Annotated in this window: 200 protein-coding genes, 1 tRNA gene, 1 other RNA gene, 7 pseudogenes and 1 other annotated feature (2 of these 210 running past the window's edge); of the genes and pseudogenes, 95 read left to right on the plus strand and 114 right to left on the minus strand. The window is 52.7% G+C overall.

Annotated elements, in window-relative coordinates; all coding sequences use genetic code 11:
- A protein-coding gene (gene fepC / locus HV311_RS17870; RefSeq protein WP_191220259.1) for an iron-enterobactin ABC transporter ATP-binding protein crosses the window boundary here: on the plus strand, positions 1 to 121 show its 3' end. Its footprint begins 701 nt before the window's first position; 121 of the gene's 822 nt are visible here — the last part of the coding sequence; its start codon lies beyond the left edge, outside the window; it ends in the stop codon at positions 119 to 121.
- A 45-nt stretch (positions 122 to 166) separates the two neighbouring features.
- Here fepC and entF read toward each other — a convergent pair whose 3' ends face one another.
- Genes entF through fes form a run of 3 tightly spaced genes read right to left on the minus strand, consistent with a single transcriptional unit; the run spans position 167 to position 5,520 of the window.
- The gene (gene entF / locus HV311_RS17875; protein ID WP_191220260.1) at positions 167 to 4,057 is read right to left on the minus strand and encodes an enterobactin non-ribosomal peptide synthetase EntF; all 3,891 of its coding nucleotides are present in this window, start codon (positions 4,055 to 4,057) and stop codon (positions 167 to 169) included.
- Positions 4,054 to 4,272: an MbtH family protein gene (locus HV311_RS17880; protein WP_016152190.1), complete on the minus strand. Its 219-nt coding sequence runs from the start codon at positions 4,270 to 4,272 to the stop codon at positions 4,054 to 4,056. The genes entF and HV311_RS17880 overlap by 4 nt, the downstream gene beginning before the upstream one ends.
- A gap of 30 nt (positions 4,273 to 4,302) precedes the next feature.
- Complete coding sequence (gene fes, locus HV311_RS17885; protein WP_191220261.1) at positions 4,303 to 5,520, minus strand: enterochelin esterase; 1,218 nt, start codon at positions 5,518 to 5,520, stop codon at positions 4,303 to 4,305.
- Positions 5,521 to 5,773: 253 nt separating this feature from the next.
- On the opposite strand from fes, the gene HV311_RS17890 reads away from it, so the two are divergent.
- Positions 5,774 to 8,047, plus strand: coding sequence for a TonB-dependent siderophore receptor (locus HV311_RS17890; RefSeq protein WP_016155941.1), 2,274 nt, complete (start codon positions 5,774 to 5,776; stop codon positions 8,045 to 8,047).
- Between the two features lie 50 nt (positions 8,048 to 8,097).
- Entirely contained in the window at positions 8,098 to 8,775 is a 678-nt protein-coding gene (entD, locus tag HV311_RS17895) for an enterobactin synthase subunit EntD (protein WP_191220262.1), read from the plus strand.
- Here entD and HV311_RS17900 read toward each other — a convergent pair.
- Positions 8,755 to 9,498, minus strand: a complete 744-nt coding sequence (locus HV311_RS17900; RefSeq protein WP_049271351.1) for a GNAT family N-acetyltransferase — start codon at positions 9,496 to 9,498, stop codon at positions 8,755 to 8,757. The two genes, entD and HV311_RS17900, sit on opposite strands and share 21 nt — an antisense overlap.
- A 169-nt stretch (positions 9,499 to 9,667) precedes the next feature.
- Here HV311_RS17900 and HV311_RS17905 point away from each other — a divergent pair, with 169 nt between their 5' ends.
- Both HV311_RS17905 and HV311_RS17910 read left to right on the plus strand, forming a co-directional pair.
- Complete coding sequence (locus HV311_RS17905) at positions 9,668 to 10,786, plus strand: YbdK family carboxylate-amine ligase (protein WP_137367285.1); 1,119 nt, start codon at positions 9,668 to 9,670, stop codon at positions 10,784 to 10,786.
- 66 nt (positions 10,787 to 10,852) lie between these two features.
- Entirely contained in the window at positions 10,853 to 11,101 is a 249-nt protein-coding gene (locus HV311_RS17910; protein ID WP_016152175.1) for a DUF1158 domain-containing protein, read from the plus strand.
- A gap of 21 nt (positions 11,102 to 11,122) precedes the next feature.
- On the opposite strand, the gene HV311_RS17915 is transcribed toward HV311_RS17910, so the two are convergent.
- A complete protein-coding gene (locus HV311_RS17915; protein WP_003021996.1) occupies positions 11,123 to 11,464 on the minus strand; it encodes a RamA family antibiotic efflux transcriptional regulator in 342 nt (113 codons plus the stop codon).
- Positions 11,465 to 11,481: 17 nt separating this feature from the next.
- Positions 11,482 to 12,594: an MBL fold metallo-hydrolase gene (locus HV311_RS17920; protein WP_016152174.1), complete on the minus strand. Its 1,113-nt coding sequence runs from the start codon at positions 12,592 to 12,594 to the stop codon at positions 11,482 to 11,484.
- Between the two features lie 189 nt (positions 12,595 to 12,783).
- Here HV311_RS17920 and HV311_RS17925 point away from each other — a divergent pair, with 189 nt between their 5' ends.
- From HV311_RS17925 to HV311_RS17940, 4 genes are all read left to right on the plus strand, one after another.
- Positions 12,784 to 13,365, plus strand: coding sequence for a TetR/AcrR family transcriptional regulator (locus HV311_RS17925; protein WP_016152173.1), 582 nt, complete (start codon positions 12,784 to 12,786; stop codon positions 13,363 to 13,365).
- Positions 13,365 to 13,733, plus strand: coding sequence for an MmcQ/YjbR family DNA-binding protein (locus tag HV311_RS17930; protein ID WP_191220263.1), 369 nt, complete (start codon positions 13,365 to 13,367; stop codon positions 13,731 to 13,733). Before HV311_RS17925 ends, HV311_RS17930 begins: the two co-directional genes overlap by 1 nt.
- Before the next feature lie 119 nt (positions 13,734 to 13,852).
- A complete protein-coding gene (gene nfsB / locus HV311_RS17935; RefSeq protein WP_016152171.1) occupies positions 13,853 to 14,506 on the plus strand; it encodes an oxygen-insensitive NAD(P)H nitroreductase in 654 nt (217 codons plus the stop codon).
- Positions 14,507 to 14,570: 64 nt separating this feature from the next.
- Positions 14,571 to 15,815: a mechanosensitive ion channel family protein gene (locus HV311_RS17940; RefSeq protein ID WP_016152170.1), complete on the plus strand. Its 1,245-nt coding sequence runs from the start codon at positions 14,571 to 14,573 to the stop codon at positions 15,813 to 15,815.
- A gap of 3 nt (positions 15,816 to 15,818) precedes the next feature.
- Here HV311_RS17940 and HV311_RS17945 read toward each other — a convergent pair whose 3' ends face one another.
- The 5 genes from HV311_RS17945 to pheP form a co-directional block, all read right to left on the minus strand.
- Positions 15,819 to 16,799: a LacI family DNA-binding transcriptional regulator gene (locus HV311_RS17945; protein WP_016152169.1), complete on the minus strand. Its 981-nt coding sequence runs from the start codon at positions 16,797 to 16,799 to the stop codon at positions 15,819 to 15,821.
- Positions 16,800 to 16,876: 77 nt separating this feature from the next.
- Positions 16,877 to 18,028, minus strand: coding sequence for a Gfo/Idh/MocA family protein (locus HV311_RS17950; protein ID WP_191220264.1), 1,152 nt, complete (start codon positions 18,026 to 18,028; stop codon positions 16,877 to 16,879).
- Positions 18,025 to 19,053, minus strand: coding sequence for a sugar phosphate isomerase/epimerase family protein (locus tag HV311_RS17955; RefSeq protein WP_047358057.1), 1,029 nt, complete (start codon positions 19,051 to 19,053; stop codon positions 18,025 to 18,027). Before HV311_RS17955 ends, HV311_RS17950 begins: the two co-directional genes overlap by 4 nt.
- Before the next feature lie 15 nt (positions 19,054 to 19,068).
- Positions 19,069 to 20,310 (minus strand): MFS transporter, encoded by a 1,242-nt coding sequence (locus HV311_RS17960; RefSeq protein ID WP_047358056.1) that lies wholly within the window; start codon positions 20,308 to 20,310, stop codon positions 19,069 to 19,071.
- A 165-nt stretch (positions 20,311 to 20,475) separates the two neighbouring features.
- The gene (pheP, locus tag HV311_RS17965; RefSeq protein ID WP_019076228.1) at positions 20,476 to 21,870 is read right to left on the minus strand and encodes a phenylalanine transporter; all 1,395 of its coding nucleotides are present in this window, start codon (positions 21,868 to 21,870) and stop codon (positions 20,476 to 20,478) included.
- A gap of 246 nt (positions 21,871 to 22,116) precedes the next feature.
- Here pheP and HV311_RS17970 point away from each other — a divergent pair, with 246 nt between their 5' ends.
- From HV311_RS17970 to HV311_RS17990, 5 genes and pseudogenes are all read left to right on the plus strand, one after another.
- Complete coding sequence (locus HV311_RS17970) at positions 22,117 to 23,292, plus strand: DNA repair protein (RefSeq protein WP_191220265.1); 1,176 nt, start codon at positions 22,117 to 22,119, stop codon at positions 23,290 to 23,292.
- 617 nt (positions 23,293 to 23,909) lie between these two features.
- Positions 23,910 to 24,488: a helix-turn-helix transcriptional regulator gene (locus HV311_RS17975; protein ID WP_047501815.1), complete on the plus strand. Its 579-nt coding sequence runs from the start codon at positions 23,910 to 23,912 to the stop codon at positions 24,486 to 24,488.
- A 196-nt stretch (positions 24,489 to 24,684) separates the two neighbouring features.
- Positions 24,685 to 27,693 (plus strand): annotated as a pseudogene (locus tag HV311_RS17980) (ESPR-type extended signal peptide-containing protein); the annotation flags it as partial.
- A gap of 14 nt (positions 27,694 to 27,707) precedes the next feature.
- On the plus strand, positions 27,708 to 28,859 hold the full coding sequence (locus HV311_RS17985; RefSeq protein ID WP_001254932.1) for an IS30-like element IS30 family transposase: 1,152 nt from the start codon (positions 27,708 to 27,710) through the stop codon (positions 28,857 to 28,859).
- A 138-nt stretch (positions 28,860 to 28,997) separates the two neighbouring features.
- The gene (locus tag HV311_RS17990) at positions 28,998 to 35,240 is read left to right on the plus strand and encodes an autotransporter outer membrane beta-barrel domain-containing protein (RefSeq protein ID WP_326928870.1); all 6,243 of its coding nucleotides are present in this window, start codon (positions 28,998 to 29,000) and stop codon (positions 35,238 to 35,240) included.
- Positions 35,241 to 35,419: 179 nt separating this feature from the next.
- Here HV311_RS17990 and HV311_RS17995 read toward each other — a convergent pair whose 3' ends face one another.
- From HV311_RS17995 to rclA, 6 genes are all read right to left on the minus strand, one after another.
- On the minus strand, positions 35,420 to 36,187 hold the full coding sequence (locus HV311_RS17995) for a putative bifunctional diguanylate cyclase/phosphodiesterase (protein WP_016152160.1): 768 nt from the start codon (positions 36,185 to 36,187) through the stop codon (positions 35,420 to 35,422).
- Between the two features lie 101 nt (positions 36,188 to 36,288).
- Positions 36,289 to 36,876 (minus strand): helix-turn-helix domain-containing protein, encoded by a 588-nt coding sequence (locus tag HV311_RS18000; RefSeq protein WP_019076223.1) that lies wholly within the window; start codon positions 36,874 to 36,876, stop codon positions 36,289 to 36,291.
- Between the two features lie 24 nt (positions 36,877 to 36,900).
- The gene (locus HV311_RS18005) at positions 36,901 to 37,587 is read right to left on the minus strand and encodes a pilus assembly protein PilZ (protein ID WP_191220266.1); all 687 of its coding nucleotides are present in this window, start codon (positions 37,585 to 37,587) and stop codon (positions 36,901 to 36,903) included.
- 578 nt (positions 37,588 to 38,165) lie between these two features.
- The gene (gene rclC, locus HV311_RS18010; RefSeq protein ID WP_016152157.1) at positions 38,166 to 38,726 is read right to left on the minus strand and encodes a reactive chlorine resistance membrane protein RclC; all 561 of its coding nucleotides are present in this window, start codon (positions 38,724 to 38,726) and stop codon (positions 38,166 to 38,168) included.
- A gap of 11 nt (positions 38,727 to 38,737) precedes the next feature.
- Positions 38,738 to 38,974, minus strand: coding sequence for a reactive chlorine resistance periplasmic protein RclB (gene rclB / locus HV311_RS18015; protein WP_029139445.1), 237 nt, complete (start codon positions 38,972 to 38,974; stop codon positions 38,738 to 38,740).
- Between the two features lie 164 nt (positions 38,975 to 39,138).
- A complete protein-coding gene (gene rclA, locus HV311_RS18020) occupies positions 39,139 to 40,464 on the minus strand; it encodes a reactive chlorine resistance oxidoreductase RclA (protein WP_191220267.1) in 1,326 nt (441 codons plus the stop codon).
- A 235-nt stretch (positions 40,465 to 40,699) separates the two neighbouring features.
- On the opposite strand from rclA, the gene rclR reads away from it, so the two are divergent.
- Positions 40,700 to 41,554 carry a reactive chlorine-specific transcriptional regulator RclR gene (gene rclR, locus HV311_RS18025; RefSeq protein ID WP_016155927.1) on the plus strand — a complete coding sequence of 285 codons (855 nt, stop codon included), beginning with the start codon at positions 40,700 to 40,702 and terminating at the stop codon, positions 41,552 to 41,554.
- A 51-nt stretch (positions 41,555 to 41,605) separates the two neighbouring features.
- Here the strand turns inward: rclR and HV311_RS18030 are convergent, their stop codons facing one another.
- The 4 genes from HV311_RS18030 to HV311_RS18045 form a co-directional block, all read right to left on the minus strand.
- On the minus strand, positions 41,606 to 44,749 hold the full coding sequence (locus HV311_RS18030; RefSeq protein WP_016152153.1) for a CusA/CzcA family heavy metal efflux RND transporter: 3,144 nt from the start codon (positions 44,747 to 44,749) through the stop codon (positions 41,606 to 41,608).
- 11 nt (positions 44,750 to 44,760) lie between these two features.
- Positions 44,761 to 46,053, minus strand: a complete 1,293-nt coding sequence (locus HV311_RS18035) for an efflux RND transporter periplasmic adaptor subunit (RefSeq protein ID WP_191220268.1) — start codon at positions 46,051 to 46,053, stop codon at positions 44,761 to 44,763.
- A gap of 76 nt (positions 46,054 to 46,129) precedes the next feature.
- Positions 46,130 to 46,477: a cation efflux system protein CusF gene (cusF, locus tag HV311_RS18040; RefSeq protein ID WP_016152151.1), complete on the minus strand. Its 348-nt coding sequence runs from the start codon at positions 46,475 to 46,477 to the stop codon at positions 46,130 to 46,132.
- 32 nt (positions 46,478 to 46,509) lie between these two features.
- Entirely contained in the window at positions 46,510 to 47,892 is a 1,383-nt protein-coding gene (locus HV311_RS18045) for an efflux transporter outer membrane subunit (protein ID WP_016155924.1), read from the minus strand.
- Between the two features lie 195 nt (positions 47,893 to 48,087).
- On the opposite strand from HV311_RS18045, the gene cusR reads away from it, so the two are divergent.
- The 6 genes from cusR (at position 48,088) to HV311_RS18075 (ending at position 52,812) form a co-directional block, all read left to right on the plus strand.
- The gene (gene cusR, locus HV311_RS18050; protein WP_016152149.1) at positions 48,088 to 48,771 is read left to right on the plus strand and encodes a copper response regulator transcription factor CusR; all 684 of its coding nucleotides are present in this window, start codon (positions 48,088 to 48,090) and stop codon (positions 48,769 to 48,771) included.
- Positions 48,761 to 50,212 (plus strand): Cu(+)/Ag(+) sensor histidine kinase, encoded by a 1,452-nt coding sequence (locus HV311_RS18055; protein ID WP_016152148.1) that lies wholly within the window; start codon positions 48,761 to 48,763, stop codon positions 50,210 to 50,212. The genes cusR and HV311_RS18055 overlap by 11 nt, the downstream gene beginning before the upstream one ends.
- 248 nt (positions 50,213 to 50,460) lie before the next feature.
- Positions 50,461 to 50,787: a hypothetical protein gene (locus HV311_RS18060; RefSeq protein WP_016152147.1), complete on the plus strand. Its 327-nt coding sequence runs from the start codon at positions 50,461 to 50,463 to the stop codon at positions 50,785 to 50,787.
- A gap of 368 nt (positions 50,788 to 51,155) precedes the next feature.
- On the plus strand, positions 51,156 to 51,662 hold the full coding sequence (locus tag HV311_RS18065; RefSeq protein WP_191220269.1) for a hypothetical protein: 507 nt from the start codon (positions 51,156 to 51,158) through the stop codon (positions 51,660 to 51,662).
- Between the two features lie 14 nt (positions 51,663 to 51,676).
- Positions 51,677 to 51,928 (plus strand): membrane lipoprotein lipid attachment site-containing protein, encoded by a 252-nt coding sequence (locus HV311_RS18070; RefSeq protein WP_016155920.1) that lies wholly within the window; start codon positions 51,677 to 51,679, stop codon positions 51,926 to 51,928.
- A gap of 80 nt (positions 51,929 to 52,008) precedes the next feature.
- On the plus strand, positions 52,009 to 52,812 hold the full coding sequence (locus tag HV311_RS18075) for an MBL fold metallo-hydrolase (protein ID WP_075846842.1): 804 nt from the start codon (positions 52,009 to 52,011) through the stop codon (positions 52,810 to 52,812).
- 69 nt (positions 52,813 to 52,881) lie between these two features.
- Here HV311_RS18075 and HV311_RS18080 read toward each other — a convergent pair.
- A pseudogene (locus HV311_RS18080) lies at positions 52,882 to 55,326 on the minus strand (trimethylamine-N-oxide reductase 2).
- A 20-nt stretch (positions 55,327 to 55,346) separates the two neighbouring features.
- Positions 55,347 to 56,441 carry a NapC/NirT family cytochrome c gene (locus HV311_RS18085; protein ID WP_016155916.1) on the minus strand — a complete coding sequence of 365 codons (1,095 nt, stop codon included), beginning with the start codon at positions 56,439 to 56,441 and terminating at the stop codon, positions 55,347 to 55,349.
- A gap of 528 nt (positions 56,442 to 56,969) precedes the next feature.
- Here HV311_RS18085 and uspF point away from each other — a divergent pair.
- Positions 56,970 to 57,398: a universal stress protein UspF gene (gene uspF, locus HV311_RS18090; protein ID WP_016152141.1), complete on the plus strand. Its 429-nt coding sequence runs from the start codon at positions 56,970 to 56,972 to the stop codon at positions 57,396 to 57,398.
- Between the two features lie 240 nt (positions 57,399 to 57,638).
- Here the strand turns inward: uspF and torD are convergent, their stop codons facing one another.
- Genes torD through torC form a run of 3 tightly spaced genes read right to left on the minus strand, consistent with a single transcriptional unit; the run spans position 57,639 to position 61,958 of the window.
- Positions 57,639 to 58,253, minus strand: coding sequence for a molecular chaperone TorD (torD, locus tag HV311_RS18095; RefSeq protein ID WP_191220270.1), 615 nt, complete (start codon positions 58,251 to 58,253; stop codon positions 57,639 to 57,641).
- Positions 58,250 to 60,790, minus strand: coding sequence for a trimethylamine-N-oxide reductase TorA (torA, locus tag HV311_RS18100; RefSeq protein ID WP_065554222.1), 2,541 nt, complete (start codon positions 60,788 to 60,790; stop codon positions 58,250 to 58,252). The genes torD and torA overlap by 4 nt, the downstream gene beginning before the upstream one ends.
- Positions 60,780 to 61,958, minus strand: a complete 1,179-nt coding sequence (torC, locus tag HV311_RS18105) for a pentaheme c-type cytochrome TorC (protein ID WP_016152138.1) — start codon at positions 61,956 to 61,958, stop codon at positions 60,780 to 60,782. The genes torA and torC overlap by 11 nt, the downstream gene beginning before the upstream one ends.
- A 131-nt stretch (positions 61,959 to 62,089) precedes the next feature.
- Between torC and torR the strand changes: the two genes are divergently transcribed.
- Positions 62,090 to 62,782 carry a two-component system response regulator TorR gene (gene torR, locus HV311_RS18110; protein WP_016152137.1) on the plus strand — a complete coding sequence of 231 codons (693 nt, stop codon included), beginning with the start codon at positions 62,090 to 62,092 and terminating at the stop codon, positions 62,780 to 62,782.
- Here torR and torT read toward each other — a convergent pair.
- On the minus strand, positions 62,755 to 63,786 hold the full coding sequence (torT, locus tag HV311_RS18115; protein ID WP_047358039.1) for a TMAO reductase system periplasmic protein TorT: 1,032 nt from the start codon (positions 63,784 to 63,786) through the stop codon (positions 62,755 to 62,757). The genes torR and torT overlap by 28 nt on opposite strands.
- Before the next feature lie 82 nt (positions 63,787 to 63,868).
- Here torT and HV311_RS18120 point away from each other — a divergent pair.
- Positions 63,869 to 64,858 (plus strand): annotated as a pseudogene (locus HV311_RS18120) (TMAO reductase system sensor histidine kinase/response regulator TorS); the annotation flags it as partial.
- A gap of 14 nt (positions 64,859 to 64,872) precedes the next feature.
- Here HV311_RS18120 and HV311_RS18125 read toward each other — a convergent pair.
- Positions 64,873 to 66,024 carry an IS30-like element IS30 family transposase gene (locus HV311_RS18125; protein WP_001254932.1) on the minus strand — a complete coding sequence of 384 codons (1,152 nt, stop codon included), beginning with the start codon at positions 66,022 to 66,024 and terminating at the stop codon, positions 64,873 to 64,875.
- A gap of 63 nt (positions 66,025 to 66,087) precedes the next feature.
- On the opposite strand from HV311_RS18125, the pseudogene torS reads away from it, so the two are divergent.
- Positions 66,088 to 67,878: pseudogene (gene torS / locus HV311_RS18130) on the plus strand (TMAO reductase system sensor histidine kinase/response regulator TorS); the annotation flags it as partial.
- Between the two features lie 8 nt (positions 67,879 to 67,886).
- Here torS and HV311_RS18135 read toward each other — a convergent pair.
- Both HV311_RS18135 and HV311_RS18140 read right to left on the minus strand, forming a co-directional pair.
- Positions 67,887 to 67,963 (minus strand) — tRNA-Arg (locus tag HV311_RS18135).
- Positions 67,964 to 68,002: 39 nt separating this feature from the next.
- Positions 68,003 to 68,182 (minus strand): hypothetical protein, encoded by a 180-nt coding sequence (locus HV311_RS18140; protein ID WP_016152134.1) that lies wholly within the window; start codon positions 68,180 to 68,182, stop codon positions 68,003 to 68,005.
- 36 nt (positions 68,183 to 68,218) lie between these two features.
- On the opposite strand from HV311_RS18140, the gene fimW reads away from it, so the two are divergent.
- From fimW to fimZ, 3 genes are all read left to right on the plus strand, one after another.
- The gene (gene fimW, locus HV311_RS18145; protein WP_016155913.1) at positions 68,219 to 68,812 is read left to right on the plus strand and encodes a fimbria biosynthesis transcriptional regulator FimW; all 594 of its coding nucleotides are present in this window, start codon (positions 68,219 to 68,221) and stop codon (positions 68,810 to 68,812) included.
- Between the two features lie 385 nt (positions 68,813 to 69,197).
- Positions 69,198 to 69,920, plus strand: a complete 723-nt coding sequence (gene fimY / locus HV311_RS18150) for a fimbria biosynthesis regulator FimY (protein ID WP_191220271.1) — start codon at positions 69,198 to 69,200, stop codon at positions 69,918 to 69,920.
- A gap of 587 nt (positions 69,921 to 70,507) precedes the next feature.
- A complete protein-coding gene (gene fimZ / locus HV311_RS18155) occupies positions 70,508 to 71,140 on the plus strand; it encodes a fimbria biosynthesis transcriptional regulator FimZ (protein WP_016152131.1) in 633 nt (210 codons plus the stop codon).
- 49 nt (positions 71,141 to 71,189) lie between these two features.
- Here the strand turns inward: fimZ and sfmF are convergent, their stop codons facing one another.
- The 6 genes from sfmF to fimA form a co-directional block, all read right to left on the minus strand.
- Positions 71,190 to 71,726, minus strand: a complete 537-nt coding sequence (gene sfmF / locus HV311_RS18160; protein WP_191220272.1) for a fimbria assembly protein — start codon at positions 71,724 to 71,726, stop codon at positions 71,190 to 71,192.
- Complete coding sequence (gene fimH / locus HV311_RS18165; protein WP_109018108.1) at positions 71,719 to 72,726, minus strand: type 1 fimbria D-mannose specific adhesin FimH; 1,008 nt, start codon at positions 72,724 to 72,726, stop codon at positions 71,719 to 71,721. Before fimH ends, sfmF begins: the two co-directional genes overlap by 8 nt.
- Before the next feature lie 4 nt (positions 72,727 to 72,730).
- Positions 72,731 to 75,352: a fimbrial biogenesis usher protein gene (locus tag HV311_RS18170; RefSeq protein ID WP_181546102.1), complete on the minus strand. Its 2,622-nt coding sequence runs from the start codon at positions 75,350 to 75,352 to the stop codon at positions 72,731 to 72,733.
- A gap of 7 nt (positions 75,353 to 75,359) precedes the next feature.
- Positions 75,360 to 76,052 carry a type 1 fimbria chaperone FimC gene (gene fimC, locus HV311_RS18175; protein WP_191220273.1) on the minus strand — a complete coding sequence of 231 codons (693 nt, stop codon included), beginning with the start codon at positions 76,050 to 76,052 and terminating at the stop codon, positions 75,360 to 75,362.
- Positions 76,053 to 76,093: 41 nt separating this feature from the next.
- On the minus strand, positions 76,094 to 76,627 hold the full coding sequence (gene fimI, locus HV311_RS18180; RefSeq protein WP_019076203.1) for a type 1 fimbrial protein subunit FimI: 534 nt from the start codon (positions 76,625 to 76,627) through the stop codon (positions 76,094 to 76,096).
- A gap of 77 nt (positions 76,628 to 76,704) precedes the next feature.
- The gene (fimA, locus tag HV311_RS18185) at positions 76,705 to 77,259 is read right to left on the minus strand and encodes a type 1 fimbrial major subunit FimA (RefSeq protein WP_032946983.1); all 555 of its coding nucleotides are present in this window, start codon (positions 77,257 to 77,259) and stop codon (positions 76,705 to 76,707) included.
- Between the two features lie 575 nt (positions 77,260 to 77,834).
- On the opposite strand from fimA, the gene folD reads away from it, so the two are divergent.
- The 3 genes from folD to HV311_RS18200 all read left to right on the plus strand — a co-directional run bounded on the left by folD (position 77,835) and on the right by HV311_RS18200 (position 79,563).
- The gene (folD, locus tag HV311_RS18190; RefSeq protein ID WP_003021887.1) at positions 77,835 to 78,701 is read left to right on the plus strand and encodes a bifunctional methylenetetrahydrofolate dehydrogenase/methenyltetrahydrofolate cyclohydrolase FolD; all 867 of its coding nucleotides are present in this window, start codon (positions 77,835 to 77,837) and stop codon (positions 78,699 to 78,701) included.
- Between the two features lies 1 nt (position 78,702).
- Positions 78,703 to 78,915, plus strand: a complete 213-nt coding sequence (gene ybcJ, locus HV311_RS18195; RefSeq protein WP_016152124.1) for a ribosome-associated protein YbcJ — start codon at positions 78,703 to 78,705, stop codon at positions 78,913 to 78,915.
- A gap of 123 nt (positions 78,916 to 79,038) precedes the next feature.
- Positions 79,039 to 79,563: a metal-dependent hydrolase gene (locus HV311_RS18200; protein ID WP_046276061.1), complete on the plus strand. Its 525-nt coding sequence runs from the start codon at positions 79,039 to 79,041 to the stop codon at positions 79,561 to 79,563.
- Between the two features lie 90 nt (positions 79,564 to 79,653).
- Here the strand turns inward: HV311_RS18200 and cysS are convergent, their stop codons facing one another.
- On the minus strand, positions 79,654 to 81,039 hold the full coding sequence (cysS, locus tag HV311_RS18205; protein ID WP_006685638.1) for a cysteine--tRNA ligase: 1,386 nt from the start codon (positions 81,037 to 81,039) through the stop codon (positions 79,654 to 79,656).
- A gap of 173 nt (positions 81,040 to 81,212) precedes the next feature.
- Between cysS and ppiB the strand changes: the two genes are divergently transcribed.
- The 5 genes from ppiB to mnmH all read left to right on the plus strand — a co-directional run bounded on the left by ppiB (position 81,213) and on the right by mnmH (position 85,362).
- Positions 81,213 to 81,707 carry a peptidylprolyl isomerase B gene (ppiB, locus tag HV311_RS18210; protein WP_003021875.1) on the plus strand — a complete coding sequence of 165 codons (495 nt, stop codon included), beginning with the start codon at positions 81,213 to 81,215 and terminating at the stop codon, positions 81,705 to 81,707.
- 2 nt (positions 81,708 to 81,709) lie between these two features.
- On the plus strand, positions 81,710 to 82,432 hold the full coding sequence (gene lpxH, locus HV311_RS18215) for a UDP-2,3-diacylglucosamine diphosphatase (RefSeq protein ID WP_046276062.1): 723 nt from the start codon (positions 81,710 to 81,712) through the stop codon (positions 82,430 to 82,432).
- Between the two features lie 173 nt (positions 82,433 to 82,605).
- The gene (gene purE, locus HV311_RS18220) at positions 82,606 to 83,115 is read left to right on the plus strand and encodes a 5-(carboxyamino)imidazole ribonucleotide mutase (protein WP_053389384.1); all 510 of its coding nucleotides are present in this window, start codon (positions 82,606 to 82,608) and stop codon (positions 83,113 to 83,115) included.
- Positions 83,112 to 84,179 (plus strand): 5-(carboxyamino)imidazole ribonucleotide synthase, encoded by a 1,068-nt coding sequence (purK, locus tag HV311_RS18225; protein WP_131380843.1) that lies wholly within the window; start codon positions 83,112 to 83,114, stop codon positions 84,177 to 84,179. Before purE ends, purK begins: the two co-directional genes overlap by 4 nt.
- A gap of 97 nt (positions 84,180 to 84,276) precedes the next feature.
- Complete coding sequence (gene mnmH / locus HV311_RS18230) at positions 84,277 to 85,362, plus strand: tRNA 2-selenouridine(34) synthase MnmH (RefSeq protein WP_191220274.1); 1,086 nt, start codon at positions 84,277 to 84,279, stop codon at positions 85,360 to 85,362.
- Here the strand turns inward: mnmH and HV311_RS18235 are convergent, their stop codons facing one another.
- The 4 genes and pseudogenes from HV311_RS18235 to HV311_RS18250 all read right to left on the minus strand — a co-directional run.
- Positions 85,363 to 86,022, minus strand: a complete 660-nt coding sequence (locus HV311_RS18235) for a methionine ABC transporter permease (protein ID WP_003831085.1) — start codon at positions 86,020 to 86,022, stop codon at positions 85,363 to 85,365.
- On the minus strand, positions 86,015 to 87,031 hold the full coding sequence (sfbB, locus tag HV311_RS18240) for a virulence-associated ABC transporter ATP-binding protein SfbB (RefSeq protein ID WP_191220275.1): 1,017 nt from the start codon (positions 87,029 to 87,031) through the stop codon (positions 86,015 to 86,017). Before sfbB ends, HV311_RS18235 begins: the two co-directional genes overlap by 8 nt.
- Positions 87,032 to 87,093: 62 nt before the next feature.
- Positions 87,094 to 87,924, minus strand: a complete 831-nt coding sequence (locus HV311_RS18245; protein WP_191220276.1) for a MetQ/NlpA family ABC transporter substrate-binding protein — start codon at positions 87,922 to 87,924, stop codon at positions 87,094 to 87,096.
- A gap of 245 nt (positions 87,925 to 88,169) precedes the next feature.
- A pseudogene (locus HV311_RS18250) lies at positions 88,170 to 88,352 on the minus strand (porin); the annotation flags it as partial.
- Positions 88,353 to 88,429: 77 nt separating this feature from the next.
- Between HV311_RS18250 and HV311_RS18255 the strand changes: the two are divergent.
- The gene (locus tag HV311_RS18255; protein ID WP_000156884.1) at positions 88,430 to 89,452 is read left to right on the plus strand and encodes an IS110-like element IS5708 family transposase; all 1,023 of its coding nucleotides are present in this window, start codon (positions 88,430 to 88,432) and stop codon (positions 89,450 to 89,452) included.
- A gap of 248 nt (positions 89,453 to 89,700) precedes the next feature.
- On the opposite strand, the pseudogene HV311_RS18260 reads toward HV311_RS18255, so the two are convergent.
- The 3 genes and pseudogenes from HV311_RS18260 to ybbA all read right to left on the minus strand — a co-directional run.
- A pseudogene (locus HV311_RS18260) lies at positions 89,701 to 90,666 on the minus strand (porin); the annotation flags it as partial.
- A gap of 186 nt (positions 90,667 to 90,852) precedes the next feature.
- Positions 90,853 to 93,267 carry a putative ABC transporter permease subunit YbbP gene (gene ybbP, locus HV311_RS18265; RefSeq protein WP_191220277.1) on the minus strand — a complete coding sequence of 805 codons (2,415 nt, stop codon included), beginning with the start codon at positions 93,265 to 93,267 and terminating at the stop codon, positions 90,853 to 90,855.
- Entirely contained in the window at positions 93,264 to 93,950 is a 687-nt protein-coding gene (ybbA, locus tag HV311_RS18270) for a putative ABC transporter ATP-binding protein YbbA (RefSeq protein ID WP_016152113.1), read from the minus strand. Before ybbA ends, ybbP begins: the two co-directional genes overlap by 4 nt.
- Here ybbA and tesA point away from each other — a divergent pair.
- The 3 genes from tesA to HV311_RS18285 are packed head-to-tail and all read left to right on the plus strand — an operon-like array spanning position 93,918 to position 96,256.
- Complete coding sequence (gene tesA / locus HV311_RS18275) at positions 93,918 to 94,544, plus strand: multifunctional acyl-CoA thioesterase I/protease I/lysophospholipase L1 (protein WP_085951033.1); 627 nt, start codon at positions 93,918 to 93,920, stop codon at positions 94,542 to 94,544. The genes ybbA and tesA overlap by 33 nt on opposite strands.
- A 28-nt stretch (positions 94,545 to 94,572) precedes the next feature.
- On the plus strand, positions 94,573 to 95,343 hold the full coding sequence (locus HV311_RS18280; RefSeq protein WP_094760906.1) for an SDR family oxidoreductase: 771 nt from the start codon (positions 94,573 to 94,575) through the stop codon (positions 95,341 to 95,343).
- A gap of 58 nt (positions 95,344 to 95,401) precedes the next feature.
- Positions 95,402 to 96,256 carry a co-chaperone YbbN gene (locus HV311_RS18285; protein ID WP_016152110.1) on the plus strand — a complete coding sequence of 285 codons (855 nt, stop codon included), beginning with the start codon at positions 95,402 to 95,404 and terminating at the stop codon, positions 96,254 to 96,256.
- Positions 96,257 to 96,334: 78 nt separating this feature from the next.
- Here the strand turns inward: HV311_RS18285 and fetB are convergent, their stop codons facing one another.
- Together fetB and fetA are read right to left on the minus strand one after the other, a co-directional pair.
- Positions 96,335 to 97,114, minus strand: a complete 780-nt coding sequence (fetB, locus tag HV311_RS18290) for an iron efflux ABC transporter permease subunit FetB (protein WP_016155894.1) — start codon at positions 97,112 to 97,114, stop codon at positions 96,335 to 96,337.
- Entirely contained in the window at positions 97,101 to 97,778 is a 678-nt protein-coding gene (gene fetA / locus HV311_RS18295; protein WP_019076194.1) for an iron efflux ABC transporter ATP-binding subunit FetA, read from the minus strand. The genes fetB and fetA overlap by 14 nt, the downstream gene beginning before the upstream one ends.
- Positions 97,779 to 97,912: 134 nt before the next feature.
- Between fetA and HV311_RS18300 the strand changes: the two genes are divergently transcribed.
- The 4 genes from HV311_RS18300 to HV311_RS18315 are packed head-to-tail and all read left to right on the plus strand — an operon-like array spanning position 97,913 to position 102,135.
- Complete coding sequence (locus HV311_RS18300; RefSeq protein ID WP_016152106.1) at positions 97,913 to 98,830, plus strand: SPFH domain-containing protein; 918 nt, start codon at positions 97,913 to 97,915, stop codon at positions 98,828 to 98,830.
- Complete coding sequence (locus tag HV311_RS18305) at positions 98,827 to 99,285, plus strand: NfeD family protein (RefSeq protein ID WP_016152105.1); 459 nt, start codon at positions 98,827 to 98,829, stop codon at positions 99,283 to 99,285. Before HV311_RS18300 ends, HV311_RS18305 begins: the two co-directional genes overlap by 4 nt.
- 19 nt (positions 99,286 to 99,304) lie before the next feature.
- Positions 99,305 to 101,449 (plus strand): hypothetical protein, encoded by a 2,145-nt coding sequence (locus HV311_RS18310; RefSeq protein ID WP_191220278.1) that lies wholly within the window; start codon positions 99,305 to 99,307, stop codon positions 101,447 to 101,449.
- Positions 101,419 to 102,135, plus strand: coding sequence for a DUF3142 domain-containing protein (locus HV311_RS18315; RefSeq protein ID WP_047358025.1), 717 nt, complete (start codon positions 101,419 to 101,421; stop codon positions 102,133 to 102,135). Before HV311_RS18310 ends, HV311_RS18315 begins: the two co-directional genes overlap by 31 nt.
- Here the strand turns inward: HV311_RS18315 and cueR are convergent.
- Entirely contained in the window at positions 102,132 to 102,542 is a 411-nt protein-coding gene (cueR, locus tag HV311_RS18320) for a Cu(I)-responsive transcriptional regulator (RefSeq protein WP_029139441.1), read from the minus strand. The genes HV311_RS18315 and cueR overlap by 4 nt on opposite strands.
- A 290-nt stretch (positions 102,543 to 102,832) precedes the next feature.
- Between cueR and HV311_RS18325 the strand changes: the two genes are divergently transcribed.
- From HV311_RS18325 to ybaK, 10 genes are all read left to right on the plus strand, one after another.
- Positions 102,833 to 104,977 carry a TonB-dependent receptor plug domain-containing protein gene (locus tag HV311_RS18325; RefSeq protein WP_094760910.1) on the plus strand — a complete coding sequence of 715 codons (2,145 nt, stop codon included), beginning with the start codon at positions 102,833 to 102,835 and terminating at the stop codon, positions 104,975 to 104,977.
- 2 nt (positions 104,978 to 104,979) lie between these two features.
- Positions 104,980 to 105,804: a heme/hemin ABC transporter substrate-binding protein gene (locus HV311_RS18330; protein WP_191220279.1), complete on the plus strand. Its 825-nt coding sequence runs from the start codon at positions 104,980 to 104,982 to the stop codon at positions 105,802 to 105,804.
- A gap of 18 nt (positions 105,805 to 105,822) precedes the next feature.
- Entirely contained in the window at positions 105,823 to 107,169 is a 1,347-nt protein-coding gene (gene hutW, locus HV311_RS18335; RefSeq protein WP_191220280.1) for a heme anaerobic degradation radical SAM methyltransferase ChuW/HutW, read from the plus strand.
- Positions 107,170 to 107,172: 3 nt separating this feature from the next.
- Positions 107,173 to 107,667 (plus strand): heme utilization cystosolic carrier protein HutX, encoded by a 495-nt coding sequence (gene hutX / locus HV311_RS18340; RefSeq protein WP_016155886.1) that lies wholly within the window; start codon positions 107,173 to 107,175, stop codon positions 107,665 to 107,667.
- Complete coding sequence (gene chuY / locus HV311_RS18345; protein WP_016152097.1) at positions 107,667 to 108,290, plus strand: anaerobilin reductase; 624 nt, start codon at positions 107,667 to 107,669, stop codon at positions 108,288 to 108,290. The genes hutX and chuY overlap by 1 nt, the downstream gene beginning before the upstream one ends.
- Positions 108,291 to 108,341: 51 nt before the next feature.
- Complete coding sequence (locus tag HV311_RS18350) at positions 108,342 to 109,334, plus strand: FecCD family ABC transporter permease (protein WP_016152096.1); 993 nt, start codon at positions 108,342 to 108,344, stop codon at positions 109,332 to 109,334.
- Entirely contained in the window at positions 109,331 to 110,101 is a 771-nt protein-coding gene (locus HV311_RS18355) for a heme ABC transporter ATP-binding protein (RefSeq protein WP_191220281.1), read from the plus strand. Before HV311_RS18350 ends, HV311_RS18355 begins: the two co-directional genes overlap by 4 nt.
- Before the next feature lie 146 nt (positions 110,102 to 110,247).
- On the plus strand, positions 110,248 to 112,749 hold the full coding sequence (gene copA / locus HV311_RS18360; protein ID WP_016155883.1) for a copper-exporting P-type ATPase CopA: 2,502 nt from the start codon (positions 110,248 to 110,250) through the stop codon (positions 112,747 to 112,749).
- 202 nt (positions 112,750 to 112,951) lie between these two features.
- On the plus strand, positions 112,952 to 113,746 hold the full coding sequence (locus HV311_RS18365; RefSeq protein WP_191220282.1) for a TraB/GumN family protein: 795 nt from the start codon (positions 112,952 to 112,954) through the stop codon (positions 113,744 to 113,746).
- A gap of 200 nt (positions 113,747 to 113,946) precedes the next feature.
- The gene (gene ybaK / locus HV311_RS18370) at positions 113,947 to 114,426 is read left to right on the plus strand and encodes a Cys-tRNA(Pro)/Cys-tRNA(Cys) deacylase YbaK (RefSeq protein WP_016152092.1); all 480 of its coding nucleotides are present in this window, start codon (positions 113,947 to 113,949) and stop codon (positions 114,424 to 114,426) included.
- A gap of 181 nt (positions 114,427 to 114,607) precedes the next feature.
- On the opposite strand, the gene ushA is transcribed toward ybaK, so the two are convergent.
- A complete protein-coding gene (gene ushA, locus HV311_RS18375) occupies positions 114,608 to 116,260 on the minus strand; it encodes a bifunctional UDP-sugar hydrolase/5'-nucleotidase UshA (RefSeq protein WP_191220283.1) in 1,653 nt (550 codons plus the stop codon).
- Between the two features lie 297 nt (positions 116,261 to 116,557).
- On the opposite strand from ushA, the gene fsr reads away from it, so the two are divergent.
- Together fsr and ybaL are read left to right on the plus strand one after the other, a co-directional pair.
- Positions 116,558 to 117,778: a fosmidomycin MFS transporter gene (gene fsr / locus HV311_RS18380; protein WP_016155879.1), complete on the plus strand. Its 1,221-nt coding sequence runs from the start codon at positions 116,558 to 116,560 to the stop codon at positions 117,776 to 117,778.
- Positions 117,779 to 118,002: 224 nt separating this feature from the next.
- Positions 118,003 to 119,682: a YbaL family putative K(+) efflux transporter gene (ybaL, locus tag HV311_RS18385; RefSeq protein ID WP_016152087.1), complete on the plus strand. Its 1,680-nt coding sequence runs from the start codon at positions 118,003 to 118,005 to the stop codon at positions 119,680 to 119,682.
- 45 nt (positions 119,683 to 119,727) lie between these two features.
- Here ybaL and gsk read toward each other — a convergent pair whose 3' ends face one another.
- Positions 119,728 to 121,032 (minus strand): inosine/guanosine kinase, encoded by a 1,305-nt coding sequence (gsk, locus tag HV311_RS18390; protein ID WP_016152086.1) that lies wholly within the window; start codon positions 121,030 to 121,032, stop codon positions 119,728 to 119,730.
- A gap of 152 nt (positions 121,033 to 121,184) precedes the next feature.
- Between gsk and aes the strand changes: the two genes are divergently transcribed.
- Positions 121,185 to 122,144, plus strand: a complete 960-nt coding sequence (gene aes / locus HV311_RS18395) for an acetyl esterase (RefSeq protein ID WP_191220284.1) — start codon at positions 121,185 to 121,187, stop codon at positions 122,142 to 122,144.
- Here aes and hemH read toward each other — a convergent pair.
- The 8 genes from hemH to HV311_RS18435 form a co-directional block, all read right to left on the minus strand.
- A complete protein-coding gene (gene hemH, locus HV311_RS18400; protein WP_016152084.1) occupies positions 122,141 to 123,103 on the minus strand; it encodes a ferrochelatase in 963 nt (320 codons plus the stop codon). The two genes, aes and hemH, sit on opposite strands and share 4 nt — an antisense overlap.
- Before the next feature lie 180 nt (positions 123,104 to 123,283).
- Positions 123,284 to 123,928, minus strand: coding sequence for an adenylate kinase (adk, locus tag HV311_RS18405; protein WP_003021773.1), 645 nt, complete (start codon positions 123,926 to 123,928; stop codon positions 123,284 to 123,286).
- Positions 123,929 to 124,160: 232 nt separating this feature from the next.
- Entirely contained in the window at positions 124,161 to 126,035 is a 1,875-nt protein-coding gene (htpG, locus tag HV311_RS18410; RefSeq protein ID WP_016152083.1) for a molecular chaperone HtpG, read from the minus strand.
- A 110-nt stretch (positions 126,036 to 126,145) separates the two neighbouring features.
- Positions 126,146 to 126,751: a recombination mediator RecR gene (recR, locus tag HV311_RS18415; protein ID WP_016152082.1), complete on the minus strand. Its 606-nt coding sequence runs from the start codon at positions 126,749 to 126,751 to the stop codon at positions 126,146 to 126,148.
- Entirely contained in the window at positions 126,751 to 127,080 is a 330-nt protein-coding gene (locus HV311_RS18420) for a YbaB/EbfC family nucleoid-associated protein (RefSeq protein ID WP_003021764.1), read from the minus strand. Before HV311_RS18420 ends, recR begins: the two co-directional genes overlap by 1 nt.
- Before the next feature lie 58 nt (positions 127,081 to 127,138).
- Entirely contained in the window at positions 127,139 to 129,070 is a 1,932-nt protein-coding gene (gene dnaX, locus HV311_RS18425; protein WP_103928976.1) for a DNA polymerase III subunit gamma/tau, read from the minus strand.
- Positions 127,742 to 127,806 (minus strand) — a sequence feature (DnaX frameshifting element). (Overlaps the previous gene by 65 nt.)
- Positions 129,071 to 129,188: 118 nt before the next feature.
- On the minus strand, positions 129,189 to 129,740 hold the full coding sequence (gene apt, locus HV311_RS18430) for an adenine phosphoribosyltransferase (protein WP_006685676.1): 552 nt from the start codon (positions 129,738 to 129,740) through the stop codon (positions 129,189 to 129,191).
- 193 nt (positions 129,741 to 129,933) lie between these two features.
- The gene (locus HV311_RS18435) at positions 129,934 to 130,311 is read right to left on the minus strand and encodes a DUF454 family protein (protein ID WP_029139439.1); all 378 of its coding nucleotides are present in this window, start codon (positions 130,309 to 130,311) and stop codon (positions 129,934 to 129,936) included.
- A 69-nt stretch (positions 130,312 to 130,380) separates the two neighbouring features.
- On the opposite strand from HV311_RS18435, the gene priC reads away from it, so the two are divergent.
- Both priC and rsmS read left to right on the plus strand, forming a co-directional pair.
- Entirely contained in the window at positions 130,381 to 130,908 is a 528-nt protein-coding gene (priC, locus tag HV311_RS18440; RefSeq protein WP_103283557.1) for a primosomal replication protein N'', read from the plus strand.
- A 14-nt stretch (positions 130,909 to 130,922) separates the two neighbouring features.
- Positions 130,923 to 131,084 (plus strand): pleiotropic regulatory protein RsmS, encoded by a 162-nt coding sequence (gene rsmS, locus HV311_RS18445; protein WP_016155875.1) that lies wholly within the window; start codon positions 130,923 to 130,925, stop codon positions 131,082 to 131,084.
- Positions 131,085 to 131,158: 74 nt separating this feature from the next.
- On the opposite strand, the gene mscK is transcribed toward rsmS, so the two are convergent.
- Positions 131,159 to 134,524, minus strand: a complete 3,366-nt coding sequence (mscK, locus tag HV311_RS18450) for a mechanosensitive channel MscK (RefSeq protein WP_016152076.1) — start codon at positions 134,522 to 134,524, stop codon at positions 131,159 to 131,161.
- Between the two features lie 127 nt (positions 134,525 to 134,651).
- Positions 134,652 to 135,302, minus strand: a complete 651-nt coding sequence (gene acrR, locus HV311_RS18455) for a multidrug efflux transporter transcriptional repressor AcrR (RefSeq protein ID WP_016152075.1) — start codon at positions 135,300 to 135,302, stop codon at positions 134,652 to 134,654.
- 141 nt (positions 135,303 to 135,443) lie between these two features.
- Between acrR and acrA the strand changes: the two genes are divergently transcribed.
- From acrA to HV311_RS18485, 6 genes are all read left to right on the plus strand, one after another.
- A complete protein-coding gene (gene acrA / locus HV311_RS18460; protein ID WP_016152074.1) occupies positions 135,444 to 136,637 on the plus strand; it encodes a multidrug efflux RND transporter periplasmic adaptor subunit AcrA in 1,194 nt (397 codons plus the stop codon).
- Positions 136,638 to 136,659: 22 nt separating this feature from the next.
- On the plus strand, positions 136,660 to 139,809 hold the full coding sequence (gene acrB / locus HV311_RS18465) for an efflux RND transporter permease AcrB (protein WP_016152073.1): 3,150 nt from the start codon (positions 136,660 to 136,662) through the stop codon (positions 139,807 to 139,809).
- A gap of 487 nt (positions 139,810 to 140,296) precedes the next feature.
- Positions 140,297 to 140,671: an Hha toxicity modulator TomB gene (gene tomB, locus HV311_RS18470; protein ID WP_019076175.1), complete on the plus strand. Its 375-nt coding sequence runs from the start codon at positions 140,297 to 140,299 to the stop codon at positions 140,669 to 140,671.
- Between the two features lie 27 nt (positions 140,672 to 140,698).
- Positions 140,699 to 140,917, plus strand: coding sequence for an HHA domain-containing protein (locus HV311_RS18475; protein WP_002892050.1), 219 nt, complete (start codon positions 140,699 to 140,701; stop codon positions 140,915 to 140,917).
- 180 nt (positions 140,918 to 141,097) lie between these two features.
- On the plus strand, positions 141,098 to 141,649 hold the full coding sequence (gene maa, locus HV311_RS18480) for a maltose O-acetyltransferase (protein ID WP_016152072.1): 552 nt from the start codon (positions 141,098 to 141,100) through the stop codon (positions 141,647 to 141,649).
- A gap of 116 nt (positions 141,650 to 141,765) precedes the next feature.
- Positions 141,766 to 142,236, plus strand: coding sequence for a YlaC family protein (locus HV311_RS18485; protein ID WP_016152071.1), 471 nt, complete (start codon positions 141,766 to 141,768; stop codon positions 142,234 to 142,236).
- A gap of 78 nt (positions 142,237 to 142,314) precedes the next feature.
- Here the strand turns inward: HV311_RS18485 and ykgO are convergent, their stop codons facing one another.
- Both ykgO and HV311_RS18495 read right to left on the minus strand, forming a co-directional pair.
- Entirely contained in the window at positions 142,315 to 142,455 is a 141-nt protein-coding gene (ykgO, locus tag HV311_RS18490) for a type B 50S ribosomal protein L36 (protein ID WP_005125190.1), read from the minus strand.
- Between the two features lies 1 nt (position 142,456).
- Positions 142,457 to 142,717: a type B 50S ribosomal protein L31 gene (locus HV311_RS18495; RefSeq protein WP_016152070.1), complete on the minus strand. Its 261-nt coding sequence runs from the start codon at positions 142,715 to 142,717 to the stop codon at positions 142,457 to 142,459.
- A gap of 188 nt (positions 142,718 to 142,905) precedes the next feature.
- On the opposite strand from HV311_RS18495, the gene HV311_RS18500 reads away from it, so the two are divergent.
- The gene (locus HV311_RS18500) at positions 142,906 to 144,459 is read left to right on the plus strand and encodes an EAL domain-containing protein (RefSeq protein WP_047501906.1); all 1,554 of its coding nucleotides are present in this window, start codon (positions 142,906 to 142,908) and stop codon (positions 144,457 to 144,459) included.
- A gap of 51 nt (positions 144,460 to 144,510) precedes the next feature.
- Here HV311_RS18500 and HV311_RS18505 read toward each other — a convergent pair whose 3' ends face one another.
- Positions 144,511 to 144,864, minus strand: a complete 354-nt coding sequence (locus tag HV311_RS18505; protein ID WP_003831033.1) for a DUF1428 domain-containing protein — start codon at positions 144,862 to 144,864, stop codon at positions 144,511 to 144,513.
- A 64-nt stretch (positions 144,865 to 144,928) separates the two neighbouring features.
- A complete protein-coding gene (gene yczE / locus HV311_RS18510) occupies positions 144,929 to 145,558 on the minus strand; it encodes a membrane protein YczE (protein ID WP_016155872.1) in 630 nt (209 codons plus the stop codon).
- An 87-nt stretch (positions 145,559 to 145,645) separates the two neighbouring features.
- On the opposite strand from yczE, the gene yczR reads away from it, so the two are divergent.
- Positions 145,646 to 147,073 (plus strand): MocR-like transcription factor YczR, encoded by a 1,428-nt coding sequence (gene yczR, locus HV311_RS18515; protein ID WP_046276084.1) that lies wholly within the window; start codon positions 145,646 to 145,648, stop codon positions 147,071 to 147,073.
- A gap of 59 nt (positions 147,074 to 147,132) precedes the next feature.
- Here yczR and HV311_RS18520 read toward each other — a convergent pair whose 3' ends face one another.
- The 3 genes from HV311_RS18520 to ffs all read right to left on the minus strand — a co-directional run bounded on the left by HV311_RS18520 (position 147,133) and on the right by ffs (position 147,893).
- Positions 147,133 to 147,351, minus strand: a complete 219-nt coding sequence (locus HV311_RS18520; protein ID WP_016152066.1) for a hypothetical protein — start codon at positions 147,349 to 147,351, stop codon at positions 147,133 to 147,135.
- Positions 147,348 to 147,599 (minus strand): hypothetical protein, encoded by a 252-nt coding sequence (locus HV311_RS18525; protein WP_016152065.1) that lies wholly within the window; start codon positions 147,597 to 147,599, stop codon positions 147,348 to 147,350. Before HV311_RS18525 ends, HV311_RS18520 begins: the two co-directional genes overlap by 4 nt.
- 197 nt (positions 147,600 to 147,796) lie before the next feature.
- An RNA gene (gene ffs, locus HV311_RS18530) (signal recognition particle sRNA small type) lies at positions 147,797 to 147,893 on the minus strand.
- An 84-nt stretch (positions 147,894 to 147,977) separates the two neighbouring features.
- On the opposite strand from ffs, the pseudogene HV311_RS18535 reads away from it, so the two are divergent.
- Positions 147,978 to 148,367 (plus strand): annotated as a pseudogene (locus tag HV311_RS18535) (MGMT family protein).
- 31 nt (positions 148,368 to 148,398) lie between these two features.
- On the opposite strand, the gene HV311_RS18540 reads toward HV311_RS18535, so the two are convergent.
- The gene (locus HV311_RS18540; RefSeq protein ID WP_016152063.1) at positions 148,399 to 148,968 is read right to left on the minus strand and encodes a YbaY family lipoprotein; all 570 of its coding nucleotides are present in this window, start codon (positions 148,966 to 148,968) and stop codon (positions 148,399 to 148,401) included.
- Positions 148,969 to 149,180: 212 nt separating this feature from the next.
- On the opposite strand from HV311_RS18540, the gene tesB reads away from it, so the two are divergent.
- Positions 149,181 to 150,041, plus strand: coding sequence for an acyl-CoA thioesterase II (tesB, locus tag HV311_RS18545; RefSeq protein WP_016152062.1), 861 nt, complete (start codon positions 149,181 to 149,183; stop codon positions 150,039 to 150,041).
- A 49-nt stretch (positions 150,042 to 150,090) separates the two neighbouring features.
- On the opposite strand, the gene amtB is transcribed toward tesB, so the two are convergent.
- The 5 genes from amtB to decR form a co-directional block, all read right to left on the minus strand.
- Complete coding sequence (gene amtB / locus HV311_RS18550; RefSeq protein WP_191220285.1) at positions 150,091 to 151,377, minus strand: ammonium transporter AmtB; 1,287 nt, start codon at positions 151,375 to 151,377, stop codon at positions 150,091 to 150,093.
- 31 nt (positions 151,378 to 151,408) lie between these two features.
- On the minus strand, positions 151,409 to 151,747 hold the full coding sequence (gene glnK / locus HV311_RS18555) for a P-II family nitrogen regulator (protein WP_003021657.1): 339 nt from the start codon (positions 151,745 to 151,747) through the stop codon (positions 151,409 to 151,411).
- Between the two features lie 256 nt (positions 151,748 to 152,003).
- Entirely contained in the window at positions 152,004 to 153,782 is a 1,779-nt protein-coding gene (locus tag HV311_RS18560; RefSeq protein ID WP_191220286.1) for a SmdB family multidrug efflux ABC transporter permease/ATP-binding protein, read from the minus strand.
- Entirely contained in the window at positions 153,775 to 155,547 is a 1,773-nt protein-coding gene (locus HV311_RS18565; RefSeq protein WP_049042315.1) for a SmdA family multidrug ABC transporter permease/ATP-binding protein, read from the minus strand. The genes HV311_RS18560 and HV311_RS18565 overlap by 8 nt, the downstream gene beginning before the upstream one ends.
- A gap of 44 nt (positions 155,548 to 155,591) precedes the next feature.
- The gene (gene decR, locus HV311_RS18570; protein WP_016152059.1) at positions 155,592 to 156,050 is read right to left on the minus strand and encodes a DNA-binding transcriptional regulator DecR; all 459 of its coding nucleotides are present in this window, start codon (positions 156,048 to 156,050) and stop codon (positions 155,592 to 155,594) included.
- 116 nt (positions 156,051 to 156,166) lie between these two features.
- Here decR and HV311_RS18575 point away from each other — a divergent pair, with 116 nt between their 5' ends.
- Positions 156,167 to 157,222 (plus strand): PLP-dependent cysteine synthase family protein, encoded by a 1,056-nt coding sequence (locus HV311_RS18575; RefSeq protein ID WP_094168793.1) that lies wholly within the window; start codon positions 156,167 to 156,169, stop codon positions 157,220 to 157,222.
- 49 nt (positions 157,223 to 157,271) lie between these two features.
- On the opposite strand, the gene cof is transcribed toward HV311_RS18575, so the two are convergent.
- Positions 157,272 to 158,090 (minus strand): HMP-PP phosphatase, encoded by an 819-nt coding sequence (gene cof / locus HV311_RS18580; protein ID WP_191220287.1) that lies wholly within the window; start codon positions 158,088 to 158,090, stop codon positions 157,272 to 157,274.
- A gap of 217 nt (positions 158,091 to 158,307) precedes the next feature.
- Here cof and HV311_RS18585 point away from each other — a divergent pair, with 217 nt between their 5' ends.
- Together HV311_RS18585 and queC are read left to right on the plus strand one after the other, a co-directional pair.
- Positions 158,308 to 160,008: an SgrR family transcriptional regulator gene (locus HV311_RS18585; RefSeq protein ID WP_191220288.1), complete on the plus strand. Its 1,701-nt coding sequence runs from the start codon at positions 158,308 to 158,310 to the stop codon at positions 160,006 to 160,008.
- 64 nt (positions 160,009 to 160,072) lie between these two features.
- On the plus strand, positions 160,073 to 160,768 hold the full coding sequence (gene queC, locus HV311_RS18590) for a 7-cyano-7-deazaguanine synthase QueC (protein ID WP_191220289.1): 696 nt from the start codon (positions 160,073 to 160,075) through the stop codon (positions 160,766 to 160,768).
- A gap of 107 nt (positions 160,769 to 160,875) precedes the next feature.
- Here queC and fadM read toward each other — a convergent pair whose 3' ends face one another.
- The 9 genes from fadM to bolA all read right to left on the minus strand — a co-directional run bounded on the left by fadM (position 160,876) and on the right by bolA (position 171,295).
- Positions 160,876 to 161,274: a long-chain acyl-CoA thioesterase FadM gene (gene fadM / locus HV311_RS18595; protein ID WP_016152055.1), complete on the minus strand. Its 399-nt coding sequence runs from the start codon at positions 161,272 to 161,274 to the stop codon at positions 160,876 to 160,878.
- A 105-nt stretch (positions 161,275 to 161,379) separates the two neighbouring features.
- On the minus strand, positions 161,380 to 161,754 hold the full coding sequence (locus HV311_RS18600; protein WP_047416882.1) for a helix-hairpin-helix domain-containing protein: 375 nt from the start codon (positions 161,752 to 161,754) through the stop codon (positions 161,380 to 161,382).
- A 146-nt stretch (positions 161,755 to 161,900) separates the two neighbouring features.
- Complete coding sequence (gene ppiD / locus HV311_RS18605; protein ID WP_016152053.1) at positions 161,901 to 163,775, minus strand: peptidylprolyl isomerase; 1,875 nt, start codon at positions 163,773 to 163,775, stop codon at positions 161,901 to 161,903.
- A gap of 267 nt (positions 163,776 to 164,042) precedes the next feature.
- A complete protein-coding gene (gene hupB, locus HV311_RS18610) occupies positions 164,043 to 164,315 on the minus strand; it encodes a nucleoid-associated protein HU-beta (protein WP_191220290.1) in 273 nt (90 codons plus the stop codon).
- Between the two features lie 208 nt (positions 164,316 to 164,523).
- Complete coding sequence (lon, locus tag HV311_RS18615) at positions 164,524 to 166,878, minus strand: endopeptidase La (RefSeq protein WP_016152052.1); 2,355 nt, start codon at positions 166,876 to 166,878, stop codon at positions 164,524 to 164,526.
- 184 nt (positions 166,879 to 167,062) lie between these two features.
- Positions 167,063 to 168,337: an ATP-dependent protease ATP-binding subunit ClpX gene (gene clpX / locus HV311_RS18620; protein WP_003831013.1), complete on the minus strand. Its 1,275-nt coding sequence runs from the start codon at positions 168,335 to 168,337 to the stop codon at positions 167,063 to 167,065.
- A gap of 126 nt (positions 168,338 to 168,463) precedes the next feature.
- Complete coding sequence (gene clpP / locus HV311_RS18625) at positions 168,464 to 169,087, minus strand: ATP-dependent Clp endopeptidase proteolytic subunit ClpP (protein ID WP_003021624.1); 624 nt, start codon at positions 169,085 to 169,087, stop codon at positions 168,464 to 168,466.
- 247 nt (positions 169,088 to 169,334) lie between these two features.
- Entirely contained in the window at positions 169,335 to 170,633 is a 1,299-nt protein-coding gene (tig, locus tag HV311_RS18630; protein WP_003021622.1) for a trigger factor, read from the minus strand.
- A 344-nt stretch (positions 170,634 to 170,977) separates the two neighbouring features.
- Positions 170,978 to 171,295 carry a transcriptional regulator BolA gene (gene bolA, locus HV311_RS18635; RefSeq protein WP_016152051.1) on the minus strand — a complete coding sequence of 106 codons (318 nt, stop codon included), beginning with the start codon at positions 171,293 to 171,295 and terminating at the stop codon, positions 170,978 to 170,980.
- Positions 171,296 to 171,600: 305 nt separating this feature from the next.
- Here bolA and HV311_RS18640 point away from each other — a divergent pair, with 305 nt between their 5' ends.
- From HV311_RS18640 to cyoE, 7 genes are all read left to right on the plus strand, one after another.
- Complete coding sequence (locus tag HV311_RS18640; protein ID WP_016152050.1) at positions 171,601 to 172,179, plus strand: lipoprotein; 579 nt, start codon at positions 171,601 to 171,603, stop codon at positions 172,177 to 172,179.
- 44 nt (positions 172,180 to 172,223) lie between these two features.
- The gene (ampG, locus tag HV311_RS18645; protein ID WP_047416883.1) at positions 172,224 to 173,699 is read left to right on the plus strand and encodes a muropeptide MFS transporter AmpG; all 1,476 of its coding nucleotides are present in this window, start codon (positions 172,224 to 172,226) and stop codon (positions 173,697 to 173,699) included.
- 459 nt (positions 173,700 to 174,158) lie between these two features.
- Positions 174,159 to 175,106 carry a cytochrome o ubiquinol oxidase subunit II gene (gene cyoA / locus HV311_RS18650; RefSeq protein WP_003847580.1) on the plus strand — a complete coding sequence of 316 codons (948 nt, stop codon included), beginning with the start codon at positions 174,159 to 174,161 and terminating at the stop codon, positions 175,104 to 175,106.
- 19 nt (positions 175,107 to 175,125) lie between these two features.
- A complete protein-coding gene (cyoB, locus tag HV311_RS18655; RefSeq protein ID WP_003831008.1) occupies positions 175,126 to 177,117 on the plus strand; it encodes a cytochrome o ubiquinol oxidase subunit I in 1,992 nt (663 codons plus the stop codon).
- Complete coding sequence (locus tag HV311_RS18660) at positions 177,107 to 177,721, plus strand: cytochrome o ubiquinol oxidase subunit III (RefSeq protein ID WP_003831007.1); 615 nt, start codon at positions 177,107 to 177,109, stop codon at positions 177,719 to 177,721. The genes cyoB and HV311_RS18660 overlap by 11 nt, the downstream gene beginning before the upstream one ends.
- The gene (locus HV311_RS18665; RefSeq protein ID WP_003831006.1) at positions 177,721 to 178,050 is read left to right on the plus strand and encodes a cytochrome o ubiquinol oxidase subunit IV; all 330 of its coding nucleotides are present in this window, start codon (positions 177,721 to 177,723) and stop codon (positions 178,048 to 178,050) included. The genes HV311_RS18660 and HV311_RS18665 overlap by 1 nt, the downstream gene beginning before the upstream one ends.
- A gap of 11 nt (positions 178,051 to 178,061) precedes the next feature.
- On the plus strand, positions 178,062 to 178,952 hold the full coding sequence (cyoE, locus tag HV311_RS18670) for a heme o synthase (protein ID WP_191220291.1): 891 nt from the start codon (positions 178,062 to 178,064) through the stop codon (positions 178,950 to 178,952).
- Positions 178,953 to 179,011: 59 nt separating this feature from the next.
- Here the strand turns inward: cyoE and HV311_RS18675 are convergent, their stop codons facing one another.
- From HV311_RS18675 to HV311_RS18685, 3 genes are read right to left on the minus strand one after another with little or no spacing between them, the layout of a single operon-like run.
- The gene (locus tag HV311_RS18675; protein ID WP_016152048.1) at positions 179,012 to 179,335 is read right to left on the minus strand and encodes a DUF1493 family protein; all 324 of its coding nucleotides are present in this window, start codon (positions 179,333 to 179,335) and stop codon (positions 179,012 to 179,014) included.
- Complete coding sequence (locus HV311_RS18680) at positions 179,335 to 179,802, minus strand: STM2901 family protein (RefSeq protein ID WP_191220292.1); 468 nt, start codon at positions 179,800 to 179,802, stop codon at positions 179,335 to 179,337. Before HV311_RS18680 ends, HV311_RS18675 begins: the two co-directional genes overlap by 1 nt.
- Positions 179,803 to 179,813: 11 nt before the next feature.
- On the minus strand, positions 179,814 to 180,296 hold the full coding sequence (locus HV311_RS18685; protein ID WP_016155861.1) for an Hcp family type VI secretion system effector: 483 nt from the start codon (positions 180,294 to 180,296) through the stop codon (positions 179,814 to 179,816).
- A gap of 182 nt (positions 180,297 to 180,478) precedes the next feature.
- Between HV311_RS18685 and HV311_RS18690 the strand changes: the two genes are divergently transcribed.
- Positions 180,479 to 181,843, plus strand: coding sequence for an MFS transporter (locus tag HV311_RS18690; RefSeq protein WP_191220293.1), 1,365 nt, complete (start codon positions 180,479 to 180,481; stop codon positions 181,841 to 181,843).
- 94 nt (positions 181,844 to 181,937) lie between these two features.
- Here HV311_RS18690 and HV311_RS18695 read toward each other — a convergent pair whose 3' ends face one another.
- The gene (locus HV311_RS18695) at positions 181,938 to 182,429 is read right to left on the minus strand and encodes a YajQ family cyclic di-GMP-binding protein (RefSeq protein WP_003831002.1); all 492 of its coding nucleotides are present in this window, start codon (positions 182,427 to 182,429) and stop codon (positions 181,938 to 181,940) included.
- Between the two features lie 174 nt (positions 182,430 to 182,603).
- Between HV311_RS18695 and panE the strand changes: the two genes are divergently transcribed.
- Together panE and yajL are read left to right on the plus strand one after the other, a co-directional pair.
- Complete coding sequence (panE, locus tag HV311_RS18700; RefSeq protein ID WP_047416891.1) at positions 182,604 to 183,515, plus strand: 2-dehydropantoate 2-reductase; 912 nt, start codon at positions 182,604 to 182,606, stop codon at positions 183,513 to 183,515.
- Positions 183,478 to 184,068, plus strand: coding sequence for a protein deglycase YajL (yajL, locus tag HV311_RS18705; protein ID WP_016152043.1), 591 nt, complete (start codon positions 183,478 to 183,480; stop codon positions 184,066 to 184,068). Before panE ends, yajL begins: the two co-directional genes overlap by 38 nt.
- Before the next feature lie 39 nt (positions 184,069 to 184,107).
- Here yajL and HV311_RS18710 read toward each other — a convergent pair whose 3' ends face one another.
- From HV311_RS18710 to HV311_RS18720, 3 genes are read right to left on the minus strand one after another with little or no spacing between them, the layout of a single operon-like run.
- The gene (locus HV311_RS18710) at positions 184,108 to 184,896 is read right to left on the minus strand and encodes a dimethyl sulfoxide reductase anchor subunit family protein (RefSeq protein ID WP_131347885.1); all 789 of its coding nucleotides are present in this window, start codon (positions 184,894 to 184,896) and stop codon (positions 184,108 to 184,110) included.
- 10 nt (positions 184,897 to 184,906) lie between these two features.
- On the minus strand, positions 184,907 to 185,455 hold the full coding sequence (locus HV311_RS18715; protein WP_165499997.1) for a 4Fe-4S dicluster domain-containing protein: 549 nt from the start codon (positions 185,453 to 185,455) through the stop codon (positions 184,907 to 184,909).
- 2 nt (positions 185,456 to 185,457) lie between these two features.
- The gene (locus HV311_RS18720) at positions 185,458 to 187,791 is read right to left on the minus strand and encodes a molybdopterin-containing oxidoreductase family protein (RefSeq protein WP_191221203.1); all 2,334 of its coding nucleotides are present in this window, start codon (positions 187,789 to 187,791) and stop codon (positions 185,458 to 185,460) included.
- A 171-nt stretch (positions 187,792 to 187,962) separates the two neighbouring features.
- Here HV311_RS18720 and HV311_RS18725 point away from each other — a divergent pair, with 171 nt between their 5' ends.
- On the plus strand, positions 187,963 to 188,658 hold the full coding sequence (locus tag HV311_RS18725) for a helix-turn-helix domain-containing protein (RefSeq protein WP_080858950.1): 696 nt from the start codon (positions 187,963 to 187,965) through the stop codon (positions 188,656 to 188,658).
- Between the two features lie 36 nt (positions 188,659 to 188,694).
- On the opposite strand, the gene thiI is transcribed toward HV311_RS18725, so the two are convergent.
- Positions 188,695 to 190,143: a tRNA uracil 4-sulfurtransferase ThiI gene (thiI, locus tag HV311_RS18730; RefSeq protein WP_005125147.1), complete on the minus strand. Its 1,449-nt coding sequence runs from the start codon at positions 190,141 to 190,143 to the stop codon at positions 188,695 to 188,697.
- 208 nt (positions 190,144 to 190,351) lie between these two features.
- Between thiI and xseB the strand changes: the two genes are divergently transcribed.
- From xseB to yajO, 4 genes are read left to right on the plus strand one after another with little or no spacing between them, the layout of a single operon-like run.
- Positions 190,352 to 190,594: an exodeoxyribonuclease VII small subunit gene (gene xseB, locus HV311_RS18735; protein WP_016152040.1), complete on the plus strand. Its 243-nt coding sequence runs from the start codon at positions 190,352 to 190,354 to the stop codon at positions 190,592 to 190,594.
- Positions 190,595 to 191,494 carry a (2E,6E)-farnesyl diphosphate synthase gene (gene ispA, locus HV311_RS18740; RefSeq protein ID WP_191220294.1) on the plus strand — a complete coding sequence of 300 codons (900 nt, stop codon included), beginning with the start codon at positions 190,595 to 190,597 and terminating at the stop codon, positions 191,492 to 191,494.
- A 24-nt stretch (positions 191,495 to 191,518) separates the two neighbouring features.
- Positions 191,519 to 193,381 (plus strand): 1-deoxy-D-xylulose-5-phosphate synthase, encoded by a 1,863-nt coding sequence (gene dxs / locus HV311_RS18745; RefSeq protein ID WP_191220295.1) that lies wholly within the window; start codon positions 191,519 to 191,521, stop codon positions 193,379 to 193,381.
- 56 nt (positions 193,382 to 193,437) lie between these two features.
- Positions 193,438 to 194,412 (plus strand): 1-deoxyxylulose-5-phosphate synthase YajO, encoded by a 975-nt coding sequence (gene yajO / locus HV311_RS18750; RefSeq protein ID WP_094760932.1) that lies wholly within the window; start codon positions 193,438 to 193,440, stop codon positions 194,410 to 194,412.
- 100 nt (positions 194,413 to 194,512) lie between these two features.
- Here yajO and pgpA read toward each other — a convergent pair whose 3' ends face one another.
- From pgpA to nrdR, 6 genes are all read right to left on the minus strand, one after another.
- Positions 194,513 to 195,031, minus strand: coding sequence for a phosphatidylglycerophosphatase A (gene pgpA, locus HV311_RS18755; protein ID WP_016152036.1), 519 nt, complete (start codon positions 195,029 to 195,031; stop codon positions 194,513 to 194,515).
- Positions 195,009 to 195,986, minus strand: a complete 978-nt coding sequence (gene thiL / locus HV311_RS18760) for a thiamine-phosphate kinase (protein ID WP_191220296.1) — start codon at positions 195,984 to 195,986, stop codon at positions 195,009 to 195,011. The genes pgpA and thiL overlap by 23 nt, the downstream gene beginning before the upstream one ends.
- 77 nt (positions 195,987 to 196,063) lie before the next feature.
- Positions 196,064 to 196,483, minus strand: coding sequence for a transcription antitermination factor NusB (nusB, locus tag HV311_RS18765; protein ID WP_000801129.1), 420 nt, complete (start codon positions 196,481 to 196,483; stop codon positions 196,064 to 196,066).
- A gap of 19 nt (positions 196,484 to 196,502) precedes the next feature.
- A complete protein-coding gene (ribH, locus tag HV311_RS18770; RefSeq protein WP_016152034.1) occupies positions 196,503 to 196,973 on the minus strand; it encodes a 6,7-dimethyl-8-ribityllumazine synthase in 471 nt (156 codons plus the stop codon).
- Between the two features lie 86 nt (positions 196,974 to 197,059).
- Positions 197,060 to 198,163, minus strand: a complete 1,104-nt coding sequence (gene ribD / locus HV311_RS18775; RefSeq protein WP_181632839.1) for a bifunctional diaminohydroxyphosphoribosylaminopyrimidine deaminase/5-amino-6-(5-phosphoribosylamino)uracil reductase RibD — start codon at positions 198,161 to 198,163, stop codon at positions 197,060 to 197,062.
- Between the two features lie 3 nt (positions 198,164 to 198,166).
- Complete coding sequence (gene nrdR, locus HV311_RS18780; protein WP_016152032.1) at positions 198,167 to 198,616, minus strand: transcriptional regulator NrdR; 450 nt, start codon at positions 198,614 to 198,616, stop codon at positions 198,167 to 198,169.
- Between the two features lie 153 nt (positions 198,617 to 198,769).
- On the opposite strand from nrdR, the gene HV311_RS18785 reads away from it, so the two are divergent.
- Together HV311_RS18785 and HV311_RS18790 are read left to right on the plus strand one after the other, a co-directional pair.
- Positions 198,770 to 199,309: a DUF3251 domain-containing protein gene (locus tag HV311_RS18785; RefSeq protein ID WP_181632840.1), complete on the plus strand. Its 540-nt coding sequence runs from the start codon at positions 198,770 to 198,772 to the stop codon at positions 199,307 to 199,309.
- A gap of 298 nt (positions 199,310 to 199,607) precedes the next feature.
- Complete coding sequence (locus HV311_RS18790; RefSeq protein WP_016152030.1) at positions 199,608 to 200,492, plus strand: nucleoside-specific channel-forming protein Tsx; 885 nt, start codon at positions 199,608 to 199,610, stop codon at positions 200,490 to 200,492.
- Positions 200,493 to 200,537: 45 nt separating this feature from the next.
- On the opposite strand, the gene HV311_RS18795 is transcribed toward HV311_RS18790, so the two are convergent.
- The 7 genes from HV311_RS18795 to queA form a co-directional block, all read right to left on the minus strand.
- Positions 200,538 to 201,230, minus strand: coding sequence for a helix-turn-helix transcriptional regulator (locus HV311_RS18795; RefSeq protein ID WP_016155852.1), 693 nt, complete (start codon positions 201,228 to 201,230; stop codon positions 200,538 to 200,540).
- 23 nt (positions 201,231 to 201,253) lie between these two features.
- Positions 201,254 to 201,619 carry a VOC family protein gene (locus HV311_RS18800; RefSeq protein ID WP_016152028.1) on the minus strand — a complete coding sequence of 122 codons (366 nt, stop codon included), beginning with the start codon at positions 201,617 to 201,619 and terminating at the stop codon, positions 201,254 to 201,256.
- Between the two features lie 169 nt (positions 201,620 to 201,788).
- Positions 201,789 to 202,760 carry a protein translocase subunit SecF gene (gene secF / locus HV311_RS18805; RefSeq protein WP_003021550.1) on the minus strand — a complete coding sequence of 324 codons (972 nt, stop codon included), beginning with the start codon at positions 202,758 to 202,760 and terminating at the stop codon, positions 201,789 to 201,791.
- Positions 202,761 to 202,770: 10 nt separating this feature from the next.
- Positions 202,771 to 204,618 carry a protein translocase subunit SecD gene (gene secD / locus HV311_RS18810; RefSeq protein WP_003021547.1) on the minus strand — a complete coding sequence of 616 codons (1,848 nt, stop codon included), beginning with the start codon at positions 204,616 to 204,618 and terminating at the stop codon, positions 202,771 to 202,773.
- A gap of 27 nt (positions 204,619 to 204,645) precedes the next feature.
- Entirely contained in the window at positions 204,646 to 204,978 is a 333-nt protein-coding gene (yajC, locus tag HV311_RS18815) for a preprotein translocase subunit YajC (RefSeq protein ID WP_003021544.1), read from the minus strand.
- 22 nt (positions 204,979 to 205,000) lie between these two features.
- Complete coding sequence (gene tgt / locus HV311_RS18820) at positions 205,001 to 206,128, minus strand: tRNA guanosine(34) transglycosylase Tgt (RefSeq protein WP_003021535.1); 1,128 nt, start codon at positions 206,126 to 206,128, stop codon at positions 205,001 to 205,003.
- Between the two features lie 55 nt (positions 206,129 to 206,183).
- Positions 206,184 to 207,254 carry a tRNA preQ1(34) S-adenosylmethionine ribosyltransferase-isomerase QueA gene (queA, locus tag HV311_RS18825; RefSeq protein ID WP_191220297.1) on the minus strand — a complete coding sequence of 357 codons (1,071 nt, stop codon included), beginning with the start codon at positions 207,252 to 207,254 and terminating at the stop codon, positions 206,184 to 206,186.
- 217 nt (positions 207,255 to 207,471) lie between these two features.
- On the opposite strand from queA, the gene acpH reads away from it, so the two are divergent.
- Together acpH and HV311_RS18835 are read left to right on the plus strand one after the other, a co-directional pair.
- Complete coding sequence (gene acpH, locus HV311_RS18830) at positions 207,472 to 208,053, plus strand: ACP phosphodiesterase (RefSeq protein WP_016152027.1); 582 nt, start codon at positions 207,472 to 207,474, stop codon at positions 208,051 to 208,053.
- Between the two features lie 168 nt (positions 208,054 to 208,221).
- A complete protein-coding gene (locus HV311_RS18835; protein ID WP_003021524.1) occupies positions 208,222 to 208,824 on the plus strand; it encodes a peroxiredoxin in 603 nt (200 codons plus the stop codon).
- A 48-nt stretch (positions 208,825 to 208,872) separates the two neighbouring features.
- On the opposite strand, the gene HV311_RS18840 is transcribed toward HV311_RS18835, so the two are convergent.
- The 5 genes from HV311_RS18840 to HV311_RS18860 all read right to left on the minus strand — a co-directional run bounded on the left by HV311_RS18840 (position 208,873) and on the right by HV311_RS18860 (position 216,293).
- Positions 208,873 to 210,267 (minus strand): DUF3999 domain-containing protein, encoded by a 1,395-nt coding sequence (locus tag HV311_RS18840; protein ID WP_191220298.1) that lies wholly within the window; start codon positions 210,265 to 210,267, stop codon positions 208,873 to 208,875.
- Positions 210,264 to 212,906, minus strand: coding sequence for a DUF2339 domain-containing protein (locus HV311_RS18845; RefSeq protein WP_191220299.1), 2,643 nt, complete (start codon positions 212,904 to 212,906; stop codon positions 210,264 to 210,266). Before HV311_RS18845 ends, HV311_RS18840 begins: the two co-directional genes overlap by 4 nt.
- A gap of 136 nt (positions 212,907 to 213,042) precedes the next feature.
- Complete coding sequence (locus tag HV311_RS18850) at positions 213,043 to 214,911, minus strand: amidohydrolase (RefSeq protein WP_191220300.1); 1,869 nt, start codon at positions 214,909 to 214,911, stop codon at positions 213,043 to 213,045.
- A 21-nt stretch (positions 214,912 to 214,932) separates the two neighbouring features.
- On the minus strand, positions 214,933 to 215,478 hold the full coding sequence (locus tag HV311_RS18855; protein WP_016152022.1) for an antibiotic biosynthesis monooxygenase: 546 nt from the start codon (positions 215,476 to 215,478) through the stop codon (positions 214,933 to 214,935).
- 173 nt (positions 215,479 to 215,651) lie between these two features.
- Complete coding sequence (locus tag HV311_RS18860) at positions 215,652 to 216,293, minus strand: hydrolase (RefSeq protein WP_003021513.1); 642 nt, start codon at positions 216,291 to 216,293, stop codon at positions 215,652 to 215,654.
- Between the two features lie 273 nt (positions 216,294 to 216,566).
- Between HV311_RS18860 and HV311_RS18865 the strand changes: the two genes are divergently transcribed.
- Positions 216,567 to 217,469, plus strand: a complete 903-nt coding sequence (locus HV311_RS18865) for a LysR family transcriptional regulator (protein WP_016152020.1) — start codon at positions 216,567 to 216,569, stop codon at positions 217,467 to 217,469.
- On the opposite strand, the gene malZ is transcribed toward HV311_RS18865, so the two are convergent.
- From malZ to phoB, 5 genes are all read right to left on the minus strand, one after another.
- On the minus strand, positions 217,463 to 219,280 hold the full coding sequence (gene malZ / locus HV311_RS18870; RefSeq protein WP_080860280.1) for a maltodextrin glucosidase: 1,818 nt from the start codon (positions 219,278 to 219,280) through the stop codon (positions 217,463 to 217,465). The genes HV311_RS18865 and malZ overlap by 7 nt on opposite strands.
- Before the next feature lie 138 nt (positions 219,281 to 219,418).
- The gene (gene proY, locus HV311_RS18875) at positions 219,419 to 220,792 is read right to left on the minus strand and encodes a proline-specific permease ProY (protein ID WP_016152018.1); all 1,374 of its coding nucleotides are present in this window, start codon (positions 220,790 to 220,792) and stop codon (positions 219,419 to 219,421) included.
- An 80-nt stretch (positions 220,793 to 220,872) separates the two neighbouring features.
- Entirely contained in the window at positions 220,873 to 222,192 is a 1,320-nt protein-coding gene (brnQ, locus tag HV311_RS18880; protein ID WP_016152017.1) for a branched-chain amino acid transporter carrier protein BrnQ, read from the minus strand.
- Between the two features lie 405 nt (positions 222,193 to 222,597).
- Entirely contained in the window at positions 222,598 to 223,893 is a 1,296-nt protein-coding gene (phoR, locus tag HV311_RS18885) for a phosphate regulon sensor histidine kinase PhoR (protein ID WP_047357682.1), read from the minus strand.
- Between the two features lie 50 nt (positions 223,894 to 223,943).
- Positions 223,944 to 224,633 carry a phosphate response regulator transcription factor PhoB gene (gene phoB / locus HV311_RS18890; protein WP_003021496.1) on the minus strand — a complete coding sequence of 230 codons (690 nt, stop codon included), beginning with the start codon at positions 224,631 to 224,633 and terminating at the stop codon, positions 223,944 to 223,946.
- A gap of 190 nt (positions 224,634 to 224,823) precedes the next feature.
- Between phoB and sbcD the strand changes: the two genes are divergently transcribed.
- From sbcD to araJ, 3 genes are all read left to right on the plus strand, one after another.
- A complete protein-coding gene (gene sbcD / locus HV311_RS18895; RefSeq protein WP_191220301.1) occupies positions 224,824 to 226,026 on the plus strand; it encodes an exonuclease subunit SbcD in 1,203 nt (400 codons plus the stop codon).
- Positions 226,023 to 229,169, plus strand: a complete 3,147-nt coding sequence (gene sbcC, locus HV311_RS18900) for an exonuclease subunit SbcC (protein WP_191220302.1) — start codon at positions 226,023 to 226,025, stop codon at positions 229,167 to 229,169. The genes sbcD and sbcC overlap by 4 nt, the downstream gene beginning before the upstream one ends.
- A 187-nt stretch (positions 229,170 to 229,356) precedes the next feature.
- On the plus strand, positions 229,357 to 230,529 hold the full coding sequence (gene araJ / locus HV311_RS18905; RefSeq protein WP_191220303.1) for an MFS transporter AraJ: 1,173 nt from the start codon (positions 229,357 to 229,359) through the stop codon (positions 230,527 to 230,529).
- A 27-nt stretch (positions 230,530 to 230,556) separates the two neighbouring features.
- Here araJ and mak read toward each other — a convergent pair whose 3' ends face one another.
- On the minus strand, positions 230,557 to 230,686 hold the final stretch of the coding sequence (gene mak / locus HV311_RS18910) for a fructokinase (protein ID WP_047501951.1). It continues 779 nt past the right edge of the window; only the last 130 of its 909 coding nucleotides appear in the window; its start codon lies beyond the right edge, outside the window; it ends in the stop codon at positions 230,557 to 230,559.

The raw sequence follows: 230,686 nt of genomic DNA on the forward strand, positions 1-230,686 counted from the left end.
GCAGCTTATTGAAAAAATCTATGGTCTGCGCTGTATGATTATCGACGATCCGGTTGCCGGAACGCCGTTAGTGGTGCCGCTTGGGCGCACAACGAAAATTCATACCCAGTCATCTCTATAGGGATGACTACACGGGTCAGCGTTTAACACGCTGACCCGATGACGTTTATTGGATATTTTGGAGCAGGTCACGCATGACAGGCCCAATCTTCTCAAACGCTTCAGGAGTTATGATATCGACATGCGCGCAGTCCTGACGATATACATCCAGACTGGATATCCACGGTGACCAACTGCGTTCAGGACTGACCCCCGGCACTAAGGTGCGCTCAGCAACGAACAGCGTGGCGTGACCAGCAAACGGCGCGCTGTGTGCCGTGGTGAGCAGGCGAACCGCATCGGCGTAGTTGCCTTCGATAGCATTAAATAAGGCCTCTGACGCATTCCCCTGCTGCGCTGCCAGAAACGCTTCACGTTCACGCTCGATCTCGGCCAGTACCGCGGGATCCAACCCATTAGCCTCCTTTTCCTGCCAGTTTTGCGTTTCCGGCGGCCAGGTATCCAGCAGCCCCAGGAATGCAACTGTCTCTCCTCTGGCATGTAAGCGTGCGGCGATTCCCTGCGCCAACGTCCCCCCCAGCGAGTAGCCTAATAAATAATAGGGACCATGAGGCTGCTGGCTGCGCAGCGTTGCCAGGTGATGTTCGCATACCGCATCAAGGTTTTCCGCCGTCTGCATAGGGCCATCCGGTCGCGGCGACTGAATGCCAATAATCGACCACTGCGGACTGAGGTAACGCGACAGCACGCTAAACTGCCAGGCGAAACCCGACGCCGGATGGAAGCAAAACAGCGTTGGGCCATGACTTTCACGCAGCGGCAGCAGCGTCTCGAATCCCAGACGCTGCGACTGTTCATCATCATTGCTCTCCAGCAGTGCACTCAGTTGTTCAACAGTAGAAGCCACCATTATTTGCCCAGGCGTTACCTGACGCTCAAAAATCTGGCTCAACTGCGCTGCCAGTTTCATCGCCAGCAGCGAATGTCCGCCAAGCGCAAAGAAGTCAGCCTCTACGTCATTAACCTCGCAATCCAGCAAAGCCGCAAAAGACTGCGCGATGGCGGTTTCAGTCCCTGCTCGCGGCGCACGTCCTGACGTACGCGACGTCAACTGCGGCATCGGCAGCGCTTTACGATCCAGTTTACCGTTTGCACTCAGCGGCAGCTCCGCCAGTTGCAACAATACCGTCGGCACCATATGCGCAGGCAGTTTTTCACGCAGAGTTTCCCGCAATGCAGACGTATCCAGCGGTAACCCCGATTGCGACACCAGATACCCCACCAACTGTCGTGCATCGCCACCTGTCGCCGCCGCCTGGTTGAATACGCAGGCGTGGGCAACGGCATGTTCGACATCTGGCAGCTGCTGCATCACCCGATCAATCTCACCGAGCTCAATGCGCTGTCCGCGAATTTTAAGCTGGTCATCGCTGCGCCCGAGGTATTCCACTGCGCCATTCTCCAGCCAGCGCGCCACATCCCCGGTACGGTACATGCGTTCACCAGGGTTAAACGGATCGGCGATAAAGCGGCTCGCAGTTAGATCCGCTCGCCCCAGATATCCTTGCGCCAGTTGGATCCCCGTCAGATAGAGATCACCTGCCACGCCAAAGGGCACCGGGCGCATCATGGCGTCCAGGATCCGTAAACCGGTATTCCATACCGGATAGCCAATCGGCACGCTATTGCCCGTTACGGCAACGAGATCGTCCCCCCAGGCCGGATACCAGCTCACATCGACTGCCGCTTCCGTTGGCCCGTATAAATTGTGCAGTGGCGCATGAGTCAACTGTTCCCATTCGCGGCATAAATCTGCAGGTAAGGCTTCGCCGCTGCAGAATACCCGTTTCAGCGAGGCACAGCTCTCCCGTGCGGTTTCCGGCGTCAGTGAAGCAACAAAAGCGGCCAGCATAGAGGGAACAAAGTGCGTGGTCGTCACCCCTGACTGCGCAAAGAACTGCTGCATCGCCAGCGGATCGCGGTGCGCTTCAGGTTCTGCCATGACCAGTTTTGCCCCGGCAATAAACGGCCAGAAAAACTCCCATACCGAGACGTCAAAACTGCACGGCGTTTTTTGCGCCACCACATCATCCGCGGTCAGAGGATAGTGATTTTGCATCCACAGCAAACGGTTAACGATGGCGGTTTGCCCAACCATCACCCCTTTTGGTCTGCCGGTAGAACCGGAAGTAAAAATAATATAGGCCGTATGATTAGGTTGAGATAGCGCCAGCGGTGCAGCATCCTCTTCTGGCAGCGGCGCGTTGTAGCACAGACTTTCCAGCTCCGGAATATCGCTAAAGCGCGCCAGTTGCTCTTCGGTCGCGATCAACAATTTTGGCTTCGCGTCTTCGAGCATCATCCGCAGGCGATCGTCCGGGTATCCGGTATCCAATGGCAGCCAGGCGGCTCCCGCCTCAACAATACCGTGCAGCGCCAGCGTGAGGAACACGGAACGCGGTAATGCCACGGCAACGCTGTCACCAGGCTGTACGCCACGTTCGCGCAGGCGGCGCGCCAGCGCCACGACCTGTTGGCGCATTTCACGATAGCTAAACTGATAGCGGGCATCAGCCAGCGCCGGGGCATCCGGCGTTTTATCGGCCTGCTGTGCCACCAGCGCGCTCAGCGTGGTGGACGGGATCGCCACGGTCGTGTCGTTAATCTTCGCCAGCCGCTCATCTTCTGTCGGCAACAGCATCCCGGCATCGCCGCAGCATAGCGACGGATTGTCGGCAAACTGCGCGATAAGCGCGGTTAAACGCGATGCATGTTGCGCCAGCGTCGCGGCATCGTAGCGCTGTTTATTGGCCAGGATTTCAATACTCAGCCCGCCGTTTTCATCCGGGAACAGCGCCAGCTCCAGATCGTTCACCGGACCTGTCGCCAACGTATGGGTTTGCGCTTGAACGCCGGGAATATTCAGCTGATAGTCGAATATTTTCACGTTCAGTACCGGGCCAAACAGCGGTTCGGCACCGGCTGCGCGCCCGCTGTCGCGAACAATTTGCTCAGCATCATATCGCTGATGTCGGCGCATTTTCTTCAACTGTGCGGCCAGTCGTTGGGCAAGTGCAGGCAAGCTTTCTGCCGCATTCAACTGCACGCCAAATGGCAGGACGTTTAAAACCGGTCCGGTGGACGTGAGCGCCGCCGACCCCATACGCCGCATAAAGATAAACCCGGCGGCATATTCCATTCGGCTGCATAAACGTCCGAGCCACAACGCCACCAGCGCAAGGGCCAGATCCGCACGCTGAACGTCTGGCATACGTGCCGCAAGCCGGCGAAACTCCCCTTCAGGCGCGGTTAACTTCAGACGAATAATATCCGCGCTGGCCGACCGACCTGGCAGGGGTTTGTTAGACAGCGAAGCCGGAGGTGGGAGTTGCTTTCGCTGCTCGGTCCAGAAGGCGCCGTCGCGTTGCCAGGCATCGCTTTGCCGATACTGTTGATACTCTTCCACCACCTCAGAAAATGGCGTAAAAGGTGATTCCGGCGTGGGCTCGCCATGCAGCCATGCGCGGTAAATCGCGGCTATCTGGCGGGTAATGGCCGGGAAACTGAAGCCATCAACCAGCAGATGATGGTAACGCTGATACCAATACCAACGCTTTTCTCCCACCTGAATGAGCAGGTGAAAAACCAGCGGCTTAGTGCCATCAGCACGGATGTCCTGCTGCAGGTCTGCCTGCATCAAGGCGCGCGCTGCCGCATGCGGATCGGATTTTTCGCGCAGATCGACAATTTCTGGTGGCGCAAAGGCAAGCGCAGAGTCTACCCATTGCCAGACCTCGCCGTTATCTTCGCTAAACCGCATCCTTAGAGTATCGGCCTGCTGCAGACCCGCCACTACCGCTTTCGCCAGCAACGGAGCGTCCAGTTCGCCGGTTAATTCTACGTAGTGCGCCACGCTCCACGCTGAGGGCAATGTGGAGAGTTTTTCCGCCATCCAGATCCCCGGCTGAGCCGCAACTAACGGTAAACGTTGAGTCATGGAGCCTCCTGCACATCGACGTAGTTCGCTGGCGTCAGCGTGGTCCAGTTTGCATCCAGCCATTGCTGGCAGGCTTCCTGTGATTGGGGTTCGCACGCGACCGTCCAGCCAGCAGGAAGTGAGCATTGCTGCGGCCAAAGGCTAAACTGACGTTGGGGATTTTGCAGAATGTAAAACTGGCCCTGCGGATTATCGAAGGGGTTACTGAATTCCATACTCAACTCCTGTCGTGGAACATCGTCCGGTTAAATCGTGTCGGTAAGCGGTTGCCAGAGCGTGATCAGCCCTTGCATCAGTCCGCCGCGCCAGCAAAGCGCATCGTGTCCACCATCAACCTGACGCCAGAAAATAGACTGTGGTGCAGAGGGTAACTGGGCATAAAGCGCCTGATTTGCGCGATAAATAATGGGTTCGCGGATCCCGGCTTCCAGGACAATACGCAGCCCCTGGGCGCTTATCTTTCCGCTCTTCAGTTGCTCAACGATCGCCCCATCCTGATGACCACCGCGATGCGGCCACCAATAAGAGCCTGACTGGCTGAGCACGCAGCCAAAGCGCGCAGGCCAGTTAAGCCCGGCATACAGCGATGACAGCCCGCCAAAACTTTGCCCGGCGACGACGGTACGCTGCGGGTCGTCACTGAACGCGGTCGTGGTCTTCACCAGCGGCAATAGTTCCTGCTGTACTGCCAACCAAAAATCCGCATTACACGGCAATTCGCGGCTGCGGTGAGCCGTGTCGATGGTATCAATCAGGAGATAAACGGCGGGCGGGAGGTGTCCGCGATGGGTGAGTGAAGTCAGCGCAGGCCAGACCGGCATACTTTGTGCCCAAAACTGTCCGTCCAGCAGGATAGCCAGGGGACGCGCTTCCGGCTGGGCTTCACCAGTGGTAAACACCCACACGCGGCGTGTATTGCCGAGTCTGGCGCTACGCCATTGCAGGCAAACTGCGGGCGAGTCGGGGTTTTCAGGTCGATCCCATCCCGGTTGTACGGGTGCATCAGGCATTTCCAGCGCAGACACCGCATGGCCACGACCGCCCTGCCAGCTCTGCGGATTGAGGGGATCGGCAATAGCCTGCGGCAACAATTGCCGCCAGCCTTCACGCAGCACGGTTCGGTCAGGCGCTTCGCCCGGCGTCTGCGCGGCAAAAATATCATTTCGTTCTGTTGGGATAAAACAGTAACTGCCGCGCCAGTTGGCGCTGAGGGAAACACTCCAGCACCAAACATTTGTCCCATCAATGCGTTGCATCGACTGAGGGGGGGCATTTTGATGGTGGTCGGTGACGCCGGTGATATAGACCCATACGCGATGAATGGCTGACTCTTTTTCCGTTCCCTGCGGGTCGCGCCACCAGAAGGTTACCCGATAATTTCCGTTGTCTTCACGCTCCCACTCCGGGCCTTTTTTTGACTGCCACCACGCCTCGCTTCCCATCTTTAACGTCGTCACCGCCATAACCCCATGTTTATTGTCGAATTTTATGATCTAGCGTGAAATATATTGATAATATTATTGATAACTATTTGCATTTGCAATAGCGTATTGTCGCGCTGTGGGAAGCGCGCACAGTTTTTCACCACTTATAAACCGGCCTGGCGCTGCGTACTTTTTCTGGAATGGAGGGTTTACGCGGATGCGGGCGACATCAGACCAAATGCCGCACCACGGCACATTGGTACTCGTGGCTAAAAGAACAGCAGGACATACAATGAACAACAAGATTCATTCACTGGCCTTATTGGTCAATTTAGGGATTTACGGGGTAGCCCTGCCAGCAATGGCAGAAGATCAAACCGATAGCGCCGCTGTCTCTCATGAAGACACCATCGTGGTTACCGCCGCCCAGCAGAACCTGCAGGCACCGGGCGTTTCAACCATTACCGCTGATGAAATTCGTAAGAATCCTCCCGCTCGCGATGTGTCGGAAATCATCCGTACCATGCCAGGCGTCAACCTGACCGGTAACTCAACCAGCGGTCAACGCGGCAACAACCGCCAAATCGATATTCGCGGCATGGGGCCGGAAAACACCCTGATTCTGATCGACGGCAAACCGGTAACCAGCCGTAACTCTGTGCGTCAGGGCTGGCGCGGCGAGCGTGATACCCGCGGCGATACCGCCTGGGTGCCACCAGAAATGATCGAACGTATTGAAGTGCTGCGCGGTCCTGCCGCGGCACGCTATGGCAACGGTGCGGCTGGCGGCGTGGTGAATATCATCACCAAAAAAGGCAGCAACGAATGGCACGGCTCCTGGGATACCTATTTCAACGCCCCGGAACATAAAGACGAAGGTTCGACCAAACGCACCAACTTTAGCCTGAACGGTCCGCTGGGCGGGGATTTCAGCTTCCGTTTGTACGGTAATCTCGATAAAACCCAGGCCGACGCGTGGGATATCAACCAGGGTCATCAGTCAGAACGTACCGGCACGTATTCAAATACTTTACCGGCTGGTCGTGAAGGGGTGATCAACAAAGACATTAACGGCGTGGTTCGCTGGGATTTCGCCCCGCTCCAGTCACTGGAACTGGAAGCTGGCTATAGCCGTCAGGGCAACCTGTATGCGGGCGACACTCAAAACACCAACACCAACCAACTGGTGAAAGATAACTACGGGAAAGAGACCAACCGTCTTTACCGCCAGAACTACTCTCTGACCTGGAACGGCGGCTGGGATAACGGCGTCACTACCAGTAACTGGGTGCAGTATGAACATACGCGTAACTCCCGCACGCCGGAGGGCCTGGCGGGGGGTACCGAAGGGATTTTCGACCCGAATGCGTCACAAAAATACCTCGACGCCGACCTGAGTGACGTCATGCTGCACAGTGAAATCAGCATTCCGTTAGATCTGCTGGTTAACCAAAATCTGACGCTCGGTACCGAATGGAACCAGCAGCGCATGAAGGACATGTTGTCCAATTCGCAGACCTTTATGGGCGGTGATATTCCAGGGTCCAGCAGCACCAACCGCAGCCCGTACTCAGACGCAGAGATTTTCTCTCTGTTTGCTGAAAACAACATGGAACTGACCGACAGCACCATGCTGACGCCGGGTTTGCGTTTCGATCATCACAGCATTGTGGGCGATAACTGGAGTCCGTCCCTGAACCTGTCCCAAGGTCTGGGCGATGACTTCACCCTGAAGATGGGGATTGCGCGCGCCTATAAAGCGCCAAGCCTGTATCAGCTCAACCCGAACTACATTCTGTACAGTAAAGGTCAGGGTTGCTACGCCACCGGCTCCGCGACCGGTATTGGTTGCTACATGATGGGCAACGATGATCTGAAGGCCGAAACCAGTATCAACAAAGAGATTGGTCTGGAGTTCAAACGCGACGGCTGGCTGGCTGGGGTAACCTGGTTCCGCAACGATTACCGTAACAAGATTGAAGCAGGTACGGTCCCGTTCGACAGAACGTCTATCACCAACAAAGGGAAAACGACTTATACCGATATCTATCAGTGGGAAAACATTCCAAAAGCGGTAGTTGAAGGTCTGGAAGGGACGTTGAACGTGCCGGTTAGCGAAACCGTTAACTGGACTAACAACATCACCTACATGCTGCAAAGTAAGAATAAAGAGACCGGCGAGCGCCTGTCGATTATTCCTGAATACACGCTGAACTCGACCCTGAGCTGGCAGGCACGTGAAGATCTGTCATTGCAATCCACCTTCACCTGGTACGGCAAACAGCAGCCGAAAAAATACGATTACCAGGGTAAACCCGTTACCGGTAGCTCGGCCAGTGAAGTCAGCCCATACAGCATCGTCGGCCTGAGTGCGACCTGGGATGTGACGAAAAACGTCAGCCTGACCGGCGGCGTGGATAACGTCTTTGACAAACGTTTATGGCGTGAAGGGAATGCCCAGACCACGGGCGATATCGTGACCGGGAACTATATGGCGGGCGCAGGCGCGCACACCTATAACGAACCGGGCCGGACGTGGTTCATGAGCGTTAACACACACTTCTGATAACGTTTTTCCCTCTCCTCGTTACGGGGAGAGGGAAACCGTAAGAAATCATGCACACAACGCACATCCCGCTCCCTTTCGCAGATCATACGCTGCACATTGTCGAATTTGATCCCGACACTTTCCATGAGCACGACCTGCTCTGGCTCCCCCACCACACTCAGCTCCACTCCAGTGGGCGTAAGCGTAAAGCTGAGCACTTAGCCGGGCGTATTGCCGCAGTCCACGCACTGCGTGAATTTGGCCACAAAACCGTGCCCGGCATCGGTGTGCAACGCCAACCATTGTGGCCGCAGGATCTGTTTGGCAGCATCAGCCACAGCGCAACAACGGCGCTGGCGGTCGTATCAACGCATCCCATTGGGCTGGATATAGAAGCTATTGTTACACCACAAACCGCAGTTGAGCTGGCTGATGGCATTATTGATAACCACGAACATCAGATTTTGCAGCATGCCTGCCTGCCCTTTCCGCTCGCCTTAACCCTGGTATTCAGCGCAAAGGAGAGCCTGTATAAGGCGTTTTCAATTCAGGCATCGGGGCTACCAGGTTTCACCAGCGCAAAAATCACCGCACTCACGACTCAGCAATTAACATTACAAATCATGCCGTCATTTTCGCAAGGCCTCGCCGGACTGAGCGTTAACATTAGCTGGTTTCAGCGTGAAGAAAACATCATCACCCTGTGCGCTAGCCCGGCATCATGCTCACGAGCCTTTTCTCTCTGAGTGGTTAGGGAAAACGCAATATGCATGCTGACACGCCGCCAGCGATCGGCGTTGCTGTCCTTTTTCATCGAAGTTGTCGGCAGCCAGCCAGTGCTGCAAAACAGCGTCGCACTGGGGCCATTCGCTATCAATCATCGATAACCAGTCGCTGTCGCGATTACGCCCCTTGCGCACAATCTTCTGGCGAAAACGTCCTTCGAAGATAAACCCAAGGCGCTCCGCCGCCCGACGGGAAGCCGTGTTCAGAGAGTCACATTTCCACTCCACGCGACGATAGCCCAACGCAAACGCCTGGCGCAGCAACAGCCAGATGCTTTCGGTGCCGAGTACCGTATTTTTCATGCGCGGTGACCAGGTTACATGACCAATTTCAACCGAACCATGCTCCCGTTCGATCGCCATAAAGCACACCAGTCCCACCGCACGACCGGAACGCTGTTCAATGACAGCATAGGGAACCAGAGAGGCATCCGTGGATTTGCCCTCTACCCAGCAAGCTGTGGCCTCAACGCTCGTGGGGCGAGAACTTGCAAGCCAGGTCCAGTCGCGATCGTCTGGCGCCTGCGCGTAAGCATCAAACAGATCGGCGGCATGGCTGTCGGCATCCAGGGGAACCAGTCGACAATATTGCCCTGCAAGTTCTTCCCGCGGCAGTACGGCGGCACCATTCCAGTCAGGCACAATATCGCCGACGGTCTGTCCATAAAGATTAATTTCCGGCACGATTCAACCCCTGTAGCGAAGTAAAAAATAGTTATAACACCGGCCATTTCGCCTTCAAAGCATCGCGGGGGGATTTCTGACAACGAACAGAAAATCAGCGGCCCTTCTATATGCAGCTTGCAAGATGACGCGTCTATACTGATCAAAAATCAACGCTGAAGAGAACACTATGTCCCTACCCGATTTTCATGTTTCTGACCCTTTTACGTTAGGCATTGAACTGGAAATGCAGGTGGTCAATCCTCCGGGCTACGACCTGAGCCAGGACTCTTCCCGACTGATTGACGCCGTAAAGCCGCAGCTCACCGCCGGAGAAGTAAAGCACGATATCACTGAAAGTATGCTGGAGATGGCGACCGGGGTTTGTCGCAATATCGACCAGGCGAGTGCTGAATTATCCGCCATGCAGCAGATAATCTCACGGGTTGCTGCCGAGCATCACCTCGCCATCTGTGGCGGCGGTACGCATCCGTTTCAAAAATGGCAACGTCAGGAAGTCTGCGATGACGAACGCTATCGGCGCAACCTGGAAAATTTTGGCTATCTTATTCAGCAGGCGACGGTATTCGGCCAACATGTGCATATCGGCTGCGCAAACGGCGATGATGCTATTTACCTCCTGCACGGCCTGTCGCGATTTGTTCCCCATTTTATTGCGCTCTCTGCCGCCTCACCTTATATGCAGACGTCCGACACGCGGTTTGCCTGCGCGCGGCTGAATATTTTCTCCGGATTTCCCGATAATGGCCCGATGCCGTGGGTGAATAACTGGCAGGAATTTGAGGGGTTATTTCGTCGACTGGCTTACACCAGCATGATTGATAGCATTAAAGATTTACACTGGGATATCCGCCCCAGCCCGCACTTTGGTACGGTAGAGGTTCGCGTCATGGACACTCCGCTAACCCTTGAACACGCAGTCAATATGGCGGGACTTATTCAGGCTACCGCCCACTGGCTGCTCACTAAACGGCCATTCAAGCACCAGGAGCGTGATTACCTGCTGTATAAATTTAACCGTTTTCAGGCCTGCCGCTTTGGCATGGCGGGAATCATCACCGACGTCAATACTGGCGATGGGCACCGCCTGTCAGATGACACGCTACGGCTACTGGAGAATGTCGCCGCTTCTGCGGACAAAGTGGGCGCGACCAGCGCGATTAAATCCTTACGTCTGCAGGTTAAAAATGGTCATGATGAAGCGCAGAGCATGCGTGATTTTGTCGCCGACGGCGGATCTCTGAGTGGTCTGGTGAAAAAACATTGTGAGATTTGGGCCGGGTTGTAAGCGTGGCGTTTGCGTTGCCCACAGAGATCCCGGACAATGGCTTTTTAACTCAAGTTTAACAATGCCATGAAACACCCGCTTGAATCACTGATGACCGCCGCAGGGATCCTGCTGCTGGCTTTTTTGTCTTGCCTGCTGCTGCCCGCCCCCTCACTGGGCATTGTGCTGGCACAAAAACTCGTCGCCACCTTTCATCTAATGGATCTCAACCAATTTTATACTTTGCTGTTTTGTCTGTGGTTTTTACTGCTGGGGGTGATTGAATATTTTGTACTGCGTTTTATCTGGCGGCGCTGGTTCTCGCTGGCGGATTAGACCCGCGAGAACCCTTTGCCGTTAATGCGTTCGGCTATGATTTTCTTTGCGATACGCGCCCGGCGGCTGGCTGAACGTACGGGTGAAAATTCGCGTAAAGGTCTGCTGCGAATCGAATCCGTATTTCAAACAGATGTCATACACTTTCTGGTCGGTATCGCGTAGATCGCGCGCCGCCAATAGCAGCTTACGCTCGCGGATGTAGCGCCCGAGGCTTTCGCCTTTGTACTGCATAAAAAGACGCTGCAGGTGCCATTTGGAATATCCCGCATGGCGTGCAATATCATCAATGCGCAATGGCTGATTCAAATTATCATCAATCCATTCAACAATCGTATCAATGACCTGAGCAGAAATCGTCATCATGCTCTCCCCTGTATTCATTGAGTCGCCTGTTGCCACCAGGCCGTAAACGGTTGGTCCGGTTCGGACAGTATTACCGGTTCACCCAGCATTGGCGTCAGTAGTCGGTAATCCTGACGACGGCTGGCAAGCGCCAGTCGTTTGTAAGGATCATCCCAGGTATGTTTCGCCAGAACGAAACGGCCGGCATGCCCTGGCAACACGGCTTTCGCATGCAGATCGGCCGCAGCCTGCGCCGTCTCTTCTGGCATCATGTGAATAAACTTCCAGTCCTGGTCATATTGACCGTTCTCCATAATCGCCAAATCAACCGAGCCAAACTGCTCGCCGATGGCTTTAAAATGCGGTCCATAGCCGGAATCCCCGCTGTAATAAACGTTCTGCTCCGGCGTTTCGAACATGAAGCTCGCCCATAGCGTCTGGTTGCGCTTGATACCGCGCCCCGAAAAATGACGAGCAGGCAGCACATGAACGATCAGCGAATCCGTCACTCTGACGGACTGATTCCAGTCCCGCTCTTCGATTATCTCGCTGCGCATCCCCCAGTAACGCAGATGCGACCCTACGCCGAGCGGCGTAATTACCCGCTTAATTTTCGGCATTAACGCCTTGATAGTGGCGAGATCCAGATGGTCATAGTGATCGTGCGAGATAATGAGCAGATCGATCTCCGGCATCGTCTGCGCAGTCCACGGATAATCCCCGGCAAAGGCTTTGTTCAGGAATGAAAACGGTGCGGCATAATTGCTAAATACCGGATCAATCAGGATACGTTGACCCGCCAGCTGCAAATACCATGAGGAGTGGCCCAGCCAGACCAGAGTATCCTGCTGTGGCGAAAGTCCGGCGAGATCGGTTGCCACCAGCGGTAACGGCTGCGCCGGGCGCGCATTATCACGCTTAGCGACCAGAAATTCCCACCAGGCCGCCAGCATGCCTTTGTTGCCGGTATAGCCCGGTGTCGGCACCTGGTTATGAAACTGTCCATCACGATAGTGAGGTGACTGTTCAACCAAACTCAGTTGTGCCCCTTGCGGGGCCTGACCAAACCCGGCATTGAGTACAAACGGTAAACTTGCAGCTGCGGCAATAAGCATAATAACAACCACACAAACTGTGAGACGCTTCATATCCTGACCTTAAACGCGCCCCTTTCCGCTGGTTTGCGCGACTGACTCTTGATTATGAGTGAGTAAGCACTCATTATAGAAATCGAAAGTTCGCCGTCAAGATGATTTTCAATCTTTGACATTCGCCGTTGCGGTGCTGCAAAGGCCGTGATTCAATCATGTTTTTTACAGACTTAAGGGTAAAGTGTAGTGGCTCGTCCGAAGAGTGAAGACAAAAAACTGGCATTACTGGAAGCTGCAACCACAGCATTTGCACAATCAGGCATTGCGGCATCTACCGCCGTGATAGCCCGCAATGCAGGGGTTGCGGAGGGGACGTTGTTTCGCTATTTCGCGACCAAAGATGATTTGATCAACGAGCTTTACCTCTTTTTGAAGCAAGACCTTTGTCAGTCGATGATGGCAAATTTGGATCGATCGGTGACCGATGCCAAAACCATGACTCACTACATCTGGAACAGCTACATTAGCTGGGGCCTGAACCATACCTGCGGGCATCGCACGATTCGCCAGTTGGCCGTCAGCGAGAAAATCAGCAAAGAAACGGAACAGCAGGCTGACGATATGTTCCCGGAACTGCGCGATCTTTGTCATCGCTCCGTACGACCTGAGTTTATGTCTGACGAGTATCGCGCCTTTGGCGACGCGCTGTTTCTTTCTCTGGCAGAGACCACCATGGAGTTCGCCGCCCGCGACGCGGCTCGCGCAAAAGAATATATTTCGATGGGATTTGAGGCGATGTGGCGCGCACTCACCCGTGAGGAAAAATAATGGACGGCCAGACCTTACATGCCTGTGCAAAGCGCCTTGCGCTCGAACTGCCTTTTACCGAGCACTGCTGGCCATTCGGCCCGGAATACGATGTCTTCAAAGTCGGCGGCAAAATTTTTATGCTGGTCTCAGAGCTTCGCGGACGCCCGCTGGTTAACCTGAAAGCCGATCCGCAAAAGTCACTGTTAAACCAGCAGATCTACCCCAACATTAAACCAGGCTATCACATGAATAAGAAGCACTGGATATCGGTCTACCCAGGCGACGACATTACCGAGTCATTACTGACGGAGTTGGTAAATGATTCATGGCATCGCGTCGTAGACGGCCTGGCGAAGCGGGATCAAAAACGCCTGCGTCCAGGTTGATTTATCGTTAACTCCGATAAGTGTTTTTGCATTTTCCTGTCTTATCTTTTTCTTGCTAACCCTGTACCCTGCTGAAACAAAACGCACCCGCAGGGTATGAAAAATCACCAGGAGTAGTTATGGATATTGTTTCTGTCGCCTTAAAACGTTACTCCACTAAGGCATTCGATCCGAATAAAAAACTGACCGCTGAGCAGGCCGAAAAATTAAAAACGCTGCTGCAGTTTAGTCCGTCCAGCACCAACTCTCAGCCGTGGCACTTTATCGTTGCCAGCACTGACGAAGGTAAAGCGCGCGTGGCGAAATCCGCAGCCGGCGGCTTTGTATTCAACGAACGTAAAATGCTGGATGCTTCCCACGTCGTGGTGTTCTGCGCCAAAACGGCGATGGACGATGCCTGGCTGGAGCGCGTGGTCGATCAAGAAGAGCGCGATGGGCGTTTCGCCACCCCTGAAGCCAAAGCCGCAAACCACAAAGGCCGCACCTTCTTTGCCGACATGCATCGCAAAGAGCTGAAAGATGACAACCACTGGATGGCAAAACAGGTGTATCTGAACGTCGGTAACTTCCTGCTGGGCGTGGCGGCGATGGGTCTGGATGCGGTGCCGATCGAAGGCTTCGATGCGGCGGTGATGGATGCAGAATTTGGCCTGAAAGAAAAAGGATTCACCAGCGTAGTTGTGGTCCCGGTGGGTCATCACAGCGTAGAAGATTTCAACGCCGCGCTGCCAAAATCTCGTCTGCCGCTGGAAACAACACTGACGGAAGTTTAATCCCCGCATTTGCATAAGCTCTACACAGCGGTCATCATAGACCGCTGTTTATTAAGGAGACGTTATGCAGGAATTGATATCTCAGGTAGAAGAACTCGGCATTGAAATAAATCACACCACCTCACTGGTGATGATTTTTGGCATTATTTTTATCACCGCCATTATTGTTCACGTTATTTTGCACTGGGTGGTATTACGCGCATTTGAAAAGCGCGCCAACGCCAGCTCCCGCCTGTGGCTACAAATCATCACGCAGAACAAGTTATTTCACCGGCTGGCATTCACCCTGCAGGGTATCATTGTCAATATACAGGCCGCACTCTGGTTACAGAAAGGCAGTGAAGCAGCAGAAATATTAGTAACCTGCGCACAGCTGTGGATCATGATGTACGCCCTGTTGTCCTTGTTTTCCCTGCTGGACGTCATTCTCAATCTGTCGCAAAAATTCCCTGCCGCATCGCAATTGCCGCTAAAAGGCATATTTCAGGGCATCAAGCTCATCAGCGCTATTGTCGTCGGAATATTGATGATTTCCCTGCTGATTGGTCAGTCACCGGCAATATTGATAAGCGGTCTGGGTGCCATGGCCGCCGTGTTAATGCTGGTGTTTAAAGATCCGATCCTCGGGCTGGTGGCCGGAATACAGCTTTCAGCCAACGATATGTTGAAGTTGGGTGACTGGCTGGAAATGCCTAAATACGGCGCAGATGGCGCGGTGATTGATATTGGCTTAACCACCGTAAAAGTGCGCAACTGGGATAACACCATCACCACTATCCCAACCTGGTCACTGGTATCGGACTCTTTTAAAAACTGGAGTGGGATGTCGGCTTCCGGTGGGCGACGCATTAAACGCAGCATCAGCATTGATGCCACCAGCATTCATTTTCTTGATGAGGATGAGCGTCAGCGGCTGCATAAAGCGCACCTGCTGAAACCGTATTTGACCACGCGCCATCAGGAAATTGACGAGTGGAATCAGCAGTTAGATGCGCCTGAATCGGTATTAAACCACCGTCGGATGACGAATATTGGCACCTTCCGCGCCTATCTGAACGAATATTTGCGTCATCATCCGCGGATTCGCAAAGATATGACGTTAATGGTGCGCCAGCTTGCGCCAGACGATCACGGCTTACCGATCGAAATTTATGCTTTTACCAATACGGTGGTCTGGCTGGAATATGAAAGTATTCAGGCTGATATTTTCGACCATATATTCGCCGTGATCGAAGAATTTGGCTTGCGCATTCATCAGTCGCCCACCGGAAATGATATTCGCGCGCTGTCAGGCGCGTTTCAACGCTAACGCTCAGGTACTGGCGCGTGAAATATAGCGCCAGTCCATCATCACCCTTTCCGTCTGCGCGTCAGGATTTTCTATTTTATTCAGCAGCAATCCTACCGCTTTGCGGCCTATATCCCGCGAGGGCTGCTCAATGGTCGAAAGCTGTGGGGAAACCATTTCTGCCAGTTCCGTACCGTCGAATCCCACGACGGCGATATCCTGCGGGATCTGTAATCCGGCATTGAGAATAGCACGCATCGCGCCAGCGGCCAGCGTGTCCGATACGGCAAACACCGCGTCGGGTTTCACCTCTGCGGCAAGCAATGTTTTCATCGCCGCAATTCCTGCACTGGAACTTAACTCGCTGGCGTATTCTACGGCCTGATACTCAAGCGACAGGGCATGCAGCGCCGCTTTATAGCCACGTTCGCGCAACCGGGCGTATTTATAACTCAGATCATGATTGATTAGCGCAATGCGTCGATAGCCCTTTTCCACCAGGTGAGATATTACCGACTGCGCAGCGTCAACATCGTTAATCCCTACGCAGGAAACCGCGCCTTTATCAGCATATTCCGCACACTGAACCCAGGGAGCGTCGCCAATCAGCGTGGTCAGTTCCGGTAATTTTGAGAATGCATCCATGGTGATAATGCCATCAACGATTTTCCCCGACAGCAGCTTTAGCGCCGATTTTGAGCGGGCGGTATCCGAGCCGGAATTACACAGCAAAATGCGATAGCCATTCTTTTCCGCCTCTTCTTCAATGCCTTTAACAACCTCTGCACAAAAAGGGTTGGCAATGTTGGAAACCATCACCAGAATCATCGAACTGCGTGCCGTACGCAGCTGACGAGCCAGCAGGTTGGGCTGATAATTGCTTTCTTTAATAGCCTGAAGCACGCGCTCGCGATTTTTGGCTTTGACGGTATCACTGTGATTCAGCACACGCGATACCGTCGCCACCGACACACCGGCAAGCTGGGCGATTTTTTGAATAGACATAACGACGACAAGTCCTGCGGTTTAGGCTTTACGTTGAGGCTACCATAAAATCACTGCCCGGCGAACCGGGTGCGTGTTTAGCGCTGCACTGATACCCAGCGCTGCTGCTGATGGCTTTTTATAATCGCATCAATGATATACATCACATCCGCACCATCAGAAAATGACGCAAATCGACGCTCCGCCGTCACAGGCATTTTGCCTGCCTGCACCGCCTGATAGAACTGCTGCATCATATTCTTGAACGCATCCGGCCAGCCCTCAATATGCCCACCCGGAAAGTGCGCACTGGCAGCAACATCCGCATTCATCAATCCTGGGTCATCCGTCAGGATCTGGTTCGCCTGCTGACGGTGCCCGACCCAAAGCTGTTGCGGCGTTTCCTGATCCCAGTGCAGTGAACTCTGGCTACCGTTAATTTCAAAGCTCAGGTGATTCTTGCGCCCGGCACTCACCTGTGAAACGCTAAAGCAGCCTTTGCTACCATCGTCAAAACGTACCAGCACCGATCCACAATCTTCCGTCGTCACCACTTTATCCTCAAATTGCAGGTCAGCCGTTTGCTGGCCAAACGTAGCGTTACTGGCGATGCTGGCTTTTCGTACCGGCCAGACGATAGCCAGATCGGCCATCACCTCGACAATACGTTTTCCAGTGACGAATTGCACCGTGTCACACCAGTGGGAACCGATATCCGCTACCGCCCGTGAGTTGCCGCCCTGTTTGGCATCGACCCGCCAGTTGTAGTCAGTCTCCAGCAGCATCCAGTCCTGCAAATAGCTCCCCTGGACGGCAAACAGACGCCCCACGCTACCGCGCCTGACCATGCTGGCAGCCTGTTGTACCATCGCAAACTGACGATAGACAAAGCTCACGCCGTGCACCACACCTACCTGCTCCGCCAGCGTTTCCAGTTCACGAGCCTCATCAGGCGTCATACACAGCGGCTTTTCTGAAAACACGTGCAGACCCGCGCGTAAAATCTGCCGATTGATGTCGGCATGCAGATGATTCGGCGTACAGTTATGCACCACCTGCAGTCCGGGATGCGCCAGCAGCGCCTCAACGCTGCCGTACGCCTGAGGAATATGAAGAGCATCTGCACGCTCCTGAGCAACCGCCAGCGAGCTATCGCAGAGCGCCACCACGTTCACACCGCCGAGTCGACGCAACGCCTCGATATGTGCAGGCCCAATAAAACCGCTGCCAATAATGCCAACCTGTATCATTTGCGTACCTCATCGCCAGCGGCGAAATCATCAAATGCGCGTGAAGAAACCGGAATAATGTGGCGGCGTATAAAATCGCTCCCCTCACGCGCCCCGGTTTGCGCGTCTTTCAGGCAACACTCCCATTCCAGTACCGCCCAGCCAGGGAAATCATATTGTGTGAGCTTGCTGAAGATGGTTTTGAAATCGACCTGACCGTCCCCCAGGGAACGGAAACGCCCAGCGCGATCGAGCCACGGCTGATAACCGCCATAGACACCACTGCGGCTACTGGCGTGGTACTCAGCGTCCTTGACGTGAAACGCTTTAATGCGCGAGTGGTAAACATCGATAAACCCAAGGTAATCCATCTGCTGCAATAACAGATGGCTCGGGTCATAGAGAATGTTGCAGCGAGGATGATGATTAACCAGCGCCAGAAAGCGCTCGAACGTTACGCCATCGTGCAGATCTTCACCGGGATGGATCTCAAAGCAAACATCCACCCCATGATGATCAAAGCGATCGAGAATGGGCCTCCAGCGGCGAGCCAGCTCCAGAAAAGCCTCTTCGAAGCGCTGACGGTTATGCGGTGGCCACGGATAAAAGAAGGGCCAGGCGAGCGAACCTGAAAACGTAGCATGCGCCGTCAGCCCCAGCCTTTGCGAAGCCGCAGCGGCCTGGTGGAGGGTTTCGATGGCCCACGCCTGCCTGGCCTGCGGATTAGCGCGTACAGATGGCGGAGCAAATCCGTCAAAAGCGTCATCGTAAGCCGGATGGACGGCAACCAGTTGGCCTTCAAGATGGGTAGATAGTTCGCTAATCACCAGCCCATGCCCGGCCAGCATCCCACGAATATCATCACAATAGGCCTGACTTCTGGCTGCTTGTTCGACATCAAACAAAGACTTGTGATTACACGGGATTTGTAATGCCTTATAGCCCAGCTCCGCCGCCCACTTTGCCACGCCTTCCAGGGTGTTAAATGGGGGACGATCCCCGATAAATTGCGCCAGAAAAATGCCAGGCCCCTTGATGGTTTTCATAACCCCTCCTGAAAATTACGCCTGCTCTTTGTCGTCATACTTGAAAGAGAAAAGGAAAATCACGGCAATCACTGCGGCAGCCACTGCCGGGATCCACCAGAATGTGGTCCACGCCTGAGGCACCGTTTGCCCCGCCACCAGACGGTTGTAAAGTGCGCCTGAAATTTGCGAACCAAGCAGCATACCGATCCCATAGGTAAACATAACGATCATGCTTTGCGCCTGACCTTTTACTTTCTCCCCGGCGATACGATCGGTGTAAATAAAGCCGACCACGAAGAAGAAGTCGTAGCACACGCCGTGCAGCAGAATGCCGAGATACAGCAGGAATCGGCCCTCTTCGCTGATGCCGAGGGCAAAGAATGCGTAGCGCACAAACCAGGCGCACATCCCGATTAACAACATGTATTTCACGCCCAGACGTCTGAACAGGAACGGGATCACCAGCATGAAGAAAATTTCAGACATCTGACCAAACGACATCGCCGTACTGACATCGCCAACGCCTGCATCAGCCAGAAACGACGCGGTATATGCGTAATAGGTTCCCAACGGTACAGAAATAAGCGTCGCGCAGAGCGAGAAGACAAAAAAGTGACGAACCTTGAGTAAGGCGAAAGCATCCGCACAAAACAGATCGCGCACTTTTACCGGCAGTCCTTTCGCCGGTGCGGGCGTGTTGGGCAACGTCAGGCTGTAGAGCGCCAGAATCACAGAAATAACCGCCGCCAGCGTAAAGATGCCGGTAGTATCCGAGATTCCGGTTACGCCGATAAAAATCCCCGCGACAATCCAGCCAATGGTGCCAAACACCCGCACCACCGGGAAAGTTTTGTCTTTATCCGACAGGCTATGAAAAGCAATGTTGTTGGTAAGCGCCAGCGTTGGCATGTAGCACAACGTGTAGCCAAACAGCAGACCAATCAACAGCGCACCGTTTTGCGCCACCAATGCCTGCGGAACAAACCAGAGGATCGCCGCGCCTGCAAGGTGCATCACCGCCATCACCTTTTGCGAGGCAAAAAAGCGGTCTACCAGCATCCCTAAGACGAACGGCGACAGAATAGAGGCAATGGGCCCGGCTGAAAACGCATCGCCAATCAGCAGCGACATGTTGTGCTGGCTCATCACCAGCCCCAACGTGACGGACCAACTTCCCCAGATAAAGAACTGTAAGAACATCATTAGCGACAGCCGGGGTACCAGCAGCCGGTACTGTACGCTCTGTTTTCCACTACTTTCGGTTGTTGACACCATTTTTTGCCTCACCTTTAAAAAGTAATCGATTACAAAATAGATTCAATAGAAAAGTAATCGATTACAAAATAAAGATCCTGCCAGCAAAGGCAAAATTGCGAGAGCGGTCACGATAAACATTGAGAGAAGATCCGATCCCATCCTGACGATGGGATCGGTAGAAACTTAGCGGGACTTACGACACAGCAGTTTGAAGGCAACGAACAGGAACAGGATCCACACCGGCAGGAGGATAGCTGACAGGCGCATATCGTCCATCGTACACATCAGCACCAGAATCATGCCAAGGAAAGCAATACACAGATAGTTCCCTGCCGGGTACAGCAGCGCTTTGAAGTGCGTCTCACGTCCCTTACGACGCATCGCCGCCCGGAATCGCAGATGGGCCAGGCAGATCATAATCCAGTTCAACAGCAGCGTCGCCACAACCAGCGCCATCAGCAGACTAAAGGCCTTTTGCGGCAGGACATAGTTGATCAGTACGACCAGAGACGTAATAGCACCGGAGAGGATCAGTGAATTCACTGGTACGCCGCGACGGCTGACGCGGGTTAAGAACTTCGGCGCGTTCCCCTGGACAGAGAGACCAAACAGCATACGGCTGTTAGAGTAGACGCCACTGTTATATACCGACAGCGAAGCCACCAGAATGACAAAGTTCAGCGCAGAAGCCACCACGTTGCTATCAAGATTATGGAAGATCATCACAAACGGGCTGCTGTTGGATTTCACTTCCACCCACGGGTACAGCGCCAGCAGCACCACCAGAGAACCGATGTAAAACAGCAGAATACGGTACACCACCTGGTTTACCGCCTTTGGAATGCTTTTCTGCGGATCCTGCGCTTCTGCGGCAGTAATCCCGATAAGCTCAAGTCCGCCAAAGGAGAACATAATCACCGCCAGCGACAGGATCAACCCGTTCCAGCCGGTGGCAAAAAAGCCGTTGTAACGCCACAGGTTATCAATGCTTGCATGTTCCCCGCCGTGACCGGAAAACAGCATCCACACGCCAAAACCAATCATGCCGATAATGGCCAGCACTTTAATCAGCGCAAACCAGAATTCCGTTTCGCCATACAGACGTACGTTGACCAGGTTAACCGCGTTGATGATCACGAAGAATGCCGCGGCCCAAATCCAGGTCGGGACATCGGGCAGCCAGTACTGCATGTAGATCCCAGCCGCGGTCAGTTCCGCCATGCCAACCAGCACAAACATCACCCAGTAGTTCCAGCCGGACAGAAATCCCGCGAACGGTCCCCAGTATTTATAGGCAAAATGGGCAAACGATCCCGAAACGGGTTCTTCCACCACCATTTCGCCCAGTTGACGCATAATCAAAAAAGCGATGATCCCGGCAACGCCGTAACCCAGTAACACCGCAGGTCCCGCCATCTGAATAGCCGGGCCAATGCCCAAAAACAGGCCGGTACCAATTGCGCCGCCCAGCGCAATTAATTGAATATGGCGGTTTTGCAACCCCCGCTGAAGCGTCGGCTCATTCGTTGACGCGGCATCAGACACGCTGGTGTCAGATGCAGTTGACGCGTTTTTCACGCCCTTCCCCTGTGTCGTTTTTATTGAAGGGGCTTCTTTTAACATTTCAACCTGGTTGTCGCAAGGCGCAATAAGGACCCGCTGTGCCCGTGGCATTGCGTTTGTTCATAATTACAGTGAATTATTCTGGACGAAAAGGCATCGCAGGCCACAGAATGCGCTTTACTGTTTTTCTAACATTTTCAAACGGGTGAATCCGCTGTGTTTCAGCCACTCGTTTTTGAGCCAGGCCAGGCAACGACTGTCATGAATAAGATCATCAAACGACTGGAAATCGTCAAAAGCGCTATTGAACTGGAAGATGAGGAGATTATTTTCCAGCAGGTAGATCATCTGAAAAATGAGCCTATGTCAGTCTTGCCAGGCGCCATCGTTCAGGCGCTCGAAGCACGGCGCTTTAGTGATGCCCTACGTGAAATCACGGCCTGGCTGCAATCTCAACGGGCAGTCTCAACGTGGCAGGATCCTGCCATTGCCGCCAGTAAACTGGAACTAAAAGCGCTCGAAACACAGCTGCGTGACCTGATCGATAAGCGCAACACGCGCATTCAAATCCTCGATGATTTCAACGATCTGTATCATCTTCGCCTTGGGCCGCTGATGAGCCGGATCCTCGAGTTGCGTAAACAGCTCGCCGCCAGCGCCCAGCGCAAACAGGAAGCGGAGCGAAAACGCCGGGAACAAGACTATCAATCCTGCCAGCACTATATTTCCCAGGCTGTTGATCAACTGGCCAGGCTTAAGCAGCTCTGGATGAACCAGAATTCAGATTCGCACGAATCGGTGGAAACACGTCAACGAATTCAGCAACAAACGGAGCTTATTACCGCCCTGCTGGCGGAGATTCGTGAGCTGGAAAACGACTTTTCTCGCCAGGACGACAGCGCAGCCCGTCAGGCACAGGAAGAAGCCAGCCATGAATATGATGAATATCAGGAGCAGCAGCAGGATGCGCAACATCGTTTTAGCCGTGACCAACGGCTTTCTTCTGAAGAGCGTAATGAGTTAAAACGCCTGTGGCGTCAGGCCAGCCGTCTTTGTCATCCGGACGTGGTGGCGGACGATCTGAAAGAGAAAGCGCATCAGATGATGGTGCAGCTTAACCAGGCGCGCCAAAATGCCGACCTTGCTGCCGTTCGGGCGCTACTGACTCAATTGCAAAGCGGCCTCGAACCGATGATGGCGAGTGACCGATTGAACGATCTGCAGCATTTACGCAGCAAAATACAGCAGCTCAGAGAACAAATTAACGCACTGCTCAAAGAGATTACCGAACTGGAAGCAGAAAACGCCTGGCGCCTTGCCACCTCCGTGACGGATAAAGAGGCTTACTTCTCCGATCAACAACGGGCGCTTACGCAAATCCGCAATACGCTGGAACAACAGGTGCAACAGGTTGAGCAGGAGCTGTTGGCGGGCTAAGCGCTATCAGCGATAGCGAGCAGAAAATATAACATCTTCAAGCGAGATTTGAAGATTAAGCACCAAATGATAAAAATAGCACAAAATGCTTAGTTATTAAGATAAGTCAGAGCTATCAACTTAAATACTCGAATTTTAGGTCGATAACTGCAAATAAGACAATATTTCTCTCTCCCACCGCTCTCCCTCTCTCTTTATCCTGGCCTTGATTAAGAATTCTCCTACCTACCAATAGTCCCATAAAGAAGAATGGTTATCTGTTTGAAATATAAGATTTTTCATATAAATCCCCTCCAGTATAAATAGGAATACCCTGTCTTTATTGAAATGGCTGAAACATTATTCGCGTGATCCATAAGCGAAATCTATCAATCATTTACTCAGAGCTGAAATAAACGATTTATCTTAAATTTTAACAAAGTGTAATATCTACTTTAAGAATAGTTAATGATTCAAATTAATACAGAAAATATCTGTTGAATCTGCAATAAATAAGGATGCGTTCACACCAAAGAACGTCATACGAGATTTAATTAACATTTCATGCGTCGCAAGAAACTCTTTTTTAGACTAAAAAAAGAGGCGACCGCCTGCACCAAAATTTCAAGGAGATCGTTATGTCTAAGGCTATTTTTTTGGGTGAATCAATTTATCCCTGGCTAGGCATGCGTGAAATCCTACGTGGTTCATCATTATATATTGATATCGCGTACTACTCCTCTCAGACGCTTTCTGCCGTCAACATAATCCCTTATGAAATGGATTGCATCATTATTAATCCTGACAACTCAGATTTTTTAAAATATGCCAGGATTATCCGCAACATGGCTTTACGCCCTGCCACAAAAATTATTGTTTTGGCAGATGAAGCTACTTTTTCTATTTTTCAAACCGTTTGCGGGAGGAACATGCTGTTCCTCGATCAAGACGCCAGCCTTGATCGGTTACTGCATGCCGTGACGTGCATATCACAAAACAAAAAACCACGTAATATCAAAGAAATAAATAACAAAATCACAGCAAACGAATTTAACGTAATGATGATGCTTGCCCGGGGTTGGTCATTGACTCAAATCGCTGGGGCATCACAAAAAAGTGAAAAAACCATCGGGGCGTACAAAAGCAACATTGCCAGAAAACTCGGGAAAAATAACTCCCGACTCAAGTACACCATTTCTCACTATAGCCAGCCGTAACTGACTTATTTAAGGACAATTATCACGGTTATTATTTAAAAGATTTCCTTTCGGCTCACTTTTTAATTCCGCATCGCACGGAAGGGAATCCTATTTCCAAAAATCTATTACCGGGTAGCACATCCGCGTGCCAACCATAGCCAACAACTCAATGTATTAACAATACACATAACAGGAATGTAGACGAGGGTTATATATGAACAAAGTTTACAGCATTATTTGGAACGCGGCGCTCGGTATTTGGGTGGTCGTTTCCGAATTAACCAAAGGAAAGAAAAAAAGCAGCTCGCGTAAAACTGTCGCCGTACTCACGGCCGGCGCATTAAGCGCTGCTTCAATGCAAGCTTCAGCAACTCCGATCATCGACATCGGTGAACATAATATTTTCACCGACTACCAGACAGGTATTTCTGTTGGGGATTATGAGGGTGTCCACGACTACGGATTCTTATATGAAGATATCACTGCTGGTCAGGCGCTCAATATCAGCGGCGCGATCCCAACCATCAGTCCGGGTCAAAGTGGCGTTGTTGAATCAACGACCATCAGAGAGCTACTGCAAACCGGCAAAATCACCCTGCAGGCCACCAGCCCTGACCAGGGCGTAAAAACGATTACTACCGCCGAGGAGCTGGCGGAATACCTGACTTATAACCAATCATCAACGCCTTCGCAGAGCACAGAATTTGAGATTAACGACCCGGCGTTCCCCGGCGAAAAAACAACCATTAAAGTCTTTGATACCAACGCGTTAAGTAACTTTCTTACCGAATCACAGATTGGCGATTCGGCATTAAACACTTACGATCCGGCGCAGTCTAAAATCTACAAACAATTTGGTATCGCGCTGGCGACAAACGGCTCCACGGCCAATCTGAATTTGGGCGACGACACGCTCAATGTACGCGCCAAAGCCAATACCATCGAATTACTGGCCAAAGACTCCTCCTTACTGGAGGCTCAGGACGCGGGTAGCCAGGTTTACTGGCAATCCGATAACTTTATAAAATTTAACGCCGCCCCGGTTATTCCTGAAAAAACCTTCGCCGGCTCAGCGCAAACCTCCGTGTTTGGCGATGATGTCACGCTCATGACCTACGGCTATGATACGGACGGCAAAGTCGTCGAAACGGGTGAGCGCACATTTAACATCACCAACACGCAGGAGTTGGCCGAATTTAACGACTGGCTGTTGGGCAATAGCAGCGACGCGGCGGAAAACCCGGAAGGCGAAAAAGTCAGCCAAATCCAACTGTGGCTGGAAGCGAATGAAGTCACTACCGTCACCGCAGCACAAACGAAGTATGCCGAGCTGATTGATGGCCTGATCAATTCCAGCAAGCCCTCTGACGTGCTCAGTTGGGATTACGACGTCTGGACAGACGGCTTATCGCATGCCAATAACGCGACCGCTGACCGCGGTGAGCTGCATGCTATTTACGCCAATGGCGCAGGCACCTCCGGCACCCTGAACAAAGATGCGATTCTTGCCGTTGACGGCAGTATTAATGGCGTCATGAAAGCCGTTGATGGCGGGGTTATCACAAACTTTGGCGAACTGAACGCATTACGAACGTCTACCGGGCAGAGCCTGGCGATTGGCATGCTGGCAAAAGACGCGACGGCAACCAACAACGGGATGATCAACTCCGGGCTGTTTATCGATAAAGACGGCAACCAAAACGTCAACAGCTATGGCGCATTTGGTATGCAAGGTCAAGGCACCAGTCAGATCGCTAACAACGGCATCATCAACCAGGCGATCACCACCGATAACTTTGGTACCGCTTCGGCAGCCGATCCCTGGAGCAAAGACGTCCCCGCTTCTTCGCTGACGCTGGCGATTGGTATGCAATTGTCTGACGATGCACAAGGGGTCAACAACGGCGATATTAACGTCGTAGACGGACGTAAAAGCGGTACATCCTTTGCCAGCGGCACCGCTTATGGCGTAGAAGTCGCCGGGAATGCCACCTTTACCAATGCTCAGAATGCCTCTATTTATCTTGGTCGCGACGCAAGCGATCCGGCTAAAGATGTCACCATGGCAGGCGGTTCCAGCCTGAGCGCCGGTATTATGATCAAGAGCGCCAAAGAGGTGATTAACAACGGCCTTATCACGCTGGGAACCGGCGTCCGTAACGCCGCAGGGATTTTGGTCGGAAATGCCACGGGCAACGTCCTCAATACCGGCAATATCGTGATCAATGGCGGTTCTAAAGGGGGCAGCAGTAAAAACTACGGCATCTCCGTACACGACAGCGGCGCAGAAAATAATCAGGAAATCCGTAACGACGGCAAGATTAACGTGAATGGCACCAACAACGTAGGGATCCACGTTAGCGCCAATAACAAAAATGCCGAAGTCACCACCAGCGCTGCAGGCTCTATCGTGGTGGACGGTGAAGGCGGCGTCGGTAACCGTAACTACGCCATCTGGGCGGAAGGTGGCGCCAACGGTCAGGCAGTGGTCAACGTCTATTCCAATATTACGCTGGATAAAGCCGGTAACATCGGCGTCCACGTGCGTGATAACGCCATCGCTAACGTTGACAGCTTAAGTAGCCCCTCATTTAACAGCACCGATCAGATTGGTTATTACCTGTATGGTAAGGGCGCTACCGCCAATATTGGTCAGGCGGTGATGAATGACAACGGTCAGGATCGCACCACCATTTTCCGTATCGCCAATGGCGCATTGCTGGCCGGTAATACCACTAACCCGAAAGATCAGTCCACCTCCAACCTGGATTTGACTCTCAGCGGTAACAATTCCGTGGGCGTTCTCGCCACTGGCGCAGGCAGTAACGTAGATACCGGTGAAGCAACGTTCACCGTTAAGGGTACTGACTCTGCGGCGCTGGTTATCGAAGGCGGCGCGAAAGGGACCATCAGCGATAAAACCACCATCAATTTAACCGGTGAAAGAACCGTTGCCGGGGTTGTGGATGGTCAGGCGCATCAGTTGAATGGTAATGTGCAGGGCAATGCCACGAGCACGACCCTCACCTCAAACGCGAAGATCACCTCTGAAGCCAGCGGCAACAAGGTAATCGCCTATGTGGCGAGGAATCTGGGCAACCTGATCCTCGATACCAAATCGATTATCGATCTGGCCAGCGTCGACAGTATCGGTGTCGATGTTCAAAAAGGCGGTTGTAGATTCAATTGGTCAACGCAACAGTTATGTGAAAACATGGGGTTGCGGAGGTTTTTTGAATGAGACGAACATTTACAGCAGAGGAAAAAGCCTCTGTTTTTGAACTATGGAAGAACGGAACAGGCTTCAGTGAAATAGCGAATATCCTGGGTTCAAAACCCGGAACGATCTTCACTATGTTAAGGGATACTGGCGGCATAAAACCCCATGAGCGTAAGCGGGCTGTAGCTCACCTGACACTGTCTGAGCGCGAGGAGATACGAGCTGGTTTGTCAGCCAAAATGAGCATTCGTGCGATAGCTACTGCGCTGAATCGCAGTCCTTCGACGATCTCACGTGAAGTTCAGCGTAATCGGGGCAGACGCTATTACAAAGCTGTTGATGCTAATAACCGAGCCAACAGAATGGCGAAAAGGCCAAAACCGTGCTTACTGGATCAAAATTTACCATTGCGAAAGCTTGTTCTGGAAAAGCTGGAGATGAAATGGTCTCCAGAGCAAATATCAGGATGGTTAAGGCGAACAAAACCACGTCAAAAAACGCTGCGAATATCACCTGAGACAATTTATAAAACGCTGTACTTTCGTAGCCGTGAAGCGCTACACCACCTGAATATACAGCATCTGCGACGGTCGCATAGCCTTCGCCATGGCAGGCGTCATACCCGCAAAGGCGAAAGAGGTACGATTAACATAGTGAACGGAACACCAATTCACGAACGTTCCCGAAATATCGATAACAGACGCTCTCTGGGGCATTGGGAGGGCGATTTAGTCTCAGGTACAAAAAACTCTCATATAGCCACACTTGTAGACCGAAAATCACGTTATACGATCATCCTTAGACTCAGGGGCAAAGATTCTGTCTCAGTAAATCAGGCTCTTACCGACAAATTCCTGAGTTTACCGTCAGAACTCAGAAAATCACTGACATGGGACAGAGGAATGGAACTGGCCAGACATCTAGAATTTACTGTCAGCACCGGCGTTAAAGTTTACTTCTGCGATCCTCAGAGTCCTTGGCAGCGGGGAACAAATGAGAACACAAATGGGCTAATTCGGCAGTACTTTCCTAAAAAGACATGTCTTGCCCAATATACTCAACATGAACTAGATCTGGTTGCTGCTCAGCTAAACAACAGACCGAGAAAGACACTGAAGTTCAAAACACCGAAAGAGATAATTGAAAGGGGTGTTGCATTGACAGATTGAATCTACAGTAGCTTAACCAATAACTCCTCCCTCGCCCTGCATGTCAGCAACGGCATCGGCGTACGCGCCTCAGGCTCCAGCGCGCAGATTAATAAGCTTGGCAAAATTCAGGTTGATGATGGCACCGCTGGCGTTCTGTTGACCCAAGGGGCAAGCCTGCTGATTAACGGTATGACTGGCGACAGCATTACCACCGATGGCTCCGCTGACGGCATTCGCCTGGCCGAAGGCGCTGGCGCTCTGGCCGCGCAAAGCGTGATGATCCGCGCTGATGGTACCGGTGCCGGTATTCAAAACGATGCCAACAACACCAATATCACGCTGCGTGATGTCACCATCGACTCCAACGATGGCCCAGGGATCCGCACCAGCGTGGCGCTGACCATGAACGATGGGCTGAACAACATCCTCAACGTCAACGGTAAAGGTACCGGCTTCGCCTTTGAACAACGTAATGGCGACGCGGTGACGGGCAATCTAACCATCGGCAAAGGCTATACCATTGAGGTACTCAACAGCGAAGGCAGCGGTATCCGCGCCAATACGGACGGTCGTATCACCACCAATGCCGACATCAACGTGCATGACAGCGCAGGTGGTTCAGCAATCATCGCGAAAAACGTTAGCGCATTGACCAACAGCGGCAAGATTATCTCTGCCAGTACCACCTCACCGGTAATAGACGCCAGCGGCGACAGCAGTAAAGCCATCACCAACACGGGAACCCTGCAGGCCATCAACGACTCGGCCGTGGCAGTTCAGTCTGGTAAAGGCAATGACACCATCGATATCAGCGGCGGTGTGACCAGCGGCGTAATCAACACCGGCGAAGGTACAGATACCTTCAACTGGCGTAGCGGCTCTTATGCTGGCGAAGTGAATTTCGCGGGTACTGGCGGTAACAATAAAGCCAACATCGGCAATGTGACGCTGGATAAAACGCGGCACATCCTTACCGCAGCGGGTACGGGCAACGCCCTCACCTTCACTGATACAAAAGATGCGAAGATTGGTACGCTGGCTAGCGACAACCTGAATACCGGTACCAACATTGGCACCGGCTGGGATTCACTGACCATCAGCGGGTCAAATGCAGATGTACGCATCGTTGAAAACCTGAATCTGGCGAGCGAAACCCTTGCTGTAAACAATGGCGCCACGCTGCGTACCGGCGATCACGTCGAACCAACCAGCACTGCCGCAAGCATTGGCGATTACAATGTCACCACCCAGGGCGCAGACAGCAAGGTTATCTTCGATACTCAGGGGGATACCTCAACAGCACAGATCTATCGCGGCATCATCAGCGGCGACGGGAAATTTGAACGTGCGGCGGGCGGCACCACGGTGTTTACCGCCAACAACAGCTACACCGGCTCTACCACCATTGATCAAACCGGTACGCTGCAGTTAGGTGACGGTGGAAATGAAGGCGAAGTGAGCGCCGTCTCTGACATCATCGACAACGGCGTATTGGCGATTAATCGCGCCAACACCGTGCTGCTCAACGGTGTGATCTCCGGTATCGGCGCGCTACAGCAAATCGGCGGCGGCATTACCCGTCTGAACGGCAACAATACCTATACCGGTAACACCACCGTTACTAACGGCACGCTGCTGGTGAATGGCGATCAAAGCGCGGCGCGCGGCATCACCACCGTCAGCGGTACGTCCACACTTGGCGGTAAGGGCATTATCGGCGGCAACGTGCTGATGAACGATGCCACAACCATCAGCGCCGGTGACGGCGGTGCGGGTACGCTATCTGTTAACGGTAATCTGCAGCTTGGCAGCAAAACGACCTCCGCTTTCGAACTGGGGCAGGCCTTTACGCCAGGCGGTGCGCTAAACGATCTGGTGAACGTGGCAGGCGATCTGCAACTGGACGGGACCCTGGATGTTACCACTTCGCAAGGCGGTAACTTCGGACCGGGCGTGTACCGTATCTATAATTACGGCGGTACGCTGGATAACCAGACGCTGGAGCTGGGCGCAATACCGGACAGTCAGGATAAGAGCAATATTTTTGTCCAGACCTCTATCGACAAACAGGTCAACCTGGTGAACGCCAACGGCGTTACCCTGCAATTCTGGGACGGAGCGACGGTAAGTCAAAGCCACGGCGCGTCGGGCATTGAGGGCGACAGCAAAATTGACGGTGGCGATGGCAAATGGATGGCGATCGGCAGTCAGGGTGATAACAACTGGACCACGGCAACGGGCGAAGGTAACGCACCTTGGGCGCAGAAGTCCTTTGCCGTCTTCACCACCAAAGGTGGCACCGTTACCGTGGATAACGCCGCGGGAGAAGTTAACTTCTCCGGGGCACAGTTTGACGCCGATGGCTATGTCGTTAAAGGCGACGCACTTAACGCTTATGCCACCACGGAAAATGCGACCCACGCCGGCCAGACGCCGGGAACCGGTGAACTGCTGCTGCGCGTTGGCGCGGGTGGCGCGGGGCAAAACTATACCGCGACCATTGAGTCCGTCATCCGCGAAGCCAGCACGACTGACAAGCTGACGCTGGTGAAAACCGACCTTGGCCGTCTGATCCTCAGCGGTGATAACGCGTATCGCGGCGGCACACGCATTGATGGCGGTACGTTGCAGATTTCCGCCGACAGCAACCTCGGTCAGAGCGGAACCGACCTGGCTATCAACAACGGCTCCACGCTGCAGATGGGCGCGGACCTAACCAGCAATCGCACCATTGCGCTGGGCGCGAATGATAACGCGGCGGTGTTTGACCTCAATTCACATAACTTCACGCCAACCGGTGAGATTACCGGCGACGGTAAACTGAAAGTCACCAGCAGCTCAAGCGATGCGGGCAGTACCCTGTCGCTCAATCGCGCGAACAGCTATAAAGGCGACACAGAAATTGCCGGTACCGGAAATGCCAACAATGTGACGGTCAACGTCAGCAAAACCGGAGCCTTTGGTAGCAATGAAAGCAGCACCGTGAACGTCAATAACGGGGCGACGCTCAATGTCAGCGGAACAGAGACCAGCCTGAAATCCCTGACCATGAACATTGCCGACAGTCTGTTAACGCTGGCGGATAACGTCACCGCCGCGAGCGCAAAACTGAACCTGACGGGCACAGCGAAAGCGCTGTTAACCGATAACGCCACCGCGGGCGAGGCGACGGTTAACGTGTCAAAAGACAGTACGTTGGCGCTGGAAGAAAATGCCAGCGGTGGTTCTGCTAGCGTGAATAACAGCGGACTGATGACCTTTGCGGACCAGGCGTTAGCAGAGAATACCGTCGTTAAAAACCTGGCGGGCGGCAAGGTCGATATCAGCGCAGTCGACAGCGCAACATCTATCGGCTCGTTGTCCGGTGCGGGGAATGTCGAACTGGGCAATAAAGAATTGTCGCTGGGTAATCTGCATCTTGATGACACCATCAGCGGCATTATCAGCGGCAACGATGGCAGCCTGGTGAAAATCGGTGACGGCACGTTAACGCTGACCGGCGATAACACCTGGACCGGCACCACGGACGTCAATGAAGGCGTACTGCTGGTCAACGGTAATCAGTCTGCCGCAACAGGTCAGGTGACGGTGAAATCTGGGGCAACGCTCGGCGGGAACGGTATTATCGGCGGCGCGGTTGATGTACTGGATGACGGCCATATTACCGCGGGTGCGGCCATCAACAGCGTGGGTAAACTGACTACCGGTTCACTGACGCTCAGCGATAACGCACAGCTTGATTACCAGTTTGGTCAAGCCTATACCCCAGGCGGAGCCTTCAATGACCTGATAGATGTGAATGGCGATCTGACGCTCGATGGTAAGCTCAATATCCAGACCTCTCCAGGCGGAAGCTTTGACGTTGGTGTTTACCGCGTCATCAACTACACCGGCACATTAACCAACAATGTGATGGACATTGCCGACGCGCCGGAAGCTGCGGACAGCCTGTACGTACAAACCTCGGTTAATAACCAGGTTAACCTGGTTAACCATGCCGGGCTGACGCTGCGCTTCTGGGACGGCACCGGCGGTGAGAATGGCGAGCTGAAAAACAACGGCGTCATCAACGGCGGCGACGGTATCTGGCAATCCAGCCAGGGTAATGACAACTGGACAACGGATGAATCAACGCCAGAAGGCGCGCTGAATGCACCGTTTACCGATGCTGCGTTCGCCGTCTTCCAGGGTGAAGCGGGCAATGTAACCGTCGATAACAGCAAAGGCGACGTCATCATCAGTGGCGCACAGTTCGCCACCGATGGTTATCGCGTGGGCGGTGAAGCCATTACCACCGATACGGCTAATACGCTGATTCGCGTCGGCGATGGCACAGTAGACGGCGCTAACTACACCGCGACTATCGACAGCGTGATCCGCGGCACCGGCGGCTTGAATAAAGGCGACCTCGGTACGCTCATCCTCACTGGTGACAACACCTACAGCGGTGGAACCACCATCACCTCAGGTACGCTGCAGGTGGCGGGTGATACCAACCTTGGCGCACCAGAGACGGGAATTACCTTTAATGGTGGTACGCTGAAATATGGTGAAGCGTTTGATACCGCTCGTCAGGTGACTCTGGAATCCGGCGGCGGGACATTCGACACCAACGGACATAACGTTTCTCTGCTGACGGAAGTCGAAGGTAACGGTCAGTTGACCAAAACTGGTAAAGGCTCCCTCACCCTGACGCTGGATAACACCTACACCGGTGGCACCACCATCGAGCAAGGCGTTTTACAGCTGGGTAACGGCGGCGATATCGGCAGCATTCAGGGGGATATCGTTGATAACGGCGTACTCAACGTCAATCGTGGCGATACCCTGGCGCTGACCGGTAATATCAGCGGCGAAGGCCAACTGCATCAAACCGGCAGCGGTGTTACGGAGTTGCATGGAGAAAACAGCTACAGCGGCGCAACGCTGATTGCCAACGGTGTACTGCAGGCGGGTAATACCAACACTCTGAGTAGCGCATCACACCACTACGTTGTCGCTGACACTACCCTCAACACGCAAGGTTACAACCAGACGGTAGCGGGACTGAGCAACGGTGGCGATGTCTCACTCATCGGCCAGCAGACTGGCACAACGTTAACCGTCAAAGGGGATTACACCGGCGAAAAAGGGACTATCAACATGGCGGCCACACAAACTGGCAGCGGCGCAGGCATTGCCGACCGTCTGATTATCGATGGCGGTAAAGCCAGCGGTAGTACGCTATTGGATGTCGATGGTTCTGGTCTCGGCGCACCAACCATTGGTGATGGTATCGAAGTGGTAACCGCGCTCAATGGCGCAACCACTACGGCACAAACGTCACGAGACGCCTTCCATCTTGCCGCCGATCGTATGGCTGCAGGCGCATTTGAGTATCAACTGCATGCGGGTAACGCTCAGGGTCAGGGTGAAAACTGGTATCTGAGAAGCGAATATCGTCCAGAAACCATGCTGTATTCTGGTCTCGCCAGCGTCGTTCGTCAGGGCGACATCAGCCTGTTAGGCAACATGCACCAGCGTATGGGTGACGAGGTTAAACCGGGTATTGATGAAGACAATCGCGCCTGGGCAAGAATGATTGGCTACTCCGGTAAAACCAAACTGGATGATGCGGCTGGAACGCAAACCAGCTCCCATACCATGGGGATTCAGGTTGGCGTCGATATGTATGCCAACGAAAGCTGGAAAGCCGGGATGTATACCAGCATTCTTGATATCGACAGCAACGTGAAAGGCACGAAGACAGGCAGCGACGGCAAAGGCGGCAACATCGACGACAACGCGTTTTATGTCGGCGGCTACGCCACCTGGTTCTCGGGCGACGGGATGTATGTTGATAACGTCCTGCAATACGGTAACCATAAATCCCGCCTGGCGGCGACCGGTAACAACGGCTCGTATACCGTCAGAGGCAACACGCTGACGGCGTCAACAGAAGTGGGTAAATCGTTCCGTTTAGGCACCAGCGCATGGAGTCTGGAACCTCAGGCTCAGCTGATCTATCAATACAGCGACTTTGATAACGGGCGGCTTGATGGTGTGACCCAAACGAAAGTGAAAATGGATACCGCGGATTCCTTTACCGCCCGTCTGGGCGTGCGTCTGGTCGCTGACTATGACACCAACCATGGCAAATTCCAGCCTTACGGCAGGGTCAACGTCTGGCAGGGTCTGGGTTCAAAAGACAAAACGCACTTTAGCAATGCGGTAGCCACCACCACGCTTGAGTCTTCACAACAGTACTCCAGCACTGAAGTTGCAGCCGGTCTGTCATGGTCTATCGACAGAAACCTGCAGGTTTACGGAGAACTGGGTACGCAATTTAGCAACGGTGGCAGTAAGTCGCAGGTTGAAGCGCCGGTTAATGCATCAATTGGCTTTAAGAAATCGTTCTAAGCTGACATAAACTCGCTAGCCCTCTGTTTAACAGGGGGCTTTTTTTGGCCTGTCACGGATACAAAGCAACCTGATGCGCTTAACGTATCAGGCCTACGGACTGGCGGAGAAAGTGCGGGAGCGGCCCTCTGGCAACGCGAAACAATCGAGGTTCAGGGGAACAACAGAGAGGGAGAAGATTAAGGATTATACTGCGTCAGGAGTAACGGGATCTCTTCTGCCAACACCGGGGGAGAAATGAAAAAGCCTTGAATTTTGTCACAACCAATCTGCATCAGCCGATCCAGTTCGGACTGGGTTTCCACCCCTTCAGCAAGAACTTCAATACCAAAATTGTGCGCCAGTGAAATTATACCCTCGACAATCTTTGTTGAGCGGGTATCGGGTTCAATGCCGGCGATAAATTCCTTATCAATTTTTAAGGTATCAAAAGGATATTTCAACAGATAGTTAAGATTGGCGTGGCCGGTTCCAAAATCATCAAGGGCAATTTTGACCCCTATCGCCTTCAGCTCCGTCATATTTTTAGCCGCGACCTGACTGTCGCACAGCGGCGACGTTTCCGTGACCTCTATCTGGCATCGATGGGGCGGGAGACCACATACAGTAAGGTTTTTTCTGACGCGTTGGGGTAACAGCGGATCGCAGAATTCAAGCGCGGAAATATTGACGGACAATACAAGGGGCTCTGGCCAACGGGTTGCCACATCCCAGGGAGTGTGGGTAACCATATCTTCAATTGACATGATATTGCCGCTGTCTTCCAGCAAGGTAATAAAAACATCGGGAGAGATCATCCCCATCTGGGGGCTATTCCAACGCATTAATGCTTCAAACCCGCTAATACGCTGATTACGCAAATTAAAAATTGGTTGATAAACCATATAAAGCTGACTGGTATTCAATGCCTTTTCAAGCGCGGTTAACACCTCACTAGAATTAAACATTCCTCTCTCCCTCAACAAATCATAAAAATTAAAAACCAGTCAATATCACTCCCGAATTGTATCTACTATTAGGTGTGTTACATCAGAATAGAATGGCCAGGTTAGGGTAAAAAAGACATACGATGGGTAAATCTGACAATTAATTTATTTAATTCCGAGGTATTGGTCAGTCCCAGCTTGGTGACGACCCTCATTTTATGCGCCTGGATAGTTTTATAATTCAGGCTAACTAACTCTGAAATTTCTCTGGCGGTATATCCGTTTACCAATAAATTCAGAATCTGCTGCTCTCTCTCGGTTAATCTTTTCTGTGAACGATACAGCCGGGGATTCCATTTCCCGGCCGTTAACGACGCCAGTTGACCGAAATCGCGCAGTGAAGATTTCTCCGTCAAAACTATCGTTTTTTCAACATATAATAACTCTACACATAATTTCGCCACCAAACTATCAGCAATAATTACCACGACATTATTATAAAACTTGAAGCGGTTTTTATTCAAAAACTGCACGATAGTTGAACATGGTTGTTCGTTATCAATGATATTAAAAACCATGGTTTGATGCTGGCATAATGATGACTGATGCAACATATCCTCAAACTGGAATGTTTGTATCGGTACATGTTTGCTTGTCAGGTAGGCGAACAAACCGTTGCCCACAAAATTATCACTGCCACACATCAACATCCTGTTCATCGCTCCTTATCAGCATCAAATCTTGTTACTCATTAAAAATTTAATAATAATCTTCTCGACCTCTGCCTCTTCACGACGATTTTTAAAATCGAACTCACATGAGATCTGATGACAGGCATACAATTGATTATCCTCATCAAATTCATTGATCATGACGACATCGATCACTTTCAAATCCAGCTGTAAACTGCCAAACGTATCAAAATCCAGCGCGGCATTTTTAATCACCGCATCTTTATAGAGAAAACGGGAGTTCACATCTTTAACAATTAGTGCACAACCGCCCTGCGAGATGTTTTTAATCTTCAGAGAGTAGTTTTCTCCGTTTTTGTAACGACCAAAACAGAAAAAGTCGTAACCCTTCAGGAAGGAAAAACGCTGATTTTGTCGCTGCTGGGCAAAGAAAATCATATCCGGGATGAAGTAGGATAATCCTGCTTGTGCACCTGCTGATAAGGTTTGTTCGAATCTGGCACTAAATTTTACAATCCCACTTTCACTGTGCAGGATAAAGTACTGGACCTTTTCAGGAACAATGTCTTCGTGTCCGGAGATGACAAACCGCTCGAAATCAATCTTCTCTAACTGCTTGATAACACTATGGTTTTCACATAAAACTTCAAGTTTCGTTTTCTTGTGCAACTCTTCACGAAGGGTAGCGATGATTTCAAACTTGTTGTCCTTTGCTAATCCAAAGCTCATTCTAAAACCCTTATTTCCATATTTAAGAGATGTCTCGCTTTTGGTTGCTCACAAAACGCGAGATCAGCATCCACCCCTGGTGCTTAATTACCATAGTGGATTCCATGTCGAACAGTTGGTTAAAAATTAAGTTTTTAACTATCTTTAGCCATTTATTGATACGTAAAAACATTTAATCAAAGTTAATTCTAGCTGAAGCCATGCCTAAAACCACATGAAGTTGTTGGCTAACTATAACAAAAGAGAATAATAAAATTTTTTGAGATGTCATTTTGAGATAACAAATAGCAAGAACTACACAGAAAAAAATAGAGGGAAATGAATGGGTTTTGATGGAAGGACCACGCAGTATGCGGACTGGCGTGCTATCGCAAGAAGAAGAGAAAATGCTTACTGCACTGTATCATTAACCAGGAATATAGCTCCGACTAGTAATTGTGAAAAAGTGAATAATTATATTTCACCTGTAAAATAAATTTACCTTAGGGCAGAAAAAAGGCCAGCATCCTGCTGGCCCGGTAATTACCGAATCGAACTATAGAGGCTTACTGTTTTACAGAGGGTACAACGTTAAAAATTCAATACTTTTGCTTAATAATTGATCGCGATGAATCTGCGATGATCATCACCGCTCCCGCCAGCATTAATGTGTCTTTCAACACCAGACGCCCGGCTCCTGACAAGTACGGAAAACCGTGGTGCAAATCGCCCAGTGGCATCACCCATGCTTCCGGTGTGGTAATTAAAAATGATAAAGTCACAATCGGAGTAGCAAATGCCAGTACGCCACCAATTAATCCCAACCAACGGCTAACAGGATTAGCCAGCACCAGCAATGCGATCAGCACTTCGACTACGCCCAGACCATTGGAGAACGTATAGGTGTTATTCGCCTTCTGCCATTCCCGCTCCTGCGGTTTAAACTCACCTTCGTGGGTTAAATGCTGCTTATATTCTTCTGGATGTTCATAAAAAAATGACATTACCGGACTATTGGCAACAAATGGCGTAATACTATCGGCTTCGTAAGGTACAAATTTCAATAAGCCAATCCAGATAAAAACAATGGCAATACTCAGGCGAATCAATGTTAATCCAATTCTATCGCCCTTGCTGAGTAAACGCAGATACTTTTCCATTCAGACTCTCCTCACTTGTACAAAATTGCGGTTGCGTGAGTGCTGCTATCAATGCGCATTGAGGTGATTTTCCAGGAAGTTGCCTTTTTTTCCTGCGCCAGCCTGGCGATTGCATGTTCAACAACAGAAGGTGCGGCGGCAATTGCCGACACGCTGACGCGGGCTACTTCGACCGGCTGCTGTGCCAGTGCAGAAAATGTCACCGGCGCAGTCAGTAAAGCAGTCAACAATAATGAAGTTTTAAGCATGTTCATTTCTATTTCCATTAACTAGTGATTTCACTCGCAATAGAATAAAACATTGTTGCTTATCTTATTTCCTCCATAACGCCAGAATAACTGTTCATGAGTATTTCTTTATATATGATAAAAAAAAGCCCCACACAGGTGGGGCAATCATGCAGGCTATATTATTATTTTATAAGAGAGAAGAGATCGTTCAGTGATTCGCCCATGCTCGGATGAGTAAATATTTGATCGCGCAATGTCGTGTAAGGTAAACCAGCATCCATAACGGTTTTAATGATATTAATCATCTCATGAGAATCCACGCACAGCAGCGATACGCCTAATATCTGTTTCGTTTCGCGATTTACCACCGCTTTAAGTACGCCACGCGTGTCATTCATCACCCGTGCACGCGGGATAGCCGCGACAGGCAGGGTGACAACCTGGACCGCCGCGCCGCTGGCGCGAGCTTGTTCTTCTGTCATCCCCACGCGGGAAAGCGGCGGCGTCATAAAAACAGAATACGGTACGTTTTGGCGATCGCCGGTGTTACGTAATCCCTCGCCTGACAGGTTGTCGCGCACAATACGGAAATCATCCAGCGAGATATAGGTAAATTGTAACCCCCCCGTCACATCGCCCATGGCCCAGATATTGTCTGCCGAAGTACGCAGATATTTATTCACCACAATGGCACCGCGCTCGTTGACATCCACACCCGCATTCTGCAACTGCAGATTTTCAGTTGCCGGTTTGCGGCCCGATGCCACCAGTAGCGCATCCACAGTCTGGACACCTTCCGGCATTTGCACCTGCACCGCGCCGTCATGGGACGAAACCGCCTGCACCCTGGCATTGAGGATAATCTCAACCCCTTTGTCGCGTAAAATGTTGGCGATAGCGTCGGCAATATCCCGATCTTCGCGGGCTAAAAACAGTGGGGCTGCTTCATAAATGGTGACCTTACTGCCAAAGTTGGCAAACATTGATGCGAATTCAACACCAATATAACCGCCGCCCAAAATCCCCAAACGTTCCGGACGTTGCGTCAAATTTAACAACCCGGTGCTGTCAAACACGCCCGGTGTAGTCATTAACCCTGCCACGTTTGGCATCGTTGCCTGTGCGCCGGTATTAATAAAGATCTTTTCGCCGCTTAGTTCAATCGCGCCTGTTGGCAGCACGACCCGCACCGTATGGTTATCAATGAATTCAGCACGACCTTCAATCACATCTACATTTTCCAGATCGGCAAGATTATGGAAGTTTTTATCACGCAGAAAGCTGACAACGGAGGCCTTGCGCTGCATCGCCGCAGCAAAGTCATGCTGAAGTTCAGCATCGTGTACCAGGGTTTTGGTGGGAATGCAGCCAATATTGATACATGTCCCGCCATACATGGTGTTTGACTGTTCAACAATCGCCACTCGCCAGCCCGTTTTCGCCAGGGTAGCCGCCAGCGTTTTACCCGCTTTGCCAAATCCGATAATAATCGCCTGATACTGATTCATGCTGTCTCTCCGCCATGTCACTGTTCGTTTGTTGAACTGAAGTATAGGTTTAACGATGCATGAACAATGTATCCATATCGCGCAAATTACTGTCAAATCGTCTAAATAACTACGCTCTCTCTTCCACTCAATCCATCGAGGAAATAAACTAAGACCATAAATTTATTTAAGAAATAATGAGTAACAGCGTTACTTCATCTCGACAAGCATCAACAAGAACTGCTCAGGAGTCTTTATGGATGCACTTAGCCGATTACTTATGCTTAACGACCCGCAGGGCTCGATTGATCAAAACTGCCTGCTGAGCAGGGACTGGCAACTGCCGCACGCGGCGGGTGAGCTGTCCGTTATCCGCTGGCATACGGTAACCCAAGGGTTTGCTCAACTGGATATGCCAGACGGAACGTCTTCTACGTTACGCCCAGGAACAATAGTCATTCTGCCTCAAAACTCCGCGCATCGGCTGTGCCAGACAGGGGAAGAACAAACGCATATTGTCTGCGGAAGCCTGCGATTGCAGGCATCTTCACGCTATTTTTTAACCGCCCTTCCGGAAGTATTAATACTGGCACCAGAAGATAACAGTCCCATTAGCCACTGGCTGAAAGCCATGATTGCGCTGATGCAGCAGGAATACATCAACGATCTGCCTGGCTCCAACATCGTTTGCAGCCAGCAATGCGCTACGCTGTTCGCGTTAGCCGTTCGCGAGTGGCTATCCCAGCCGACCCCCGCTAAAAATGTGCTGAATTTACTGCTGCACCCAAGGCTTGGGGCCGTTGTCTTCATGATGCTGGAGTCACCGGCTTTTCCCTGGACTGTCGAAGAACTGGCAAAGCGTGCCCATATGTCGCGGGCCAGCTTTGCGCAGCTATTTCGTGAAGTCTCAAACTCCACGCCGCTGGCGGTGTTAACCGAGCTACGCCTGCAATTCGCCGCCCAGATGCTGTCACGCGGATCGCAGCCGTTGATCGTTATTGCCGAGTCGGTGGGTTACGCCAGCGAATCGTCGTTTCACAAAGTCTTTTTACGGGGATTTGGCTGCACGCCGGGCGAGTACCGCAAACGCGTGAAAGCGTTGGCGGCATAACGTACCGCCTGCTTCGGCAACAAAACCGACGCAGGCGAGCGCTTCAAAGCATTACTTTTGGCTGCGATGCCTGTGCAGCCACATCAGCTTATAAGCTGCCGGAATAATAAACAGCGACAGCAATGGCGCGGTAATCATGCCGCCAATCATCGGCGCGGCAATGCGGCTCATCACTTCTGAGCCTGCCCCTGTCCCCCACAAGATTGGCAACAGGCCCGCGATAATCACCGCCACGGTCATCGCTTTCGGACGCACGCGCAGCACCGCGCCGTGATACAACGCTTCATCCAGCTTATCCGCCGTAAAGGTTTGCGGATTTTCCAGTGCAGGCTCGGCTTCAATAGCATGGCGCAAGTACATCAGCATCACTACGCCAAACTCCGCGGCAACGCCGGCCAGGGCGATAAACCCGGTTCCGGTCGCAACCGACATATGGAACCCCATCCAGTAGAGAAACCAGATCCCCCCTACCAGCGCAAAGGGCACGCTGGTAATAATCAGCAGCGCTTCACCAAAGCGACGGAAAGCCAGATAAAGCAGGACGAAGATAATCATCAGCGTCATCGGCACCATCAGTTTGAGCTTATGGCTGGCGCGTTCAAGCAGCTCGAACTGCCCGGAAAACGCCACGCTGGTCCCCGGCTTTAACTGTACGTTTTCAGCGATCGCTTTTTTCAGATCGTTCACCACCGAAACCATGTCACGGTCGCGGGCGTCGATATAAATCCAACTGGTGGGTCGCGCATCTTCGGTTTTCAACATCGACGGACCAGAAACCACTGTCACATCTGCAACATCAGCCAGCGTGATTTGCTGCTTCATGGGCGTCAGAATGGGCAGATTACGCAGCGCTTCCGGGCTATCACGATAGCTCTGCGCATAGCGAAGGTTAATCGGATAACGTGCAATCCCTTCCACCGTTTCGCCCACCATCGCGCCTCCGACCGCGGAGGTGACAAACAACTGTACCGCGCCAACGGTCATACCGTAGCGGGCTGCTTTCTCCCGATTAATGTCCACATTAATATAGCGCCCGCCCACCAGCCGCTCAGCCAGCGCCGAAGCGACGCCCGGCACGGTTCTGGCTACCTCTTCGATTTGTTCTGCCGTGGCGTCGATATCAGCCAGAACGTTACCTGACACCTTTATCCCAATCGGGCTTTTGATGCCGGTAGAAAGCATGTCGATACGGTTACGAATAGGCGGAACCCACAGATTCGCCAGCCCTGGCAAGCGCACGGTTTTGTCGAGTTCGGCGATGATTTTGTCCATCGTCATCCCCGGACGCCACTGATCCTGCGGCTTCAGTTGGATCGTTGTTTCGACCATTTCCAGCGGCGCGGAATCCGTTGCGGTTTCCGCCTTACCGGTTTTACCAAACACGCGCGCCACTTCCGGAACGGTCATGATCAGCTTGTCGGTTTTTTGCAGCATATCCGCCGCCTGCGCCGCCGAAATCCCCGGCAGGGTTGACGGCATATACAGTAGATCGCCTTCGTTAATCTGCGGCAGGAATTCACCACCGACTTTATTCAGCGGGTAGATAACCGTCAGTATTGAAAGCACCGCCACCAGCAGGGTGGTTTTAGGCCAATGCAGCACCTTCAACAACAGCGGATGATAAATACGGATCAGGAAACGGTTAAGCGGGTTACTGCTTTCCGCCGGTATTTTGCCACGGATCCAGAATCCCATCAGGATCGGAATGACGACAATAGCCAGAAACGCCGCGCCTGCCATGGCATACGTTTTGGTGAACGCCAGCGGGCCGAACAGTCGCCCCTCTTGCCCCTCGAGCGTGAAAATAGGGATAAACGACAGGGTGATAATCAGCAAGCTGATGAACAATGCCGGGCCGACCTCTACCGAGGCATCGGTAATAACCTTCCAGCGCGTTGCGTTATCCAGTTTTTCATCCGGATGCTGATGTCCCCACTCTTCAAGCCGCTTATGGGCGTTTTCAATCATCACGATCGCGGCATCGACCATCGCCCCGACGGCAATGGCAATGCCCCCAAGCGACATGATATTGGCGTTCAGCCCCTGGAAATGCATCACGATAAACGCGATACACAGTCCCAGCGGTAGGGAAATAATCGCTACCAGCGCCGAACGCAGATGCCACAGGAACAGCGCGCATACCAGCGCAACAACGATAAACTCTTCCAGCAGCTTATAGCTCAGGTTATCAATAGCGCGATCGATGAGCTGACTGCGATCGTATGTTGTAACTACTTCAACGCCTTCCGGCAGGCTGCTTTTCAGCGTGTCGAGTTTGGCTTTGACGGCGGAGATCACTTCACGCGCATTTTTACCGGAACGCAGAATTACCACCCCGCCCGCCACTTCGCCTTCGCCATTCAGTTCGGCGATCCCACGGCGCATTTCCGGCCCAATCTGCACACGCGCGACATCGCGCAGGTAAACAGGTACACCGTCGGCCCCTGTTTTCAGGACGATATTATTGAAGTCATCAAGCGTTTGTAGATACCCACTGGCGCGGACCATATATTCCGCTTCAGCCATCTCTACAGACGAGCCGCCCGCCTCTTGATTCGACGTATCCAGTGCAGATTTCACCTCCGCCAGGCTGATGCCATATTGCGTCAGCTTCATCGGGTCGATAACAACCTGGTACTGTTTAACCACGCCGCCTACCGAGGCCACCTCTGCCACGTTCGGAATCGTTTTTAACTCATACTTTAAAAACCAGTCCTGAAGAGTACGTAACTCTGCCAGATCGTGTTTACCGCTGCGATCGACCAGCGCATATTCAAAGATCCAGCCGACGCCCGTGGCGTCCGGTCCCATCTCCGCGCTGACCCCTGCCGGTAATTTCCCCTGAACCTGGTTGAGATACTCCAGTACGCGCGAGCGCGCCCAGTAAGGATCGGTGCCATCTTCGAAAATGACGTACACATAGGAATCACCAAACTGCGAGAAACCACGCACGGTCTTCGCGCCCGGTACCGACAGCATGGTGGTGGTCAGCGGGTAAGTCACCTGATTTTCAACGATTTGCGGTGCCTGCCCTGGATAGCTGGTTTTGACGATCACCTGAACATCAGAGAGATCGGGCAACGCATCAACCGGGGTATTGATGATGGTCCAGGTTCCCCAGATACTGAGAAACAGCGCCCCCATCATCACCAGAAAACGGTTTGCCACCGAACGGCGGATAATCCATTCAATCATTTATCATGTCCTCAGTGTGAATGGGTCGCCTGGGCTGGCTTTGCGGATGCGTCTTGCGCACCACTGTTCTGCTCGCGCATACGGTCCAGTGCGCCAGAGATATTCGCCTCGGAATCAATCAGGAACAGACCACTGGACACCACTTTTTCACCTTCAGTCAGGCCTGAGCGGATAGCCGTCAACCCTTGAGATTCATGGAATACCGCAACCTGCTTCGGTACAAATCGACCTTCGTTATCGACGGTGATCACCCGTTGCTCGGTGCCTGTATCAATCAACGCCTTTGAGGGGATCAGCAGCATCGGTTCACTTTGCGTTTTCAGTTGCAGGTAAGCATTCATCCCCGGCTTGAGCGCCTCATCAGGGTTATTGACCTGCAAACGGATCTGCAGCGTACGCGTGGTGGCATCGACACTTGGCAAGATATTCCACTTGCTAATGGTGAAAGGCTTATCCGGCCAGGCGGGCACGGTGATGGTAAATTGCGAGGCGTCTTTGATCAGCCAGGCGATAGATTCCGGGACCGACGCGCTGACCCATACCGGGTCCATCCCCTGAATTTTCGCAACCACATTGTCTTTGGAAATGTTCATGCCGGTACGCAAATCGAATGCGGTAATCACCCCATCAATAGGGGCTTTCAGGGTAAAGCGGGTCTGAATTTTACGCGTCGATTTTAAGCGCTGAATATCCGCTTCCGGCATACCGGCCAGACGTAATCTCTCCAGAATCCCTTCCACCTGTGTCGCGCTGCCGCCGGTCTCCCGCAGTAACAAATATTCGCTCTGCGCCTCAACCCAGTCGGGAATCGTCAGATCGATAAGCGGCGCACCTTGCTTAATTTTGTCGCCCACGGTTAGCGGGTAAACCTTCTCGATAAAGCCTGCGGAGCGAGCCTGGACAATAACAAACTGGTATTCGTTATAGCTAACGTTAGCCGGGAAAGTTTGCGCATAGTGCAGCGGGCCACGGCGCACAGGTTCTGTTTTCAGACCCAAATTTTGGGTCTGAGTAGGATCGATACGCACGCCAGGCGCTGACGCGCTCGCGGTCTCTTCATCGGCATATTTCGGGATCAGATCCATATCCATAAACGGTGATTTACCCGGCTTATCAAAGCGCGTGTTCGGGTACATGGGGTCATACCAGAACAACACTTTTCTGGCTTCTTTTTGCGAAGCCTGCCCGGTTTCAGCCGTTACGTTTGCTGATGAATAATAAGTATAAATACCGACAGAAATAACCCCACCGACAATCATGCCAGCGAGAATAAGCGCGGTATTTTTAATATTTAAAGACGCCATAGTGATTTCCATTGCGCGATAGTCTCACCCGAATTTCGAAGAATCCGGGCAAGAATAAAAGAGACCAGCGAGAACGTTATTTACTGATGTGAATATCGCGTAACACAGAGATATTTCCCTGCTGAACAAACGTAAACGCAACCTTATCGCCGGGTTTAATATCGTCAGCCTTGGTGTCGGCAACCCGCGTAAAACGCATCGTCATGGCAGGCCAGTTCACCGCGGGAATGGGATCATGCTTGATCGTGATTTTTTTACTTTCTTTATCAATAGCTTCAATCACCCCGGTGGCGCTAATGACGTCTTCCTGTTGGGCCGCTGGCTGCATGTTCATCATCTCGCCATGCTGATGCTCATTGGCCTGAGCGTTAAACATGACCACAGAGAAAAAGCTAAACAACACGGCTTTGGCGGTAGTATTCATACTTGATGCTCCTGAAAAGTTAATATTAAGGATTACTCCACCCAACCGCCGCCTAAGGCAGCAAACAACTTAATTTCATTAACCTGTTGGGCGTAATTAAGATCGAGCAGCGATTGCTGCGTAGCGAATAAAGAACGTTCGGCGTCCAGTACTTCGATGTAGCTAACCGCACCATTTTGATAAAGCGCTCTGGCGCGTTGTAAGGTGATTTGCAATGACGTCAGGTAGCGCTGCTGACCGCTAATTTGATCGGCAATGCTTTGGCGCAACACCAGCGCATCCGCCACCTCTTTAAACGCGTTCTGAATTTTTTGTTCGTAATTCACCACCGACTGCTGTTGGCGAATTTCAGCGAGGTCGAGATTGGACTGATTACGTCCGGCGTTAAAAATGGGAATATCTATTTTGGGGACAAAATTCCACATACCGCTGGTCGCATTAAATAAGCTGGAGAGATCGCTGCTGCTGCTGGAAACTGAACTGGTCAAGGTAATCGACGGGAAAAACGCTGCTCGTGCGGCGCCGATATTGGCATTCGCCGCCATTAATCCGTGTTCAGCTTCCAAAATATCCGGGCGCTGCAACAGGATTTGCGACGAGAGCGACGGCGGCAGCGTTACTGGTTTAATATCCCCGCTGCTGCGCATCTGGTCGTTGGGTAATTTCCCGTACGTACCCAGCAACAGTTGCAGCGCGTTGTTGGCCTGCGCCAGTTCACCTTTACGCTTCGCGATTTCGCTGCGCGTGCTTTCAATCACGCCCCGCGCCTGTTCCAGCGCCAGTACGTTGGTGCTTCCGGTCAGCAACTGCTTCTCAACAAAAGCGTAAGAACGCTGATAGTTTTGCAGCGTTTCTTCGGCAATTTGCAGTTGTGCATAAGCCAGACGCTGATTGAAATAACTTTGCGATACGTTGGAGATTAATGAGATGTGTACCGCCCGACGCGCCTCTTCGCTGGCAAAGAAATTCTGTCGCTCAGCTTCACTCATATTTTTCAGCCGACCAAAGAAGTCCAGATCGAAACTGAGATTGAGTCCAGCTTCGAATTCACGATCGGTGCTGCTATCGCCTTTTAATTTGCCGCTGTAAGTACCGCTGGAACCTGCCGTGATTTGCGGATAGCGGTCAGCATCCGTGACGCCATATTGCGCTCTCGCTTCCTGAACTTTTAGCACTGCCATACGTAAATCGCGGTTATTGACCAGCGCCTCGCCAATCAGCGCCTTTACCTGGGAGTCAACGAAGAAGCTCCGCCAGCCCGTGTCCTGATATCCCACCGGTGCAGAAACCAGGGCGTTCTGGCTTAAGGAGAATTGCTGCGGCACAGGCAATGTCGGACGCTGATAGTCCGGCGCCAATGAACAACCGGCGAGAACGAATACAGCGCTGAGGGTAAGAAGCTTAAATTTGCTCATAGTTCTTCTCGTCCTGACCGGACTGATGGCCCTAAAAAATGTAGGAATTTATAGTGTTGTACTTTAACGAAGTGACTCTGTTTAAGCGGTGACAGGAAAATGACAAAACTGTCATTTTCCCAATAACCGATTGCTATCCGATCCCGCTTCCCTAGAATTGAAAGTCCGCACAACCCGTGTGAGAAGGAGAATGCGATGAAGGTGTTGATAGTCGAAGATGAGAAAAAAACCGGTGAATACCTGACGAAAGGCCTGACGGAAGCGGGTTTTGTCGTGGATTTAGCGGATAACGGCCTGAACGGGTACCACCTGGCGATGACCGGCGATTACGACCTGCTCATACTCGACATCATGCTGCCGGATGTAAACGGCTGGGATATCGTACGGATGCTGCGTTCCGCTAACAAAGGGATGCCCATTCTTCTCCTCACCGCGCTGGGTACCATTGAACATCGGGTTAAGGGTCTGGAATTAGGCGCTGATGATTATCTGGTCAAACCGTTCGCCTTCGCCGAACTGCTGGCGCGGGTCAGAACGCTGCTGCGCCGCGGGGCGGCGGTGATTGTCGAAAGCCAGTTTCAGGTCGCGGATTTAATGGTCGATCTGGTCAGCAGAAAAGTCACCCGCAGCGGGACGCGTATTACTCTGACCAGCAAAGAGTTTACGCTGCTTGAGTTTTTCCTGCGTCATCAAGGGGAAGTTTTACCCCGCTCGCTGATCGCTTCCCAGGTCTGGGATATGAATTTTGACAGCGATACCAATGCCATCGACGTCGCCGTTAAGCGTCTGCGCGCCAAAATTGATAACGATTTTGAGCCGAAACTGATTCAGACCGTACGCGGCGTGGGATATATGCTTGAGGTTCCTGATGCCCAGTAAACGATGGCGGCGCCCTTTTTCGCTGGCGACACGACTGACCTTTTTTATCAGTCTGGCGACGATCGCTTCATTTTTCGCCTTTGCATGGATAATGATCCACTCCGTAAAGGTCCATTTCGCCGAGCAGGACATAAATGATTTACAAGAGATCAGCGCCACGCTGGAGAGGATTATTAACCAACCCAACGAGCCGGAATCACGCCGTCTGGAAACGCTAAAAAACGTGGTTGAGGGCTACTCGAACGTCATTATTTCTCTGGAAGACAGTAAGCAGAAAGCCATTTTTCATTCGCCAAATGCGCCGGATCTCCGGCAATTTATCGCCAGCGCAAGACCGGATAAAAATGCCCATGCCAGCGATGTTTTTATTATATCCGGCCCAACACTGCAAACGTCCAAACATATTCACGGACAAAAAACGTCGTCTAACTGGCGAATGATTCGCCTACCGGTAGGAAAGCTGACTGATGGAAAAGCGGCGTATACGCTGTATCTGGCGTTATCGATCGATTTTCATCTGCACTATATTAACGACCTGAAAAACAAACTGATTATGACGGCATCGCTGATTAGCATGATGATTGTATTTATCGTGCTGTTCGCTGTGTATAAAGGCCATGAACCGATCCGTAATGTCAGTCGGCGCATCCAAAATATCACCTCAAAAGATCTTGATGTGCGCCTCGATCCGCAAGCGGTCCCTATTGAACTGGAACAGCTGGTAAGTTCGTTTAATCACATGATCGAACGCATTGAGGATGTATTTAAACGTCAGTCGAACTTCTCGGCGGATATTGCCCATGAGATCCGCACGCCAATAACCAACCTGGTCACACAAACGGAAATTGCGCTCAGCCAAACCCGTAGCCAAAAAGAGCTGGAAGACGTGCTGTATTCCAATCTTGAAGAGTTTGGTCGTATGTCGAAAATGGTAAGCGACATGCTGTTTCTGGCGCAGGCAGACAACAATCAGCTTATCCCGGAAAAGACAGCGCTTAATCTGGCCGATGAGGTTGGTAAAGTGTTCGATTTTTTCGAAGCCTGGGCAGAAGAGCGCGAGGTTGGCTTACGTTTTGAAGGACGCGCATGCTGGGTTTCAGGCGATCCGTTAATGCTACGCCGGGCAATGAGTAATCTGCTTTCAAATGCCATGCGCTACACACCAAAAGGCGAGTCGGTAACCGTGCGGGTGAAAGAGGCGGATGGCCTGGTCCAGATAGTCGTGGAAAATCCCGGCCCCCCCATTCCCCCACAGCATCTATCGCGGCTATTTGATCGTTTTTATCGGGTTGACCCTTCGCGACAGCGTAAAGGCGAAGGCAGCGGTATTGGCCTGGCGATTGTGAAATCGATTGTTATCGCCCATCAGGGGAAAGTCTCGGTGACATCCGATCAGCTTGCCACCCGTTTTATTCTGACGCTGCCCAAGCATGCGATGTAATTTATGATAATGGCGTTTATACCTTAAACAATTCGAGTTGCAGGAAGGCGGCAAGAGAGGGAATCCCCAGTCACTTACTTAAGTAAATGACTGGGGTGAACGAGCGCAGCCAACGCATATGCAGCTTGAAGTATGACCGGTATATATATCATCACCGATTCTCTGACATAACCGTCATAATCCTGTCACGCCGCTGACAGCCCTCACTAATTATAATTTCTTCCGTAAACCCCAACAGGAGAAATATGATGAATAAGATATCTTCTTTTTTCGCTATCGCGTTTTTTATTTCAGCTGGCGTTAATGCGGCAGACACACCCAAAATGCATCAGCAGGCCGCAGCAGCCCATGAAATGATGAATAACAGCAGTGCCCCTGCACATCAACAAATGGCGCAAGAACACGTCGCACAGACGAATAATTCAACGTCAACGCCATCCCAGGCACGCCCCTTTTCACAAATGAATAAACATGAAAAAGCGATGGTCGTTCACCAGTCAGTGAATAACGGTCATTCATATGCCCATGAGGTTCAGGCCAGGCAGCACCGCGCACAGATCCCCGCGCAAGGGTAACGTTGCCCTGTGTTGAATAAAATGTCCATCAATACGCTATGTATGAATATTGCGGACAAAACGCGCCACGCAGGCCTGTACATTTACAAGCCTGCGTTCCTGCCGTTAATGTCAATATTAATATTTCTTTAAACACTTCATTAAAAAGTAAATATAATTAAGCGTTTTATCTTACTTGTATAAACTACGTAATTCACCTGCCTGTAATGTTGCATATTAGAGCCCCCACACCCTCACCATTAATATAAATTAGGATTCCCCCTGGTATGCGTCATTAATATTTAATGGGAGACTGCCGTCGTCGTAAACATGACATTCAAACAGTTCGTATTCCTATAAATAAACTTAATGATGATAGTGAGCAAAAAATGAAAAAACGTCTGCTGACCCTCTTTGTCCTCGGCCTGACAACGGCCACAACGGCATGCGCAATTACCCCGGCAATGCAGAAAAAGTATGAACATTCAGGTTGTACACAAATGAGTGAACTCAATGGCTGCGATATCAATAAATCCTATCAGTGGAACCGCGATCATGGCTTTATTGAGAACGGCAACAGCCAGCAGAGCCGTCATCATCGTCATGGTGAAGAGCAGCAAAATACCGCTGACCGGGATAACTACGATAATGCCGATATTTACGGCAAATTCAGCGGAAATTACGTAGCCAAATTTGCCAATGGTCAACGCAGCGTTGATATTCACGTCGAGGGTTCCAGCGTGTACGTCAATGGTAATGAAGTGCGTGACGTAAATACCTATCAGGATACGATGACCTTCCGTGTCGGCTATGCCACTTACACCATTAAAACGAATGGTCGCGGTAGCTGGAATGACAGCGATGCCGGGAATGATGGCAAAATTGTGCGCGAGTAACGGATACCGCCACAATGAAAAAACTGATTTCCACGTTGGTTATTATGGCTAGTCTGTCGGGCTGTGCCGAACATCCTTATCTTTCTGCAGCCGCTGCTGGTATTGGGGCCGCAGCAGTTGCCACGGCGATCGCTAATCACAAAAACCGTGAAGCCAACCGTGATAAAGAGCATGAACGCCAGGAGCGTGAGCAAAGGGAGAACCAGCATGCGTGGCGGCATCGTCACCATCACTCCGATGATGACGGCCATTACTATCACCGCTAAGTCAGCACAAAGAGCGCTGCGATCACAGCGCTCTCAACGGTCATGTATTACAGTATGCCGTTTTAATACTGGAGTCAGGCATGGCATTAACCCTCACGGTATTGCTTGAAAACAGGCGCGCTGCGAGCGCAGATAAATCCTTACGGGCAAAGCCTGGATTAAGTCTGTTAGTTCAGGACGAAACCACCACCATACTCTTTGATACCGGCCCGGACGACAGCTTCATACTTAATGCCGCGCAAATGGGCGTAGACCTGACGCAATTGACCGCCGTGGTTCTTTCGCACGGCCATTACGATCACTGTGGCGGCGTACCGTGGCTGACGGATAACAGTCGTATCATTTGCCATCCCCAAATAGCCTGCGAACGGTATGCCTCAATAACCCTGGCGGGAACGCCAAGAAAAATAAAAAAACTCTCGCGTGATAACGACTATTCTCGACTAATCATGGAATACACCCGTGAACCGTTGGCGATCAGCGATCGATTTTTGTGGTCCGGGGAAATTAGTGTCGCCACTCCACAGGCCTATGGCGTTATTAGCGAGAAAACACCTCAACCGGATTACATCAGCGACGAAGGCGTATTGATCTATAAATCTGATCGCGGGTTAGTCATCATTACCGGATGCGGGCATCGGGGAATAGAGAATATCGTACGCCATTGCCAAAACATCACCGGCGTTAACCAAATTTACGCCCTCGTCGGTGGGTTCCATTTACGCACCGCCTCCCCCGCTAAGCTATGGCGAACCCGACAATTTATTAAGCAACAACAACCAGAAAAACTACTCGGCTGTCATTGCACCGGTTCGTGGGGTCGATTGTGGCTACCGGGAACTGGCGCCCCGGCAACGGGAGATGTGATTGTGCTGGCAGAGTAAGGGCGATAAGACATTGCCATACCAGCAATAAAAAGCGGGAGCCTTACGGCCCCCGCTTTTCAACCATCATTACAGAGTAACGATTGCTGGCTCATCAAAGACGGTGAGTTTTGGCGCTTCGCCGGTGAATTTCTCTGCGTATACCAGGCTGGTATTCCCCGCGCAGCCATTCGCCAGCCTTGAGGTTGGGATATCCGCCGTCAGCACGTTCGCGCCGCCATTTTTGCAGATACCGTTCTCAATATCTGGCCATGCGCCTTCATGGATACAGATAATTCCCGGTTTGATACCGTCACTGATGTGTGCCCCCACCAGCACCTGTCCACGCGCATTCCATACGCGTACCAAATCGCCCTCGGCAATACCTCTGGCTTTCGCATCATCCGGGTGAATCGTTACCGGCTCACGATTGGCAATCGCGTACTCTTTGCGCAGCGAAGCGTAGTTCAACTGACTATGCAGACGATGTGCCGGGTGCGCCGTCAGTAGCTGCAGTTGATCTTTATCCGCAGTTCCTTTCCATTCATCGGGTTCAATCCATGACGCATGCGGCGGACAATCTTTGTATTGATAGCCTTCAATCGTTTTTGAGTAGATTTCTATCTTACCGCTCGGCGTTCCAAGCGCATTCATCACCGGATCGCTGCGGAAATCCGCGTAGCGTACATATTTGTTATTCTTTTCATTCTCACGCATTTCGATCAGTTTGTTTTGCTGCCAAAACGCGTTGAACTGAGGCATGGCGATACGCTGGGCGCGGGCGGCTTTTTGCGCGGCATCATAGAACTGCTTCAGCCACGCCATTTCATCTTTGCCCTCGGTGTAGACCGCCTTACCGCCAGGCTTGAGCATCTCCGCCAGATCGGCAAAGACGTCAAAATCACTGCGTGCTTCAAACTGCGGCTCAATGACCTGCTTCATCGGCACCAGATGTTGGTTACTGTAATCACCGGTCATGGTCAGATCGTTGCGTTCAAACGACGTGGTTATCGGCAGGACTATATCGGCATGTTTGGCCGCTGCGGTCCAGTAGCACTCAGAGATGACAACCAGTTCAGGCTTCTGCCAGGCTTTGATTAAACGGTTAGTATCCTGATGATGGGTAAAGTTTGCGCCGCCCGCCCACCAGATCATTTTGATATCCGGGAAGGTTTGCTCTTTACCGTTATGCTGATATTTGCCGCCTGGATTTTCCAGCGCTTCGACAATTCGCGCTACCGGCAGGCTGATCACCGCATCGGAAACCGCCCAGTCGTTACCCGCAGATGACCCACCCTCAATTTGGGCGGAGATGGCTGGCAATACCCCCCCGGTACGCGTTGGGTTACCGCCGTTGGAATAGTGATAAGAGAACCCGAAACCACCGCCTTCGGTACCAATTTGCCCCAGCATCGCCGCCAGAGTCACCAGCATCTAGTGTTGTTGCTCACCGTATTGCTGGCGCTGAATCCCCCAACCCGCCATGAGCATGGTTTTATTGCTGGAGAAAATTTCCGCCAGCTTCTCCAGTTGCTCAGCAGGCACGCCGCACACGCCGGAAGCCCACTCGGCGGTTTTCTCTATTTTGTCGCTCTTGCCGAGCAAATACTCTTCAAATTGCGGATATCCAGTGGTGTATTTTTCCAGGAAGGCTTTGTCATGGAGATTTTTCTTCACCAGCGTATGGGCGATCCCTAACATCATCGCCACATCGGTCCCCATATGTGGCGCAATCCAGGTTGCATTATCACCAAAGAACTCAATGGTTTCGGAACGCATCGGATCGATGGCGATGACGCTTTTCCCTGATTTCTTCAGCAGATTAAAGTATTCAATCCCCTGTTCATCCGTGCTGCTCCAGGCAATCTTGAGGGTATTGAGCGGGTTCATCCCCCACAGCACCACGACCTGACTGTGCTCAAGCACCATCGGCCAGGTGGTTTGCTGCTCATAGACTTCAACCGATCCCACAACGTAAGGCATGATCACCTGCGCGGCACCGGTTGAATAATCTCCGGTATGGCCTGCGTAACCACCGGCCATGCTCATATAGCGTTGCAGTAAGGTTTGCGCTTTATGCAGAACGCCGCTGGAGCGCCAGCCATAAGAACCAGCAAATATGGACGCTGGGCCATAGCTGCTACGGATCCGGCTATGCTGCTCATGTATCAGTTTCAGTGCCTGCTCCCAGCTAACCCGCACGAAAGGATCGCTTCCACGTTTACCATCCGCATTACCCGGGTTTTCCAGATAGCTTTTGCGCACCATCGGATATTTTACGCGGATATTGGTATGGACCTGATCCGGCGCGGTTTGCTGTAACGAGTTCGGCACCGTTTTAGGCAACGCGCCTTTTGAGGAAACCACTTTGCCATCTTTTACTTCCACGTATACCGCGCCCCAACGCGCTGCCGTCAGAATCGCTCCGCCATTTTGGCCTTCGGCCCAGGCCGGCATTGGGATCACCGAAGAAATCGCCATTGTCCCGGTTGCCGCGCCAGCCGTCTTGATAAAGTCACGTCTTGTGAGTTTCATGATTTCTCCTGATTTATCGCTTATTTGTTCATGTCTTTAGCGTTGTACTGGAAGTAACGGCTCAGGATATCCAGTTCGTTTTCACTGATATTTGTGCGAGCGCCCATCCCTTTTGCTACTGAAGGCCAGGCGTTGAGCGTGAAATGATTCGCCGGAATTGGCGCATGGCAGCCCGCGCAGTACACATTGTCGAGTTTGCGTGCGTAATCCCACATCGGTTCACGGCTGGCGAGAGCGGAACCGCTCCATTCACCCTGCAGCACGACATCTCGCCACACATTGCCGTAATCATCTTTTTTCCAGTCGGAGAGGATCTTCAGCGATTGCTGACCTTTTTCACTCAGGCTGGCAAGAATCAAACGCTGTCCTGCCGCGTAGTAAATGACCTGTTCATTTCCCTGCATCTGGCTACCGCGAATCTCGACCTGTCGCGTATTGTCCGTTGTTTTCAGAACCTGCATTTTTGTTGCCGGGTAAACGGTTCCCAAATCGCCCAGCGCAGTGTTGCTTACGGCATAAAGCTCTGTTGCCGAAGCAGGGGTGGAGGCGGACTGCGCTTCAAGCCCTTTGAGCGCGCTGTCATCCATTTTTATTTCAGGTGGGAAATGGGCGACGCCTTTGTGGCAATCAATACAGGTTTGCTTTTCCTCGATGCCCATTTTGTGCATTTTCTGGGCCTCTGCGCTTTGTGCGGCAAGATCCATCGCGTCCATGCTGTGACAGCTACGGCAGGTCGCAGAATCGCTCGCTTTTAGCTGTGCCCAAACGGTTTGCGCCATCTCCAGACGGTGTTCTTCAAATTTTTCTGGGGTATCGATTTTTTTGGTTATGAACTGATGATAAACATCTTTTGAGGCCCGCAGTTTAGCCACCAGATAATCCAGGCCGCCCTGGGGGATATGACAATCAGCACACTCTGCACGAATACCTTTCTGATTCTGAAAGTGAACCGAACCGGTATATTCCTCATACGGTGCCTGCATCGTATGACACGACAAACAGAATTCCGTGCTTGAGGTTTTGTGCAACGTCCATTGCCCTGCCAAAACGATAACAGCACCAAGAACAATGCACAGCAGCATCGTCCCGAGGATGGTTTTATTTATTTTTCTCATCTTTTATTCCCACAAGACGAATACCCTTTAATAGGTAGACAATAATTACCCTAACGCGGCTACTTATTGATATTCATCAAACGCAGAGGGAAATGAGAATCAGCATGTGGGTAAGTTTGAAGGCGCTCGCATAATTAATACGAACGAAATTAAATATAAAATACCTTTTTAAATTCAGATAATTAAACCAAATCCAAGGTTTAATTAACCATTAATTATGGAAACGTCAGAATAAAAGTTTGATGATTGCTGAATGGCATTAAAATTATGCCCTTGGCAATAGTCGCCATATAATAAAATATATAATGAAAAAACATAAAAACGAACCCTTTTCTATTACGAGATAACACGTATTAATGAAGATACCCCTCTTGTGGTTGTGCTCAGATATACATTCACGACAAGACTTGTGACACGCACCTATCATTGACGCGCATTTATGCATGCAACCTTGATCTGGTCACTTATTATACAGATTCGATTTTCGCTACACTCTGGGTAGAGGTAAACAAACAGGAGGTAGTGAATATGTATCGCTCAATTCTGGTGCCCATTGATATCTCTGAAACCGATTTAACCCGCCATGTTGTTCCACAGGTCCTGGCGCATGCCAAAACCGCTAAGGTCCACTTTTTAGCCGTTATTCCTACCGTTCCGTTCTATGCCTCGCTGGGGCTGGCTTACTCAACAGAATTCCCGGACAGAAGCGGTCTGCAGGCCAAGGCCAGCGAAAAACTCGAAGAGATTATTAAGCAGTTCAATATTCCTGCAGGCAGGAGTCAGACTCACGTCGTTTACGGCCCGCCGAAGGATCAGATCCTCAAACTGGCGGAGGCGGTTGACGCTGAGCTTATTGTTATTGCCTCACATAAGCCTGGTTTTAGCACTTATCTGCTGGGTTCAACGGCGGCTGCCGTAGTACGCCATGCAAAATGTCCCGTGCTGGTTGTGCGGTGATAGGGTCAAAATGGGGGCGAATTTGCACTAACGTTTATAAGTTAAGCATTCTTGAGAACATGTGATGCTTGCTCAGGGTTCCGTTCACCTCAGTGGTAAATGTAGCAATATACCGGAGGCAACAGATTCATTGCCTCCGGATGTCCCACTCTCAGTTACTCATTACGGCCATTCATTTTCGTTAAAATGACAAGCATTAGAGCGAATGTATTCCCGGTGTTCTGTGGCTTAGGCCATCACTCAGTTCTGAATATCCAGCCTGACCAGTGCCAGCAACAGCTGACTCAGCGCGCCATAGAAACCAAAGTCATCATAGCGGCGGCATTTGGCGGTGAATTCCGGTAACCAGCGTAACAGCCCCGCCAGCGTTTCTCTGCGCAGCGCATCAATACGCTGGCGGCTAAACCCAGACTCTCCCAGAGAAAAATGCAGATGACTCAGCAGTTCGATAAAAATTGCCAGATGATCGGCTGACTCGCTAAACGTTTCGCTTACCTGCATGCCAGCATCGGCTAACAATCGTTTAATGACCCCGTAATTCGGCCCTCCTTCAAGATGGGCCGACGCATAGGGTAACGCCGCGTGTTTTTCCGTCATCAGAAACAGGCTACAAAAATCAGCCGCCAGTTCGAGGGTTGCGTCCTCACGCACCTGAAGCGCAGCAATTTTCTCCTCCAACTGAAGGACTTCCGCTTCAAGCGACGGTTCACCTTTTAGCACCGCGAACCACTCAGCCATTTCGCTGGACTGCAAAAGTGCCAGGCTGTCATCGTCACGTTCCCGGGAAAACAACTGCGCCAGCCAGGCGTAAACGCAGGCCATCTGTTCTGTTGTAAGGGAAGAGTGTTTTATCATGACGATACCTTCTCCGCCGGAACATATTCGCACTGCGCCACCATTTTTATCGGGCCGCTAAACGCCGTCACGTTATCCACCTTGCCGGTATATTTCTCAATTTCCACCAGCGTAGTATGAGCGCTGGTCGCCTGCGCCAGTTGAGACGTGCCGATATCGATTGTTAATACGTTTGGATTGCCGTATTTACACAGCGCCCCAGTTTCTCCGCCGTTATCAGGGTCGTACCAGGCACCTTCATGAATACGCGCCACGCCTGGCGAGTAGAGATCGGAGACAACCGCCCCGGCCAGTACTTGTCCACGTGCGTTAAAGACACGGACAATATCACCGTTGCGAATCCCCCTGACGCTGGCATCCTGCGGGTTGATAAACACCGGCTCTTTACCACTTACCGCATAGTGCTTACGCAGCGCTTCAGATTCACAAAGCTGCGAGTGCAGACGGAAATCAGGGTGAACAGATTGCAGATGCAGTGGCCAACGCTGCGACCCGGGTCCACCATGTGAGCGTTCGATTTTCTCAAACCACATCGGATGCCCCTGGCAGTCGTCATACTGCATACCGGCAATGGTTTTCGAGAAAATTTCGATCAATCCGCTCGGCGTGCCCAGCGGCTCAAGATCGGGGTCTTCGCGGAATGCCTGATGACGTACAAACATCTGCGGATGTTCGAACTCAACGTACTCTTGCTGATTCCAGAAAACGTCAAAAGCGGGGAGATGAACGCCGCGCCCTTTCCCCTGCTGGCTTCCTTCCTGCCAGATCCGTTTCAGCCAACCCATCTCATCCAGCCCTTCGGTAAAGGCTTCTTCACGATTAAAGCGGCGGCAGAGATCGCGGAAAATATCGAAATCATTACGTGCTTCAAATTGCGGCTGCACCAACTGTTTCATGGCGATAATGCCGCGGTTGGAGTGGTTGCCATACTGGTCAAGATCGTTACGCTCAAACTGGGTCGTCGCGGGCAATACGATGTCAGCGAATCGACAGGTCGAGGTCCACTGATTATCGATGGCGATAACGGTTTCCAGCTTACGCCAGCCCTCAATAATACGATTGATCTGCTGGTGACGATGGAAAGGGTTGGTCCCGGCAAAAACGCACATCTTCAACGGCGGCAACTTGACGGTTTTGCCGTTCCAGTTAATTTGTTTACCCGGCTCAAGAATCGCATCGATAAAACGCGCGATCGGGATGGTGCTGCTGTACCCCTTATAATCAGTGCTGTCATGCACAGGAGGTACGGTGGTGGAGCCAGAAAAACCGCTCAGGATAATCCCTTTGCGGCTTGGTGTGCCCGCGCCGTTGTAGTGCCAGCCAAAGCCGAAGCCACCGCCGGGTAAGCCGATTTGTCCAAGCATTGAGGCCAGCACCACGATCATCCACGCCCACTGTTCCCCGTGCTGCATACGCTGGACGCACCAGCCGGCAATAATCTGCGTTCTTCCGCCCGCCATTTGCCGCGCCAGTTCACGAATCGTATCGGCATCAATCCCGCATATTTTTTCCGCCCACTGGGCATCTTTAGGCTGTCCATCACTTTCCCCCAGCAGATAAGGCAGAAACTGCTCAAACCCTACGCAGTAGTTATCGAGAAAATGCTTATCGTAGAGCTTCTCGGTATAAAGTGTGTGCGCCAGCGCCAGCTGTAGCGGCACATCGGCCTGCGGATTCACGGCGACGTGTTTAACCTTGTCGCGGCCCAGGTAGTCGTGCGTCGAGGTGATGACCGGATCAACGCTGATAACCGAGATCTCGCCGCGCGCCACTTTTTCTTTCAGTTGTTCGTAGTATTCATAAACATCATGATCCGGGCACCACCAGTTCGCCTGCTGGTTTTTAATCAGGTCGGAACCCCACAGCACAATCGTTTTGCTGTTTTTCAGCACCAGCGGCCAGGAGGTCTGCTGTTCATATACCTCCATTGACCCGACCACGCGCGGCAGAATCACCTGGGCTGCACCAGTGGAATAGTCGCCCCCGGTACTTACGCTGTTGCCGTGCAGCGCAATGGCGCGCGCCAGCATCCCCGAGGCGTTATGGAACATGCCGGTTGATTGCCAACCGCTGGCCGTCAGCAGCGCGCTCGGGCCATAGGTCTTCTGAATTCGCTCCAGCTCCTGATAGAAGAAGTCCAGCGCTTCATCCCACGAAACGCGCACAAAGCGGTTATCTCCACGCTGCGTGGTATCGCTCTGATGGCGTTTACGCAACCAGTCGACGCGGACCATTGGATAGCGAATACGCGCCCCGCCATGCACGTGGTCCGGCAGTCCAGCGATCATTTTTGACGGGTACTTATCACGCTCAAACGGTTTGGCTTCAATAAAACGCCCATCAACCACGGTGGCGCGGATTGCCCCCCAGTGGGATCCGGTCAGGATCCCCTCTTTGACGCCAGTTCCCTGCGCCTCTGCGGCGTTGGCGCTGCGCGGTGTGAGCAGCGAAGGTCCTAACATACCGGCGACGGTCAAGCCGCCCAACTGCAGTAGAAAACGACGGCGAGATGCCTGAAAGAGATCGTTATTTTTCATTGCTTTCTCCCTTATCGCCATGCGGCTTGTCCGTGGTGTCAGAGGCATTCATCTGCAGATATTTCAGTAAGGTACGTTCTTCACGTTTATCCAGACTGGTAAATCCAATCATGCCGTTCAACGTGCCAATCCAGCCGTTGGCGTCAAAGTGTTCTTTCTCCGGTGCGCCGTGGCACTGGTTACAGGTTCCGTTATAGAGCGAGTCGGCATAAGCCCAGATTGGCTTAATGTCGTTAACCATATCGCCCTTCTGCATCCAGGCGGTGGCCTGCAGCTTGCTCCACTGCGTGTTCGTTTCCGCGACGGTCGTTTGCTCCAGAGTTTTCACGTGCTGCTGAATGTCGCCACGAATGGAGGCCACAAAAATGCGTTTACCTGGCAATTGCGCCAGCACGCGCTGACGCCCGTTACTCTCGGTCCAGCCCACAATCTCAATTTGCAGCCAGTCGCCGTCACGCTTTAACACTTTTACTTCAGAAGCAGGCAGCAGTGAGCCCGCAGGTTCTTTATCCCCTTTGGCGGCATAAATAGGTTTGATGTCCAGGGAATAGAGCGTATCGCCATCGTCGTTTGCGTTGGCGCGTAACTGGTCAAACTGCTTGCGGAAACCGCTGCTCATATCGGGAAGCTGATGCGCAATACCTTTATGGCAGTCAATACAGGATTGATTGTCCTTGGCCGCAATCTTCATCTGACGCGCAGCTTCAGGGTGCTGTTTCGCGTGATCCATCGCATCATAGTTATGACAGGAACGACAGGTCGCGGAGTTGTTCTCCTTCATTCGCGCCCATTCGCGCTCCGCCAGCTCGGCACGTTTGGCTTCGAATTTCTCAGGAGTATCAATAGAGTGGGCAACAAAGGTCTGGTAAATATCGTTGCTGGCCTCCAGCTTACGTTTCACCATGCCAGGGATATCGGATGGAATGTGGCAATCATGACACTCTGCGCGCACCCCGGAGGCATTCTGAAAATGCGCAGACTGTTTATATTCTTCATAAACCGGCTGCATGCTGTGGCAGCTCACGCAAAATTCGGTTGAACTGGTTAATTTAATGCCAACGTGCGGTAAGACGATCAGCGCGATACCGACCACCATCCCGATGACGACCAGCGCCAACACTGACCAACGTGCGCTCGGTCTGAGCAGCGCCCTCCATAGTTTCCGCATAATAGCCCCTGTAAATATATGGTTTAGTTACAGAGGATCTTATTTCGCAAATGTGAACGGCAACACTGGTCAGGATGAATGGCTTACGGCACAATGTGAACAGATATGAACAGAAAGAGACAACAAACAGGATGTCGCATCACATTGTCATTGTTGAGGATGAACCCGTTACCCAGGCACGATTACAGGCTTATTTTGAACAGGAAGGTTATCACGTCTCGGTCACAGCCAGCGGAGCCGGCCTGCGTGAAATCATGTCACAACACTCTGTCGATCTTATTCTGTTAGATATCAATCTCCCGGATGAAAATGGCTTAATGCTGACCCGCGCCCTGCGTGAACGCTCAACGGTGGGGATCATCCTGGTAACGGGTCGTAGTGACCAAATTGACCGTATCGTTGGCCTGGAAATGGGGGCTGATGATTATGTCACCAAGCCGCTGGAGCTACGTGAACTGGTGGTGAGAGTGAAAAATTTACTCTGGCGTATCGACCTTGCCCGCGAGGCGCGACCGGAGGCCAAAGACAACTGCTATCAGTTTGCCGGGTATTGTCTGAACGTCTCCCGTCATACTCTGGAACTGGGCGACGAGGCAATCAAACTCACCCGCGCCGAGTATGAAATGCTGGTCGCGTTTGTCACCAATCCGGGGGAAATTCTCAGTCGCGAACGTTTACTGCGCATGCTTTCGGCGCGACGGGTAGACAATCCGGACTTACGCACTGTGGACGTACTGATCCGCCGTTTACGCCACAAGCTGCGGGCTGATTTACTGGTGACACAGCACGGGGAAGGCTATTTTTTAGCGGCTGACGTGTACTGATACAGATAAACAGGACGGAATCCGCCGGGTGACAACGAGCACTTTACATGCTGGCTGTCGGCATTTTTCGGGGTGAGCACCAGGATCGGCGGACTGATATTTTCCGGCACCGGTTGTCCTTGTAATACTCTGATAGCCTGCTGAATCGCCAGTTCACCTTGCCAGACCATTTGATCGCTGGCAGCCATAATGATTCTTTCGCGTTTAAGCCCGCGATACACCTGATGCGACAGATAAAAAGAGACGACAGTTAACGGCGCGCCCTGATTGCGCTTCTCCCCCATTGCCGCTTCCGCAGCAATTGCCGTACCGGCCACCACGTCGGCATCCGGGTGACGCTCAAGCATCTCCTGCAACAGGTTACGCTGTATTTCAATATCATTATCGCCCAACGCCACATCCACGATGCGCACCTGACTGCCGGCAATCGCCTGACGGAATCCGGCCACCATCTCACGACTGCCCCCGGCGTCATCAGGTCCTGGCAATAATAAGACCTTTAGCGGTTTGCCCGCGCTCCACTTAACCAAATAGCGGCCTGGCTGATAACCCATCTGGAACCACGGAACCCCAACCCGGGCTTTTACCGTTGCGTCATGGATAGCATTCACCACCTCGATAACCGGCAGCGTGCCAACCTGCGCCTGCAAATCCGGAAAAGTCGTCGTGCTGCTGCCCAACAAAATGGCATCCGCGCCCCATTGCTGGCATTGAGCAATTTGTGATTTTTGCGTGTCGAACTGGCGATACCCTCCCGCCTCGAGCACCTTCAGGCTTACGCCGTATTTTTTCGCCGCCTCCAGCATGCCGTAATTCACGGAAAGCCAGTAGGAATCCTTCAGGCTGGGATACAGCGCACACAGTTTCCAGACTTTGTTCGCAGTAACGTCCGTTAGCGGCTCCGGCACTGCCTGCTGGGTATCCGGCCAGCGCAGCAGTGCGGACCCGGTCGCGTGACCTAAGCCGGGAAAAAGTGTGATAAGCAGGAAAACCAATACGCGCATGATAGCCTCAACATTGATAAGGCTTTATCCTAGTTGCTTTCCTCTTTTGGACTCAACCTTTTTAATCTGTGGCGACCCGACAGTGAATTTATCTCTGACCAAACGACTGTGGATAGGCTTCGGGCTGATGGCGGCACTGACCCTCATTAGTACGCTGGTAGGCTGGTATAACCTGCGTTTTGTCAGCCAGGTTGAGCAGGCCAATACCCAGGCGCTGATCCCGACCATGGACATGGCGCGCCAGCTCAGCGAAGCCAGCGCCTGGGAACTGTTTTCCGCGCAGAATCTGACCACCGCAGATAATGAAAATATGTGGCTGGCTCAGGGGCGTATGTTAACCGCCCAAAGCCTGAAAATAACCGCTTTACTGAAAACCCTGCGCGAGCAGGGCTTTGACACGTCGGCCATTGAACAACAGGAAAAAGAGATCGCCCAGTCGTTAAGCCATCAGGGGGAGTTGGTTGGCGAACGTCTGAAACTGCGCGATCGGCAGCAACAGCTCAGCCAACATATTGTTGAGGCTACCGCCGACGTTGCCGAAATGGCGCGCGGTCAGGCCAGTAATGCCGCCACCTCGGCGGGCGCTACGCAGGCAAGCATTTATGATTTGATTGAGAGCCATCAGGGGCAGGCGGCAGAACACGCTCTCGACAGGCTTATCGATATCGATCTGGAATATTATAACCAGATGAATGAACTGCGCCTGAGCGCGCTACGCGTGCAGCAAATGGTGATGAATCTGGGGAATAACCAGGCGCAGAATAACCTTGCAGCGCTGGAAACCCAGCTTAATGCCGCCGTCAGAGTGCTTCACCGCCGACAAATACGCATTGAAGATCCGGTGGTACGCACTCAGGTTGCCGGCGCTGTAAATTCGATAAGCCGTTATGTCGATCTGCTGGCCCTGTATCGTCAGGATAATGACATCACCACCCGCTTACAGATCTTATCGCAGAACAATATCGAGCAATTTACCCGTTTCAGTAGCGAAGTGAGTCAGTTGGTAGAAATCATTGGCCAACGCAATCAGACCGGGCTGGCGCATCTCAAACAGGCCAGCCAGCGCGGGCAAACGCTGCTGTAGATTCAATCTGTCAATGCAACACCCCTTTCAATTATCTCTTTCGGTGTTTTGAACTTCAGTGTCTTTCTCGGTCTGTTGTTTAGCTGAGCAGCAACCAGATCTAGTTCATGTTGAGTATATTGGGCAAGACATGTCTTTTTAGGAAAGTACTGCCGAATTAGCCCATTTGTGTTCTCATTTGTTCCCCGCTGCCAAGGACTCTGAGGATCGCAGAAGTAAACTTTAACGCCGGTGCTGACAGTAAATTCTAGATGTCTGGCCAGTTCCATTCCTCTGTCCCATGTCAGTGATTTTCTGAGTTCTGACGGTAAACTCAGGAATTTGTCGGTAAGAGCCTGATTTACTGAGACAGAATCTTTGCCCCTGAGTCTAAGGATGATCGTATAACGTGATTTTCGGTCTACAAGTGTGGCTATATGAGAGTTTTTTGTACCTGAGACTAAATCGCCCTCCCAATGCCCCAGAGAGCGTCTGTTATCGATATTTCGGGAACGTTCGTGAATTGGTGTTCCGTTCACTATGTTAATCGTACCTCTTTCGCCTTTGCGGGTATGACGCCTGCCATGGCGAAGGCTATGCGACCGTCGCAGATGCTGTATATTCAGGTGGTGTAGCGCTTCACGGCTACGAAAGTACAGCGTTTTATAAATTGTCTCAGGTGATATTCGCAGCGTTTTTTGACGTGGTTTTGTTCGCCTTAACCATCCTGATATTTGCTCTGGAGACCATTTCATCTCCAGCTTTTCCAGAACAAGCTTTCGCAATGGTAAATTTTGATCCAGTAAGCACGGTTTTGGCCTTTTCGCCATTCTGTTGGCTCGGTTATTAGCATCAACAGCTTTGTAATAGCGTCTGCCCCGATTACGCTGAACTTCACGTGAGATCGTCGAAGGACTGCGATTCAGCGCAGTAGCTATCGCACGAATGCTCATTTTGGCTGACAAACCAGCTCGTATCTCCTCGCGCTCAGACAGTGTCAGGTGAGCTACAGCCCGCTTACGCTCATGGGGTTTTATGCCGCCAGTATCCCTTAACATAGTGAAGATCGTTCCGGGTTTTGAACCCAGGATATTCGCTATTTCACTGAAGCCTGTTCCGTTCTTCCATAGTTCAAAAACAGAGGCTTTTTCCTCTGCTGTAAATGTTCGTCTCATTCAAAAAACCTCCGCAACCCCATGTTTTCACATAACTGTTGCGTTGACCAATTGAATCTACAGCTGCTGCTGTTAGGTGCGGTGTCATTGTGCTTGTTAATTCTCATTCTTTGGCGCGTAGTTTACCGCTCAGTGACGCGTCCGTTGGCGCAGCAAACCCAGGCATTACAGCGTCTGCTTGAAGGTGATATTGACTCCCCATTTCCGGAAACCGCGGGCGTTCGCGAACTGGATACCATCGGGCGGTTAATGGACGCCTTTCGCGGCAGCGTTCACGCCCTTAATAGCCATCGCGAACATCTGGCCGCTCAGGTAAAAGCTCGCACCGCCGAGCTGCGTTCTATGGTGTCTGAACACCGTCAGGCGCGGGCAGAAGCCGAAAAAGCCAACCAGGCAAAATCGGCGTTTCTGGCCGCCATGAGCCATGAAATACGCACCCCGCTGTATGGGATCCTCGGCACTGCGCAGTTGCTCTCAGACAATCCCGCTCTGGCGCAGCATCAGGAGAATCTGCGCGCAATCACCGACTCTGGCGAGTCTCTGCTGACCATCCTCAACGATATCCTGGACTATTCCGCCATCGAAGCGGGCGGAAAAAATGTGGCGATCGGCGATGAACCTTTTGAGCCCAGACCCTTGCTGGAAAGTACGCTTCAGCTCATGCACGGTCGCGTTGTGGGTCGCCCGGTCGTGCTAGTTACGGATTTTGCCGACGATGTCCCCGACTCCCTACGCGGCGATCCGCGCCGCATTCGGCAAATCATAACTAACCTATTAAACAACGCGCTGCGCTTTACCGATCGCGGACACATCACCCTGCGTAGCCGATGTAAAGATCAGGACTGGTATATTGAGGTTGAGGACACGGGATGCGGGATTGACCCTGTCCATCAGCGCGATATTTTTCAGCCGTTTGTTCAGGTTAGCGGTAAACGTGGGGGGACCGGGCTTGGACTCACTATCAGTGCCAGCCTTGCGCAGGCGATGCAGGGAGAACTGAGCGTCACCAGTACGCCGGGAGTCGGAAGCTGCTTTCGTCTGCGTCTGTCATTACGGGCTGGCGCGATGCCGGTAGCTAAATCCGTTCCACGTGCCATATCGTTACAGGGTTTACGCTTGCTGCTAATCGAGGATAACCCCCTCACGCAGCGCATCAGTACAGAAATGCTCACCCTCAATGGCGCCCAGGTCACCGCTGCCGACAGTGCGGCTGCGGCGCTCACCATACTGCAGCAATACGCCCAGTATAATGCCGCGCTGGTTGATTTTGATCTTCCGGATATCGACGGCATCACGCTGGCGCAACAGTTAACCCGCGAGTTTCCGACGTTAAAGCTAATAGGCTTTAGCGCACACGTCATCGACGAAACGCTAAGCCAAAGAACCAGCACCCTGTTTCTCGGCGTTATTCAAAAACCGGTTCCCCGGGATGAACTCAGTCGGCTCATTACCCATTATCTGCACGGTAACGCCCCTCTCCCGGCTGCATTAGAAAATGACAACCAACGGTTAGATACCCAGCAATTAGCCGGGGATATCCAGCTAATGGGATGGCAAAAGGTGCACGAATGGTTAGCGCTCTTTAAGCAACACACCCTTCCTGTATTAGATGAGATTGACGCAGCGCGCGCAGCATGTGAGTACGAGAAGATAAAACGTCTGGCACATCAGCTAAAAAGCAGCTGCGCCAGCATGGGGATGCGTTCCGCTAGCAGGATGTGCGCAGCGCTTGAACAGCAGCCGCTAGCTGATTTTTCACTCAGAGAGGAAGTACAACTAAGTCTTACAGAAGTGGAAATGTGGTTGGCAAAAGAAAATTTGTCGCGATTAGCCGAAGCTGAACATCAGAAGTGACGTTGAAATGGTACGCCCTGTAGGATTCGAACCTACGACCTACGGCTTAGAAGGCCGTTGCTCTATCCAACTGAGCTAAGGGCGCATTGCGAAGTGATTACTTCATGCAGATGAAACGCGTGAATTATACGGTCAGCGCTTGCTGAGTCAATGCCTTTTGTTTCGGTTGCTGGCGAAGTGTACGAATGTTGATTTTTTCTGCTCGTTCAAAGGTATCCAGGAAATCACCTGGTAACAACTCAGCCCGCAAAACGTCAGATTTAGGGATACATGTATTTAGAATATTTATGATTTTGCTTAACATTCTTTTATCCCCTCTCCAGTGGTCAGGAACTCTTTAATGTTAAGTATCGCCATCAAGGAAGAAAACAGTCACTTCGAACATGGACTGAAAATCATCATCTCCCATCTGGCAAATCAGTGGCATCAGGAGATTAGCTTTTTACCTGTCGAAGATATCGATCGCGCTGAAATCGCGTTTATCTCACTGGATGAAGATTGGCTCAGCGCCGATTGTTACATGGTTCCTGTCCACACCAGGCGCCAACACCGGGTGGTCATCTGTAGCAAAAACGACAAAGATAAGCTGATGTTCCGCCCCTGCCTGTACATGTTGCCACTGATTTATCGGGAAGATGACGTAGACGAGATAACCAAAAAACTGGTCCTCATCCTGCAAAAACGCGCACTGCGCACTAGCGTGCCCGCGACTATCTGCCATTACTGCACCACCCGCAACTTTTCTATCGAAGAACGCCAGTTCTTAATGTTTCTCGCCAGCGGGTATACGTTAGCCGAAACGGCTCATCTGCTCTCAGTCAGTGATATCCAGGCCAAAGCGACCCGCCGCAGCATTATGAAAAAGCTGCATGTGAAAAACGATCAGCAATTCTTAAGATACATCCGCGCACATCTGAACTTTCTGCAAAATTAGACGGGGTATCTCTGCCTAATTTTTATTGAGAAATATCTCATCATGGATTAAGCATCGGCTCCTACTGTACCTGGCTTCAGGCTGCGAGAATAATCCGGCCATACTATTTCCGGGGTAACAGAAAGACACACCCGGTAATATTTTATCTAATCTCAGAGAGAGGTTGAACTGGATAAAACGATCTTTTGGGCATTGAGTAAGACATCAGAAAACTTCCGGCAGATTATTCTGATGGAGTACGCAATTGCCAGTCTGATGATTGTTGAAGCACTGAAACCCAACGGCACAAGTCAACTCACCTTTGCGCTGACAAAAGTTTGGTTCAGGGATGCCTGTAGTCAGCAATTTATCCAGACCTGCCGCAACAGAAATGGAATGGAAAAGGATGCACAGTGCAAAACGCCGGGACCGCTATCGCCGTATACGAAACGCTAACTGTAGCTGGCAATTTCCCCACTGTACCTCACAAGTATTTGACCGGATCGAGTATCTGGCGCAAAAACTCGAATACACCTTACCAGACGGCACTATATCTCAGGCGATAATTACGACAGACTACTATCTGGCCTATGCGCTGAGTCGACATTTATTCTCAGGTACTCGCACGGCGATCTTCCAGAGCGTTGAATCGACTTTGCTCAGCATGCAAGAGCCGGTAATTAGCCAGTTAGTGATTGACATTGAAAGCTTAACAATCCCTTATTTCGATATACTTGAAAGCCTGCGCCAGCTAATTAAGAAGCATAATGACATCCAAATCTTCATATTGCTTTCCAGTCGCGATGAAGACCTCACTACATTTATTTCACTGTCCGGTCCATTTTATATCTTGCCACGCAATTTGCGCCTCCCCGAGATGCGCCATGCCTTATTATCTCCGGTTCTTAACTATATTCATTCCAGGCGTATAAATCAGCTCGACTGGGAGCTGATTACCTTACTATTGCAGGGTAACTCCTTAAAAAAGATTGCATTGTTACAGGAACAACCCTACCACCGCATCATCTATCGCCTGAACCAGTTGATTACGCGCCTTGGATTACCCAGCAGGCAGCGTTTTTTGCATCTGATACACCGCCTCAACGTTACCTCTCCCCATTTAATTTAACACCATAACTCATTGTGCTATAAGATTTTTTAGGAAATTACTTATTCTTGAATAAGAAAAAAGATCTAATTTTTACAAATATTTAATATTTACAACTATTCCTGGTATTATACCTGGAGCCATTCTCACACTTAACCTTACTGATCCTGTGCATTTCAATAAAAAATAGTCCTATTGCAATCTTAACAAAACTTAAACAATTGGTTTATTGTGTCGTTTTTACTGTTTAAAAAAAATTTTCAATCTGCCATAATTCGAACCACAGATAAATAATACCAATAGTCATTAACACATCTGGATCTTTCAGAATATCCTAACTGACATTAACAACCAGGATGTTGTAAGTCTTTTCCGAATGAGCAGAGCAGGTATAATCCCCACAGTTTCCTGATTAATTGTTAGTTTTCCCGGTGTGAAATGGATTTTCCACAAATTCATTGTTCTGCAGAAGAACAACCGAATAAACAAGGATGAAATAATATTTATTCGGCTCTCCCTCAGAACAATTCTTGGCTATTTGACAATATTATAACGCCTGATGTTTTATCAAATTCGCAAGATACGCAAACAGTTTGAGGCATACAACAATGAAACCAGCATCCGTTATCATTATGGACGAACACCCTATTGTCAGAATGTCGATAGAAGTACTACTCGAGAAAAACAGTAATATTCAGGTAGTGTTGAAAACCGATGACAGCCGTACGGCAATAGAACACCTGCGCACGTACCCTGTCGATCTTGTCATCCTGGATATTGAACTGCCTGGTTCTGATGGGTTTACATTACTCAAAAGAATAAAGTCATTGCAGGAGAAAACTCGGGTACTGTTTCTGTCCTCAAAATCCGAGTCGTTTTATGCCGGGCGTGCTATCCGGGCCGGTGCAAATGGGTTTGTCAGTAAACGAAAGGATCTCAATGATATCTACAATGCGGTAAAAATGATTTTATCGGGATATTCCTTTTTTCCTTCGGATACCCTTAATTTCATTAACAATATAAATGCACAAAAAGGCGTCTTACATGACATGCCGCTCTCTAACCGTGAAGTTACCGTTTTGCGTTATCTGGCAAACGGGCTATCCAATAAGGAAATTGCTGAGCAGTTGTTACTCAGCAATAAAACGATTAGCGCTCACAAGGCTAATATCTACTCCAAGCTCGGGTTGCACACCATCGTTGAGCTGATCGATTACGCAAAAATGCATGAATTAATGTAATAACACTCCCGGCGAGATTTCGTTCGGGAGTGTTTTGTTAGCGCATTGATTAGTTATAGTTAATCATGAACGTGGCATCAGCCCTGGCAATGCCAGGCTGAACCCCAGCAGCTAACGCGATATAGTTTGCGAAAAAGGTCAGCGTGGCATTGCCGTTCTCATCAATCCCCACCGTCTGACTGGCCTGCTCGAGCGGCAATCGCGTACGGTCGCTGTCGTGCAGTTCGATCGCCACCTTTTGCGCCATCACCGCGTCATCAAGCGCCAGCAACGTCGTGCCCGGGGCCGGAGTTCCGGAAAACGTTATCGAAGCGGAACCCGGCGGGCAGCCTTCTAGCTTCAGCGTAAACGCGACCGGTTGAGTAGTATCTCCGCTGGTCTGAAGCTGCTTGGTCGGCCAGGTGCCTAGCTCCACGGACTTATTGCTGTCGCCGGCAATTACCGCGCAGGTAAAGTCCACCACGTTTCCGCGCAGTTCAATATTGATTTCCCCCAGCGACGAAGCGGCATGGCACAACGAGCTGAATGTCAGCAGGCACACCATTGCCAGGCGTTTCCCTGCGGCTGGCGTTTGCTTGTTAGTCATAATCCACTCGCAGATAGCCACGGGCTGTAAAAGGTCCTTCGGTAGGTTTATTGCCCGTCACGCTAACCGGCCATGTTCGGATCCCCACGCGTGCCGCGGCGTTATCATCCAGTTGAAACGGGATAGTGCTGGACAGATTATTGGGCGTCAGCGGTTTACCGCTGCTGTCGGCGACAATAAAACCTAAATCGGGATTGTCAGATACCATCATTTGCCCGGTGGCTTTCTCGGCCTCTACACGCATGGTTAAGTAGGCCTGTGCAGCGACGTTGGTGCATTTTATCGCTACCGTTTTGGTCTGCGGATTGATGCCTTCAGGCCGGTTTCCCGCTCCTGCCTTGCTAAACAGCGATGCGCCAATATCACCAAAATCAAACTCGACAATCTGCCCGGCGTTTACTTCGCAGTTTTGTGGAACCTCCACCTTGCCGCTGTAGCTGATGGTATAAACCGGCACGCTTAGCGCATCTCCGGTACTGGTCGTGACATAGACGCTGAACATCGTCTGCCGCGGAATCGGCACCATGTTAATAAACGGGCGGATTACTTTGAGCTTAAACACCAGCTTTGAATCCATCACGCCAAAAGGCTGCTGCTTAGGTACGTTTGGGTGAGTCCCCATGCGAATGTAATTACGCGGGGGATAAAATAACCCGGCATAACTATCGGTTATGCTCATGGCCCCCAGCAGGTAGTCATTGAGCTTCAGATACTGGAAGCCGCCTTCGGTACTTTGAACCGGAAGTTCAGTGACATAGCTTCGATAGGTGTAATTTACCGTTGTCCCGGCCGGACAGGTGGCATTCACGCCAACCCAGCCAGATTTTTCCGGTAACGTCACCACCTGTCCCGGCTGGTTGTTACTACTGTTGAAGACATTCGACAGATCGTAAAAAACATCCGTTGGCGTGCCATTCGAGTTTTGGCAGACCGTCGCCCAGGACGAATGGGCCATCAGCAGTAAAGCGCTTCCCAGTAACAAACCCGTTTGTCGTTTCATCGTATTATTCCTGTCGTGCTGACGGAGATTCGCACGTCACGTTCGTGAGCGTTACCGCTTGTTTCAGGCTCTCCTCTGGCAAGGCATAGCGCGCCACGCAGCGCGCGTTTGCGCCTTCCCCCCATTGGATCAACAACTCGCCTTTTAGCGGCAGGCCGCTCAGGTAGATTTGCCCGTCTTCACCCACCATGCTGGTCACGCCGCTGGTGTTTTCACGCACGACGGAGCCAAACGGCACTGGTTTACCGGCATGTTTGGCGGTAATCAGCGCCCGCACACCGATTCGTGTATCAAACGCCGCCCGCACCAGCGCCCCTTGCGTTGGCACTACGCTACTGACGTTATTCTCCACATCGGTATTGTTGTTCATGGAATTGGTGTCTAACGCGACGCGGTTATAGCGATAGACGGTGGCATACGGCATCACAGCGTATCCGCGCCAGTCGGTTTGAACGCCGGTCTGGTTCTCTATCCGTACACCCTGCGCGCCCGGCGCTTTAATCAGCACGTTGGTATCGCCCAGAGGCTGACTGAGCGTAATGCCGTCCGCATGCCCCACTACGCCGCCGGAGAGCTGCCAGTTGTATTCATGCTGGTCACGGTCGTAGTTGTAACCCACGCCCAGCGTACCGTAGGCCGCCTGCCAGTTGGCGCTGGCGTTTCCGCTATAGCCATTGGTGCTGCTGTGCCCCTGATTCACGCTGTAGCTCAGGTTGCGCCCATCCAGCAACGTACCGCCGATCCCGCTCTGCCAACTGTTCTGTCCGTTGCTATTACGGTTGGCATTAAAGGTGGCGTAGGTGCGATCGAGGGCGTTATCACGCGAGTAACGCCGTCCGCTCAGCAGGCTGAACGGTACAGACATATTGAACGCCAGAATACGGTCGGTGTCGGAGATGCCAACCGATTCATTCCACGACCAGGAGAGTGAATAGCTAATCCCCTGCCAGCCGCTGGCATAGCCCAGTTGATACCAGGTATTGGTGTCTGAAGTATTCCAGTACGTCTGCTGACTACCCGAGATATACAGCGATCCGTAATCCCCCAGATTCTGCGAAATGTTGATCTGGAAACGGCCCTTTTTGCTGTAGCTCAGGTTGTGGTAACTCGTCACATTGGGCACGTCGTGGCGATTGCCCTCACTGTCGTATTCGTACTCATAGCCTTCCATACTGCGATACGCCACATCGTCGAGGGTATAGAAGCCACGCGTTGAGTAGCGATACCCCAACAACTGGAAGTTAGTGCCAAAATTGTTCAGCGATTTCGCATACAAGAAACGCAAAGACTGCCCCTGGTGCGTACTGTCATCCGCCAGTTGGCTGCGCGCATGGGTGAGATCGACAGAAACTGCCCCCCAGTCCCCCAGGTTTCGACCGGTGCCTAAAACCACCGCGGTGTAACGTGAGGCCAACTGCGTACCACCGTATGCGGTATAGCCCTCTGGTAACCCGGCAATTAATGTTCCCTGGAAAAAGAACGGTGAAGATTGCTGGCTATTGCCGCTGCGAAAATCCCCGGCGACAACGTCATACTTAAAACGCCCTTCTCGTTGTAATAAGGGAACGGTGGAGTACGGCACCGTATAGCGTTGCTGGCTGCCGTCCTTCTCATCCACCGTGACCTCAAGATCACCGCTGGATGACGTTGGGTTGAGATCGGTTATTGAGAAAGCGCCGGGTGAAACATAGCTTTGATAAATCACATAGCCATTCTGACGAATGGTCAGTTTCGCTGCGGTACGCGCAATGCCGCGCACGGTAGGCGCGTAGCCCTGTAAGCTGTCGGGATACATACTGTCTGAGGAATAGAGCCGCGCACCGCGAAACCCGACGCTGTCAAAAACGTCGTTGCCAGTGTTGCTGTCGCCCATCACCAGTTCGCCCTTCAGCGGGATAATTGCGCGCTGAAGCCATGTACCGATGTTTTTCCAGCTTTGTGAGTGGTATCCGTCGCCCTTGGAGTAGCTCCACGCACCGTTGTTTCTCAACCGCCAGGGGCCATAGTTCAGACCACTGAGCATACTGAGGAAGTAACTGTCAGTATCACTGCCGCGGCTGCCGGTAAAGCTGTAGTTAACCAGCGCGGCCGGGATCCCTTCATCCCACTCTTCCGGTGGAATATAGCCGCGCGCGCTGTTTAACATTGACGCCTGTGGCAGGCTGACGTTTAAGCGCAGGGTAGAAAAATCAAACGCAATCTCGCTGCCGGGAATCGCCTCAGGTAGATTGATACAGGTATCGTTCGGATCCTTACTGAGTGCCGGAAACGCGGCGATATTGACGCCAAGGCGCTTCACCCAGTCGAGTCCAAAGCACGGCATCAACCCACCGGACTTCTCCCCGGCTTTTGCCGCACTGGTAGTAAAACGAATATCCTGAGTGGCAACAAACTCATCGTTGCGCCAGATATCCACGCGATAAACGCCTTCAGGCTGGTGATTGCCTTTTTCAAAACGTGATAAATCCGCCACGGTTGCCGTATCCGCAGATAAAAAGGCCGGATTAAAATAGCTTTCCCCATAGCTTAGAGAGGGAAAGAGCGCCGCCAGCGTGGACAACGCCACCCCCGCCAGCGGTGGCGTAACCCCCGGTAACAGGCCAGGAAAATACGTTGTCTTATTCATCGTTATCTCAACGCACACTAACCGTTTTGGCCGGGGTCACAGCGCCATAATCATTGACCGTCTGGAACGTGACGTTGCCCTGAACGCCCGTGGGTAGCAGGACCTGCGCATCGCTTTTCGGCGCAACCATCACGTTATCGACCTTCGTTTTCCCCACATTGAGATTGACCAACGTGACGTAGTACGCTGACGGATTGTTGATTTTCAGGTGGTTGCCGGAGCGGGAAAAGGTCAGCATTCCTGGTGCATCTTCCGGGATTTGTGGCAGATTATTCGGACGAACGAAAAGTTTGATGCGTGAAAGAATCGCCAGTTGCAGAACGTTTTTGCCCTCAAGGCTGTTTTTATTGACTGACGGAATGGCTTTGACGTTCATCCAGAACAGCGACTCACGGTCTTTGGGCAGCGGTTCACCGGCATAGATGATACGCAGCGTGTTTTCGCTTTTGGGTTCACTAACAAACAGCGGAGGCGTAACCACAAACGATTTTTCTTTAGCGCCTGCGCTATTCTCAATCCATGAATTTACCAGGTAACGTTCTTTGGTATCGCTATTGCTAATAGACAGGGACGTTTGTTTGGCATCGGCCGGATAAATAACGCGAGTGGCGCCTAATGCAATGCCTCCGGCAGCCTGAACACTGGCAGTAGAAAATAAGGCCAGTAAAAGGATAAAACCTGATTTTAGATAATTAAACATAGCTAAAAATACCTTTGATGCGATTATCGTTGGGAAATAAATCAGGGATAAACCAACGTAAACCACACGTCTGAGCGAAGCGTTCCCGGCGTTATATTTTCCGAGACAGCCCGATAGCGGGCAGTGAAATGAAACGTCATCTCTTGCGTTATAATCGGCACATAATGAAGCGGCAGGGCATTCGGTATAATTTGCCGTTGGCGCTCGTCAAATAACGCCAGGCCAATCCCCGAAGCCGCAGACGCATCGCCGCTGGCAAGAAAAACCTGCGGATCTTCCGCTGGCGTCACGCCCGCAAACGCAATCCCAACATGGTCATAAACATCGGAGCTGCACGACGTTAAGCGCAGTGAAAACGGTACGCTGGTAGAGGCGAAGCTTCCCGTCCCAGAGAAAGCATTGGTGCGATACTGCCCCATTTGCACCCGCATATCCTGACTGTCAGTGGCGACCGTACAGGCGCCGTTGACGAGCTGCCCCCGTAAGTGGACACGGCCACTTTCCAGTATTACCGTATGTGAAAGCACAGGCATTACGCACAGCATTCCCGCCAGCGCCACGCCTTTCCCTATCATCTGCCGCATCCTTCATCATCCCCGGATATTGCCTCATCCATTGAGGCGAACGTCATCCTTGCGCAAATCAAAACGGCTTATTCGTACTTCATGATGAACGTCGCGTCGGCATTTGCCTGACCCGGCGTTGCGCTTGCGGCAGTGGCTTTGTAACGCGCAGAGAAACGCAGGGTGTTGGTCCCTTCTACCAGCGCCTGAGCGGTAGAGAAGGTTGCGCCATCCGGCTTCAGCGCGGTGGACGTATTGTCCAGAATTTCAATCCCAACACCGCCTGCAGTGGTACCGTTGTCTGCAGAAGTGACGGCCAGCAGGTTGTTATTGGTAATATCGGACTGGCCTGAGAAAGCAACGGCTGCGGTTGCGGCAACGTTCGGGTCACAGTCGTTCAGCACGATAGAGAACGGAATTTGTGCTGTAGTGTCACCCACTGCGGCAAAACTGGCAGTACGATACTGGCCTAACGTCACAACCTGATCGGATGACTGAGTACTGACTGCACAGGCTGCATTGACCAGTTCACCTTCAAAATGCACAGTACCGCCGCTAACGCTTACCGGATCGGCTGCAACCGCTGCACCGGCGACTAACATCAGGCTGGCAATAACAGAAGAGGTCATTAATTTACGTTTCATGGATTTCCCTTGAATTACACACATCCGGCTCCGGCATCCTGCGGGATCCGTTTGAATCATTATCGACATTAAATGTCAGGCTAATTATCTCTGCATCCTGTAAAGATATATATCGCATGAGAATTAGCTAACCTTTTACCCCAACTCTCCTGAGTATTTGATTCACTAATTATTCCTCGCGAATATGACTATTCGTCACAGCGATAAATTAAACATTTCAATTAATGAAAAATACCTGCAAATCCTTTTAATGACCCTGGCTAATTCTTAATGGGACCCAGGAAAAATCTGGGTGGGAATGAGGTAAAATCCCTCATAATTAACCGTAACAGACTGGTTTGTGGCGCATTACCCCTGAATATACCAGGGTGATGAGTTGTTTCATTCACGTTAATTTTAATTAGCATGCTCATTAATTATCCGTAAGGCTTAAGCCTCTGTACTGACCCCATTCGCAGATCGTGACGCCCCCTGGCGCACGTAAAAATGCAAACGAAAACTGACAGCACGTCCCGCTTCTGACAAAATAGCGGCATCCCCTTCGATTTAACGTAACAGACGGAATCCTCTCTCTGATGGCAGCAAAGATTATTGACGGTAAAACGATTGCGCAGCAGGTGCGCTCTGAGGTTGCTCAAAAAGTTCAGGCGCGTTTAGCGGCTGGATTACGCGCCCCAGGCCTGGCTGTTGTGCTGGTAGGTAGCAACCCGGCTTCGCAGATTTATGTCGCGAGTAAACGCAAAGCCTGTGACGAGGTGGGGTTTGTCTCCCGCTCCTATGACCTGCCTGAAACCACCAGCGAGGCGGAGCTGCTCGAGCTGATCGATACGCTCAATGCAGATACCACCATCGACGGTATTCTGGTTCAGCTGCCGTTACCTGCGGGTATCGACAACGTTAAAGTTCTCGAGCGTATTGCGCCGGATAAAGACGTTGACGGTTTCCACCCGTATAACGTTGGTCGCCTGTGCCAGCGTGCGCCGCGCCTGCGCCCGTGTACTCCGCGCGGTATTGTGACTCTGCTTGAGCGTTACAATATCGACACCTACGGTCTGAATGCGGTCGTTATTGGCGCGTCGAATATTGTTGGCCGCCCGATGAGCATGGAGCTGCTGCTGGCTGGCTGCACCACCACCGTCACCCACCGGTTCACCAAAGATCTGCGTCGCCATGTAGAGCATGCAGACCTGCTGATTGTTGCCGTCGGCAAACCTGGCTTTATTCCCGGCGAGTGGATCAAAGAAGGTGCGATTGTGATTGATGTCGGCATCAACCGTCTGGAGAATGGTAAGGTTGTTGGCGATGTGGTCTTTGAAGATGCTGCCGCACGCGCGTCATACATCACGCCGGTACCCGGCGGCGTAGGCCCAATGACGGTCGCCACACTTATCGAAAACACGCTGCAGGCGTGTGTTGAATATCATGATGTAAAGGACGTTTAAGATGGCCACATTTTCACTGGGTAAACACCCACACGTTGAACTCTGCGATTTACTGAAGCTGGAAGGCTGGAGCGAAAGCGGCGCCCAGGCAAAAATTGCTATTGGCGAAGGGTTAGTGAAGGTCGATGGTGCTGTAGAAACGCGTAAACGCTGCAAAATCGTTGCCGGACAGACCGTCAGCTTTGAAGGCCACAGCATTAACGTCGTGGCGTGATCCCAGGTGCCGGATGAGGTTAACCCCTGTCCGGCCACTTCCTCTCTCCTTTTCAGATAATGACTTCATCACCACTTCACAGTGAACTGTTAGCATGTTGTTTTTCCACATGAAGCGATCATCATGCCAACAATCGTTACCCACGCTGCCGTTCCTCTCTGTTTAGGATTAGGTCTCGGGCGTAAAGTCATTCCCCCGCAATTACTGTTTACTGGCGTCATTCTGGCTATGCTGCCGGATGCCGACGTACTGTCGTTTAAGCTTGGCGTCGCCTACGGCAACGTGTTTGGTCACCGCGGTTTTACCCATTCGCTGCTGTTCGCCTTCGTGGTGCCGCTGCTCTGCGTATGGATGGGTCGACGATGGTTCAAGGCAGGCTTAATTCGCTGCTGGCTATTCCTGACGGTTTCACTACTGTCGCACAGCCTGTTGGATTCGGTCACCACTGGCGGCAAAGGCGTCGGCTGGCTGTGGCCGTGGTCGGATGAACGCTTCTTTGCACCGTGGCAGGTGATTAAAGTCGCCCCGTTTGCGCTATCTCGCTACGCCACACCATACGGGCACCAGGTGATAATTTCGGAGTTGATATGGGTATGGCTACCGGGAGTTATGATGATGGGTGTGCTGTGGTGGTATCGGAAATATTAATTTGCCGGATACAACAAGCGTCTTATCCGACCGACATTCGTACATTGATTGCCGGACAGGGCGCGAGCCGCCATCCGGCAATCAATATCATTACTTACGGCGCCAGGTAGTGCCCTGCGGGCCATCTTCCAGCACGATACCCATCTCATTGAGACGGTCACGCGCGGCGTCAGCTGCCGCCCAGTCTTTGGCTTTACGGGCATCCAGACGCTGCTGGATTAACGCTTCAATTTCAGCAACTTCACCGTCATCCGCCTGCGCACCGCTTTGCAGGAATGCTTCGGGCTCCTGTTCCAGCAGGCCCAGCACGCTGGAAAGCTTACGCAGATGCGAAGCCATACCGTTAGCCGCCGCCATATCTTCACCCTTCAGGCGGTTAACCTCACGCGCCATATCAAACAACACGGAGTAGGCTTCCGGCGTATTGAAGTCATCGTCCATCGCTTCAATGAAGCGTGCTTCAAAGGCTTCGCCACCGGCTGGAGCAACGGACTTATCGGTGCCGCGCAGCGCGGTATACAGACGCTCCAGCGCAGAACGCGCCTGCTTCAGGTTCTCTTCGCTGTAGTTTAACTGGCTACGGTAATGACCAGACATCAGGAAATAGCGAATGGTTTCGGCGTCGTAGTATTTCAGCACGTCACGCACGGTAAAGAAGTTGCCCAACGATTTGGACATTTTCTCCCGGTCAACCATCACCATCCCGGAGTGCATCCAGTAATTAACGTATTCACCGTCATGCGCACAGGTGGACTGAGCGATTTCGTTTTCATGGTGCGGGAACATCAGATCCGAACCACCGCCATGAATATCAAAATGGTTGCCCAACTGTTTGCAGTTCATCGCCGAACATTCGATGTGCCAGCCAGGACGACCCGCTCCCCACGGAGACGGCCAGCTCGGCTCGCCTTCTTTGGACATTTTCCACAGCACGAAGTCCATCGGGTTGCGCTTCACATCAACCACATCAACGCGTGCGCCCGCCTGCAGCTGATCCAGATCCTGGCGTGACAGCTGACCATAGTTCGGGTCAGTCGGCACGTCGAACATCACGTCGCCGTTATCAGCGACATAAGCGTGACCTTTGGCAATCAGCTGTTCAGTGATTTCAATAATCTCAGCGATATGGTGCGTAGCGCGCGGCTCCAGATCCGGGCGCAGAATATTCAGCGCGTCGAAATCGCTATGCATTTCCGCGATCATTCTGTCGACCAACGCCACAAAGCTCTCACCGTTTTCATTCGCGCGCTTGATGATTTTGTCATCAATATCGGTAATGTTGCGCACATATTTCAGCTTATAGCCGAGGAAGCGCAGATAGCGCGCGACAACGTCGAAAGAAACGAAGGTACGTCCGTGGCCAATATGACAGAGATCGTAAACGGTAATACCACACACGTACATGCCGACTTCCCCGGCATGAATAGGTTTGAATTCCTCTTTTTGGCGCGTCAGTGTATTAAAGATTTTTAACATCGAAGATTCCGTGTAGACGTGTGTGGATAGTAAAGTCTGTATAATACCCATAATTTAGACCGGAAGCAGCACACTTTGCGAGGTGATCGCAGCTTGCGGTTATGCTATAACACACCCCTAACTCTGACCCTTCACGGGGTCGAAGCACCAATCTATCGGAACAGGATGCAAAAATGGTTACTTTCCACACTAATCACGGCGATATCGTAATCAAAACGTTTGATGATAAAGCGCCTGAAACAGTTAAAAACTTCCTGGACTACTGCCGCGAAGGTTTTTACAACAACACCATTTTCCACCGTGTTATTAACGGTTTCATGATCCAGGGCGGCGGTTTCGAACCGGGCATGAAGCAAAAAGCCACGAAAGAAGCGATCAAAAACGAAGCGAACAACGGTCTGAAAAACACCCGTGGTACGCTGGCGATGGCGCGTACTCAGGCTCCGCACTCCGCAACCGCACAGTTCTTCATCAACGTTGCAGACAACGACTTCCTGAACTTCTCCGGCGAAAGCATGCAGGGTTGGGGTTATTGCGTGTTTGCTGAAGTTGTTGAAGGCATGGACGTGGTTGATAAAATCAAAGGCGTTTCCACTGGTCGCAGCGGTATGCACCAGGATGTGCCAAAAGAAGACGTCATCATCGAAAACGTGACCGTCAGCGAGTAATCGTGACGACACTGTTTATTGCAGATCTTCACCTCTGCACAGAAGAACCGGCGATCACCGCCGGTTTTCTGCGTTTTTTAGCCGGTGATGCACGAAAAGCTGATGCACTGTACATTCTCGGCGACCTGTTTGAAGCCTGGATTGGCGACGACGACCCAACCCCACTGCATCATGAAATAGCCGCGGCGATAAAATCACTGGTTGATTCCGGCGTTCCCTGCTTTTTTATTCACGGCAACCGAGATTTTCTGCTCGGCAAACGTTTTGCCCGTGAAAGCGGCATGAGCTTGCTGCCTGAGAAAAAAGTACTCAACCTGTATGGCCGCAAGGTATTGATCATGCATGGCGACACTTTGTGCACCGACGATGCAGGCTATCAGGCGTTTCGCGCCAAAGTACATCAACCCTGGCTACAGAAGCTGTTCCTCTCCTTACCTCTGTTCGTTCGCCAACGTATCGCCGCGAAAATGCGCGCCAATAGCAAAGCGGCCAACAGCAGCAAGTCACTGGCGATCATGGATGTGAATCCGCAGGCCGTCATCACCGAGATGGAAAAGCATCAGGTCCAGTGGTTAATTCACGGCCACACCCACCGCCCGGCAGTCCACGAGCTTACGGCCAATGAGCAACCCGCTTTCCGCGTGGTATTAGGCGCATGGCACACCGAAGGGTCGATGATCAAAGTCACGCCAGATGACGTTGAACTGATCGCATTTCCGTTTTAATTCCGCAGATATCCAGTTCCTCTTTACACAAAACTCGTTGAGATGCAGCCAGCTACAGAGGCTACCTGAAGGGTGAAGTGTAAAGCGCGCAATCGTTTTCCTTGACGGCGAATTATGCTATTCTCTGTGGCCTCAAAAGTCGAGTGTAGTGCATCACAGGAGTTTTCAGACGCATGTCTTCCCGCAATAACCCGGCGCGTGTCGCCATCGTGATGGGGTCCAAAAGCGACTGGGCTACCATGCAGTTCGCCGCCGAAATCTTCGAAATTCTGAACGTGCCGCATCATGTTGAAGTCGTCTCCGCCCACCGCACCCCTGACAAGCTGTTTAGCTTCGCCGAAAGCGCAGAAGAGAACGGCTATCAGGTGATCATTGCCGGTGCGGGTGGCGCTGCACATCTGCCAGGCATGATTGCGGCGAAAACGCTGGTGCCTGTTTTAGGCGTCCCGGTGCAAAGCGCGGCGCTGAGCGGCGTAGATAGCCTTTACTCCATCGTACAGATGCCGCGCGGTATTCCGGTCGGAACGCTGGCTATCGGCAAAGCGGGCGCGGCAAATGCGGCCCTGCTGGCAGCACAAATTCTGGCAACACACGACAAAGTATTACACCAGCGTCTGAACGACTGGCGCAAAGCGCAAACCGACGAGGTGCTGGAGAATCCGGACCCGCGAGGTGCGGCATGAAGCAGGTCTGCGTACTCGGTAACGGTCAGCTAGGGCGCATGCTGCGCCAGGCCGGTGAACCGCTGGGCATTGCGGTCTGGCCCGTCGGGCTGGATGCCGAACCAGCAGCGGTCCCTTTTCAGCAAAGCGTGATCACCGCTGAGATTGAGCGCTGGCCGGAAACGGCACTCACCCGCGAGCTCGCGCGCCACCCGGCGTTTGTCAACCGCGACGTTTTCCCGATTATTGCCGACCGTCTGACGCAAAAGCAGCTTTTTGACAAGCTCGGCCTGGCAACTGCGCCGTGGCAACTGCTGGCGGATAAAAGCGAATGGCCTGCAGTATTCGACAAACTCGGTGAGTTGGCGATCGTGAAACGTCGCGTCGGCGGTTACGACGGTCGTGGGCAGTGGCGTTTGCGCGCAAATGAAACCGAACAACTGCCGGACGACTGCTACGGCGAGTGCATCGTTGAGCGGGGAATCAACTTCTCTGGTGAAGTCTCACTGGTTGGCGCTCGTGCGCACGACGGTAGCACCGTCTTCTATCCGCTGACCCATAACCTGCACCAGGACGGCATTCTGCGCACCAGCGTGGTCTTCCCACAGGCTAACGCCAAACAGCAGAAACAGGCCGAAGCGATGCTCTCTGCCATCATGCAGGAGCTGGGCTATGTCGGCGTGATGGCGATGGAATGTTTCATCACCCCGGAAGGTCTGCTGATTAACGAACTGGCTCCACGCGTGCACAACAGCGGGCACTGGACGCAAAACGGTGCCAGCATCAGCCAGTTTGAGCTGCACCTGCGCGCCATTACCAACCTGCCGTTACCCACGCCGATAGTGAACACTCCTTCGGTGATGGTAAATCTGATTGGTAGCGACCTGAACTATGACTGGCTGAAGCTGCCGCTGGTGCATCTGCACTGGTATGACAAAGAGGTGCGTGAAGGGCGTAAGGTGGGACACCTGAACCTGAGCGACAGCGATACCGCGCGTCTTAGCGCGACGCTGGAAGCGCTTATCCCCCTGCTGCCGCCGGAATATGCCAGCGGTATTATCTGGGCGCAGTCAACGCTGAAATAAGCCATTAATGCCGGGGATTTGATTTTATCCTTCCCCGGCCCCTCCTCTGGCGCGTAAAATCCCCTCCATTGCTGTTTTTGTATTTTCAGGATCACACATGAACGATGGAACGGACTATCGCGCAATTTTGCTCGCTGGTACGCCTATAATCGATGTACGCGCCCCCGTCGAATTTCTGCAAGGCGCAATGCCGGGCGCAATCAACCTTCCCCTGATGAACGATGACGAACGTGCCGCCGTGGGTACCTGTTATAAACGTCAGGGACCCGAGGCAGCTCTCAAGCTCGGCCATCAACTGGTCTGCGGCGAGACTCGCCAACAACGTATGAAGGCCTGGCTGGATGCCTGTCGTCAAAATCCTGCGGGTTATTTATGCTGCGCGCGCGGCGGTCAGCGTTCGCACATTGTGCAGCAGTGGCTGCACGAGTCCGGGATTGACTACCCGCTGATACACGGCGGCTACAAAGCCCTGCGTCAGGCGGCGATTCAACTGACTGAAGAATTAGTGCAAAAGCCGATCGTCTTAATTGGCGGCTGTACCGGGAACGGTAAAACGCAACTGGTGCAACAGCAGCCGAACGGCGTGGATCTCGAAGGTCTGGCGCACCATCGCGGTTCCTCGTTTGGTCGCACCGTTGAACCGCAGTTGAGTCAGGCGAGTTTTGAAAACCTGCTGGCGGTCGAAATGCTCAGAACCGACAGCCGTCAGGATCTGCGTCTGTGGGTACTGGAAGATGAAGGCCGCATGATCGGGGCTAATCATCTTCCTGAGTGCCTGCGTGAACGCATGACCCAGGCATCTATTGCAGTGGTGGACGATCCTTTTGAGCGTCGTCTGGAGCGACTGCGCGAAGAGTATTTCGTGCGGATGCACCACGATTTTACCCATGCTTATGGCGAGAGTCAGGGCTGGCAGGAGTATAGCGAGTATCTGCACCACGGCCTGTTTGCTATTCGCCGCCGTCTGGGTTTACAACGTTTTGCCGAGCTGACCGCCCTGCTCGACGTGGCTCTGCGCGAACAGCAAGCAACGGGCAGTACCGACGCCCATATGGGCTGGTTGGTACCGTTGCTCAACGAGTATTACGACCCGATGTATCGTTATCAACTGGAAAAGAAAGCCGCGAAAGTCGTCTTTCGCGGCACATGGCAGGACGTTGCCGACTGGCTTAACGCACAGTGATCAGTGTCTGTCGCGCTTATCCGCGCGTTTCGCCAGCCAGTCGCCCAGCACCTGCACGACCTGCACCAGAATAATCAGCGCCACCACGGTGACGATCATGACCTGGGTTTCGTAGCGGTAATAACCAAAGCGAATCGCCAGGTCGCCTACCCCACCGCCACCAACGATTCCGGCCATCGCGGAGTAACCGATCAGACTCACCAGCGTTATCGTCAACCCACGCAGCAGACCCGCGCTCGCTTCAGGTAACAGAACGGTGCAGATGATACGCATCGGGCTGGCGCCAAAGGCTTCCGCCGCTTCAATAATGCCCTTATCGACTTCGCGCAGTGCGCTGTCGACCAGACGGGCATAAAAAGCGATTGCCGCCACTGAGAGCGGGACCGACGCCGCAATCGGTCCAATGGTATTTCCGAGTAAAAACTGGGTGAGCGGCAGCAGCAGCACCAGCAGGATCACAAACGGCACCGAACGGATGATATTCACCAGCACGGAGCTGAGCAGATACACAAAACGGTTTTGCCAGAATAAATGCCGGTCGGTGACGAAAATAAGAAAACCGAGCGGCAGACCGCCAATAATCGCCAGCACCGTAGAGATGCTTAGCATCTGAAAGGTTTCATTAAACGCCAGCGTCAAATCAGGCAATAAATCATCCACGAATCACCTCCACCTGTGCCGTGCGTTGACGAATATGTTCCACGGCGACATCCACCGCAGAAGGGTTATGCGGCGCGGTCAGTTGCACCACCAGAATCCCCAGCGCACGCTCGCCGATATATTCAATTTTGCCGTGCAGAATGTTCACCGCCACACCAAATTTAACCGCGACTTCTGACAACACTGGCTGTTCCGCCGAATCGCCGATGAACAGAATTTTCAGCAACTGGCCAGGCAAATGCTGGCGCAAGCGTTCGGGTAGCGTCAGATTGAGGGTATGCGACACCAGTTGCTGCGTGAAAGCGTGCTGCGGGTGAGCAAAAACGTCAAACACCTCACCGGACTCCACCACCTTGCCGCCGGACATCACCGCCACACGATCGCAAATCGATTTGATCACGTTCATCTCGTGAGTGATCAGCACGATCGTGATCCCCAGCTGTTGGTTGATCTGCTTAAGCAATGCCAGAATAGTGGCCGATGTTTCCAGATCCAGCGCAGAGGTCGGTTCATCACACAGCAGCACATCGGGGTGATTGGCAATCGCACGGGCAATACCAACGCGCTGCTTTTGCCCGCCGCTGAGCTGCACAGGAAAACGGTTCTCCTTGTCAGACAGCCCCACCAGCGTCAGGATTTCGCTGACGCGTGGGCCAATTTTACTGCGCTCCCATCCGGCAGCCTTCAGGCTGAAAGCGACGTTTTGCGCCACGGTACGGGTATGCATCAGATTAAAATGCTGAAAAATCATCCCAATACGCTGACGGGCTTTACGTAGTTGCGCCCCTTCCAGCGCGGAAATTTCTACGCCGTTAACCTTTACGCTTCCCAGGCCTGGTCGCGTTAAGGCGTTCAGGGTGCGCAGCAGCGTACTTTTCCCCGCGCCGCTGGTCCCGACAATGCCAAATATCTCACCTGCGCCTATGCGCAAGCTGACGCCATCAACCGCCCGGGTTGATGGTCCACGGCCTGCGCTAAAATCCACGCAAACCTTTTCTATCTCAATCATAGCCACCTCAGAAATGCGAAAAGGGCAGTCGCCGCTGCCCCTGTTAACCTTGTGCGCAGCGATTATTGGGCTGCCGACATCCATTCCGGTTTCTGGAAGGCGCTGTAGATATTTTGCGGATCGTCGATCACCGCGCGATACGCCGGAGATTTCACCGCCGCCACAATATCTTTCGCGAACGGTTTTTCTGCATCTTCACTGCGTACCGCTATGATATTTTTCAGATTTTCGTCCAGATGCTCTTGCTTGATGGCACTGGCGAGATCCAGTTTTGCCGCCACAGCAAAGTTACCGTTGACCAGCGCGCCGGTCACACCGTCCAGGGTACGCGGCAGTTGTGCCGCTTCCAGCGGTTTAAACACCAGCCCTTTCGGGTTGCTGGCGATATCGCGCTCAGAGGCTTTAGTCGGATCGATAGTGTCTTTGATGGTAATAAGGCCAATAGACTGCAGGAAACGCAGACCGCGAGCCAGATTGGTTGGATCATTGGAAAGCGTGATCACATCCCCTTTTTTTAACTCATCCAGGCTTTTGATTTTATGTGAGTAAAAACCCATCCCGGCCGTCGGGACCACAATCAGCTTGCTCAGCTTCAGTCCTTTATCAGCGGTGAATTTGTCAAAGTAGAGCGAGTGCTGGAACAAGTTGGCATCAATACTGCCGTTGGAAAGCGCCATGTTCGGCTGCACGTAGTCGCTGAATTCGCGCACCACTACCTTATAGCCTTTCTCTTTCAGCGTAGGGGCAATGGCCTGTTTCACCATATCGCCGTACGGACCAGGTGCGACGCCAAACACGATGGTATGCGGGTCACTGTTCGCATGAGCAAGTTGTAATCCACAGGCCAGTAACAGCGCTCCGGTCGCGACGCGTAAACTCTGACGCAATCCCATAATTTCTCCATTTTAACGTTGTGGTGTCATGTCTCACGCCGTTCTTGCGGCGTTGTTCTTGTTGGCCTGTTAACAGGCTGATTGTTAACATGACACAGATCACAACCTGCTGTCCTTGAAATTATTTCATGATGTTGCGGGATATGTCGTTGAATGTACGTTGAAGGTGCTAATGCGTTTTTCAGCAAAGGATAGTAAAAAACCGGATAACCTTCTGGTTACCCGGTTTTGGCAGGGAAATTGACTTAGAAATCGTAACGCAGACGAACCAGGTTCATATCACCCAGATTGTCGGTGCTGGAGGTGAAGACGTGTTCGTAATCCACACGGAAACCGTAGTCCAGCTGGAAGCTGATACCCACACCATTGTCGGTACGCAGGTAGTTACGACCATTCACGTATTCAATACGGTCGCCCATAACGAATGGAAGGGACTTCCCCTAGATATGCGCCTGATTAACTTTCGTGCAATCATAGGATAAACATTGACCCAGAGGGATTCGTTATGACCATCACCACTGTCGGTATCGATCTTGCTAAAAATGTGTTTGCTGTTCACTGCATTGACCAAAATGGTAAAGCTGTTCTGGTTAAACCCAAGGTGTCGCGTGCAGCACTTTCTGAACTCATCGCAGGTTTACCTCCCTGTGTCATTGGAATGGAAGCCTGCTCGGGTGCCCACTATTGGGCAAGATTATTCAGGCAGTATGGCCATGATGTCCGGTTGATGGCTCCGAAATTTGTCTCACCCTATCGCATGGCGGGTAAGACCGGGAAAAATGATGCAGCTGATGCAATAGCTATTTGTGAGGCAGTGCAGCGGCCGCATATGCGCTTTGTACCAGTCAAAGACGAAAGCCAGCAGGCAATGCAATGCTTACATCGGACAAGACAGGGATTTATCCAGGAAAGAACAGCAACGTATAACCGTCTTCGGGGCCTGATATCTGAATTCGGGGTTATTGCCCCACAAAGCACTGATGCTCTGCGTCATGTTGTTTCTGACCAGAAGGAAACTCTGCCAGTACAGGTTAGGCTGTGCATTGATGATCTATTGACACATGTCACTAATATTGAAGAGAAAATCGCCGAATATGACAGGGTATTATCTCGTGTGGCCAAAACAGATCATCGCAGCCAGCAGTTAATGGAACTGAAAGGTGTTGGGCCCACCACAGCGAGTGCGCTGGTCGCCAGTATTGGCAATGCCCATGATTTTAAGAACGGGCGCCAACTGGCAGCCTGGTTGGGGCTAACGCCATCACAATACAGTAGTGGCGGAAAATCAAAGCTTGGCAGGATAACAAAAGCGGGTGATGCCTATCTGCGAACCCTACTGGTCCAGGGAGCCCGTTCTGTAATGGTAGGGGCAGAGAATAGAACGGACCCGTTTAGCCGTTGGGTCTGCTCGTTGATTGGTAGGCGGGGATACTGGCGTGCTGTCGTTGCAATCGCCGCCAAGAATGCGAGGTTGTGCTGGGCATCATTACATTACGGCGATGACTTCAGACTGTATTCAACAACATGAAAAATTTAACTGAGTAGTAACTGAACTGTAAATTGTTGATGGTAAAGGGTTAGACCCCCGTGAGAAGTATCTGCATATCCTACTGGATATCACTATCCGATTAACGAAGGAGGATCTCACGAGCGTCTTTCATCAGGGTCCGAATCACTAGCGATTCAGCATGACCGTTTATAGTAGCGCAGTCTTATCCCTTGCCTTTCATTGATGAACAGACAGAAATTAAAAACCGGCGTTGACTGTTCGGGGAAGCCCTTATAGTAGGGTTGAACGGATTTCAGCGCATACTGACCAACCGGGAAGGTATAACCCGCGAAGTATTCCAGACCCCAGGCATCACCGGCAAAGTAATCGTTAACAGAGACTTTTTTGGTGGTCATGAAGTTTTGATACCAACCGCCGCCCATCGAGAAGGTCCAGTTGTCCGGTTTCCAGCTCAGCGCGGTACCGACGATGTTTTGATCGTAGGTTTTGCTGGTGTCGCCACGCATTTCCGCGCGGGTGTAGTTCCACGCCGTACCCCAGGTCAGGTCATCGGTGATGTGATAATCCACACCCAGCGAGCCACCGCCTTTACGCTTGTAGCGCAGACCATTGTTCGGGTTGTAATCATCGCTGAACAGATAAGACGCGTAGAGATCAACATCGCCAACCGTTTTCTTATACTTCAGTGATTTACGCGTACGATAGGAACCGTCATAGTCGCCATTGATACCGTTACCTGGTGCCTGACCGATCATGTCGTAGTCCCAGATATCCGTTTTCGCACCAACCACATCATAGTAAATGCTGTTCTGTTGACCGAAGGTCAGCGTACCCCAGGTCGCGCTCTTCAGACCGGTGTACAACATACGACGCGTGGTATCGTTGGCGCCGTTAGCATAGTGATTATCCCAGTTGAACATTGCCGGGAAGTTAACGCCCAGCTCGTAATAACTCACCCAGCTGATGTCATCAAACAGATAGTAATCAGCGGCGAAGCGGAAACGCGTCCCGCCGTCGAAACCATTACGTTTGTAGCCATTCTTACCATCATCACCGGCCATATTCTGGAACTGCGGACGAATACTCCCGCCAACGGTGAAGTTAAGACGGCTCAGCGGGTTGCCCGCCTGTGGATCTTGTTTCAGGACCGTGATTTCCGCCTGGGAGGCGAACGTCGTTAATGCCACTGCTGCGCCGATCGATACCGCCAGCGCCGTTTTTTTTATAGTCATTATTTTTACCTTGATAGATAGCCTGCCAATTATTCAGCATACAAATATTAACGTTTATTAATACACTCGTGTTGTCGAGTTTTTATTGTTCTGTGCTGTTAAATATCAATGAGTTATCAATTTGTGCTACATAAATAAAAAACGCACCGATTTAAAAAACCGGTGCGTAATCATCACGAATATGAATTAACTACTGAACTGACGGAACAGCGCTTTGCCTTTTAGCAGACGTGAACCGAGCCATCCGCCGCATAGCGAGAGCAACAATGCCCCACAAAGCGGCAACACGACCCACAGTCGCCAGTCTGGTTCCCACGGAAAATCAAACACTCGGATTTGCAGCACCGCCAGTGCGGTTTCCGCACCGATGGCAGCCACCAGTCCGGCGACCATCCCGAGCATGGCAAACTCGCACCATAGCGTGGTACGCAGCAGCTTCTTACCCGCGCCCAGCGTGCGCCAGACCACCAGTTCCTGATGACGCTGACGCATTCCGACCTGGACCTGCGCCAATAGCAGCAACATACCGCAAGCGGTAACCAGCACCACCATCACCTCCAGTGCCCGGCTCACCTGCTCCAGCACCTGGCTCACCTGTTTGAGGATTGCGCCAATATCCAGCAGGCTGATAGTCGGGAATTCGCGGTTAAGCTGCGTCAGCATGCCGTTGCCGTTCTCCCAGCGAAAGCTGGTTAACCAGCTTTGCGGCTGAGCGTCCAGCGCGCCGGAGGGAAAGATAAAGAAGAAGTTGGGGCGCAGGCTTTCCCAGTCCACTTTGCGCAGACTGCTGACCGTGGCGCTGAAATCCTGGGTATCGCCCATAAAGGTCACCCGATCGCCAAGCTTGACGTTCAGCCGTTTCGCCAGCCCCTCTTCCATCGAGACTTCGCCCGCTTTTGGCGGCCAGCTTCCGGCAACGATCGGGTTATGATCCGGTCGGGTATCCTGCCAGGTCAGATTAAGCTCGCGGTTCAGCGCCTCATCGTGATTGCCTTCGGTCGGCTTCTCATTGATCGCCGTCAGACGCGCCCGCACAATCGGATAGAACGATTCCGGGATCACCTGATGCTCAGCCAGGAAAGCCTTGAGTGGAACCACCTGTTCGGTGGCAATGTTGATGAGAAAATAGTTCGGGCTTTCCGGCGGCATTTGCTGCTGCCAGCGGTCGAGCAGGTCGCCACGCAGTACCAGCAGCAGCGCCAGCAACATAAAGGAAAGCGAAAATGCCGACAGCTGACTGAGCGTTGACCACGGCTGGCGCAACAGCCGACTGACCGCTAAACGCAGCGGCAGCGAGGTGAGCGTCAGGCCACGCAGCACGTTGAGCAGCATCCAGCCGAGCACCCCGCACAAAAGCGCCAGCACTACCGCTCCGGCCAGCACGGCCCACAGCAGCGGGCTTCCGCCCATCAGTCCGGCGAGCAGGGCAATCACGACTATCAATACCACCGGCAAATAAAACTTCAGCGGCCAGACGTTTGCCACCACGTCACGGCGCAGTACCCGCAGTGGCTGAGTCGCCAGCAGCAAACGGTAAGGGCGTAACCCCACCAGCAGAGAAATGACCGTCATGGTGCCTAATGCCCATAGCCACGGCCAGGGACTGGCAGGCGGCAGTTCGCCGGGCAGTACCGGCTTAAGTAATACCACCAGCACGCGTTCAAACAACAGCCCGAATAACCCTCCGGTCACGCCAGACAGCGCCAGCACCATCAGCCATTGACCAACAATCAGCCTGCGCAACTGTGCTCTGCCCGCGCCAAGGGTTTTCAGAATAGCCACCAGATCGTAACGACTGCGGCAGTAATGGCTCATCGCCACGGCAACCGCAGCGACCGCCAGCAGCAGGGTTAGCAGCGCCGACAGCAGCAGGAACTGTTGCGAACGCTCCAGTGATTTCCCCAGCGCCCCTTCATCCTGCTCCAGCCCATACCAGCGCTGTTCAGGCTTTAACTGCGGGAGCAGCCATTTTTCATAGGCTTCCAGTTGCTGCGGTGTCCCGCCAAATTTATAGCGCCAGGTCACCCGGCTTCCCGGCTGGACCGCCGCCGTTTTTTCGACATCCGCCATGTTCATCATCAGGCGCGGCGCTATCTGGAACGGATTAAAACCGGCGTCCGGCTCCTGCACCACTTCCCCGGCGATGCGCAGCGTGGCATCACCCACGTCGATGGAATCACCGATTTTTAAGTTCAGCAACGCCATCAGACGCGGAGCCAGCAGCACCGAGCCAGGCTGAGGTTTCAGTCCCGGCGGATTGGTTTGCAACGTGCCATACATCGGATACACATCATCCACCGCTTTGACGTTCGCCAACTGCGGCGTATCCCGGGCAAAGGTCATAGTGGCAAAGGTCAGCTGTTCGCCCACTTTCAGGCCACGCTGTCGCGCCTCGTCAATCCACGCTTTCGGCACGGTACGCGAACTTTGCAGCGACCGATCTCCCGCCATAAACTCACGGCTTTGCTGGCTCAGCCCTTTTTCCATACGATCGCTGATATTGCCCAGAGCCAGCACGCAGGCCACGGCCAGACTCAGCGCCAGCCAGACAATCAGTAATGAAGGCGAGCGCCATTCGCGCCAGAACCAGCGTGCAATCATGCCTCCTCCTGCAACTGTCCGTTCACCAGGCGTAAACGCCGATCGCAACGCGCCGCCAGTTGAGAATCATGGGTCACCAGAATCAGGGTGGTGCCATGTTCCCGGTTCAGAGAAAACAGCAGGTCGGCGATTTTGTCTCCGGTCTGGCGGTCCAGATTGCCCGTCGGTTCATCGGCAAACAGCACGTCAGGGCGACCGTTAAACGCCCGCGCCAGCGCCACGCGCTGCTGCTCCCCGCCGGAAAGCTGGGCCGGAAGATGATCAAGACGTTTTCCCAGCCCCAGTTGCTCCAGCAACGTTTTTGCCCCGTCGCGACTTTTTCCGCTGTTTTCACCGCGCAACAACGCGGGCAACTCGACGTTTTCCAGCGCGTTTAGGGTCGGAATTAACATGAATGACTGGAAGACAAAACCCACGTGTCGCGCCCGCAGCTGTGCCCGGGCTTCTTCATCCATGGTGTGCAGCGCCTGCCCCACCAGACTGACTTCACCGCTGGTGCCATCGTCCAGCCCGGCGAGGATCGCCAGCAGTGTGGATTTTCCTGAACCCGACTCGCCAATCAGCGCAATGGTCTCGGCGCGTTTGACAACCAGTTCAACTCCGGTAAGGATGGATAGCTCATGATCACCCTGACCGACGGATTTCTTAAGATGATGAACTTCAACAATGTTTTCCGCTGGCATTGGCCTTTCCTGTTCCTGGTCCTGTTAACTTTCCGCGCCGCCGCAGCGGACACGTTATTAATTCTGGGTGACAGCCTGAGCGCCGGATACCGTATGTCCGCCAGCGCCGCATGGCCTGCGCTACTTAATGATAAATGGCAAACCAAAACGCCGGTGGTGAATGCCAGTATTAGCGGCGACACCTCGCAGCAGGGTCTGGCCCGTCTGCCTGCATTACTGAAGCAGCACCAGCCGCGCTGGGTGCTGGTCGAACTTGGCGGCAACGACGGTCTGCGCGGTTTTGCGCCTGCGCAAACCGAACAAACCCTGCGCACGATTCTGCAGGATGTGAAAGCAGCAAATGCCGAACCGCTGCTGATGCAAATTCGTCTGCCGGCAAACTACGGTCGCCGTTATAATGAAAGCTTTAGCGCGATTTATCCAAAACTCGCCAAAGAGTTTGATATACCTCTGCTGCCCTTTTTTATGGAAGAGGTTTATCTGAAACCCCAGTGGATGCAGGATGATGGTATTCATCCTAACCGTGACGCCCAGCCGTTTATTGCCGACTGGATGGCGCAACATCTCACTCCTCTAGTAAATCACGACTCGTAAAACAACGGAGATCCTGACAGGTAAAGTTATGCAAAAATCGGTCTTAATAACAGGATGTTCCAGCGGAATCGGTCTGGAAAGCGCGCTTGAGCTAAAGCGCCAGGGTTTTCAAATTCTGGCAGGCTGTCGCAAACCTGACGATGTGGCGCGTATGAACAGCATGGGATTCACCGGCATATTGCTGGATCTGGATTCACCCGAGAGCGTAGATCGCGCGGCTGATGCGGTGATCGCCCTGACCGATAATCGTTTGTATGGGATCTTTAACAACGCCGGATACGGCGTCTATGGCCCATTGCCCACCATCAGCCGCGAGCAGATGGAACAGCAGTTTTCCGCCAACTTCTTTGGCGCACATCAGCTTACCATGCGCCTGTTACCCGCTATGCTACCCCACGGCGAAGGACGAATTGTGATGACCTCGTCGGTAATGGGATTGATCTCAACGCCGGGGCGCGGGGCCTATGCCGCCAGCAAATATGCGCTGGAAGCCTGGTCCGACGCGCTGCGTATGGAGCTGCGCCACAGCGGAATTAAGGTCAGCCTGATTGAGCCTGGCCCTATTCGTACCCGATTTACCGAAAACGTCAACCAGACCCAGAGCGATGCTCCCGTGGAAAACCCCGGAATTGCCGCGCGTTTTACGCTGGGGCCACAAGCGGTTGTCGCCAAAGTGCGTCATGCGTTTGAGAGCGACAAACCAAAGCTGCGTTATCCGGTTACGCTGGTGACCTGGGCAGTTATGCTACTGAAGCGCCTGTTGCCAGGCCGCATAATGGACAAAATTTTACACGGTTGAGTTGAAGCACGCGCGTCAGCCCCCATGTAACAAGAAATCGACAAAAGAGAGTAACTCCATGTCCACACAGAATATTGTTAACATTAACGAATCGAACCTCCAGCAGACCCTTGAACAGTCGATGACCACGCCGGTCCTGTTCTATTTTTGGTCTGAGCGCAGCCAGCATTGTCTGCAATTAACGCCGGTACTGGAGAGCCTTGTTGCTCAGTACAACGGTCAGTTTATTCTCGCCAAGTTAGACTGCGACGCCGAGCAGATGATCGCCTCCCAGTTTGGTCTGCGCGCGATCCCCACGGTTTATCTGTTCCAGAACGGTCAGCCGGTAGATGGATTCCAGGGCCCGCAGCCGGAAGAAGTTATTCGCGCGCTGCTGGAGAAAGTGTTACCGAGCGAAGAAGAGTTGAAAGCGCGCCAGGCGATCGAGTTCATCGAAGCCGGCAATCACGCTGATGCGCTGCCGCTGCTGAAAGAAGCCTGGCAGATCTCCAACCAGAGCAGCGAAATTGGCCTGCTGCTGGCGGAAACGCAAATCGCCCTGAACCGTTCTGACGAAGCCGAAGCGGTGCTGAAAACTATCCCGTTGCAGGATCAGGACACCCGTTATCAGGGCCTGGTGGCACAGATCGAACTGCTGAAGCAGGCGGCTGATACACCTGAAATCCAACAGTTGCAGCAGCAGGTCGCCAGCAATCCACAGGATGCGGCGCTGGCAACTCAACTGGCCATTCAGTTACACCAGGTCGGACGTAACGAGGAATCACTGGAATTGCTGTTCAGTCACCTGAAGAAAGATCTCACTGCAGCCGACGGTCAGGCGCGTAAAACCTTCCAGGAGATCCTTGCCGCACTGGGCACCGGCGATGCGCTGGCCTCGAAATACCGCCGCCAGCTGTACGCGCTGTTGTACTAATCCGCTGCATTTGCCTGATGGCGCTTGCGCTAATCGGGCCTACAATCTCCCCGTAGGCCCGCGCCATCCGGTACTCCATTAGTTTTTTTTCAAATGCGTCACCACCAGTTGGTGACGTGAATTATAGAACTTCCGATAGGTCAGGTAGCAGGCGATAATGGTTGACAGACTGGCGGTCGAAAGCAGCATAAACGTCACCATAATCTGATACTTAATCGCTTTTACCGGATCAATACCTGCAAAGATCAACCCGGACATCATCCCCGGTAAACTCACCAGTCCCACGGTCTTCGCTGAATCGATCGTCGGGATCAGCGAAGCGCGAATACTGTCGCGAATCAGCGGCGCGGAGGCCACTTTCGGCGTCGCACCGAGGCTGAGTTTTTCCTGAATTTGCTGCTGTTCGCTGTTAAACCGCTGCCCCAGATTGTTGTAACACAGCCCTACCGCAACCATCGCATTGCCTGCAATCATGCCGGAAATTGGGATCACCTGCATTGGGGTAAACTCGATAGAGCCTGACAGAACCAGCACCGCCAGCGTTAACCCCGCCCCCGCCGTGATGGCGATAAATGACGAGAGAAAAGCTTTATCAATATATTTACTGCGCTTTTGCGCGTTATAGGCCGCGTTGAAACAGATAAACAGCACCATCAATAAGGTCAGAATGCTGTGGTTAACGCCGAAAATATATTTCAGCACATAACCAACGATAATAAGCTGAACCACCGCCCGGCAAACGCTCCAGAGAATATCTTTTTCCAGCGCCAGTTTTTCTTTGTTGCTGATCAGTATCGCGACCACCACCAGCATCATCGCTAACGCCAGTGATTCATTGGTAATATTATGCTCGTTCATTGCTTACTTCCTGCATTTCCCCGGCGTGCGGTTGAAGGGTTATGACATTATCCGCATGATTAATTTCATCTTTGTCGTGCGTCACCCACAGCACAGCAATATTCTTATCGCGAACATAGTGGTGAATTAATTCGTTCACATTCCGTTTATTGGCTTCATCCAGCGCGCTGGTAATTTCATCAAGCAGCAGGATTTTTGGCAGAAACTGTAAATTACGAATTAACGAGACGCGTTGCTTTTCGCCGCCAGACAGCTCATTGATGTTTTTTTTGAGGATCGTTTCGGGTAGCTCAAAACGGGCCAGATCGGCAAGAAACACATCCGGATCCGGACGTTTATCGCGGATTTGCCAGGGGAAAATGAGGTTGTCGTAAACGGTGTCACCAAACAACGCGGGCGTTTGCGCACAATAAGAGACCTGCTGGCGATATGTTTCAGGCTTAAGAGTGTTTATCTCCTTGCCCTCAAAGAGAATTTCACCGGCAGTCGGGCTGATTAATGACGCCACAATCTTGAGTAACGTACTTTTACCGCAACCAGACTGGCCGGTAATCAGCTTAAATTCTCCGGCCCGGAGATTAAAACAGATGTTATTGAGAACCTGCGTCGCCCCTGCCTGCCATGCGACATTTTTTAACTGAAGCAGAATGCTACTTTCTTCCATTACCAATCCCTTTTTTACCTCTTTCGTGCAGACAGTCTATCCCTGTAATTTATTATAGGGGAGCCCACCCTGATAAATCGGGTATAATTTGACTAATGAGGCAGTAAAGGACAACACAACAGGAGGTTTCATCAATGCTCATTTTTATTCCTATTCTCATTTTTGTCGCGCTGGTCATCGTCGGTGCTGGCGTCAAAATCGTCCCGCAGGGATATCAGTGGACGGTCGAGCGTTTTGGCCGTTACACCAAAACCCTGCAACCGGGTTTAAACCTTGTTGTACCGTTCATGGACCGCATCGGTCGTAAGATCAACATGATGGAACAGGTGCTTGATATCCCCTCTCAGGAAGTCATCTCCAAAGACAACGCCAACGTCGCAATCGATGCCGTCTGCTTTATTCAGGTGATCGACGCGCCAAAAGCGGCTTATGAGGTCAGCAACCTGGAACTGGCGATCATCAACCTGACCATGACCAATATTCGTACCGTTCTCGGCTCGATGGAACTCGATGAAATGCTCTCCCAGCGCGACAACATCAACACGCGCCTGCTGCATATCGTTGATGAGGCCACGAATCCCTGGGGCATCAAAATCACCCGTATTGAAATCCGCGATGTGCGTCCCCCAGCAGAACTTATCGACGCCATGAACGCGCAGATGAAAGCCGAACGTACCAAGCGTGCCTATATTCTTGAAGCGGAAGGGATCCGTCAGGCAGAAATCGTCAAGGCCGAAGGTGAGAAACAGTCGAAAATCCTCAAAGCGGAAGGTGAACGCCAGTCGGCATTTTTACAGGCTGAAGCGCGTGAACGTTCCGCAGAGGCCGAGGCCCGCGCGACGCAGATGGTTTCGGAGGCCATTGCCGCTGGGGATATTCAGGCCGTGAACTACTTCGTGGCGCAGAAATACACCGAAGCGCTGCAGCACATCGGTTCGTCGAATAACAGCAAAGTGGTGATGATGCCGCTGGATGCCAGCAGCCTGATGGGGTCCATTGCCGGGATCGCCGAACTGGTGAAAGACAGCGCCAGCGAACGGAAAAAATCATGATAGCGATGATTCTGGTGCACCCGCACATCTTCTGGCTCAGCCTCGGTGGTTTGCTACTCGCCGCCGAGATGCTGGGCGGTAACGGCTATCTGCTGTGGAGCGGCGTGGCGGCGGTGATTACCGGCCTGGTGGTGTGGCTCATCCCGCTTGACTGGGCGTGGCAGGGGGCGATGTTCGCCGTACTCACCCTGCTGGCGGCCTGGCTGTGGTGGAAGTGGCTGGCAAGGCGTGTACAAGATCAGAAACCCGCAGACAGCCATCTTAACCAGCGCGGGCAACAGTTGGTTGGCCGTCGATTTATTCTGGAAACCGCCCTGGTCAATGGCCGCGGACATATGCGCGTCGGCGACAGCTCATGGCCCGTCAGCGCCCGCGACGATTTGAGCGCCGGAACGCAGGTTGAAGTTATTGCCGTTGAGGGAATTACCCTGATTATTACAGCGGTATCACACTAAAAAGACAGGAAATAAGACTATGGTCAGGAAGACACCCCTTGCCTTTGCCCTTTGCTCATTATTGGTCGCCGCCCCGCAGGTATTCGCCTCTTTCGATATGGAAGACTGCAAATGGAGCGACGACAGCTGCCTGCTGAAAGGCACGCCCACCTTCAACCCGGAAAACGACAGCCGCGATAACCTGCTGCGGCTGCTGAGCCAGGAGAAATCATTTGCTCTGCCGGTGCAGTCGATGCCTGCGGACATCACCCGCTCCCGCGATTTCTATTTTGCGTATCATCCGCAGTGGGATGACATTGCCCTACAGCCAGCCGCAGCGCAGGTATCTGCCGAAGACAGCACCCTGTCCCGACAGATAGCCGAACTGAACATTAGCGCAGACGAAATAAACGTCAACGACGCTGAGCTTGAGAACCGTCATGTTTCGAACAATACCGCGAGCGTCAGCGCGTTTTTTGCCGCACTGCTGACCGACTCAACGTTAACGGCAAATCAGCGTCAGGCCCTGGCCCAGGCGCGCACAGGACTGTTGTCCGGGGCAACCCGCGAGCAGATTGAGTCATCGCTTGCCACTCTCCCGGCAGATTCTCCAGCTCAGTCCTACAAAAGCTATCTGGCAGCGGCCGCCAGTTTTTATGCCGGTGATTATGCCAGCGCCGAACAGGATTTCGCTCACCTAGCCAAAAGCGATCGTCCGTGGCTGGCTGAGACCGCACAATACATGCTGATACGTGCGGCGTTGAACAAAAGCAGCCAGAACAGCGTGGGCGAGTACGGCGATTTTGATATCACAAAAATTAACCGCGAGGACGCTTCTCAGGCTCAGACGCTGGCGCAAGCCTATCTGCAACACTACCCGCAAGGCCTGTACGCCGCTTCCTCGCACGGTATGCTGCGTCGTATCAACTGGTATTTACAGGCGTGGCCGCAATTGGCGGGGTTGTATGAGCAGACGCTCCAGCAGTCGGCTGACGCACAGCAACTGCGTGAGATCGTCATCGAATACGATAATGTCTACGGCATGGCGTTCTACGAACAGTCCGTGGTGGAGGCTTTCCCCGATGCGCCGCTTGTCAGCTATATCGAACTGCTGCGCGCGTTGCGCCTGAATAACAACAACAAACCAACGCTGACGCAGGCCCAGCTTGACGCCAGCAAACCGGTGTTTGAGCAGAGCCAAAAACTGCCGCTATGGCGCGATCTGCAGCTGAATCTGTGGCTGGCAACGGGCAACTACGCGGCGATTATTTCGGCAGTTACTCCGGCGCAGAAACTTCCGGCCCACGATACGCTGGCCTTCAGCGAACAGGTGCTGTACGGCGAAGCGCTGATGGGCCAGCAGAAATGGACCACGGCACGTGATTTCTGGCAGACATTGCTGAAGCTCAGCCAGGACAACGAACAGCAGCAGTATGTGCAGGCTAAGCTAGCCGCGACGCTGGTTTATAGCGGCGACGTGGCGGCAATTTTCGCCCCGGAAAGCGCAGTAACTAACCTGCGCTTTCGCTCGCAGGTGCTGAAAACCCAGGCAACGCCTGAACTACTGCGCCAGCAAGCCGTCCACGGTCCTAATAACGAAGAGCGTACCATCGCCCTGCATACGCTGCTGGTGCGGGATCTCACTGAGCATCGCTTTGACGACTGGCTGAATGACAGAAAACTGGCCAGCGCCATTACGCCGCCGGTCATTGGCGAAGCGTTTGATGACGTTAATCTGAGTATTTTCGACTGGAACGGAGACTCTGCCGAGAGCGGTTATACCTGTCGCAGCCTCAATGAAACGGTAACGGTTCTGAGCAAACAAGCGCATGATGCCCACGCCCTGAACTGCTTAGGCGAATTTTTCCGCACTACGCAAACCCACGTTGATTTATGGAAAAACAGTTCCGGCAACGATGTGCTTGAATCAGCAATCTCGCGCAAGAAACCGTTCGGCCAGTTCGACAGACAAAGCTACTACCAGCAGGTGATCACATCGCCAAAAGCAGAGGTTGAAGATAAGAGCTTTGCGCTGTATCGCGCCATCATGTGCTATGCGCCGTCAGGCTCTAACGAGTGCGGCGGTGAGGAAGTGGATAAACTACAGCGTAAAGGCTGGTTCACCCAACTGAAAACGCAGTATCCGGGAAGTCCGTGGGCGCAAAAACTCAAATACTACTGGTAACTGCGCTACTGCTCGGCCAGGCACAGGCGGCGGAGATCGTCGCCGCCCGTGAACATCCGGCCTTCTGGCTATGGTCCGGAGTGAAGGCCAGTGACGAGCTGAAAAACGCACAAACAGTCTATCTGCATCAGGGCGAAGTCCTGGTTCGTTCAGGTAACGTGGTGTTCCAGCGTCTAGGACTGCCGGTTAATCGCCTGACTTTCCCCTCTATCTGGTTGACCGTGCGCTTTACCACTCTCGACGTACCGGAGGAGATTCCGGCGCGCATCATACGCTTGATGCAACGCTGGCAGGCGGCCGGGAATCACGTCATCGGCCTGCAGGTTGATTTTGACGCGGCGACCCATCAGCTTGCCGATTACGCCTACTTTCTGCAGCAGTTACGCCAACGGCTACCGACCGAGTTTGCACTTGGCGTAACCGGACTACTGGATTGGGCAAAAACGGGCGACGTCGCCACGCTGAACGCGCTGGCGGTCGATGAACTGGTGGTCCAGAGCTATCAGGGACGTCACACGGTACCGAATTATCAGGCGTATCTGCCCGCCCTCAGTCGTCTGCGCATTCCATTTAAGCTGGGGCTGGTACAAAACGGTAGCCGGGACCCGCAGGCTGAAGCACAGCTTGAGAAATCACCGTGGTACCGTGGCACGGTGGTGTTTATGCTTAATCCGCCACTCCGTTAAGCCTTCGCTTTATGGTGGCAGCAGCCGGAGAGATTATCAATAATCGGGCATTCGGCGCTGTCATCGCCAGGGCAACTCTCCGCCAGCGCCAACAAATGCAAGCGCATAGCCTGCAGCTCGCTGATATGGCGCTCAATGTCCGCCACCTTTTCTAACGTACGCTTTTTCACATCTGCGCTGTGACGCGCCGGATCGTTAAACAGGTTCACCAACTCGCCGCACTCTTCCAGGTTAAAACCAACCTGTCGTGCCTGTCGTAACAGCGTAAGCTCATTCAGATGCTGTTGGTTGTATGTGCGATAGCCATTTTCGCTACGCAGCGGCGGCGTCACTAACCCCTTTTCTTCGTAAAAGCGTATCGCTTTGCTGGTTAAGCCGGTTTTTTTCGCAACATCGCTAATATTCACATTTCCCCCGCTGATCTTGTTGGTACTGAGCCACATTATAGCCCACATTGCCGTAATCCTTTACCCAAGAACCCCGCGCATTTTCCACCATCACAGCGATGCACAAATCGTTTTAATTCACATTGTTATATTCGATTCAGATCACATTTCAGCATTTATTGACCACGCAAAATTGACTCAAATCAAAAGATGTATCGGTTCTGCACCTTTCATCTTGAACAAAGGGAAACAATTTTATATACAAACGCGAATGATAATGATGATCATTTACATTCAATAAAGGTTCTCTTATGTTGCCACGGATTAACCAAAGGCCATTTATTCTTTCAGCCCTGACATTATGCATGTCCGGCGCTACTTTTGCAGCGACCTCTCCAACACACGGTTCAACGTCCGACGAAGATACGGTGATCGTTACGGCTAACCGCACAGAAAGTAGTCTCTGGGATAGCCCAGCAACCATTCAGGTTATCGATCGCCAGACGCTACAAAATTCCACCAGCGTTTCTCTTGCTGATGATTTACAAGATATCCCCGGCGTCGAAGTTACCGATAACGCTCTCGCAGGTCGGAAACAAATTCGTATCCGTGGCGAAGCTTCTTCGCGGGTGCTGATTTTGATAGACGGCCAGGTCGTCAGCTACCAACGTGCCGGACAAAACTACGGAGCCGGTTTACTGATTGACGAATCCGCGCTGGAACGTATTGAAGTGGTCAAAGGCCCTTATTCTGTCCTCTATGGTTCGCAGGCAATTGGCGGCGTCGTGAACTTTATTACCAAAAAAGGCGGCGATAAGCCTTTGGGTGGTAGCGTTAAGGCTGTTTATAACTCCGCAACGGCAGGATGGGAAGAGTCAGCGGCAGCCTGGGGAAGCATCGGTAACTTTGACTACCGCATTAATGGCAGCTATTCCGACCAGGGGGATCGCGATACACCTGACGGAAGATTGCCCGACACCAACTTCCGTAATAACGGTCAGGGAGTGTGGCTTGGCTACAACCTCGATCGCCACAAAATTGGGCTCTCACTCGACCGTTATAAGCTATCCACTCAAACCTGGTTTGACGATCCCGAAGGTCAGTTCGATGACTTTAGCGTCAAAATTCCTAAGCTGGAACGCGAGAAAATCGGTCTTTTCTACGACTACGCGGCCGACGGGGATTACCTGAAGAATATCCATTTTGACGCATATACCCAGACAATAGAGCGCAAATTTGAAAACCGGGTCAAAACGACCCAGATTATCCCCAGCCCGATGATTAAAGCGCTGACGGTAAGCAATCAAACCAATACCAACGACAAACAATATACCCAGGGTGTAACGCTGCAGGGCAATATCTCCCTTCCGGCTAACAACACGCTGGTGATTGGCACTCAGTATCAGCATGACAAAATAAAACAGGACACGGACGGCAGTACGCGCCAGACCGCGGCTACCGGCTTCTTCGATACGCAAACCCGTACCCTGTCATATAACGAAGCGGAACAAAGCAACACCTCACTGTTCGCGCAAAACGACTGGCGCTTTGCCGATGACTGGACGTGGACCGTGGGCGCACGCCAGTACTGGCTGTCTTCGAAACTCAATCGCAACGATACGCAAACTATCCAAGGCAGCGGCACCACCTGGCAATCCACCGGGGGAAATTCCGTTCACGATGATGAACTTGTTACCTCGACCAGCCTGCGCTATTCCGGCTTTGAAGATCTTGAACTCCGGGCTGCATACGCCCAGGGCTATGTCTTCCCCACGCTTACTCAGTTGTTCATGCAGACATCCGCCGGCGGCAGCGTTACCTACGGCAACCCAAACCTGAAGGCGGAACACTCAAATAACTATGAGTTGGGCGCGCGGTATAAAGGGAATATGTGGCTGATTGACGGCGCCATTTATTACTCCGAAGCCAAAGACTATATCGCCAGTCTGGCCTGTTCAGGCCAACCCGTTTGCAACGGCAACACCACCTCTTCCCGCGGCGGCTATTACTACTACGACAACATCGATCGTGCCAAAACCTGGGGCATGGAATTAACCGCAGAATACAACGGCTGGGCGGTTTCCCCCTACCTGAGCGGTAATCTCATTCGCCGTCAATACGAAGGCAACACCATAAAAACCTGGGATACCGGCGAACCCACGCTGACCGGGCGCGTTGGCCTGAAACATACCTGGTTGATGAATGTCGCTAACGTGACGTCCGATGTCTTTATTCGCGCGGCGTCCCGCGCCAAAGATAATACCGGCACCACGGAAATAAACTATCCAGGCTGGGCCACGCTTAACCTCGCATTCAACACTGAGTTTGGTCCGCAGGACCAGTATCAGGTCAACCTCGCGCTCAACAACCTGACCGACAAGCGTTACAGAACCGCGCATGAATCTATCCCAGACGCTGGTTTCAATGCCGCTGTTGGCTTTGCGTGGAATTTCTGACGATGAAAAAACTCATGATTGGCTTACTGAGCCTCGCCTGTGTTTTCAGCGCCCAGTCCGCTGACCGCCTGGTGGTGGCGGGCGGTTCGCTTAGCGAACTGATTTACGCCATGGGCGTCGGCAACCGGGTGGTTGGCGTCGATGAAACCACCTCGTACCCACCTGAAACTGCCGCACTCCCGCATATCGGCTACTGGAAGCAGTTAAGCAGCGAGGGCATTTTATCGCTGCACCCGGACAGCTTTATCACCTGGCAGGATGCAGGCCCTCAAATCGTTTTGGATCAGCTCCGGGCGCAGAAAGTTAACGTCGTTACATTGCCGCGCGTACCGGCCACCGTCGAGCAGATGTACGCCAACATTAGGGAGCTGGCTCAAACGCTGCGCATTCCTGAACAAGGTGAAGCACTGGTCAATCGCCTGCATCAACGTCTGGATCGTGTTCAGCACAGCGTGGCGGCGAAAAATGCGCCGGTCAAAGCCATGTTCATTCTCTCCGCTGGCGGCAGCGCGCCGCAGGTCGCCGGCAAGGGCAGCGTTGCCGATGCCATTATGACCCTTGCAGGTGCACAAAATGTCGCCACCCACGCGCAGTATAAAAGTTACAGCGCGGAGTCGCTGATCGCCGCCAACCCGGAGGTGATCGTGGTGACGTCGCAAATGGTGGATGGCGATCTGGCTCGTCTGAGCGCGATTGCCGGTATTACCCACACTGCGGCCTGGAAAAATCAGCACATTGTGGCGGTAGACCAGGCGCTGATTCTGGGTATGGGGCCTCGCGTCGCCGATGCGGTTGAAGCCCTGCACCAGCAATTCTGGCCTCACTAACTGGATTTATAAAAAAGAATGAAGACTGAACACTCGCTGGATCTCACCGCGCATTTTGCGCTTGAGGGAAGTCAGCCCTTTAAGGATCGCCGCGCCACAATGCCATGGCGCGGGGCGATCCCGATTGCCAAAGAGCTATTGTCACAAACCTGGCAGGATGTTATCAGCCAGCCCACCCCGCCGCGTAAACGGCTGGTGTACTTGCATATCCCTTTTTGTGCAACGCATTGTACTTTCTGCGGTTTTTATCAAAACCGGTTCGAAGAAGATCACTGCGCCCGCTACACCAACGCGCTGTTGCGCGAAATAGAGATGGAAGCCGATAGCGCGTTACATCAGTCAGCCCCAATTCACGCCGTCTATTTTGGCGGCGGTACGCCTTCAGCGCTGTCAGCACGGGATCTGGGCAGAATCATTACCGCGCTGCGTGAAAAGTTACCGCTGGCGCCGGACTGCGAAATTACCATTGAGGGACGAGTGCTCAATTTTGACGATGCGCGAATTGATGCCTGCCTTGACGCTGGCGCCAATCGGTTTTCGATCGGTATTCAATCTTTTAACAGCCGGATCCGCAAGAAAATGGCGCGCACCTCGGACGGCCCGACCGCAATTGCCTTTATGCAGGGGCTGGTAAAACGGGATCGTGCCGCCGTGGTATGCGATCTGTTGTTTGGTCTGCCAGGACAAGATGCAAAACTGTGGGGCGACGATCTGGCGATTGCCCGTGACATCGGCCTCGACGGCGTAGATCTTTATGCGCTGAACCTGATCCCCAATACACCGCTTGGCAAAGCAGTTGAAACCGGGCGCACAACCGTTCCCTCTCCCGCCGAACGTCGCGATCTCTATCTTCAGGGTTGCGATTTCATGGACAGCGTGGGCTGGCGCTGCATCAGCAACAGCCACTGGGCGCGTACCACGCGTGAACGCAATCTGTACAACCTGCTGATTAAACAGGGAGCGGACTGTCTGGCATTCGGCTCAGGCGCCGGGGGATCAGTCAATGGCTATTCCTGGATGGTCGAGCGCAATCTGACGACATGGCATGAATCTATCGCCGCCGGGAAAAAACCGCTAATGATGATGATGCGTACCGCCGAGCGTGGTTTCCAGTGGCGACACTCTCTCCAGGCGGGCATTGAAACGGCCCGCGTCCCGCTGGATGAACTGACGCCTCATGCACAAAAACTAACCCCGCTACTGACCCAATGGCATCACGCAGGACTGACGCGAGATGCCAGCACCTGTGTGCGCCTGACCAATGAAGGGCGTTTTTGGGCGAGCAATATTTTGCAGTCTCTTGATGAACTTATTCAGGCACTTAACGCGCCGCGCATTGCGGTAGAACAACCATACCAGGAGTGAATTATGAGCCATGTCTCTTTACAGGATTTTTTGAAAACTGAACCGGACGGTACGCTGGAAGCTATCGCTGCCCAGTACAACACCACGCTGCTGGAGGTGGTGAAAAACCTCCCCTCCCCGACGCTGGTTTCCGGCGATCAATTTGATACCGTCTGGGAAACCGTCAGCGAATGGGGCAAAGTCACCACCCTGGTCCATACTGCTGATGTCATTCTGGAATTCACCGGTGAATTACCTTCCGGATTCCACCGTCATGGCTACTTCAACCTGCGCGGCAAAAAAGGCATGACCGGTCATATCAAGGCAGAAAACTGTACGCATATTGCCCTGATTGAACGCAAATTTATGGGAATGGACACCGCGTCCATTCTCTTCTTTAACCAGGCGGGTAGCGCAATGTTCAAAATTTTCCTCGGTCGGGATGAACATCGACAGCTACTGGCCGAACAGGTCAGCGCCTTTCACGCGTTGTCTTCATCTTTAAAGGAACATGCCTGATGGCTCCATGGCTCATTTTTGGTGCGGGTGGTAGCGGCGTCGGCGCGAAAACGCTTGAACTCGCACTGGCGGAACAACGTCCGGTGATTGCCGTCGTTCGCAACGCACAGGTCGCTGCTGGGTTGCAGGAAAAAGGTGTGCAGGTCTTCATCGGCGACGCCTGCGATAGTCAGGTCACCGCCTGTGCCTGTCGCGCAGCGGGTCAACATGCCACGGTGATCTCCTCCATGGGCGGCGCCCAGGATTATCTGGCGCACAGAACCGTCATTGATGAAGCAGAAAAAGCGGAGATCAAGCGCATGATTCTGGTGACCTCACTCGGCTGCGGTGACAGTTGGCCTTTTCTTTCTTCACGCGCAAAGGCCGCATTTGGTCAGGCTGTACGGGAAAAATCGTTGGCTGAAAGCTGGCTACAAACCAGTCGACTGGACTACGCCATTCTCCGCCCCGGCGGTTTGCTGAACGGTGCAGCCACCGGCCAGGCGCAACGAATACAGGCTCAGGAGTGTCACGGCTTTGTGATGCGTGCAGATGTTGCGAAGCATATTCACGAACTGGCCACTGCGCCAGCACTTAATAACCAGATTTACAGTTTGGTTGAGCCGGGACTGAAACCCGCGTAAACCCCTCACGGCGCGGGAACTCCGCGCCGCAAAGACGTTATGGAGCGTTACGTGCTTAAGGACTCGCTTTCTTCCGTCAGCATCCTGACGGGTCTTTCTCTTTTGCTGGTTGCTCTGATGCTCTTCGGTGCCAGCCAGGGGGCGCTAAACATTAGCTTCAGCGCTCTGTTCAACGACGAATATCGTGATATCTGGTTAAACATCCGCCTGCCTCGCGTACTGCTGGCCGTTTTGGTCGGTGCTGCGCTGGCGACGGCAGGGGTCATCATGCAGGGACTTTTTCGCAATCCGATGGCCGATCCTGGCCTGCTTGGCGTCAGCAGCGGCTCCGCGCTGATGGTCGGCATCGCGATAGTTATCCCATTTTCGTTCCCCGTAGTGCTGGTGCTGTATGAGCAGATGATTTTTGCCGTCGCAGGCAGCATGGTGGTCTGCACGATTATTTTCCTGATAAGCCAGCGTCATAACCACGGTGGAATGATGCAACTGCTGTTAGCCGGTATCGCTATCAATGCCCTGTGCGGTTCGGCTATTGGCGTACTGAGCTATGTGGGCGACGAGCAGCAGCTACGTCAACTTACATTGTGGATGATGGGAAATCTCGGCCAGGCCCAGTGGCCAACTCTGTTGGTTGCCAGCACGTTTGTTCTTCCAGCCATTGTTGTAACCATCTGCATGGCGGGAACGCTTAATTTACTGCAGTTGGGTGATGAAGAGGCGCATTACCTCGGCGTAAACGTCAAACGTAAGCGTCAGCAGTTACTGTTGCTCAGTTCGCTCCTGGTCGGCGCTGCGGTTTCCGTCAGCGGCGTAATTGGTTTTATTGGCCTGGTGATCCCACATCTGATCAGAATGACGACCGGCGCCGATCATCGCTGGTTGATTCCCTGCTCTACGCTGGCCGGTGCCTGTTTACTCCTGATTGCCGATACGTTGGCCCGCACACTTGTTCAGCCAGCCGAAATGCCCGTTGGCCTGTTAACCAGCCTGATCGGTGGGCCGTATTTCCTGTGGTTAATACTGCGTAGCCGGAGGGTGTCATGATCGTCGCTGAGAATCTGGTCTACCACATTCAGGGAAGACGACTGACCGACGACGTTTCCCTGACGCTACCTGATGGAGAGATCATCGCGATTCTTGGCCCGAACGGAGCCGGGAAATCGACGCTGCTACGTCAGCTTACGGGATATCTGCAGCCCCACAGTGGGCGTTGTAGCATGTTTGGCAAGCCGCTGGACAAGTGGTCAATCACCGAGCTGGCAAAAACCCGTGCCGTGATGCGCCAGAATAGTCATATGGCCTTCCCGTTTAGCGTTCAGGAGGTCATTCGCATGGGCAGACATCCGTATCGTACGCGCAACACGGGCGATGAAACGGAGTACATCATGGCATTGTGTGATTGCCAGACGCTGGCCGCACGCGATTACCGGCATCTCTCGGGAGGAGAACAACAACGGGTACAACTGGCGCGCCTGCTGGTTCAGCTTTGGGAGCCCGAGCCTGGGCCGAAATGGCTGTTTCTTGATGAACCCACCTCCGCGCTGGATATTCACCACCAGCAGCACCTTTTTCGTCTGCTACGTCGTCTGGTGCGTGAACGGCAGTTTAACGTCTGCTGCGTCCTGCACGATCTCAACCTCGCGGCGCGCTATGCCGACCGTGTGGTATTGATGGAACGCGGCAGGATAGTTGATAACGGATATTCGCAGGATGTCCTGAAGCAACAGTCGCTGAACGCGCTGTACGGTGCCGATCTCACGGTCATAAATGAACCGGAGCATCGAACGCCGATTATCGTCCTCAATCAATAACAGACCGGGAACCCCTGACGTGGCGTTCCCGTTTTTCTCCCTTTACACCCTTTTTTCACCTTTTCTAAAAACGTCCTTGACCTTCCCCTTGCTGGAAGGTTTAACCTTTATCACAGTCAGTTAATCCTGCAAAAAAGGAGTTGGTTATGTCTCAAACAATCGATCTAACCCTAGACGGCCTGTCCTGTGGTCACTGCGTAAAACGCGTTAAAGAAAGTCTGGAACAACGTCCGGACGTTGAGCAAGCGGATGTCACCGTGACAGAAGCGCATGTTACCGGGAGCGCCAGCGCAGAAGCGCTGATTGAAACCATCAAACAAGCCGGTTACGGCGCGGAGTTAAGCCACCCAAAGGCTAAACCGCTGACGGAGTCATCAATCCCGTCGGAAGCACTGGCAGCGGTCCCTTCCGAGCTTCCGGCAGCTACGGCTGATGATGACAGCCAACAGTTGCTGTTAAACGGCATGAGCTGCGCCAGTTGTGTGACCCGCGTACAAAATGCATTGCAAAGTGTACCGGGCGTCACGCAGGCACGGGTAAACCTGGCGGAACGCACTGCGCTGGTAATGGGCAGTGCCTCCGCCGCAGATTTAGTACAGGCGGTTGAAAAAGCGGGCTACGGCGCAGAAGCGATTGAAGATGATGCTAAGCGTCGCGAGCGTCAGCAAGAAACCGCCGTGGCAACCATGAAACGTTTTCGCTGGCAGGCAGCCGTCGCGCTGCTCCTGGGTATCCCGGTGATGGTATGGGGCATGATTGGCGACAACATGATGGTGAGCGACGACAACCGCAGCCTGTGGCTGATGATTGGTCTGGCAACGCTTGCCGTGATGGTTTTCGCGGGCGGTCACTTTTACCGCAATGCGTGGAAAAGCCTGATGAACGGTACCGCGACCATGGATACGTTGGTGGCGCTGGGTACGGGGGTGGCATGGCTCTATTCCATGAGCGTCAACCTCTGGCCGCAATGGTTCCCGATGGAGGCACGACACCTCTATTATGAAGCCAGTGCCATGATTATCGGTCTGATTAACCTCGGACACATGCTGGAAGCGCGGGCTCGCCAACGCTCGTCTAAAGCACTAGAAAAACTGCTCGATCTGACACCGCCGACCGCACGCGTCGTCACTGACGAAGGTGAAAAGAACGTGCCGCTGGCAGAGGTGCAGGCTGGAATGTTACTGCGCCTGACCACCGGCGACCGCGTTCCGGTTGATGGCGAAATCACTCAGGGTGAAGCCTGGCTGGATGAGGCCATGCTGACCGGTGAGCCTATTCCACAGCAAAAAGGTGCAGGCGATAGCGTCCACGCCGGTACGGTCGTACAGGACGGTAGCGTGCTGTTCCGCGCCAGCGCTGTTGGCAGTCACACCACGCTGTCACGCATTATTCGTATGGTGCGCCAGGCGCAAAGCAGCAAACCGGAAATTGGCAAACTGGCCGACCGCATCTCCTCGGTGTTCGTTCCGGTCGTGGTCGCTATTGCGCTGGTCAGTGCGGCTATCTGGTATTTCTTTGGACCGGCGCCGCAGATTGTCTATACGCTGGTAATCGCCACCACCGTCCTGATTATTGCCTGCCCTTGTGCGCTGGGTCTGGCAACGCCGATGTCGATTATTTCCGGCGTCGGGCGTGCCGCTGAATTTGGGGTGCTGGTACGTGATGCCGATGCGCTGCAGCGCGCCAGCACGCTCGATACCATCGTGTTTGATAAAACCGGGACGCTAACTGAAGGCAAACCACAGGTTGTCGCCATCAAAACGTTTGGCAATACCGACGAAGCGCTGGCAATTCGTCTGGCAGCGGCCCTTGAACAGGGTTCCAGCCACCCGTTAGCCAGGGCGATTCTGGACAAAGCAGGTGATGTCACGCTGCCGCAGGTCAACGGTTTCCGTACGCTGCGCGGTTTAGGCGTCAGTGGCGAAACGGAAGGTCATTCGCTGCTGCTGGGAAACCAGGCGCTGCTCAATGAACAGCAGGTAGATACCACTGAAATGGAGGCTGAAATCACCGCTCAGGCTTCCCAAGGCTCAACCCCAGTACTGTTAGCGATTGACGGTAAAGCGGCAGCGCTGTTAGCGGTACGTGATCCTCTGCGTAGCGACAGCGTGGCAGCACTCCAGCGTCTGCACCGCGCCGGGTATCGTCTGGTGATGCTCACCGGCGACAACCCAACGACCGCCAACGCCATTGCCAAAGAGGCGGGTATTGATGAGGTGATTGCTGGCGTTCTGCCGGACGGTAAAGCCGAGGCGATTAAACGTCTGCAGAGCCAGGGGCGTCAGGTTGCCATGGTCGGTGACGGTATCAACGATGCGCCTGCGCTGGCTCAGGCTGATGTAGGGATTGCCATGGGTGGTGGCAGCGATGTGGCGATTGAAACCGCCGCGATTACGCTGATGCGCCATAGCCTGATGGGCGTTGCAGATGCGCTGTCTATCTCCCGGGCAACGCTGCGTAATATGAAGCAGAACCTGCTCGGCGCGTTTATCTATAACAGCATCGGTATCCCCGTTGCCGCCGGGATTTTGTGGCCGTTCACCGGAACACTGCTCAACCCGGTCGTTGCCGGGGCGGCGATGGCGCTCTCCTCCATTACCGTGGTGAGCAACGCTAATCGACTGCTGCGCTTCAAACCTAAAGAGTAAGCCTTTACCGGATGTCGCTCTGAACGGAGCCCCAAATCATTCGCGTTGCCTCAAAGCTGCAAGTATAAAAACCCCAGGAGCATAGCCAACTATGTGACTGGGGTTTTTGCTCGCTGCCAATAAAGAGGCGGAGGGAATGATGAAGTGTATTTGCACCTTCCAGGACCACGCGCTAGCATGGAAGTCTACTTAGGGAGGCCGTATGGATCTGTTGTACCGGGTAAAATCATTTTTCACCGCGCTACGCGGCAACCACTATACCTGGCCTGCCATCGACATCTCCTTGCCCGAAAACCGCCATTTTCATCTGATTGGCAGTATTCACATGGGCAGCCGCGATATGGCGCCTCTGCCTGCCAAATTACTCAAAAAGCTCCAGCGTGCCGATGCGCTCATTGTCGAAGCCGATGTTTCCGGCGACGACGCGCCGTTTGCCAACCTTCCGACCTTTACCGCACTGGAAGAGCGCATCAGCCCAGAGCTGCTAGATAATCTGCACAAAGTCACCGACGAGCTGGGTATTTCCCCTTCCCTGCTGTCTACCCAGCCGCTGTGGCAAATCGCCATGGTCTTGCAGGCAACGCAGGCGCAGCAGTTGGGGTTGCGGGCAGAATACGGCATTGATTACCAACTTCTGAATGCGGCAAAACAGGTGCATAAACCCATAATCGAGCTGGAAGGCGCATCCAGCCAAATCGAGCTGTTGTGTCAGTTACCCGATAACGGACTGGCTCTACTGGACGATACCCTGACGCACTGGCATACCAATGCCAGACTGCTACAACAGATGATGGGCTGGTGGCTTAAAACGCCGCCACGCAATAGCGAACTCACTCTACCCAATACTTTTAGCCAGTCGCTGTATGACGTTTTAATGCATCAGCGTAATGCGGCCTGGCGCGATCGACTCAGGGCGATGCCTGCCGGGCACTATGTCGTGGCCGTTGGCGCGCTGCATTTGTATGGAGAAGGAAATTTGCCGGAGATGTTACGGTAAAAAAATGGCCAATATTGCTATTGGCCCGTCAAAGAGGAATTTCATCATTATTATGATCCCGACGCTTAAAGCATCGGTGTAGTTCGATTGTCGCTCAAAGTCATCATCCTGCCAACACTATTGCGCAAGATGGTACTATTTTTTAGACAGACATCAGGCGTATGCTTGTGTCGTATTTTGTCTGGGCCAGGAAAATTGCTATGACACCCGCCGTTAAATTACTCGAAAAAAACAAAATTTCTTTCCAGATCCACACCTACGATCACGATCCGTCCGAGACGAACTTTGGTGACGAAGTGGTACGCAAGTTAGGTCTGAATGCGGACCAGGTCTACAAAACGCTACTGGTTGCCGTGAATGGCGATATGAAGCACCTGGCGGTTGCCGTTACGCCGGTAGCCGGTCAACTGGATCTCAAAAAAGTCGCCAGGGCGTTGGGAGCCAAAAAGGTCGATATGGCCGATCCGATGATCGCGCAGCGAACCACCGGGTATCTGGTAGGCGGCATCAGCCCGCTGGGGCAGAAAAAAAGATTGCCAACGCTCATCGACGCTCCCGCCCAGACGTTTGACACCATTTATGTGTCCGGCGGCAAACGCGGGCTGGATATTGAACTGGCAGCGGGCGATTTGGCGAAAATTCTGGATGCGAAATTCGCCGATATCGCACGCCGTGATTAATTGTCTTTTGCCCGGTGATACGGCGATTGAGCCTACTGCGATTACAGGGTGTGATTGGTGAAGACAGTTTGGACTCGGCCAGCGCGCAGGTACCGGAGCATAGAGGTAATAAGTAGGATTATTGGGCCGCCATGAAGGGCGGCCCGGAGGAGCGGATAAAATGATGCCCCAAATTGCCCTGTTACTGCCAGCTTACCTCGCCCTTCGGCTCATACGCACCGGCATCGAGCGGTGAGTTCTTCTGCACGTACTCTTTCAGCACTTCCGCATCAATAAACCCGGTATTTACATAGCCAGGCTTGTTATCAATTCGCGGATAGCCATCGCCGCCGGTGGCATTGAAGCTCAGCGTTGCCATGCGATAGGTTTTGGCTGGATCAACGGGTTCGCCTTTAATTTTCAAATCGTTAAGCTTGCCGTCTTTCGCCACGAAGCTGACATTGGCAAACTGCGGATAGGCCCCGGAATCCGGCTTCATTTGCGCCACGGCGGTCAGATAGTCAATCACCTCTTTCCCGCTCATGTCGGCGTACACCACGATGTTACCGAACGGCTGCACTTTCAGTACGCTCTTATAGGTGATATCACCGCCTTCGATGGAGTCACGGATACCGCCGCCGCTCATCACGCCAAAATCAGCGCTGGTTCGCGCCATTTGCGCAGCCAGCAGTAAATGCCCCATGTTGGTCTGTACGAAACGGACTTTGCTACGGTCGCCTTCGAGGCGCGCATTGACGCTACCAATTTTCACATCGAGCTGCGCTTTACCTTTATTCTGGAACGGCGTCAGCAGAGAAAGCATTTGCTGATTTTCTGCAATTTCCGGGGTGTAGAGTACGCGCTCACTTTTACCGTTGTCCCAGGTCACTTTTTTCTTCAGGTTGACGGGGATGAGCTGGTAGTTAACCATTTTCATTTCGCCATTGCGGAACTCAAAGTCCGCCCGCCCCACATATTTCCCCCACTCATGCGCCTGCACAATCCAGATCCCGTTTTGCTTGTCTGGCGCACACGGCGTACCCGGTACGTAATCAACCTGCTTCTTGTTTTCCGCGGCCATACATACCGGATCCTGCGAGTGCCCCCCCACAATCATTGCCAGCGATCCCGCCGGCAGGCTGCGCGCCATTTCTACGTCGCCAGGCGCGTTCGAGCCGTGATTGCCATTGTCATAATGTCCCATATGGGTGGTCGCAATAATGATGTCCGGCTTTTCCCCCATGTTCAGTTCCTGGATAACCAGTTTGGCTTCATCAGCAGGTTTACGGAACTCAATATCGGTAAAGAACTCTGGGTTGCCAATTTTCGCCGTATCGTCAGTGGTTAAACCGAGTATGGCAATTTTTAAATCCTGACGCTTAAAGATGGCCCACGGCTTAAACAAACGCTCGCCGGTGCTTTTCTGATAGATATTGGCCGAGAGAAACGGGAATTTGGACCATTTTTCCTGCTGGCGCAATACGCTAAGCGGATTATCAAACTCGTGGTTTCCGACCGCCATCGCATCATAGCCAATCAGGTTCATTCCGCGAAAATCAGGTTCCGCATCCTGCAGATCAGACTCCGGTACGCCGGTATTAATGTCGCCACCGGAAAGCAGCAGTACACTGCCCCCTTCCTCAGCCACCTCTTTACGAATACCGTCCACCAGCGTTTTTTGTGCCGCCAGCCCGTATTCACCGTATTCGCTGCGCCAGAAGTGACCGTGATGATCGTTGGTATGCAGAATGGTAATTTTGTAGGTTTTATCTTTTTCGTACGCCTGTGCAGGTTGACCTGCCAGCGCAAATGCGGCTAATAACGCCAGCGCCACGCCCCGTTTTAAAAACTTCATATTTCACTCCCTGACTCAATATCAACCGCCATACCCGTTATCCTTCAAATTACATGTGCGTTGGCTGCGCTCACTTCCCCCTGTCGCTTATGCAGTAAGCTCCTGGGACTCTCGCGTTTGCCGCCTACCTGTAAGTCGAATTAGTTCGGGCATAAAATTACAGCTACTGAAAATAATAGCCGAAAATGTTTTCAGAAATGAGACTTCCTTCAAACACCTTCCGCAGGTATGTTAGTCAGGTAATAATAACAAATTAGATTACCCTCATAATCGCAACCCAAACAGAAGTGACTTTCTATGGCAATAAGTGAACCAACCCAGCCAGTGGCTGGCGCGTCAGCGTCGGTTGCTAAAGCACGCACCTCATTTGGCATTTTAGGGGCAATCAGCCTCTCCCATCTGCTAAACGATATGATCCAGTCGCTGATCCTGGCGATTTATCCGCTATTGCAGTCAGAGTTCTCGCTGACGTTTATGCAGATAGGGATGATTACCCTGACCTTCCAGCTTGCTTCCTCACTGCTGCAACCGGTTGTGGGTTACTGGACGGATAAATACCCGATGCCGTGGTCGCTGCCCATTGGGATGTGCTTCACGCTGAGTGGGCTTGTTTTACTGGCCATGGCCGGCAGTTTCCATATGGTCCTGCTCGCCGCGGCGCTGGTTGGTACCGGCTCTTCGGTATTTCACCCGGAATCATCCCGCGTGGCGCGAATGGCCTCCGGCGGTCGTCACGGTCTTGCCCAGTCAATTTTCCAGGTTGGTGGCAACTTTGGTAGCTCTCTGGGACCGTTACTGGCTGCTGTCATCATCGCGCCATATGGTAAGGGTAATGTGGCCTGGTTTGTGCTGGCTGCGTTATTAGCGATTGTCGTTCTGGCGCAAATCAGCCGTTGGTATGCTGCGCAGCACCGGATGAGTAAAGGAAAACCGAAAGTCGCCATCGTGAATCCGTTACCACGGAATAAAGTGGTACTGGCGGTAAGCATCCTGCTGGTGCTGATTTTCTCCAAATACTTCTATATGGCGAGCATCAGCAGCTATTACACCTTTTATCTGATGCAAAAATTCGGATTATCGGTACAAAATGCCCAGTTTCACCTGTTTGCCTTCCTGTTTGCCGTCGCAGCCGGGACGGTGATTGGTGGACCATTGGGCGATAAAATTGGCAGAAAATATGTTATTTGGGGCTCTATCCTCGGCGTAGCACCCTTTACCCTCTTTTTACCCTACGCAACGCTGGAATGGACCGGGATTTTAACCGTGATCATTGGTTTTATCCTCGCATCGGCGTTTTCTGCCATTCTGGTCTACGCGCAGGAACTGCTTCCTGGCCGTATCGGCATGGTTTCTGGGCTATTTTTCGGTTTTGCCTTCGGCATGGGCGGCTTGGGAGCCGCGGTGTTAGGGCTGATTGCCGACCATACCAGCATCGATTTGGTCTACAAAATATGTGCTTTCCTGCCACTACTGGGGATACTGACCATATTCTTACCTGATAACCGACATAAAGCGTGATTTCCTGACGGCCAAAAGTAAATTTTGGCCGTCAGACTTACAGCAGCCATCAGCCTTTGCCTCTCACATACCGCTGTACTTTTCCGATCCGTGCTTTTTTACGTCTAAAATCCTATTTTCATCAAAATTCAATAATTATTCACAAACAAAAACATCAAAATTGTCATAAACTATTACTCGTCGTTTGAGTTTTCAGGATTATCACAGCAACCAAAGGAGACGGAATGCATCACGCCACCCCGCTTATCACCACCATTGTCGGCGGCCTTGTGCTCGCTTTTATATTAGGCATGATTGCCAATAAACTACGTATTTCTCCTCTGGTGGGATATCTGTTAGCGGGCGTTCTGGCCGGTCCATTTACACCTGGTTTTGTTGCTGATACCAAGCTAGCGCCTGAACTGGCCGAGCTTGGCGTAATCCTGCTGATGTTCGGCGTGGGGCTGCACTTTTCGCTGAAGGATTTGATGGCGGTAAAGTCTATCGCCATTCCCGGCGCGATTGCCCAGATAGCGGTGGCAACGCTGCTGGGCATGGCGCTTTCAGCGGTGATGGGCTGGTCGCTGATGGTAGGGATCGTGTTTGGTCTGTGTCTTTCAACCGCCAGTACCGTGGTGCTATTGCGTGCGCTTGAAGAAAGGCAGCTCATTGACAGTCAGCGCGGGCAAATCGCCATTGGCTGGCTGATTGTCGAAGACCTGATGATGGTGCTGACGCTGGTTCTCCTGCCAGCCGTCGCTGGAATGCTGGAAAAAGAAGATGTCGGCTTTGCCTCGCTGGCCGTAGATATGGGCATTACCATCGGTAAGGTGGTGGCGTTTATCGCAATTATGATGCTGGTCGGTCGTCGCCTGGTACCGTGGATTATGGCCCGTAGCGCCGCAACCGGCTCACGCGAACTGTTTACCCTGTCAGTCCTCGCCCTCGCATTAGGTATCGCATTTGGCGCAGTGGAGCTGTTCGATGTCTCCTTTGCACTGGGGGCATTCTTCGCCGGCATGGTGCTGAACGAATCTGAACTGAGTCACCGTGCGGCGCATGACACCCTGCCGCTGCGCGATGCGTTCGCCGTACTGTTCTTCGTTTCCGTCGGGATGCTCTTTGATCCCATGATTCTGATTCAGCAGCCGCTGGCGGTACTGGGCACGCTGGCGATTATCATCTTTGGTAAATCCCTTGCCGCCTATTTCCTGGTGCGCCTGTTTGGTCACTCCCAACGCACAGCGCTCACCATTGCCACCAGCCTGGCGCAGATTGGTGAATTTGCCTTTATCCTGGCGGGTCTGGGCATGGCGTTAAACCTGCTGCCGCAGGCCGGACAGAATCTGGTGCTGGCGGGGGCGATCCTGTCTATCATGCTTAACCCGGTGCTGTTCGCGGTGTTAGAAAAATATCTCGCCAAAACAGAAACGCTGGAAGAACAGACGCTGGAAGAGGCTATTGAAGAAGAGAAGCAAATTCCGGTGGATATCTGCAATCACGCCCTGCTGGTTGGCTTTGGGCGCGTCGGTAGCCTGCTGGGCGAGAAATTGATGGCTGCGGGGATCCCGCTGGTAGTTATCGAAACCTCACGCACCCGAGTGGATGAACTGCGCGAGCGCGGGATCCGCGCGGTGCTGGGAAATGCCGCCAACGAAGAAATTATGAATCTGGCGCATCTGGATTGCGCACGCTGGCTGCTGCTGACTATTCCCAATGGCTATGAAGCGGGTGAAATTGTCGCTTCAGCACGCGAGAAGTGCCCGTCGATTGAAATTATCGCCCGCGCGCATTATGACGACGAGGTGGAGTACATTACCGAACGCGGCGCCAATCAGGTCGTCATGGGTGAGCGTGAAATCGCCCGTACCATGCTGGAGCTGATTGAAACGCCGCCTGCTGGTGAGGTGGTCGTTACAGGCTGATGTCGTTGCCGGATGACGCTATCGCTTATCCGGCATGTGCATTATTTAACGATCCCAGTACGACTCTTCGAGGCTATCTTCGCGTTCCGGCAAACCGCGCGTCAGGCGCGGGGAATGCTGGTTCAGCACCTGATAACTCACGCGATTCGCATATTTACACACCTGGGCTAACGACGAATAGGTCAGCCAGGTGAACTTGTGCTTGCTGGAGTTAGGCACGTTGCTGCGGTGATAGCTGTTAGCGGTAATATCATGCAGTAATGCCGCCAGCGCGCCGTCACCAGCGCCGTTGGTATTCATGATCTTCTCTGGGCCGCCCATATACGGCGCGATGTGCGAATACACACGCAGCGGATTAGTACAATCTTTATGGCGCATGGCGCGGCTAAACTCGTACTGGTTGAATTCGGCAATGGCCCCAGGCAGCAGCGGATGCTGGGTTTTACGTTTGACTTCTTCTTCCGTAAAGCCCGCCATATAAAGACCCGCCGGACCCGCTGTGCACAGCACCAGATCCACCCAATCCAGCGCCTTGTCGGACGCCAGCAGCGGATCGTTTTCGCCGGTCAGCGCTTCGGCCTCTTCTTCATTCATCGCCAGAATTGAGACATGCTCTTTCAGGAATGCCTGCCACCACTGCGGATTATCGGCAATGACAAATTTGGTGCCCAGCGTCAGTACCACCGGTACATTGTGTTTTTTAGCAAATTCGATCGCCTTCATGGTCGCTTCCGGCATTGGCTCGCCCGGCTCGCAGCGCACCAGATAGGACGTCAGCACCAGCGCGGACGCTCCGGCAATCACCGATTCAGGGATGCTATCCGCCCGCAGCTTGTTCATATGCCCAGGGCTGATTGCAAAGGTACGCTCACCGGACTCGCCAATCAGCGTAAAGCAGCGACCAATCGGTCCATCTACGCCCTGCAGGTAGTTCAGATCGGTACGACTGGAGGTATTGCATAAATAGCGGTACGCATAGCTGCCAATCTCGATATTGCTGCACATCACACCCAGCAGCACCGAGCGGTCATCCGCCAGCACGGAGTAGTTGTGCATCGTATTACCGATAGTACCGCCCGCAAACTGATGGGTGATCAAATTTTCACGCACCAGTTCCTGGTAGAGCGCTTCAGCGACATCATCTGCAATCACCAGAGAGTGCCCGGCGCTTAATCCATAACGTTTTACAAAGTTATCATCAACTTTGGCTTCAATATCCACCAGCGTCTGGTCAATACCCACCACCCAGGCTGCGCTGGTTTCATTTTCTGGCTGAATTTGTTGCAGCAACGGATCGCGCGCGCTGACGGGGAAATAGTGTTTGGATTTACGTTTACCGGGAAATTTCATGGTCGATTTTACGGGTGGTTAGCTGAGCGATGCATGGTAGCACATTCCCCGCTGCGCATGCGATGCGGCGCTGAGTTTCAATATCGGACGGTGAGATCGCAGTTTATCCGGGATGAATTTCTACAATAACTCACCTTCACAAGGAGCGCTTTATGAAGCCGGAAAACAAGATCCCCGTACTCGACAACATTTCGGATGAAATGAAAAGTGTGGTGAATTTTCATCGCGAAGATTTGCCGCCGTGGCCCGCTGCCGATGACTTTGTGGCCCAGCGTAAACACTACATTCATGAACGGCAGTTGTGGAATGCCGATGCCCCACAGATGAATACCCGAGAATGCGTTATTTCCACCGCATGCGGCCCCGTTGCCACACGAATTTACGCTCCGCAGCCCCATAGCCAGGCGACGCTATATTACCTGCACGGCGGCGGTTTTATTCTCGGTAATCTGGATACCCACGATCGCATTATGCGTTTACTGGCGCGCTATACGCAGTGCACAATAATTGGCATCGACTATTCGCTTGCGCCAGAGGCCCGCTACCCGCAAGCCATCGAAGAGATTGTCGCCGTCTGTCAGTACTTTTATCAGCACGCTGGCGATTATTCCCTTAATGTGAATCATATTGGTTTTGCGGGCGATTCCGCCGGGGCCATGCTGGCGCTTGCCAGCGCGTTGTGGTTGCGGGATAAACACATTGCCTGCGGCAAGGTGGCTGGCGTGCTGTTGTGGTATGGGCTTTACGGCCTGCAGGATTCACTGAGCCGACGGCTAATGGGCGGAGCCTGGGATGGTTTAACTCGCGAGGATCTGCTGATGTACGAAAACGCGTACCTGCGTAGCGCCGACGATCGCGAGTCACCATACTATTGCCTGTTTAATAACGACCTGACGCGCGACGTACCGCCGTGTTTTATCGCCGGTGCGGAGTTTGATCCGCTGATTGACGATAGCCGCTTATTATTCCAGACGCTACAGGCGCATCAGCAGCCCTGCCAGTACAAAATGTACCCCGGCACGTTGCACGCCTTCCTGCACTATTCGCGGATGATGAAAACCGCCGACGATGCGTTACGGGAGGGCGCGCGTTACTTCAGAGCGCAGCTTTAACGGTAGGCTGCGGTCAGTTTAACCATCATTTCGATATGTTCCGGTGTGGCATTCAGCGCCGGAATATACTCATATTGCTTACCACCAGCCTCAAGGAAAATCTCCCGGTTTTGCACCGCTATCTCTTCCAGCGTTTCGAGACAATCAGCCGCGAAGCCCGGACACATGACCTGGATATGTCGGGTCCCTTTCTCCGCCAGCATTTTTAACGTTTCATCGGTATATGGCGTCAACCACGGTTCACGGCCAAAACGAGACTGGAAGGTCATCATCACTTTTTCCGGCGGCAAGCCAAGCGCAGAAACCAGCTCACGAGTCGTATCGCGACAGCGCTGCGGGTAGTCATCGCCTTCATCGGCGTAGCGCTGCGGAATGCCGTGGTAGGAAAGCAGCAGCAAATCGGGTTCACCATGTTGAGCAAATGAATCACGGGCGCTCTTGGCCAGCGCATCAATGTAGCTGCTGTCATCAGCGTAATCACGAATAAATGAGATGCCAGGAATACTGCGTTTACGCGCTAAGATTCGCGCCAGTTCATCCCAGACTGCCGCCACGGTAGAACAGGAATATTGCGGGTACAGCGGTAACACCACCATGTGTTCAACTCCGCTTGCCAGCAGTTCATCGACCGCGCTTTCAAGCGACGGTGAACCGTAGCTCATCCCCAGCGCGACAGGCGTATTTGGCAGACGTTGTGCCAGCGCCTGCTGTTGCGCCTTACTGTAGACCATCAGCGGGGAACCGTCTTCCATCCAGATTGACTGGTACAGCTTTGCCACGCGTGGCGCACGCAGCGGCAAAATCACACCACGCAGCAACGGCCACCACAGCGCAGGTGACGTATCGACTACGCGTTGATCGCTTAAAAACTGGCGCAGGTAGCGCTTAACGGCTTCGGGGGTTGGGGCATCGGGAGTGCCGAGGTTTGCCAGCAGGATACCGGTTTTCGTCTGACGCATTACCGCCTCTTATCGATTCAAATTGTTGATAATTGTAGCGGAAAAGCGATAAAGAAGAACTAATTGCTGTGAAAGGTAAGACGAGAATTTGCCTGATGGCGCTGCGCTTATCAGGCCTACATAAAATCGTAGGCCGGATAAGGTGTTTACACCGCCATCCGGCATTGACTGCGCTAAAACTTAACCGAGGATTTTTTCCAGCGCTGCGCGAACGTCAGCCACAGCCTGGGTGCCGTCAACTTTCGCGTATTTGGTGTTACCCGCCTGCGCTTCTTTAGAGTAGTAGCCGATCAGCGGAGCGGTCATCTGATGGTATTCCACCAGGCGCTTACGTACGGTCTCTTCCTGATCGTCTTTACGGGTGGTCAGCTCTTCGCCGGTCACGTCGTCTTTGCCTTCAACCTTAGGCGGGTTGAATTTGATGTGGTAAACGCGGCCAGAAGCAGCGTGTACGCGACGACCCACGATACGGTCAACGATCAGCTCGTCCGGAACGTCGAATTCAAGAACGTAGTCCACGTTGATGCCTGCTTCTTTCATGGCATCAGCCTGCGGAATAGTACGCGGGAAGCCATCAAGCAGGAAACCATTACGGCAGTCTTCCTGAGCAATACGCTCTTTTACCAGCGCGATCACCAGCTCATCAGTCACCAGCTTACCGGCGTCCATGATGTCTTTCGCTTGTTTGCCCAGCTCGGAGCCAGATTTCACGGCAGCACGCAGCATATCACCGGTGGAGATTTGCGGAATACCATACTTCTCCATGATGAACTGAGCCTGAGTTCCTTTACCCGCGCCCGGAGCGCCAAGCAGAATGATACGCATTACGAAAATCCCCTTAAAGGTTGTCGATATTTTTTAAAAAGCGCTAAACGATACCACCATCACGCAATTGGCTCAAGGAAGACGCCCGACGCTGAAACGGTTAACGGTGGGAAAATTAAAAATGAGGAGAGAAAATGCCGGATCGCGGTGTAAACACCGTATCCGGCCAGGGATCGACGAGATGGTGTAAGCCGGACACGCGTTAGCATCATCCGGCATTACCTTACGGCTATCAGGACACCAGCAACTGGTTCATACGACGAATGAACTGGTTCGGATCTTCCAGCGTGCCGCGTTCAGCAAACAGCGCCTGATCCAGCAGCAGTTCAACCCACTCTTTGAACTGTGCTTCGTCCTGGGTATCCGCCGTGCGTTTGACCAGCACGTGGTCCGGGTTGAGTTCAAAGATATATTTCACTTCCGGTACGGCCTGGCCGGCAGCAGCGAACAGTTTCGCCATCTGGGTGCTCATTTCGTCCGCATCGGTGGTAACGATGGCCGGCGTGTCGGTCAGACGGTGAGTCAGACGCACTTCTTTTACGCGATCGCCCAGCAGGGTTTTCACGCGCTCAACGAACGGCGTCAGCGCTTTTTCCGCTTCTTTTGCCGATTCGTCAACGTCATCCGCCAGCTTGTCGATGGACTCGTCAGCTTTGGCTACGGACTGGAATGCCTTACCGTCGAACTCGGTCAGGTAGTTCATCATCCACTCATCGATACGGTCAGAAAGCAGCAGCACTTCGATGCCTTTCTTACGCAACAGTTCCAGGTGCGGGCTGCTCTTCGCCGCCGCATAGCTGTCTGCGGTGATGTAGTAGATTTTCTCCTGCCCTTCTTTCATACGCGACACGTAGTCTTCCAGCGACACGGTTTGTGCGGAAGAGTCAGTGTGCGTGGACGCGAAGCGCATCAGCTTAGCGATCGTTTCCTGGTTAGCGTTGTCTTCCGCCGGGCCTTCTTTCAGCACCAGGCCGAACTGTTTCCAGAAGGTCTGGTATTTTTCTGCGTCGTCTTTCGCCAGTTTTTCCAGCATCTGCAGTACGCGTTTGGTCAGCGCGCTACGCAGATTACGGGTGACGGTGCTGTCCTGCAGGATCTCACGAGAAACGTTCAGCGGCAGATCGTTAGAATCTATCAGGCCACGCACAAAGCGCAGGTAATTCGGCATAAACTGCTCGGCGTCGTCCATAATGAACACGCGCTGAACGTACAGTTTCAGACCATGCTTGTGATCGCGGTTCCACATATCCCACGGAGCCTGAGACGGGATGTACAGCAGGCTGGTGTACTCCTGCTTACCTTCCACACGGTTATGACTCCAGGTCAGCGGATCAGTGAAGTCGTGCGCGATATGTTTGTAGAATTCGTTGTACTCGTCGTCTTTGATTTCCGACTTGTTACGGGTCCACAGCGCCTGCGCCTTGTTGATCTTTTCCCAGGAAACTACGGTCTCGCCGTCTTTCTCTTCGGATTTTTCGATCTCTACCGGCAGCGCGATATGGTCGGAATATTTGCTGATGATGGAACGTACGCGCCAGTCATCAAGGAACTCGTCTTCGCCTTCGCGCAGATGCAGCGTGATTTCGGTGCCGCGATCGTCTTTGGTGATGTCGGCAACGGTGTACTCACCTTCACCCGCAGATTCCCAGAACACACCATTTTCCGGTTTATCGCCCGCTGCGCGGGTACGCACGGTGACTTTATCCGCCACGATGAACGCAGAGTAGAAGCCAACCCCGAACTGGCCGATCAACTGGCTGTCTTTCGCCTGATCGGATCCCATGGATTCAAGGAAAGATTTAGTACCGGATTTCGCAATGGTCCCCAGATGATCGATAACGTCATCACGGTTCATCCCCACGCCGTTATCGGCAATGGTCAACGTACGCTTATCTTTATCGAAGGAAACACGCACACGCAGCTCACCGTCACCTTCATACAGGTCCGGGTTAGACAGTGCGCGAAAACGCAGCTTGTCTGCCGCATCCGAGGCGTTAGAGATAAGCTCACGCAGGAAGATTTCTTTATTGGAATACAGAGAATGGATCATCAGGTGCAGAAGCTGTTTTACTTCTGACTGAAAACCACGAGTTTCTTGTCCTTTCATGTAGGTCTACCTCAACAATGCCATTTTCAATGGTAAAAACAGGTTGAGGGTGAAATGGGGACAAGCGGGAAGGATTTCAAGCGGAAGCCGCCGTCGCGGCCTCCGTTTGTTCAGAATTTAATCTTGTGTCGTCCTGCCAGAGAGTGCGACAGCGTGGTGCCATCGACCATTTCCAGCTCGCCACCAACCGGAACGCCATGGGCGATACGGCTGGCTTCAACGTCATATTGCATGCAAAGCTCAGCAATATAGTTGGCGGTCGCCTCTCCTTCGACCGTGGGATTGGTCGCCAGGATCAGTTCGCTGATTTGCTCAGATGCCAGCCGCTGCTCGAGACGATCCAGCCCGATATCATCAGGACCAATACCGTCCAGCGGCGACAGGTGTCCCATCAGCACGAAGTAACGTCCAGAAAATTGCCCGGTTTGCTCAATGGCGTAGATGTCCGCCGGACTCTCCACCACGCAAATCTGACCGTTTTCCTGGCGACGCGGGTTCGAGCAGATGTTGCAGACGTCTTGTTCTGTGAATGTGCGGCAATCGGCACAGTGGCCGATTTCCGACATCGCCTTCGTTAACGCCTGCGCCAGACGCATCCCGCCGCTGCGATCGCGCTGAAGCAGCGTGAACGCCATGCGCTGCGCAGACTTCGGGCCAACGCCCGGCAGACAGCGCAGAGCTTCCATAAGCTGAGTTAACAGCGGGCTGGTTTGCATCAGAACGGCATCTTAAAGCCAGGCGGCAGCTGCATTCCGGAGGAAACAGAGGCCATCTTCTCTTTCTGCGTCTCTTCAATACGGCGCGCGGCGTCGTTGAATGCCGCAGCAACCAAGTCTTCCAGCATCTCTTTGTCGTCTTCCAGCAGGCTTGGATCGATCTCCACACGACGGCAGTTATGCGCGCCGTTGATGGTTACTTTTACCAGACCCGCGCCAGATTCGCCGGTCACTTCCAGCTTGGCGACTTCTTCCTGCATCTGCTGCATTTTTTCTTGCATCTGCTGGGCCTGTTTCATCAGGTTACCCAGACCGCCTTTACCAAACATAGGCTTCTCTCTCAATCACGTTAAGGGATGACGACCGTCAAACCGTAATGGCTGACGATCAAATGGGGCGAATACTCTCTTCGTCCAGGTCCGCATCGAAAAAACGACGCAGCGTCTGAATGTTATTATCCGCAATAATCGACTCACGCGCCTGCGCGAGTTTCTCTTCATAAATGGCCTGACGCCACTCCAGCGGCGTGCGCACCGCTGGATTATCATCTTCAACGATGGTCAATTCAACCGTTGACCCTGTTAAGGAACTCAATGCTTCGGCCAGTTTTTGCTGCGCGCCGCTGGAGTTAAGGTGTCGCTGCGTGGAACGCAGGTGCAGGCAAACCACGTTGCCATTCTCTTCTTTCCAGGCATTAAGCGCCACCTGCTCCACCAGTTTAGGCAGCGAGAGCTGGCTTACCTGTGCGGCCCACGGGTCGCGTTCGATGGCCTCAGCCGCCAGCTTTGCCGCCAGTTCTGGCGTTTTTTCATGCTCAAGCGCTTTTTTCAGCGCTTTCGGCGTAGCGACGACTTCTTTGACTTCTGCAACAGGATTGGTCGCTTTCCAGCGATACGCTTCTTTCTTCGCTGGCGCTTTTTCCAGCGCAGAGACCGCTGGACGCGCCTGAACACGTTCCGACACCGAAGCCAGTCTTTCCAGCGCAGCATTATTCACCGGCCGCGCGCGGGAAGCGGCTGCCGGTTCACTCTTTTTTGGTTTGGTTGCTCCCTGAGCGCGTTGCAGCTGGCTGCGTGCCGCCAGCACCTGGCTGGTAGCATCGGAGAGCGGCACATTCTGTTGCTGTTGCGCTGCCGCAGGCTGCTGCTGCGGCACCTGCGTCGGGTTCATCACCGCAGTGGGTGCTACCGGGGCAAAAGACTGTCGCGGGGCTTCAGGTTCCGGGAGCGGCATGCGCGGATGAAAAGCCAGCGCACGTAGCAGCGTCATTTCAACGCCCATTCGCCTGTCCGGCGCATACGGCAGTTCTTTGCGCCCGATTAACAGGGTCTGGTAGTAAAGCTGCACATCGGTTGGCGGGACGATTCGCGCCAGTTCGCGCATACGCTGTTCAATAGCGGCCATATCGCTGCCGAGTGCGGCAGGTGAAAGCTGAACCATGGCAATACGATGCAGCAGAGCCGACATCTCAACCAGTAGCGCTTCCCATTCAATACCGCGCGCGGCGGCATCGTTCACCAGCGTCATAACGCGTTCGCCGTCCGCAGCCACAACCGCTTCAACCAGCGAAAGCGCCTGGTCGTCGTCCAGCGTGCCGAGCATGGTGCTGACCGCGTCGGTCGAGACCTGACCATCGCCGCTGGCGATCGCCTGATCGGTCAGGCTCAGCGCATCGCGCAGGCTGCCGTCCGCGGCGCGAGCCAGCAGTTGCAACGCACGTGGTTCATGGGCGATATGCTCTTCTTTGAGGATATGCTCAAGCTGATGGCGAATCTGTTCGACATCCAACGCTTTAAGATGGAATTGCAGACAGCGCGACAGGATAGTCACCGGCAGCTTCTGCGGATCGGTAGTCGCCAGCAGGAACTTAACGTGCGCGGGCGGCTCTTCGAGCGTTTTCAGCAAGGCGTTAAAACTATGGCGCGACAGCATGTGCACTTCGTCAATCAAATAGACCTTAAAGCGACCGCGCGCTGGCGCGTACTGGACGTTATCCAGCAGGTCACGGGTGTCTTCGACTTTGGTGCGTGAGGCGGCGTCGATTTCAATCAGATCGACAAAGCGCCCCTGCTCGATTTCACGGCAGTTATCACACACGCCGCACGGCGTAGCGGTGATGCCGGTTTCACAGTTTAATCCCTTCGCCAGCAAACGGGCGATTGACGTTTTCCCGACGCCACGGGTGCCGGAAAACAAATAAGCATGATGAATACGCCCTAACGACAAGCCGTTCGCCAGTGCCGTCAGCACATGTTCCTGGCCGACGACGTCAGCAAAGGTTTGTGGGCGCCATTTTCGGGCTAAGACCTGATAACTCATTGGCAGGCTCTGAAAGGCTGGAGGGTGGATTCACAGGGAGATAATGCTAACACAACCTCGCAGCGACGGCGAGGTTGTGTGTCTCGGTATTAATCTGCCGAGATAAGATAGCCCGAAATTAGTGGCCCGGGAATGGAACCAGGCTATAACAGGTCAGCCCCTGCTTTTCCAGACGCTGCTCGCCGCCAAGATCAAACAGGTTAATGATAAATGCAGCATCGGTCACTTCACCACCCAGACGGCGGATCAGTTTCACGGTCGCTTCAATTGTGCCGCCGGTTGCCAGCAGGTCGTCCACAACCAGAACTTTATCACCAGGTTTGATGGCATCTACGTGGATTTCCAGTTGATCGGTGCCGTATTCCAGCTCATAGCTCTCAGCAATAACTTCACGCGGAAGCTTACGGGGTTTACGTACCGGAACAAAACCAACGCCCAGACCCAACGCTACCGGCGCGCCAAACAGGAAGCCACGCGCTTCGGTACCAACCACTTTAGTGATACCCGCATTTTTGTAGCGTTCAACCAGCAATTCAATACTGAGGGCGTAGGCTTTCGGGTCTTCCAGTAAACTGGTGACATCACGAAAAAGAATGCCCGGTTTTGGGTAATCGTGGATGCTTTTGATGCTATTTTTGAGAAACTCAAGCTGCTGTGCAGTCGCGGTCATAAGTTTGTGCCTGATTAATACAGTATTACTTCACGGCGCACTATACACTTCATCCTCGACGTATCTTGAATGATTTTGTGTCTGTATAAGAGCCAAGGTTATATTTGCTTAACCTTTGACCACCTGCGCCTGTGCTCGAAAACGGTCGAATTTACTGGCTGTGAGAGACAATTGCAACAGCGTTTATTGCGCTTTACTGCTTTTGTTGTTTTTCATCAATCACCGGGATCCGCCACATAAAAATCAGTAAACAGGCGAGAATAACCAGCAGCAGGCCGCGTACCCACATCATATTGACCAGCCACAGTGAAATACTAAACGTTACCAGGATCAACAAAATAGCGCGCGGCTTTGCTCCCGGCGGCATCGCGCGGTGTTTTTGCCAGTGGCGCAGATACCCGCCGAACCACGAACGGTACAGCAACCAGTCGTGAAAACGCGGCGATGAGCGAGCAAAACACCAGGCGGCCAGCAAGATAAACGGCGTTGTCGGCAACAGAGGCAATACAACGCCCAGCGTTCCTAACACTACCGCTATCCAGCCTATGATGATTAGAATAATGCGTTGCATAATATGAATACTTAACACAGAGAATCGCTACTTTATCATAACAGTTCTCATTTTCATCGGAGTGTTGTCGTGAAAACCGTCATGCTGCTTCAGACGCTCGAAAACCAGCTTAACCGCTTGCGGCAGCGTTGTGCCCCACTGGCACACCATGCCACGCTTAGCGCCCGCTTTGACAGGCATCTGTTTCACACCCGCAGCACGTTGCTACAGGCCTGTCTGGATGAAGCTGATGATAATCTCACTGCTCTACGTCGCGCAGTTGAACAGCAACAACTACCACAAATTACCTGGCTTACGGAACACCTTGCCTCACAGTTAGAGGCGATTTCACGTGAAACCGCCAGTTGGTCGCTCCGGGAGTGGGACTGCGCCTCTCCTGGTCTGGCGCGCTGGCAGCGTAAGCGAGTTCAACACCAGGAGTTTGAGCGCCGCCTGGTTGAAATGACGCGTGAACGTAAAGAACGCCTGGCACAGGTTACAGGCTTTGAAGAACAGCAAAAACTGCATCGCGAAGTAGAGGCATTCGAAGCACGACTGGCACGCTGTCGTCATGCACTGGCAAGAATAGATAACATGCTGGCGCGTTTAACCCGCTAATCCCCGGAGAATTTATGTCATTAGAGAACGCCCCAGATGAAGTCAAACTGGCCGTCGATTTGATTGTCCTGCTTGAAGAGAATCAGATGGAGCCTGAAACAGTTCTGAAAGCACTGGAGATTGTGAAGCAGGATTACGAGAAGAAACTACTCTCTTTATCTAAAAAAGAGCTGTAACTGAAAACCTGATGGCTTTGCACTTATCAGGCCTACGAATGAATCGAAGCTCGCAGGCCTGATGATTATTTCTGTTAACCTACCGAAGGCGTCGGATCGTCACCTTTAATGATGTCACGTTTAACCTCGGTCACGGTGTCACCTTTCGCGTTATGCAGGTGAACTTCGAGCTGGTTAAAGGCGATATCAATGTCATTTTCACGGCACAAACGATCGACCGCCCGGTTAAGTTCATCAACCGTGTGGCTACGATCGCGCAATTCACGCACGTATAAACGCAGCTCATGATCCAGCGTACTGGCGCCGAAGGCGGTAAAGAACACAGCAGGCTCCGGATCGTGCATCACTTTCGGGTGTTCTGTCGCCGCCTGCAACAGCACCTTCTTCACTTTGTCCAGATCCGAACCATAGGCCACGCCAATGCGGATCACCAGACGCGTGGTGGTATCGGAGAGCGACCAGTTGATCAAACGCTCCGTCACGAATGCTTTGTTCGGGATGATCACCTCTTTACGATCGAAGTCAGTAATGGTGGTGGCACGGATACGGATCTTGCTGACCGTTCCGGAGAACGTACCGATGGTCACGGTATCGCCGATGCGTACCGGGCGTTCAAACAGAATAATCAGACCGGAAACAAAGTTACCGAAAATTTCCTGCAAGCCGAAACCAAGACCAACCGAGAGAGCAGCGGCCAGCCACTGTAGCTTATCCCACGAAACGCCGAGCGATCCGAAGACCGTCATCGCACCAATGGCGATGATGGCGTAATTCAGGATCGTGGTGATCGCATAAGAAGCCCCCTGGCGCATCTTCAGTCGCGAGAGCACCAGCACTTCCAGCAGGCCGGGTAAGTTGCGGATCAGCGCCCACGCGACCATTGACGCAATAATCGCAAACAACAGGCTGCCCATGGTGACGTCTTTCACCACTGCCGCACCCGCTTCGGTGCCGTTGTAATGCCAGAGCGTTATGCTGTCGAGATAGCTGAACACGGTGATCAAATCAGACCAAATGGCCCAGAACAGAACACCAAACAGGGCAACCATCACCAGCATGGTTATACGCAGCGTTTGCTGGTTAACCTGTTCCAGCGCAATAGTCGGTTCTTCCTGCGGCTCTGCGCCTTCGGCCCCTTCTTTCACCAGGTTCTGACGACGCGCTAACGCACGACGCCAGGCGATACGACGAGCCGCTACGCTCAACCCTCGCAGCACCGTCTGGTACAGCAGATTCCAGAGGATAACCAGATAGACCGTTTCAATCCAGCGGCCCGCCAGGCGCAGCGTAGTGTAGAAATACCCTGTCGCCGTCAGCACCATTAATGCAATCGGAATAATAGACAACACGGTAATAGTGACCAGACGCAGACCATGCGACTCTTTGTCACGCCAGCTTTCGCGGCACATTGGCCATACCAGGAAGGCGATCAGCAGCAGGTTGAGGAAAATGACCACCTGGCCAAGCACATCGTCCATCAAATTAAGCGGCGACAGCTCAGCAATGACCGACCAGAAGTTAAGCGGCAACAGCGCAAGGCTAATACGCACAATCTGGCGACGCCAGTGGCTGGTCTGCTTCGCTGGCATGCCAAAATGACGTATCGCCACGCCATCTTTTTCCAGCACCTTCCAGCACAGACCAAACACCAGCCAGAAGATGGTCATCTTCTTACTGAACGCCCACAGCAGGTCACTAATATTCAGTTGCATAGTCAGCAGAATCAGACCCACCGCGAGGATAATCAGACACGCCGGCAAGGCTCTGATGAGATCGATCAGAATCGCTTTTGGCGTATTAAGCTGACTGTCATTGCGCAGGTTCCCCACCGCGGCGGCTAATTTTGCCTGATAATCCTTCAGCCACTTCAAACGCCAGCGGATTAACCCGGCGATAAGCAGCAGCGGCAGCCCTGCCAGGAACGCAATAAACACGGCGGGCCAGGCTTTTTCCCAGTTCACCGTGATTTTCATCGACTTAAACTGGTCTTTTAGGGTTTGCGGGAAGGCTTTGATCCAGTCCCAGTCCATCGGACGGTTACTGTTAACCCAGAAGATTTGTTGCGTGAGGATCTCTTTCAGGTTTTTCGACACGCTCATTAACTGCTGCTGGTTGATTTGCAGATTAATCGCCATCATCAACTGGTTGCCCAGCTGCTTATTTAGCTGATCCAACAGTTCACGACGCATATCCACGACCTGCAGCAGGGCATCATGGACTTCAGGGTTAACGTCGTTGCTGTGCCCTTCTTCCAGTTTGGCGACAAACGCATCATTCTGGAACAACGTATCGCGCTGCTGGTTGACTTCGAACTGCTCCAGACGCAAATCGGCGATCCGGTTGGTCATATCGGCAAGCTCATCCGCCGACGGCAGCGTTTGTTGTTGCTGATATAAAATGCGCGACAGCAGCAGACTGCCTTTCAGAACGGCGATCTGCTCTTTAATGTTGCGTTCGGATTGCAGCGCGCGGTCAAGCCAGTTTTTGACCTTGATATTTTGCTGCATCAGGCTGTTGCCGTTTTCAGTCGCGGCAATCAGGCGCTGGCTGAGCTGATGGTTAACATCAAGCTCCTGCTTCACTAACGGATTGGACTGAATACGCTCGGCTTCGTCCGGCGTTACCGCTTCCTGTGCCGTCTTTTCGGTTAACGTCAGTCGTTTGCTGTTCACCGCCTCTTGCAGGAGCTGGAGCTGGTGTTCAAGGCGGTTACTGTGCGCCGTCACATAATCGCGTTGTTTTTGCAGGGTATCCTGCAAAACGGTATTCCCTTCGAGGCTCTTACGCTGCTGGTCGATCTGCGCGTTCAGCAACGCTTGCTGCGCCTGCAGCAGCACCTGCTGGCTGGGGCGTAAAGCCGCCTCTCCCACAGTGGTGCCATCGAGTCGATTGCGGATTTGCTGCATCTGTTGCGACGCGGTGTACATTGCATTTTGTACGCGCTCTGGCTGTGTCTGCAGCGATACCAGTTGGCTGTTGTAAGCGGCCAGATCGTTTTGCGAGCTTTGCAGGTCATCCAGGACCTGCGACACGCGCGACTCAAGCTGTCGTAAGGAGAGCGTACTCAGCGTTTTTCGCGTTTCATCGTCATTATCGACATCGCTAAGCGAATTTAGCGCATCCGTCGCCTGACGCATTTTCTCCGGCGCCTGGGCAACTTTTTGTCGAAGCTGTACGGTTTCATCCTTCACACGATCGATTTTATCCAGCGTGGCAATGGTATCGATGAGATCCTGTTGAACCAGCTTATCCTGTGCGGAGAGATCTTTTTGTTTATTCAGCGTGTCTAACTGGCTCTGAATATCCGCTTTCGTCGGCAGTTCACCACTCTGTTGCGCCCGCGCAAACGCAGATGACTGGCAGGATAGCAATAGAATGAAGAAAAGAATGGTAATAGCAATAAGATGCTGTGAACGTTTATAGAGCTGCAACATAGTCATGAGAATGAAGGTTTCTGAACCGGAAAAGTGACCGAAAATAGTCAAGCGGCAAGAATATCACGGCTGTGACCGGCAGAATAGCAGGAGGCAAAATGACCAGGAGAATTCCTGGCACAGACCCAGAGAGTTAACAGGTTTCCGCTACGTTAACCCGCAAGGTTGGGCAGAGAAGACACATCTCAAGCAGCACGGCGACGTATTCCCGAGCCTCTTTTTTCAGATCAAAAGATTCAGGGGCAAATAACCAGTTCTCGATAATTCCGGTAACATAACTACGCAGCAGCACCGCCACGCGACGCGTGTTCAGATTTTCCGGCAGCATGTTGGCGTTCATGCAGTGCCGCAATGTTTGTTCGATACGGTCGTAATTTTCAATACACAGACTGCGTTGAGCTAGCTGAACTGAGGCCATTTCCCCGACAAATTCGCATTTGTGGAATATAATTTCCAACAATAAACGTCGGCGTTCTTCTGTCACGGTAGCTTCAAGAACGTAAATTAAAATTTCTCTTAATACTGATAGTGGATCGTCGGGGAATTTTGCCTGATACTCAGTCTCTAACTCATCAATGTTAGGTTTTGCTAGCTCCCAGATTTCACTGAATAAATCCGATTTGTTTTTGAAATGCCAATAGATCGCGCCGCGCGTGACACCAGCGGCTGCTGCGATCTCCGCAAGCGAGGTGGATGATACCCCTTGTTGCGAAAACAAACGCAGAGCGACATCGAGAATGTGCTGTCGAGTTTCCTGTGCTTGTTGTTTGGTTTTTCGTGCCATAGGTCAGTGAATTTACAGGCGTTAGATTTACATACATTTGTGAATGTATGTACCATAGCACGACGATAATATAAACGCAGCAATGGGTTTATGGGCTTTCAGCCATTGATCAATTTGAAATCGGACACTCGAGGTTTACATATGAACAAAAACAGAGGGTTAACGCCTCTGGCAGTCGTTCTGATGCTCTCAGGCAGCTTAGCGCTAACAGGATGTGACGACAAACAGGCCCAACAAGGGGGCCAGCAGATGCCAGAGGTTGGAGTTGTTACGCTCAAAACTGAACCTCTACAGATAACAACCGAACTCCCGGGTCGCACCAGTGCGTATCGCATTGCAGAAGTTCGTCCTCAGGTTAGCGGTATTATCCTGAAGCGTAATTTCACGGAAGGTGGTGACATCGAAGCGGGTGTATCTCTCTATCAGATTGATCCTGCTACTTACCAGGCCGCTTATGAAAGCGCAAAAGGCGATCTGGCAAAAGCACAAGCCGCAGCAAATATCGCTCAACTGACGGTCAAACGTTATCAGAAACTGTTGGGTACTAAGTACATCAGTCAACAGGATTACGATAGTGCACTGGCAGACGCACAACAGGCGAACGCCTCCGTTGTCGCCGCGAAAGCCGCGGTAGAAACTGCACGCATCAATCTGGCTTATACCAAAGTGACGTCGCCGATCAGCGGCCGCATTGGTAAATCATCCGTTACTGAAGGCGCTCTGGTGCAAAACGGTCAGGCAACCGCACTGGCAACCGTTCAGCAGTTGGATCCCATCTATGTGGACGTGACGCAGTCAAGCAACGATTTTCTGCGCCTGAAACAAGAGTTGGCCAACGGCACGCTGAAGCAAGAAAACGGTAAAGCGAAAGTCGAACTGGTGACCAATGACGGCATTAAATTCCCGCAGTCCGGTACGCTGGAATTTTCTGATGTCACGGTAGATCAAACCACCGGGTCGATTACGTTACGCGCAATCTTCCCTAACCCGGATCACACCTTACTGCCGGGTATGTTCGTCCGTGCTCGTCTGGAAGAAGGGACTAACCCAACTGCATTACTGGTTCCACAGCAAGGCGTTACCCGCACACCGCGTGGCGATGCCAGTGCATTGGTTATCGGTGCAGATAACAAAGTTGAAACCCGTCAAATTGTTGCCGCACAAGCGATTGGCGACAAATGGTTAGTCACTGATGGACTTAAACCGGGCGACCGCGTGATTGTCACTGGGCTGCAAAAAGTACGTCCTGGCGCGCAGGTAAAAGCGCAGGAAATCACTGCTGATAACAACCAGCAAGCTGCAAGCGGTAGCCAGCCTGAACAGTCCAAGTCTTAACTTAAACAGGAGCCGTTAAGACATGCCTAATTTCTTTATCGATCGCCCAATATTTGCGTGGGTGATCGCCATTATCATCATGTTGGCAGGGGGGCTCGCGATCCTCAAATTGCCGGTAGCGCAATATCCGACTATTGCACCGCCAGCAGTGACGATCTCCGCGACCTACCCTGGCGCTGATGCCAAAACAGTACAGGATACTGTTACGCAGGTTATCGAACAGAATATGAACGGTATCGATAACCTGATGTACATGTCCTCAAACAGTGACTCCACGGGTACCGTGCAGATCACGCTTACCTTTCAGTCTGGTACTGATGCGGATATCGCGCAGGTACAGGTGCAGAACAAACTGCAGCTGGCAATGCCGCTTCTGCCGCAGGAAGTACAACAACAGGGTGTGAGCGTTGAGAAATCATCCAGTAGCTTCCTGATGGTTGTCGGCGTTATCAACACCAACGGCACCATGACGCAGGAGGATATTTCCGACTACGTGGGCGCCAACATGAAGGACGCCATCAGCCGTACTTCAGGTGTGGGTGATGTTCAGCTGTTCGGTTCCCAGTACGCGATGCGCATCTGGATGGATCCGAACAAACTGAATAACTTCCAGCTGACGCCGGTTGATGTGATCAGCGCCATCAAAGCGCAGAACGCCCAGGTTGCAGCCGGTCAGTTAGGCGGTACGCCGCCGGTGAAAGGCCAGCAACTTAACGCTTCGATCATCGCGCAAACCCGTCTGACCTCTGCCGATGAGTTCAGCAAAATTCTGCTGAAAGTGAATCAGGACGGTTCCCAGGTGCGTCTGCGTGACGTAGCGAAAGTCGAACTGGGTGGCGAGAACTACGACATCATTGCGAAGTTCAACGGTAAACCGGCATCCGGTCTGGGTATCAAGCTGGCGACAGGCGCTAACGCCCTGGACACCGCAAACGCTATCCGCGATGAACTGAAGAAGATGGAACCGTTCTTCCCGTCAGGTCTAAAGATCGTTTACCCGTATGACACCACGCCGTTCGTGAAAATCTCTATTCACGAAGTAGTGAAAACGCTGGCGGAAGCCATCATCCTCGTGTTCCTGGTAATGTATCTGTTCCTGCAGAACTTCCGCGCGACGCTGATTCCGACTATCGCCGTGCCGGTGGTGCTATTGGGTACGTTTGCCGTCCTTGCGATTTTCGGCTTCTCGATAAACACGCTGACGATGTTCGGGATGGTGCTCGCCATCGGCCTGTTGGTGGATGACGCCATCGTTGTGGTCGAGAACGTTGAACGTGTAATGGCTGAGGAAGGGCTACCGCCGAAGGAAGCAACACGTAAATCGATGGGCCAGATTCAGGGCGCACTGGTTGGTATCGCTATGGTGCTGTCAGCGGTATTTATTCCGATGGCCTTCTTCGGGGGATCTACCGGTGCAATTTACCGTCAGTTCTCCATCACCATTGTTTCGGCGATGGCGTTATCAGTCCTGGTGGCATTGATTCTGACCCCTGCCCTGTGTGCGACCATGCTCAAACCGGTTGCTAAAGGCGATCACGGAGAAGGCAAAAAAGGTTTCTTCGGCTGGTTTAACCGCATGTTCGATAAGAGCACGCACCATTACACCGACAGCGTGGGCGGAATTCTGCGCAGCACCGGTCGTTATCTGGCGCTGTATCTGATCATCGTCGTGGGTATGGCCTATCTGTTCGTTCGTCTGCCAAGCTCGTTCCTGCCGGATGAAGACCAGGGGGTATTCCTGTCAATGGCTCAGCTGCCAGCGGGTGCAACGCAAGAGCGTACCCAGAAGGTGCTGGACGAAATGACGGATTACTATCTGACCAAAGAAAAAGCGAACGTTGAATCGGTGTTTGCCGTTAACGGCTTCGGTTTTGCAGGACGTGGTCAGAACACCGGTATCGCGTTCGTGTCTCTGAAAGACTGGAGTGAACGTCCAGGCGAGGAGAACAAGGTTGAGGCAATTACTCAACGTGCGATGGGCGCATTCTCGCAGATTAAAGACGCGATGGTCTTCGCTTTTAACCTGCCAGCGATTGTGGAGTTAGGGACCGCGACCGGTTTCGACTTCCAGCTGATTGACCAGGCAGGTTTAGGTCATGAGAAGCTGACTCAGGCGCGTAACCAGCTGTTTGGTGAAGTTGCGAAACATCCTGATCTGTTAGTCGGCGTACGTCCTAACGGTCTGGAAGACACGCCGCAGTTCAAGATCGATATCGATCAGGAAAAAGCGCAGGCTCTGGGTGTATCCATTAGTGATATTAATACAACGCTGGGTGCAGCATGGGGCGGAAGCTACGTAAATGACTTCATCGACCGTGGTCGTGTGAAGAAAGTTTACATCATGTCTGAAGCGAAATACCGTATGTTGCCGGAAGATATTGGAAACTGGTATGTCCGCGGCAGCGATGGACAGATGGTACCGTTCTCCGCCTTCTCTACCTCACGTTGGGAATATGGTTCACCGCGTCTGGAACGCTATAACGGTCTGCCTTCCATGGAAATCTTAGGCCAGGCCGCACCGGGTAAAAGTACCGGTGAAGCCATGGCAATGATGGAGGAACTGGCCAGCAAACTGCCATCCGGTATCGGCTATGACTGGACCGGTATGTCCTACCAGGAACGACTGTCCGGCAACCAGGCCCCTGCTCTGTATGCCATTTCACTGATTGTCGTATTCCTGTGTCTGGCGGCATTGTACGAGAGCTGGTCAATTCCGTTCTCCGTCATGCTGGTGGTACCGTTAGGTGTTATCGGTGCATTGCTGGCGGCAACGTTCCGCGGCCTGACCAACGACGTTTACTTCCAGGTAGGCCTGCTCACAACCATTGGGTTGTCGGCGAAGAACGCGATACTTATCGTCGAATTCGCCAAAGACTTGATGGATAAAGAGGGTAAAGGTCTGATAGAGGCGACGCTGGATGCGGTCCGCATGCGTTTACGTCCGATCCTGATGACATCGCTGGCCTTTATTCTGGGCGTAATGCCGCTGGTTATCAGCTCCGGCGCAGGCTCCGGCGCGCAGAACGCCGTTGGTACTGGCGTAATGGGCGGGATGGTGACGGCAACCGTGTTGGCTATCTTCTTTGTTCCGGTGTTCTTTGTGGTGGTACGCCGCCGCTTTAGCCGCAAAAGTGAAGATCTTGAGCATAGCCACTCAGTAGACCATCACTGATAGATCTCTAAAGATAAGGCCGCGCAAGCGGCCTTTTTTCTGGAAAAATCATAAAAATCACTTATTGCTATTTCGTTTATTTTCTCCAGGGTAAATAAGCGATATAATCCCTGTAGCCTTAAAGGCTATTCTTAAAAATCATTGAGAGTTCTTATTTACTTTAATAAATATTAAGATTATTCCTGGTAAGCGGTTCACATTGTCGATTGTTACCTTTCGTTGCTAAACCTAATCAAGATAACTCGATGATTGCCCGAAGAATAAAGAAATTGTCCGATTCCGAATAACCGCATTTATCTGTTAAAATGTAAAAATGACCTGACATCATAAGTTTGCATAATTGTAATTTTTCGTGATATGACGATGAAATCTTTTTTAGACTAGATTATAGTTAAATCATCAGGAGTCGCGGGCAAGTTCCAGGTAGTCTGTTGTATCCATCCCGAAGGTGTTCGGTTAGTTTAAGCTACGAAGAAGGGGATGCGTTATGGATGAATACTCACCCAAAAGACATGATATCGCGCAGCTTAAATTTCTCTGCGAAACCCTGTATCATGACTGTCTTGCAAACCTTGAACAAAGTAACCATGGCTGGGTTAATGACCCTACCTCTGCCACCAGCTTGCAGCTCAATGAACTGATAGAGCATATTGCAACCTTCGCACTTAATTATAAAATTAAGTACAATGAGGACAATAAGCTGGTCGCGCAGATAGATGAATACCTGGATGACACTTTTATGTTGTTCAGCAGTTATGGTATTAATACGCAGGATCTGCAGAAATGGCGGAAGTCAGGTAATCGACTGTTTCGCTGTTTTGTCAATGCCACCAGGGCTAATCCTGTTAGTTTGTCTTGTTAAAAATTATTACAATCATAGGTAAGATTTATGTCCGATAAACCATTAACTAAAACTGATTATTTGATGCGCCTGCGACGTTGTCAGACAATTGACACACTTGAGCGCGTTATTGAAAAAAATAAATATGAATTGTCCGACAACGAACTGGCTGTATTTTACTCAGCAGCAGATCACCGCCTTGCTGAATTGACTATGAATAAGCTCTACGACAAGATTCCAACTTCTGTTTGGAAATTCATTCGCTAATTGCTCACGGGTTAAGTCAGGTATAGCGGTACATTTGTCTGGCTGACCATTTTCGTATTTACAATGGTTATTTAAATCAAATCACGTGACTACGATCACAACGAAGAAATGGGAACGTTCCCCTTGTTTGCATTGCGTTTTACTGTGTTGAAATGACCTCCAGTACACAGGAAATTCGTAATGAGTAATGAAAAGCAAAAAATGATCGCCGGTGAACTTTATCGCCCGGCGGATGAAACATTGCGCCACGACCGACTACGCGCTCGTCAGTTGACCCATCGCTACAATCTCACCGCTCCCGATGAAAAAAATGCGCGACAAGCTATCCTGCATGAGCTGTTGGGCCAGAGCGAAGGGGCTTACATTGAACCCTCTTTTCGTTGTGATTACGGCTATAATATTTATCTCGGTAAAGAATTTTACGCCAACTTCGACTGCGTTATGCTCGACGTCTGCCCGATCCATATTGGCGACAACTGCATGTTAGCCCCAGGAGTCCATATTTATACAGCCACCCACCCGCTGGATGCCACCGAGCGAAACAGTGGCATGGAGCTCGGCAAACCCGTGACTATTGGCAACAACGTCTGGATAGGTGGACGCGCAGTGATAAACCCTGGCGTAACGTTGGGTGATAACGTGGTTGTGGCCTCAGGCGCGGTGGTCACGAAAAGCGTTCCGGCAAACTGCGTGGTTGGGGGCAATCCCGCCAGGATTATCAAAACGCTGTGATCTTAAATGTAACTGTTATGCTAAATTGTGGTTAATCTGTTACTTTCTTCACAAGGTATCCCCTTTTAAAATAGGGCGATCGCATCTGAATATCGCAGACACCACAAAGGCAAGAGATGACAGAAATACAGCGCCTGCTTACCGAAACCATCGACGACTTAAATATTCGCGAAAAGCGCGACAACAAACCGCGCTTTAGCATCAGCTTTATTCGCAAACATCCCGGCTTGTTCATCGGCATGTATGTTGCGTGGTTTGCCACGCTGGCGGTGATGCTGCAGTCAGAAACGTTAGTCGATTCAGTATGGCTGCTGGTGGTTCTGTTCGTCATACTCAACGCGTTTTTCTTTTTCGACGTTGCGCCGCGATACCGCTTTGAAGATATCGACGTACTGGATTTCAGAGTTTGCTATAACGGGGAATGGTATAACACGCGCTTTGTCCCCCCTTCACTCATCGATACCATCCTGCACTCACCTTCCGTCGATAGCGAACATAAAGCGCAGCTGCAAAAGATGATATCGCGTAAGGGAGAACTCTCGTTCTACGATGTCTTTACGCTAACCCGCCCCCAGACCAGTCAGTAACGACATCTCAACACAGATAAAAAAAGTGCGTCCCGATGAAGGAAACGCACTTTAATCCCTGAAATGTTGGTAAAGAAACTAACGTCTTTTTTTACGCCCCTGAACAGCTTTAAAGCGCGGATTCGTTTTGCAGATTACGTACAAACGCCCTTTGCGTTTCACTATCTGGCAGTCAGGATGACGCTGTTTTGCACTACGAAGTGAATTGAGTACCTGCATCTTAACCTCGCTTAGTGCCAATAAAATGACCAAAACGTTTCTGGAAACGTGCTGCACTGCCTTCGTTATCAAAGGTTTTTTGTTTCCCGGTATAGTACGGATGCGATTTGGAAGAGATATCCAGGGTCACGTACGGGTACATTTTCCCCTCAAACTCAATCTCACGTTCCGTTTTAATGGTCGAGCCGACCTTAAAAAATTCATTGGCACTGGTATCGTGAAATACCACAGTACGGTAAAAAGGATGAATATCCGGCTTCATGGTAACCTCGATTTGTTACGTTATAACATAACCATCAAAATACACCACTCTTGTATAAATCACAACCTGGTTTACGCGATTAAGAGTTAAACGGGATGATAAGTGGCCGTAAATATATGATGCCAATCGAATAGCTTTTTCGGCTTTCGGATATACTTTCCCTACGCTGTGTTAATAAGGATATCACTGTGATAACACGACATCTGATAAGCCTGGTGACTGGGGTGCTGTTTCTTTCCATCCTCGCGCCCGTAGGTTTAAGCCTGTGGCTGGCGCATCGTCAGGTCGAAACGAAATTTATCGATGAACTCGATATGTTCTCAACCCGAGTCGCATTACGTACGGAGCGCGTAGGTGAACAAGCCAAAAAAGCGTTGCGCCATATTGAAGCTTTTCAGGGTGAACCTTGTAGTGAAGAGCATCTGCTTGAAATGCGTCGTTTGTCATATAGCTACCGCTATATTCAGGAAGTGCTGTACCTCAAAGATAACGTTCCACAATGCTCATCCCTGGAAAAAAGAAGCCGGGCAGCCGCGTTTCCTCCAGCAATGAAAATCACGCCCGATGGCTACCACGCATGGTTGACCATGCAAAACGATTTGGGCATCAAGCGTTTTATGGCGGCATTAGGTAGCAAGCATTACGTCGTGATGATCGATCCCGGTTCTTTTATTGATGTCATCCCGTTTGGCTCATGGCCGATTGAAGTCGCTATCCTTGGTACCGCGCGTAACACGGTGGTAGCCAGTAGCACCGATCTGCCACCGGATGTTTTACAACATGTGCAACTAGAGCATTCGATTACCCATCTGCAGAAAGACGGCAGTATTTATAACGCCCGCCCCTTCCCCGAACTGGGCATTACGGTTGTAACCTGGGCATCCACTGTACCTTTGCAAAAAAGCTGGCACCGACAAGCGCTAATCTGGCTGCCGGCAGGGATCCTTCTCGGCTTACTCACCGCAGCCTTTATTCTGCGTATTTTGCGCCGTTTACAGTCCCCTCATCACCAGTTGCAGGACGCTATCCAGCATCGGGATATCAAGGTCTACTACCAACCGATTATCTCGCTCAAAACGGGGAAAGTGGTCGGGGCAGAGGCGCTGGCTCGCTGGCCACAGGCCGACGGGAGCTATCTGTCGCCTGAGATTTTCGTCGCACTGGCGCAAGAGACCGGGCTTTCAGAGCCGCTCACCCGTTTGATTATTGAAAGCGTATTTGACGATTTAGGAAAATGGTTGCGTCAATATCCCCACCAGCATATATCCATTAACCTTGAGTCAGCCGATCTGACCTCCGAAACGCTTCCTGCTCTGTTAAGCCAGAAGGTGAACCACTGGCAACTTAAGCCTGCGCAAATCGCGCTGGAGCTGACCGAACGTGAATTTGCCGACCCGAAAAACAGCGCGCCGTTTATTGCTAAATACCGACAGGCAGGCCATTCGATCTATATTGATGATTTTGGTACCGGCTATTCAAGTCTTAGCTATTTGCAGGATCTGGATGTGGATATCCTGAAGATCGACAAATCGTTCGTCGATGCGCTGGAGTACAACAACGTCACGCCGCATATCATCGAGATCGCGAAAACGCTGAAGCTGGAGATGGTGGCAGAAGGTATTGAAACCGAGAATCAGGAAGCCTGGCTACGCCAGCACGGCGTGCAGTACGGTCAGGGCTGGCTCTACAGTAAAGCGCTGCCGAAAGCGGAATTTATTCTGTGGGCAGAAAAACGGCTTTAGCATGGCTGTTGATGGTGAGATGGCTGGCGGCACGCCGCACAGCCAGTCACATCACTCTTCCATAATGGGCGCAAATCCACCGTAGATCATTCGCTTGCCATCAAATGGCATAGATTCACCGAATTCCTTCATACGGGGATCGGACATCATCTTCTGATTCGCCGCATCGCGGACCTCTTTGGAAGGGTATTCAATCCAGCTGAATACCACTTCTTCATGATCCTGCGCTTTCACAGCCATGCGAAAATCGGTCAGTTTGCCGTCGGGGACATCATCTGCCCAGCACTCCACCACGCGCAATGCACCGAACTCCTTGAAAAGCGGAGCTGCTTTTGCCGCCATCGCAATGTACGCCTCCTTGTTTTCAGCGGGTACGGCAACCACAAAGCCATCAACATACTTCATGAGAAAAACCTCCGAAGTGTACTGCGCGGCAAGCCGATTCCGGCCGCGTCAGTCGAGGTTAAGTTTAGTCGCCAGCAGGCGATCGTGCCCCAGGCGCATTCCTGATGCGAATACGCGCCTGCGGCTGATGGCAAAACCATGGCAGGCAAATTTGAATCAGCGGCCCAATAGCCAGTGCATACAGCACCGTTCCAAACCCAACGGTTCCCCCCAGCAGCCAACCAATAAGCAACACGGACACTTCGATTGCGGTTCGAATTCGTCGTACTGGCCAGCCGGTACGCGCGTGAATTCCAGTCATCAGACCGTCACGCGGGCCCGCGCCAAAACCGGCACCAATGTACAGAGCGGTTGCTAACGCATTCAGTATCACCGCTGACACCAGCAGCCCGCTGCGCGCCAGCAGGGATTCAAATCCCGGAATCACCAGCAGCGCGACATCTGCCGCCAGCCCAATCATAATCACGTTGCTCAACGTGCCAAACCCTGGGCGCTGGCGTAGCGGTATCCACGCCAGAAGCACCAACACACCCACGGCAATAATCACCACGCCGATATTCATCGACAGTAAATTTGCCACCCCCAGGTGAAACACGTTCCACGGATCGGCCCCTAAATCGGCACGGACAAACATCGCCGTCGACACACCGTACAGCGTCAGCCCGATAAACAGCTGAAGTAAACGACGCAGCATGTTCTTCCCCTCTTACTCTCAGATAACTTTCATCTTCACCGCAATTGGCACTATGATTAATGTCCAGTTTTCAAAAAGTGGACTGCTATGTCATCTCGCCGTTACGGAAGCCAGTCTTTGCAACGCCTGCTCGGACACTGGCAGGAAAGTCCCTCGCGAACGCCCATCTGGCGACAGTTGGCAGAAGCGTTACGTTTGCTGATCCTCGATGGACGACTGGCGCTGGATAGCCGCTTGCCCGGTGAACGCGAGCTCGCTGCCGTTCTGCAAGTCAGCCGAACCACCGTCGCCAGCGCCATGGCGCAACTGCGTGAGGAGGGATATCTGGAAAGCCGACATGGTAGCGGTTCACGGGTGATCCTGCCGGAACACATTCGCCATGTGCCAACGCGGACCAGCACTGGCACAGCGCTTGATTTGTCCACGGCAGCGCTGAGTGCCGGTCCTGAAATTCATCAGGCTTACCAGCAGGCTCTGTTCGCAATGCCGCAGCATCTGCTGAGCTCCGGGTATCTACCGCAGGGACTGTCGGTTTTGCGTGAATCCATCGCCCGGCATTATTGCGAACGCGGACTCCCGACGCAGCCCGACGAAATAATGGTCGTGAACGGCGCGGTCAGCGGTCTGGCGTTGATCCTGCGTTTACTCACCGGCCCCGGCGATCGCGTAGTGGTAGATCACCCCACTTATCCGCTGGCCATTGCAGCAATACAAGGGGCGTCATGTCGCCCCGTCGGCGTGTCGCTGCCCGAGCACGGTTGGGATACGGCGGGTCTGGTCGCCACCATCGCGCAAACTGCACCGAGAATGGCCTATCTGATGCCGGATTTTCACAACCCGACCGGGCGCTGTATGGACACGGCTACTCGCCAGGTCGTGGCGGATATTGCTGAAAGAACCCACACGACGTTGGTGGTCGATGAGACCATGGTGAACCTGTGGTATGACGCCCCACCGCCACCGCCGCTTGCCGCATTCAATCGCGATGCCCCGATCATCCTGCTCGGTTCAGCAGGGAAAAGCTTTTGGGGCGGATTACGTCTGGGCTGGATTCGGGCGTCGGCGCGTACCATTGCCGCGCTGGTCCAAACCCGCGACACCTTCGATTTGGGCTCCCCGGTGCTTGAACAACTCGCCACCAGTTGGCTGCTGGATAACGCCGAGGACTTTCTTCCTGACAGAAGACGCCGGCTCACATCACAGCGAGACCTGTGCTCGCGCCTGATGAACTCACATTTTCCGGAATGGCAATTTACCCAGCCACAAGGAGGACTCTCTTTCTGGGTTGAACTGCCTGATACGCTGGCGACGCTCTTTGCCACGCGCGCCGAAAGTGCAGGCATTCAGTTGGGAACCGGTACGCGGTTCGGCCTTGATGGCGCATTCGACCGCTTTTTGCGTATGCCCTTCACGTTGCCGGATGACACAGCATGTGCCGCCTTCAGAGTGTTGCAACCCATTTGGGATAGCCTGCGTTTGCAGGCCAGCAGCGGGAAAATGCGTAAAATAATCTAAACGACGAGTTAAAGGACTCGCTCTTGAATGCCGTGATGGACGAGGAGGTCCAGGCAATACTACCGCTGAGGAGGAACCGGAAAACCCTTCAGGGAAATCACGAAATTCTCACCATCTTTCTTAATTTTTGCCCCAGCATCACACCAGTCGGAGGCAATACGGAAGAACTCATCGCTACCGACATTCCAGCTCAGACGAACGTGTTTCACATAACCGGAGCGCAGCATTTCACAGGCTTCGCCATAATTACAGGCGGTTGAGAGCGATTGTTGTTTCATTTTTTCTTCTTCAGTAATCTTCGCAATGCTTTGATTTCTTTAGGAGTCAGTGCGTCAACTACGGATTCTTCCGTATGCTGGCTATCGATATCCTCAGCGGAGACTCCCACCTCTTCAATGGCGGAAAACGCGATCAGTAGCAGTTTTTCCGTGGCGATACTCAAATTTTCATTATGCACTTCAGCATAATGGCGAAGCTTTTCTTTTAGCGCCTCATCAACTTTGACATTCAATACAGCGGTCGACATCGTAGAAAATCCTTGTGGTCAGCCACAACACACCGGATGTAAGACCATGTCATTACAGCGCAATGGCGGCGGCAAAAGCTCAAATAACATCCCCAAAACACAGTGACAGCATTTGATGACAATAAAATGACGATACGATGACAAAGAAAAGAAGATAAACAGAAGATAAATTGCCGGACGGCAGAATTGGGTGGGGGCCCTGCCAGCTACATCCCGGCACACACGTCATCTGCCTTGGCTGCTTCCTTCCGGACCTGACCTGGTAAACAGAGTAGTGTTGCGGGAGAACCAACAGAGCCCCCATTGAGAGCGTTGTTAACCAACGCGCAGGCGCATTATCACTGCTGCACCCTGTAATTGCAACCCATCCAGCATCGGATGCTGTTTTCTTGTGCAATGCGGCTTCACTCCTTCGCCATTCGGCATTATGCTGGAGGATTAGCGCAGGAATAAATGATGGATATACAGGACTCTTTCCCCCAACGCGTCTGGCAAATTGTCGCTTCAATCCCCGAAGGTTTCGTCACCACGTATGGCGATGTTGCCCGGCTTGCGGGATCGCCGCGCGCTGCGCGTCAGGTAGGCGGCGTGCTTAAGCGTCTCCCCGAAGGCAGCGCCCTGCCCTGGCATCGGGTGGTCAATCGCCACGGAGCCATTTCGCTGACAGGTCCCGACCTGCAACGACAACGTCAGGCGTTGCTAGCAGAAGGAATAGTGGTTTCAGGAAGCGGACAGATCGATTTACAGCGCTATCGCTGGGTGTACTAACCCTCTCCTGGCGGAGAGGGTTACAACGACCTTAGTACTGCGTGGGAGCCGGAACCGCAGATGACGGATTCACCTGGGTTGGTGACGTTGACGGAACCGTGGTAGTAGCCCCACCGCTCGCCTGAACCGGTACTGCTGTTTGCTGTACAGGGACCAGCGTCAGGTCAGCTTTAGTCCCACCCTGATTGATGACCGTCTGAACGGTATCAGTAATAAAGACCAGTTTATCATTTACCGTAATAGCCGCACTCAACAGAATACGGGCGTTAGGTTGAATATCTGCCGGGTTGAACGGTAATACAAAGCTGAATGGCGCTTGTTTACCTTCAGTACGAACCGCTTTTTGCGACAGCACTTTTGACGGCGCATCGGCCAGTGAAGCATCTGACAGCGTAACAGTTAGTACCGCATCGGGTGGCAAGGCCACTTTCTGACGGATCCATACTGTACCGGAGACATTTGGCTGCTGAATTTTAGACTGTGTGTCAGAAATTGACGTATTAGGGCTTGGCGCAGGTGTCTGAATATCAGCGCTTTTATCGGCACAGGCCGCCAGAGCGACTGCAACCGCTAAACCACTTACCATGTGCACGAGTTTCATTAAATTCTCCTTATCATCTATGCACCAGCGAGAACTTTCCTCGCCAGAAGAGTGGTTAACAAAAACATAACGTGACTAAGTGTGGCACAGGACAGCTATTTTTGCCTGTAATAGGCCAGTAATTCAGACAATTGCACCCATCGGACCACTTTTAAAATTGCGTTATACTCTGCCTACCTCGCTGCGACATCGATATCACCTGGAGAGCACGTATGAGTCTGGCACTGAAAAATTTGCTGACATTGTTAAATCTGGAAAAAATTGAAGAAGGACTCTTTCGGGGCCAAAGTGAAGACTTAGGGTTACGTCAGGTTTTTGGGGGACAGGTTGTCGGTCAGGCGCTATATGCCGCAAAAGAAACCGTACCGGAAGAGCGTCTGGTACACTCTTTTCACAGCTACTTTTTACGCCCCGGCGATAGCCAAAAACCCATCATCTATGATGTGGAAGTCCTGCGTGATGGTAACAGCTTCAGCGCGCGCCGCGTTGCCGCGATCCAGAATGGTAAACCCATTTTTTACATGACTGCCTCTTTTCAGGCACCGGAAGACGGATTTGAACATCAGAAAACCATGCCAGATGCGCCGGGTCCCGATGAGCTGAAATCAGAAACGGAAATTGCCCGCTCAGTGGCGCATTTGCTGCCGCCGCTGTTGAAAGAAAAATTTATCAACGATCGTCCGTTGGAAGTACGCCCTGTCGAGTTTCATAACCCCCTAAAAGGTCACGTCGCACCTCCGACGCGCCAGGTATGGATCCGAGCTAACGGCGTGCTGCAGGACGATCTGCGCGTCCATCAGTATCTGCTGGGTTACGCCTCAGACCTGAACTTCCTGCCTGTTGCGCTGCAACCGTATGGGATTGGCTTCCTGGAAAAAGGGATTCAGATCGCCACCATTGACCATTCCATGTGGTTCCACCGTCCGTTTAATATCAATGAATGGCTGCTGTATAACGTCGAGAGTACTTCGGCATCCGGTGCCCGGGGCTTTGTACGCGGAGAGTTTTATACCCAGGATGGTGTGCTGGTCGCTTCTACCGTACAGGAAGGGGTAATGCGTAATCGCAATTGAGAATTACCGGATGGTGGCGCAAAAGCGTTGCCATCCGGCAAATTGAGAATCAGGCGTTGTAAGCGTTCTCGCCGTGACTGTTTACATCCAGACCTTCGCGCTCCTGCTCTTCCGGTACGCGCAAACCAACCGTCATATCCGCCAGCTTATAGCCAATGAAAGCCACCACGCCAGACCAGACGATGGTGATCGCCACGCTTTCCAGTTGCACCAGCAGCTGATGCCCCATGGTCACGCCCTCGGCAAAGCCGACGCCTCCCAAAGAGCTGGCAGCGAAAACTCCGGTCAGGATACAGCCGACAATACCGCACACACCGTGAACGCCAAACACGTCACACGGATCGTCCACACGCAGAAAACGCTTCAGCATGGTCACGCCCCACAGGCCTGCCAGCCCCGCAACGACACCGATAATCAGCGCGCCGCCGATACCGATATAGCCACATGCAGGTGTTACGCCCACCAGACCCGCAATGGCACCAGAGCAGGCGCCCAGCAGAGACGGTTTACCACGCAGCGCCCATTCACCGAAGATCCATCCGAGGATGGCTGCAGCGGTGGCGACCACGGTATTAACGAAGGCCAGCGCGGCGATTTCATTTGCCGTACCCGCTGAACCAGCGTTAAAGCCAAACCAACCAATGTAGAGAATAGCGGTACCGGTGAAAACCATCGGCAGGTTATGCGGTTTAAAAGCTTCTTTGCCAAAACCGACACGTTTGCCAATCAGATACGCGCCTACCAGACCGGCAATCGCCGCGTTGATGTGCACAACCGTTCCGCCGGCAAAATCCAGCGCGCCGTGGGAAGCCAGCAAGCCGCCGCCCCAGACCATATGCGCAATGGGGATGTACGACAGCGTTAACCATACCACCACAAAAATCAGCACCGCGGAGAAGCGAATACGTTCAGCCAGCGCACCGACGATTAGCCCAACGGTGATGCAGGCGAACGAGCCCTGAAAAGCAACGTGAATGTACTGGTAGAAGCTCCCCGTTACCGCCGTCAGCGCAATATTCTTCAGCAATACCCAGTTGAAGTTGCCGAAGAAATTATTTCCTTCACCAAAGGCCAGTGAGTAGCCATAAACCACCCATAAAATACAAACCAGAGCGAATGTCACCGTGACCTGAGTCAGCATCGACAGCACGTTCTTACCGCGAATCAAACCGCCGTAGAACAGCGCAATGCCAGGGATGGTCATAAACAGCACCAACGCGGTACAGATCATCATAAAAGCGTTATCCGCTTTATCCGCAACCGCCGGTGCCGCCATCGCCAGTCCCGGCAGCAGCGCCAGTGAAGCAATACCTGTTTTCATCGTTGCTATCTTCATTTTTTGGTTTCCTATCACTGTGTGCCAGACGTTACAGTGCGGCTTCGTCGGCTTCGCCGGTACGAATACGAATCACACGTTGCAGCTCGGCGACGAAGATTTTGCCGTCGCCAATTTTTCCGGTGTATGCCGCCTTACTGATGACATCGATCACGCCATCCAGTTGGTCGTCGGCAATCGCCACATCAATCTTCACCTTGGGCAGAAAATTGACGCTATATTCAGCCCCACGGTACAGCTCAGCATGACCTTTCTGTCGGCCAAACCCCTTCACTTCGGTGACGGTCAGCCCCTGAATACCAATAGACGACAATGCTTCACGGACGTCTTCCAGTTTGAACGGTTTGATTACCACGGTAACCAGCTTCATAGATCCCCTCCAGTCAGAATTCAGTAGTGGCTGCAGATACACGAGAGGAATATTGCAAGGGATGTGCCAGGAATGAAAAAGGCGGGATGATTCAGGTTCTCAGGGTACTTCCGGGAGAGGAAAATAAAAAACGCACTATAACGGTGCATAGTGCGTTACATTTTTGCACCAGATTGTTGATTGCCGGATGGCAGCGTAAACGCCTTAACCGGCCTACGAGACCGTGCTGGCCCCAGACCGGATAAGCGCCGCGCCATCAGGCGATAACAGAATCGTCTTGCGTACTGGCGGCTAACTCTTCACCCGCCAGCTGCAGCTGATACATCTGCCAGTAACGGCCTTGCGCCGCCAGTAATTGCTGGTGCGTACCACGCTCAACCGCCTGACCGCGATGCAGCACCAGAATGGTGTCCGCATCGACAATCGTCGATAACCGATGCGCAATCACCACCAGCGTGGTGTGTTCACGTACCGCCGCCAGAGCTTGCTGAATGGCCTGTTCAGTACCGGAGTCAATACTGGCCGTCGCTTCGTCGAGGATCAACACCTGTGGCGTTTCAACCAACACCCGCGCCAACGCCAGCAGCTGTTTTTGACCAACGGAGAGATTATTGCCCTGCTCGCCCAGCCGGGTATGAATCCCCTCGCTCAGACCTCGCGCCAGTTCTGCCAGTTGCACGGTCTCCAGCGCCTGCCATACCCGCTCTTCTGAGATATCGCGGCCCAGCGTGACGTTCGCCAGGAAGGTATCTGCCATCACCACCGGATCCTGCTGCACCATGGCGATGCCCTGACGTAACGCACCGTGGCTCAGTGAAGACAGCGGCCGTCCATCAAGGCGGATTTCCCCCTGCGTCAGCGGGTAGTAACCCATCAACAGGCTGGCGAGCGTGCTTTTACCACTGCCGGTGTGTCCGACCAAAGCAACAAAGCTGCGCGAAGGCACGGACAAACTGATATTTTGCAGTACCAGATTGTCGTCGCGATAGGCAAATGAAACGTTATCCACCTCAATGTACCCGCTCTTTAGCGGTCGCTCATCTTCACCATAGCGCTGACGTGGCCCATCCATCAGTTCGAACACTCGCTCACCGGCGACAACCGCCTGCTGCAGCATTGATTGCTGAGTGGTCAACTCGATCAGCGGTTCGTTCAAACGGCCGAGGTAGCTGATAAACGCGTACAGCACGCCAACCTCGATCGAGCTGCCAGAGGTAAAACTGAACAGCATCAGCAATCCGCAGAGGATCAGCGCCGAGAAAAGGCTAAGCAGCGGGCGCAACAAAAAACCATCCAGTCGCAGGGTCTGCATACGCGCCATATAGTGCGAGCGGCTTGCTTCGCCCATTCTCTCGCCAAATCGCGCCTGCTGGCGGAACTGCTGGATAACACTCATGCCGTTGATGACTTCGTTAAAGCCATCGTTAATATCCGCCAGATAAGCGCGAACCCGGCGCACAATCGGGGTGCTGTAGCGTTGATAAATCACCATCACCACCAGCACGGCCGGGAAAATGGCCATCGCCACTAGCGCCATACGCCACTCAAGGCTGAACATCGCTACCAGCATGGCGCCAATTAATGCCGCGCTGCGCAGGACCGTTGCTACCACCGTCACGTACAGGTCGCGAATAACTTCAGTGTCGTTGGTCACGCGGGAGATTAGCTGCCCGACAGGTTGAGTATCAAAGGCGCTGAGCGGCTGGCGCAGCGCAGCGTCCATTACGTCGGTGCGCAACTGTTGTACTACGCCAACTGCCGCCTGGTTAAACAGCAATGACTGCGCGTAATGCAGGCCAGCCGCCAGCAGTTGTAGACCGATATATGCCGCAACCAGCCCGGCGACCATCGCCAGCGGCAGATTATTCTTCGCCACCATGTTATCGATAAAATAGCTAATCAGCAGCGGACCGCTGACTTCCGCCGCAGCCGCCACCCACAGCATGACTACCGCAATAGCCAGCTGTTTTCGCCATGGAGAGCCATACGCCAGCAATCTTTTTAGGGTCGGCCATAATTGCCCAAAACTACGCATTAGCCGCCTCCTCGTTTATCTCTGGTGCATCAGTCAGCGCCGCTTCCAGTTGCTGATAGCGGTACATATCGCGATACCAGCCAGGCTGCTGCACTAACGCATCATGCTCACCACGCTGGGCAATATGCCCATGCTGCATCACGATAATCTCACTGGCTTCCGTCAGGGCCGATAAACGGTGGGCGCTAATAATGACGGTTCTGCCTTCGCCCCACTGGCGCAGGTTATGCAGGATCTGATGTTCGGTACGACCATCTACCGCCGACAGCGCATCATCCAGAATCAGGATTTCAGCGTTCAGGAGTAGCGCTCGAGCGATAGAAATACGCTGTTTTTGCCCACCAGACAGCATCACCCCACGTTCGCCCACTTCGGTGTCGTAGCCCTGCGGAAGACGTAAAATATCCTCATGAACGCTGGCAAGGCGTGCCACATACTCGATCTCTTCCTGCGTGGCCTGAGGGCGTCCTAACGCGATGTTATTGCCAACGGTATCCGAAAACAGGAATGGCGTCTGGCTGACAACTGCCAGCCGGCTGCGCCAGCTATCCAGTTGTAATCGCGTTAAGGGGATATCATGAAAGCGCACATCGCCGTGGGTGATATCAAAATGACGCTGAATCAGCGACAGCACCGTACTTTTCCCCGCGCCGGTAGGCCCACAAATGCCCAACATCTGCCCAGGTTTAAGCTGGAAGTTCACATTTTCCAGCGCCGGGTGTGCCGTTTGCGGGTAGCAAAATTCGCGAATCGCCACCGCCAGCTCCCCACGCCCTTCCGGTACCGGTTCAGTGCCGTCATCCACCACCGGCGCTTCAGACAGCATGGCGCGAATACGGCTGTACGCCGCGCTGCCACGTTCGACGATGTTAAACATCCATGCCAGCGCCAGCATCGGCCAAATCATCAAACCGAGATACATCATAAAGCTGGTGAGCTGGCCGAGCGTCAGCGAGCCGTGCACCACCATCCAGCTTCCCCCAGCAATCGCCAGTAGGTTAGCCATGCCAATGGCGATATAAATCGTGGGATCAAAGCGGGCGTCAATGCGCGCCACGCGCAGGTTTTTCTTACCGGTATCTTCGGCATCGGCGGCAAATAATGCCGATTGCCGATCCTCCAGACCGAAGGCCTTGATCATGCGAATACTGGTCAGGCTTTCCTGAGTACGGTCGTTGAGACTGGAAAACGCCGCCTGCGCCAGCTTAAAGCGGTTATGCAGTCGATCGCCGTAACGTTTGATCATCAACGCCATCACCGGCATCGGCAGCAGCGCAATTAACGTCAACTGCCAGCTTATCTGCGTTGACATCACGATCAGCACCGCACATCCCATTACCAGCGAATCTACCAGCGTCAGCACGCCTTCTCCGGCGGCAAATACGACCCGATCAACATCGTTGGTCGCACGCGCCATCAGATCGCCCGTGCGGTGACGCAGATAAAATTCTGGATGCTGGCGACTCAACTGACGGTAATAATCTTCCCGCAGCTCAACCGCCAGTTGGTAGGATGCGCCAAACAGCAGCACGCGCCAGACATAGCGCAGCAAATAAACCACCACTGCAATCAGGGCAATTGTTCCCACCCACATCAGCAGCCACTCGGTGGTGAAGCGTTGAGTCGTCACGCCATCCACAATGATCCCGACCACTTTCGGCGGAATAAGCTGAAGGATAGCGATGATGATAAGCAGGGCCACCGCCCCGAGGTAGCGACGCCACTCCCGGCGGAAGTACCAGCTTAATTGAGCAAATAATCGCACGCGTTATATCCTGACAAGATTTCCGGCAATAAGCGCCGGGAGAGTTATTCAATAGGGAGCGCAGTTGTGTATTTAATCTGTTCCATCGCAAAGCTGGAGGTGACGTCAGACAGGCCCGGTACGCTGTTCACCAGGCGCTTATAAAATTCATCGTAGCTTTTCATATCGGCGACCTGCACTCGCATCAGGTAATCATATTCCCCTGCCATACGCCAGAACCCCAGAACCTCCGGCATACCGGTGACTTCGGTGACAAAGCGGCAATACCATTCACTGCTGTGATGCTGAGTCTTAATCAGCACAAACGCGGTCAGCCCCAGCCCCAGTTTTTCTGGATCTAACAGGGCGACTCTACCCAGCAGGATACCGTCATCTTCAAGCCGTTTGAGGCGTTTCCAGCAAGGGGTGGTAGTCAGATTAACGGCATCTGCTAACGCCTGCAAAGAAAGGGTGCAGTCCTGTTGCAGTAAGCTAAGCAGCTTACGGTCAATTTTGTCTAACATATCCACTCCACAGAGAAGAATTTTCTCCTTACATTCTATTTTAAAGGCTAAATGGCAACAATTTTTTCCGTGCTTTTCGCTATTCTTGGCACAAAATGACAAATGGATATTTATTAATGATGAATAGCTCCTGGGTTAAAAACGCCATCAATGAAATCAACGCGGATTATCAGCGTTCTGCGGATACGCATCTCATTCGCCTGTCGCTACCGGCGTTCCCGGGCATTCAGATCTATTTAAAAGATGAGAGCACGCATCCCACCGGGAGCCTGAAGCATCGTCTGGCGCGTTCACTGTTTCTGTACGGATTGTGCAATGGCTGGATTAAAGAAGGCACCACCATCATTGAATCATCGTCCGGTTCAACGGCGGTCTCCGAGGCTTATTTCGCCCGACTGTTAGGACTGCCGTTTATTGCCGTCATGCCTTCCTGTACGGCGAAGCGTAAAATTGAACAGATTGAGTTTTACGGCGGTCGCTGTCATTTCGTGGAAAGCGCCTGTGAAATCTATGCGGCCTCTGAACAACTGGCGCGTGAGCTGAACGGTCATTACATGGACCAGTTCACTTATGCTGAGCGCGCTACCGACTGGCGTGGCAATAACAATATTGCTGACAGCATCTTCCGTCAGATGCAGTGCGAGCCCAATCCCGTCCCCCGCCATATTGTGATGAGCGCCGGAACCGGCGGCACCTCTGCAACCATTGGCCGCTATATTCGCTGTCAGGGCTACGACACCCGCCTGATGGTGGTGGATCCGGAAAACTCAGTCTTTCTGCCCTTCTGGCAGGATCGCGATGCAACGTTACGCAGCCCGGTAGGAAGCAAAATCGAAGGCATCGGCCGCCCACGTGTCGAACCCTCCTTCATTCCTGACGTAGTCGATGAAATGCTGCGCGTACCGGATGCCGCAAGCGTGGCCACCGCACACTGGCTGGAAACGCAGTTGGGCCGCAAAGTCGGCGCTTCAACTGGCACCAACATGTGGGGAACGCTGCAACTTGCCGCCCGTATGCGCGATGCAGGAGAAAGCGGTTCACTGGTCACGCTGCTGTGCGACAGCGGCGAACGCTATCTTGAAACCTACTACAACCCGCAGTGGATCGACACGCACATCGGTGATTTAACGCCGTGGAAAGCGGAACTCACCCGGCTTCTGAACACCCATTAATGGGATAAAATAAGCCAGACGCGAAGTCTGGCTTGCTGGAAGGGATCTCTCATTCGGGGGAATAAGGTAGATGCGGATTGTCCAGCCAATGCGTCAAAAAGTGTGACACCGCCTGATTGCGGCAATGCCCAATCACCGACAAATGCGGCAGTTCAGCAATCAGTTGTGGCATCGCGTTGCCCATAATCAGGCCGCGCCCAACGCTGCCTAACATTTCGCGATCGTTCATGGCATCACCAAATGCCATACATTCGGCCATTGAATAACCTAAGTGGTCGCTTAGTACCGCCAGCGCCGATCCTTTGTTACAGCCCACCGGCAGCACCTCAAGGCAATCAACCGCGGAAAAACAGAGATTTGCCTGCTCACCCAGCGCCTCATTCAGTTGAATGCGTAATTGGATCAGGGAGTCATGATCCCCACAGAAACAGACTTTCGTTACCTGATGAGCCGGGATACGTTTCACATCGACGATCTGGTAGCGAAATCCGCTATACACATGCGCCTGTAGCAGCGATGGGATCTCTTGTCCGGTGAACCAACCGTTGTCATTAAAGACATGCATGCTGGCTGTAGTATCCCACTTCTGATGTAACACAATATCCGCCACAGTCGGATCCAGATCCTGACGGTGCAATACATCGCCCTCAACAGAGTGAATGCGCGTGCCGTTACCCGTGATCAAAAAGGCGTCCAGTGAGATAGAACCCAAAATATGGCGCATCTCCAGCACATGGCGGCCGGTGGAAAATGTCAGGGTGATCTCGCGTTCACGCAGGCGCGCCAGCGTTGAAAGCGTTTCGTCACCTAAATGGTGATTCGGCATCAAAAGGGTGCCATCCATATCAAATGCAGCCAGACGAGCCATTTCTTTCTCCACACTGTGACGCGGTTAACTTGTGATTCAGTATCACCTGAGATATACGGAAGTAATAGTGAATAGATAAAATGAATTGTTCCGGGTTTATTACACAAAATCATTCAAGTTGCATCCAGGCGGCAAGTGAATGAACGTCCAGGAGCATGCAGTGACTGGGGTGAATTAACGCCGCCAACAAAGAGGCAGCTTGAAGGATGACGTGTATATGAGATTGTTGAATCGCCTGAATCAGTACCAACGCCTATGGCAGCCGTCGGCGGGAGAACCGCAGTCGGTGACCATCAGGGAGCTGGCAGAACGCTGTTTCTGCAGCGAGCGCCACGTGCGTACCCTGCTGAAGCAAGCGCAGGATGCTGGCTGGCTGGAGTGGCACGCCCAGTCGGGGCGTGGGAAACGCGGGCAACTGCGCTTTTTGGTGACGCCAGATTCGCTACGCAGCATTATGATGGAACAAGCGCTGCAAAAGGGGGAGCAACTTAGCGTACTGGAGCTGGCTCAGCTGGCGCCGGGAGAATTAAGAACGCTGCTCCAGCCGTTTATGGGCGGGCAGTGGCAAAACGACACGCCAACCCTGCGCATCCCCTATTACCGCCAGCTCGACCCTTTGCACCCTGGATTTCTCCCTGGTCGCGCAGAGCAACACCTCGCCGGACAAATATTCTCTGGCCTGACCCGGTTCGACAGTATTACGCAACGCCCCTGCGGAGATTTAGCCCACCACTGGAATATCTCCGCCGACGGCCAGCGCTGGGATTTCTATATTCGCTCCACCCTGTACTGGCATAACGGCGATGCGGTCAGCAGCACACAGCTACATCAACAGTTGCTGAAGCTGTTAGAGCTACCCGCGTTAAATAAGCTGTTTATCAGCGTAAAGCGCATTGAGGTGACGCATCCCCAGTGCCTAACCTTTATTTTGCATCGCCCCGACTTCTGGCTGGCGCATCGTCTGGCAAGCTACAGCAGTCACCTGGCACATCCCGAATTCCCGTTTGTTGGTACCGGTCCGTTCCGGTTGACGCTGTTTACCCCTGACCTGGTGCGCATCGAGAGTCACGATCACTACCACCTGAGTCATCCGCTACTAAAAGCCATTGAATACTGGATAACCCCGCAGCTTTTCTCCCAGGACTTGGGCACCAGCTGTCGCCATCCGGTTCAAATTGCAATTGGTAAACCCGAAGAGCTTCCCATGCTAAGCCAGGTAAGCAGCGGGATCAGCCTCGGTTTCTGCTATCTCACGCTCAGAAAAAGCGCGCGGCTGAATACGCAGCAGGCCCGTCGCCTGGTCAATATTATCCACCGCTCTTCCCTGCTACAAACGCTTGACGTGGATGAAAACCTGATCACGCCAAGCAATGCGCTGCTGCCGGGATGGACGATCCCCCAATGGGATGAACTGGACGACGTGCCGCTACCGGAAAAACTTACGCTGGCCTATCACCTGCCGGTAGAGTTGCACGCCATGGCTGAGCAGCTTCGCCAAGCGCTGGCGCTACTCGGCTGTGAATTAACGCTTATTTTTCATAATGCTAAAAACTGGGATGGCGACCATCCTTTAGCCCAGGCCGACCTGATGATGGGAGACAGGCTGATTGGCGAAGCGCCTGAATATACCCTCGAACAGTGGTTGCGCTGCGATCAGCTCTGGTCACATGTATTGAGCTCGCCGGCATATACTCATCTGCAAACCACCCTGGATGCCCTGCAAATCCAGGCCGATGAAGACGATCGTCATGCGGCTTTACAACACGTTTTCGCCTCACTGATGCATGACGCGACCCTGACACCGCTGTTCAATTATCACTATCGTATTAGCGCTCCGCCGGGCGTGAACGGCGTACGCCTGAATCCTCGCGGCTGGTTTGAATTTACCGAAGCCTGGCTACCGCCTCCGTCGGCGTGAAGAAGCTGGTCGGCGACACGCCCAGGCGCTACCATAAGGGTTTCGTTATTTGTCAGGAAAAACCATGAAACGTGCCGTTGTTGTATTCAGTGGGGGTCAGGACTCCACAACCTGTCTGGCGCAAGCGCTGCATCAGTATGATGAAGTGCACTGCGTGACCTTTGATTATGGTCAGCGCCATCGCGCTGAGATTGATGTCGCACGTGACCTGGCCTTAAAACTTGGCGCGCGTGCGCACAAGATACTTGATGTAACGCTGCTCAGCGAACTGGCCGTCAGCAGCCTGACCCGCGATAACATTCCGGTACCCGATTACGAACCGGATGCGAACGGCATTCCTAATACCTTTGTGCCAGGACGCAATATTCTGTTTTTAACGTTGGCGGCGATTTACGCGTATCAGGTGCAGGCGGAGGCGGTCATTACCGGCGTTTGTGAAACGGATTTCTCTGGATATCCGGACTGCCGCGATGAGTTCGTCAAAGCCTTGAACCATGCCGTAAGCCTGGGAATGGCGAAAGATATCCGCTTTGAAACCCCGCTGATGTGGATCGATAAAGCCGAAACCTGGGCACTGGCCGATTACTGGGGCAAGCTGGACCTGGTACGCGAAGAAACGCTGACCTGCTATAACGGCATCAAAGGTGACGGTTGCGGTCACTGCGCGGCCTGTAATCTGCGCGCCAACGGCCTGAACCATTATCTGGCAGATAAACCGGCAGTGATGGCGGCAATGAAGCAGAAAACAGGACTAAAGTGATCGTTTTGCCGGATGGCGGTGCACGCACCTTATCCGGCTTTCGACGTTCACCGTGGTCAATATCGCCCGTAAGCCTGATAAGCGAAGCGCCGTCAGGCTTCCTTCCATCACTTCACCATCTGCTCCAGTTTTTCGCGCAACTCCCCTTCCAGCGGTAGCGCCTTTTGCGTTTTCAAATCAATACAGACGAAGGTAATCAACGCGTCTGCCACCACCTGTCCTTCCGGCTCCAGGGTGATAGTCTGGTTCAACACACCGCTTTTGCCATTTAACTGTTGCACCTGACTGGTAATGGTCAGCAGGTCGCTCAGTACCGCAGGGCGGCGGTAGTTAATGTTAATATTCACGACCACAAAAGCGATGTTGTGTGCGGTCATCCACTGAAAGCTGTCGCTGTTTTCCAGGCCATCCCAGCGGGCTTCTTCCAGAAACTCAAGATAGCGAGCATTGTTAACGTGCTGATAGACATCAAGATGAAAACCACGAACTTTGATTTGTGTTTGCATAGCGCAGGAGCCTTACGTTGTTTTTATAGGAACACACTTCAGGGTAAGAGGTCATAACTGGTATGACCTCTACAGTCTGGCAAACTTTCAGCACTCTGCAAGTTATTAAAGTGTTAAAACTGCCAGATTGCGCTCTACCAGCGAACTCCCCATGCCCGGCACCTGCTTTAAGTCCTCCACCGTTTTAAACGGCCCGTACTCCTCACGATAGCTGACAATCGCCTGCGCTTTCTTCAGACCTACGCCATTCATGACTCGCGCTAAATCCTCCGCAGAAGCGCTGTTGATGCTTACCCTGGTGCCTTCATCATCGCTCGCTTTAGCCGGTTGCGTGGCTTTGCTTTGTGCTACTCCCGTAGCATCCGCTTTGGCTTGAGTCGCCTGGCTTTTGGCGACTGGCTCTGCAGCCAGTGCGCTTTGAGCCATACCGGCGCAGGTCAATGAAAGTGTAATAAGCAGGGCTTTGATTCCATGTTTCATACTGTTTTCTCCTTGTTTGTTAACAGTGGAATCACGATAGCGAGGTGCAGAACGGCAGACAAACGGCAAATATCAGAAATGGAAAAGGCCGCGAAAGCGGCCTTTGGTTGATACAACTTTTTGCAATTTTTTGCGAGTAGCCTCGGTTATTGCTGCTGTTCCAGCGCGTCACCGACTTTAATTTTTGCGGCTTTACGCAGGTTGCTCATCAGCGCTTCAAAGACAATCTGCGCATTGTTCTGGGTAATCCCCTGAACCATCGCTTTCTTCTGCTCTTCAGGCATAGAACCGGCTTTCACCTCGTCCAGCGCCAGCAGTACAACGTTACCCTGCATGTCGTTCGCCACGCCGTAGCTCGGTTTGTCTTTCGCCGGCAGGCTCAGGCCAAAGGCCGCCTGACTCAGCGGATCCTGACCCGTACGGCTCAGCGTTTTCGCTTCGCCAAAGCTCAGACCCGCCGCTTTCATGGCTTCATCGCCCTTACCAGCTTTCAGATCCGCCAGCAGTTTATCGGCATCAAGCTTCGCCTGCTGCTCTGCTTTATTGTGCTTAACAAGCGCAGTAACCTGATCTTTCACTTCAGCCAGTGGTTTAACGGCTTCAGCTTTGTGCTCTGCAATACGCAATACAAACGCGCGATCGCCATCCACGGTGATGATGTCGGAGTTACTGCCAGGCGTACCGTTCTCACCAACCAAACCACCATTGAAAATGATGTCAGCGACCGGTTTGAAGTTCAGCTCTTCCGGCAGGCTGTCACGGCTAAACCAGCCCGTTTCAACCGCTTTCATACCCGCCGCCTGCTCCGCACCCGCCAGGGATTCGTTATCGTTGCTGGCGGCATCGCTCACTTTCTGCTGCAGCGCATAGTAGGCATCCAGCGCTTTTTCCTGCTTCACTTTCGCCGCAATGTCGTCACGCGCTTCGCTCAGCGGTTTAACCTGCGCAGGCTGCACGTCGTCAAGACGCGCAACGAGGAAACCAACGGAAGACTTAATCACACCTGACAGTTGGCCTTTCTCTTTCAGACCGGCATTCTTCAGCTCATCCGGGGTGGTGGAATCTTCCAGCCATCCCATATCGCCGCCTTTACGGGCAGAGATGATGTCAGCAGATTTTTCTTTTGCCAGCGCAGCGAAATCACCGCCTTTGTTCAGCTCGTCCAGTACCGCTTTGGCTTCATCTTCCGTTTTGGTCTGAATGATGCTGTAGCGGTTACGCTGCGGCTGAGTGAACTGATCCTGATGCTGGTCATAATAAGCCTGAATATCAGCATCGCTGGCCGTCTCCTGCATAGCAGCAGCATCCAGCTTGATGTAGCTCACGCGGAACTGTTCCGGCGTCATAAAGTTGTTTTTATTCTGCTCGTAGTAGCTGGCAACTTCCTGCTCGGTAACAGACTGCTTCGCGGCCAGTGCGTTAACGTCAATTGTCGCCTCGCGAACGATACGCTGCTGTGCGACCAGCGCCGCCAGCTCGTCCGTTTCGCCTTTCAGCATGAAGTCCGTACCGGCAACGCCGTTAATCAGTTGCTGGGTAGTAAGCTGATTACGTAATGCCTGAGCGTACTGGTCTGCGGTCATTCCCATCTGATTAACAATCGCGTTGTAGCGATTGTTATCAAATTTACCGTCCACCTGGAACGCAGGCGTGGCGAAAATAGCCTGTTTAACCTGATCGTCGCTGATGTTGAGATTAAGCTCGCGGGAGTACTGATCCAGCAGCGCTTCGTCAATAAGACGATTCAGCACCTGCTGACGCAGCGTTTTCATGTAGCCTTCGTTCGCAGCCAGCTCGGAGTATTGATCGCCCAGCTGTTGCTGCATGCGGTTACGTTCGCTGTTGAACGCATTCTCGAACTGCCCGCGGCTAATCTCCTGGCCATTCACTTTGGCGGCGAAGTTATTGCCCCCGCCAATCAGGTAACCACTCACGCCGGTCAAAATGAACGACACGATAATGATACCGAAAATAATCTTGAGCACGAGACTGTTAGCAGCCGTGCGTAAGCTGTCCATCATGGTGTAACCACACTCCGCTGTAGATGACTATACGCGTTATCTCTCAAGCCGCCTGCGCGTTGTCACAACAGCGGCGGCAAGGATTTTGAGTATATATGCTTCACGCAGCATAGCGTTTCCTGAACGCTGCGTACAAAGGCCTATTGTGACAAGAAACAGGGGCAATTGTCAGCCCACAACGCGTAGAAAGTACCGGAATTACAAATAAAAAAGGCACATCAGTCGATGCGCCCTTGTACTTCGTCACATCCCCAAAGGGGAAATCACTTAGTTTACCGCGTCTTTCAGTGCTTTACCTGCACGGAAGCCCGGTACTTTAGCCGCGGCGATGGTGATCTCTTTACCTGTTTGCGGGTTGCGACCAGTACGGGCAGCACGCTCTTTAACGGCAAAAGTACCAAAACCTACCAGCGCTACGTCATCACCGTCTTTCAGAGATTCAGTAACAGAAGCAATAATTGCATCTAACGCACGTCCAGCCGCAGCTTTAGAGATATCAGCCCCTGCAGCAATTTTGTCGATCAGTTGAGATTTATTCACTCTTCTCTTCCTCTTTATAATTTATATCGCACCTGAATCCTTCAAAGTGCGAACGCGCAGCAGTTATATCAGGCCTGCCATGCCCTTACAACACCCGTTAATGATGGCAAGCCCAATCCGTCATCTAAATTAGCTATACAAAAAAAGGCTGGCAAGTCCGAAATGGCCTGCCAGCCCTGTTTTTATTAGTGCTCTTTGCGCGAGGTCACTATTTTGCGGTCACAACCTGCATTCCGGAGGGCTCATTTTGCAACGCGAGCGTCAGAACCTCCTCAATGCGTTTCACCGGATGGATGTCCAGATCGGCAATTACGTTGTCCGGAATCTCTTCCAGGTCACGTTTGTTTTCGTCTGGAATTAAGACCGTTTTAATACCACCACGGTGTGCTGCCAGCAGTTTTTCTTTCAAACCACCAATAGGCAGAACCTGGCCACGCAGGGTGATCTCGCCGGTCATCGCCACGTCGGCGCGAACCGGGTTACCGGTCAGACAAGAAACCAGCGCGGTACACATGGCAATACCTGCACTTGGACCGTCTTTCGGCGTCGCCCCTTCAGGTACGTGAACGTGGATGTCGCGTTTTTCGTAAAAGTCCGGATTAATGCCCAGTTTTTCCGCGCGCGCGCGCACCACGGTCAGCGCAGCCTGAATGGATTCCTGCATGACTTCACCCAGAGAACCGGTGTAGGTCAGCTTACCTTTACCCGGTACGCAGGCGGTTTCGATGGTCAGCAGATCGCCGCCCACTTCCGTCCATGCCAGACCGGTTACCTGACCAACGCGGTTTTCGTTGTCCGCGCGGCCATAGTCAAAGCGCTGTACGCCCAGGTAGTCGTGCAGGTTGTCGCCATTGATCTCAATATGTTTCAGCGACTTGTCGAGCAGCAGCTGTTTCACCGCTTTACGGCACAGTTTGGAAATTTCGCGCTCCAGACTACGCACGCCAGCTTCACGGGTGTAATAACGAATAATGCCCACAATGGCGCTATCGTCGACCGTCAGCTCGCCTTTTTTCAGCGCGTTACGCTCAATCTGTTTCGGCAACAGGTGACGTTTAGCAATGTTCAGCTTCTCGTCTTCGGTATACCCGGACAGACGGATCACTTCCATACGATCCAGCAACGGTGCGGGAATATTCATGGAGTTAGAGGTCGCAACGAACATCACGTCGCTGAGATCGTAGTCCACTTCCAGGTAATGATCGCTGAACGCCACGTTCTGCTCTGGATCCAGCACCTCAAGCAGTGCGGAAGCCGGATCGCCACGCATGTCGGAAGACATTTTGTCGATCTCATCAAGCAGGAACAGCGGGTTTTTAACGCCCACTTTAGCCATTTTCTGGATCAGTTTACCCGGCATCGAACCAATATAGGTCCGGCGGTGACCGCGAATTTCAGCTTCATCACGCACGCCGCCCAGTGCCATACGGATATATTTACGTCCGGTTGCTTTAGCGATGGACTGTCCCAGAGAAGTTTTACCTACCCCCGGCGGCCCAACCAGGCACAGGATCGGCCCCTTGATTTTATTCACACGGCTTTGAACCGCGAGATACTCAAGAATACGGTCTTTGACGCGTTCCAGACCGTAATGGTCGGTATCGAGGATTTCCTGAGCCTGACGCAGATCTTTTTTGACCTTGCTACGCGCATTCCATGGCACCTGAACCATCCAGTCGATGTAGCCACGGACTACGGTCGCTTCCGCTGACATCGGAGACATCATTTTCAGCTTCTGCAGTTCTGCTTCCGCTTTCTCTTTTGCCTCTTTCGGCATTTTCGCCGCGTCGATTTTACGCTTCAACGCTTCGTTTTCGTCCGGCGCATCGTCCATCTCGCCGAGCTCTTTCTGAATGGCTTTCATCTGCTCGTTCAGATAGTACTCACGCTGGGATTTTTCCATCTGCTTTTTCACGCGGTTGCGAATGCGTTTCTCAACCTGCAGCAGATCGATTTCAGATTCCATCATCGCCATCAGATATTCCAGACGTTCGTTAACGTCGGACATCTCCAGTACGGACTGCTTGTCAGCAAGCTTCAGCGGCATGTGCGCAGCGATGGTGTCCGCCAGACGTGCAGGATCGTCAATACTGTTCAGCGACGTCAGCACTTCGGGCGGGATTTTCTTGTTCAGCTTGATATAGCCTTCGAACTGGCTGATAGCGGTACGCACCAGCACTTCCTGTTCGCGCTCATCAATAGCAGGCGAGTCAAGGTACTCCGCTTTCGCAGAGAAGTGCTCGCCGTTGTCAGACAGCGCTGAAATACGCGCGCGCTGTAACCCCTCGACCAGCACTTTTACGGTGCCGTCAGGCAGTTTCAGCATCTGCAAAATAGAGGCCACGGTCCCGACGGTGAAAAGATCGTTTACACCCGGCTCATCCGTTGACGCTTCTTTCTGGGCAACCAGCATGATTTTTTTATCATGGTCCATAGCCGCTTCCAGACAACGGATAGATTTTTCCCGCCCTACAAATAAGGGTATGACCATGTGCGGATAAACCACCACATCGCGCAACGGCAATACGGGGATTTCAATGCGTTCAGAACGCTCAGGATTCATAGAGCTCTCTCTTAGTTTAGTTTCCGCCAGGTAATCAGGTGGTACGACTGTGCTCCACACCACCTTTAACATGTATGTCAGTATATGGGGATGTTTCCCACACATTCAACGCCATGTTTACGGAAAAATAAAAGGGGAGATAAAATCCCCCCTTATTAATTAAATGTCTGTATGAATTGATGAATTATTCGCCAGATGCCTGCTGCGCTTCCGGCTTACCGTAAATCAGCAATGGCTTGCTCTGGCCGCCAATCACCGACTCATCGATCACCACTTTTTCGACGTCTTCCATAGAAGGCAGATCGTACATGGTGTCAAGCAGCGCGGCTTCGACGATAGAACGCAGGCCACGAGCACCGGTTTTACGTGCCATCGCTTTTTTGGCGATAGCATCCAGCGCTTCCTCACGGAATTCCAGATCAACACCTTCAAGATTGAACAGCGCCTGGTACTGCTTGGTCAGGGCATTTTTCGGCTCTTTCAGGATCTGGATCAGCGCTTCTTCACTCAGTTCGCTCAGCGTCGCTACAACCGGCAGACGCCCGATGAACTCAGGGATCAGACCAAATTTGATCAGATCTTCCGGCTCCACCTGCGACAGCAGTTCACCTTCGCTGGCTTTATCAGACTGCGCTTTTACCGTTGCGCCAAAACCAATGCCGGAGCCCGTTTCAACACGGTTAGCAATGACTTTATCCAGACCGGCAAAGGCACCGCCGCAGATAAACAGGATCTTGGAGGTATCAACCTGCAGGAATTCCTGCTGAGGATGTTTACGCCCCCCCTGCGGTGGAACGGCAGCAACCGTACCTTCGATCAGTTTCAACAGCGCCTGCTGTACGCCTTCGCCGGAAACGTCACGGGTAATGGACGGGTTGTCAGACTTACGAGAAATCTTGTCGATTTCATCGATATAGACGATCCCGCGCTGTGCTTTCTGCACGTCGTAATCGCACTTCTGCAGTAGTTTCTGAATAATATTTTCAACATCTTCACCCACATAACCAGCTTCGGTCAGCGTGGTGGCATCGGCCATAGTGAACGGAACGTCCAGCAGGCGTGCCAGCGTTTCAGCCAGCAGCGTTTTACCGGAACCCGTCGGGCCAATCAGCAGGATGTTACTTTTGCCCAACTCGACGCCATTGCTGGTGTCGCCGTTGCGCAGACGTTTGTAATGGTTGTATACCGCGACCGCCAGCACTTTCTTCGCCTGCTCCTGACCGATAACGTAATCGTCCAGGTGGTTGCGAATTTCATGCGGCGTCGGCAGCGCACTGCGTTCACGGTGCGGTGCTACTTCCTTAATCTCTTCGCGAATGATGTCGTTACATAAATCAACACATTCGTCGCAGATATACACGGATGGTCCGGCAATCAGCTTACGCACTTCATGCTGGCTTTTGCCGCAAAAAGAGCAGTACAACAATTTGCCCGAGCCATCTTTGCGTTTATCTGTCATGGGTCAAAACCTCTTCTTTGTTCTTTGTGCCGCACACGACGACGCAAATGCCATTCTCAGGCGCAAGACGCTAGTCAGCGTTGTGCCGCTCCAGGTAATTATAGCGGTACACCTGCGCGCTGGGCATTAATTACGATGGGTCAAAATCGAGTCGACCAGACCGTACTCTACCGCTTCAGAAGCGGAGAGGAAGCGATCGCGCTCGGTATCACGTTCAATCTGCTCAAGAGATTGACCCGTATGATGCGCCATAAGTTCGTTCATGCGCCCTTTTACCTTCAGGATTTCACGGGCATGAATTTCAATATCCGTTGCCTGGCCCTGGTAACCGCCCAGAGGCTGGTGGATCATGACGCGAGAGTTAGGCAGGCAAAAACGTTTACCTTTCGCCCCGGCAGTCAGCAGGAACGCGCCCATTGAGGCCGCCTGGCCCATACAAATGGTGCTGACGTCCGGCTTAATAAACTGCATGGTGTCATAGATAGACATCCCGGCAGTTATCACTCCACCAGGGGAGTTGATGTACAGGTAGATATCTTTTTCTGGGTTTTCTGCTTCCAGGAACAGCATCTGCGCCACGATCAGGTTAGCCATATGGTCTTCGACCTGGCCGGTCAGAAAAATGACGCGTTCCTTAAGTAGACGAGAATAGATATCAAAAGAGCGCTCACCACGTGAGGTCTGTTCAATGACCATCGGCACCAGCGCCATATGGGGTGCAAAGTTATCTCGTTCGCCGCTGTATGACATTTCCGTCTCCTGGATAAAATTTGAAAAAACCTGCTGTGCTGATTGTAACCTTATGGACGGATTATCAGCTAGTCCCTCTGTAATGGGTACGACATCGCCATAATTCAAGCATAACAATCTTTTGTTGTAACGCTAACACTGAAACGCTGTTTTCGCACTCTTCCCATGCAAAATCCGTGACAAAAAAAAACCCGCCACCAAAAGGTGACGGGCTTGCGTACGAAATTCGTGCTAAATAAGCGACGAATTACGCCTGCTGGTTCATCAGCTCGTTGAAGGAAGTGGCTTTTTCAGTCACTTTCGCTTTCGCCAGAACGGCTTCAACAGCCTGCTCTTCCAGAGCGACGTTACGCATGTTGTCCATCAGCTCTTTATTTTTGCTGTAGAACTCAACAACTTCTTTCGGATCTTCGTAAGCAGAAGCCATCTCTTCGATCAGGCCTTTAACGCGATCTTCGTCAGCTTTCAGCTCGTTGGTACGAATCACTTCGCCCAGCAGCAGACCTACAACTACGCGACGCTTAGCCTGTTCTTCGAACAGTTCACGCGGCAGTTCCAGAGCTTGTTTTTCGTTGCCGCCAAAACGCTGTGCAGCCTGACGACGCAGAACGTCGATTTCGCTGTCGATCAGAGCAGCCGGAACGTCGATGTCGTTAGCTTTTACCAGACCTTCGATCGCCTGAGACTTAACGCGGTTACGCACAGCGCCTTTCAGTTCGCGTTCCATGTTTTTACGAACTTCAGCGCGCAGACCCGCTACGGAACCATCTTCAACGCCGAAACGTTTGATGAATTCTTCAGTCAGTTCCGGCAGTTCGCGCTCTTCAACTTTCTTCAGGTTGATAACGAACTTAGCGGCTTTACCTTTCAGGTTTTCAGCGTGGTACTCTTCCGGGAAGGTCACATCGATAGTGAACTCTTCGCCAGCTTTGTGGCCTTTAACACCTTCTTCAAAGCCTGGGATCATACGCCCCTGGCCCATCGCCAGTACGAAGTCAGACGCTTTGCCGCCTTCGAACTCTTCGCCGTCAACAGATCCGGTGAAGTCGATGGTTACACGATCTTCTGCATCAGCAGCGCCGTCTTTGTCTTTCCAGGTAGCCTGCTGCTTACGCAGGGTGTCCAGCATCACGTCAACGTCAGCGTCGGTGACTTCAACAACCGGTTTTTCAACTTCGATTGCTTCCAGGCCAGTCAGCTCAACTTCCGGGTAAACTTCGAACTCTACCGCGTAAGTAAAATCTTCACCCAGTTTGTATTCGCCCGGAACGTAGTTCGGTGCGCCAGCCGGATTGATTTTTTCTTTGATGATCGCGTCAACGAAGTTGCGGCTCATCAGGTCGCCCAGAACGTCCTGGCGAACAGACGCGCCATAACGCTGAGCAACAACATTCATCGGTACTTTTCCTTTGCGGAAACCGTCAATACGCACTTTCTTCGCTACGTTGACCAGCTCGCTTTTCACAGCGGTCTCGATGCTGTCAGCAGCGATAGTAATCGTTACACGGCGGCCAAGGCCTTGAGTGGTTTCAACTGAAACTTGCATCTTGTTACCTCAAAAAATCACAGTGCTCGGTCAACTCTTCTCCGCAAGCACAGGTTGTTGGCTTCGCGGAACTGGGATGTTCTCATAAGCAATCACATTCCCTGTCGTCAGAATCATCCCGAAGACATTCCGAAAAATAAGACGCGCATTATAGCGGCATCACTTTTATGAGTCGAGAACGGTTATCGCGCGTTGCTGCGGCTTTTTTCACAATTCCCGGCTAATTTTTGTCTGAATACTGTACGACTGCCCCAGAATTCAGACAAAACAAAACGGCCCGCAGGCCGTTTTCACATAATCTGTAGCAACATACTGGAAAAGCGTCGGTTGTTGCAAATCCGTTTTTACGCGATGCTTCCCGCCCCACGACACGGAGGCGATGCAAAAATCGTATCCTGCAACGCTTCCCACTCCTTAATGGTGTAGGTATGCAGGGCAAGTGCATGAACGGTTGTGGAAAGCTCCACCGTTAAGGTGCTGTAAATCATCCGATGACGATTCAGAAAACGCTCACCTGTAAAGCGATCGCTAACCAGTACAACCTTAAAGTGGCTTTCAGAACCTGCCGGGACATTGTGACGATAGCTTTCATCCACAACTTCGAGGAACACGGGTTGGAACGCTGCCCTTAATTTTTCTTCTATTTGCTCACGAATCATCATGAAGTTTTCCTCCGACAACGCTGAGATGTCACCCATCCCTTTAAATACTAGCCGCTTTTACCGCTTTCATTACACCTTAGCAACAAAAAATTAGCGTTTGTCTGATTTTCTCAACCAAATGGATGAAGTTCACTAAATCCTCACTTCGATTTATTGCAAAAAGTCCGTTTATGGTCTCCACAAAGACATAAAACTGACAACACAATGAATTTACATGCGTTACCCACTTCCCCTCATCGTTGGCGATGTTATGATGGCGGGAATTTTCTCCAACCATACAATTTAGATTCGCTGAGAGCCCTGGCATGTTTAAAAAAATCCTCGTCCCGTTTGTCGCGCTGTTTATGTTAGCTGGATGCGCAACGCCGCCGACCACTATTGAAGTTTCCCCGAAAATTACCCTGCCACAGCAGGACCCGAGCCTGATGGGTGTGACCGTTAGTATCAATGGTGCCGACCAGCGTCAGGATCAGGCGCTGGCAAAAGTTACCCGTGACAACCAGCTTGTTACCCTGACCGCGTCCCGCGATCTGCGCTTCCTGCTGCAAGAAGTACTGGAAAAACAGATGACCGCACGCGGTTATATGATTGGGCCAAACGGTGCTGTTAACCTGCAAATCATTGTTAGCCAGCTGTATGCAGACGTGTCCCAGGGTAGCGTGCGCTATAACATCGCCACCAAAGCAGACATCGCCATCATTGCGACTGCAGCTAACGGCAACAAGATGACCAAAAACTACCGCGCAAGCTATTCTGTTGAAGGCGCACTGCAAGCTTCTAACAAAAATATCGCTGACGCCGTTAACAGCGTGCTGACCGATACCATCGCTGATATGTCTCAGGACACCAGCGTTCACGATTTCATCAAGCAGAACGCTCGTTAATTTCTGCCCATATGGCCCGGCGTTCGTCGGGCCTATAGAAGCCCATGTCCAGTCATTACTTACGTATTTTTCAGCAACCACGTTCAGCTATCCTGCTCATACTGGGATTCGCCTCCGGTTTACCACTCGCACTGACCTCGGGTACGCTTCAGGCATGGATGACAGTCGAGAATATCGATCTTAAAACTATCGGTTTCTTTTCTCTGGTCGGCCAGGCCTACGTGTTTAAGTTCCTCTGGTCTCCGCTAATGGACCGCTACACGCCGCCGTTTTTAGGTCGACGCCGTGGTTGGTTGCTGGCAACTCAGGTGCTGTTACTGATTTCTATCGCCGCGATGGGCTTTCTGGAGCCTGGCACGCAGCTACGCTGGATGGCCGCGCTTGCGGTGGTGATCGCGTTTTGCTCGGCATCGCAGGATATCGTCTTTGACGCATGGAAAACCGACGTGCTACCCGCCGAAGAACGCGGCACCGGCGCGGCTATCAGCGTGCTGGGCTATCGTTTAGGGATGCTGGTTTCCGGTGGGCTGGCTCTGTGGATGGCCGACCGCTGGCTGGGCTGGCAAGGAATGTACTGGCTGATGGCGGCGCTGCTGATACCTTGCATCATCGCTACCCTGCTAGCGCCCGAACCGACTGATGCCATTCCGGTGCCCAAAACGCTGGAGCAAGCGGTTGTGGCCCCGCTGCGCGACTTCTTTGGTCGTAACAACGCCTGGCTAATTCTGCTGCTTATCGTTCTGTATAAGCTCGGGGATGCCTTTGCCATGAGCCTGACTACAACCTTTTTAATCCGCGGCGTCGGATTTGATGCGGGTGAAGTTGGCGTGGTGAATAAAACGCTTGGACTGCTGGCAACCATCGTTGGCGCGCTGTACGGCGGGATCCTGATGCAACGCCTTTCGCTGTTTCGCGCATTGCTGATTTTCGGCATCCTGCAGGGGGCGTCGAATGCGGGCTACTGGTTATTGTCCATCACTGACAAACACATGTTCAGTATGGCCGCCGCCGTCTTCTTTGAAAACCTGTGTGGTGGCATGGGTACGGCAGCGTTTGTCGCCTTATTAATGACGCTGTGCAATAAGTCCTTTTCAGCGACCCAGTTCGCTCTGCTCTCCGCGCTTTCAGCCGTTGGTCGCGTTTACGTTGGCCCGGTAGCAGGTTGGTTTGTTGAAGCGCACGGGTGGCCAACGTTTTATTTGTTCTCTGTGTTTGCCGCTATCCCCGGCCTCATACTGCTGCTGGTTTGTCGTCAGACTCTGGAACATAGCTGGCAAAATGAGAGCTTCATTCCGCGCACGGAATTTCGTAGCGCGTACAGCCTGGCATTAATGACGTTGGTTGCGGGCTGCTGTCTGCTGGTGGTTTGGCTGCTGCTATTAACCATGAACGCGCTGGATTACACCAACTTCTCCTTCCTGCCGGAACTGCTGGAAATCTCGGTGGTGGTCGCGGTCTGCGGGGTCGTTTTTGGTGGATTGCTGGATTATCTGGCACTGCGCAAAACCCGCCTGGCGTAAAAATCCACATTAATATCGCCGTTGTAATCACCCTGCGTAATTATAACGGCTAAATAAACAACAATTACTAAAAATATTATTTGTTATTTTGTGCGCCAAAGAATTTGGAAATTATTGACGCCTTTTATATATACTATTTCCCTTACTCGATTCAGCCACTACAGATTTATTTTTTGTTCTTCAATTGTCTTTTTATTGATAATCAATTGTTAAACAATTGTTTTATTTTCGTATTGGTTATACCAATTGCCCTCAGCACGTCTCCCGCTTGCCCGCTTTCGTTATAACGTGATGTTGCAACAGGTTCTTAAAGTCAAAACGACATATATTGCAACATATGTGACATGCCCGGCAGAACCCAGTAACACAGATCCAAGGATGTTTACAGTAATGTAACCTTCCCGTAAAATGCCCTCACACTTTAAACGCCACCCGGTCCCGTGGAATTGAGGTCGTTAAATGAGACTCAGGAAATACAATAAAAGTTTGGGATGGTTGTCATTAATTGCAGGCACTGCATTACTCAGTGGCTGTAATTCTGCGCTGCTTGACCCTAAAGGACAGATTGGACTGGAACAACGTTCTCTGATACTGACGGCATTTGGCCTGATGTTGATTGTCGTTATTCCTGCCATCTTGATGGCTGTTGGTTTCGCCTGGAAGTATCGTGCAAGCAATAAAGATGCGAAGTACAGCCCGAACTGGTCACACTCCAATAAAGTGGAAGCTGTGGTCTGGACGGTGCCGATCTTAATCATCATTTTCCTTGCAGTACTGACCTGGAAAACTACTCACGCTCTTGAGCCAAGCAAACCGCTGGCGCATGACGAGAAGCCCATTACCATTGAAGTGGTTTCCATGGACTGGAAATGGTTCTTCATCTATCCGGAACAAGGTATCGCTACCGTGAATGAAATCGCCTTCCCGGCGAATACTCCGGTTGAGTTCAAAGTGACGTCCAACTCCGTGATGAACTCCTTCTTTATCCCGCGTCTGGGTAGCCAGATTTATGCCATGGCCGGTATGCAGACTCGACTGCATCTGATCGCCAACGAAGTCGGTACTTATGATGGTATCTCCGCAAGCTATAGCGGACCAGGCTTCTCCGGTATGAAGTTCAAGGCTATCGCAACAAAGGACCGCGCCGAATTCGACCAATGGGTTGCTAAAGCTAAACAGTCCACGAACACCATGAGCGACATGGCTGCGTTCGAAAAAGTGGCTGTGCCAAGCGAATACAACCAGGTGGAATACTTCTCCAACGTGAAACCAGATTTGTTTAAAGACGTTATTAACAAATTTATGGCTCACGGTAAGAGCATGGACATGACCCAACCCGAAGGTGAGCACAGCGCACACGAAGGAATGGAAGGCATGGACATGAGCCACGCGGAATCCGCTCACTAAGGGGCCGAGGAAGAATACGATGTTCGGAAAATTGACGCTGGATGCAGTGCCGTTCCATGAACCAATTGTCATGGTTACGATCGCTGCCATTATCATCGGTGGTGCGGCCTTACTGGGCCTAATCACTTACTTCGGTAAGTGGACCTACCTGTGGAAAGAGTGGCTAACTTCGGTTGACCACAAACGCCTTGGCATCATGTATGTCATTGTCGCAATCGTCATGTTGATTCGTGGCTTTGCCGACGCCATCATGATGCGTAGTCAGCAAGCGCTGGCTTCTGCAGGTGAAGCGGGCTTCCTGCCACCTCACCACTACGATCAGATCTTCACGGCTCACGGCGTGATTATGATCTTCTTCGTGGCAATGCCATTTGTTATCGGTCTGATGAACCTGGTGGTTCCGCTGCAGATCGGCGCACGTGACGTTGCATTCCCATTCCTGAACAACCTGAGCTTCTGGTTCACCGTTGTCGGCGTAATCCTGGTTAACCTCTCTCTGGGCGTGGGTGAATTCGCACAGACCGGTTGGCTGGCGTACCCGCCACTCTCGGGAATAGAGTACAGTCCAAGCGTCGGGGTCGATTATTGGATATGGGCAGTCCAGTTGTCCGGTATTGGTACAACCCTAACCGGGATCAACTTCTTTGTGACCATCATTAAGATGCGTGCGCCAGGAATGACCATGTTCAAGATGCCGGTATTTAGCTGGGCATCGCTGTGTGCGAACATCCTGATTATCGCGTCTTTCCCAATCCTGACGGTTACCGTCGCGTTGCTGACCCTGGATCGCTATCTGGGCACCCATTTCTTTACCAACGATATGGGCGGCAACATGATGATGTACATCAACCTGATTTGGGCCTGGGGCCATCCGGAAGTGTACATTCTGGTTCTGCCGGTCTTCGGTGTGTTCTCCGAAATCGCTGCAACCTTCTCACGTAAACGTCTGTTTGGTTACACCTCACTGGTGTGGGCAACCGTCTGTATCACCGTTCTGTCGTTCGTTGTTTGGCTGCACCACTTCTTCACCATGGGTGCAGGCGCTAACGTAAACGCCTTCTTCGGTATTACCACCATGATTATCGCCATCCCGACCGGGGTGAAGATCTTCAACTGGCTGTTCACCATGTACCAGGGTCGTATCGTATTCCACTCAGCGATGCTGTGGACGATTGGCTTTATCGTTACCTTCTCAGTCGGCGGCATGACCGGCGTACTGTTGGCGGTTCCGGGTGCGGACTTCGTGCTGCACAACAGTCTGTTCCTGATTGCGCACTTCCATAACGTTATCATCGGCGGCGTCGTATTTGGATGCTTCGCAGGTATGACCTACTGGTGGCCAAAAGCGTTTGGCTTCACGCTGAACGAAACCTGGGGTAAACGCGCATTCTGGTTCTGGATCATCGGCTTCTTCGTGGCGTTTATGCCGCTGTATGTGCTGGGCTTTATGGGGATGACCCGTCGCCTCAGCCAGCAGATTGACCCGCAGTTCCATCCGATGCTGGTCGTTGCCGCCTGCGGTGCCGCGCTGATTGCATTGGGTATCCTGTGCCAGCTGATTCAGATCTTCGTTTCTATTCGCGACCGCGAGCAGAACCGCGACCTGACCGGTGACCCATGGGGTGGTCGTACGCTGGAGTGGGCAACCTCTTCCCCGCCTCCGTTCTACAACTTTGCCGTTGTGCCGCACGTTCATGAGCGTGATGCCTTCTGGGAAATGAAAGAAAAAGGTGAAGCGTACAAGCAGCCTGCGCACTATGAAGAAATTCATATGCCGAAAAACAGCGGTGCCGGTATCGTCATTACCGCCTTCGCAACACTGTTTGGTTTCGCCATGATCTGGCATATCTGGTGGCTGGCGATTGCAAGCTTCGCAGGCATGATCATCAGCTGGATTGTGAAAAGCTTTGATGAAGACGTGGATTACTACGTGCCGGTCCCGGAAGTCGAAAAACTGGAAAACCAGCATTTCGATGAGATTACTAAGGCAGGGCTGAAAAATGGCAACTGATACTTTAACGCACGCGACTGCCCACGCGCACGAACACGGGCACCACGATGCAGGCCAGACCAAGATCTTCGGATTCTGGGTCTACCTGATGAGCGACTGCATTCTGTTCTCTATTCTGTTTGCAACCTATGCCGTTCTGGTGAACGGCACCGCTGGTGGCCCAACGGGTAAGGACATTTTTGAACTGCCGTTCGTTCTGGTTGAAACATTCCTGCTGTTATTCAGCTCTATTACTTACGGCATGGCGGCGATCGCCATGTACAAGAACAACAAGAGCCAGGTTATCTCCTGGCTGGCGTTGACCTTCTTGTTTGGTGCCGGATTCATCGGGATGGAACTCTATGAATTCCATCACCTGATTGTTAACGGTATGGGTCCGGATCGCAGCGGCTTCCTGTCTGCGTTCTTCGCGCTGGTCGGCACGCACGGTCTGCACGTCACCTCCGGTCTTATCTGGATGGCGGTGCTGATGGTGCAAGTTGCTCGTCGCGGCCTGACCAGTACTAACCGTACCCGCATCATGTGCCTGAGCCTGTTCTGGCACTTCCTGGATGTGGTGTGGATCTGTGTGTTCACTGTTGTTTATCTGATGGGGGCGATGTAATGAGTCATTCTAACGAGAGCGGCGGCGCATCCCATGGCAGCGTAAAAACCTACATGACAGGTTTTATCCTGTCGATAATCCTGACGGTTATTCCGTTCTGGATGGTCATGACAGGTTCTGCCTCTCCAGCCGTCATTCTGGGAACTATTCTGGCAATGGCAGTGGTACAGATTCTGGTGCACCTGGTGTGCTTCCTGCACATGAATAGCAAATCTGATGAAGGTTGGAACATGACAGCCTTTGTCTTTACTGTGCTAATCATCGCCATCCTGGTTGTGGGCTCCATCTGGATTATGTGGAACCTTAACTACAACATGATGATGCACTAAGAGCGGCGATTATGATGTTTAAGCAATACCTGCAAGTAACAAAACCAGGCATCATCTTTGGCAACCTGATCTCGGTGATTGGGGGATTCCTGCTGGCCTCGAAAGGCAGCATTGATTATCCCCTGTTTATCTACACGTTGGTTGGGGTGTCACTGGTTGTGGCGTCGGGTTGTGTATTTAACAACTACATCGACAGGGATATCGACAGGAAGATGGAGAGGACCAAAAACCGCGTGCTGGTTAAAGGTCTGATTTCCCCTGCGGTCTCGCTGGTATACGCCACCCTGCTGGGTATTGCTGGCTTTATGCTGCTGTGGTTTGGCGCGAACCCTCTGGCCTGCTGGCTGGGGGTAATGGGCTTCGTGGTCTATGTGGGCGTCTATAGCCTGTACATGAAGCGCCATTCCGTTTATGGCACGCTGATTGGCTCACTTTCCGGCGCTGCGCCGCCGGTGATTGGCTACTGCGCCGTAACCGGTGAGTTCGATAGTGGTGCGCTGATTCTGCTGGCTATTTTCAGCCTGTGGCAGATGCCGCACTCTTACGCGATTGCGATTTTCCGCTTTAAGGATTATCAGGCAGCCAACATCCCGGTACTGCCGGTGGTGAAAGGTATTTCGGTCGCGAAGAACCATATCACGCTGTACATCGTGGCGTTTGCTATCGCCACGCTGATGCTCACCCTGGGCGGCTATGCTGGTTATAAATACCTGATTGTTGCTGCGGCGGTGAGTGTCTGGTGGTTGGGCATGGCGCTGCGCGGTTATAAAGTGGAAGATGACAGGGCCTGGGCGCGCAAGCTGTTCGGTTTCTCCATCATCGCCATTACCGCGCTTTCCGTGATGATGTCAGTTGACTTTATGGTGCCAAACTCGCAGAACTTGCTGACTTACGTCTGGTAAAGATCTGCTGATACGAAAAGGGTGCTTCCGGCACCCTTTTTTATTGGCAGGGATGTTATTCAGTCATAAAGCCATTTTCCCGCCTTTGCTGACTCTATAATCATCTCTACTGTCAAAGGCTTTAATTCAATTTCAGGAGGATCTTTTTTCCAGAAAGGGTATTCTTGTTCAATATAATTCCTTCCATCAAAGTTCGAATATTCAATATCAAAATGCTCAAATAAATCAGCTAAAAAATCATATGCATCTTCCGGAATAAACTGAAAATCATCCTCTAGGGTCCATTCTTTCGTGACCTGCTTAAGACCAGGCCTAAACCAACGTTCCCTGATTGGGTAATTCTTCATGATGTACTCAATAACTTCAGCTTCATAATTTCTCATCAGAAAGATGTCCACTGTATGCGATCTTTGGGTCGTGCGATGAGGTTGTATTTATCGCGGGTATGTTTTGTCACCGCGAACAAAAGCACGATTAACTGAGCATGCCCGACAAAAGGAACCCAACGGCCTATGTAAGTTGCTATTTGGTTTGTTGGAACCATCTTCAATTTGGAAAACTTCCCCATAGGAGCGTGTAGTCTAAAACCAAACGGGAACCGAGCCCCTTTCAGAAGTTTTCTACATAGAATTGATGCAATACTAGTGCCTGGAGTGTTCGTGGCTGCTGATAGTTTTCCTTTGACAGGAATAAATGGTTGACCGATCAAAACCAGCATAACAGCGTCTGTGGTGATACCTAATGAATCTGCCAACTGCTCAATGAATATCAAATCAAACAGTTCACCCGACGTTACGTTAGCGTGACCATGATACCAATAGGTTCCATTCGCCTCTTCAGTTGTGTCCATTCAATCCCCCATTATGCCGTCTGCCGGTCATTCCATGCGTCGGTATAGATAATGTTTCCGTCGCAATGCTTCCAGGTGATTTTTTCGTAGCGTAATTCTATGGTTTCAAGATGGTTATTATTCATGTCCTCTGGACCAGCCATCGAGGGAGAAACGGAGACAATCCGCACCCCTTCCAGAAACATATTGAAGTATTCAACTTCCTGACCGGCATCATTGATTTTGTACCAACGAATCTCTGCGGACTTAAGATTCTGACCAGAAGCGACAGCTTTGTATAAATACGGGCTAGAGTAGTCAAACTCTTTGACGATCATCATCGGTGAATGTTGGCGTGTGCCTGTTGGCTTGCCTGTACCGTTATCAGTGGGAATAGACAAATTGTGATGAAAGCCTTTAAATTCAATACTGTATTCTCTTCCCTTTACATCACACCCGCCCTTAATCAGCGCGCCACCATCGTCATAAATCCACATATTGCCCGGAATCGCCATTTTCCTTTTCCCTCTTTCCATTAGAAATAACCACAAAAAGACTACACCTGTAATTATCGCAAGTAAATTAGTTGCAGTTGTAATTATTTCAATTTTCCCACTACACAATTCCACATATCGTAGAGGTTTACCGCACTCCTTCCCCGCTTTACACTAGGCGCGAAATTAATACAGAGGTGGGAATGAACGATTACAAAATGACGCCCGGTGAGTTGCGCGCCACCTGGGGTTTAGGGACCGTATTCTCGTTGCGCATGCTTGGCATGTTTATGGTTCTGCCAGTTCTGACCACGTACGGTATGGCGCTACAGGGTGCCAGTGAAGCGCTAATTGGCCTTGCCATTGGCATTTATGGTCTGGCGCAAGCCGTTTTCCAGATCCCCTTTGGTCTGCTTTCTGACCGAATCGGTCGTAAGCCGCTTATCGTCGGCGGGCTGGCGGTGTTCGTTCTCGGCAGCGTGATTGCCGCCCTCTCCGATTCAATCTGGGGCATTATTCTCGGTCGCGCTTTGCAAGGCTCTGGCGCGATTGCCGCCGCCGTGATGGCGCTGCTTTCCGACTTAACCCGTGAGCAAAACCGTACCAAAGCGATGGCGTTTATCGGCGTCAGCTTTGGTATCACCTTCGCCATTGCGATGGTGCTAGGACCGATCGTTACCCATGCGCTGGGACTACACGCGCTGTTCTGGATGATTGCAGCTCTTGCAACCACCGGCATCGTGCTAACCATTTGGGTCGTTCCCAATAGCACCAGCCACGTGCTGAACCGCGAATCTGGCATGGTAAAAGGCAGCTTCAGCAAAGTGCTGGCGGAGCCCAAACTGCTCAAGCTCAACTTTGGCATCATGTGTCTGCACATTTTGTTGATGTCCACTTTCGTCGCCTTACCGGGCCAACTGGCGAAAGCCGGTTTCCCCGCCGCAGAGCACTGGAAAATTTATCTGGTGACGATGCTGCTGTCTTTTGTTTCCGTGGTGCCGTTCATCATCTACGCAGAAGTGAAGCGGCGGATGAAGCGCGTATTCCTCGCCTGCGTGTTACTGATCCTTATCGCAGAGATTGTATTGTGGAGCGCTAACGTGCGTTTTTGGGGGCTGATTGCAGGCGTTCAGATATTCTTCCTCGCCTTTAACCTGATGGAGGCCCTCCTCCCCTCGCTTATCAGCAAAGAGTCTCCGGCTGGCTATAAAGGCACGGCGATGGGCGTTTACTCCACCAGCCAGTTTCTTGGCGTGGCGATTGGCGGTTCGCTCGGCGGTTGGGTGGTCGAAATGTTTGATGGTCAGGCGGTATTCCTGGCCGGCGCGCTTCTGGCGGCAGTTTGGTTGTTGGTGGCAAGCACAATGAAAGAGCCGCCATATGTCAGTAGCCTGCGAGTGGAAATCCCACCTGAGATTGCCGCAGATGACCCCCTTAAGCAGCGTCTGCTGGCTAAAGAAGGGATAAGCGAAGTGTTAATTGTAGCGAAAGAGCATTCGGCTTACGTGAAAATCGACAGCAAAGTGACGAATCGATTTGAGGTTGAACAGGCCATCAGCCAGGCGTGAAGAGTGCCAGATGGCGACTATCGTTTGACCCGGCCTACAAATAGCGTGTGAAACCTGTAGGCCGGATAAGCGTAGCGCCATCAGGCATTACGACTTAATCGCGGAAGTTCTTAAACTGGAACGGCTGGCCGAGATCGCCGCCGCGAACCAGCGCCATAACGGATTGCAGATCGTCACGCGCCTTGCCGGTCACGCGGATTTCTTCGCCCTGAATCTGCGCCTGCACCTTCAGTTTGCTGTCTTTGATCAGCTTAACGATTTTCTTTTGCACCGCGCTTTCAATGCCCTGTTTCAGCTTAGCTTCAACAAACCAGGTTTTACCGCTATGCACGAAGGTTTCTGGTACGTCCAACGAAGTGCCTTCAATACCACGTTTCAGCAGCTTGGCACGTAAAATATCCAGCAGCTGATTGACCTGGAAATCAGACTCGCTTAGCACCTTAATCGTCTTATTCGACTCGTTCAGCTCAAAAGTCGCTTCAACGCCACGAAAATCAAAGCGTGACTCCACTTCGCGGCTGGCGTTATCTACCGCGTTACGGGCTTCCTGAAGATCAACTTCAGAAACAATATCGAAAGATGGCATCTTTTCCTCTCCCTTCATTTTTGATGCGAAGCATAATACCTGCAAAGTTACACAACAGACAGCGCTATACTAGGCTGTATCCTTTAATTGTACGTGGTACTGATACCTGCGAACAATAATGGGGTACGGCCGATATGGATTAACACCTGGTGATGTTGCAGGTGAGGAGGAAGAATGAAAATTACCGTACTGGGATGTGGAGCGTTAGGACAGCTTTGGCTAACCACGCTGTGCAAACATGGACATGAGGTTCAGGGGTGGCTACGCGTACCGCAACCCTATTGCAGCGTTAACCTGATCGACACGGATGGGTCAGTATTCAATGAATCCCTGACGGCAAACGACCCCGATTTTTTGGCGAAAAGCGACCTGTTGCTTGTCACTCTGAAAGCCTGGCAGGTTTCTGATGCGGTCAAAGGCCTGGCCTCCATTTTGCCTGACACCACTCCCATTCTGCTGATTCACAACGGTATGGGGACGATTGAAGAGTTGCATAACATTAAGCAACCTCTATTGATGGGCACCACAACCCACGCGGCACGCCGTGACGGCAACGTCATCATTCATGTCGCTCAGGGAACAACAAGGATTGGTCCGGCGCGTGAACAAGACGGTGATTTCAGTTATCTGGCTGAAGTCCTGCAAGAGGTGCTGCCGGACGTCGCCTGGCACAACAATATTCGCGCTGAGTTGTGGCGCAAGCTGGCCGTCAACTGCGTCATTAACCCGCTGACCGCATTATGGGATTGCTCAAATGGAGAGTTACGCCATCATCCTGAAAAAATAGCGCTCATCTGCGAGGAGGTGGCGGCGGTCATTGAACGCGAAGGCCACCACACATCAGCAGATGATTTACGCTATTATGTTGAGCAAGTGATTGACAGTACGGCGGAAAATATCTCATCAATGCTGCAAGACATACATGCCCTGCGCCATACTGAGATCGACTACATTACTGGTTATTTGTTAAAACGCGCCCGCGCGCACGGCATCGCCGTACCGGAAAATGCCCGCCTGTTTGAAATGGTTAAGAGAAAGGAAAGTGAGTATGAGCGCTCAAGCACTGGTATGTCTCGCCCCTGGTAGTGAAGAGACCGAAGCGGTCACCACTATCGATCTGCTGGTTCGCGGCGGAATTAAGGTCACGACCGCAAGCGTTGCCAGCGATGGCGGCCTGACGATCGTGTGCTCACGCGGCGTAAAACTACTGGCGGATGCACCATTAGTGGAAGTTGCTGACGGGGATTTCGACATTATCGTGCTGCCCGGCGGTATTAAAGGCGCCGAGTGTTTTCGCGACAGCCCTCTGCTTGTCGAAACCGTGAAACAGTTTCATCGCTCCGGGCGCATTGTCGCGGCAATTTGCGCCGCTGCCGCCACAGTCCTCGTCCCACACGATATTTTTCCCATTGGTAACATGACCGGTTTTCCGGCGCTGAAAGACAATATTCCCACTGACCAGTGGCAGGATAAGCGCGTCGTATGGGATCCGCGCGTCAATCTGTTAACCAGCCAGGGACCGGGAACCTCAATCGATTTCGGTTTAAAAATCATTGATCTCCTGGTGAGTCGCGAAAAAGCTTACGAAGTGGCATCACAACTGGTGATGGCTGCGGGAATTTATAACTACTACGAGTAAATATGCTTACCGGATGGTTTCAACCATCCGGTAAAATATTTAAAACCAAGGCACTCCGCTCATAACGTTGCTATAAAACAACATTCTTCCCGCCAGTTCCCCCGTCGCCATTAATACTACCCACACCCAACTCTGTTGGCCGTAGTTCAGGCGCGATATTCCCCACACAGCAACGCAGATACTGGCAAATAGCTGCCACCATAGCAGAGGACTTGACGCATCAGCGCCAGGCACATGATAGCGAAACCACAACCCGCCTGCCGTCAACACGATTCCAATTACAATCCCTGCATTGCATGTCGTTGAAGAGGATTTATGCCAATAGCCACCGGCCACCGCCACACTCATAAAACCCAGCAATACTGCCGTTGCCAGGAAGCCAAGCGGCGTAGCTATGGTATGCCAAAGCGAGTGCAGCGCCATTTGGTAATACACCTGAGACGTCACAAAGATTGACACCAGGCCAACAAGCGCAGTCACACCACCCAGAAGATTCGCCCCTGGATGCCCAGGCTTGAGCCAACATAACGCTAACCAGCAAAATATCACGGCATTCAATACTATAAATGCCACTACTTCCCGGCTCAGCCAAGATATTCCCAACCCTGCCATTGCACGGTATGCGCCTGTAGGTGTTCCCAAGTGTGCAAGGGATGCCAAAGAACCCAGCACAGTGATGACCCAAAATAACAGCGCCAGCCGACGATATTCTTCAGCATTGAATTTCAGCGTACCAAAATTCTGACACAACGTTAGTGCCAGGACACCACCAATCCCCCATTGAGCAAAGACCGTAAAAAAGACTAATGGCAATTCATAGTGTTCCATTTCTCTCTCCTCAGTCCCGTGGCGCGATAATCACAATATTGGGCTTACTGATATTGTGATCAGGTAAGTTGTAGCGCTTCTCTAGTACCGTCCATTGGGTGGTATGCTCTTTGCGAAGATCTTCTATCTCGCCAAATCGTAAAACCCCCGCGGGACAAGATTCGACACAGCGTGGTTGTAAACCTTCATCCAGGCGTTCCGCACACAAATTACATTTACTGGTTTTCCCCTCTTCCGCATCGTAAACCGGTGCACTCCAGGGGCAGGCCATAATACACATCCGGCAACCGATACAACGTTCGTGGTCCTGTACAACAATCCCGTCAGCTCGTTTGGTATAAGTCCCGGCAGGGCACACTTTCATGCACTGAGGGTCATCGCAATGGTTACACGACATGCTGATAAAGGCTTGAGTATTAGGTTCATCTGTATTGTGCTCACGCACCCGCCGCCACAACACACCAAGCGGCGTCATATTTTCTGATTTGCAGGCCATGCTGCAGGTTTTACAGCCATAGCAGTTTTGCATATCAATAAGAAATCCATACTGTTTCGTCATGATTATGCCTCCCTTCTCACGTCAACTAACGTACTGTTACAACAGTGTCCATTGCCCAACAACTCGACCTGATCGTTGGTGACGTGGCTACTACTTCCCCCCTGTTGCTCCCACCAGCCGTTATCCAGGCTCACAACTCCCCGTTTTATATGCGTTGTAACATCGGCAATTGCTCTATGCTCTCCACGATGATTGAAAACAACAACCCACTCTCCGGCTTGGATCTGACGATTATGGGCATCTTCTGGATGAATCATAACGTTCGGGCGATTACGCTGAACCTCGAGGATCCATTCATTCATCCCGTGGCTCGAATGTACGCTACGTGCCAGTTTGCGCTGTACCGCCATTAACGGATAGTGGCTTGCCAGTTCAGGTGAACCTTTCACTGACTCTTTCACCTGTTTCCAGGTTACCACCGGCAGGAAGTCTTTTTTGGCCCACTCCTCGATATAAAAATGCGCCTTTCCAGTTGAGGTACGAAACTGCCCATCCTTAAAGGGGATCCAGTCTTCTTTAACGGGGCATACCGGCCCTTTTTTTAACATCTCACGGGTGATACCCGACCCTTTGAGGCAAGTATCAATGTAATGTTCAATGGGCTGATTAAAGACGTCTCCAAATCCAAAACGCTCGGCCAAGCGTGCGAAAATCCAATAATCCGGTTTAGCTTCTCCCGGTGGTTCCACCGCTTTCTCCATCAGTTGTACATAGTGGCTGCGTACCCCCGCCATTAAACTGACATCTTCAAAAATGGTCGTCACAGGCAGCACCAAATCGGCATACAGTGCAGACGAACTCATCAGATTGTCTGCCACCACGACAAATGGCACTTTTTTAAAGGCTTCTCTGACCTGATTTGTATTCGGCAACTGCGTCATCGCCCCCAGTGTCATGTTCCACCAGAATTTTATTGGATGAGGTTTTTCGTTAACGATCCAGTCCCCAATTTTAGAAATGGGGATCGATGGAATTTTGGCAGCATTTGGCGCAGGGGGGATAATGGGCGAAAATTTCGCCATTTGCCTGACCCCCCCCGCATCACAGACCCCTGCACCAGGCTTACCGATATTGCCGGTTATCAGCGCCAGATAAAATTGGCTGGCAGCAACATAAGTACCAAACTCAGTTCTCTGTGCACCAGACATATTCTGAACTATCATCGCAGGTTGCGTGGAAGCATAGTCTCTCGCCAGGCGTAATACCGTTTGCGCAGGCACATCCGTTTCCTGCTCAACTTTCTGTGTCGTCCAGGGCTTCGCCTGCGCCCAAACGTTATCCAGTACGGTAGTAAAATCGCTCCCGTTGGGCAGTTCATCATTTAGCAATGCAGGAAGAACGCCCGGCACATCATGTCGCTTCACGCTTTGTGTCAGAGTATCAAACACCAGATAACTGTCTGCATCATGCGGATCGGCTCGCATTAGTTTCTGCTTAGCATCCACCAAATAAACTGCGCCAGTATGTTTTCGCAGAAAATTCGCATCATAGCGCTTCTCCTGCATAATGATGTTGATCATCCCTAGTGCCAGCGCGATATCCGTTCCCGGCACAATAGGCACCCACTCATCCGCTTTTGCTGCGGTTTCGTTAAACCGGGGATCGATTACCACCATTCGCGCTCCGTTACGCTGCGCATTTGAATAATCTTTGAAGTAAGCATGCATCGTAACGGCCGGGTTGTTCCCCCAGCAAAGGATATAGCGACTTTCCTTTATTGTGTCGCGGGTATCAGCATACCGTAAGCCCACCATTGGCATCATCGCAGCGGTGACGGCTGCGCAGCATAACGAACCAACATGTTTTGTCGATCCACCAAGATAATCAAAAAATGCCTTCCCCATATCATTTTTGATAGAGTCCATATTCCCTGAAGCTGCTGTTAGCAACAGGCCTTTATTGCCATCGGTAGCGATCGTTTCTCTGATTTTCTTTTCAATAAGCTCAAGCGCGGCATCCCAAGAAATCGGCTTAAATTTTCCTTCACCTTTTTCTCCCGTACGCAGCAAGGGTTGCGTCAGTCGTAGCGGGTGATACACCCATTTCGTTCGGCTAATCCCTCGTAAACAACATTTCACGTTAAAGCCTTTTGTCGCTTCAATTTTCATCAAACGATCTTTCCAGACATATGCCGTCAGGTTGCAATGCAAACATTCCATTGCACAGGTCGAACGAAATGTCTGGTAATCCGATTGCTGCAGACGAAACCGAGGCAGCGGTGCGCCATTGACCTGACGCAACCCTAGAAAGGTTGGACCTAATGAAGCCAGCCCCACCACACCTAGCCCTTTTAACAGGGTTCTTCTTTTTAAACGTATATTGCTCAAAGCATCCATGATCTTTCCCCCAATGAAGTTCATCATTAGTGAACTAAAATTCACCAATAATTAACTTGAGGTGAGTCATGATCTAATCATTTAGAGGTAACGATCTTTTTGAACTATGAAAGCAGCACTGCTTTCTGAACTCAATGATATAATCGAGGAGTATTTAATAAGAGAACGCATATGACTGAAACATCACAAGGGATTAATTCGGTTGATATAGCCGTCAGCATTTTGACATTTGTCGCCAGTCAGAATGGTCAAGCGAGGGCAATCGATATCGCTACTGGGTGTGGTTTGTCGAAAAGCCGTTTACATAAATATCTTATCTCACTTTGTCGCACCGGCATGCTATGCCAAAACGAAAAAGGGCTTTACTGCCTGGGAGCAACCACACTGCAACTGACTGGAGGCCAAACCGGCGCACGCGATGCAATTGACGAGCTCAATACTATGCTGGTCACTTTTCGCGATACCTTTAACCACTCCACCGGGGTCGTCGTTGCTTCTGAAAATGGATTAATACTCAAACACTACAATCGCAGCTTTCGAAACGTCGATATCGATTTTCTGCCCAATACGCAGGTTCCACTTCATGCCAGTGCTGCTGGGCAAATTTTTATGAGCTTTTCTGATTATCAGGCGCAAAATCTGGCGCAGAAACAGTTGATTAGACAAATAATATCGCAGGGATACGCCGTGCGTTACAACCCAACTCAGGGGATCCCTGGAGCGCAATCTATCGCTTGTCCGCTTCAGAATAGTAAAGGTGAGCTCATTGCAATTGCTGTAACAATGGGTTTTTTTAGTGCCGAAGCCATCCCGCAAATTGCCAACCAACTGGTCAACAGCATCGCATCACTTCAGCCACAAGATTAGCGCAGCCCCGGCGCATAAAGCCGGGGCAGGCCTCAATTATGGGCGATATACCTTCACGTTTTCAAAGCCCTGCTCGCGCAGATACAGCGCCTGCAGACGGCTCATCACCCCGCGTTCACACCACAGCAGCCAGGTTTTACTCTGGTCCAGATCGCCAAATTTGGTGCTCAGTTTGTAGAACGGCAGAGAAACGACGTCCACACCGTCAACCTTCAGCGGTTTGTCATCCTGTTCATCCACAGAGCGGATATCCAGAATCACATCGTTCGGGCCGAAGCCGCTCACGGTTTCCACTTCCACCACGGTCTGCTGCGTCTGCTGGGCGATATCACGAATATCGATATTGTTCGCTTCTTCAACCACTTTATCGAGGATAGAGAAATCGAAGTTTTCTTCTTCGGCCTCAATCTTCGCTTTAATCGCTTTCACCGTCGGGCTTTTTGAAATCACACCGCAGTATTCCGGCATGGTACGGGCAAAGTCCTCAGTACCAATTTCACGCGCCAGATTAATGATGTGCTCCTTATCATGGGAGATAAGCGGGCGCAGGATCAGGGTGTCAGAAACGTTATCGATCAGGCGCAGGTTGGTCAGCGTCTGGCTGGACACCTGGCCCAGCGCTTCACCGGTTACCAGCGCCTGTACGCCGTAGCGCTCAGCGACTTTCGACGCTGCACGAACCATCATACGTTTAAGGACCACGCCCATCTGACCGTCGTCGACTTTCTCCAGGATCTCGCCAACCACCGGCTCAAAGTTGATCGCGACAAAACGCACGCGATGCGAGCTACCAAAGCGGTTCCACAGATAATGCGCCACCTGGCGAACGCCGATTTCATGCGCTGCGCCGCCGAGATTAAAGAAGCAGTAGTGCACGCGGCAGCCGCGACGCATCAGCATATAGCTGGACACGCCGGAGTCGAAACCACCGGAAATCAGCGACAGTACATCTTCCTGCGTCCCGATCGGGAAACCGCCAATACCTTCATAGCGGCCTTTAACCAGCAGCAGACGGTCGTTTTCGATTTCAAGATTAACCGTCACGTCCGGCTTCGTCAGCTTCACGCGCGCGGATTCAATATGCTGGTTCAGTCCACCGCCAACATAGCGTTCCACCTCAATAGAGCTAAACTCATGCTTACCGCGACGCTTAACGCGTACGCAGAAGGTTTTGCCTTCCAGTTGATCGCGATACTGCACCAGCGCTTTCTCGAAAATATCGTGCATATCGGTAAACGGCACGTCTTCAACTTCGAGAATATGGTGGATCCCCGGAATACGGGTCAGCGCGTCGCGAATATCCAGGCGCTGGCTTTCATCTTTAGCGCGAACCTCAACGTGATCCCAGTGGCGGACAACGGCAAGGTCTTCATCATAGTGCTTTAAAACGTTACGAATGTTCCCTGTCAGAATTTTTATAAAGCGCAAACGCACAGATTGGCTTTTGATGGTGATTTCTGGGAACAATTTAATGATAAACTTCATGGCGGCAATGGTTCTTTGGCAAGTCTGAATGACTTGTAATGGGAAAAAATACAGCAGCCCATACCCTGCGGCTGCATCCAGGCGCGCAAGTATACCACCATCATGGTCATCCTGTGCACATCGCCTTACCATTGCGCGTTATTTGCTTATCAGTGCGAGTCCGTTACCATAGCCTTGTGCTGCCAATACAGAGAGTCAGACATTCATTATGCCGAAGAAAAATGAAGCGCCAGCCAGTTTTGAAACAGCGCTGAGCGACCTGGAACAGATTGTTACCCGTCTGGAAAGCGGCGACCTGCCGCTGGAAGAAGCGTTGAACGAATTTGAACGTGGCGTACAGTTAGCACGTCAGGGACAGGTCAAGTTGCAACAGGCTGAACAGCGCGTACAAATCCTGCTGTCAGATACTGAAGACGCCGCCCTTACGCCTTTCACACCGGATAATGAGTAAATGGATTTTACGCAGCAGCTACAGGCTTGCGTTGAGCAGGCCAACCAGGCACTGAGCCGTTTTATCGCGCCATTGCCCTTTCAGAACACTCCCGTGGTCGAAACCATGCAATATGGCGCATTATTAGGCGGTAAACGTCTGCGCCCGTTTCTGGTGTATGCGACCGGTCAGATGTTTGGCGTCAGCCTGAGTACGCTTGATGCTCCCGCTGCCGCCGTCGAGTGTATCCATGCCTATTCGCTGATGCACGATGACTTACCCGCGATGGACGACGATGACCTGCGCCGCGGTCTGCCGACCTGCCACGTAAAATTTGGCGAGGCTAATGCGATCCTGGCTGGAGATGCGCTACAGACGCTGGCGTTCTCCATTATCAGCGACGCCCCGATGCCGGAAGTTTCTGACCGTGACCGCATCGCGATGATCTCTGAACTGGCCCAGGCCAGCGGTATCGCCGGTATGTGCGGCGGTCAGGCGTTGGATCTGGACGCTGAAGGCCATCAGGTAGAATTGGATGCGCTGGAGCGTATTCACCGCCATAAAACCGGGGCATTGATTCGCGCCGCCGTGCGTCTGGGTGCGTTAAGCGCTGGCAATAAAGGGCGAGAATGCCTGGCAATACTCGACAAGTACGCAGAAAGCATCGGTCTGGCCTTCCAGGTTCAGGATGACATCCTGGATGTGGTAGGCGATACTGCAACATTGGGTAAACGTCAGGGTGCTGACCAGCAGCTTGGCAAAAGTACCTATCCTGCACTTCTGGGTCTTGAGCAAGCCCAGAATAAAGCCCGGGATTTAATTGAGGATGCCCGCCAGTCGCTAAGTTTGCTGGCCGCACAGTCACTCGATACCTCGGCACTGGAAGCGCTAGCGGACTACATAATCCAGCGTGATAAATAAACCAACATATCCCATGAGCTTGCGATGAGTTTTGATATAGCCAAATACCCGACCCTGGCGCTGGTCGACTCCACTCAGGAGTTACGCCTGCTGCCAAAAGAGAGCCTGCCAAAGCTTTGCGACGAACTGCGCCGCTATTTGCTCGACAGCGTAAGCCGTTCCAGCGGGCACTTCGCCTCTGGTCTGGGCACGGTGGAACTCACCGTAGCGCTGCACTACGTCTACAACACCCCGTTTGACCAGTTAATCTGGGATGTGGGACATCAGGCTTACCCGCACAAAATTCTGACCGGCCGCCGCGATAAAATCGGCACCATTCGGCAGAAAGGCGGTTTGCATCCATTCCCATGGCGCGGTGAGAGCGAATATGACGTACTGAGTGTTGGGCACTCCTCAACCTCCATCAGCGCAGGTATCGGTATTGCGGTTGCCGCCGAGAAAGAAGGCAAGGAACGCCGTACCGTTTGTGTGATTGGGGACGGTGCAATCACCGCAGGCATGGCATTTGAAGCGATGAACCACGCGGGTGATATTAAGCCCGACATGCTGGTTATCCTCAACGACAACGAAATGTCGATTTCAGAGAACGTCGGCGCGCTGAACAATCACCTGGCGCAACTGCTCTCTGGCAAACTCTACTCCTCGCTGCGCGAAGGCGGGAAGAAAGTGTTCTCCGGTGTACCACCGATTAAAGAACTGCTCAAACGTACCGAAGAGCACATCAAAGGCATGGTTGTGCCGGGTACGCTGTTTGAAGAGCTGGGCTTTAACTATATTGGTCCGGTGGACGGACACGACGTGCTGGGGCTTATCACCACGCTTAAGAACATGCGCGATCTCAAAGGTCCACAGTTCCTGCACATCATGACCAAAAAAGGTCGTGGCTACGAGCCTGCGGAAAAAGATCCGATTACGTTCCACGCGGTACCCAAATTCGATCCATCCAGCGGATGCCTGCCGAAAAGCAGCGGCGGCCTGCCGAGCTATTCAAAGATCTTCGGTGACTGGCTGTGCCAGACCGCGGCGAAAGACAATAAGCTGATGGCGATCACCCCGGCGATGCGCGAAGGCTCCGGTATGGTTGAGTTCTCACGTAAGTTCCCGGATCGCTACTTTGATGTGGCGATTGCCGAGCAGCACGCGGTGACGTTTGCGGCCGGTCTGGCGATTGGCGGTTATAAGCCGGTCGTGGCTATTTACTCCACCTTCCTGCAACGCGCTTACGATCAGGTACTGCATGATGTCGCCATCCAGAAACTGCCGGTCCTGTTCGCCGTCGACCGGGCGGGTATCGTTGGCGCAGATGGACAAACCCACCAAGGGGCGTTCGACCTCTCTTTCCTGCGCTGTATCCCGGAAATGGTCATTATGACCCCAAGCGATGAGAACGAATGTCGCCAGATGCTGTTCACCGGCTATCACTACAACGACGGTCCAACGGTTGTACGTTATCCGCGCGGTAACGCGGTGGGTGTTGAGCTGGCGCCGCTGGAACATCTGCCAATCGGCAAAGGCATCGTGAAGCGTCACGGTGCGAAAGTGGCGATTCTCAACTTCGGCACCCTAATGCCGGAAGCCGCTCAGGTCGCAGAGTCACTGAACGCCACGCTGGTTGATATGCGCTTTGTGAAACCTCTGGATGAAACGTTGATCCTCGAAATGGCAGCCCAACACGAGGTGCTGGTCACCCTCGAAGAGAATGCCATTATGGGCGGCGCTGGTAGCGGCGTAAACGAAGTGCTAATGGCCCATCGCAAGCCTGTTCCGGTGCTGAACATTGGCCTGCCTGACTTCTTCATCCCGCAGGGGACTCAGGACGAGGCTCGCGCCGAACTGGGACTTAATGCCGCCGGAATTGAGACCAAAATCAAGGCCTGGCTGGCATAATCCCCTCCCCGCTCCTGCTATGCTTAACTCATCACGAGCTAAGCAGGAGTGGATTAATGAAATACAACACCTTAGGAAAAACCGACCTACGGGTCTCCCGCCTTTGCCTGGGTTGCATGACGTTTGGCGAGCCCAATCGCGGCAATCACGCCTGGACGCTACCTGAAGAAAGCAGCCGCCCGATAATCAAACACGCCCTTGAAGGCGGCATTAACTTTTTTGATACCGCCAACAGCTACTCCGCTGGTAGCAGCGAAGAGATTGTCGGCCGCGCGCTGCGTGATTTCGCCCGCCGAGAAGAGGTCGTGGTCGCCACCAAGGTTTTTCACCAGGTTGATGATTTAGCGGAAGGATTATCCCGCGCACAAATCTTGCGCTCAATCGACGATAGCCTCAGACGCCTGGGTATGGACTATGTGGACATCCTGCAAATTCACCGCTGGGATTACAATACGCCTATCGAAGAAACGCTGGAAGCCCTTAACGACGTAGTGAAAGCCGGTAAAGCTCGCTATATTGGCGCCTCATCCATGCACGCGTCTCAGTTTGCTCAGGCGCTGGCCTTACAGAAACAACACGGCTGGGCACAGTTCGTTAGCATGCAGGATCACTACAACCTGATCTACCGTGAGGAAGAACGCGAAATGCTGCCGCTTTGCTATCAGGAAGGCGTCGCGGTGATCCCTTGGAGTCCGCTGGCGCGTGGTCGCCTGACGCGCCCCTGGGGAGAAACGACCGCACGTCTGGTTTCTGATGAAGTCGGTAAAAATTTATACTCTGAGAGCGATGAAAACGACGCGCAAATTGCCGCGCGGCTGACCGGTGTCAGTGAGGAATTAGGCGTAACGCGTGCGCAGGTTGCGCTGGCCTGGCTGCTGAGCAAACCGGGGGTGGCTGCGCCGATTATCGGCACTTCACGCGAGGAACAGTTGGATGAGTTACTTAATGCGGTGGATTTGACGCTGAAGCCAGAGCAGATTGCCGAGCTGGAAACGCCGTACAAACAGCATCCGGTGGTCGGATTTAAATAATCTGGCATTGCCCGATGGCGCTACGCTTATCGGGCCTACGAAACCGCCATCGTGTTTCCAGGCCAGATAAGGCGTTTACGCTGCCATCCGGCAAACCTATTTAAATGATACCTACCGGCCAGTGATGGCCGATAAAATACAAAATTCCGGCGGAGAGTATTCCGGCCACAATATCATCAATCATGATCCCCGTACCGCCATGCACGTTGCGATCGAACCAACGGATCGGCCACGGCTTCCACATATCCAGAATACGGAAAATCACAAATCCGGCGGCGACCCACTGCCAGTCGTGGGTCGGCAGCGCCATCAGGGTTATCCACATCCCGACAAACTCGTCCCAGACAATGCTACCGTGATCGTGCACGCCCATATCTTTCGCCGTTTGATGGCACAGATAAACGCCGATACAGATAGACAACATGACCACCAGTGAATACAGCTGCCACGGCAGAAACGTCATTAAATACCAAAAAGGGATCGCCGCCAGCGATCCCATCGTGCCTGGAACAATTGGGCTCAGCCCGCTGCCAAAACCGGTGGCCAACAGGTGCCACGGATTGCGCATACTCAGGCGGCTTTTGGCGACATCTTTTTTAAGGCGCGGCAAAATGGTCATATCCTTTCCAGTCGAACGTGACGGGTTTTCCGTCGCGCGTAAAGTGAATGCCTTCCACGTCCGCGCTCATCTGCCCAATGCAGGTAAACGATGCGCCGAGATTTCCCAGCGCCACGTCCAGTGCGCCACGGTTAATTTCCGGTACGGTAAAGCATAACTCATAATCTTCACCACCCGAGAGCGCCCAGCGCAGGGCTTGTTCCGGCTCAACGTGTTGGGCAAATGCCGTAGAGTATGGCAACGCATCGACGTTAACCCGCGCCCCACAGCCGCAGGCCTTGACGATATGCCCCAGATCGGAAATCAGGCCGTCGGAAATATCGATAGCAGCACTGGCCAGATCGCGCAGGGCTTGTCCCTGCAAAATACGCGGCATTGGACGCAGATGACGTTTAAGCAGATAGTCTGCGTCTTTTGCATCTGCCACCTGCAAGCGATCCTGCAAAATCGCCAGCCCGGCCGCGCTGTCGCCCGGCGTACCGGTCACATAAATCCAGTCCCCCGGTTTCGCACCGGAGCGTTTTAAGGCCCGTCCAACAGGGACGTAGCCGTGGATACCCAGCGTCATCGACAGTGGCCCACGCGTGGTGTCACCACCTATCAGCTGCATATCATAGTAATTGAGGAGTTCAAACAGGCCATCGCTGAAGGCTTCAAGCCAGGCTTCATCGACGTCAGGCAGCGTGAGCGCCAGCGTCAGCCACGCAGGATCGGCTCCCATCGCCGCCAGATCGCTCAAATTCACTGCCAGCGCTTTCCAGGCGAGATCGGTGGGATCAATTTCGGGGAGGAAGTGGTTGCCTGCCACCAGCGTATCGGTGCTGATCGCCAGCGTCTGTTTTTCAGGGATGTTCAGAAGTGCGCAATCGTCACCAATACCGGTTTCGACATCAAGACGAGACGTTCTTACGCGGTCAAAATAACGGGCAATCAGGGAAAATTCGCCGCATGCCATACGTTATGCCTCAGCAGAAAAAAAAGAAAAAGCCGGGGGCAGCGGAAACAAGTTCCACCATCCAGCCGGCCTCGGGATTACTTTTTGTTGGGGCGAATCACAGGTGCTGCTTTATCCAGTACGCCGTTCACGAATTTATGGCTGTCTTCAGCGCCGAAGGTTTTCGCCAGTTCAATCGCTTCGTTGATGGCCACTTTGTACGGCACATCACTACGTTTAGACAGTTCAAACAGCGCAATACGCAGCACGGCTTTTTCTACCTGACCCAGCTCTTCCAACAGACGAGACAGATAAGGCTTCATTAATCCATCCAGGTACGCGCTGTTAGTCGCCACCCCGGACAGCAGTTCACGGAAATACAGAACGTCGACATCTTTTACGTCCTGTTCCGCCAGGAACTGGTATTCAACATCAGCGATGTCGTTCTGGGACAACTGCCAGGAGTAGAGCGCCTGGACGGCACACTCACGGGCGCGGCGACGAGCAGCAGGTTTCACGGATTTCCCCTTACAAAAATCAGGCCTTGATGGCTTTCAATACATTAATCATTTCAAGTGCAGTCAGTGCAGCTTCTGCGCCTTTGTTGCCAGCTTTAGTGCCAGCACGTTCGATGGCTTGTTCAATACTTTCGGTGGTCAGAACACCGAAGGCTACCGGAATGCCACTGTCCTGAGCGACATGCGCCAGGCCATTGCTTGCACCGCCAGCCACATATTCGAAGTGCGCGGTACCACCACGAATCACCGTACCTAACGCAATCACCGCGTCGTATTTACCGGATTTTGCAAGTACTGAGGCTGCCAGCGGCAGCTCATACGCGCCCGGAACCCAAACGACGGTAATGTTTTCATCTTTAACCTGACCAATACGTTTCAGGGCGTCGATCGCACCTTCCAGCAGGCTGTCATTGATAAAGTTGTTGAAACGCGCAATGGTGATGGCGACGCGAGCGTCCGGGGTAGCAACGTTAGCTTCAATAATGTTCATATTCTTCCTTCGGATTCACTAGACCCCGCAGGGGGGCGGATTTTATCATAATAATCTGTGCGCTGCTTCCCTTTCGAACCGGGAGATCATGCGCCCACTAAATGCAGGCAAAGGTCCGGACCTACATGGCGTATTTCGTTGAATTTGAAATGGGGGGCGTCAGCCAGTTTCTCAAGGCCTGGAAGCACACATAATCCTCGTGCATCGCTGCCTAACAGTTTAGGCGCAACATACACGATTAGCTCATCGACCAGTCCGGCCTGTAATAACGCGCCCGCAAGCGTTGGACCTGCTTCAACCCAAATGCTGTTAATTTGCTGCTTGCCCAGTTGCATCATCAGCACCACCAGATCCAGGTGCCCGTTATGTTCCGGCACCTTCAGGCTGCGCACCGTCTCCGGCCAACTACGAGGATCATCTTTTGTCCGGGCAATCCAGGTTTCTCCAGGCTGTTGCACAATACGGTGTTCCGGCGTGACCTGATTCTGGCTATCAACAACAATGCGGATAGGCTGGCGCAGATTTTCCTGCGGGTAACTCGCCTGGGTTGACTCCCCAAGTTCCGACCAACGCACGGTAAGCTGAGGGTCGTCAGCCAACACCGTAGCGCTGCTGGTTAAGATGGCGTGGCTATGCGCCCGTAATCTTTGCACATCGCGACGCGCCTGTGGCGAGGTTATCCACTGGCTTTCACCACTGGCCATCGCCGTACGCCCATCAAGCGACGCACCAAGTTTAAGCTGCACGTAGGGGAATCCCGTACGCATACGCTTGAGAAAGCCTTTATTAAGCTGCTCAACCTCGCTCATCATCAGCCCGTGACTGACGTCAATGCCCGCCTGCTGCAAACGGTAGAGACCACGACCTGCTACCTGCGGATTGGGATCCTGCATCGCTGCAACCACACGTGACACGCCTGCGGCAATCAGCGCATCGCAGCACGGGGGGGTACGACCATGATGGCTGCAGGGTTCAAGCGTTACATAGGCAGTAGCCCCTTGCGCTTTTTCTCCAGCCATGCGCAGAGCGTGGACTTCGGCATGCGGTTCGCCCGCGCGGTGATGATACCCTTCACCGACGATCTCCCCATCTTTGACAATCACGCAGCCCACGTTGGGATTGGGGTGAGTGGTAAAACGTCCGCGCGCAGCAAGCTTCAGCGCGCGCGCCATGTACAATTCATCCTGCATGGCTTAGTCCTGTAGGCGAGCAATCTCTTCGCCAAATTCTTTGATATCTTCGAAACTCCGGTAAACCGAGGCAAAGCGGATGTAGGCGACTTTATCGAGTTTTTTCAACTGCTCCATCACCAGGTTGCCGATCATCTTGCTCGGCACCTCACGCTCGCCAGTCGCACGCAGTTGTGATTTGATATGGTTCAACGCCATTTCGACGTCATCTGAGCTGACCGGACGTTTCTCAAGCGCTCTGAGCATGCCGCTGCGCAGCTTATCTTCATTAAAGGGTTCACGCACATCGTTGCTTTTCACAACGCGTGGCATGACAAGTTCAGCCACTTCAAAAGTGGTGAAACGTTCGTTACAGACCAGACACTGCCGACGGCGGCGTACTGAGGAGCCCTCGCCTACAAGACGAGAGTCAATTACCTTAGTGTCTACGGCGAAACAGAATGGGCAATGCATACGGCGTCCTGTCCTCAGTGGTTAACAGAAATCTATTTTACCCTGAACTGGCGTGACAACAAAGGCGCAGCGCTTTTGAGACAAAGGATCGATGCCTTCGTGCTCGGTGCGCACTACCATTATGCTATCGCGACAATGAAGGAAGTAATCACAATGACAAGACGTTACCTAAGAATTCTCCTGGTGGGAAGTCTCTTTAGTCTTAGCGCATGCGCACAGCAAAGCGAAGTACGCCAGATGCATCAAAGTGTTAGCACGTTGAATAAAGAGATGACACAGCTAAATCAGGAAACGGTAAAAATTACACAACAAAATATGTTGAATGCCAAATCAACCAGCGGAGCCTATCTGCTGCCGGGTTCCAGTACACCAGCCCGACTGGACAGCCAAATTGGCATGTTACGGATGTCACTTGTCAATATTGCGCCGAACGCCGACGGCACGCGGCTCACATTACGTATTCAGGGTGAATCCACTACGCCTTTACCCGCCTTTAGCGCCACCGTCGAGTATGGACAAATTCAGGGCACCACGGATAACTATCAGGAAACGAACGTTCAGAACCAATTGGTAACGGCCCCGGCAAGTATCCTTGCTCCCAGCGACGTAGACATTCCGCTGCAGATAAATGGCCTTTCTCCGGACCAGTTAGGATTTGTTCGTATCCACGACATCCAGCCTGTTAATCAATAAACTTTTTTGCGGGACGTTTTGTGCGTTCCGCAACATCACTCCGGCCCGTTTTGTTACTCACCTGACATAACCGATATTTCTGGTAAAACTTGGCAACATTCATGGGAGCCAGTACAATTCGCCGCCTAAAGTAAGCAAACGTGAACGCAATCGATTACGTAAATGATAGAACTGTGAAACAACACATATTTTTGTGAACAATGATTTTTATAATAGGCTCCGAAGAAACACGAAATATTTAGAAACGCAATTTGCGCCTTTTTCACTCCCGAAAGGGATTTCAAACAGTGGCATACATATGAAAAAAACATTACTTGCAGCCGGTGCAGTGCTGGCGCTCTCCTCGTCTTTTACTGCCAACGCTGCAGAAAATGACAAACCGCAATATCTGTCCGACTGGTGGCACCAGAGCGTCAACGTGGTGGGTAGCTACCACACCCGTTTCGGACCGCAGATTCGCAACGATACCTACCTGGAATATGAAGCTTTTGCAAAAAAAGATTGGTTCGATTTCTATGGTTACATGGATGCACCTGTCTTCTTTGGTGGTAACACTGATGCGAAAGGTATCTGGAACCACGGTTCTCCGCTGTTTATGGAAATTGAACCGCGCTTCTCCATCGATAAACTGACCGGCACCGACCTGAGCTTCGGTCCATTCAAAGAGTGGTACTTCGCCAATAACTACATCTACGATATGGGTCGTAACAAAGATGGCCGCCAGAGCACCTGGTATATGGGTCTGGGTACCGATATCGATACCGGTCTGCCGATGAGCCTGTCTCTTAACGTGTATGCCAAATATCAGTGGCAGAACTACGGTGCAGCCAACGAAAACGAGTGGGACGGCTATCGTTTCAAAGTGAAATATTTTGTACCAATCACTGAACTGTGGGGCGGTAATCTTAGCTACATTGGCTTTACCAACTTCGATTGGGGATCCGATCTGGGCGACGATGATTTCTCCGATCTTAATGGCAATAAAGCGCGTACTAACAACTCTATCGCTTCCAGCCATATTCTGGCGCTGAATTACGATCACTGGCATTATTCCGTCGTCGCTCGTTACTGGCACAACGGGGGTCAATGGAATGATGATGCAGAGCTGAACTTCAATAAAGGCAACTTTAACGTCCGTTCTACCGGTTGGGGTGGTTACCTGGTCGTAGGTTACAACTTCTAATCCTGCCAATTTATCGCAGACAAGCCAGCTTAACCGCTGGCTTTTTTATGGCTGGTCTTCACAGCGTACTTTACGTAAAAAGTCACTTAGCGAGCGATCTGCAGATTCACGAAAATGCCTGTCGAGCGGCGTGATCTTCAGACACCGATCAACGCGAAAGCAGCGATAATCGTCACGTTTCTCGCACCAGGCAACCAGCAACCAGTGCTCACCCCAGAAAAATAACCCCAACGGCTGAACGTCGCGCCAGGAGAGATTCCCGGACTCGTCGCGATAATGCAGCGCCAGCACCTGCTGCGCCGAAACCGCGCGATGTATGAGATCAAAAGCACTGCGTGAATGCGGCTGATTGCCAAAATCTGGCGCGAAAACCCGCGTTTGCTCGGCTCTGCGCCGACACTCTGGCGGCAATATCGCCAGCACTTTTTCCTGCGCGGATTCCAGCGCCTGTGAGAGTGAATCCCCGCCCCATGTTTTCAGCAACCGAATCGCTACCATTAACGCTTCTGATTCGCGATGCGTTAACATCAACGGCGGCAGATCAAACCCCGCCATTAAGCGGTATCCACTGCCCACTTCTCCTTCAATGGGCACGCCGGATAAAGAGAGATCGCGGATATCGCGATAAATCGTCCGTTCAGAAACCTCAAGACGTTCTGCCAGCAGCGCCGCCGTTGTCACTCGCCTGCCACGCAGGATTTGTACAATCTGAAACAAGCGGTCGGCGCGTCTGGTCATTTTAATCCTCAGTCCTGAAAATATTACGCGGGTTGATGTAAACCAACACGATTGCCTTCGCTGTCAGTAAACAGCGCAATAGTGCCAATATCCTGCCCCAGTTCGAGCGGACCAAACACGCACTGACCGCCAGCGGTGGCGACGCGTTTAAGCGTTGCAGCCAAATCATCCGTATGCAGATAAATAATAGCGCCCTGCGCTGAAGGCGTAATACCGTCAAATTTAGCCAGCGCCCCGCCGGGAGCGGGATCCTGATGTGGAAATACGGCCAGCTCCGCGCTGTCCATATTCTCACGACGCAAAGAAACCTGCATCACTGGCTCATAAAAAGCAATGGCGCGCTCCATTTGTGCCACGGGGATTTCAAACCAGCTAATTACGTTATTCATACTTCCTCCTGCCTGTGTGGGTAATCTCAGAAGGACTATAAGACAGGGCTACTGACAGCATACTGTCAGTAGTATGGCGACCGGAAAAGATAATGGACTGCTACCAAATCGCAGGCAAAAAAAATCCCGACCTTGCGATCGGGATTCCAGTATCTTCACTCTTAATAGTTTAAGGCAGAATTGACGGTTGATCCGCCCCTTCTTTCTCAACCTTCTGCTGCAGCATGTGCTCACGCTTCATACCCAGCTTCAGCGCCAGCGCCGATGCTACGTAGATAGAAGATGCAGTACCGATGGAAACACCGATCAGCATCGTCAGCGAGAAGCCTTCCAGTACCGGACCACCGAACAGGAACAGCATCAGAATAACCATCAACGTCGTACCGGACGTAATCAACGTACGGTGCAGCGTCTGAGTCAATGACACGTTAAAGATTTCGTAAGGCGTCCCGCGACGAATTTTGCGGAAATTTTCACGAATACGGTCAGATACCACGATACTGTCGTTCAGCGAGTAACCGATTACCGACATCAACGATGCGACGATAGTCAGATCAATCTCGATATGGAACAACGACAGGATCCCAAGTGTGATAATCACGTCGTGCGCCAGAGCGATAACTACCCCTGCCGCCAGTCGCCACTCAAAGCGGAAACCGACGTACACCAGGATGGATATTAACGCCGCCATCAGCGCCATTGCACCGGTTTGCGCCAGATCTGCACCCACGCTCGGACCCACGAATTCAATTCGCTTCACCGCGGCGTTTTGGTTGGTGGATTCGTTAATCACACTCAACACTTTGCTGCCCAGCACCTGACCGCCGTCTGCGCCTTCAGTTGGCGGCATACGCACCATAATGTCGTGGCTGCTGCCGAAGTTCTGCAGAAGCGGATCAACAAAGCCCGCTTTCTCCAGCGCATCGCGCATCACGTCCATATCGGCCGGTTTTTCCAGCGTGATTTCAATTACCGTACCACCGGTGAAATCGAGACCCCAGTTAAACCCGCGTACGCCCATCACCACGATGGCCGCAATCAGCAGGAAACCTGAAATGCCGAAAGCCCAGTAGTCCCAGCGCATAAAGTCCCAGACTTTACGGCCGTGGTTCAATTGTTCAACAGTATATTCCTGTGCCACTTCGCACTCCTCAGATTGACAGCTTTTTGACGCGCTTGCCGCCATACAACAGGTTTACGATGGCACGTGTACCGACAATCGCGGTAAACATCGACGTCGCCACACCAATACCGGTAGTAATCGCGAACCCTTTAATTGCCCCGGTGCCAACTGCGTACAGGATAATGACCTTAATCAGCGTCGTAATGTTCGCATCAAAGATGGAGCTAAATGCGCCCGCATAACCTTCATTGATGGCCTGCTGCACCGAACGCCCGTTACTCAACTCTTCTTTGATACGTTCGTTAATCAGTACGTTCGCATCGACCGCGACAGCAAGGGTTAAGACGATCCCCGCAATCCCCGGCATACTCAGCGTAGCGCCCGGCAGCAGCGACATAATACCGACAATCAGTACCAGGTTAGCAATCAGCGCACTGGTCGCAATCAGACCGAACTTCTTATAGAAGAAGATCATGAACAGGATAGACACCACCAGACCGGCCAGACACGCTTCCAGACCCTGTTTAATGTTCTGCATACCCAGGGTAGGACCGATGGTACGTTCTTCAACAATCTGAATCGGCGCAATCAACGCACCGGCACGTAACAGCAGAGAAAGCTGACGCGCTTCGTTCGGGTTGTTAATACCGGTGATACGGAAGCTGTTGCCCAGGCGAGACTGGATGTTGGCGATGTTAATCACCTCTTCCTGTTTCACCAGCACTGCGCGACCGTTGGCATCTTTTTTACCGCTGTCTTTGTACTCCACGAACAGGGTCGCCATCGGCTTACCGATGTTGTCCTTGGTGAAGTTGGACATGATGTTACCACCCGCGCTATCCAGCGAGATGTTAACCTGCGGCTGATTGTATTCGTCCTGGCTGGAAGTGGAGTCGGTGATATGATCACCGGTCAGGATCACGCGTTTGTACAGCACAACCGGCTGACCTTCACGAGACTGTTTCACTTCCGAATCACCCGGTACACGCCCGGATGCCGCAGCAGACTGGTCAACGTTGGTGTTCACCAGACGGAATTCCAGCGTCGCGGTAGCGCCCAGAATTTCTTTCGCACGCGCGGTATCCTGAATGCCTGGCAGTTCGACCACAATGCGGTCAGCACCCTGACGTTGGACCACCGGCTCAGCAACACCTAGTTGGTTAACACGATTACGCAGAATGTTGATGTTCTGCTGTACCGCGTATTCACGGGCTTCGCTCAGGCGCGCATCGGTCATCACCGCACGCAGAGCATTGCTGCCCTGGCTGGAAATAACCAGATCCTGGTGACGCTTGCTCAGGTAAGAGATAGCTTCATCACGAGCGCTGCTATCACGGAAGGTGATGCTCAGACCGTAGTTATCTTCTTTGCGAACGGTAGTATAAGGAATGCCTTTTTCACGCAGATCGCTGCGCAGGCTATCGATATTTTGTTCCTGCAACTTACTCAGCGCGGTGTCCATATCCACTTCCATCAGAAAGTGAACGCCGCCACGCAGGTCAAGACCGAGTTTCATCGGTTCTGCGTGAATGGCTGCCAGCCAGCGTGGAGTTGCCGGTGCAAGGTTAAGCGCCACGACGTATTGATCGCCCAATACGCCCATTAACACTTCACGTGCGCGCAGTTGGGTATCAGTGGAGTCGAAGCGCGCAAGAATAGCACCCTCTTCCAGAGCCACAGACTTAGGTGTGATTTTATCTTCTTGTAACGTTTTCTGGACCTGGATCAGCGTTTGCTCACTGGCGGCGGCACCGCGCACGCCAGTGATTTGAACAGCCGGATCCTCACCATACAGGTTGGGAAGCGCATAAAGCAGACCGACGACAATAACGACGATCAGCATGACATACTTCCACAAAGGATAACGGTTTAACACGGCAGTTCCCTTTGGGAAAACAATAAATTACAGCGCCTTCATGGTGCCTTTCGGCAGAACGGCAGCTACGAAATCACGTTTAATAACCACTTCAGTGGTGTCGTTCAGCGCGATAGCGATGTAGCCAGATTCTGCTACTTTGGTCACGCGACCCACCAGACCACCGTTAGTCAGCACTTCATCGCCTTTCGCAATGGAGTTCATCAGATTTTTGTGTTCTTTGGTGCGCTTTTGCTGCGGGCGCAGGATCATGAAGTAGAAAATCAGACCAAACACCACCAGCATCAGAATCAGAGACATCGGGCTGCCCTGCGCCGGAGCACCTGTTGCCGCTACCGCATCAGAAATAAAAAAGCTCATTCAAATTCCCTCATTATTAAAATTAATCAACGTTCACAGGTGGAACTGGTCTACCCTGACGTTGGTAAAAATCGGTCACGAAGCTCTCTAATTTACCCTCTTCAATAGCCTTGCGTAAACCCGCCATCAAACGCTGGTAGTAGCGAAGGTTATGAATCGTGTTGAGTCGCGCGCCCAATATTTCGTTGCAACGGTCGAGATGATGCAAGTAAGCGCGCGAATAATTGCGACAGGTGTAGCAATCACACTCAGCATCGAGCGGACTGGTGTCGCTTTTATGTTTCGCGTTACGAATTTTTACCACGCCGTCAGTCACAAACAAATGACCATTACGGGCATTTCGCGTTGGCATCACGCAGTCAAACATATCGATACCGCGACGTACGCCTTCAACCAGATCTTCTGGTTTGCCGACGCCCATCAGGTAACGAGGTTTATCTGCCGGAATCTGTGGGCATACATGCTCCAGGATGCGGTGCATATCTTCCTTCGGCTCACCGACAGCCAAACCGCCGACAGCGTAGCCATCAAAACCGATGTCTACCAGACCTTTAACGGAGATATCACGTAAATCTTCGTAAACACTGCCCTGAATGATGCCAAAAAGCGCATTTTTGTTGCCGAGGCTATCAAAACGATCCCGACTGCGCTTCGCCCAACGCAGAGACATCTCCATCGAGCGTTTAGCATAGTCCCAGTCGGCCGGATACGGTGTACATTCGTCGAAGATCATGACGATATCGGAACCGAGATCGTATTGAATCTCCATCGACTTCTCGGGATCGAGGAAAATCGGATCGCCGTTGATTGGGTTACGGAAATGCACGCCCTGCTCGGTAATCTTACGGATATCACCCAGGCTGAAAACCTGGAAGCCGCCGGAATCGGTGAGGATTGGCCCTTTCCACTGCATAAAATCGTGCAGATCGCCATGCAGTTTCATGATTTCCTGCCCCGGGCGCAGCCACAGGTGGAAGGTGTTACCGAGGATAATCTGCGCGCCAGTTGCTTCAACTTCTTCCGGCGTCATGCCTTTCACGGTGCCGTAAGTACCGACCGGCATAAAAGCAGGTGTTTCTACTACGCCACGATCAAAAACCAGGCGGCCGCGGCGAGCGCGACCGTCTGTGGTATCCAGTTCAAATTTCATCTTAACTCCTGCGTCAGAAAAACAGTCCGACGTTTTAAATACTCATATCGCGGATTTATTCCCCGACACGCTCAGAAATAGCCTGCGGATTGTACGTGATAAACATCGCATCACCGTAACTAAAAAAGCGATATTCCGCTTTTACCGCTTCATGATAGGCGTGCATGGTGTTTTTATAACCAGCAAACGCGGAAACCAGCATGATCAGCGTTGATTCCGGCAGGTGGAAGTTGGTTACCAGGGCATCAATCACCTGATATTTATAGCCAGGATAAATGAATATTTGCGTATCGCCGAAAAACGGCTCGATAAGGTCGTTTTTGGCCGCCTGCGCCGCGCTTTCCAGTGAACGTACGGAGGTGGTGCCCACCGCAATCACGCGGTTGCCGCGCGCTTTCGCCGCCAGCACAGCATCAACGACATCCTGCGGCACTTCCGCATATTCGGAGTGCATGATGTGATCTTCGATGGTGTCTACGCGCACCGGCTGGAAAGTCCCCGCGCCCACGTGCAGCGTGACGAACGCCATTTCAATGCCTTTATCGCGCAGCTTAGCCAGCAGCGGATCGTCAAAGTGCAGACCCGCAGTCGGCGCGGCGACCGCACCCGGTTTTTCGCTATACACGGTCTGATACAGCTCGCGGTCGGCGTCTTCATCCGGACGGTCAATATACGGTGGCAGCGGCATATGGCCGATGGCGTTAAGGATATCCAGCACGCTGCGCTCGTCGTTAAACTCGACTTCAAACAGCGCGTCATGGCGTGCCACCATCGTTGCTTTAATACTTTCGTCGTCGCCCAGCAGCAGCTCGGCCCCCGACTTTGGCGCTTTCGAGGCGCGAATATGCGCCAGAATACGTTTGTCATCCAACATACGCTCGACCAGCACCTCGATCTTGCCGCCGCTGGCTTTACGGCCAAACAGACGCGCCGGAATAACGCGGGTGTTGTTAAAGACCAGCAAATCGCCAGGGTTGAGCTTATCGAGCAAATCGGTGAAAGTACCGTGCGTCAGCGCGCCCGTCGGCCCGTCCAAAGACAGCAAGCGGCAACTACTGCGCTCAGCTTGCGGATAGTGGGCAATCAGGGATTCGGGTAGTTCAAAGGTGAAATCGGTAACGCGCATGACACTGACTCAGACTAAAATAAGAGGCGGGTAGTCTAGTGCCGGGGCGTCCTCCCTGCAACCTTTACCCCTCAAGTTAAAAGACATAATCTATACACAAAATCATTCAAGATGCATCGAGGCGGCAACTGAATGAGTCCCCGGGAGCTTACTCAAGTAAGTGACTGGGGTGAGTGAAGACAGCCAACAAAGAGGCAGTTTGAAGGATGAAGTGGATATGAATTTTCTTGCACATTTGCATCTGGCTCACCTCGCCGACAGCTCGCTTTCCGGTAATTTGTTGGCCGACTTTGTGCGGGGCAATCCGGAAACGCACTATTCGCCTGACGTGGTGGAAGGCATCTTCATGCATCGTCGTATCGACGTGATGACCGATAACCTGCCGCAGGTGCGTGAAGCCAAAGAGTGGTTTCGCAGCGAAACGCGCCGTGTCGCGCCGATTACGCTGGACGTAATGTGGGATCATTTTCTGTCGCGCCACTGGTCGGAAATATCCCCCGACTTCCCGCTGGCGGACTTTGTCCGCTATGCTCGCACCCAGGTGACCACTATTTTGCCTGAATCGCCACCGCGCTTTATCAATTTAAACAACTATATATGGTCAGAGAAATGGCTTGAGCGCTATCGGGACATGGATTTTATCCAGAACGTCCTGAATGGCATGGCCAGCCGCCGCCCACGACTCGATGCCCTGCGTGACTCATGGTATGACCTGGATACGCATTACGATGCGTTAGAGGAACGGTTCTGGCAGTTTTATCCGCAAATGATGGAACAGGCGCAGCGTAAAACCCTTTGACTACAGCCCGTATTAGCCGCCGGATAAGCAGTAGCCGCCATCCGGCAAAAGATTGATAGACAAAACCTGTCTCATTGATTGCCAGCGCCTCTTTGTCTTATTCGCGAACACTCTCTATACTGGCCCGCGTTGCGTTCCAAAAACCCCTTAACATTGCAGGAGAATTATATGGTACTGGTAACTCGTCAGGCTCCGGATTTCACAGCAGCTGCGGTACTGGGTAGCGGTGAGATCGTTGAAAACTTCAACTTCAAACAGCATACCAACGGTAAAACTACCGTTCTGTTCTTCTGGCCGATGGACTTCACCTTCGTTTGCCCGTCTGAACTGATCGCTTTCGACAAACGTTACGAAGAATTCCAGAAGCGCGGCGTGGAAGTTGTTGGCGTTTCCTTCGACTCTGAATTTGTCCACAACGCATGGCGTAACACCCCTGTCGACAAAGGCGGCATCGGTGCAGTGAAATACGCAATGGTTGCTGACATCAAACGCGAAATCCAGAAAGCCTACGGCATCGAGCACCCGGAAGCGGGCGTTGCTCTGCGCGGTTCTTTCCTGATCGACGCTAACGGCGTTGTTCGCCACCAGGTGGTTAACGATCTGCCGCTGGGTCGTAACATCGACGAAATGCTGCGCATGGTTGACGCGCTGCAGTTCCACGAAGAGCACGGCGACGTTTGCCCGGCACAGTGGGAAAAAGGTAAAGAAGGTATGAACGCGTCTCCGGACGGCGTGGCAAAATACCTGACCGAGAACGTTTCCAGCCTGTAATTGGCATGAATCGTAAGAGGCCCGCAAATGCGGGCCTTTTTTATTGGTTTATGTCGGATTACCCTTTTTCACTTCACGCCAGATTCGCCACGCCATAAGCGCCAGTACGGCGACCCCAAGAATTAACGCCCCCCACACCAACAACGTTTTCCACTGGCTTTGTTGCTCAGCTACTGACGTTGCCGTCAATCGCGCTTCACCACCAAGCGCCACGCTCTCCTGAAGAGTCGCCCACGGTAGATAATCTATCTCCTGCGATTTACGCAGCGACGCCGGGATCAGCATATCGAGACCAACATCAGCCTTTTTCGCCGCCCGGTTTCCCCACGCCAGCATATAAGGCCCTTTGCCCTGCGTATTAAACACCAGTTGATAACTGTCGCGCATGCCGCTCAACTCAGGCAGCCTCTCTGGCAACCGGGCGTTAATGGTCGTCATCCGGACGGCCTCAACCAACTGACCGGAAAGACGAATATCTTCCGAACTCCTCCAGTCCAGATTGTAAAGCATGGTTTTTGTCAGCGGCTGCCAGGGCTCTTTTTCAGCGCTGCGCCAGGCCAGTTCCACCGGTAAAACACCTTCACTTTCCAGATCGATGCGAAGCGAGGTCAGCGGCTGGGGCTGCGCCCATCGCCAGACGGCTTCGTCATCCGAAACCTTATTCCCCTGGGCTTCAATCACGATACGCTCGGATTCCGGCTCGCTGCTGGCCGCTATCGCGCTCACGCTGTTTAACGTCAGCGCCGGACTTTGCGAGTCGAGGATCACAAGCAGGTAGCGAGTCGCCTCCACAGAGAGCGTGAGGCTGGCGCTGATGGTGTCCATTTTCAGGCGATCGTTATCACGCGTCAGATCCATTAACGGCGCATCTTCCTGCACGGGTCGCCAGTAGCGCAAATCACTGCTTGCATAAACCGAGGCTTTCCCCTGCCAGTTGCCCGCCTGCGAGTCCCAGTTCAGGCGTAACTGCGCCAGTGAAAAGGTATCTTTCGTCTCTTCCGGGAGCGTCAGTAAATAGCTCTGGCCGAGCGCTTTGACATCATCACTTTGCAAATGAATTTCAATGCCGCTCTTCGAGCGTAAAACAATAGCGTCTCCGCCTCGTTGCCCCTCCTCACGCGGCGCAACCGGTGACATATCAAGCGGGAAAAAACGCAGCGCCACTGCCTCTGGCGTAACGGGCTGGGTTTTCTGCGCCACCAGAGTAAACGGCACCGCCTCCCCCAGATGGTTAAAGACCCGGACATCGCGCAAATCCGCCCAGGCGGTACCCGGATACACCGCCGGAGGTAGCGAAACACGATACCACGGTGATGTGCCCGTAGTTTCCAGCGTCACCCCCGTTACGTATTCCGCGGGAGACTCTTTCACTTCATCGCTGCTTACCGCCGCGCCTGTCGCGCCCAGCAGTACGCTGCATAACACCGCTTTCATCCATTTCATTTTTCTTCTCCAGCTTTGGGCGGTAATGGTGAAAAATACCCGATAATCAACACCAGAATGGCCACGCCGATAAACGCAACCGCGCGCGCCAGGCCGCCGCCTCCTGCGCTGTCCACCAGCATCAGTTTCACAATGACTATCCCCAACAATACCGCGCCACACAGCCATTCCCGACGCGAGCGGCGCCGGGTCGCCCGCAGCATCACCACCAATGCCGCCAGCATCCAGAACAGAGCAAAACAGGTTTGAATCAGCCGTGAATCCCATAGTGCGTCTACACGCCACGCAACCTCGCCATACCAGGACAATGCGCGCAGCAGCACGCCATTGAGCCACCAAAAGCTGAGCGCCATCAGCGCCACAACCGGCCATGGGCGAGATACCGAAAGCTGCGCCGGGAAATAGCGTTCAGACGCGCGATAAAACACCACCAGGCCCAGCAGGGCAAAAGCTGCGCCCTCTTCCAGCGGGTTGAGCAACGGCAGATAAGTCTGACGATAAACCACGCCATCTTGTAAATTGGTCAGCACGAGCAGACCTACCAGCACCAGCACCACGGGAACCATCGCCTGAACAGAATAGAGGGCCGGCCAGATGCGAAATGGCCAGATTTGTCGATGAACAGACTGATAAATCAGGAAAATAAGCAGCCCGCCAGCCGCCATCATCAGGCCGCTACCCCACGCAGCCCTTCCCCACGGCAGCCCCTGCGCGAACCAGAACAGCTCAACCGCGAGCGCCAGTAAAATCATCCAGAAGAACGATAAATGCGCCAGTCTGGAAAGCATTGGCGGTAATATTTGTGCATCACGCCAGAGCAGCGCTACCGCAACAATTAGCGCCGCGCACCAGGCCAGATTCGGCCAGCCCGCCGCAAAAATCTGCTGTACAGCGATCTGATACATCAGCATCACCAACATCATCGGCCACAGCAGCCATTTACTGGCATCCAGTTCCCGCCACGCCAGGCGACCCGCGATACTCCGCCAGCCCCAGCTCGATACCGCCATTAATGCCAGCACGCCAGACAGTACCCACCGCTCCTGTTTCAGAACGAGTTGCGATGCCGCAACGAGCGCAACAATCCAGAAAACCAAACCACCAGCGAGTAGCGCCCAACTGCCCGGCATCCAAATGTTGCGCCATAGCCATGCAGCAACCAGCCAACTGAGGCTGAGCACGGCAAAAATCAGCATGACTGAGAGCGCGGTTGTTCCGTTCGCCAGCGCCCATAGCGCGCTCCCCACGGCCAGCACGAGCAGCGCCGTACCGCTATAGCTCATACGCCGCTGTTGCTGTTGCACGCCAAGCCAGAGAATGCCGAGACCTTCCAGCGCCCAGGCCATCGCCGTCCAACGGGCTGAAAGCGCCAACGGGATAGCAAGCGTGGTAAACGCACCACCGAGCGCCAGGGCGGACAATACCAGAGGTCTCCCCAGAGAAGAGGAACGGCGCAACGCAAACTTTGCTAACACCAGATAGAAACCACCGTAACCCAGCGCACTAAGCGCCGGACCATAAGCCATATGCCGGGTAATGGCATACTGCATTCCAAAACCGATCAGCGGTGGGGCAAACAGCAGTACGCCGTCAATAATCTGTTTGCCTTTTTCCTGCGCCCGGAGCGACAACGCCACGCTCAGCACGCCAAAAATAATCGTGTTGGCGATCAGGAACAGTTGGCAACTCAGGTAATACTCTGGTCGATAGCCCTCCAGGCCCCACACCCCGCCAACGCCGAAGGTGAACAACAGGCCGAGCAGATTAAGCTCCCTCCAGTCCTGCCAGATGCTGATGGCGAGAATGCCGACCGAGAGCAGAAGATAGAATGAGAAGAGCGCGACATGACTGCCGCCGCCGGTGGAAAGCAACAGCGGCGCGAGATAACCGCCAAGACTTGCCAGCATCGCCAGGCTGAGCGCCTTTTGCAGAATAGCCAGCCCCACACTCGCCGCACAAATCGCCACTAGCAGCGCAAATGCCAGCGTCATTGGCAGCATTTGCCACAGCCGGAACGCACCAAAGACGGTGAGATAGAGTGCTCCGGTAGCTCCCCCCTGTAATATCAGCGCATAGATCGGTTGCTTATGCCGCAACCGCCAGCCCAACGCCAACAGCACAATAGCGAACAGCGCGGCCGCCACCAGACGCAGCTCCAGCGGAAACAGAGAATGTTCGACCGTATAACGCAGCAGGAAAGAAAGCCCCAAAAACAGGAGCAAAATACCGAGCTTTGCCAACGGGTTACCCTGCATAAACCAGCGCACCAGCGATGACATTACCCCGCCAAAAGCAGAAGGCCGCTCGACGTCGGGCGTAGATACCGCCGCATTATCCGGCTTCGGCTGTGAAGCCCACGGGTTAACGGGCTCAGGCGGCGGCTCAGTTACTGGCTCCGGCGATACGCTGCTCATCGCAGCCGTTGGCGCATCGGCAGGAACAATCTCTTTTGCTGCCGTTGGCTCAACGGCGCTGGTCTGCGCCGCACCGCGCAGCTCCAGCTCCTCTACCCGACGGCGCAACACCATCAGCTCAGAACGTACAGCCGCACTGCGTCTGAATGCCACGATCGCGAGGCCAGGAACCACTACCAGCGCGAAGAATAATACAATGCAGCCAAGGGTTAGCAGCTCATCCATGTTTCCACCTTCACTGTATAAAGACAGACCAGAATGACACAAATTGTTGCAGTTGCGCCATATCGGTTAACACGATGAACCGCTTTTCAGAATAGACAATCAGCCCCTGCGTTTGGCCAGGGGCTGTGATGAGGGATTAAAACGCGAAGCAGGAGCAGCCAAGCGCGCCCCAGAAAACCCGGTCATCTGACACCGGAATTGCCGATTTACGCGCTATATCATGCTGATGGCCGTGTACGCCGCAGCTGCCGCAGCACTGGTGCATCTGCACCATTGCGCCAATTTTCGCCGCAGCAGGCGGCGCTGAGCGATAGTGCCCCGGCACTTTTACCACCGGCGACCAGTCAGGTACAACCGGGATGGCCGGCGGCGCCAGCGGAGTGAAATGCCCGGCCGCATACACCACTTTGCCATCGACAATGGTCATCACCGACTCTATGCCTTTGATCTCTTCTTCCGGCACACTGAAGTAATCTTTAGACAGCACCACCAGGTCGGCCAGTTGGTCTTTCTCGATGCGCCCTTTCTTACCCTGTTCGCTGGAGAACCAGGCGCTACCGGCCGTCCACAATTCCAGCGCCACATCGCGCGGCAGGCGATTGTTATCATCGTACATCGCCATCCCTCCCACAGTACGTCCCGAAACCAGCCAGTAGAGCGCTGTCCACGGGTTGTAGCTGGCCACGCGGGTGGCATCAGTCCCCAGTCCTACCGGAACTTCAGCCGCCAGCATTTTCGCCACCGGCGGGGTATGTTTGACCGCATCTTTGCCGTAGCGATCGACAAAATATTCGCCCTGAAACGCCATACGGTGCTGAACAGCGATCCCGCCCCCCAGCGCTTTTACGCGCTCGATATTCCGTTCGGTAATCGTTTCAGCGTGATCGAAGAACCAGTGCAGCCCATTGAACGGGATATCGCGATTCACCTTCTCGAATACGTCGAGCATTCGGCTGATGGATTCATCGTAGGTGGCGTGCAGGCGGAACGGCCAGCGGTGCTCCACGAGGTGGCGCACCACGCGCTCCAGCTCATCTTCCATACCTTCCGGCAGATCCGGGCGTGGCTGGAGGAAGTCTTCAAAATCCGCGGCCGAGAAGACCAGCATTTCCCCTGCCCCATTGGCACGGTAGAAGTCGGTCCCCTGCCCTGGTTTGAGCATATCGGTCCAGCGTTCAAAGTCTTCCAGTTCCTGCTGCGGACGCTGGGTAAACAAGTTGTAGGCGATGCGCACCGTCATCTGTTTGTTGGCGTGTAACTGCTCAATTATCTCGTAATCTTCCGGGTAGTTCTGAAAACCACCGCCTGCATCGATGGCGCTGGTCAGCCCGAGACGGTTCAGCTCGCGCATAAACTGCCGGGTCGAGTTGACCTGCATTTCCAGCGGCAGTTTTGGTCCTTTTGCCAGCGTCGAATAAAGGATCATGGCGTTGGGTTTGGCGATCAGCATCCCGGTTGGGTTACCGTTGCTATCACGCACAATCTCACCACCCGCCGGGTCCGGCGTCGCTTTGGTGTAGCCGACTGCTTTCAGTGCGGCACGGTTCAGCAAAGCTCTGTCGTAGAGGTGCAGAACAAAAACTGGGGTATCCGGGGCCGCTTCATTGAGTTCTTCGAGGGTTGGCATGCGACGTTCGGCAAACTGGAATTCGCTCCAGCCACCCACCACGCGCACCCATTGCGGCGATGGCGTTCTGTCAGCCTGCTCTTTGAGCATGCGTAGCGCGTCCGCCAGCGACGGAACGCCTTCCCAACGCAATTCCAGGTTGTAATTCAGACCGCCGCGAATGAGGTGCAGGTGCGAATCGTTCAGGCCCGGGATCACCGTATGCCCTTGCAGATCGACAACCTGCGTCCCGTCGGTGGCAAAACTCATGATGCGATCGTGGCTACCGGTCGCCAGGATCTTACCATTGGCGATCGCCACCGCCTCGACCTGCGGGTTTTGTCTTTCGAGAGTATGAATTTTTCCGTGAGTCAGAATCAGTGTGGCAGTTTGAGACATAACAATCTCCTGAGAAACCGGTCAGGCTTTTTTCAGCCATCCGGCAAACAGACGGGTTACGATGGGCATCCAGAACCAGACCACCAGCGCAACCACACAGGCATCATTGATCAGATGCAGGAGTAACGAGCCCTTCATGGCAGGCAGCACAATGCCGGTCAACCACGGCACCAGATTGGTGCTGGGAAAAATCACCAGCAGGGTTATCAGAAACTGTTTCCAGCGCCTGGGCTGACGTACATGGGGCGCGGGCGGCGTAAACCAGAACGCCGCTTCGGTGCGGATTTCAGTTTTATCCCCTTCCGCCAGCAGCGGGGCAATCTCTTCGACCAGCACGCGGCGCGTATCGGACTGGGTCCAGTTATACAGATGCTCAAGCGTGTCGAAGCGGATAATGATGTTCCACAGATTGTTGCCATCTGCAGGACGAATCACATTCGCCCCCAGATGACCGGGAAACTCGGCCGCCACCGGCATGATTTTCCCCAGCCACTGCTCATACCGCTGCGCTTGTTCAGGCAGCAGGGTGTGGGAAATCACCAACGTCACATGTTTGTTCTGCGCCATAAAGGGTTCCTTGTGGAGAGGAAACAGGCCCGCTTAGGCCACGGAAGCAATACACAAAATCATTCATGGCGCATCGAAACGGCAAGATTGTGTATCCCCGGAGGCTGACAAAGTGAGTGACCGGGGTTCGCAAACGAAGCCCACAAAGAGGCAACATGAAGGATGAGGTGTATTTAGGCTTTACGTTCCGGCGCGCCATGCACCATGGTGTAGGCGTAATCCACGCCCATACCGTAGGCGCCGCTGTGCTCACGTACCAGATCCATGACGGCGTCGTAGGTTTCTTTGCGGGACCAGTCGCGCTGGTACTCGAGAAGAACCTGTTGCCAGGTCACTGGTACGGCACCCGCCTGTACCATGCGGTCGATAGAACGCTCATGGGCATCCACGGATGTGCCGCCGGAAGTGTCAGTTACCACATAAACTTCGTAACCCGCTTCCAGCGCCATCAGCGCCGGGAAAGTCAGGCATACTTCGGTCCACAGCGCGGAGATAATCAATTTTTTACGCCCGGTCGCTTCCACGGCTTTCACAAACGCCGCATCTTCCCAGGAGTTCATCGAGGTGCGTTCAATTGGTTTAACATCAGGATGAACCGCTAACAATTCCGGCCAGATATAACCGCTAAAACTTTTCGTTTCCACAGAAGTATAAATCACCGGAACATTGAATATTTTCCCGGCCTTCGCTAATGCCACGGTATTATTTTTCAAAGTCTGGCGGTCAATATTCGCCACACCAAATGACATTTGCGGCTGATGATCAATAAAAATAAGCGTTGAGTTTTGAGGGTCAATCAGTTCCCGAATAGACATAGCACACCTTCTTAATCAATAAGTTAAAAGGCAACGGTCTGTATCTGCCGTCAGCAGCAGGATCCTGAATCAGAAAGCTTGTTGAGTATAGCGGGAAATTTCTAACGAGTTATTAAAGAAAACTTACCATCCAGTGAAACTATTAATTTTGTGTTGCGATATATCCTAAACAACATCAAAAAAATGCGCATGACTCATCTAATTTATTCACTGGCATTGTTTTTCTCCATTCGGTACAACAGAGGGGTTTAATTTTCAGGATATTTTCTGCTTATGCGCATCAATCTGGATGTTTTGCTAATTCTCGACGCACTCGATAAACAGGGTTCATTTGCCGCGGCGGCGGAATCGCTGTTTAAAACCCCTGCAGCACTCAGCTATATGATTCAAAAGCTGGAAAGTGATTTGAATATCGAGTTGCTTGACCGTTCCGGTCACCGGGCAAAATTTACCGACACCGGTCAGATGATGCTGGAAAAGGGACGTTTGCTGCTGAGTGCGGCAAAAGATCTCGAAAAGCAGGCGGTGCAGCTGAGTTCAGGCTGGGAAAAAGAGCTGGCGATTGCGCTGGACGACTCCTTCCCTTTCGCCTCGCTGTTGCCCATTATCGATGAATTTCACGCGCTGAATAAGCAAACCCGCCTTAACTTCACCCACCATACGCTGGCGGGCTCCTGGGAGGAGCTGACGCATAATGGAGCAGATATTATTTTGGGGGCGATTAATGAACCGCCTACGTCAGCGGCCTGGTCCTACAAAATGCTTGGCACGCTGGACAATGTGTTTGTCGTTGCGCCTGAGCATCCGCTGGCCGCAGCACCGGATGGCCTGACTAACGAACAGTTGTGCCTGCACCGGGCGATTGTTATTAGCGACAGCGCCCGCTTTTGTCATCCGTTACAAACCAATCTGATGGAGGAGCAGGCGCAGATTCGCGTTGATGATTTCCACAGTAAGGTGATGCTACTGCGGGCCGGCTTGGGCTGCGGATTTCTCCCCCGCCATATTGCTAACCCGTGGCTTGCCACGGGCGAGCTGGTGGAAAAAACGGTCATCTCATTTCGCCAAAAAGACGTGGCCTATATGGCCTGGCGCAATAACCGCGATGGACTGGCGCAGCGCTGGTGGCGGGAAACGCTGCTGGCAAGCCCGGATGTTACGCGCTTATATCAATGACCCATCCACACCGAGGCGGAAATCGCCGGCAGCGTCAGGATATCCTCGGCAAGCACGCCTTTGCCCTCCTGGTGCTGCCATTGGCTGACGCTCAGTAATGGCGAGGCTGGCAGGACCACTTCACAGGCGTGGCCACGGTTAATCGCCACCAATACGCGCTGGCGGTTTAGCACGCGTACAAACACCACCACGTTATCCTCGGCGTAAATCACCTGACAACCACCATGGCGCAGCGCCTGGCTCTGGTGGCGTAATGTTGCCAGTCGCTGATACAACGCCAGCAGGTTAGCGTCCTGTTTTTCAGGCTGCCACGGGAATGGTTTGCGACAAAACGGATCGTTGTTCCCATCCAGTCCCACTTCGTCACCGTAGTAAATACAGGGCACGCCAGGCCAGGTAAACAGCCACACCACCGCCAACGGTAAACGTGCGACGTCTTTACCGAGCAGAGATTTAAAACGGGCGGTATCGTGGCTGTCGAGTTGGTTGAACATCCGCAACTGCTGCTGATGCGACAAACCCGCGCGATAGTTATCCATCCACGCCATACAGGTCTGGGCGTCAATGAATTGCGGATCGTATGAGATATCGGTATTGGCGAGAAATCCCCATATCGGGAAGGTAAAACCGCGATAGTTCATGGCGGCATCTTCCGCGTCGGCCTGCAACCATTGACGCGCGTCGCCAAAATGCTCGCCCACCACATACGCCTCTGACTGGGTCTCTTTCGCCGCCTGCGTAATTCCGGCCACGTGCTGCAGGTTGTTGTGCGCACCACCGGCCTCTCCCAGCATATGCACCACGTCAAGACGCCAGCCGTCCATACTCCACGGCGCTTTCAGCCAGTGGCGAACGATACTGTCTTCGCCGCGATAAATTTCATTCACCAGGCTTTCAGAGGAAAAGTCCAGCTTGGGCAGGCTGGAATACCCCAGCCAGTCGAGCGCGACGCCGTCGGCTGAGAAATGATACCAGTCGCGCCAGGGGGATTGCGGATTATGGCACGCGCCATCCGTTCCCCGGTTATGTCGGTCAAACCAGGCGTGTGAATCGCCGCTATGGTTAAAAACACCGTCGAGAATCAGGCGCATCCCCTGCTGTTGGGTGGTGTGACGCAGGCGCAGCAGCGCCCTGTCGCCGCCAAACTGCGGATCAACATGACGGTAATCTTCGGTATCGTATTTATGCACGCTCGGCGCGGTAAATACCGGATTCAGGTACAGCGCCGTGACGCCTAACGTTTTCAGATACGGCAGCTTTTCGCTGATGCCGTCCAAATCGCCGCCATAAAACGTGGAGCCACCGGCCTGGGCTGTAAGCGGTTCATCCCACTCGCGCCGCACAATATCGTGTCCGGCAGCGTGGTGATAATAGACGTTATCCTGAGTCGCTTCACGCGACTGGCTGCGGGCAAAACGGTCCGGGAAAATTTGGTAAAAAATCTGATCGGCGACCCACTGCGGACCGTTATCCGGCACATCAACAGCAAACTGCTCCAGACGCGCAGGCGGAAAACGGCTGAATCCCTGCGGGGTAAACCACAACTGACGATCGAGCCAAAGTAATTTAAAACTATAGCGTCGACGAGGCTGTCCGCTGGAGAGATCGATCGCCGCTCTCCACGCGGTCACGCCCGGTTGCGGCTGGCTGCGTTGCTTGTGCATACCCAACGAAATCTCTTCGTTATCGTTTTCTGCGCGTAGCGTCACCCGCTGGGGTGGATTTTCCCCCGCCAGCCATAATGTAATCGTCAGTTGATCTTTGTTTTGCTTAACAAATGGGGCAACCGGAAGGTGCCAGGCGTTCAACATCACGTATCCCCTTTGATGATAATGACGTCACCTTGCCATAGCGAAGTGCAGGATCACTCATCATCTTAACGTTTATTGGGGGAGGAGTGCGGGGGAGGAGAAAATTGCCGGGTAACATTAAGCTACCCGGCAAAAATATTACTGCGCTTCAGCCAGTTGGCGCTCGCGACGGCGCTTGAAAACCCAGCCGGCAAGCAGCAGGATAATCCACGCAAAGCCGACGTATAGCGAAATGCGGGTATCCGGATGATAGCCGATAAGCGCGATGATAAAGACCAGGAAAATCAGGCCAATGACGGTCGTCACAACCCCACCCGGCACTTTAAATTTCAGCGCCTTAACCTCTTCCGGCGGCAGACGACGACGGAAGGCAATTTGTGACAGCAGGATCATAATCCACACCCATACCGTTGCGAAGGTCGCCAGAGAGGCGATCACCAGGAAGACGTTTTCCGGCATGATGTAGTTAAGATACACCGCAAACAGCAGCGCGATGGTCATCACCATCACCGTCACCCATGGCACGCCACGACGCGACGTCTTGGCGAACATTTTCGGCGCGCTGCCCTGCTCCGCCATACCATGCAGCATACGCCCCACGCCAAAGACGTCAGAGTTGATGGCCGACAGCGACGCGGTCAGGACTACGAAGTTGAGGATCCCGGCGGCAAAGGTAATCCCCATATGCTGGAACGTCAGAACGAACGGGCTACCGTCAGTGCCGACCTGGTTCCACGGGTAAATAGACATGATGACGAACAGCGTCCCCACGTAAAACACGAGGATACGCATCGGTACGGAATTGATGGCGCGCGGAATAGATTTTTCCGGGTCTTTGGCTTCGCCAGCGGTAATCCCGATAATCTCAATCCCGCCGTAGGCGAACATCACCATTTGTAGCGACATCACCATGCCGAGCCAGCCGTTGCTGAAGAAACCGCCGTTGCTCCACAGATTATGGATACCGGTAGGCTGTCCGCCGTTACCAATCCCCCAAATGATGATGCCAAAACCGGCGACAATCATGATGATAATGGTGGCGACTTTAAAGAACGAGAACCAAAATTCCAGCTCGCCAAACACCTTCACGCTCATCAGGTTGATGGCGCAGATAATCAATACCACGCTGAGTACCCAAATCCAGTGTGGTACGGCCGGGAACCAGACGCCCATGTAAATACCAAAGGCAGTCACATCGGCAATGGCGACAATCAGGATTTCAAAACAGTAGGTCCAGCCGGTTATGTAGCCTGCCAGCGGTCCGAGGTTTTCCTGCGCATAGCGCGAGAAGGAGCTGGCTGCAGGGTTATGAACGGACATTTCGCCCAGCGCGCGCATAATGATATACGCCGCTACGCCGCCGATAATATAGGCCAGCAACACGCTTGGCCCCGCCATTTTGATGGCATCGGCCGAGCCGTAGAACAGCCCGGTACCAATTGCTGAACCTAATGCCATAAAGCGAATGTGCCGGGTGCTCAGCCCACGCTTTAGCTTGTTATTACTTTCCATCGATTCCTAACCTGTTAACACAATAAAAAACCACGGGGCCATGTTAATAGCCCCGTGGTTAAAACTTATTGTCAGTGATATTAGTGTGCGCTGGAGGTCACTTGTCGACCCGCTGCACGATCCCAGATAACTGCCAGGACCACCATCACGACTGTTGGCATCAACCACGCCAGCCCCTGCTCCGCCAGCGGTAAACGCTGGGTCCAGGCCGGTAACACGTCGCCAATTGCAGAAGCTTTAATGCCATCAAGGATACCAAAAATCAGGCTGATAAACATCGCAGGTGCAATGACGCGGGAAGAATTATGCCACCATGAGCGGGTAAAACTTAATACAACCAGTGCGATACATGGCGGATAGATAGCCGTCAGCACCGGAATAGAGATCTGAATCAGATGGCTCAGACCCAGGTTAGAGACCACCATCGAGAAGCCGCCGAGGATAAATACCAGCGTACGATAAGACAGTGGAACGTACTGGGCAAAGAACTCTGCGCACGCGCAGGTCAGGCCAACCGCGGTGACCAGACAGGCGATGAAAATCAACGCCGCCAGCAGGAAGCTCCCTGCGCCACCAAAGGTGTGCTGAACATACGCATGCAGAATTGCCGCGCCGTTAGCAGACTGATCGACCAGAATTGCACTATCTGAACCCAGACGGAACAACGCGAGATACAGCAGCGTTAAGCCCACACCCGCCATCAAACCCGCCCAAACGGTATAACGGGTCAGCAGACGCGCTTCAGTAACGCCACGCGAGCGAGCGGCGTTGACGATAACAATACCAAATACCATCGCGCCCAGCGTATCCATGGTCAGATACCCGTTCACGAAGCCATTAGAAAACGCCGCAGTTTGATAGGCTTCCATCGCATTGCTGATTGGGCCTGCTGGCCAGACGATTGCAGCGACAGACAGGACCACCAGCGCCAGGATTTTCAGCGGAGCCAGGAAATTACCAACTGTATCCAGCAGTTTGCCCGGATACAGCGAAACCAGAATCACAATCGCGAAATAGACCACGCTGTAGATAAGCAGTGGCAGAGCGGAGTCACCGGTCAGCGGTGCAATCCCGACTTCGAAAGAGACCGTCGCGGTACGCGGCGTAGCAAATAACGGTCCAACAGCCAGATAGCACACGGTCGCCAGCAGCAAACCAGCGACTTTACCGATAGGCGTGCTCAGTCGGTCCACACCACCACCGACTTTCGCCAGCGCGACAACGGTAAGTACCGGCAGGCCAACGGCGGTAATCAAAAAGCCAAAAGCCGCAGTCCAGACGTGTTCACCTGCCTGCAAACCAACCATTGGGGGGAAGATGATGTTACCTGCACCAACGAACAGTGCAAATGTCATAAATCCCAAAGCGATAATATCGCGCGATTTTAACTGATGGGTCATAAAGTCTTACTGCCTGTGGATGTGGTGTTGAAAATAATAAATTTTTGCCTTTCCCTGGGGGACAATACAGCGGCATTTTTGCTCAATTCCAGCGGGAAACACTCCCAGACTGGCGCGGCGAAGAATAGTTTTTCGATTTACCGCGTAAATGCAGTCGGTATGACAGCACCTGGAGCGCAATTTAAACGCTTATAACGTTTTAAAGCAAGGTGGGATCCAAAAACCAGAACAATATAGCGATATGAAAAATGGGGTTAGCACAAAACACCATTTCATGGAAAAAGGTATGGGTAATAATTCGAACAAAAAACAACCAAACGTCGTAAAATTCAGGATGGTTATATTGACCGCATAGAAAAAGCCAGCTTGCGCTGGCTTTTGGAAAGATTATCTTACGAATGCGCCTTAACCGTTAATTTTGGCAATTAAACGTTCCGGGATCACGAAACTAAATCGCGTCCCAACGCCTGGTTCGCTTTCGATATTCAAGCGACTGTCGTGATGATGCAGCGCATGCTTAACGATGGCCAGACCAAGTCCGCTGCCGCCCGTTTGCCGCGATCGCGCCTTATCCACACGATAAAAACGTTCGGTTAAGCGTGGAATATGCTCGGCGGCAATGCCTGGACCGTTGTCTTCCACGCAAAACTCCGCCCCCGACGCCACATGCTGCCAGCGTACGGTAATGTGCGTTCCCGCTGGCGTATGGTTCACCGCGTTGTAGACGAGATTCGAGATAGCGCTACGCAACTGCTCCTCGTTACCCCGCACGTTCAGGCTGTTATCAACATCAAAGGTAAACGTATGTTTTTGCTGGCTCAGCGTTTGCGCTTCGTGTTCGAGCACGCGCAGCATCATGGGCACATCGACTTTCTCATTCAGCAGTAGCGTCGGCGCAGCCTCAATTTTTGACAGCGTCAGCAGCTGTTTCACCAGCCCTTCCATGCGATACGTTTGTTCGCGCATGGTATGCAGCGCTTTTTCACGCGTCGTCCCTTCCAGCGGATGCTCCTGCATCATTTCCAGGTACCCTTGTAACACCGTCAGAGGCGTACGCAGTTCATGGCTGGCGTTGGCGAAAAAGTTACGTCGTGAACCTTCCAGTTGATGCATCTGGGTAACGTCGCGTGCCACCATCAGCAGTTGCTTATCGGTATAGGGCATCACGCGAATTTCCAGATGCCGTCCGGTATTGAGTACCAGATTGATCGGTCGGCTAAAATCGCGCGTTTTCAGATATTGTGTAAATTCCGGGTAGCGCAACAGGTTAAGAATATTTTGCCCGCTATCGTCCGGCCAGCGCAGTCCCAGAACCTGCTGGGCCAGTCCGTTACACCAGAAGATACCGCCTTCTTCAGTGGTCAGCACCACCGCGTCGGGTAGCGATTCCGCCCCGCTGCGAAAACGTTTAATCAGATTACCCAGTTCACGACGGCGCTTTTTGTTGCGCAGTTGCATTTGATGCAGCCCGTACAGCAACGGCTCCCAACTGCCTCGCCCCGGCGGCGGCGTCATGCTTCTGTCGACCCATAGCCACCAGGACAAACGTAATAAATTCCAGAAATGCCAGATAAGCAGGCCCGTTACCGACGCCAGTAAAAACCAGGGCAGGTAACCGAAAAAAGCGCTAAGGATAAATGCCGGTATGCAGCACAGGATCAGCTCCAGTACCAACCTTTTCCATGACAATCGTTCTAGCAAACGTCTTACTCCCTATACGGCCTAATCCTTCAGGCCCTGATTCTTGTCAGTCAGAAGCGGGTTGAAAAACGATATCCCGTCCCGCGAACCGTCTGCACCATACGATCGTGTCCGCTGTGCTCCAGCGCCTTACGTAAGCGGCGGATGTGCACATCCACTGTCCGGTCTTCCACGTACACATTGGTTCCCCAGACATGATTGAGGAGTTGCTCGCGACTGTAGACACGCTCGGGATGAGTCATAAAGAAGTGCAACAGTTTGAATTCGGTCGGCCCCATATCCAGCGGATCCTCGCCGGTCATCACGCGATGCGAGGTGGGATCAAGGCTTAGCCCCTGCATTTCTATAACCTCTTCCACCGCCATCGGTGAAATACGACGCAGAACTGCTTTAATACGCGCCACCAGCTCCTTGGGAGAAAAAGGCTTGGTAATATAGTCATCCGCGCCGGTTTCCAGCCCCCGGACGCGATCTTCCTCTTCCCCCCTCGCCGTCAGCATCATCACCGGGATATCCCGCGTCATCGCTTCGCGCTTGAGATGTTTAATAAACTGTAGACCCGAGCCGCCGGGAAGCATCCAGTCAAGCAGGACGAGATCCGGCCAGGGTTCATTGAGTTGGTTCACAGCACTGTCATAGTCTTCGGCTTCAACGGGTTGAAATCCGTTTTGCTCGAGCACGAAGCAGACCATTTCACGAATTGGAGCTTCATCTTCTACGACCAGAATACGTCTCGCCATGATTTGCCCTGTTTGTAATTAAATCGTTTGCCATCAATACAGTGCCATTATGCGTCAGTTTTATGACAGATTTATGAAAAGATAGTCCAGGTTTAACGCAGCCCGGCGAATTATGACAGCCCGGAGACAAGATATTCCCACTCGTGAAGGGTTATAATCCCCGCCATTGTTTTACCGTCATGGAACTCTTATGCGCATCCTTCACACGTCTGACTGGCATCTGGGCCAAAATTTCTACAGCAAGAGCCGCGCCGCCGAGCATCAGGCCTTTCTCGACTGGCTGCTGGAAACGGCACAATCCCAGCAGGTGGATGCCATTATTGTGGCAGGCGATATTTTCGATACCGGCTCACCGCCTAGCTATGCCCGTGAGCTGTATAACCGTTTTGTCGTCAATCTGCAGCAAACAGGCTGTCATCTGGTGGCGCTGGCAGGCAACCACGACTCCGTCGCCACGCTCAATGAATCCCGCGATATTCTGGCGTTTCTCAACACCACGGTGGTTGCCAGCGCAGGCCATGGGCCGCAGATACTGCCGCTACGCGACGGTACGCCGGGGGCGATCCTGTGTCCGGTGCCTTTTTTACGTCCGCGCGACATCATCACCAGCCAGGCCGGGCTGACAGGACAAGAAAAACAACAGCATTTACTGGGCGCAATCACCGACTACTATCAGCAGCAGTATCAGGATGCCTGCACGCTACGCGGCGACCACAATCTTCCCATCATTGCGACCGGGCATTTGACTACCGTCGGAGCCAGTAAAAGCGACGCCGTACGTGACATTTATATCGGTACGCTGGACGCCTTCCCGGCGCAAAACTTCCCACCGGCAGACTACATCGCGCTGGGACATATTCACCGGGCGCAGGTTATCGGCGGCACGGAACATATTCGCTACTGCGGCTCGCCGATTCCTCTCAGTTTTGACGAGTGCGGCAAAAGCAAATGTGTACATCTGGTGAGCTTTGACGCGGGGAAACTCAGCGCCGTTGAAAATCTCACCGTGCCGGTTACGCAGCAGCTTGCGGTACTGAAAGGCGATTTAGCCGCCATTACTACCCAGCTTGAGCAGTGGCGCGGCGTGCAGCAAGAGCCACCGGTGTGGCTGGATATTGAAATCACCACCGACGACTACCTGCATGATATGCAACGTAAGATCCAGGCCCTAACCGAAGATTTACCGGTAGAGGTGCTACTGGTGCGCCGCAGTCGTGAACAGCGCGAACGCATTATGGCCAATGAACGACGTGAAACGTTAAGCGAGCTGAGCGTGGCAGAGGTTTTTGACCGCCGCCTGGCGCTGGAAGAACTCGAAGAACCACAGCGTGAGCGGCTTAACCAGCTGTTTAGCGCAACCTTACAAACGCTTGCCGGGGAGGCTGAAGCATGAAAATTCTCAGCCTGCGCCTGAAAAACCTCAACTCCCTGAAGGGAGAATGGAAAGTCGATTTTACGGCAGAACCTTTTGCCAGCAACGGGTTATTCGCCATCACCGGACCAACGGGTGCGGGGAAAACGACCCTGCTGGACGCAATTTGCCTTGCGCTGTACCACGAAACGCCACGCCTTAATACCGTGTCACAGTCGCAAAACGACCTGATGACCCGCGACACCGCGGAGTGTCTGGCCGAGGTCGAGTTTGAGGTGCGGGGCGAAGCCTACCGCGCATTCTGGAGCCAGAACCGGGCACGCAATCAGCCGGAGGGCAATCTGCAGGTCCCTCGCGTAGAGCTGGCCCGCTGCTCCGACGGTAAAATTCTCGCCGATAAGGTCAAAGATAAGCTGGAGATGACCGCCGAGCTTACCGGGCTGGATTACGGACGTTTTACCCGTTCGATGCTGCTGTCTCAGGGGCAGTTTGCCGCATTTCTCAATGCCAAACCGAAAGAGCGCGCCGAGCTGCTGGAAGAGCTGACCGGCACTGAGATCTACGGCCAAATCTCCGCCATGGTATTTGAAAAGCACAAATCAGCGCGTACGGAACTGGAAAAATTGCAGGCCCAGGCCAGCGGTGTTGCGCTGTTAGCGCCAGAGCAATTGCAATCCCTGACAGAAAGTTTGCAGGTACTTACTGACGAAGAAAAACAATATCTTACCTGCCAACAAGCCCAGCAGCAGCACCTCAACTGGCTCATGCGGCAAAATGAGCTACAGGCGGAGATAAACCGCCACCAGCAGGCATTACAGACTGCACTTCAGGCGCAGGAAGAGGCGCAGCCGCAACTGGCGGCGCTGAGTCTGGCACTCCCGGCCAGAGCGTTACGCCCACACTGGGAGCGAATCCAGGAACAAACGGCTACGATTGACCGTACGCGACAGAAGATTCAGGAAGTGAATGCTCGCTTACAAAGCAGCTTAGCGCTGCGCGGACGTATTCGTCAGCAGGCACAAACGCAGTCGGCCGCTATGCTCGCCGGACAGCAAACGTTAACCGACTGGTTGAAGGAACATGACCGCTTCCGTTTGTGGAGTAGCGAACTGGCAGGATGGAAAGCGCTGCTGGCCCAACAGTCCGACGCCAGCGCCCAACTGCGCCAGTGGCAGCAGTTGCGGGAGAACGACACGCGCAAGCTCGATGCGCTGGCGCTTCCCACGCTGACCCTTTCGGCACAACAGGTAACGGAAGCGCTGGCGCAACATGTGCAGCTTCGTCCGTTACGCCAGCGGCTGAGTAATCTGCACGGGCAAATCGCCCCGAAGCAAAAGCAACTGGCGCAGCTACGCGCCACGCTTGTGCAGCGTCAGCAGGAACTGGCCCAGCGCAATGCGGTGCTTACAGAAAAGCGTCAGCGCTATAAAGATAAAAATCAGCAGCTTGCCGATGTGAGAATCATTTGCGAGCAGGAAGCCCGGATCAAAGATCTGGAAAGCCAGCGGGCACTATTGCAATCCGGCATGCCTTGCCCACTTTGCGGCTCCACCACGCACCCGGCGATTGAGCGCTATCAAACGCTCGAACTGAGTGTGAATCAGACACGGCGTGAAGCGCTGGAAAAAGAGGTCAAAACGCTGGCCGATGAGGGTTCAACGCTACGCGGTCAACTTGAGGCGATAACCCAGCAACTTCAGCGCGATGAACGCGAAGTACAAACGCTTTCTCAGGAAGAGCAAGCACTTACTCAAGAGTGGCAGACCGTCACCGCCAGCCTCAACGTGACGCTGCAACCGCAGGATGACATCGCCCCGTGGCTTGCCGCCCAGGAAGAGCACGAGCAGCAGCTTCACCAGCTGAGTCTGCGTCATACCCTGCAAGCGCAAATCACCGCACACACAGAGCAGATTACTCAGCTCCAGCAGCATATTGACCAGCGTCAGGCAACGTTAACCGCCGAGCTGGCCCGTCATGGTCTGTCCCTTCCGGCCGAGGGTGAAGTCGCCTCATGGCTGAGCGAGCGGGCGAACGAAGCGCAAATGTGGCAGCAGCGCCAGAACGAACTGACTGAATTACAGGCTCGAATCGCCCAGCTTGCGCCGGTGCTGGAAACGCTGCCTGAAACCGATGCGCTTGGTGAAAACATTGAGAATCTGTCGCTGGAAAACTGGCGGCAGGTGCACGACGATTGCCTCTCTTTACAGGGGCAGTGGCAAACCTTACAGCAGCAGGAGGCGCAGGAGGTTCAGCGCGCAGCAGAAATTCAGGCGCAGTTTGATACCGCATTGCAGGCCAGCATCTTTGCCGATCGCGACGCCTTTGTTGCCGCCCTGCTGGATGAAGAGACCTTTAACCGCCTTGAACAATTGAAGCAATCACTGGAAGGCCAGCGACAGCAGGCGCAAACGCTGCTTAATCAGGCGCAGCAGGCGCTGGCGACTCATCAACAACAGCTACCAACCGGGGTGGATCTCACGCTCACCGTGCAACATCTTCACGACGCGCTGGCGCAACTCACCCAGCAGCTACGAGAGAACACCACTCGTCAGGGCGAAATTCGCCAGCAGCTCAAGCAGGATGGTGAAAACCGCCAGCAGCAGCAGGCGCTGATGCTCGAGATTACGAAAGTCGCACAGCAGGTCGAAGACTGGGGCTATCTGAACGCGCTGATCGGCTCGAAAGAGGGAGATAAATTCCGCAAGTTTGCCCAGGGGCTGACGCTGGATAATCTGGTCTGGCTTGCCAACAACCAGTTGACCCGTCTGCACGGTCGCTATCTGTTGCAGCGCAAGGCCAGCGAAGCGCTGGAGTTGGAAGTGGTTGATACCTGGCAGGCCGATGCCGTGCGTGACACGCGTACGCTTTCCGGCGGCGAGAGCTTCCTCGTGAGTCTGGCGCTGGCGCTGGCGTTGTCCGATCTGGTCAGCCACAAAACGCGAATTGACTCCCTGTTCCTCGACGAAGGTTTCGGCACGTTGGACAGCGAAACGCTGGATACCGCCCTGGATGCGCTCGATGCGCTCAACGCCACTGGCAAAACCATTGGTGTCATCAGCCACGTTGAAGCGATGAAAGAACGCATTCCGGTGCAGATCAAGGTCAAAAAAATCAACGGACTGGGCTACAGTAAACTCGATAAAATGTTTGCAGTTGATGCCTGATAGCAGCTCAGTACCTGGAGGCCGGATATGTGCCAGCGCTATCCGGCACGGCACATAGCACGATCGTGAATACACAAAGACGGATATGAAATGGCATTCCACTTCGCTTATCCGCAAGCTATCTCTATTGGCGGCGAACGTTCGCCGCTATGGCGCATATCGTGCGTCTTTCTTGTTGGCAGGTGGTATGAAAAAAGTCATTTTCTCTTTAGCTCTGGGGACATTTGGGCTGGGCATGGCCGAGTTTGGCATCATGGGTGTACTCACCGAGCTGGCGCGGGACGTGGGAATTTCCATCCCTGCCGCTGGCCATATGATTTCGTTTTACGCTTTTGGCGTGGTGCTGGGCGCGCCTATTATTGCGCTCTTTTCCAATCGCTTTTCTCTCAAGCATATTCTGCTGTTTCTGGTCACGCTGTGCGTGATCGGCAACGCCATCTTCACCCTCTCCTCCTCATATTTAATGCTGGCGGTGGGCAGGCTGGTTTCCGGCTTTCCACACGGCGCGTTTTTTGGCGTTGGCGCGATTATCCTGTCGAAGCTGGCCCGTCCGGGAAAAGTCACCGCCGCCGTCGCGGGCATGGTTTCGGGTATGACCGTTGCTAATCTGGTTGGCATTCCCATCGGCACCTGGCTGAGCCAGGAATTTAGCTGGCGCTACACGTTTCTGCTGATAGCCGTCTTTAATATCGCCGTGATGGTCTCGATAACTTTTTGGGTACCCAACATCAGCGATGAAGCAAAAGGGAAACTGCGCGAACAATTTCACTTTTTGAAAACCCCCGCCCCGTGGCTCATCTTTTCCGCCACCATGTTTGGTAACGCCGGGGTTTTCGCCTGGTTCAGCTACGTCAAACCGTACATGATGTTCATCTCCGGCTTTTCCGAAGCGCTGATGACCTTCATCATGATGCTGGTAGGATTGGGGATGGTGTTGGGAAATCTGCTGAGCGGTCGCCTTTCTGGCCGCTATACGCCGCTGCGTATTGCGGTAATAACCGACTTTGTAATTGTGCTGGCTCTGCTGCTGCTCTTTGCCTTTGGCGGGATCAAAGCCGCGTCGCTGATCTTCGCCTTTATTTGCTGCGCGGGCCTGTTTGCCCTGTCGGCGCCGCTGCAAATTTTGCTGCTGCAAAATGCTAAAGGGGGTGAGCTGCTGGGTGCGGCAGGAGGGCAAATTGCCTTTAATCTCGGCAGCGCAATTGGCGCCTGGTGCGGTGGTATGATGCTGACGCTGGGCTTTGCCTACAACTACGTGACGTTGCCGGCGGCGCTGCTGTCGTTTTCTGCAATGTCGTCGCTGCTGCTCTACGGTCGCCTGAAGCGCAGCGTATCCCGGATGACTCCCGCTGCCGGATAGCCTCTGCGCTACCCGGCAACGCGAACATTACTCCTGCGGCCACAACCAGGCCGCGCCGCGCACGCCGCTGGAGTCACCGTGCAGCGCCTTGCGTAGAGGCGTTTCGCACTCGCCGCCAAAGACAAACTGTTTAATCAACGTTGGCACGTTTTGATAC

The sequence above is a fragment of the Citrobacter sp. RHBSTW-00881 genome, assembly GCF_013728515.1.
Taxonomy (GTDB): domain Bacteria; phylum Pseudomonadota; class Gammaproteobacteria; order Enterobacterales; family Enterobacteriaceae; genus Citrobacter; species Citrobacter braakii.

Bases quoted from the DNA above. Each gene is read 5' to 3' on its own strand.
- entF (WP_191220260.1), bottom strand. From the start codon at position 4,057: ATGACTCAACGTTTACCGTTAGTTGCGGCTCAGCCGGGGATCTGGATG.
- HV311_RS17880 (WP_016152190.1), bottom strand. From the start codon at position 4,272: ATGGAATTCAGTAACCCCTTCGATAATCCGCAGGGCCAGTTTTACATT.
- fes (WP_191220261.1), bottom strand. From the start codon at position 5,520: ATGGCGGTGACGACGTTAAAGATGGGAAGCGAGGCGTGGTGGCAGTCA.
- HV311_RS17890 (WP_016155941.1), top strand. From the start codon at position 5,774: ATGAACAACAAGATTCATTCACTGGCCTTATTGGTCAATTTAGGGATT.
- entD (WP_191220262.1), top strand. From the start codon at position 8,098: ATGCACACAACGCACATCCCGCTCCCTTTCGCAGATCATACGCTGCAC.
- HV311_RS17905 (WP_137367285.1), top strand. From the start codon at position 9,668: ATGTCCCTACCCGATTTTCATGTTTCTGACCCTTTTACGTTAGGCATT.
- HV311_RS17910 (WP_016152175.1), top strand. From the start codon at position 10,853: ATGAAACACCCGCTTGAATCACTGATGACCGCCGCAGGGATCCTGCTG.
- HV311_RS17915 (WP_003021996.1), bottom strand. From the start codon at position 11,464: ATGACGATTTCTGCTCAGGTCATTGATACGATTGTTGAATGGATTGAT.
- HV311_RS17920 (WP_016152174.1), bottom strand. From the start codon at position 12,594: ATGAAGCGTCTCACAGTTTGTGTGGTTGTTATTATGCTTATTGCCGCA.
- HV311_RS17930 (WP_191220263.1), top strand. From the start codon at position 13,365: ATGGACGGCCAGACCTTACATGCCTGTGCAAAGCGCCTTGCGCTCGAA.
- nfsB (WP_016152171.1), top strand. From the start codon at position 13,853: ATGGATATTGTTTCTGTCGCCTTAAAACGTTACTCCACTAAGGCATTC.
- HV311_RS17940 (WP_016152170.1), top strand. From the start codon at position 14,571: ATGCAGGAATTGATATCTCAGGTAGAAGAACTCGGCATTGAAATAAAT.
- HV311_RS17945 (WP_016152169.1), bottom strand. From the start codon at position 16,799: ATGTCTATTCAAAAAATCGCCCAGCTTGCCGGTGTGTCGGTGGCGACG.
- HV311_RS17950 (WP_191220264.1), bottom strand. From the start codon at position 18,028: ATGATACAGGTTGGCATTATTGGCAGCGGTTTTATTGGGCCTGCACAT.
- HV311_RS17955 (WP_047358057.1), bottom strand. From the start codon at position 19,053: ATGAAAACCATCAAGGGGCCTGGCATTTTTCTGGCGCAATTTATCGGG.
- HV311_RS17960 (WP_047358056.1), bottom strand. From the start codon at position 20,310: ATGGTGTCAACAACCGAAAGTAGTGGAAAACAGAGCGTACAGTACCGG.
- HV311_RS17970 (WP_191220265.1), top strand. From the start codon at position 22,117: ATGAATAAGATCATCAAACGACTGGAAATCGTCAAAAGCGCTATTGAA.
- HV311_RS17975 (WP_047501815.1), top strand. From the start codon at position 23,910: ATGTCTAAGGCTATTTTTTTGGGTGAATCAATTTATCCCTGGCTAGGC.
- HV311_RS17985 (WP_001254932.1), top strand. From the start codon at position 27,708: ATGAGACGAACATTTACAGCAGAGGAAAAAGCCTCTGTTTTTGAACTA.
- HV311_RS17995 (WP_016152160.1), bottom strand. From the start codon at position 36,187: ATGTTTAATTCTAGTGAGGTGTTAACCGCGCTTGAAAAGGCATTGAAT.
- HV311_RS18000 (WP_019076223.1), bottom strand. From the start codon at position 36,876: ATGTTGATGTGTGGCAGTGATAATTTTGTGGGCAACGGTTTGTTCGCC.
- HV311_RS18005 (WP_191220266.1), bottom strand. From the start codon at position 37,587: ATGAGCTTTGGATTAGCAAAGGACAACAAGTTTGAAATCATCGCTACC.
- rclC (WP_016152157.1), bottom strand. From the start codon at position 38,726: ATGGAAAAGTATCTGCGTTTACTCAGCAAGGGCGATAGAATTGGATTA.
- rclB (WP_029139445.1), bottom strand. From the start codon at position 38,974: ATGCTTAAAACTTCATTATTGTTGACTGCTTTACTGACTGCGCCGGTG.
- rclA (WP_191220267.1), bottom strand. From the start codon at position 40,464: ATGAATCAGTATCAGGCGATTATTATCGGATTTGGCAAAGCGGGTAAA.
- rclR (WP_016155927.1), top strand. From the start codon at position 40,700: ATGGATGCACTTAGCCGATTACTTATGCTTAACGACCCGCAGGGCTCG.
- HV311_RS18030 (WP_016152153.1), bottom strand. From the start codon at position 44,749: ATGATTGAATGGATTATCCGCCGTTCGGTGGCAAACCGTTTTCTGGTG.
- HV311_RS18035 (WP_191220268.1), bottom strand. From the start codon at position 46,053: ATGGCGTCTTTAAATATTAAAAATACCGCGCTTATTCTCGCTGGCATG.
- cusF (WP_016152151.1), bottom strand. From the start codon at position 46,477: ATGAATACTACCGCCAAAGCCGTGTTGTTTAGCTTTTTCTCTGTGGTC.
- HV311_RS18045 (WP_016155924.1), bottom strand. From the start codon at position 47,892: ATGAGCAAATTTAAGCTTCTTACCCTCAGCGCTGTATTCGTTCTCGCC.
- cusR (WP_016152149.1), top strand. From the start codon at position 48,088: ATGAAGGTGTTGATAGTCGAAGATGAGAAAAAAACCGGTGAATACCTG.
- HV311_RS18055 (WP_016152148.1), top strand. From the start codon at position 48,761: ATGCCCAGTAAACGATGGCGGCGCCCTTTTTCGCTGGCGACACGACTG.
- HV311_RS18060 (WP_016152147.1), top strand. From the start codon at position 50,461: ATGAATAAGATATCTTCTTTTTTCGCTATCGCGTTTTTTATTTCAGCT.
- HV311_RS18065 (WP_191220269.1), top strand. From the start codon at position 51,156: ATGAAAAAACGTCTGCTGACCCTCTTTGTCCTCGGCCTGACAACGGCC.
- HV311_RS18070 (WP_016155920.1), top strand. From the start codon at position 51,677: ATGAAAAAACTGATTTCCACGTTGGTTATTATGGCTAGTCTGTCGGGC.
- HV311_RS18075 (WP_075846842.1), top strand. From the start codon at position 52,009: ATGGCATTAACCCTCACGGTATTGCTTGAAAACAGGCGCGCTGCGAGC.
- HV311_RS18085 (WP_016155916.1), bottom strand. From the start codon at position 56,441: ATGAGAAAAATAAATAAAACCATCCTCGGGACGATGCTGCTGTGCATT.
- uspF (WP_016152141.1), top strand. From the start codon at position 56,970: ATGTATCGCTCAATTCTGGTGCCCATTGATATCTCTGAAACCGATTTA.
- torD (WP_191220270.1), bottom strand. From the start codon at position 58,253: ATGATAAAACACTCTTCCCTTACAACAGAACAGATGGCCTGCGTTTAC.
- torA (WP_065554222.1), bottom strand. From the start codon at position 60,790: ATGAAAAATAACGATCTCTTTCAGGCATCTCGCCGTCGTTTTCTACTG.
- torC (WP_016152138.1), bottom strand. From the start codon at position 61,958: ATGCGGAAACTATGGAGGGCGCTGCTCAGACCGAGCGCACGTTGGTCA.
- torR (WP_016152137.1), top strand. From the start codon at position 62,090: ATGTCGCATCACATTGTCATTGTTGAGGATGAACCCGTTACCCAGGCA.
- torT (WP_047358039.1), bottom strand. From the start codon at position 63,786: ATGCGCGTATTGGTTTTCCTGCTTATCACACTTTTTCCCGGCTTAGGT.
- HV311_RS18125 (WP_001254932.1), bottom strand. From the start codon at position 66,024: ATGAGACGAACATTTACAGCAGAGGAAAAAGCCTCTGTTTTTGAACTA.
- HV311_RS18140 (WP_016152134.1), bottom strand. From the start codon at position 68,182: ATGTTAAGCAAAATCATAAATATTCTAAATACATGTATCCCTAAATCT.
- fimW (WP_016155913.1), top strand. From the start codon at position 68,219: ATGTTAAGTATCGCCATCAAGGAAGAAAACAGTCACTTCGAACATGGA.
- fimY (WP_191220271.1), top strand. From the start codon at position 69,198: ATGCACAGTGCAAAACGCCGGGACCGCTATCGCCGTATACGAAACGCT.
- fimZ (WP_016152131.1), top strand. From the start codon at position 70,508: ATGAAACCAGCATCCGTTATCATTATGGACGAACACCCTATTGTCAGA.
- sfmF (WP_191220272.1), bottom strand. From the start codon at position 71,726: ATGACTAACAAGCAAACGCCAGCCGCAGGGAAACGCCTGGCAATGGTG.
- fimH (WP_109018108.1), bottom strand. From the start codon at position 72,726: ATGAAACGACAAACGGGTTTGTTACTGGGAAGCGCTTTACTGCTGATG.
- HV311_RS18170 (WP_181546102.1), bottom strand. From the start codon at position 75,352: ATGAATAAGACAACGTATTTTCCTGGCCTGTTACCGGGGGTTACGCCA.
- fimC (WP_191220273.1), bottom strand. From the start codon at position 76,052: ATGTTTAATTATCTAAAATCAGGTTTTATCCTTTTACTGGCCTTATTT.
- fimI (WP_019076203.1), bottom strand. From the start codon at position 76,627: ATGATAGGGAAAGGCGTGGCGCTGGCGGGAATGCTGTGCGTAATGCCT.
- fimA (WP_032946983.1), bottom strand. From the start codon at position 77,259: ATGAAACGTAAATTAATGACCTCTTCTGTTATTGCCAGCCTGATGTTA.
- folD (WP_003021887.1), top strand. From the start codon at position 77,835: ATGGCAGCAAAGATTATTGACGGTAAAACGATTGCGCAGCAGGTGCGC.
- ybcJ (WP_016152124.1), top strand. From the start codon at position 78,703: ATGGCCACATTTTCACTGGGTAAACACCCACACGTTGAACTCTGCGAT.
- HV311_RS18200 (WP_046276061.1), top strand. From the start codon at position 79,039: ATGCCAACAATCGTTACCCACGCTGCCGTTCCTCTCTGTTTAGGATTA.
- cysS (WP_006685638.1), bottom strand. From the start codon at position 81,039: ATGTTAAAAATCTTTAATACACTGACGCGCCAAAAAGAGGAATTCAAA.
- ppiB (WP_003021875.1), top strand. From the start codon at position 81,213: ATGGTTACTTTCCACACTAATCACGGCGATATCGTAATCAAAACGTTT.
- purE (WP_053389384.1), top strand. From the start codon at position 82,606: ATGTCTTCCCGCAATAACCCGGCGCGTGTCGCCATCGTGATGGGGTCC.
- purK (WP_131380843.1), top strand. From the start codon at position 83,112: ATGAAGCAGGTCTGCGTACTCGGTAACGGTCAGCTAGGGCGCATGCTG.
- mnmH (WP_191220274.1), top strand. From the start codon at position 84,277: ATGAACGATGGAACGGACTATCGCGCAATTTTGCTCGCTGGTACGCCT.
- sfbB (WP_191220275.1), bottom strand. From the start codon at position 87,031: ATGATTGAGATAGAAAAGGTTTGCGTGGATTTTAGCGCAGGCCGTGGA.
- HV311_RS18245 (WP_191220276.1), bottom strand. From the start codon at position 87,924: ATGGGATTGCGTCAGAGTTTACGCGTCGCGACCGGAGCGCTGTTACTG.
- HV311_RS18255 (WP_000156884.1), top strand. From the start codon at position 88,430: ATGACCATCACCACTGTCGGTATCGATCTTGCTAAAAATGTGTTTGCT.
- ybbP (WP_191220277.1), bottom strand. From the start codon at position 93,267: ATGATTGCACGCTGGTTCTGGCGCGAATGGCGCTCGCCTTCATTACTG.
- tesA (WP_085951033.1), top strand. From the start codon at position 93,918: ATGATGAACTTCAACAATGTTTTCCGCTGGCATTGGCCTTTCCTGTTC.
- ybbA (WP_016152113.1), bottom strand. From the start codon at position 93,950: ATGCCAGCGGAAAACATTGTTGAAGTTCATCATCTTAAGAAATCCGTC.
- HV311_RS18280 (WP_094760906.1), top strand. From the start codon at position 94,573: ATGCAAAAATCGGTCTTAATAACAGGATGTTCCAGCGGAATCGGTCTG.
- HV311_RS18285 (WP_016152110.1), top strand. From the start codon at position 95,402: ATGTCCACACAGAATATTGTTAACATTAACGAATCGAACCTCCAGCAG.
- fetB (WP_016155894.1), bottom strand. From the start codon at position 97,114: ATGAACGAGCATAATATTACCAATGAATCACTGGCGTTAGCGATGATG.
- fetA (WP_019076194.1), bottom strand. From the start codon at position 97,778: ATGGAAGAAAGTAGCATTCTGCTTCAGTTAAAAAATGTCGCATGGCAG.
- HV311_RS18300 (WP_016152106.1), top strand. From the start codon at position 97,913: ATGCTCATTTTTATTCCTATTCTCATTTTTGTCGCGCTGGTCATCGTC.
- HV311_RS18305 (WP_016152105.1), top strand. From the start codon at position 98,827: ATGATAGCGATGATTCTGGTGCACCCGCACATCTTCTGGCTCAGCCTC.
- HV311_RS18310 (WP_191220278.1), top strand. From the start codon at position 99,305: ATGGTCAGGAAGACACCCCTTGCCTTTGCCCTTTGCTCATTATTGGTC.
- HV311_RS18325 (WP_094760910.1), top strand. From the start codon at position 102,833: ATGTTGCCACGGATTAACCAAAGGCCATTTATTCTTTCAGCCCTGACA.
- HV311_RS18330 (WP_191220279.1), top strand. From the start codon at position 104,980: ATGAAAAAACTCATGATTGGCTTACTGAGCCTCGCCTGTGTTTTCAGC.
- hutW (WP_191220280.1), top strand. From the start codon at position 105,823: ATGAAGACTGAACACTCGCTGGATCTCACCGCGCATTTTGCGCTTGAG.
- hutX (WP_016155886.1), top strand. From the start codon at position 107,173: ATGAGCCATGTCTCTTTACAGGATTTTTTGAAAACTGAACCGGACGGT.
- chuY (WP_016152097.1), top strand. From the start codon at position 107,667: ATGGCTCCATGGCTCATTTTTGGTGCGGGTGGTAGCGGCGTCGGCGCG.
- HV311_RS18355 (WP_191220281.1), top strand. From the start codon at position 109,331: ATGATCGTCGCTGAGAATCTGGTCTACCACATTCAGGGAAGACGACTG.
- copA (WP_016155883.1), top strand. From the start codon at position 110,248: ATGTCTCAAACAATCGATCTAACCCTAGACGGCCTGTCCTGTGGTCAC.
- HV311_RS18365 (WP_191220282.1), top strand. From the start codon at position 112,952: ATGGATCTGTTGTACCGGGTAAAATCATTTTTCACCGCGCTACGCGGC.
- ybaK (WP_016152092.1), top strand. From the start codon at position 113,947: ATGACACCCGCCGTTAAATTACTCGAAAAAAACAAAATTTCTTTCCAG.
- ushA (WP_191220283.1), bottom strand. From the start codon at position 116,260: ATGAAGTTTTTAAAACGGGGCGTGGCGCTGGCGTTATTAGCCGCATTT.
- fsr (WP_016155879.1), top strand. From the start codon at position 116,558: ATGGCAATAAGTGAACCAACCCAGCCAGTGGCTGGCGCGTCAGCGTCG.
- ybaL (WP_016152087.1), top strand. From the start codon at position 118,003: ATGCATCACGCCACCCCGCTTATCACCACCATTGTCGGCGGCCTTGTG.
- gsk (WP_016152086.1), bottom strand. From the start codon at position 121,032: ATGAAATTTCCCGGTAAACGTAAATCCAAACACTATTTCCCCGTCAGC.
- aes (WP_191220284.1), top strand. From the start codon at position 121,185: ATGAAGCCGGAAAACAAGATCCCCGTACTCGACAACATTTCGGATGAA.
- hemH (WP_016152084.1), bottom strand. From the start codon at position 123,103: ATGCGTCAGACGAAAACCGGTATCCTGCTGGCAAACCTCGGCACTCCC.
- adk (WP_003021773.1), bottom strand. From the start codon at position 123,928: ATGCGTATCATTCTGCTTGGCGCTCCGGGCGCGGGTAAAGGAACTCAG.
- htpG (WP_016152083.1), bottom strand. From the start codon at position 126,035: ATGAAAGGACAAGAAACTCGTGGTTTTCAGTCAGAAGTAAAACAGCTT.
- recR (WP_016152082.1), bottom strand. From the start codon at position 126,751: ATGCAAACCAGCCCGCTGTTAACTCAGCTTATGGAAGCTCTGCGCTGT.
- HV311_RS18420 (WP_003021764.1), bottom strand. From the start codon at position 127,080: ATGTTTGGTAAAGGCGGTCTGGGTAACCTGATGAAACAGGCCCAGCAG.
- dnaX (WP_103928976.1), bottom strand. From the start codon at position 129,070: ATGAGTTATCAGGTCTTAGCCCGAAAATGGCGCCCACAAACCTTTGCT.
- apt (WP_006685676.1), bottom strand. From the start codon at position 129,740: ATGACCGCGACTGCACAGCAGCTTGAGTTTCTCAAAAATAGCATCAAA.
- HV311_RS18435 (WP_029139439.1), bottom strand. From the start codon at position 130,311: ATGCAACGCATTATTCTAATCATCATAGGCTGGATAGCGGTAGTGTTA.
- rsmS (WP_016155875.1), top strand. From the start codon at position 130,923: ATGTCATTAGAGAACGCCCCAGATGAAGTCAAACTGGCCGTCGATTTG.
- mscK (WP_016152076.1), bottom strand. From the start codon at position 134,524: ATGACTATGTTGCAGCTCTATAAACGTTCACAGCATCTTATTGCTATT.
- acrR (WP_016152075.1), bottom strand. From the start codon at position 135,302: ATGGCACGAAAAACCAAACAACAAGCACAGGAAACTCGACAGCACATT.
- acrA (WP_016152074.1), top strand. From the start codon at position 135,444: ATGAACAAAAACAGAGGGTTAACGCCTCTGGCAGTCGTTCTGATGCTC.
- acrB (WP_016152073.1), top strand. From the start codon at position 136,660: ATGCCTAATTTCTTTATCGATCGCCCAATATTTGCGTGGGTGATCGCC.
- tomB (WP_019076175.1), top strand. From the start codon at position 140,297: ATGGATGAATACTCACCCAAAAGACATGATATCGCGCAGCTTAAATTT.
- HV311_RS18475 (WP_002892050.1), top strand. From the start codon at position 140,699: ATGTCCGATAAACCATTAACTAAAACTGATTATTTGATGCGCCTGCGA.
- maa (WP_016152072.1), top strand. From the start codon at position 141,098: ATGAGTAATGAAAAGCAAAAAATGATCGCCGGTGAACTTTATCGCCCG.
- HV311_RS18485 (WP_016152071.1), top strand. From the start codon at position 141,766: ATGACAGAAATACAGCGCCTGCTTACCGAAACCATCGACGACTTAAAT.
- ykgO (WP_005125190.1), bottom strand. From the start codon at position 142,455: ATGCAGGTACTCAATTCACTTCGTAGTGCAAAACAGCGTCATCCTGAC.
- HV311_RS18495 (WP_016152070.1), bottom strand. From the start codon at position 142,717: ATGAAGCCGGATATTCATCCTTTTTACCGTACTGTGGTATTTCACGAT.
- HV311_RS18505 (WP_003831033.1), bottom strand. From the start codon at position 144,864: ATGAAGTATGTTGATGGCTTTGTGGTTGCCGTACCCGCTGAAAACAAG.
- yczE (WP_016155872.1), bottom strand. From the start codon at position 145,558: ATGCTGCGTCGTTTACTTCAGCTGTTTATCGGGCTGACGCTGTACGGT.
- yczR (WP_046276084.1), top strand. From the start codon at position 145,646: ATGTCATCTCGCCGTTACGGAAGCCAGTCTTTGCAACGCCTGCTCGGA.
- HV311_RS18520 (WP_016152066.1), bottom strand. From the start codon at position 147,351: ATGAAACAACAATCGCTCTCAACCGCCTGTAATTATGGCGAAGCCTGT.
- HV311_RS18525 (WP_016152065.1), bottom strand. From the start codon at position 147,599: ATGTCGACCGCTGTATTGAATGTCAAAGTTGATGAGGCGCTAAAAGAA.
- HV311_RS18540 (WP_016152063.1), bottom strand. From the start codon at position 148,968: ATGAAACTCGTGCACATGGTAAGTGGTTTAGCGGTTGCAGTCGCTCTG.
- tesB (WP_016152062.1), top strand. From the start codon at position 149,181: ATGAGTCTGGCACTGAAAAATTTGCTGACATTGTTAAATCTGGAAAAA.
- amtB (WP_191220285.1), bottom strand. From the start codon at position 151,377: ATGAAGATAGCAACGATGAAAACAGGTATTGCTTCACTGGCGCTGCTG.
- glnK (WP_003021657.1), bottom strand. From the start codon at position 151,747: ATGAAGCTGGTTACCGTGGTAATCAAACCGTTCAAACTGGAAGACGTC.
- HV311_RS18560 (WP_191220286.1), bottom strand. From the start codon at position 153,782: ATGCGTAGTTTTGGGCAATTATGGCCGACCCTAAAAAGATTGCTGGCG.
- decR (WP_016152059.1), bottom strand. From the start codon at position 156,050: ATGTTAGACAAAATTGACCGTAAGCTGCTTAGCTTACTGCAACAGGAC.
- HV311_RS18575 (WP_094168793.1), top strand. From the start codon at position 156,167: ATGATGAATAGCTCCTGGGTTAAAAACGCCATCAATGAAATCAACGCG.
- cof (WP_191220287.1), bottom strand. From the start codon at position 158,090: ATGGCTCGTCTGGCTGCATTTGATATGGATGGCACCCTTTTGATGCCG.
- HV311_RS18585 (WP_191220288.1), top strand. From the start codon at position 158,308: ATGAGATTGTTGAATCGCCTGAATCAGTACCAACGCCTATGGCAGCCG.
- queC (WP_191220289.1), top strand. From the start codon at position 160,073: ATGAAACGTGCCGTTGTTGTATTCAGTGGGGGTCAGGACTCCACAACC.
- fadM (WP_016152055.1), bottom strand. From the start codon at position 161,274: ATGCAAACACAAATCAAAGTTCGTGGTTTTCATCTTGATGTCTATCAG.
- HV311_RS18600 (WP_047416882.1), bottom strand. From the start codon at position 161,754: ATGAAACATGGAATCAAAGCCCTGCTTATTACACTTTCATTGACCTGC.
- ppiD (WP_016152053.1), bottom strand. From the start codon at position 163,775: ATGATGGACAGCTTACGCACGGCTGCTAACAGTCTCGTGCTCAAGATT.
- lon (WP_016152052.1), bottom strand. From the start codon at position 166,878: ATGAATCCTGAGCGTTCTGAACGCATTGAAATCCCCGTATTGCCGTTG.
- clpX (WP_003831013.1), bottom strand. From the start codon at position 168,337: ATGACAGATAAACGCAAAGATGGCTCGGGCAAATTGTTGTACTGCTCT.
- clpP (WP_003021624.1), bottom strand. From the start codon at position 169,087: ATGTCATACAGCGGCGAACGAGATAACTTTGCACCCCATATGGCGCTG.
- tig (WP_003021622.1), bottom strand. From the start codon at position 170,633: ATGCAAGTTTCAGTTGAAACCACTCAAGGCCTTGGCCGCCGTGTAACG.
- bolA (WP_016152051.1), bottom strand. From the start codon at position 171,295: ATGATGATTCGTGAGCAAATAGAAGAAAAATTAAGGGCAGCGTTCCAA.
- HV311_RS18640 (WP_016152050.1), top strand. From the start codon at position 171,601: ATGTTTAAAAAAATCCTCGTCCCGTTTGTCGCGCTGTTTATGTTAGCT.
- ampG (WP_047416883.1), top strand. From the start codon at position 172,224: ATGTCCAGTCATTACTTACGTATTTTTCAGCAACCACGTTCAGCTATC.
- cyoA (WP_003847580.1), top strand. From the start codon at position 174,159: ATGAGACTCAGGAAATACAATAAAAGTTTGGGATGGTTGTCATTAATT.
- cyoB (WP_003831008.1), top strand. From the start codon at position 175,126: ATGTTCGGAAAATTGACGCTGGATGCAGTGCCGTTCCATGAACCAATT.
- HV311_RS18660 (WP_003831007.1), top strand. From the start codon at position 177,107: ATGGCAACTGATACTTTAACGCACGCGACTGCCCACGCGCACGAACAC.
- HV311_RS18665 (WP_003831006.1), top strand. From the start codon at position 177,721: ATGAGTCATTCTAACGAGAGCGGCGGCGCATCCCATGGCAGCGTAAAA.
- cyoE (WP_191220291.1), top strand. From the start codon at position 178,062: ATGATGTTTAAGCAATACCTGCAAGTAACAAAACCAGGCATCATCTTT.
- HV311_RS18675 (WP_016152048.1), bottom strand. From the start codon at position 179,335: ATGAGAAATTATGAAGCTGAAGTTATTGAGTACATCATGAAGAATTAC.
- HV311_RS18680 (WP_191220292.1), bottom strand. From the start codon at position 179,802: ATGGACACAACTGAAGAGGCGAATGGAACCTATTGGTATCATGGTCAC.
- HV311_RS18685 (WP_016155861.1), bottom strand. From the start codon at position 180,296: ATGGCGATTCCGGGCAATATGTGGATTTATGACGATGGTGGCGCGCTG.
- HV311_RS18690 (WP_191220293.1), top strand. From the start codon at position 180,479: ATGAACGATTACAAAATGACGCCCGGTGAGTTGCGCGCCACCTGGGGT.
- HV311_RS18695 (WP_003831002.1), bottom strand. From the start codon at position 182,429: ATGCCATCTTTCGATATTGTTTCTGAAGTTGATCTTCAGGAAGCCCGT.
- panE (WP_047416891.1), top strand. From the start codon at position 182,604: ATGAAAATTACCGTACTGGGATGTGGAGCGTTAGGACAGCTTTGGCTA.
- yajL (WP_016152043.1), top strand. From the start codon at position 183,478: ATGAGCGCTCAAGCACTGGTATGTCTCGCCCCTGGTAGTGAAGAGACC.
- HV311_RS18710 (WP_131347885.1), bottom strand. From the start codon at position 184,896: ATGGAACACTATGAATTGCCATTAGTCTTTTTTACGGTCTTTGCTCAA.
- HV311_RS18715 (WP_165499997.1), bottom strand. From the start codon at position 185,455: ATGACGAAACAGTATGGATTTCTTATTGATATGCAAAACTGCTATGGC.
- HV311_RS18720 (WP_191221203.1), bottom strand. From the start codon at position 187,791: ATGGATGCTTTGAGCAATATACGTTTAAAAAGAAGAACCCTGTTAAAA.
- HV311_RS18725 (WP_080858950.1), top strand. From the start codon at position 187,963: ATGACTGAAACATCACAAGGGATTAATTCGGTTGATATAGCCGTCAGC.
- thiI (WP_005125147.1), bottom strand. From the start codon at position 190,143: ATGAAGTTTATCATTAAATTGTTCCCAGAAATCACCATCAAAAGCCAA.
- xseB (WP_016152040.1), top strand. From the start codon at position 190,352: ATGCCGAAGAAAAATGAAGCGCCAGCCAGTTTTGAAACAGCGCTGAGC.
- ispA (WP_191220294.1), top strand. From the start codon at position 190,595: ATGGATTTTACGCAGCAGCTACAGGCTTGCGTTGAGCAGGCCAACCAG.
- dxs (WP_191220295.1), top strand. From the start codon at position 191,519: ATGAGTTTTGATATAGCCAAATACCCGACCCTGGCGCTGGTCGACTCC.
- yajO (WP_094760932.1), top strand. From the start codon at position 193,438: ATGAAATACAACACCTTAGGAAAAACCGACCTACGGGTCTCCCGCCTT.
- pgpA (WP_016152036.1), bottom strand. From the start codon at position 195,031: ATGACCATTTTGCCGCGCCTTAAAAAAGATGTCGCCAAAAGCCGCCTG.
- thiL (WP_191220296.1), bottom strand. From the start codon at position 195,986: ATGGCATGCGGCGAATTTTCCCTGATTGCCCGTTATTTTGACCGCGTA.
- ribH (WP_016152034.1), bottom strand. From the start codon at position 196,973: ATGAACATTATTGAAGCTAACGTTGCTACCCCGGACGCTCGCGTCGCC.
- ribD (WP_181632839.1), bottom strand. From the start codon at position 198,163: ATGCAGGATGAATTGTACATGGCGCGCGCGCTGAAGCTTGCTGCGCGC.
- nrdR (WP_016152032.1), bottom strand. From the start codon at position 198,616: ATGCATTGCCCATTCTGTTTCGCCGTAGACACTAAGGTAATTGACTCT.
- HV311_RS18785 (WP_181632840.1), top strand. From the start codon at position 198,770: ATGACAAGACGTTACCTAAGAATTCTCCTGGTGGGAAGTCTCTTTAGT.
- HV311_RS18790 (WP_016152030.1), top strand. From the start codon at position 199,608: ATGAAAAAAACATTACTTGCAGCCGGTGCAGTGCTGGCGCTCTCCTCG.
- HV311_RS18795 (WP_016155852.1), bottom strand. From the start codon at position 201,230: ATGACCAGACGCGCCGACCGCTTGTTTCAGATTGTACAAATCCTGCGT.
- HV311_RS18800 (WP_016152028.1), bottom strand. From the start codon at position 201,619: ATGAATAACGTAATTAGCTGGTTTGAAATCCCCGTGGCACAAATGGAG.
- yajC (WP_003021544.1), bottom strand. From the start codon at position 204,978: ATGAGCTTTTTTATTTCTGATGCGGTAGCGGCAACAGGTGCTCCGGCG.
- tgt (WP_003021535.1), bottom strand. From the start codon at position 206,128: ATGAAATTTGAACTGGATACCACAGACGGTCGCGCTCGCCGCGGCCGC.
- queA (WP_191220297.1), bottom strand. From the start codon at position 207,254: ATGCGCGTTACCGATTTCACCTTTGAACTACCCGAATCCCTGATTGCC.
- acpH (WP_016152027.1), top strand. From the start codon at position 207,472: ATGAATTTTCTTGCACATTTGCATCTGGCTCACCTCGCCGACAGCTCG.
- HV311_RS18835 (WP_003021524.1), top strand. From the start codon at position 208,222: ATGGTACTGGTAACTCGTCAGGCTCCGGATTTCACAGCAGCTGCGGTA.
- HV311_RS18840 (WP_191220298.1), bottom strand. From the start codon at position 210,267: ATGAAATGGATGAAAGCGGTGTTATGCAGCGTACTGCTGGGCGCGACA.
- HV311_RS18845 (WP_191220299.1), bottom strand. From the start codon at position 212,906: ATGGATGAGCTGCTAACCCTTGGCTGCATTGTATTATTCTTCGCGCTG.
- HV311_RS18850 (WP_191220300.1), bottom strand. From the start codon at position 214,911: ATGTCTCAAACTGCCACACTGATTCTGACTCACGGAAAAATTCATACT.
- HV311_RS18855 (WP_016152022.1), bottom strand. From the start codon at position 215,478: ATGGCGCAGAACAAACATGTGACGTTGGTGATTTCCCACACCCTGCTG.
- HV311_RS18860 (WP_003021513.1), bottom strand. From the start codon at position 216,293: ATGTCTATTCGGGAACTGATTGACCCTCAAAACTCAACGCTTATTTTT.
- HV311_RS18865 (WP_016152020.1), top strand. From the start codon at position 216,567: ATGCGCATCAATCTGGATGTTTTGCTAATTCTCGACGCACTCGATAAA.
- malZ (WP_080860280.1), bottom strand. From the start codon at position 219,280: ATGTTGAACGCCTGGCACCTTCCGGTTGCCCCATTTGTTAAGCAAAAC.
- proY (WP_016152018.1), bottom strand. From the start codon at position 220,792: ATGGAAAGTAATAACAAGCTAAAGCGTGGGCTGAGCACCCGGCACATT.
- brnQ (WP_016152017.1), bottom strand. From the start codon at position 222,192: ATGACCCATCAGTTAAAATCGCGCGATATTATCGCTTTGGGATTTATG.
- phoB (WP_003021496.1), bottom strand. From the start codon at position 224,633: ATGGCGAGACGTATTCTGGTCGTAGAAGATGAAGCTCCAATTCGTGAA.
- sbcD (WP_191220301.1), top strand. From the start codon at position 224,824: ATGCGCATCCTTCACACGTCTGACTGGCATCTGGGCCAAAATTTCTAC.
- sbcC (WP_191220302.1), top strand. From the start codon at position 226,023: ATGAAAATTCTCAGCCTGCGCCTGAAAAACCTCAACTCCCTGAAGGGA.
- araJ (WP_191220303.1), top strand. From the start codon at position 229,357: ATGAAAAAAGTCATTTTCTCTTTAGCTCTGGGGACATTTGGGCTGGGC.